This is a genomic window from Corynebacterium singulare, from assembly GCF_000833575.1.
Taxonomy (GTDB): Bacteria; Actinomycetota; Actinomycetes; order Mycobacteriales; family Mycobacteriaceae; genus Corynebacterium; species Corynebacterium singulare.
In genome coordinates this window covers 2,064,904-2,295,113 of the sequence record NZ_CP010827.1, presented here as the reverse complement: position 1 = coordinate 2,295,113, position 230,210 = coordinate 2,064,904, and the positions used below count along the sequence as shown (strand labels likewise).

Below are 230,210 nucleotides of genomic sequence, written 5' to 3'. Positions count from 1 at the left end.
GCTGACTCTGTTCTTCAAGGACACTGCCACCACGCGTGATATTAACCGCGCGCAGATTTATGCATGGCGCAACGGTATTAAGACCCTGTACTACATCCGCCTGCGTCAGATGGCGCTGGAAGGCACCGAGATCGAGGGTTGCGTATCCTGCATGCTCTAGGCCTCTTTCGCACGTGCCGCCGTGAGGATGGCACGTGCGATTTTTTCTGCCTCGACGGCGTCGCTGCGGTGGATAGCCTCCGCTAGATCCAAATGGAGGCGCGCTGTTCCGGCGGTGGGGTTGCGCTTGTGTGAACCAAAAACTGAGCGCCCGCGCACCATGGAGAGAAGGAATGGGCTCAGCGCTGCGAACATTTCGTTTCCTGAGGAGTGCAGAACCATGGTGTGAAAACGCAGGTCCGTGGCTAGTTGCTCACCCACGCGGCGCGCGGGTGTCTCCTCGAAAGAGTGAAGGCGCTGTGCCAACGACAGGATTTCCTCTTTATCTTCAGGGGATCCGTGCTGCGCTGCGAGTGCTGCGGCGGTGGGCTCGATAGCGAGGCGCAGCTCATTGAGGGAGTTGCGCTGTCCATCCCGTGATTTTTCCGAGTTCAATCGCCACGTGATGATGGAGGGATCGTACACGGCCCACTCGCTAATCGGCAGCACGGTAATACCCACGCGCCGTGAGGACGCAACCATGCCGAGTTGCTCGAGTGCGCGCATCGCTTCGCGGGCAACGGTGCGCGAAATGTCGAAACGCAGACAAATATCGTTGAGGGTGAACCGTTCGCCGGCAGGGAGGGTGCCGCTGACGATGTCTGACCCCATGGTGTCCAACACGGCGCTGAGTAGGGGAGTGTGCGACTCTTGTGTGGCTGTCACGATGTCGGAACCTTCCTGCGCGTGGGGAAAATGAACTCGAAACGTATAAAAAATCAGTATAAATTAACCGGCCTGACGTGCATGTTCCGTGGGGAGTTGCGACACTTACCGGAACGGTGGCCGAATGGGTACCATGGCCACAGAACACAGTAGAAGTAGAAAGACGAGGTAACGCGCGTGTCTCAAGAGTATGACGACTACATCGCCAGCCACGAGGCGCCGGTGAAGGCAGTTAACTGGAACACCGTCCCGGATGAGAAGGATTCCGAGGTGTGGGACCGCCTCACTGGTAATTTCTGGCTCCCCGAAAAGGTTCCGGTGTCTAACGATCTCCCCAGTTGGAAGACGCTGACGGAGAAGGAGCAGGAAACCACCATGCGTGTCTTTACCGGCCTGACACTCCTGGACACCATCCAGGGTACGGTGGGCGCGGTGTCGCTGCTTCCCGACGCCACCACGCCACACGAAGAGGCTGTCCTCACCAATATCGCCTTCATGGAGTCTGTGCACGCGAAGTCCTACTCCAACATCTTCATGACGTTGGCGTCCACCCCAATGATTAATGACGCCTTCCGTTGGTCCGAGGAAAACGAGAATCTTCAGCGCAAGGCCAAGATCGTCATGTCCTACTACCGCGGTGGCGATCCACTGAAGAAGAAGGTGGCTTCCACGCTGCTGGAGTCCTTCCTCTTCTACTCCGGCTTCTTCCTGCCGATGCACTTCTCCTCCCGCGCGAAGCTGACGAATACTGCGGACATCATCCGCCTCATCATTCGTGATGAGGCCGTGCATGGTTACTACATCGGCTACAAGTTCCAGCAAGGCTACAAGCAGCTGTCGGAGGAGCGCCAGGAGGAGATGAAGGGCTACGCCTTCGACCTGCTCTACGACCTCTACGAGAATGAGATCGACTACACCGAGGACCTCTACGACGAGCTGGGGTGGACCGAAGACGTGAAGCGCTTCCTGCGTTACAACGCCAACAAGGCACTCAACAACTTGGGCTTCGAGGGACTCTTCCCAGCGGATGAAACCCGCGTTTCCCCGGCCATCCTGTCTTCCCTGTCTCCGAACGCTGACGAGAATCACGACTTCTTCTCCGGTTCTGGTTCTTCCTATGTCATTGGTAAGGCCGAGGAGACCACTGATGAGGACTGGGACTTCTAGGTAACTCCAGTCGCTTCGGGAAGAAACGCCACTTCCGCAACAGGCTGGCATGACACGCACCTCCCGTCAGGATCATCCGAAAGGTTGATTCTTTCAGGGGGTGCGTTTTTCCCGTTTTAGTCAGCGCCTGCCCCCGGTGCTGTGTTCTGGATCACCGGCTGGCGAGGGGGTCGAGAGGGTGTCGGTGCAGGGGCTGCCCGCGTGCAGGCAGTTCGTGGAACTTTCCGGCTCCAAACGGGGTTAGCAAGCTTGGCAGAAGTTAGGGGAGCGCTGGAAATTTATCCGCGAGGTGCCCTAATATAAGGCGAGTAAACCTAGGTGTTTGATCACGTAGTGCGCAACGCGAGTCCTCGCGTGCGCACGTTCGCGATGAAGCACTTGTTCTTCAGGAGGATTTTATGACCGCTGTGGCGCCACGGCTCGACGATTACGTCGCGCCCACACGTCCAGAGCCGACTGGTAACGCAAAGACTGGTTCCAAGGCTTGGACGCTACTGACCACCACCGACCACAAGCAGCTGGGCATCATGTACATGATCATGGCCTTCAGCTTCTTCTTCCTCGGTGGCTTCATGGCACTGCTGCTCCGTGCTGAGCTCTTCACCCCGGGTCTGCAGCTTCTGTCCAACGAGCAGTTCAACCAGCTGTTCACCATGCACGGCACCGTGATGCTGCTGCTCTTCGCAACGCCAGTTGTGTGGGCTTTCGGTAACTACGTGCTGCCCCTGCAGATTGGCGCACCGGATGTGGCCTTCCCGCGACTGAACGCCTTCGGCTTCTGGATTACCCTGACCGGTGGTGTCGTCATGTTGCTCGGTTTCGTCACCCCGGGTGGCGCCGCTGACTTCGGCTGGACCATGTACATGCCGCTGGCTGACTCCGTTCACACCCCGGGCATCGGCGCTGACATGTGGATCGTCGGCGTTGGCGCTACCGGTGTCGGCACCATTGCTTCGGCTGTCAACATGATCACCACCGTGCTCACCCTTCGTGCACCGGGCATGACCATGTTCCGTCTGCCGGTCTTCACCTGGTGTGTCTTCACTGCATCCGTCATCGTGCTGATGATCTTCCCGCTGCTGACCGCAGCCGCCCTGGGTGTTCTGTATGACCGCAAGCTTGGCGGCCACATCTATGACTCCGCGAACGGCGGCGCTATCCTGTGGCAGCACCTGTTCTGGTTCTTCGGCCACCCGGAGGTCTACGTCCTCGCAATCCCGTTCTTCGGCGTTATTTCTGAGGTCATCCCGGTGTTCTCCCGTAAGCCGGTCTTCGGCTACATCGGCCTGGTCTTCGCCGTTCTGGCCATTGGTGCACTCTCCATGGCTGTGTGGGCTCACCACATGTTCGTGACCGGCGCCATCCTGCTGCCGTTCTTCTCCTTCATGACCTTCCTTATTGCGGTTCCGACGGGTGTGAAGTTCTTCAACTGGGTCGGCACCATGTGGAAGGGCCACATCACCTGGGATACCCCGATGATCTTCGCCATGGGCTTCCTGGCAACCTTCCTCTTCGGCGGTATGACCGGTGTCATGCTGGCCTCCCCGGCACTGGACTTCCACCTGGCTGAGTCCTACTTCCTCATTGCCCACTTCCACTACACCCTGTTCGGTACCGTGGTGTTCTCCGCCTTCGCTGGTCTGTACTTCTGGTTCCCGAAGATGACCGGCCGCATGCTGGATGAGCGCCTGGGCAAGATTCACTTCTGGCTGACATTCATCGGCTTCCACGGCACCTTCCTGATTCAGCACTGGGTGGGCAACATGGGTATGCCGCGCCGTTACGCCGACTACTTGGAGTCTGATGGCTTCACGGTCTTCAACCAGATTTCCACCATCTTCTCCTTCGTCCTGGGTGCTTCGGTTATCCCGCTCATCTGGAACGTGTTCAAGTCCTGGCGCTACGGTGAGATCGTCACCGTGGACGATCCGTGGGGCTACGGTAACTCCCTCGAGTGGGCTACCTCCTGCCCGCCGCCGCGCCACAACTTCGTCTCCCTGCCGCGCATCCGCTCCGAGCGTCCGGCCTTCGAGCTGCACTACCCGCACATGGTCAAGCGCATCCGCGAGGAAGCCCACTACGGCCACTAAACTAGCGGGCCTCCCGCGCCGCCCCGGTGCTCTCTGCACCTCGGTAGCGTAGAGAGAAACGCATACTCCTGAAAACGCCGCCTCCCCATCGTTGTGATGGGGAGGCGGCGTTTCTCGTTGAACTGCCTTCTGGCTACGAGCACGACGCATCATAGGTTATCGGTGGCCAACCTGAACGTGCGATAATGGGCAGCGTGGATAACCAGATTGATCACCCCAACCAGACAGCTTTCGCCGTCGTGACAACCTCCGGTCCCGACAAGCCCGGTGTGTCCGCGGCCTTCTTTCGAGTGCTGAGCTCGTACAACGTTGAGCTTGTCGACGTCGAACAGGCCATTTTCTCCGGCCGCATCTCCCTGTCCGCGTATATCCGAGTCGATAACGCACGAATCGAGGCAATGGAGAAGGGGCTGCGCAATACGCTGAGTATCTACGCACAGTCGCTGACCGTGGAGCTGCGCGCCGATGAAGTCACCTCCCGCCCGCGGTCCACTCACGTTGTTGTGGTACTGGGCCGACAGCTCAACGCCAGCCACATCTCCGCCATTGCGCAGGAGCTGGCTAACTTTAACGTCAACATCGATCGTATCCGCGGGCTGTCCACGTACCCTCTCAATGGGTTGGAGCTGTACATCACCATTGACGGTTCCTCGGATCCCGTTCGTGCGGTCCTTGCACGCTTGGCCACCGAGCAGGGCGTAGATATCGCGATCGAGCGCTCTGGTCTGCAACGCCGCTCCAAGCGCCTCATTTGCTTCGATTGCGACTCCACCTTGATCACGGGCGAGGTTATCGAGATGCTTGCCGCTCATGCGGGCAAGGAAGCTGAGGTCGCGGCCGTGACCGAGCGCGCGATGCGCGGCGAGTTGGACTTCGAGGAATCCCTCCGCGAACGAGTGGCTGCGCTGGCTGGGTTGCCGGAGTCGGTCATCGCGCAGACCGCGGCTGATATTGAGCTCACGCCAGGCGTGCGCACCACTATCCGCACCCTCAAGCGAATGGGCTACCGCGTTGCGGTGGTATCCGGTGGCTTTATCCAGGTTCTGGAGGATCTGGCGAAGGAACTCGAACTAGACTACCTGCGCGCTAACACTCTTGAAATTGAGGACGGCAAGCTCACTGGCCGCGTCATTGGTGACGTTGTTGACCGCAAGGCTAAGGAGAACTTTCTCCGCGAGTTCGCCGCCGATTCCGGCCTCAGCATGCGCCAGACGGTCGCGGTTGGCGATGGAGCTAATGACATCGACATGATTTCCGCCGCTGGTCTGGGCATTGCTTTTAACGCTAAGCCGGCGCTGCGGGAGGTCGCCGACGCCGCCGTCAACCACCCCTACATGGATGAGATCCTGCAGATTCTTGGTATCCCCATGGAGGAGGTTGTCGTTGACTAACCTTCGCGAGGCTCACCGCCGCCTTGTCGAGGCCTGTAGCGAGCGTAGCTGGCGCGATGATCCTGAGGACCCGGATAAGCCGGAGACCATTCAGGCGATGCAGATTGCGCTTCACCTGCCAAAGCAGGATCCGCCAAGCCGCACGGAGGTGCTGGAGGCGGCGGGAAGGGCCGTCGTCAAGCTCTGCCTTGATGAGCGCGCCGGCCAGGACGGTGCCTTCGCGGAGGCCCTGGGGCAGTGGTACGGGCACCGGATTCGCAAAGTCGCGCGCCGCGCTCGCAACAAGGCCTGGCGTGACGTGCAGACCCTGCCCGGTGTAACGGTGGATGACCGGGCGCGGGCCTTCGTCCCCTCGGCAGTGTCGGAGGTTGATCCGCTCGTGGCGAAGCTCCAGATTGGGCACACGGATCTGCCGATGGATGAACCAGGGCCCGCGCTTGCCGACGTCCCCCTTATCCTCATCGACGCCTCCCTCAAGATGAGTGCGGGCAAGGCCGCAGCCCAGGTTGGCCATGGATCGATGCTGCTGGCCGCGGCGATGAGCCTGGACGACGTCGAGCAGTGGGCTCAGCGCGATTTCCCTTTGTCCGTGCGTGAGGTGAGCTCGGAGGACTTTGCCGAAGCCTGTAGCCGCGAGGGTGCTGTTGTTGTGCGCGACGCCGGCTTTACCGAGGTTGCCCCAGATTCGGCCACGGTGTGTGCACTGCGCCAGCCTTAACTAGCGGGACTCGACAAGCCGCTTGAGCGCGCCCTGCACGATCTCCGGATCAGTGGTGCGCCACATCTGCGGCATAGAATCGCGCAGGTAGGAGCCGTAGCGTTTGGTTTCCAAGCGGTTGTCTAGAACTGCTACCACGCCGCGGTCATCAACTGAACGCAGCAGACGTCCCGCGCCCTGCGCCATGAGGAGGGCCGCATGCGTGGCGGAAACCTCCATGAACCCGTTGCGTCCGGCCGCCTTCGCCGCCTCGGTGCGAGCCTGCATGAGCGGATTGTCCGGGCGGGGGAAAGGGATGCGGTCAATGAGAACCAGGGAGCAGGAGGGGCCGGGCACGTCGACGCCCTGCCATAAACTTAACGTGCCGAAGAGACACGAGTTCTCGTTCTTCGTGAACTTGTCCACCAAGGCGCCGATGGAATCCTCGCCTTGAAGAAAGATGTCGAAGGGAATCCGCGGCTTGAGCGCCTCCGCCGCCTGCTGGGCAGCGCGGCGCGAGGAAAAGAGACCCAACGTGCGGCCGCCGGCAGCCATGATGAGCTCGCGGATCTCCTCGAGAGTTTCCGGGGATAGACCATCGCGGCCCGGCTGTGGCAGGTGGCTCGCGGTATAGAGGATGCCGCTGCGGGCGGGATTAAAGGGGTAGCCCACATCGAGGGAATCCCACGTTCCCTTCGGCAGCCCCCACTGCGCTGCCATGGCATCAAAGCGCCCGCCCAAAGCCAGGGTGGCTGAGGTTAGTACTACGGTCTGCTCGCCAAAGAGCTTCTCATGGAGCATGCCCGCGATGGACAGCGGAGCGACGGCGAGGGTATCGGTGAGCGTGCGCTCATCGCGCTCCAGCCACACCACGTCGGCGTGGGCAGCTGGGTCCCCGGTGGCGAAGACATCAAGTATGCGGGCAATGGCCTCGACGAGGGTGCTCAAGTGATTGGCTAGGTTTTGGCGCTCAGCAAACTTTTCCGGATCGGAGGTTTGCTCGCCTTCCGGGGTACGGGCAATAGTGTCGCGGCAGGAGGACAACGTGTCCGCCAAGGCCATGAGCTGCTGCTTGGCGTTCTCCGGAAGGTCTGTCCAGCGCCCAGGGAGGAATTCACCGAGCAGTTGGGTGAGCTCAGCGGCCTGTTCAGTGAGGCGCTGGTCCTTCCCATTGGCACCCAGCGATTTGGCGCGGGTAGCGGCCATCTTGAGCGCACGGCCTGTGATTTCTGCAGTGGAGACCGACGTGATGCGGCCATCGAGCTCATGCGCCTCGTCGATGATGACGACGTCATGCTCAGGCAGGATGTTCACGTCTGCGACGGCGTCGATAGCCAGAAGGGCGTGGTTGGTCACGACAACGTCGACATCGGCAGCCCGGCGCCGCGCCAGTTCCGCGAAGCAGTCTTCGCCGTGGGGGCAGCGCGTCGCGCCCAAGCACTCGGCGGAGGTCACTGAGACTTGGCGCCACGCCAAGTCCGGCACGCCCGGTTCGAGATCCTCGCGGTCACCAGTTTCGGTGTCTTCGGCCCACTCGTAGACGCGCTGGACGTGGCGGCCGAGGGCGGAGGGGGAGTCGGCGTCGAGCAAGGTGTCCTCACTCTCCAACTCGGAGGCGCGAGATACCTTGTTGAGGCAGACGTAGTTGGAGCGGCCCTTCATGATGGCGAAGGTAGGTTTCTTCGCCAGATGCGGTTCGAGGGCCTCGGCTAGGCGCGGAAGATCGCGTTCCACGAGCTGACGCTGCAGGGCCAGCGTTGCGGTGGAGACGATGACGGTGCTGCCGGTTTCCTGCGCATGGCGGAAGGCGGGAACCAGGTAAGCCAAGGACTTACCTGTACCGGTACCTGCCTGCACCGCGAGGTGGCGCTCCTTCTCCAACGCGGAGGCCACCGCAGTGGCCATACGCACTTGGCCCTCGCGGCGCGCACCACCTAGGGCGGCGACGGCGGCGTCGAGAAGTTCAACCGTTGCTGAGTGCTCGTCCATTTGCCCCAGTGTAGTGCTACTCGCACGCCATGCTGCGACGGCGGGTGCCTAGGAGTCGAACCCGATGAAGCGGGTGGGCACCGCCGGCTCGTCACGGGTCAACGCCAGGCCCTCCCACGGCAGAGTGGTGATGGCCTGAGCCAGGTACTCGCGGGATTCATGGAGGGTAGGCAGGCCTTCCACAATCTCGCCGTCGCGCATGAGAGGAACAGTCATCTCGCGGGTGCTCAGGGTGCCGGTGTCCGGATCCTGGGCGTCGAAAGGCAGCACGAGCTCCTCGACGGCCACGCCGGACGAGCGGTACGTGCGCAGCGCGCGCTTGGAACCACCGCGAGACTTTTTGGAGGAAGAACGCTTGGCCACCGGATGGCCATCGACCTCGACGACCTTGTAAACCATGCCTGCGGTTGGAGCGCCGGAACCAGTGACCACGGAGGTGCCCACGCCGTAGACATCGACCGGGTCGCCGCGGAGACCAGCGATGGCAAACTCATCGAGATCGGAGGAGACCACGATCTTGGTGTTGTGGTTTCCCAGGTCATCGAGCTGCGCGCGTACGCGACGGGTAACCGCAGCCAAGTCACCGGAGTCGATGCGGACACCGCCGAGTTCTGGGCCCGCAACCTTCACGGCGGTTTCCACCCCCTTGGTGATGTCATAGGTATCGACGAGCAGCGTGGTGTCCACACCGAGGGTCTCGATCTGGCCGCGGAAGGCAGCCTCTTCATTGGGGGTGCCATCCTCGTTGACGTGGGCCAGCGTCCAGGAGTGCGCAGCAGTACCCGATACTGGGATGTCATAGCGGTAGCCCGCCTCCAGGTTAGAGGTGGCCTCGAAGCCCGCCAGGTAGGCAGCGCGCGCGGCAGTCACTGCGGCATACTCGTGCGCGCGGCGCGAACCCATTTCAATGATCGGGCGGCCATCAGCCGCTACGACCATGCGAGATGCCGCGGAGGCCACTGCGGAATCAGAGTTCATGATGGAGAGGAGGACCGTCTCCAGGATGAGGCACTCACCGAAGGTACCGCGCACCGTCAACAGCGGGGAGTAAGGGAAATAGATTTCGCCTTCGCGATAACCATCAATCTGACCGGAGAAACGATAATTGGCCAGGTAGTCCTTGGTCTGCTCATCGAGGAAATCCATCTCTGCCAGCTGCTGGGCTGTGAAGCGGAAGTCTCGCACCGCGCGCAGCACGCGCTCGGTTCCAGCGACGACGCCATAGCGCCGCTCGTTGGGCAGGCGGCGAGCAAAGACCTCGCAGGCAACTGTGCGGTGTGCAGAGCCATCACGGAGCGCTGCCTGCAGCATGGTGAACTCGTATTTGTCGGTGAGGAGGGCCGTGGAACGGTCAGAAGGAGCGCTTCCGGTCTCCACAACGTGTTCTGAGGTATTAGTCACATCAAAGATGCTACTCAGTGTGCCGCGAAAATTCAGTAAAACTATTCTTCGAGCTGGATGACTACGTAGACTTCGCCGTCACTGTAGGCCACGCCGACGGCGGCGGTGCTCATGCGGCGATCCCGAAGCGCAGCAAGGTGGGAGGGGGACTGGCGGAAGGCCTCGACAAATTCATAACCGCTGGCCTGGTCGAGCGGAAGGTGGTGCTGCACCATCTGAACATTCTCATCCGCAGGTTTCTGGCTGTGTGTCACCGCGTTGCATTCGGCCTTTTCGCGAGCAGCGGTCTGGCGTTCGATCCACGGCAGCAGGGGCCCTTGATTGTCTTCCTTGCGCCACTCATTGAGGGCCTCGATGAGGTCAGTTTGAATATCCTGGAGCTGACGCTGCACGTAAACCTCGGGAAGTTCATAGTCGCACGCTGCTGGTGCCGGTTCGGGGGCCGGAGTGTCCTTCGAGCTGCCATCCTGTGAGGGACTAGTCAGGCTGATGATCGCGGTAACAAGGGTGCCACCGAAGACGACGGCAGTCAGGACACGCTTCAGGAGCAGCACGAGGTCATCTTTGGCCGGGCCGCGTCCGGCGAGGAGATCCGTCACGATGGTGGGGAGGAGAAAAGTGTTCATCGAAGTGCAGCCATCTGGAAGTGAAGTCACATATTGAGTCCCCGCTAGTATAGCGGCTCACAACGCCGGATTTTTTGGCTAGGGTGGAGGGCATGAATGCGCACCAAGAAACCTCCGCGGGCGTGGTCATGAGTTCGCCCATGGCCACCCCGGAACTGGATGAGGCTATTGAGGTCGACGTTGCCACGAGCGAAAACCTGCCGTGGATGTGCATCGTCTGGGATGATCCCGTCAACCTCATGAGCTACGTTTCCTATGTCTTTCAGACGGTCCTGGGCTATGACAAAAAGCGGGCTAACGAACTCATGATGCAGGTCCACACCGAAGGTAAAGCCGCCGTGTCTAGCGGTGAGCGCGATAAGGTTGAGGCCGATGTGAAGAAGCTCCAGGTCGCCGGCCTGTGGGCCACGATGCAGCAGGCGGGCTAAGGAGAAGAAACAGTATGCAGGCGTGGAAGAAGAAAAAGTCTCTCATGCGCGGTGCTAAGTTCACCGCTGTTTTCGAGCCAATGGAGCGCGAGGTCATTGGGGATCTCACCGCGACGGTCTCCGAAGCCATCATCGCCCGCGCCCAGTCCGCGCCGAAGGATGAATTGGCGGACCTTGTAGATATGCCCACCGGTCACACGGAGGCCCCGGAGGATCCTTCGCTGGCTCGCCTCTTCCCGGATTTCCAGAAGCCCGGCGATGAGGAATTCGATGGTGATAATTCCCTGCTGCGCTCGCTGCACGAGAATGATATTGCCCGCGCCAAGCTGGAAAACCTCCAAATCATCAACGAGGCGCTAGGCCCCACCGGTGGCGTGGAGGTCACCGTCAGTGAGGAGGAGGCCCACGCCTTCCTCGCCGGACTCAATGATTTGCGTCTTTTCGTTGCGGCGGGGGATCTTGATGACCATTCCCAGGGCGCAGACCGCGACACCCTCGTCGAGTGGCTGGCCTTCTGCCAGGACTCTTTGCTCAACGTCATTCTGGATTAAGCCCATGCGGAGTTTGCCCGAGATCGGATTTTCTGTCGGCCACGCCACGCGCGAGGATACTGGGGTTACCGTCATCTATTGTGGCGAGCACGGCGCAGTGGCCAGCGTTGACGTGCGCGGCGGCGGCCCCGGCACGCGCGAGACAGACTTGTTGGAGCCGCACAATACCGTCGAGCGTATCCACGCCCTAGTGTTGGCCGGCGGCTCGGCTTTTGGCTTGGCAGCCGCGGACGGAGTCATGCGCGAGCTTGCGGAGGCCGGGGTCGGTTTTCCCGTCTTTGGCGAGGACAAGCCGGGCCCACGCGTGCCTATCGTGCCCGGTGCGGTCATCTTCGATCTGTTGGCTGGCCCGCAGCGCCCTACCGCGGAGGATGGTGCAGCGGCCTTGCGCAGCGCATTGAGCGGTCATGATGCCTCTACAGGCAGCGTGGGTGCAGGAGTGGGGGCGTGCGCAGGCAAGGTGCGCGGGGGAGTGGGCATAGCGCTTATCGACGTCTCCCCCTACACCCTTGCCGCCGTCATCGTGGCCAACCCCGTGGGCAACGTCATCGATGGTGAGACCGGCCGTCTGTTCGGAGCTCCGGAGAAAACCCCCGTGGACGTGGAGCGCTTCGCCGCCGCACAGAGCCTGGCGGAGGCCCACCTCAACACGACCATCGGGGCTGTGCTCACAGATGCACCCATCACCAAGGCTCAGGCCAAGCGTTTAGCCTTGGCCGGCCACGATGGTATTGCGCGTGCGGTGCGCCCGGCGCACTCGCCACTGGATGGTGATGCGATCTTCGCGGCGTCGTCAAGCGCGGCGGGAACCGCCTCCGACGTAGACTCTGAGGTTCTCGCTACCTTGAGCGCCGCGGCGGCAGATGCTGTCGAGGCCGCAATCGTGGATGCCGTGGTGAGCGCCTCCCCGGGGCTGGGCTTAGAGGCGTACTCATCGCTGTTGGCTTGCTAAAGTTGAGGCATTATGACGAGCAATGGACCGTTCGGCCAGAAGAATTCCCATCAGACCAACCCCTTCCAACCCATCCCGGGAAGCCCCGGGGTGAGCCACCAGCGCACCGTGAATTCGGGTGATTCGAAGAATTACACGCGCACCGGGCGGCTCAAGACGGCCGCCACTCTGACCGTGGGGTTCCTAGTCGTTGAGTGGGTTATCCACATCATCAACTTCCTCGTTTTCCGCAACGGGCTGGGTCAATACGGTATTCACCCGCTGGACTTCAACGGCATTTGGGGAATCTTCACCGCACCGCTGTTGCACGCGAACTTTGAGCACCTCATTGGAAACTCCCTACCAGGTGCGGTGTTTTGCTTCCTGATCGGTCTGTCCGGCCGCAAGGCGTGGTGGGAGGTCACCATCATCGTCGTGCTCATTGCGGGCGTCGGCACGTGGCTTCTGGGCGGGCCGGGTACCTCCCACATTGGTGCCTCGGGCATGGTCTATGGCTGGTTGTCTTACCTCATCGTCCGCGGCATCTTTAACCGGTCGCTGACGCAATTCCTTGTCGGTCTTGGTTTGGGCTTTGCCTACTCCGGTCTCATTTGGGGTGTGCTGCCTATTTATGAGGGCGTGAGCTGGCAAGGACACCTCTTCGGTGCGATCGGTGGCATCGTGGCGGGCATGGTGATTACCTCCGATGACCCGATCAAGAAGGTTACGCCGACGCCTAGGGCAGGGATGCGCTAATGCCTGATGCATCGTCCCCCATCGGCATCTTCGATTCGGGGGTGGGCGGGTTGACCGTGGCGCGCACCATCATTGAGCAGCTGCCGGACGAGTCCATCATGTACATCGGTGATACCGCCCATGCGCCGTATGGCCCGCGGCCGATTGCCCAGGTCCGTGAGTTGTCCACGGCCATTGCGGATGAGCTTGTGGAGCGCGGCTGCAAAATGCTCGTCATTGCCTGCAACACCGCCACTGCCGCCTTTCTTCACGACGCCCGCGAGCGCTACAGCATCCCCGTCGTTGAGGTTATCCGCCCGGCCGTGCGCCGAGCCATCGCCACGACACGCAACGGCAAGATTGGTGTCATCGGTACTGAGGGCACCATCAACTCCGGTGCCTATCAGGACCTGTTCGCGGTCAACCCCCATGTTGAATCGTTTTCCGTGGCCTGCCCGGACTTCGTGAATTTTGTGGAGCGCGGTATTACGGCCGGCCGCCAAATTCTGGGGGTGGCGGAGGGCTACCTCGCGCCTTTGCAATCCGCGGGGGTGGACACGCTCGTGTTGGGCTGCACGCATTACCCGCTGCTCACCGGGGTTATCCAGCTGGCCATCGGTGACAACGTTACGCTCGTGTCCTCCGCGGAGGAGACAGCGAAGGATGTCATGCGCATTCTCACCACAACAGACATGCTGGCGCCTCAGGGGCATACACCGACGCGCAGCTTTGAATGCACCGGTGACCATGAGTCGTTCTCCCAGCTGGCTACCCGCTTCTTGGGACCCCAGATTTAGCGGGACTCAACAGGTACAATCGACGCAAATCCAGCAATCCGCTTTGTTTCGTGGGACTATTGAACGCATGAAGTTGACCATCCTAGGCTGTTCCGGCTCGGTGCCGACTATCGGTAACCCCGCCTCCGGCTACCTCGTGTCTTTCGACTCTGCCCCGTCCATCGTTATGGATCTGGGCCCTGGCACCCTTGCTCGCCTGCAGGAACATCAAGATCCGTGTGATGCTCACGTGGCGTTGACCCACCTGCATGCAGACCACTGCCTGGACTTCCCTTCGCTGATGGTGTGGCGCCGCTTCCATCCCACGGCGCCGGCAGCTTCTCGCAATTTCTGCCTCGGTCCGAAGCGTACGGAATCCCATTTGGGCCGGTTGTCCTCGGATGACCCCGAGGGCGTGGATGACATGAGTGATACCTTCGCGTTCAGTCCCTGGGTGGACCGCGAGCGCCAGCTTGTCGACGATGTCTTTATCACCCCGTTCCGCACCGTCCACCCGGTAGAGACGTACGCACTGCGCATGGAGCACGCGAAAAGTGGGGCCACCTTGTGTTACTCCGCGGACTCGGCCTATACGCCCGCGCTTGTCGATGCCTCCCGCGGCGCCGACATTTTCCTTTGTGAAGCCGCATGGGGCGAAACCTCGGAGGACAAAGCACCGGACATGCATATGTCCGGCGCCGAAGCCGGCCGTCTCGCCCGCGAGGCCGGAGTTAAGAAGCTCGTGCTCATTCACCTGCAGCCGTGGGGCGACGCCGCCGCTACCTATGCGGCCGCGGCCCGCGAGTTTGACGGTGAGATCGTCCTCGGTGCGTCCGGGATGGAGTTTGAGCTCTAAGGCCTGACGGTAGGGTAGGGGGCATGACTGATTTCACTCGTGCTGATGGTCGCGCGCTCGACCAACTCCGTAGCGTCCGCATTACCCGCAACTTCACCACCAACCCGGCTGGGTCGGTCCTCGTGGAGTTCGGCAACACCCGCGTCATGTGTACCGCCTCCGTCGAATTCGGAGTGCCCCGCTTCAAGAAGGATTCCGGCGAGGGATGGCTCACTGCCGAGTACTCCATGCTGCCGTCGTCCACGCATGAGCGCATGCCGCGTGAATCCATGAAGGGCAAGGTCAAGGGCCGTACCCACGAGATTTCTCGTCTGGTGGGGCGCTCCTTGCGTGCTGCCGTTGACCTGTCTGAGTTGGGCGAAAACACCATCCAGCTGGATTGCGACGTACTCCAGGCTGATGGCGGTACCCGCACCGCATCCATTACGGGCGCCTACGTGGCTTTGGCTGATGCGATTGCATACCTCAAAGAAGAGGGCGTTGTACCAGGCGAGCCCCTGCTTGACCCGATCGCGGCAGTCTCTGTGGGCATCATCGATGGGCACGTCTGCCTGGACTTGCCTTATGAGGAGGACTCCCGTGCCGAGGTGGATCTCAACGTGGTCATGCAGGAAGGCGGCGACTTCGTGGAAATCCAGGGCACCGGTGAGCACGGCCTCTTCGGCCGCCAAGAGCTCAACGACATGCTCGACGTAGCCCAGGCTGGCTGCGCGCAGCTGATTGAGGCCCAGAAGGCGGCCCTGGGATGGTAAAGCTTCTCGTTGCCTCCAATAACACCAAGAAGCTTAAAGAGCTGGAAAAGATTCTGGCAGAGGCGGGCATCGCGGGTATCGAGCTTCTTCCGCTGTCCGCGGTGGAGGCCTACCCGGAGCCCGTTGAGGATGGCCGTACTTTTGCCGACAACGCTCTGATCAAGGCTCGCGCCGGGGTGGAGCACACCGGCCTGGCTACGATTGCTGATGACTCCGGCCTCGCCGTCGAGGAACTCAACGGTATGCCGGGTGTTCTTTCGGCGCGCTGGTCTGGCGGCCACGGTGATGATGAGGCGAATAACCGCCTTTTGTTGGGGCAGATGGCCCACGTTCCGGCTGAGCGCCGCGCAGCAGCATTCGTCTCGGTGTGTGCACTTGTGACCCCAGACGGTCAGGAGCACGTGGTGGAAGGCCGCTGGCCTGGTTGCCTTCTCACTGCGCCGCAGGGCGAGAATGGCTTCGGCTACGACCCTCTCTTCCAGCCCGAAGGCGAGGAGCGCTCCGCAGCCGACATGTCCCCGGAAGAAAAGAACGCTGTGTCGCACCGCGGCCGTGCTTTGGCCCAGCTGCGCGAACCGCTCGCTGCTCTGGCTAGCCGGTCCTAGGCATTCGCCGAGCCACGGCAGCATCTGACCGGGGGAGTCGGGTTCCTTAGCCCAAGCAACAAGGCCTGTGTTGAAGTACATAGCTTCAGCGCAGGCCTTAACGTTGTGCGCCCGGTGAGACTTGAACTCACACGTCATAAGACACTAGAACCTAAATCTAGCGCGTCTGCCAATTCCGCCACGGGCGCAAACACAATTGCCACAGAGCACAGTGTGCTCGAAGCAACGCTGAATAGCATACAGGGCGGCAGGCCATCGACGGAAATCCACTTTTCAGATCGAGGTGGGTAGGCTGATACGCGTGAGCACCAACCAAGCCCCGCGAAAGAAGATGAAGGCCCGATGGTGGCATATCGTCCTCATCGTGTTTTTCGTCGTGCTCTTTTTGTTCCTCGCGTATTGGCAGTGGACGCGCTTTAAATCTGGATCGGGTACCTTCCAGAACCTAGGCTATGCCTTCCAGTGGCCGCTCTTTGCTGTGTTTGTGGTCTATGCCTATCGCACCGCGATGCGTTATGAGAACGAACGCATTGATGCGGAGAATGAGGCCCTCGAAATGGGGCAGGAGCCTGCCCAATATGAAGCCACGCCCAAGGACGCCGCGCAGGAACAGCAGGTGACTAAGATCGACGAGGATTTTCTGCCGCCCCGGCCGCAGGTGGACGTCGAGACTTTTAATGCCATGAATAAACAGCGCCGCCGTCGCGGCACCGAAGAGGAGAATCTATGAGCAACCCAGCGACCAATGCCGTGCATCCAGACCGCAAGGAGCGTATCCGCGGTCCGCTGAAGTTCTTTTCCATCGCCGCTACGATTACGGGTATTTTCCTGCTCATTCTCGTGGTGCGTATGATCTTGCAGTACGGCGTGGGCATGGAGATGCCATCCTGGGCCACTCTCATTGCCCAGGCTCACGGCGTCGCCTACATGGTCTACCTCGTGTCCATCCTCATTCTTGGACCGCGTGCACTGTGGCCGGTGGGCAAGCTCATCACTACTGCCCTGGCCGGCGTGGTGCCTTTCCTGTCCTTCTGGATGGAGCACAAGCGCCGCAGTGAAGTAACCGAGCAGTTCCAGCTCTAAGATCCATGACGAGCCGCAAACTCAGCACCATGCTCATTGCTATCGTGGTGCTTCTTTCTTTAGTCTGCGCTGGCTTGGGCGTTTATGCTGTTCGCCAGCCACATGACGTCTATACGGCCCCAGTAGAGTCCACCAACTCGCAGGTCGTTACGGCCGTGGAACGCCAGGAACAGGTTGTCTTGCTTAGCCTCGGAATCCAAGGTTTGGCGGAAAAGTCCTCCGCTGGGGAGGTCTTTGGTGTGCGAGTTCCATGGACTGACCGTACCCAATTTGTCCAGTACTCCTACAAAGCCAAGCTTGGCATCGAAGGCAAGGATGTCCGCGTCACCGAGACGAGCGAGCATGCTTATACCGTTGACATCCCTGAGTTCATTTTCATCGGTCACAGCGATGAAGAGTTCAAGACTGCGGTGGAGGACAATGGTGTGCTGAGCTGGACCACGCAGCCGCTGGATGCCGCGTCCACGGTGTCTGATGTGTTGAGCGCCGATAAGAAGCGCAAGGATATCAACGACAATCGGGAGCTACTCCAAGACCAGGCCCGAGCCTTCTACGAGGGCATTATCCGGGGCGTGGACCCAGAGGCCCACGTCACCATGACATTCAAATAGCCCCACGTCTCCCCGTGGAGTGACCTCCTCACCGTCGAATGACCCGCTTGTCGTCGAATGACCTGCTTGTCGTCGAATGACCTGCTTGTCGTCGAATGAACTATGTTCATTCGACCTCGGTGAACTTGCGGTCCCAGTAGGCGCGCACCGGGTTGGCGTCGGCAAGCAGGATGTCGAAGCGGTCATTGGCAATTTCGATGATTTCGCTCAGGACGACACGCTGCTCCAACTCATCAGAGTTGGCAAGGCGGCGTACACCTTCGTCGATGACTCGGTCTGCGGAATCGTTGGTGTCCAGGTAGGCAACGAAGGGCATGTCGAAGCGTTCGCGGTAGGCCTGGGAGACGTCGATAAGCTGCTGCGTCTGCACGTCATCGAGGTCATCAAGGGCTAGTGAGCCGCGGTCGGCGGAGATGGTTGCTGCGGTGTCGGCATCGGCCAAGAGCAGTTCATCCATTGCGGGGTAGTCGTGGATAAGGGTGCGGCGCTGCTCGCGCGACGCGGTGAGCACGGCGACCTGAATGGCTTCCCGCAACTGGCTGACATCGGCGAAGGGACGGGATTCCCACGCTGCTTCGAGCGGCCAGGTCTCATTGTTAAAGAGCGGGCGTAGCGCACCGACAAAGTCCTCGCGCTCCATCGCGTTGAGTTCCTTGAGTGAGACACCGGCGCCGTCGATGCGGCTGATGTCGTCACCAGACTGCGTGCCGATGTGGAAGAACAGTAGGTTGAGCAGAATGGCGGTGATTGCACCGATGGACATGCCGGAGGAGACGAAGATGCGCGCCCACTCCGGGAAGGCCTCAGCCACGTCGGGCTTAAAGGTGACGAGCATAGCCAGCCCCAGTGCAGTGGTGACGATGGCGGCGTTGCGTCCGTCAGCAATGTCTTCCTTCGCAATGGTCTGCAGGCCGGCCCACGCGACGTTGGCGAAGAGTGCCAGGGAAGCACCGCCTAGAACGGGGGAGGGGATAGCGGCGACGATGGCCGCAGCCTTGGGGAGCAGGCCCAGCACAATCATGAAGCCTGCGGCCGAGGCGGCAACCCAGCGTGACTTCACGCCGGTGAGGCGCACGAGGCCGACGTTTTGCGCGAAGCAGGTGTAGGGGAAGGAGTTCATCACACCGCCGAGGGTGGTGGAGAGGCCGTCGGCGCGAATCGCACGGACAACATCGTCACGTTTGATTCGCTTTTTCACAATCTCACCGGTGGCAAAAACATCACCGGTGGTCTCCACCATCGTGATGATCATGACGATGATGAGGGAAAGAATGGCAATGATGTCGAACTTCGGCATACCGAAGTAGAAGGGCGTGGTCACGCCGATGGCATCGGCCTCACGAACGCCGTCGAAGGACGTGTCACCCAACGCGAGGGCCACGCCGGTACCGATCACCAGCCCCAGCAGTACTGACAGCGTTCCCAGGAAGCCACGGAAGAAGCGTTGGACGATAATGATGATGGCGAGCGTGCCGAAGCCATACAGAAGATCGCGTGAGGCAGGAACCCCCTCGGCGTAATTGATGAAGTCATTGGCTGAGACCGCAAGCAGGGACGTACCCATCACGAGCAGCACGGTGCCGGTGACGATCGGCGGAAAGTATTTGAGGACGCGTCCGAAAACCGGTGCGGCGAGGAATGTGAAGATACCGGCGGCAATAATCGCGCCGTAAATGGTGGGCAGAGGCTGCTCACCCGCGCTCATGCCGATGGCGATGATGGGGCTCACCGCGGTGGTGGTCACGCCCTGGATGATGGGCAAGCGAACGCCAATGTGCTTGCCGACGCCCACCGCTTGGATCAACGTCGCCAGACCACAGGTCAACAGGTCCGCGTTGATGAGGTGAATGGTCGTCGCTTCATCCAGGCCGAGGGAGCCGGCGATGAGCAGCGGCACAATGACAGCGCCGGCGTAGAAGGCTAGGACGTGCTGGAGGCCGAGCGCGGCCAGCTTGGGAGCCGGTGGAACGGCATCCACGGGATGCACTGGAACAGTGGTTGGGCTGGCGGTGGCGGCGGTGTCGGACACGCTAGGGATCTCCTTGGGGGAGGGCGAGATGAAGATACTGCGCATAACAATAGAGCGCGGCACAGACACGCACCAAGATCGAGCCAGAAACGTGTGTTAAACGCCACGTCAGGGGGTGATTTACCCCCGGTGCAAATAGTACGGTCGTTTCTTTTGACAGCGATGACCAGTGGGGTGCTCGAAACGACAAGCGTTAGTGATCTGGAACATAAAAAGCGAGATATGAGCTATCCCGGCTTTGCCCCTACTATGGGCTACAGAGAGGGGTTCGGTGACGAACGTGTTGATCGATTTACCCGTGAGCTGGCGTCACCCGTAGCCCTTCTGCGACAGATTTCAACACGTCGTGTGAACTACGAAGGGAGTCATTATAGTGACCACCGCAACTGAGCAATCCGTGCAGTTTGAGGGTTGGAAGGGCTTTGAAGAAGGCCCGTGGACCGAGGGAATCGATGTCCGCGACTTCATCCAGCGCAACTACACCCCGTACGACGGAGATGCTTCCTTCCTCGCCGGTCCGACCGAGAAGACCAAGCGCGTCTGGGACCATCTGGAGGAAAATTACCTGTCCGTTGAGCGTCAGAAGCGCATCTTCGACGTGGACACCCATACCCCGACGGACATCGATGCCTTCCCAGCTGGCTACATCTGTGAGGATGACAACGTCATCGTCGGTCTGCAGACTGATAGCCCGCTCAAGCGCGCCATGATGCCGTACGGCGGCTGGCGCATGGTCAAGCAGGCCATTTTCGAGGCTGGCAAGGAAGTCGACCCGGATGTGGAGAAGATCTTCACCCGCTACCGCAAGACTCACAACGACGCCGTCTTCGATATTTACACCCCACGCATCCGCGCTGCTCGTTCCTCCCACATCATCACTGGTCTGCCGGATGCTTATGGCCGCGGCCGCATTATTGGTGACTACCGCCGTGTGGCCCTCTACGGTGTGGACTACCTCATCGCTGAGAAGGAAGCATCCAAGCATGCAGTGGGCGATGTTGGATTCTCCGAGCACTGGGCTCGCTACCGTGAGGAGCACTCCGAGCAGATCAAGGCCCTGAAGAAGCTCAAGAAGATGGCTGAGTCCTATGGCTTTGACATCTCCAAGCCGGCGAAGACCGCTCACGAGGCAGTGCAGTGGACCTACTTTGGCTACCTGGCTTCCATCAAGTCCCAGGACGGCGCCGCGATGTCCATCGGCCGCCTCTCCGCCTTCTTCGACGTTTACTTCGAGCGTGACCTTGCCGCTGGCATCATTACTGAGGAAGATGCCCAGGAGATCATCGACCAGCTGGTGCTCAAGCTGCGCATCGTGCGCTTCCTGCGTACCGAGGACTACGACCAGATCTTCTCCGGCGACCCATACTGGGCAACCTGGACCGATGCTGGCTTCGGCAGCGATGGCCGCCACATGGTCACCAAGACCTCCTTCCGTCTCCTGCAGACTTTGGTCAACCTTGGCCCGTCCCCGGAGCCGAACATCACCATCTTCTGGGATCCGCAGCTTCCGGAGGGCTACAAGGAATTCTGTGCCCACATTTCCATTGAGACCTCGTCCATCCAGTACGAGTCTGATAAGCAGATTCGTGAGCAGTGGGGCGACGACGCGGCGATTGCGTGCTGCGTGTCCCCGATGGCCGTCGGTAAGCAAATGCAGTTCTTCGGCGCTCGCGTGAACGCCGCCAAGGCCCTGCTCTACGCCATCAACGGTGGCCGCGATGAGGTCAGCGGCAAGCAGGTTGTAGATGGCTACGAGGCTATCCAGGGTGATGGCCCGCTCGACTTCGATGAGGTCTGGCAGAAGTACGAGGAGATGCTGGACTGGGTTGTCGGAACCTACGTCGAGGCCCTCAACATCATCCACTACTGCCACGACAAGTACGCCTACGAGGCTGTCGAGATGGCGCTGCACGATTCTGACATCGTGCGCTCCATGGGCTGCGGTATCGCCGGTCTGTCCATCGTGGCTGACTCCCTCTCCGCCATCAAGTACGCCAAGGTATACCCGGTCCGTGATGAGACCGGACTTATCGTGGACTACAAGACGGAAGGTGACTTCCCGTTCTACGGAAACGACGATGACCGCGCTGATGACATCGCCGCCACCATCGTCCACACGGTGATGGCAAAGATTAAGGCCATCCCGATGTACCGCAACGCCATCCCGACCCAGTCCGTGCTGACCATTACCTCCAACGTGGTCTACGGCAAGGCCACCGGTTCCTTCCCGTCTGGCCACCAGGCAGGTACTCCGTTCGCCCCGGGCGCAAACCCGGAGAACGGTGCAGACAACCACGGCATGGTTGCGTCCATGCTGTCCGTGGGCAAGCTGGACTACAAGGATGCGCTCGACGGCATCTCGCTGACGAACACCATCACCCCGTCCGGTCTGGGCCGCACGCCTGAGGAGCGCATCACCAACCTGGTGGGTGTCCTCGACGCCGGCTTCATCATGGATTCCAAGTAAACCTTTTTCACACCACTTCCCAAAGGAGAACACATCATGGCTACCCCAACTTTCGACGAGCGCCTCGCCACCATGAAGGCCAACCGCAGCGCCAACAACATGGACTCGGGCCTCTACCACGCCAACATCAACGTGCTGGACAAGTCCACCCTGGAGGACGCCGTTGAGCACCCGGAGAAGTACCCGAACCTCACCGTTCGCGTATCCGGCTACGCAGTCAACTTCGTCAAGCTGACTCGCGAGCAGCAGCTCGACGTCATCTCCCGTACCTTCCACCAGGGCTCCTAAATGGCAGATGGCATTACCGGCGTCGTCCACCTTTCCCCTGAAGAGGGAGACAAGGTGCGCGGCGCCGCCGCCGGTTTGGGCACAGATAATAACCTCGACGACATCACCCGCCCAGAGTTGATGCAGGCACGCCGCTCTGGCGACATCGCCCTCGTCCACTCCTGGGAGTTGGTGACCGCCGTTGACGGCCCTGGAACCCGCATGACCATGTTCATGTCGGGCTGCCCGCTGCGCTGCCAGTACTGCCACAACCCGGACACGATGGAGATGAAGGTCGGCACCCTGGAGCGCATCGACGATGTGGTGAAGCGCATTAAGCGTTATAAGCCTGTCTTCAATGCCTCCGGCGGCGGACTGACTTTGTCGGGTGGCGAGGCGCTGTTCCAAATCGCTTTCACCCGGCGCCTGCTCAAAGAGGTCCATGACGCCGGTATTCACACGACGATTGACACGTCGGGATACCTAGGCTCACGTGTGCGCGATGAGGACATGGACAACATCGATCTGGTGCTTTTGGATGTGAAGGCGGGTGACGAGGAGACCTATAAAGAGGTCACTCGCCGCGAGCTGCAGCCGACCATCGACTTCGGTGACCGCCTCAATGCCATTGGCAAGCCAGTGTGGATCCGTTTCGTGGTGGTGCCCGACTTGACTGATTCCCCGGAGAACGTGGCCAACGTGGTCAAGATTGTCTCCCGGTGGAAGAGCAACGTCGAGCGCGTCGAGGTCCTGCCTTTCCACAACATGGGCGCGGACAAGTGGCGCGAGCTGGGTTACCCATACACACTCGAGGACACCAAGCCGCCGAAACCGGAAGACGTCGAGAAGATCCGCGATGCATTCCGCGAGGAGGGTTTCGTGGTCTACTAGAAGCATGAAACGCTTCGGCCACACCATCAAGGAACACACCCTCATCGTCCCATGGGACTACACGGACCCCACTGCGGGTTCCTTCGAGCTCTATGCTCGCGAGATTGTCCCGCCGGGCGGTGAGCATTACCCGGCACTGCTCTATAACCAGGGAGGGCCGGGTTTCCCGTCTCCGCGGCCAACGGGTGCCACCGGGCTCATCGGGAAGGGCCTTGAGCGCTACCGCTGGATCCTCATGGACCAGCGCGGTACTGGACGCAGCCACCGGATTGATGAGTTGAGTCCTGCTGAGGACCGCACCGCCACACGCTTGGCCCAACTGCGCCAGGACAACATCGTGCGTGATGCTGAACGTCTCCGCGAGCACCTCGGGGAGGAGCGCTGGGATCTCTTCGGCCAGTCCTTCGGAGGCTTCATCATCACGGCCTATGCTTCGATGTTCCCGGAGTCTATCGGCCGGGCCTTCCTCACCGGTGGCCTTCCCACCCTCACCAAGGGCGCGGACGAGCTCTACCGCACGACGTTTTCTAAGCTCAAGGTGCGCCACGACCGTTTTACTGCGCAGTTCCCGTGGGCGCAGGAGCGCATCGAGGAGATCATCCATCACCTGGATAACTCCGAGGAGTTCTTGCCCACGGGCGAGCGTCTGTCCTCCCGCCGTTTCCGCACCATCGGCATTGAGCTGGGCCGTGGTGCCGGGTTCGATGCGCTGGGCTACCTGCTGGAGGATCCTTTCCGGACCGTGGGCGGGGAGAAGCGCCTGCGTTCGGACTTTCTTCTGGACGTGGGGCAGAGGGTGAGCTTCCAGGCCGGGCCGTTGTACGCGGCGATTCATGAGTCCATCTACGGCGGCGTCGGTGGCCAGTCCGTCACAGGGTGGGCGGCGCATCGCATGCGTGAGGAATTCCCCGAGTTCGCCGAGGACGGCACCTACCTCACCGGTGAGCATGTCTTTCCCTGGCAGTTCGATGAGGACCCAGCGCTGCGCCCATTCAAACAGGCGGCCGGGGAGCTCGCTGCCCACGAGTGGACGAGCCCACCGTATGACGCCGCTGTGCTTTCCGACGCCCCTCTCATCGCCGCTGCCGCCATCTACCTCGACGATATCTTCGTCCCCTTCGAGGATTCTCTCGCTACGGGTCACACTTTTCGTGACCTCCGCCCGATGGTGACCAACCGCTTCCAGCACAACGGAATCAGCGAAGATGGCGCGGGAATTCTCGGCGAGTTGTTTCGCTTGGCGGACGAGCGCTAGAGCATGCTCGGGGCGGAGCGTATTACTACTTGGCAACGATTCTTGGGGAGTGATCCGCATGGCCTCGTGGCGGGCATCACGCTGTGGCAAAATAGTTGCGGAAAGTGAAGTGATCCTAGAAAGGCTAGTTCATGGGACCTTTGATTGTCATTGGCGTGATCCTGTTGATCATCGCTGCCACCGTCTTTGACGGCTTTTTTATCGTTCGTACGAAGGAAGCCGCCATCATCGAGCGTATGGGTAAGTTTGTCAACGTTGCCCACGCTGGTCTGCACCTCAAAGTGCCGTATGTTGACCGCGTCCGCGCAAAGATCAGCCTGCAAATCCGCCAGCTTGACGTCATGGTGGAGACCAAGACGAAGGATAACGTCTTCGTCCAGATTCCGGTCGCCGTCCAATACGAGGTTGTTCAGGGCGCTGAACGCCAGGCCTTCTACACGTTGTCCAACCATGAACAGCAGATTGTGGCCTATGTCCAGGACAACGTCCGTTCCTCCGTTGCGAACATGAACCTGGATGACTCCTTCTCGTCCAAGGACACCATCGCGCGCAACGTGGCGATGTCCCTGCGGGATAACATGGCCGCCTACGGCTGGAACTTCGTCAATACCCTGGTCACCGATATCCGCCCGGATGCCCGCGTGCGCGAGTCCATGAACTCTATTAACGCCGCGCAACGTGAACGTGAGGCTGCCGTGGCTCAGGCGGAGGCTGAGAAGATCCGCGTAGTCAAGGAAGCCGAAGGTGCGGCCGAGGCCAAGAAGCTGCAGGGTCGCGGTGTGGCTGACCAACGTAAGGAGATCGTCGAGGGTATTGCTCAGCAGTATGAGCTGCTGCGTGCCGCTGGTGTCGAGGAGAACCCGGAGACACTCATGCTGGTCTCTCAGTACCTTGACGCCATGGTGGACGTGGCTGACCGCGCCCACACGAACGTGCTCTACATGCCGTCAAACCCTGCTGGTATGCAGGATCTCTTCAGCGGCATGCGCGATACGCTGTTGTCCACCAACGCCATTAACTCCGCCCCGAAGCCTACCGTTCCGGCGGGCGAGGCTAAGCACAGCCGTGAAGAAACCGCGGCAGCACGTCGTCGCCGCGAGGAGAAGGAGCGCCGTGAGCGCGATGAGCGCGCTAGCCGCGACGCCGAGATGATGGAGCAGGCCAAGCGTGCACAGCAGCAGGCTCAAGAGAAGGTAAGGGGCGCTCAGCAGGGCTTTGGCCAGTTGCCGGGCTTCCCGCCTCCGCCGCAGGGCACTGCGCAGCCGCAGAGCGCACGCGATTACTTTGATCAACTGCGCAACCAGCTCAACAAGGGCAACTAAGCCGCCTAGACACCACGAAGAGGGCCTTCCCAGGAATTGGGAAGGCCCTCTTCTTATGCCTTACATGACGCGTATTCAGCTGTTAGCTACTTGGTGTAGCCGATGTTTTCCACCTCGATGATGGCGAAGGAGTTCGCTCCAAAGTTGGCGATGTCCGGGTGGGTGGCCACCATGGCGGGGCCGTTGTAGATCGGAATGATGCCGTACTGGGCCAAAGCTTCCTTTTCCAGCTTGTTGGATTCCTTGATCTGCTCATCCGGGTCAGCAATCTGGGACAGCGCATCGATCTTCTTGTCCAATTCCGGGGTACCGGTACCGGAGCGGTTCAGCTGGGAGCCGGAGCGATAGACCTGGCCAAAGTAGGCCACACCGAAGGGGTCGCCCGAGGAGAAGCCCATGGGCAGGATGTCGAAGTCATACTTCGAGGTGATCTCGGAGAAGTCGGAGGACGGGCGCTCCTCTACCTTCAGGTCCACGCCGATATCCTTCATCATCTTCTGGGTAGCGGTAGCTATAGCCTTGGAGATGGAGGAGTCACCGATCAGGGTATAGCGCATGGACAGCTTCGTGCCGTCCTTCTCGCGGATGCCGTCGCTGCCTTCCTTCCAGCCTGCTTCATCGAGGAGGGACTTGGCCTTGTCGGCGTCGAACTTGATGACGGCTCCCACATTATCCTCGTAGCCCTTCTGGGTTTGGTACAGGTTGAAGGAACCGGGGAGGTCTTCGGTGTAGCCGTTGAGGCCGTTGAAACGGATACCGGACAACGTCGAGCGGTCGATACCGGACATGATGGCCTCGCGGACCTTGATATCAGAGAGGATCTCGTTCTTGGCATTGAGCGTGAAGAGAGACTTAGACGGCGCCATGGCCGTGCGGATCTCAATGTCTTGCATGTCCTTGACCGCAGCCAAGCGCTCCTTGTTGCCCACACCGGTAGCGTCGATCTCGCCGGCCTTGAACGCGTTAATGGAGGCCTGATCTTCCATCTGGCGGTAGGTCACCTTCTCCAGGAAAGGCTTGTCCCCCCACCACTTCTCGTTCGGGACGAAGGTCGCGGTACCGCTCTGGAAGTCCACATTGTCCACTTTGAAGGGTCCTGCACCCCACTCGGGGTGAACCTTGCCCAGGTAGGCTTCGTTGAACTTCTCCGTGGAATCCACCTGCGGTGGGAGCAGGATGTTGAAGAGGCCCTGCCACCAGGGGTAAGTCTGCTTGAAGGTGATGACGGCCTGCTTGTCGTTCTCGCCCGGCTCCACGGACTCGATGAGCTCGTAGCCATCGGTGGAGGAGACGTTAGCCTCCTTGTTCTCACCGTTGTTGAACTTCCAGGTGTTTTCGAAGGCCTTCCAGTCAATGGGGGTGCCGTCGTTGTACTGAGCCTTCTCGTGGATGGTGAAGGTGACGACGGTCTTACCGTCCTTCTCCTCGTCCTTAACATCCGTGATGTAGTCATTGTTGACGTGGAATTCACCCGCGCCGTCGAAGAGGCCGATCTGCGGGTTGTAGTACTTCCAGACGTCACTGGTGTAGCGGGTTCCGTCGGCCTGGAAGGGGTTTTGCTGCTGGGAGATCTCGTCGATAGCTAGGCGTAGCTCGCCGCCTTCTTTGAGCTCGGAGCGGTCCTTGGGGTTGTAGGAACCGTCCAGCTTGACGTCGAGCTTTTCGCCGGAGGCGGAGTTGCTGGAGTCCTTGGAGCTATCGGAGCCACCATCGGAGGCGCAGCCGGTGAGGATGAGGGCGGAGGCGGTGACCGCCGCGAGAGTTGCCTTGCGGAGCTTCATGTTCATATCAATGACCTTTCAAGAGGAAACATGGAGACGGGGAGTATTTAGTTGTAAGTCTTTAGGCCGAGGTTTCAGCGGGTTCGGCGGGTTGATAGATCTCGCGCACCCGGTCACGTTCCACGGCTGGGTCCGGCACCGGAATGGCCGAAAGCAGCGCGCGGGTGTAAGCGTGTTGCGGGTTATCGAAGACCTCATCGGTGGGGCCGTATTCCACGAAGTCGCCCTTGTACATCACCGCGACCTTGTCGGAGAGGTGGCGTACGACGGATAGGTCGTGGGCAACGAACACCAGGGAGATGCCCAGGCGGTTCTTCAGGTCATGCAGCAGGTTGATGATGCCGGCCTGAATGGACACATCGAGTGCGGAGACAGGTTCGTCGAGCACCACGATGGAGGGATTGGTGGCTAGGGCACGGGCAAGTCCGATGCGCTGGCGCTGGCCGCCGGAGAAGGCGCCGGGGAAACGGTCCACTTGGTGTGCTTCGAGGCCCACGAGTTGCATGAGCTCACCCACGCGCTGGCCGACGTCCCCCTCATAGCCCAGCGACTCCAGTGGCTCGGCGATGATCTCCCGGATGGTCATGCGAGGATTGAGCGAGCTCATCGGATCCTGGAACACGATCTGTATGTCTTTGCGCAGCTTGCGCCGTGCGGAGGAGCTTAGGCCCGACGTGTTGGTGCCGTTGACCACGATGGTGGAGCCCTCCGGTGGGTTGAGATCCATGATTTCCAGGAGGGTGGTGGTCTTGCCGGAGCCAGACTCGCCCACGATGGCGAAGCACTCGCCTTGGTGAACATCGAAGCTGACGTTCTTCACCGCATGGACGGTGCCCACGCGGCGTTTGAGGATGGCACCTTTGATGAGGGGGAAGTCCTTGACCAAGTTCTTCACCTCGAGGGTGATGGGGCGCTGGTCGTACGGAGTATCCCCCAATGCATCGGCGGAAATCTTCGGCAGCGGGTACATGCGCTCGCCGCCGATGGTGCCGCCTTCTATCTCGTCGGAACGAAGGCAGGCGGCGTGGTGGCCGGGGGCGTCGTCAAGCGCGCGCAGCTCGGGTTCCTGAGTGCGGCACTCTGGCTGGGCCACCGGGCAGCGGTCGGCGAAGGGGCACTCCGCAGCGACCTCGATAAGGCGCGGCGGGGTGCCGGCGATGGGCGTGAGCGGCTCATCGGTGGCCTTGTCCACGCGCGGGGTGGAGCCGAGAAGGCCTACGGTGTAGGGCATTTTGGGGCGGTTGAAAATGGTATCGACATCGCCCAGCTCCACCGGGCGGCCGGCGTACATGACGAGGACGTCGTCGGCAGTGCCGGCCACCACTCCCATGTCGTGGGTAATCATGATGACAGCAGCACCGGTTTCGCGCTGCGCCACCTTGAGTACCTCGAGGATCTGGGCCTGGATGGTGACGTCGAGGGCTGTGGTGGGCTCGTCGGCGATGATGACGCGCGGGTTGTTGGCCATGGCGATGGCGATGACCACGCGCTGGCGCATGCCGCCGGAGAATTCGTGTGGGAAGGACTTCACACGTTTTTCAGCCTCTGGGATGCCCACGAGCTTGAGCAAACGGATGGCTTCCTTTTCTGCCTCGCGCTTCGACACATCGCGGTGGGTTTGGATGGCCTCGATGAGCTGGTCGCCGATGGAGAACACCGGGGTGAGGGAAGACAGTGGGTCTTGGAAGATCATAGAGATGTCTTTGCCGCGGATTTGTGACATCTCCTTGTCCGACTTGCCGATGAGCTCGGTGCCTGCATAGACCACGGAGCCTTCCACCTTGGCGTAGCCCGGAAGCAGGCCCATGACGGCAAGGGAGGTGACGGACTTACCGGAGCCGGATTCACCCACGATGGCCAAGGTGCGTCCTGGCATGAGGTCGAAGTCGACGCCACGCACTGCGTGAACGGAGCCGGCTTCCGACGGGAAGGTGACGGAGAGGTTGCGGACGGACAGGACCGGTTCGGCGGCTGGGAAGGATTCGCCGCTGCTTCCGATCGGGACGGCGTTTGCGGTGTGTGACGGGGTCATGCTCGGCCTCCGGAGTTCGAGTTGGGGTCAATGGCATCGCGCAGACCGTCGGCGATGAACGCCATGGAGACGGTGAGCAGAGTGAGGATGCCGGCAGGGAAGTAGAAGAGCCAGGGCGAAGCCTCGACGGCATTGGCGCCACCGGCAAGGAGGGTGCCTAGGGAGACGTCGGGAAGCTTGACGCCCAAGCCCAGGAAGGACAGTGCGGTTTCTGACATGATGGTGGACACCACGCCCAAGGCTGCCTGGATGATGAGCAGCGAGCCGATGTTGGGCACGACGTGGCGGAAAATGGTGCGGAAGCGAGAAACGCCCATGTAATCCGCAGCACGCACATAATCGTTTTCGCGCACGCTGAGCGCCATGGCCCAGATAACACGCGCCGGGTACATCCAGCCGAAGACGATGAGGACGACAATGAGCAGCTTCCAGTCACCACCGGAGTCGGAGACAACCAAGGCGATCAACAGGAAGGTCGGGATGGCCAGCAAGAAGTGGATAACGGCCAAGATGACCTTTTCCACTGCGCCGCCATACATTGCCGCCGCTGCACCGATGAAGGCGGAGAGCAGGGTGGACACCAGCGACACAATGAGCGCGATGATCAGTGAGCGGCCAAGTCCGTGCACGGTCTGGGCAAACAGGTCATTTCCGGAGTCCGTGGTACCGAACCAGTGCTCGGAAGATGGACCTGTGGACAAATTGAAGAAGTCCGGATCGTCGAATGCCCAGGGCGTCAGGTAGCTGCCGAAGATTGACAGCAGGGCGAGCAGCACGAAGATAACGAGACCGACAGCTGCCGCCTTGTTGCGGAAAAAGCGGCGCGTGTACAGCGTGAGCTTTGAGGTTCCGCTGAAGTCTTTGCTGGTGTATTGCTTGCGCTGCGCATCGTCGACGTCGACGCCGGCACCAAGTGCCGATTGGGCGCTGGGTTCGGTGGACGGCGAATAGTCTGCGGTGGCGGCATGCGGACGCACGCCCAGGTTGTCCGCGGCGGTATCGATTGCCAAGTCGTTGCGGTGGTAACGCTGCGGTTGGCGCGCCTCGGAGCGCGGGGAGGTGGATTTCTTCTCTGGAGTCATTTAACTCACCCTTACTCGCGGGTCGAGGGCTACAACGACGAGGTCAGCCAGGATTGCGGAGAAGGCAATCATGACGGCGCCGAAAGCGGCGACGGCGGTGGTGCCGTTGACGTCATTGCGGTTGATGGTTTCGATGAAGTATTGGCCCATGCCCTTCCACGCGAAGATGGTTTCCGTCATGATGGCGCCGGTGAAGATACCGGGAACGGAGAAGGCCACGGAGGTTGCTACCGGGATGATGGAGGTGCGCAGGGCGTGTTTGCGAATAGCCTGGGAACGGGTAAGACCTTTGGCGCGGGCGGTGCGCACGTAGTCAGCATTCAAGTTATCCAAGAGCAGGGTGCGTTGCATCATGTGATAGCCGGCGTAGCTGATGATGATGAGTGAGATGGACGGCAGAATGAGGTGCTGCGCCATATCCAGCAGCCTGGGGAAGAAGCCTTCCACGCCCAAGCTCGATGCGCCGGTGACATACACAACGCGGTGACCGGTGACGCGGTTAATCCAGAGGCCTCCGGCGACGACCAGAATCGAGGCCACGACGACGTGGGTGTTCATCGTGATGATAGAGACACCCTGCCAGAAGCGGTCTGCTGCTTTGTACTGGCGGGAGGCGGTGTAAACGCCGAGACCGACTCCGATGATGACGGACAGAACCGTAGCGACAAGCAGAAGCTGGGCGGAGACCAGAGCGCGGTGGCCAATCTGCGCGCTGACCGGGTCACCAAGCGGAGATGTTCCCCAGTCCCAATGGAAGAGGATGCCGGAGAGCCAGCCCCACCAGCGTTCCAAAAGTGGGGTTTCGGGGTTAAGCCCGAGGGGAGTGAGGATGCGACTTATCTCTTCCTGGCCGAGCGGAGGGTTGCGGCCAATGTAGTTTGATCTGGGGTCGAGAAAGGTTGCGGCTAGGAGGTACGCGATGTTAGTCGCGAGGAAGATGACAACCAGCCAGCTGGCGGTCTTCTTGATGATGTACTTGAACATCACGGTTCCTTCGCAGGGAGTTGATTCGGCAAGCGTGTCTCAATGAGAGCAGTAGCGCACGCGCATTACTAATGTGACCTAGACCTCAGCCTAGGTGCTGTGTCACATATTAAAAGAAATGTGAGGCGTGGAAGAAATAACGATTAATTTTCTTTCATGAGGGGGTGACTGCCTAGCTCTGGACGCTGCATTTATTAGATATGGAAAGATCTATAGATGCTCGCGCGCGGAGGCTCGATTCACACGCCATGCACGTGGTTTGTGGGGCAACTGAGGGGGTTCTGTGTATGAGCTGTAGGTGAATAATATGCGGGGTGGGATGGGGGTAACCCCCTTTAGCAGGCAAGCAGCTGCCGGCGCAGCGCCTCCTGCTCGGCGTCGGTCACCCAGATGTCGTAGGCTGCCTTCACCTCAACGATGCGCTGCGCATACTGGCAGCGAAAAGCTTTGTTGGGTGGCAGCCACGTGGCGGCGTCACCGGCGCCTTTCTGCTGGTTGAGGGGGCCATCGACGGCAAGGAGGTTGCGGGGATCGTTGGCAAAGTTTCGGCGCTGCTCGGGTGACCATTGTTGGGCGCCTTTCTGCCAGGCGTCGGCAAGCGCGACAACGTGGTCAATCTGCACCGCACTCGACGTGTCAGCCCCGCGCTGGAAGTCGATGGTCTGGCCAGAGTAGGGATCCTGGAGGGTCCCCGATAACGCCACGCAGTCATGCGTGCCGTCCTTGATCACGAGGTTGTCCAAGTCGCGGCGCAGAATGTCATTGCGGGTATCGCAGCCATTGTGGCCAAACTCTACGGTGACATCATCGGACCAGGCCTGTCCGAATTCCTCGCGCTCATAACCGGTCATCGGCGCACGGCCCTTGACCTCGAGGGAGTCCAACGTGGCAAGCGCCGCAGCTACCTCAGCTGCGGCTTCCGTCTGCTCATCCTGTACGTTCGCGGACGCAGAGGGGCTCTCCTGAGCTGTGTTCGGGGCAGCGTCTGGCTGGGAGCTGGAGGTAGGAAACATGAGGCCAACAAGCACCAAGGCAGCAACGAGAACGTTGAGGAGAGCTGCGAGGATGAAAGGGGTGCGAGAGGCCATAACGCATCGATCGTAATGGGTAGAATCTGATGTCGGTATGAGTATCGACATGTTCTTTGATGAGTACCTCTCCGAGCGTGGTTTGTCCCGCTCGGCCGAGGTCGTTCCGGACCACGCCTGCCAGGTCTTTTGCGGCCTGCCTGAGCCCCAGACCCAGCCTTCCCTCGATGCGGCCGTGCAGCTCGTTGCGCGTGCCCTGGGGGAGTAGCGCCGGTGACCCATCCCATGAACACCGCACCCCTTGTCGCGTGTTTAGACGTGGAGCCTTGCGCGCTGTCCTTCTCCGGGCAGGGCTATGCGTGGCTGCCCACCCTCCGTGAGGCCCTAGCCACAGGTGTGCGGCCGCAGCTTGCCCGATACCTGGATGCGGCCGAGGAGCTTCTCGCCCCGCTTGTCGGCGCGCTCCTGCCTACCACCCCCCACGGTTTCTCGCCGCTGGAGTGGGCGGATGCCCAGCCTGCGTTCAGGCTATCCGCGCCAGCTGTGTCCACGCCGGGCATTGTGACGGCCCAGCTCTCGGTCCTCGAGTCCGTGCGCGCACAGGGGCTCAACACTGACGTCGCCGTGGCGAGCATCGGGCACTCCCAAGGCGTTGTGGCTGCCGCCGTCGCCGCTGGCCGGGTAAGCCCAGTTGAGGCCTTGGCCTTGGCCCGCCTCATTGGCGCTGCTATGACCAGGACTGCCCGAATCCACGGACTCGTCCGCACCGACCAGGGCTCACCCATGGTGGCGGTGTCGGGTGCCTCGGAGGAACAACTTCGGGCAGCCGGCGCCCACATCGGCCTTATCAACGGCCACGAGCGCTTCGTCATCGTGGGAACACCAGCCGAGCTTGCTCGCGTGCGCCGAACTATCGACGGCGAACATGTGAGTCTGACGGACCTGGACGTTGACGCCGCCTTCCATCATCCGGCGATGGGGGAGGCCGTGGAACAGGTGGAGCGCTGGGCAGCGCGCATCGGCCTCGAGTCTGAACTCGTGAGTGAGCTGGCCCGCGCGGTGCTCACGGACACCGTGGACTGGCCTGCCCGTGTCACTGAGGCTGTCGCCGCCGGCGCGTGCTGGATTCTGGAGATGGGTCCCGCTCGCGGCGTTGAGCCTTTAACACGAGGCATCGTCGCTGGCCGGGGAGTGGGCACGGTGGCCGCAGCTACCACAGAGGGGCAAGCGCAGCTGTTTGAGCCCGGCCACGCGCCCGCGCTGCCTGCCGCCTGGTCTGATTGTGCACCACGTCTGGTGGAAGGGCGCCTCACCACGCGCTTCACCGACGTGACGGGCTATTCCCCGGTCATGTTGCCCGGCATGACGCCCACCACTGTAGATCCGACCATCGTTGCCGCGGCCGCCAACGCAGGACACTGGGCAGAGCTCGCCGGCGGCGGCCAACACACCGATGAGATCCTGGCGCAGAACCTGGATAACCTCGCAGAGATGCTCGCGCCGGGCGTGAATGCACAGTTCAACGCCCTGTATCTGTCTGCTGCGCAGTGGCGCCGCCAGATTGAGGGGCAGCGTGCCATCCCCCGCGCCCGAGCCGCAGGTGCGCCGCTCAACGGCGTGGTCATTTCCGCTGGTATCCCGCCGCACGAGGAGGCCCTTGCGCTGGTAGAGCGCCTGCAAGCAGAAAACTTCCCGTGGATAGCCTTTAAACCTGGCACCGTCGAGCAGGTCAAGCAGGTGCTCGCGATTGCGCGCGAGGTGTCCACCACACTCATCCTTCAGCTCGAAGGCGGTAGCGCCGGCGGACACCACTCCACCGAGGAACTCGATGAGTTGCTTGTGGCCGCGTACGCCGACATTCGCCAGCAGCCTAACGTGCTGCTCGCCGTCGGCGGTGGCATCGGAACCCCGGCGCGCGGCGCGGAGTACCTCACCGGCGAGTGGTCACGGCGCTTTGGCCTGCCCGCAGCACCTGTTGATGCCATCATGGTTGGCACCGCCGCTATGGCCACCGCGGAGTCCACCGCGTCGGAGTCAGTCAAGCAGGCTCTCGCCGCCGCCACGGACAAGGACGTCACGTCCGGACGGTCAGATCTGGATGCGAGCATTCATGAGCTGGACAATTCCTTCGCCCGCGCGGGCAGGCTGCTCGATGAGGTCGCCGGCGACGAGGCGCACGTTGCTGCCCGTCGTGAGGAGATCATCGCTGCGCTGGCGGCGACGTGCAAACCCTACTTCGGCGACCTCGCCGCGATGTCGTACTCCCAGTGGCTGCACCGCTATGTGGAGCTGTCTTTCCTCGACGGGTGGGTCGACGAGTCATGGTTTAATCGCTTTAAGGACATGGTCGCGCGCAGCGAAGCTCGTCTGCACGAGGCCGATCACGGTGAGATAGAACTTCAGGTGAGCGTGGATCGTTCTCACCCCACAGACGCCATCGCTTCGCTCATAAAGCTCTACGGGGACGCCGCGCTTCATCCCACCGATGCCGCCTGGTTCATCACCCTGCTCGATGGTCCGGGGAAACCGCCGAGCTTTGTGCCGGTTATCGATTCCTCCGTGCGCCGCCGCTTCCGCCTCGACTCCTTGTGGCAGGCCCACGACGAGCACTATGACGCCGACCAGGTCTGCATCATCCCCGGCCCAGCCGCTGTTGCGGGTATTGAGCGCGCCAACGAGCCGGTGGTTGAGCTGTTGGCTCGCTTCGAGCAGGCCGCCGCAGACCGCCTTCCCCAGGAAGTACCGGACGCACGCGAGTCTGCACCGAGCGCTGAGACTCTCATCCGCCGCGCACCTACCCTGAACTGGGCTGGCCGCGAAAAAGTAAATCCGCTGCTCCTTGACCTACCCGGCGTGACTCTTCGCCCGAGCGGTGCAACTGTTCCCATCGGTGAGGGCTCTGCGGACTTCTGGTACACCGTGCCCGTGGGCGCTGGCTCGACGCAGGAGGGTGACGCTGTGCTGCGCGTGCGCATCATGGCACCGAGTATTCCGGGCGCCTCGCCTTCCGTGAGCACCGAGGATGCCGCTTCTGCTATGCGTGAGCTTGCCCGTGCAGCGGCCGGTGGCACACTGCCGGAAGTCAAGGACGGTCGTGCCTCGGTGGAGGCCCGCCTCGATGCAGCGGACATGGCTGACTACGTCTCCGTGACGAGCTCGGATAGTGCTGGTATGGCGGCCGCGGAGTCAGCCGCGCCAGACGTCCTCGTAGGAATGGCCTGGCCAGCGATCTTCGCTGTCATCGCGGATGCCCGCATCACTAACGATGCGAAGGCTGAGCCAGTAGTCGAGGGTCTGCTCAACCTGGTCCACCTCGAACACTCACTGATGCTTGGTAAGGATGCCACCGAGCGTCTTGCGGCCACGGCCGCACCGGGTTCCACGCCGCTGGAGGTGACCATCACCGCCGACCTGGTCGCGGTAAGTGATACGCCCTCGGGTCGAGTCATCGACGTTGCGGTGAGCGTGGGGGACATAGCAACGCTACGCGAGCGCTTCCTGATTGCTGGGCGCACTGGGACCGCGAGTATGGACGAGTTCCGTGATTCAGGCGCAGCGTCGGAAGGGATACGCGAAACCCCACGGTCCTTCCTTCACCAACGCACCGTGACCGCGCCGGAATCTCTGCGCCCCTTCGCCGCGGTGACGGGGGACCATAACCCTATTCACCTCTCCGCGAATGCCGCGGCGTTGGCAGGCCTGAAGGACGGCCCTATCGTGCACGGCATGTGGACCTCGGCCCTAGCTCAGGCGGCCGCGGCCTGTGATGGCACACAGGTCCTGGAGTGGTCTGCATCGATGCTGGCCCCAGTCCTGCCCGGCAGTGAGGTGGAGTTTGGGGTGGAACGGGTGGGCGTCGACAAGCGCGGCGATCACGGCGAAATCCGCGCTGTCACCGCAACGTGCAATGGTGTGGTGGTGCTCGAGGCCCGCGCCACAATGAGCACTCCGCGCACGTTTTATGCCTTCCCCGGCCAGGGCATCCAATCCCCGGGGATGGGCATGGCGGACTACGGACAGTCACTGGCTGCGCGCGCGGTGTGGGACCGTGCGGATGCGTACACGAGAGAACACCTTGGCTTTTCCATCCTGGCGATCGTGCGCATCAACCCGGACAACGTTGTGGTGGGTGGCACTACCTATCACCATCCGAATGGTGTGCTGTTCCTGACCCAGTTCACCCAGGTCGCCATGGCTACGTTGGGCTGCGCCCAGATCGCCGCCCTGAAGGAAGCAGGGGTCCTCGACACCACGGCATCCTTCGGCGGACATTCCGTGGGCGAGTACAACGCCCTGGCCGCGTATGCGGAGGTCCTCTCCCTTGAGGCGGTTCTGGAGATTGTCTATGTCCGTGGGCTGACCATGCACCGTTTCGTCGAACGCGATGCTGACGGCGAGTCCCGCTACGGCCTGGGAGCGCTCCGACCGCACAAGATGGGGATGCGTGCGGATGAGGTTGCGGACTACGTTGCCGAGACAAGCGAGGTCACCGGGGAGTTCCTCGAGGTGGTCAACTACAACGTCCAGGGGCGCCAGTACGCGATTGCGGGGACCATCGACGGCCTCGAGGCCATCGATGAGAATGCCGAGTACTGGGCTCCTGGCCAGCGCGCCTTCGTGCCCATTCCAGGCGTTGACGTGCCCTTCCATTCCTCCCTTTTGCGTGGTGGGGTAGAGGACTTCCGCTCGCATTTAGAGGAGCTCATTCCACGGGACATTGACCTCTCGGTGCTGGTGGGCCGTTACGTGCCGAACCTCGTGGCCAGGCCCTTTTCTCTGGATCGTGAGTTCGTAGAGGCCATAGCGGACGTGGTGGAATCTGAGCGGATCACGGCACTTGTTGAGGATTTCGCAAGGGCTGCAGCGAACCCGAAGGAGCTCGGGCGCACGCTCCTCATTGAGCTTCTGGCCTGGCAATTCGCCTCCCCAGTGCGGTGGATTGAAACCCAAGACCTTCTGCTTACCCCACGCGGTTCCATGACAGAAGCAGGCGTAGCGGGACTGGGCATCGAGCGTTTCATCGAGGTTGGCGTGGGTGCCGCACCGACCGTAGCTAACATGATGGGCCACACACTAGGCCTGTCTGACTACGCGGGCAGTGAGGTTGAGGTGCTCAACACTGAGCGCGACCACGCCCGCGTCTTCGCCGAGGACGCGCAGCCCGCGCCGGAGCGCACTGCTGAAGAAGCTGTGGAAGACCTCACGGAACACGTGGCAGACCCCACGCCGGAACCGGCGGTGGCCGCTGTCCCCGACGAGCCGCACACAGAGGTGCCAGACCGCGCGCTGAACCCGCAGGTTGCCGTGGAGATGCTCATCGCCCTGTGGACCAAGGTCCGTCCCGACCAGATGGAGGCTAGCGACACGATCGAGGCCCTCGTGGAGGGCGTGTCCTCCCGCCGCAACCAGCTGCTGCTGGACTTGGGCGTGGAATTCGGGATCGGCGCCATCGAGGGCGCGGCGGATAGACCACTGCGTGAGCTTGCGGAGACAGTGGCGCAGCGCGCGCCTCGCTATGACTCTTTTGGTCCCGTACTCGCCGCGCAGGTGGGGCAGGCGGTGCGCCGCCTGACGGGCCCGGCGGGGAAGAAGCCGGGGTACATCGCCGAGCGCGTTCACACCGAGTGGGGCCTAGGCCCTGGCTGGGCTGACCGCGTCGTAGCGGAGCTCGTGCTGGCCAGCCGCGAGGGTGCCTCCCTGCGTGGCGGGGACCTGGCCACCCTGCCGCGCGCGGAGGTGTCGACTGTGCGTGAGCTCGACGAGCTTATCGACGCCTCCCTGACCGCCGTCACCACCCGCGCCGGGGTGACAGTGACGAAGCGCGCGCGGGCCACCGCGGAAGCGAACGTGGACCCGGTGGCGCTGACGGAGTATGCGCAGCGGTTGGAAACCGCACTCGAGGATTCTGCGCGCTCGCTGCTCGACGCCCTGGGGTGTGGCGCTCGCGACGACGCGGCCGCGTCGATGAAGAATACGACGGACACCGACAACCGTGCCGGCCTTATCGAAGCGGAGCTGGGACCCGACTGGGAACAGCGCGTGGCCCCTGCCTTTGACGCTACGAAGGCAGTGCTTTTCGACGACTACTGGGCCTACGCCCGCGAAGACCTTGTCCAGGCTGCCGCAGCTGGAGTCGAGGAACCACGCCTCGATGTTCTCGGCGCCGGTGCGGAGGTCGAGCGTATGGCAGCTTATCTGGGCTATCGACGCCAGGCCGCGGACGCCGCGGTGCCAGGCGAGTTCCTGCTCCACTCCGGTCAGGTGGCTGTGGTGACGGGAGGTTCGCCGGGCTCGATTGGTGCGGAGATTATCTCCGAGCTCCTCGTCGAGGGCGCCACTGTCATTGCGACGACCTCGCAACTCACCCCGCAGCGCGTTGAATTCTTTAAAGACCTCTACCGCAAGCGTGGAGTCGGCACGGCCGTGCTGTGGGTGGTCCCAACCAACCTCAACTCTTTTGCAGATATCGATGCGTTTGTGGAGTGGATCGGTGCGGAGGAGACTGCCACGGTGAATGGCGAGACCGTGGTGCGCAAACCGGCCTTCATACCCGACCTACTCTTTCCCTTTGCGGCACCGCCCGTCAGCGGAACCGTGGCCGATGCGGGGCCGGCGGCTGAGGCCCAGATGCGCCTGCTGCTGTGGTCCGTGGAGCGGCTCATCGCGGGGCTGTCCGCGGTGGGCGCGGATACCCACCTGGGGCATCGCCTCCACGTGGTGCTGCCCGGCTCACCCAACCACGGGCGCTTCGGCGGCGACGGCGCGTATGGCGAGGCCAAGGCCGCTTTCCACGCCCTGGTCAACCGTTGGCATGCCGAGCAAGATTCATGGGGCGCTCGAACCTCGCTGGTCCACGCGCTCATCGGCTGGGTTCGCGGAACCGGGCTGATGGCGGGCAACGATTCTCTTGTGTCCCAGGTCGAGGCCCGCGGCGTGGCCACATTTTCCGCGAAGGAGATGGCCATCCGCCTTGTCGATGGCGCCGCCAACGAATCGGTGCTCATCGAGGCCGCCACTGCGCCACAAACCATGGACTTTAGTGGCGGACTGTTGGGTGCCGACCTTAATCTGGCCGAGGTGGCACGTGAGGCACACGGTGCCTCCACAGCCCCCGAGTCCGGGACCGAACTGCCCACACCACGCACCGTGACGGCTCTACCGCACGTGCTGAAGCCACTGGAATGGACCCACCCCGACTTCAGCGAGGTCACCCAATCCCTGGAAGACATGGTGGTCATTGTCGGCGCCGGCGAACTGGGGCCGCTGGGCTCATCGCGCACCCGCTATGAGGTCGAAGTCGGCGGTGAACTTAGCGCTGCCGGCGTGCTGGAGTTGGCGTGGACCTGTGGACTTGTGACGTGGGATGAAAAGACAGCGGCGTGGATCACGCCAGAGGGCGAGTCCATCGCGGAGGAAGAAGTTTATGAGCGCTTCCACGACGAGGTCCTCGCCGGCATCGGTGTGCGGCGCTTCCACGACAGTTTCGGACCTCACCTGCCCATGGTGGACAACCTCGCCCCAGAGCTGACCACCATTTACCTGGAGAAACCGCTGACCTTCACCGTTGAGGATGAAGCCACCGCACGCTCCTTCGTGGACAGCTGCGAGCGAGCCACGCTTCAGCGCGTGGAATCCACTCCGGGCGGTGAGACCGAATGGCAGGTCACCCGGCCAGCGGGCTCCGCCGTGCGCGTGCCACGCCGCGTGGCCATGACACGCGTAGTGGGTGGACAGATCCCGGAAGGATTCGACCCCGGGGTCTACGGCATCCCAGCCGACATGCTGGACAATCTCGACCGCCTTGCCGTGTGGAACCTCGTGTGCACGGTGGACGCCTTCCTCTCTGCAGGGTTTAGCCCAGCCGAGTTGCTGTCCCACGTTCACCCGGCGCGGGTGAGCTCCACACAGGGCACCGGCATGGCAGGGCAAGAGGCGTTGCGGTCGCTGTACGTCGATAAGCTCTTGGCCCACCCGCGGCAGAATGACATCCTTCAGGAGGCACTGCCCAACGTCATTGCCGCGCATGTCATGCAGTCGTACGTCGGTGGCTACGGCCAGATGGTCCACCCCGTCGCCGCCTGCGCCACGGCAGCGGTGTCGGTGGAAGAAGCCTGCGATAAGCTGCGCCTGCACAAGGCCGACTTCGTTGTCGCCGGTGGCATCGACGCGCTCTCGGTGGAGGGCATTACAGGTTTCGGCGACATGGCCGCCACCGCCGATAGCACGCACTTGGCCGCACAGGGCATTGAGAACCGTTACTTCTCCCGCCCGAATGACCGCCGCCGCGGCGGATTTGTTGAATCGGAGGGCGGCGGAACGCTGCTGCTCGCGCGTGGAACCCTCGCCGCGGACCTAGGCTTGCCGGTCCTCGGCGTGGTGGGCTTTGCCGAATCTTTTGCCGACGGTGCGCACAACTCCATTCCCGCGCCGGGCATCGGTGCGCTCTCGGCGGCGCGCGGCGCTTCCGAGTCCCGCCTCGCCCGTGGTCTCAAGGACCTGGGGGTGTCTCCGGATGACATCGCCGTGGTGTCCAAGCACGACACGTCCACGACAGCCAACGACCCTAACGAGTCCGACCTGCACGAACGAATCGCCTCTGCCCTCGGGCGCAGTGCAGGCAACCCGCTGTACGTGGTGTCCCAGAAGTCACTGACCGGCCACGCCAAAGGTGGGGCCGCGGCCTTCCAGATCGTGGGCCTGAGCCAGGTGCTGCGCCAGGGCATCATCCCGCCGAATCGCTCCCTGGATTGCGTTGATCCGCAACTGCGCCGCCACGAGCACCTCGTGTGGCTGCGCAGGCCACTGGATCTGCGGCGAACTCCGCCCAAGGCAGGGCTCGTGACCTCTTTGGGCTTCGGGCACGTCTCAGCACTCATCGCGCTCGTCCACCCGGAGGCCTTCGTGGCGGCAGTGGCCAGCGAGCGCGGCGACGATGCCGCACAAGCGTGGCATAAGGCCGCCGAGGCGCGTGAACGCGCCGGGCTGCGCCGCCTAGAGGAGGCCATGCGCGGCGGAGCAGCACTGTACGAGCGGCCGATCGAACGCAACCTCGGAGGCGGCGATGCCAACGCAGTAACAGAGCGAGAAGCCGCCGTACTACTCAGCGAGTCGGCGCGCCTGCGCAGCGGCATCCTAGAGCCGGACGCAGCACCACACGACACATCCGAGCGGGGGTAAAACACCGAAGAATAACCCCAGCTCGAACCCTCTGAAACGATAAAGAACCAGGTCAAGCGGGTTGAACCCAGAGTGTGTGCTGGGGCACCATGCAAGGGTGAAAATCAACACAAAGTTTGCACGTGGTGTCAGTGCGGTCGCCCTCGCCGCCACGATCGGGGGATGCTCCGCCACCGGAGGCGCGCCCCGCCCGAGCGAGGAGGGCGAGCTGGCCGGTGGTGTCGACACCGAGCGCCTCGTCGTCGCCATGATCTCCCATGGCGCGCCGGGCGATACCTACTGGGACCTCGTACGCAAGGGCGCGGAGGATGCCGCGCGCAAGGACAACATCGAACTGCGCTATTCCTCCGACCCGGAAGCCCCTAACCAGGCCAACCTGGTGCAATCCGCCATCGATTCCGGGGTGGACGGCATCGCCGTGACCATGCCGAACGCGGGCGCTATCGGCCCCGTGGCCAAGAAGGCTGCTGATGCCGGCATCCCCACCGTCGGCCTTAACGCCGGCATGGACGACTACGAGAAATACGGCATGAGCGCCTTCTTCGGCCAAGAAGAGAAGGTTGCAGGCACCAAGGCGGGCGAGCGCCTCAAGGCCGATGGCGCGAAGCATGCCCTCTGCGTTATCCACGAGCAGGGCAACTCGTCCCAGGAGGCGCGGTGCGCCGGCGTTAAGGAGGGCATGGACGGCGGCAAGGTGGAGATTCTCTACGTCAACGGCAAGGATCTCACCGCCGCGCAGTCCACCATCAACGCCAAGCTGGCACAGGATAGGTCCATCGACTGGGTGATGGCTCTGCAGGCCTCCGTGGCCATGCGTTCGACAGATGCCGTGGCCGAGGCAGGCTCTGACGCACAGGTCTCGACGTTCGACACCAACGCCGAGCTTGTCGACGCCATCGCCGACGGCACCGTCCAATGGGCCGTCGACCAGCAGCCCTATATGCAGGGCTACCTCGCCGTTGATGCGCTATGGCTGGCCCACCGTAACGGCTCCACACTAGGCGGCGGCCGCCCGGTGTACACCGGGCCGTCCTTCGTCGATTCCACCAATGTGGACATCATCTCTGAGTCGGCGAAGGAGGGCCTGCGATGAGTGGGGAGGCGTCGATAAGCACAGGCGATGCGCGCCTGACCCGCCGCAGCGCATTCTCGCGCCTGATTCGCCGTCCAGAGCTGGCGAGCCTACTGGGCGCGGTGCTCATCTTCGTCCTCTTCATGGTCGTTGCCCCCGCCTTCCGCTCGGTGGAGGCCTTCTCCACGGTGCTGTATGCCAGCTCCACGCTGGGCATCGTGGCACTGGCGGTGGGCCTGCTCATGATAGGCAACGAGTTCGACCTGTCCTCCGGCGTGGCCGTGACTTCGGCCGCACTCGTGGCCACGATGCTCAATTACAATTTCCACCTCAATTCCTGGGTGGGCGTGGGCCTCTCGCTGCTTACCGCGCTGACGATTGGCGCGCTCAACGGTGTGCTAGTTACCCGGACGAAGATTGATTCCTTCCTCATCACCTTGGCGGCCTTCCTCATGCTGCAGGGCCTCAACCTGGCCATCACAAAGCTGGTGACGGGGCAGGTGGCCACCCCTACCATCGCGGATATGGAGGGATTTCCTTCCGCACGCGTCGTCTTCGCTGGCACGATTCACCTGGGCTCGTTGAGTATTCGCGCCACCGTCATCTGGTGGTTAGTGTTTGTCACCATTGCTTCGTGGGTTCTGTACAAGACGCGCTGGGGCAACTGGATTTTCGCTGTTGGCGGCGATGACGAGGCCGCTCGCGCCGTCGGCGTGCCCGTGCGCCGCGTCAAGGTGGCGCTGTTCATGTTTGTCGGTTTTGCCGCCTGGTTCGTGGGCATGCACACCCTGTTTGCCTTCGACTCCATCCAAGCGGGCCAGGGTATCGGTAACGAGTTTCTCTACATCATCGCTGCAGTGATCGGCGGCTGCTCCATGACTGGTGGGCGCGGTACCGCGGTGGGCACGGCCATTGGCGCGCTCATTTTCGGCATGACCAACCAAGGCATCGTGTATGCGGGCTGGAACCCCGACTGGTTCAAGTTCTTCCTCGGTGCCATGCTGCTTTTCGCCGTGCTGACGAACACGTCGGTGGCCAACTTCACGAGGAAGCGATAAACCATGATTGAGCTCCACGATATTTCCCAAACCTTCGGCAACTTCCACGCCTTGCGGGATATCAACTTGGCCGTGAAGGAGGGGACTGTGACCTGCGTGCTGGGAGATAACGGTGCGGGAAAATCTACGCTCATCAAGATTCTGGCTGGCCTGACCCCACCGACCGGTGGCACCATCACCGTTGATGGCGATGAGGTGCGGTTTGCCAGCCCCCGCGATTCCCTCGACGCGGGCATCGCCACGGTGTACCAGGACCTGGCGCTCGTGCCGTCCTTGTCGGTGTGGCGCAACTTCTTCCTGGGGCAGGAGCTTACAGGCGCGTTGGGTCGTCTCCGCGAGTCGGAGATGAAGCGAATTACGCACGACCAGCTCTCAGATATGGGCATTGTGCTTGGCGACGTCGACGTGGAACTCTCCGCACTCTCCGGTGGCCAGCGCCAAGTTGTCGCCATCGCACGCGCGATCTACTTCGGCGCTCGTTACATCATCCTCGATGAGCCCACCGCCGCCCTCGGCGTGAAGCAATCCGGCATGGTGCTGCGCTTCATCGACGCCGCTCGCGAGCGCGGCATGGGCGTTGTGTTTATTACCCACAATCCGCAGCATGCTTACCTGGTGGGCGACCACTTCGTCGTACTCACGGTGGGAGAGATGTCCTTGAACGCGCCGAAAGAGGCGGTTAGCCTGCCGGAACTGACTCAGTGGATGGCCGGCGGCGATGAGCTTGAGGAGCTCAAGCAACAGTTGGCGCGCTAGGCTGTTCTGCATGAGCATGAGCGGAATGAGTGTGGGTACCGACCTCGTGCACATCCCGTCCTTTGCTGAGCAGCTTGCGCTGCCTGGTACGCGCTTTGCCCGGGTCTTTAGCGCTGCCGAGCTGCGCGGGGCGCAGACTCGAGGACTTGAGGGTGCTGCCCGCGCCCAGTACATGGCTGGGCGCTGGGCTGCTAAGGAGGCCTTCATCAAGGCGTGGTCGCAGGCGCTCTACGGGCGCCCGCCAGTCATGAATGAGGAGGCTGTTGTCTGGTCAGACATTGAGGTCCGCCCTGACGCGTGGGGTCGGGTGGCCCTCGAGCTGCGGGGGAGTATCGCTGCTGCGGCGCAGGAGTCCTTGGGGGATTACACCACAGCGCTGTCCATCAGCCATGACGGTGACTATGCCACCGCCACGGTTCTTCTTCTCACCGCGGGGTGTGGCTAGTCCAGCGCTTTGAGAACGCGGGCGACGTGGCCGGTGGCCTTGACGTTGTACATGGCCTGGGCGATGGTGCCATCCTCGTCCACGAGGAAGGTGGAGCGAATAACGCCTTGGACGACCTTGCCGTAGTTCTTCTTTTCACCGAACGCGCCATAAGCCGTCATGACCTCCTTTTCGGGGTCCGACAGCAGCGGGAAGTTTAGCTCGTGATCCTCACGGAACTTCGCCAAGGCCTCCGGCTTGTCGGGAGAAATGCCCACGACGGCGATGTCCATACCGTTGAGCTGCTCGAGGCTATCCCGGAAATCGCACGCTTCCTTGGTGCATCCAGGGGTGTTGGCGCGCGGGTAGAAGTAGACCACGACGCGTTTGCCTGCATAATCGCTCAGGCTCACGGTAGTGCCGGCATCATCGCTCAAGGAAAAGGCCGGGGCTTTATCTCCTACGTACAGTCGTTGTGCTTCAGTCATGGTCTCCACCATACCGTGCTCCACTGCGTGCTCTCCGGCACAGTTCTTGCGCCCTCACTGTGCGGGTAGACATGCGGCAGCGGTGAAGGTCAATGTAGAATATCGACGTTAGAACTTCAGCGGCCAGATTCTGGCCGCAACAGATCACACAATCACAGTCAAAATCTCAGGAGATTTACGTGGCACGCAACATTGATGATATCCAGCGCGACATCGAGCGCACCCGCCGTCAGCTGGCTAGCACTCTGGATGAGCTGGCTGACCGCAGCAAGCCGCAGAACTTTGTGGACGACGCCAAGGGTGCCGCCACTCAGAAGCTGCAGGACCGCAACGTGCAGATGGCGCTCGCCGGTGTCGGCGCTGCTGTCGTAGGTCTTATCGCTTTCTCCGTCTTCCGCTCCAAGCGTCGCAAGTCCGATATCAAGGAGCTGCAGCGCCTGCTGGCTGAGCGCCGCTAAGCACTCTCCCCATATTCGCTGCGCTGACTGCGCACGCATGAGAACCCTGCCCTGGACGTTGTCCAGGTCGGGGTTTTATTACGCTCCGCATAGCAGGGAAAAGTGTTGCCCACCCTATGTAGACTTTGGGTAGCCTAACCTGAATGTGTAGGATGAACTCGTCCTGATTGGAGTGCGCTCCCCGCGTGGGTACCGCACACGACGATGAAAGTACGAGGAACAACAGTGGTTCACAGCCCTACTCACCACCAAACGGCACGACCGCGTGTCGTAGGAACCTTTGCTCTAGTGGCGGCACTTGCCAGTACTGTGACAGGCTGCGCTGCCGGGACAACGGCCGAGGATGCCACCCAAGACGCATCTACTGATAGCACTGCAGCCGTGACTTTCACGGACCTAGCCGGCCGCCACGTGGAGCTGGACCATGAGCCAGAGCGTGTCATCCTCGGAGAGGGGCGCGGAGTGTTTGCCACCGGCGTCCTTAACGCTAAAGATCCGCTCGACAAAGTTGTAGCCATCGGCTCGGACCTCAAGCAGAACGTGCCCGATTACTACCGCGAGTTGGAAAAGGTCGTCCCCAAGGTCAACGAGCTGCCCGAAATTGGCGGCTTTACCAAGGGCGACGTCAGCGTAGAGGAGCTGATTAGCCTCGATCCAGACCTCATCGTGCTTTCCAAAGACCAGTATGAGGCTTCTCAGACCGCTGGGCTCACCGACAAGTTGGATCAAGCCGGACTCACCTACGCCGTCACTGATTTCCGTGCCAAGCCGCTGGAGAACACTGTCCCCACTATGGAAATCTTCGCTGATATTTTTGGCCACGAGGATCGTGCCGATGAATTCATCGCAGACTGGCAGAAGAACGTTGACCTGGTAAAAGAACGTGCAGCTAAGGCAAAAGACACGCCGTCTACCTTCGTGTGGCGAGCGGCGGGTGTGTCAGATTGCTGCGGCTCGTGGAATGACTCCAACATCTCCCAGCTGGTCAACGTCGCCGGTGGTGAGAATGTGGCTGACGGCCTCATCGACGGCGAATCCGGCGCCCTTACCCCTGAAAAGGTCATCGATGCTGATCCGGACATGATCATCGCTACCGGCGGCGACTGGTCCTCCAAGGTCGATAGCTCCAAGGGCCACACCGGCTTCGCGGCCGCGGGGTATGGCATCAGCTCAAAGGATGCCCACGATAGCGCCGCCACGCTTGCCGAAGTCCAGCCCGGCTTCCCCGACCTCACCGCCGTCAAGGAACACAACCTCCACGGCCTGTGGCACCAGTTCTACAACTCGCCCTTTAACTACCTGGCGCTGCTCCAGATAGCCGCGTGGCTCCACCCGGAGGACTACGCAGACATCGACGTCCAGAAAGAGTGGGCCGATGCCCAGGAGAAGTACTCGCCCGTCCCCGGCGACGGAACCTTCTTCAGCACCAACTAGTCATGAGTATTTCTACAACCACCGCACATCCGGTTCGCGCTGAGAGCACCACCGATCCCGTGGCCGCCGCCGCGGCCCTCGCCCGCGAGCACTCCCGCGTGACCCGCCGCCGCATCGCCATCGTCGCCGGCCTAGTCCTCGTGGCGCTCGCCGCCTTCGTTGTCAGTGTCATCGTCGGCGCCATCAACCTCACCCCGGGTGAGGTGCTGCGCGGCATGGTGGACCCAGGGGGCGTCGACAAGCAAACGCGTACCGTCCTGTGGAGCCTGCGCCTGCCCATGGCCGTCATGGCGCTGCTTATCGGTGCCAGCCTGTCGCTCGCCGGCGCGCAGATGCAGACCATCCTGGACAACCCCCTGGCAGAGCCCTTTACCCTCGGCATCTCCGCCGCCGCGGCCTTCGGCGGGGCCAGCGCCATCGTGCTGCGCTGGCAGCTCTTGGCCCAGCCGCAGTTCAACCTCGCCCTCATCGCGTGGCTGTCCGCTGCGGTGGCCACGGCCGTCATCGTCGTCGCCGCCGTTATCCGCGGTGCGAAGTCCGAAACGATGGTGCTGCTCGGCATCGGCCTCGTCTTCTTCTTCCAGGCCATGCTGGCGCTCATCCAGTACCGTTCCTCCAGCGAGGCGCTCCAGCAAATCGTCTTCTGGTCCATGGGCTCGCTCACCCGCGCCAGCTGGCAGGCCAACGCCGTGTTAGCGGGTGTGCTCGTGGTGGCGCTGCCCATCCTGGGCGCGCTGTCGTGGCGGCTGACGGCGCTGCGGCTTGGCGACGCCCGCGCCACCGCCCTCGGCATCAACACTTCCCGCCTGCGGGTCATCGTGCTCGTCGTAGTATCACTCGTCGCGGCCACCACCGTGGCCTTCGCCGGCATCATCGGTTTCATCGGCCTCGTTGGCCCGCACATCGCGCGCATGCTGGTGGGCGAGGATCAGCGCTACTTCGTGCCGGCCTCCATGGCTGCAGGCGCGGCGGTGATGTGCGCTGCCCACGCGCTCAGCCTCGTGATTAAGCCTGGGCTGGCCATCCCCATCGGCATCGTCACCTCGCTTCTGGGCGTGCCGTTCTTCATCGCCATCGTCATGACTCGCAGGAGGGCATTGTGGACGTAGAACTAACCATTTCTGATTTGTCAGCCGGGTACGGCTCGTGCATGGTGGTGGATAGATTGAGCCTGCCCACGCTGCGTGGCGGGCAGGTGGTGGGATTGCTGGGGCCGAATGCATCCGGCAAGACCACGACCATCACGACGCTTGCCGGGGTACACCGCGCACGAGGCGGCACGATAGATTTCCGTGTCGACGGCCAGACTCCGCGCGGACAGCGCCGCCGCCAGCTCATCGGCTATGTACCCCAGGACCTGCCGCACAGTGCGGCGTTGCGGGCGTTTGAAGCCGTACTTATTGCGGCCCGCCGGGAACTATGTGAGGACCCGGTCACCCGCACTGCCGAGGTACTGCACTCCCTGGGGCTCGATGCGATTGCGCAGCGCTACCTCAACGAGCTTTCTGGCGGCCAGCGCCAGCTAGTCGCTGTGGCACAGATGCTGGTGGGGCACCCGGGACTCATGCTTCTCGACGAACCCACGTCCGCCCTCGACCTCCACCGCCAACTCTTCGTCTTGGAACAGGTACGGAAAAAGACACAGGAGGAAGGCAGTGTGGCGCTGGTGGCGATTCACGACATCAACCTGGCAGCCCGGATGTGCGACCAGCTCGTCGTGATGAAGGACGGGCAGGTACATGCTCACGGTGCCCCAGCGGACGTGCTGAGCCGTGAGCTATTGCGCGAGGTGTATCGCGTGGAAGCTGACATCGTTGAACACCGCGGATATCCCGTGGTAGCGCTGGAGGCCGTTAGTTAGACTTAGGCGGCGTGAGTCGCAATTCGCCTGAGAACCTACTGTTGTATTTGGCTCCGGAGGACGAAGAATCTGTGCGGGCAGTCTTTTCTGTGCTAGCTGAGAGGGGATTTCCCCTCCAGCACCAGCGCCCGCACATCACGGTTACCTTCGCGCCCACGATGGACACGGCTGTGGTGGACCAAGCCCGCGACGTGTTGCCGCCGCTTGTTCCTGCAGTGTTTCGCCGCGTAGGGACCGTTGTTTTCGGCACCAAGAGTAAACAGACGGTGGCATGGATGCTGGAAACCACCGATGAACTGGAGGCCGCTGCCCGCCAGTTAAGTGCCGCAAACTCGGACGGACGAGGGGCTCGCTGGACGCCCCATCTGACGATGGGGCTACGCCTTCCACGCGTCATGGTGCCTGAATATGTGCGGGCTCTCGATGACATATCTGGGCCAGAGCACAAGGAGTTCCTCGCCACGACTGCCGCTTGGTGGCGGCCGAAGGTAGAGCAGCTCGAGGTGTTTTAACGATCGAGCGGGTGTTGGATGTGGGGTGGGGACGCGGAGCCAAACCCAAATACCACCGAAAGCACATCTAGAACACGATTCCCCAGAAACGAAAGAAGCCTCAAGACACCGAAAGGGAATCGACGTCTCGAGGCTCCTTATTTGTGCGCCATCAGGGACTTGAACCCCGAACCCACTGATTAAGAGTCAGTTGCTCTGCCAATTGAGCTAATGGCGCAGTCATTGTCATGGCGGGCTTCTGATTTCCTCAGCGCCTGCCGTGCAACGAGATGTAACTTTAACACCCTGTGTGGAAAAAGGTAAAATCGCCTGGTTGTTGCGCATTTCAAGAGTGTTGCTGCGTGCATCTTTTGTTCCGCTGTACCGCGGCCAATGACGGATGGATAACGAAACGGTTAAAGGCGGCGGGGTCAACTAGTTTGGAGTCGAGTGCGCGGACTAGTCTGAGGATGTTGTCTTAATAAACGTTGTATCTATCTAGGGGTTTGTGTGCGTTCTCTATTCCCTGCTGCACGTCCCGCAGTGTTTCTTTCTGGTCTTGCCCTGGCCGGGTCGGTGATGGCTGCGTGCACCATCGGAGAGCCTGAAGGTCACGATGAGGCAAAGAACCTCTCGGAGGAACAAGTGCAGGCGAGTGCGGAGGCTTCGGCGGCCGCGAAGGCGAAGGAGCTGAGGTTCTCCATCAAGGACGGGGCGGAGGACGTGGATCCTTCCGAACCGATTGAGGTGACATCCACCGCGGGGCTCTCAAAGGTCACCATGACCAACGAGGCCGGCAAGGTTGTCAAGGATGAGCTGTCCTCCGACGCTATGACGTGGAAGAACACAGAGGTGCTGGGGTACAACCACACCTACACCGTTAAGGCCACGGACAAAGACGGCAACAATAAGACCATCACGTTCACCACTCCGCAGGCAGCAGCCGTCTCTGAGGTGGCGATGACGCCCATCCCGGATTCTGTTGTGGGTGTGGGTCAGGTCATCGGCGTGCGTTTTGGTAACTACGTCACCGACCGGAAGGCGGCGGAAGACGCTATCACCGTCAAGACGGAACCCGCGGTGGAGGGTGCTTTCTACTGGGTGAATAACCAGGAGGTGCGGTGGCGTCCCGAGAAATACTGGGAGCCAGGGACGGCCGTGACTGTTGACGTCGACCTCTACGGCCGAAACCTCGGCGGCGGGGTCTATGGAGGCGAGGACGCCTCAACGAATTTCACCATTGGGGACCGCGTCATCACGCTGGTGGACAACAACTCCAAGATGATGTCGGTGTTTAAGAATGGAGAGGTTCTGCGGCGCATTCCGATTTCTATGGGTACGGACGGCCAATGGGATACGCCGAATGGTGTCTACGTCATTGGTGACGAGTATCCATCCTTGACTATGGATTCCACCACCTTTGGGCTGGCTCTCGATGCTGGTGGCTACAAGACGGACGTCCAGTGGGCGACTCAGATGTCCTATTCGGGCATCTACGTTCACGCGGCTCCCTGGGCGGTTGGTGCGATGGGAAGCTACAACCAGTCGCATGGTTGCATCAATGTGACGACTGCGGATGCAGAATGGTTCCAGAGCACGGTGAAGCGCGGTGACGTGGTCAGGGTGTCCAACACCGGCGGCGGCGTGTTGAGCCCGCTCGATGGACTGGGTGACTGGAACATGGACTGGGAGACATGGTCCGCGGGGAATGCTACTGCAAACCAGTAAGTAACCGAGAGGGGCGGGAACTACGAAGGGCGCCCACGACGCCGAGACACGGTCTTGTCAAAGGGAATCCAGAAGCGCAGGGCCGCGTCCGTGTTCTTGGAAATGCCAATGCGTGGACCACGTACCCATTCGGGTTCCGTGGTGCGTTCGGCCAAGTGCACTCGTGTGCCGTTGTCTTCCAAGCTGAACCCAAGGGCCTTGCCTAGGTTTCCTGGCCCGCGGGCGAGGTTGTGGAAGTCTGTGTTGCCTCGGCGCTCATGGGCCACATCCATTCCGTCAATAACTTCGCCGCTACGCAGCAGACATCCTTCGCCGCGGCCTTCGGGCGCGCAGACAATGTTGCCGTTGCGGTGAATCCCGTATGACATGTAGACGTAAAGGCGCCCCGGTGGCCCAAACATTGCGGCGTTGCGTGGGGTACGGCCGTTGAAAGTGTGTGAGGCCTCATCGTGGGATCCGAGGTAGGCTTCGACCTCGGTTATCCGAATGGAAACCCCGTTGTGGGTAAGTACCGCGCCCAGCAGTTGGGGAGCCACGACATCGGCGGAGGCGGTGAAATCAATCATTGCTGCAGTTTAACGGGCGGGATCGCCGACGTGCCCGCTGGCCGTGGTGTGGTTGGCGGGTTTCGGCGTAGGGTGCGTGTGTCTGCCTGCGGCGGGTTTAGCTTGCGCCTGGTGGTGGTTGTTCTGCTGCTTTTTCGGCGTTGAGTCTGGCTATGGCTTGTTGGTATTCGGGTGTGGCGGTGATCGGTAGTCCCCAGGGTGGGATGTAGCCGATGCCGGTGTTGAGTCTGAAGACGTAGCCACGGCCGGTGGGCCGCGATGGGTCATCATCGTTAATACCGTTGTGGTAGGCGCAGAGGAAGGTCAGATTCTTGATGTTGGTGTAGCCGCCGGCTTGCCAGGGGATGATGTGGTGAACCTGGCAGTAATCAGCGGGTTTGTTGCAGCCGGGCCTGGAGCAGGTTTGGGTTTCAGCTGCCAGGGTGAGGCGTTGTTTCCAGCTGGCACTGCGTTCTGCGCGGTAGGAGTTAATAGGCCCTTCCACGGGGTGGATGATGGTGGCATACCCGATGGAGGCGAATTTATAGGACAGGAATTCTGCCCCGGTCATGCGCGCACCGTTGGTGAGGTGGAGTTCGATTTCATCACCGTCGCCATTAATAATGCGATCGAATTCATCCAATGTCACTACGACTTGGGCATGCACGGCGGGTTTAGTGCCCACACCGCCGGTGACGATGACGGTACGTGCAGCCTCGAGGAGGTTGTGTTTGTTGACGGATTCGAGGGTGCCGCGGATATCAGCGATAACTTGTGCGTCATCGGTAATCGTCATGGAGTTGGGTCCGGTGGAGCGGTAGGTGAACCGGACTCCGGGTTTGGCTTCGCGTTTGTTGCGTAGTTCTTTGAGTCTTTTGACTGCTACTTCGCGGATCCGATGTGCTGGTGTGCCGGCGAGTTTAACACGGAGGTTCCAGGCATCGAGGTCTTTTTTGACTTTGGCGGTGTAGGACTCGATGAGTGTGAGGGTGGCTAGGCTGTGTTTCTGGGTTTGGGCTGCTGTGCGTGCTTTGCGTTGTTTGCCGGTGAAGCGGGTGGGGCCGAAGTAGGTGCGGTGCAGGTGGGCAAGCTCTGCGGCGTCAGACGCGTCGGCGCCGAGCGCGCGGAGTTCGTCGGGTGAGCTGGATGCATTCTCCACGAGCGCAATCCCCGAATTGCGGTAGTGGAAGTAGGTTTCTAATACCCCCATGACCCGGAAGCCTAAAACAGGTCTAACGAACCCGCAACCGGAACGGGAAACGCCGCGCGATGAGCACCGCGCGGCGTTAGAAAATTTGGGGTGGCTGACGGGGCTCGAACCCGCGACACCCAGGATCACAACCTGGTGCTCTACCAGCTGAACTACAGCCACCATCGTTGCCCGAAAGCAACGAGATACAGGTTAACTCACACCGCGGATTTTACAAAAACGCCTGGTAGTCTGCCGTAGTGGCGGTCTTGAGTTCCTCGGCTTCTTCGCTGGAGGGGCCTTCGTCGGTGCGGAAGACGCTACGGCGGTAAAAATCTAACTCGCGGATGGATTCAATGATGTCCTGCAGTGCGCGGTGCGCCATGCCCTTATCTGGCTGGTTGTAGTAAGCGCGTGGGTGCCAGCGACGTGCCAGCTCCTTGATCGTCGACACATCAATCATTCGGTAATGCAGCGCTTTATCCAGTCGCGGCATGTAGGCGCGGATGAAGGTGCGGTCGGTGGCGATGGAATTTCCGGCCAGGGGAGCGGGGTGGTTGGGGTCGCAGTGCTTCTCGACGAGCCCCAGCACCGCCTCCTCTGCTTCCTCAATAGTCACCGTGGACTCGCGGATTTCCTTGTCCAACCCGGAGTTGGCGTGCATCTCGGTGACGAAGTCATCCATCTGGCCAAGCTGTTCTTCGGTGGCGTGGACAACGAGATCGAGGCCTTCGTCCAGGATGGTGAGCTCGGCATCGGTGACGACGGCGGCGACCTCCACGATGACGTGACGCTCGGGATCCAAGCCCGTCATCTCCAGGTCTATCCAGACGAGGCGGTCGTTTTTAGCGGGGATTTCACTCATGATCCCCACCATAGTTTCTCTACTGATTCTGCTTCTTCTCACGGGGTATAGGGCAGATTCGGGGGTGGCTGAGGGGGTATGTGGGGCTGTAGCGTCAGAGTTTTACCGGACGAGTGCGGCACGTCACCTTAATCGATGTGAGCTGGTCTTTTGTTGCGTCTGGAGGGCTGCGGGCGGAGGGCTGCGTGAAGTTTTTCATGATTCTACTCACGAAAGGCTCAGGTCATGAGACATGATTAATTCAGCCCGAATAGTGACGGCACTCACATATACCGAAGGACGGTTTCCTCCGATGTCAGGCTTCCTCGACACACTCAACACAATAATTTGGTCGCCAGCGCTGGTTTTCCTGTGCCTAGGCGCAGGAATCTATTTCACCCTTGCCACCAAGTTCCTGCAGATTCGCTGCATCCCCGACATGATTAAGCAGCTGAAGGACGGTGAAAGCTCCGAGTCCGGCGTCTCCTCGTTCCAGTCGCTGATGATTTCGCTGGCCGGCCGAGTCGGTGTGGGTAACATTTCTGGTGTTGCTACCGCCATCGCATTCGGCGGCCCGGGCGCCGTGTTCTGGATGTGGGCTGTGGCACTGTTGGGTTCGGCGACGTCCTTCGTCGAATGTACGCTCGCCCAGGTTTACAAGGAAAAAGACCAGGACACCGGTGAGTACCGTGGTGGCCCGGCCTACTACATCGAGAAGGCTTATAAGCACACGAAGGCTGGTCCTTTCATGGTGGTTTACGGCATTGTCTTCGCCATCGCCATGATTCTGGCCACCAGTTACTTCCTACCTGGCATTCAGGCCAATGGTGTGGCTGCGGCTGTCGAAAACGCCTGGGGCATCAAAGTGGGTTGGTCCGCCATCGTCTTGGCCGGCGTTCTTGCCCTCATCATCATCGGTGGTGTGAAGCGTATTGCTAACTTCGCTTCCTTGGTCGTCCCGTTCATGGCGGGTGCCTACATCCTGTTCGCCATCATCATTCTTTTCGTGAACTTCAACCAGATCCCAGAGGTCTTCGGGATGATCTTCAAGTCTGCCTTCGGTGCGGAGCAGGCCTTCTCCGGCCTGCTGGGCTCCGCCATTATGTGGGGTGTTAAGCGCGGTATCTACTCCAACGAGGCAGGTCAGGGTACCGGCCCGCAGTCCGCGGCAGCCGCTGAGGTGTCCCACCCGGCGAAGCAGGGCTTTGTCCAGGCCTTCGCCGTCTACATCGACACCATCTTCGTGTGCTCGGCTACCGCGTTCATCATTATCTCCACGGACATGTACAAGGTCTTCGAGAACGAGTCCGAAGATGGTCCGACGCGCTACGCGGGTGCTATTCCGGATGACGTGGCTGTTGGCCCGGGCTATGTTCAGCACGGCCTCGACACGTTGCTCAACGGCTTCGGCCCAAGCTTCATTGCCATTGCTATCGCTTTCTTCGCCTTCACCACCGTGCTGGCGTACTACTACATGGCGGAGGTCAACCTGACCTACTTCAACCGTTGGATCAAGAACAAGACCGCTCGCCGTGCCTTGGTCTGGCTGCTGCGTGTACTGCTTGTTGTTTCCGTCGTCATCGGTGCGACCACCACCCCGGGTGCCGCCTGGGCGCTCGGTGACATTGGTGTGGGCGCGACCGCATGGCTCAACATCATCGCCATCCTCTTCCTCCAGGTCCCAGCGCTCAAGTGCCTCAAGGACTACACGGCTCAGAAGAAGGCTGGCACGGATCCGCAGTTTGACCCAGAGGCGCTCGGTATCAAGAATGCTGAGTTCTGGGTAGAGCGCAAGCTTGCCCGCGAGGAAGCCGCGCAGAAGGCCATCGCGCAGGATTCCCCGCTTCAGGGTCAGTAATTCCCGTCACAGGCGTAAGACGCCCGCTCTCACCCAGTGAGAGTGGGCGTTTAGGCCATCTTGGAATAGAAGCTGCCGATGAGGGGTGCGGCAATCGGGGTGGGCACAATGTTGCCCAGCGTGTTCATCGCCTTCGAGAGCGGGCCAGGAACCACCCGGCGCTGGTTTCGGGCCATCGCCTCCAGAGTTTCCTTAGAGCAGGACTCGTAGGTGGTCCACAGAAAGTCTGGTACGACTTTGTCAACGATGGACTGCTCTTCCTCCGGAATCACGGCGTCGCGCACCGGGCCAGGTGCAAGCAGCGTGCAACTTACGCCCGAGCCCTTGAGCTCATAGTGCAGAGCCTCGGTAAAAGCGTTAACGCCGGCCTTGGTGAAGACGTAGGTGGCGTTATTGGGGATCGAGACATTGCCCGCGGCGGAACCGACGTTGCAGATGGCGCCGCTGCGCCGCGGCAGCATCTGATCCAACGCGGCACGCGTCAGGCGATGGACAGCCTTCGCATTGAGATCGAACTGGCGCGTCTCATAGTCCCAGTCCTGGTCCATAAACTTGCCAAAGCTAGCAATGCCAGCGGAATTTACAATGATGGAGATCTCTTTGCTGTTCATGAATTCGATGACCCGGGAGACGTCGACAGTCGCGGAAAGATCCGCGGCGAGTGCGATGGCGTCGACGTCGTGGCGCGCACGCAACTCCGCAGCGAGAGACTCCAAGACTTCCTCACGGCGGGCGACGAGAATGACGTTGTACCCGCGCGCGGCCAGGTCCTTGGCCATCGCGGCACCGATGCCCTGGCTAGCGCCAGTCAGAAGCGCATAGGAGGTGCGGGTAGGGGCAGGCAATCCGGGGGAGTGAGCCATGGTGAAACGGCATCCTTTCTCTAAGGTCAAGGTTTCCACCCAGCGTAGAGGAAAAATCAGGGGTTTCCCCGATGCCGTTCTTATACTCGTTCAGCATAATGGAAAAGGAAAGGAGAACATCATGAACAACCAGCGCTTGACCCGTTCCACTACCGACTCGATGATCGGAGGCGTCTGCGGCGGCATCGCCGAAACCTACGACCTCGACCCGACCTTGGTTCGCATTGTCTTCGTAGCGGCCACCCTTCTCGGCTTTTCTGGTGTCCTGCTCTACCTGATTTTGTGGGTTGTCATTCCCGTGCAGTAATTACTGCAGCGGCCCCATCTCCATAAAGCTCTTCCACAGCCCCCATTCCTCTTGGAGGCGCGGAAGGGCGGAGGGTGGGGTAGCGGTGCCGTCGATAAGCGTGGCGTCCATCATGCGTACGCCGTTATCGAAGAAGAGTGCCGCATGCCCAGCCGCACCATAGCGCAGCAGCGGGACGAGGTTGAGACCATCGAAGGAAAGCGCGGCATTGGGGCGCACATCGAGCCCCGCAATGGCCGCCAACGTCGGTGCGAGGTCCAATGGAGAAACCAGCTCATGGCTCTCGCCGTCCTCAGCCACGCCTGGCCACAGCAGTGACATCGGGGCTGTGCCGTCCTCCCCGGGCTGCAATGAGCACACAGCCACGACTCCATGGAGCTGCTCGAGCGCGTCGGCTTCAGGTTGCTCGAGAAGCCTAAACACCCCCGTGTCACCCTCGACGTCCTGGCGAATCTCGTATTCTGCCTGCTCGAAAACGTCGGTGATGCGCGTTGTCGCACCGCGTTGCGGATACTGCCCGGTGAGCACTCCACGGCGTGACTGGGCATAGCTTTCCGACGGCGCCCAGGCATTCAAAAAGCGCCGTCCCCTCAGTGCAGAATCTGGGGCATGGTCAAAAGTAGCGAGGGTGATATCCATACCTTCAGCATATGCTTGCGTGTGCCCAAAACAGCCCAAAAGCCACTTTCCACCGCCCGCTAGAACGGTAAAAAGTGGCTCTGACCTGCGTGCCCCCAGCAGGACTCGAACCCGCGACACATGGGGTAGAAACCCACTGCTCTAATCCGCTGAGCTATGGAGGCCTACCGAAACATCATAGCTTAGCTATTCACTTGCTCGAAAAACTAGCTAGCCGGTGGCAGTCCGACGATAGCTCCATCGGTGGGAAGCTCGGCCGGGGAATGGCTGGCGGTGTCCAAGAGGATATCGATGAGTGTCTGTGCAGCCGGGGTTAGTGCGCGGTCCGCGCGGTAAATGAGCAGTGCCTCCATTGAGGGCAGAGGTTCCTCGATACGGTGAAAATGTACGCCCCGCTGGCCCAGCGCCTGGGCCGTGTGCGGCATCAGGCTGATGCCATAATCGCCCGCAACCAACGGAAGGCCAGTCTGCAGCGTGGAAATCTCCTGCACAATCGCCGGCTTGCAGTCCGGGGACGTAGCCCACAGCTGATCCAGCAGCTCCGGCAGCCCGCTGAGCTCCGGCCAGCGCGGCGGCAGCAACCATGTTTCGGTGGTCAGGGAGGACAAGCGGACGGGATCCGGAAGGTGGGACAAGCGCTGCGGAAGGGCGACGCGGAATTCCATATCTGCCGCGCGACTAATAGCAAGCTGGTCGCCATAGCGGTTCTGGAAGTGCTGCGGATTGGTGCTCGGGATGATGCCGATCTCCACGGAACCATCCAATACACGCTTGAGCGTGGCGGTTGGTTCTAAGTCACTTAAGGAAACGTTTACCTGCGGTGCGCGCTGGCGCATGCGGCGCAAAACAGTTGGCATAAACAGCCAGTTGAATTCAGGTGCCGAGCACAGAGTGACCGAGCCAGCGCTGCCAGCGGCGATTTCGGCTAAGCGGGTGGTAGCTGTGGCCAGCAACGAATCGATTGAGGTGGCGACCCCATAGAGAAATTCGCCAGCCTCTGTTGTCTTAACGCCGCCACGCCCCCGGGAAAGTAATTTGACGTTGAGATCCTCTTCAAGCTTGCGCACAGTCAGGCTTAGAGAGGGCTGTGTAAGCCGCAGTGTTTCCGCAGCCTGCGTGAACGAACCGTGGTCCACGATGGTGCGAAAATGGTGAAGCTGACGAGAGTCCATGAGTGCATCCTACCCTATTGCTGAATCTTTGCTGCCTTTTAGGTAAGAGAACATGTCTGGCGGTAGACTGCCGACTATGCACGAAGAGAAAGATAACTCCAGCTCACAGGCCTTGCAGAAGCCTGTTCAGGCGAGCTCTACAGTAGCCTCGCGAGCACGATCTTCCCGCCTTCTGCATCTTTCTTTTGTCGTTTTTGCGGGCCTTGTGGGGGGAATTATTTCCCTCTTCTTCCTTGCGGATTCGCTCGCGGCCCTCGGCATCCCTGACCCAGGACGCGTGACCACCTTTGGTTTGCCATTCTTCCGGGCCGCCGCATGGATGCTCATGGCGCTCTCGATTGGCTCCTTCATGGCCAGCGCCTTCTTCATCTATCCGGCCGTGCCGGACAACGATAACGAGCAGCTTCATAAGGCGGGGCTGAGCGTTGACGGTCATATCGCTGCCCGGACTGGCGCATGGGCGGCTGTCGGCACCGCGGTGGTCGCGCTGCTTGAGGTGCCCCTTGTCATGTCGGATTTAACCGGCACTCCCATCGCCAAGGTTCTCAATCCGGAGCTTATGGGGATGGCTGTGGGACAGATCGCGGCGTCGCAAGTCTGGCTCGTCACGGCCGCGCTGGCCGCTCTGGTGGCCATTGTGGGATTTGTTGCGCGCACGTGGGCTGGTCAGGTGGGGGCGTTCTTCCTCTCGGTGTTGCTGACTGTTCCGCTCGGCATGGAGGGCCACTCTGCGGCGGGCGGTGATCATGACTATGGAACGAACTCCCTGCTCATTCACCTTTTCTTCATCATGCTGTGGGTGGGTGGGCTCATGGGGCTCATCGCGCATGGCCGTCGCCTTGGCCCGAATATGGGCGTCGCCGTGCGCCGCTACTCCTCGGTGGCGCTCTTTTCTATCATCGCGCTTGCAGTCACGGGCGTGATCAATGCGCTCATTCGTGTTGAGTTCAGTGACCTTGTCACTACGCGCTACGGCTTGCTCGTGCTGAGCAAGGCTGTGCTTACGGTGGTGCTTGCTGCCGTCGGATTTGTTCACCGCCGGGTGACGATTCCGCAGCTTGAGAGCGCACCGCGCCTCTTTGTTCGGGTCTCCATCGTGGAGGTTTTCATCATGGCTGCCACCGTCGGCGTGGCTATTTCCATGGGGCGCACACCACCGCCGCCGCCGCGCGATCCGAATCTGAACTCCATGCAGATTCTGGTGGGCTACGAGCTTGTCGACGCCCCCACCGCCACCAACGTGTGGACCATGTTCCGCTTTGATCTCATGTTCGGCTCGCTCGGGCTCGTGCTGGCCGGCTTCTACCTGTATGCCCTGTGGCGCCTGAAGCGTCGTGGGTTGACGTGGCCCGGCGGTCGCACTGCCTGGTTCCTGCTGGGCTCGCTGGGCATGACGGTCATTATGAGTAACGGTATTGGCCTCTACATGCCGGCACTGTATTCCATGCACATGCTCGTGCACATGATTCTGTCCATGGCCATCCCCCTGTGCCTAGTGCTGGGCGCGCCGGTGACTTTGGTGATGGAGGCTTTTGAGCCAGGGGAGCCGGGTAAGCCCACGCTTCACGACGCCTCCGTGGCCCTCACCAAGTCCCGTACCCTACGTTTCCTCACGCACCCAGCGGTCAACGTTCTGCAGTTCCTCGCCTTCCTCTACATGCTTTACCTCTTCCCGAGCTTCTATGAACTTGCCATCTCAGAGCATGCCGGGCACGTCATCATGAACTGGGTTTTCTTGATTTCCGGTTACATCTATTACTGGGAGGTCATCGGGCCGGACCCGTTGCCGTGGCGCGCGCCCACGAAGGTGCGCTTGGGTATCCTCTTCTTCTCGATGCCGCTGCACCTTTTCGCTGGCGTCTACCTCATGCAGATGCAGTCCATTCTGGGGCTTGACTTCTACGAATCCCTCAACTTGCCGTGGAACCCGGACTTCATTAAGGATCAACGCACCGGCGGTGGTATTTCCTGGGGCTTTGGCCAGTTCCCGCTCGTCGTGGTGTTTGGCACGTTGTTTACTGAATGGTTGCGCGAGGACCGCGCCCAGGCCCGCCGCTATGACGCCAAGGCGGATGTTGACGGCGATGCCGACCTTGAGAGCTACAACGCCATGCTGAAGCAGATCAGCGAGGGCGATGATTCAGGTTTTCGTCCGCAGTAGATTCCGTACGAACGAGCGGGGGCCTGTGGATTTTCACCTGGGCAAACACCGGAGTTGTTGACTTATTCAACAAGTTATCCACAGGCGGACGGGCGGGGCATTGCGCGGCATGTGTGCGGTGGCAAAGATGCGAATCAAGGGAGGTGAAACGCCTCCTCGCACACAGAGTTACCACAGCATGTAAGGACACCCGCAATGTCGCAATATCCCATTTCTCTTACCGGACGCCTCACTAGTGATCCGCACCTGACCAAAATCAGCGAGACTATGTATAAGACTCGCTTCCGCATCGCCTCCTCCCGCAGCGTTCCGGAGGTTACCGATGAAGGCAAGACCATATGGCGCGAACTCGACCTCAACTTCATCGACGCCGAGGTCTGGGGCCAGTGCGCCATTAACGTCAAGAAATCTCTGCGAAGGGGCATGCCCATCTTTGTTATGGGGTCCATCGTCACAGACCAGTGGACTGACCAACATGGCGGGCGGCGCTCCAAAACCTACATTAAGGCTGCGCACGTTGGCCTTGACCTCAATCGCTACTTCGTCACCTCCGTGAAGGTTGGTACCGCATTCGGTGAGGATGGCGAAGAACAGCTGTGGCTGGGGGAGAACCCACCGGTGCCGGATGTGGATAACACGGCGTCGGAAAGCACTGCGGCATCAGAACAGCCCATGGAGCCCGCACCGGATGAGCCGATGCCCACCGCGCTGCAACCCGGTGAGGACTCACCACTCGACACGGCCGCTGACCGCCACCACGCGCTGAACACGGCCGAAGAGATTCCCGAGCCGGAGGAAGTCATGGCCTAAACAAGGGCGGAACACCGCCGTCGCCCATGTGATGTAGTCTTTGTACTGTTATTTACCAATCCTGACAGAAGCAAAGGGTGAAACATGGGCGAGTTCATCTACACGATGAAAAACGTGCGCAAGGCCATTGGTGACAAGGTCATTTTGGACAACGTCACCATGGCCTTCTACCCAGGAGCCAAGATTGGCGTCGTGGGCCCCAACGGTGCAGGTAAGTCCTCGATCCTGAAGATTATGGCCGGCCTCGATCAGCCCTCCAATGGTGAGGCTTTCATCGACCCGGGTAAGACCGTCGGCATCCTCCTTCAGGAGCCGCCGCTCAACGAGGAGAAGACGGTCCGTGAGAATGTCGAGGAAGGCCTCGGTGAGATCTTCGAGAAGAAGCAGCGCTTCGAGCAGATCGCGGAAGAAATGGCCACCAACTACTCCGATGAGCTCATGGAAGAGATGGGCAAGCTGCAGGAGGGGCTTGACCACGCCGACGCGTGGGAGGTTGACTCCAAGATTGAGCAGGCCATGGAGGCCCTACGCTGCCCGCCGTCTGATGACCCGGTGACCAATCTCTCCGGTGGTGAGCGCCGCCGCGTGGCGTTGGCGAAGCTGCTGCTGAGCGAGCCGGACCTGCTGCTTCTCGACGAGCCCACGAACCACCTCGACGCCGAGTCCGTCCAGTGGCTGGAGAAGCACCTCGAGTCCTACCCGGGTGCCGTCCTGGCCGTGACGCACGACCGCTACTTCCTCGACCACGTCGCGGGCTGGATCTGTGAGGTTGACCGCGGCAAGCTCTACCCGTACGAGGGCAACTACTCCACCTACCTCGAGAAGAAGGCAGAGCGCCTCGAGGTTGCTGGCGCCAAGGACAAGAAGTTGCAGAAGCGCCTGAAGGACGAACTCGCATGGGTTCGCTCCGGTGCGAAGGCCCGCCAGGCCAAGAACAAGGCTCGTCTCCAGCGCTACGAGGAAATGGCAGCTGAGGCCGAGCAGTACAAGAAGCTCGACTTTGAAGAAATCCAGATTCCGACCCCGCCGCGTCTGGGCAACAAGGTCGTTGAGGTCAAGGACCTGGTTAAGGGCTTTGACGGCCGCGTGCTTATCAAGGACCTCTCCTTCACCTTGCCGCGCAACGGCATCGTCGGCGTAATTGGCCCGAACGGTGTGGGTAAGTCCACCCTGTTCAAGACCATCGTCGGACTTGAGCAGCCGGATTCCGGCTCCGTCGACGTCGGTGAGACCGTCAAGCTCTCCTACGTGGACCAGGGCCGTGAAAACATTGATCCTGAGTCCACCGTGTGGGAGGTTGTCTCCGGCGGCTTGGACTACATCCACGTTGGCCAGAACGAGATGCCGTCCCGCGCCTACCTCTCCGCCTTCGGATTTAAGGGCCCAGACCAGCAGAAGCCATCCAAGGTGCTGTCCGGTGGTGAGCGCAACCGCCTGAACCTGGCGCTGACGCTGAAGGAGGGCGGCAACCTGATCCTCCTCGATGAGCCGACGAACGACCTTGACGTCGAAACCCTCGGCTCCCTGGAAAACGCCCTGGAGAAGTTCCCGGGCTGTGCGGTGGTCATTTCCCACGACCGCTGGTTCCTGGACCGCACCTGTACCCATATCCTGGCCTGGGAAGGCAACGTTGCCGAGGGCCAGTGGTTCTGGTTCGAGGGTAACTTCGGTGATTATGAGAAGAACAAGGTTGAACGCCTCGGTGAAGAGGCGGCCCGTCCGTCTCGCGTTACCCACCGCAAGCTAAGCCGCTAACTGCTCGAGGGGATGGTGTCATCCCCATTACCAACGCTGAGGTCAACCTCAGGAAGGATCCTGGAATGTCTGCTCAACATGTTGTGTCGGAGGAAACCACGGATAATGTCCACGCGCTCACCGTTGGTGTGCGCTGGTCAGATTTTGACATGTATGGCCACATGATGAACGCCAACTTCATTGAGCTGGCGCAGGAGGCGCGCTTGGCATTTGCCATGCACAACTTCTACTCGCGCGGCGTCAACATGGTGGCCTTCGTCCGCCACATCGAGGCCGACTATGTTCGCCCCCTCAAGTGGGATGGTCGCCACGGCACCGTGACCGTGGAGACCACCGTGGTGCGCCTCGGCAAAACATCCTTCACCACCCGCCAGAAGGTGAAGGACTCGCAGGGCGAGGTTGCCTGCGTCATTGACTGCGTACAGGTCACCATGGACCCGGAGACCCAGAAGCCGCGCGAGGTCACTGAGGAGGAGCGCGCCATTATCCTCGAGCACGCGCTCGTGGAACTCGACGAGAACGCCTAGGCCATGGACGGCGAAACGCTCGAACTGCGGGGCAGTGGGGTAGGGCTGCGGGCCCTCCTTGTCCGCGCGACGGGGCTTGATGCCTCAGCGTCGGTGCGTCTGCGTCAGCATGACAGTACCCATGTCGAGGTGTTTGTGACCACCCCGTTTGAGGTCGTGGCCTCCCGCCGCGTCGAAGGCGCGGTGGGCAGGGACGGTGCGGTGGTCTCAGCGCAGGTGCTTCTCGACGCCCTCCATACCGCCCCCGACCCCGAACTCACCGGTTCCCCCGTGGTGCTGAAGCTGGGACCTGCCCGCGACCCCTCATGGCCGGGCGCCCTGCCGCCGGCCGAGGGCTTTCGGGAAATCGACTCGCTGCCCGTCGGTGTCGTCCGCGAACTCGCGGACCAAGGACAGCAGCTGGCCCGGCAGTTCTCCGGCCCCATGGGTCCGCCAAGCAGCCTGCTGAACCAGACCGTCATCACGGTTGAGAGCACTCCGGGCGAGGAATCGGAGGTGGCTGCGCAGCAGGTAGAAATCCCCATGCGCATGATTTTCGCCTGCACCAATCTTGGGCTTATCCCTGGCTTCGCCGCTCCCATGGACGTGCCGCGCCACCTGCGCGTGGCCGGCAAGGGACGTTGGGTGCGCGTCGATGCGCCGTTCGGCAGCGTCTACCACTCGACGCGCTTGTCCTTGTTCTAGCGCTGTAGCGCTGCACCTGGAGCGTTACAGCAGCACCGCGCCCGCCAAGGCCGCGCCCACCGCGACGGTCCACGGCGGCGCCTTGAAAAACAATGCCGCCCCCGCGGCCACTGCAATAAGCCCGGAGGCCCAGCCGGTGACACCGTGGGTAATGATCGGATCCCACAGTGCAGCGACCAGCAGTCCAATGACGGCCGCGCTGATGGCGGCGAATGCCCCGCGTAGCCACTCCAGGTGGTTCCAGCGGGCCCACAAGTGCAGCGCCGCCAGCGTCAGCAAAGCTCCCGGCAGGAAGATCAGCACCGTGCCGAGGATCGCGCCGCCGAGACCGCCGTCGACCGCGCCGAGGTAGGAAGCGAAGGTGAACAGCGGGCCCGGCACACCCTGTGCCACTGAGTAGCCGGCCAAGAACTCCTGTTGGCTTAGCCACCCCGCGCCCACGAACTGATCCTCAAGAAGCGGCAACACCACGTGCCCGCCACCGAAGACTAATGCGCCGGATTGGTAGAAGGCGTTGGCGCGGGTAAGGAGGTAGGAATCGCTGACCTGTGCCGCCGCAGCCAATCCACCCAGGAGGAGGAAGAACGCCGCTAGGCAGCCCCACGCCAGGCCGGCTGGCACGCTGCGCAGGCCACTGTCAATATCGGGGGCAGTGGTGACCGCCAAGAACCGGCGCAGTACCGTTGCGCCAAGCACGCCGGCGACGGCCAGCACTGCGAGCTGCCAGGCCGATCCGGCCACGAGTAGCACCCCAGAACTGATGAGGGCGAGGGCCCAGGCGGTGGGCGTCGATAAGAGCTTCTTGGCCATCCCCACAATCGCATGCACCACCACGCCCGCCGCCGCGGCGAGCAGTCCATCGAGCCACCCCACACCGCTGCTCGGCACCACGATGAGGCCAAACAGCGTGAGGATGAGTGCCGACGGGAAGGTAAACAGGAACCAGGAATACGCCATGCCGGCCAGGCCCGCGCGGCCATAGCCCAGCGCCATACCCACCTTGGAACTTGCCGGGCCGGGCAGGAATTGAGACATCGCTACCAAGTCCGCGTAGGAGGAGTCACTCAGCCAACCCCGGCGGCTGACAAACTCCGTGCGGAAGTATCCTAGGTGAGCCGCAGGCCCCCCGAAAGCGGTCCATCCCAGCGGGAGAAAGGAACGGCGAACATCGCGCATAGTGCTCATTGGCAGCATCCTAACGCCTAATGGGGGAGGCCGCGACGTGAAAAATGAATCACGCCCTCACACCGTAGTGTTCTGCGTTACGCTGACGGTGGACCCATTAATTTTTTGTCTCCAAAGGAGTCTGCCTCATGCGTATTGCAGCACCTAAAGAAATCATGAACAACGAGAACCGCGTGGCTCTTACTCCCAGCGCTGTCCAGACGTTGGTGAAGGACGGCCATGAGGTCCTCGTGGAGACTGGTGCCGGCGTCGGCGCGTCCTTCCCGGATGAGCTCTACGAGGAGGCCGGCGCTACCATCGTGGCCACCGCTGAGGAGGCGTGGGCTGCGGACATGGTGGTCAAGGTTAAGGAGCCGCTCGAGCCTGAGTACGGCTTCTTGCGTGATGACCTCCTCCTTTTCACCTACCTGCACTTGGCTGCGGACCGCCCGCTGACGGAGGCCCTCATGAAGGCCGGCACCACCTCAGTGGCCTACGAGACCGTCACCGATGCCCGCGGCACCCTGCCGCTTCTGACCCCGATGTCCCAGGTGGCTGGCCGTCTGGCCGTGATTGAAGGTACCCACCACCTGCTGTCCACTCAGGGCGGCCGCGGTGTGCTGGCTCCCGGTGTGCCGGGCACCCAGCCGGCGCGCGTCGTGGTTATCGGTGGTGGCCAGGTCGGCGCGTCCGCTGTGGCCATGGCTCACGGCCTGCGCGCGGAGGTCACCGTGCTCGACCTCGACCCGCACGTGCTGCAGCGCTTCGATGACCAGTACCAGGGCACTGTGCGCACCATCGTCTCCGATCCGGCTGCGCTGGAGGCCGAGCTCCTTGAGGCCGACCTCGTTATCGGTGCTGTCCTCGTACCGGGTGCTGCGGCACCGAAGCTGGTGCGCGAGGATGTGGTCAAGCGCATGAAGAAGGGCGCCGTGCTTGTCGACGTTGCCATTGACCAAGGCGGCTGCTTCGAGAACTCCCACAAGACCTCACACGACGAGCCCACCTTTAAGGTCCACGACACCCTCTTCTACTGCGTGGCTAACATGCCGGGCGCGGTGGCCAACACCTCCACCCGTGCGCTGGGCTCGGCTACCTTGCCGTACATGCGCGCACTGGCAGCCGGCGGCTACGAGGGCGCTATTGAGCGCTTCCCGGGCTTGGCCAACGGCCTCATGACCCGCAACGGCGGACTGGTCCACCAGCCGGTCAAGGATGCCCTCGGCCTTTAAGGGGCGCGGTTGATGAGCATCGCCGCCACCCGCTCCATGTGATCCCAGATCATGGAGCGGTAGGCCGGCGGGATGGTCGCCTCATCAATCTGTGCCAGGGAATTTCCCATGAGCTCCAGCCAGCGATCATGGGCAGCCATGTCGATGGGGTAGGGCGCGTGGCGCATGCGCAGGCGCGGGTGCCCGCGGTTCTCAGAAAAGAGCTGCGGTCCGCCCCAGTACTGCACGAGGAACCACAGCAGCCGCTGCTCAGCACCTTCCCAATCCTGGTCGGGGTACATGGGGCCGATGACGTCATCAGTGCGCACTTGGGCGTAGAAGCCTCCGACAAGCTTCTCAAAGGTCTCCATCCCGCCGATGGCCTCGTACACACTGCTGGGTTGCATAGTTAATTGTCCTTTCGCGTCAGGCCGTGTCCTGAACCCGATTCTTCCATGTCGAAGATAGCCATCCCGCGCGGGTAGGGGGTAGCGATACCCTCAGCATGCATGGCGGTGAGGATTTTCGCCTGCATGGCACGCTGAACATCCCATTGCTTGCCAGGGAGAGTCTTGACGGATACACGGTAGGACATGTGGTCGACCTCAAGGCCCGACATGCCGTTGACGGTAGGCTCGGCCAGGATGTCAGGCTGGATGGTGGGGTCGTGGGAGGCGTCGGCAGCAGCGGCGTTGATGACGTTATACGCCTTGTCCGGATCGTTGCTGAGCGCCACCGGAACCTGGATGCGGGCGACTGAGTAACGGTCGGAGTGGTTGGCCACCTGCAGGATCTCACCGTTACGCACGTACCACAGGGCGCCGTCGATGTCGCGGACGGTGGTGATGCGCAGGGAGATGGATTCCACATCACCAAAAACGCCGTTGCCCAAGTCGATGGTGTCGCCGATGCCGTACTGGTCCTCCATGAGCATGAAGATGCCAGACAGGAAGTCCTTGACCAGAGCTTGGGCGCCAAAGCCGAGGGCCACACCGACAACACCGGCGGAGGCTACGAGTGGGGCGACGTTAACGCCGAGCTTGTCCAAGATGGCTAGCGCAGCCCAGACCCACACGAAGATGGACACGGCGGATCGGCCCACTCCTGACAGGGTTTGGATGCGGGACACGCGCCGAGCCTCGTTGGTGGCGGCTAGGGCCTTGTCGGTTTTCACCGGCTTGCGTTGTGACAGGGGCGAGCTCAGCTTTCCCTTCTTGATGCTGTTGTCCGCCAGTTTGGTGATGAGGCGGCGCAGTAGCCAGTTGCCAATGACGGCGACAAGGAGGATGAGCATTATGCCGATGGGCTTATCGACGAGCCAGGAGCGCATATCCTCGCTCTGCCACCATTGGGTGATGGTATCAACGGCTTCGCCGGACTTGTCGGTTGCGACTCCCACGGCCGCGCTAAGAGTAGTCACGATGTCCTTTCCTTCGTTCACGATTGATGTCTTCCGATACTAGAGAAGACGTGGGCGGCATTCATACGTGCTGAATATAAAAAGGCTGTTACTCTCGCAACTGAACAGCTTGGTCTAGACTGATGTGACATGACTGACAACCGCACTCTTGGCTTTTCTTCACGTTCCATCCATGCCGGTTACCAGCCGGATCCCCACATGGGATCCATCAACGTACCGATCTATGCCTCCACTACCTTCCAACAGGATGGTCTCGCGCAGCTGCGCGGCGGCTACGAGTATGGCCGCGTAGCCAACCCCACCGTGCACTCCCTGGAGAAGACCCTCGCGGCACTGGAGAACGCCGCCTATGCCCGCTGTTTTGCCACGGGCATGGCGGCGGTCGATACCCTCATTCGCATCATCGTGCGCCCGGGCGACCACGTGATTCTGGGCAATGATGCCTACGGTGGCATGTATCGCCTGCTTCACCATGATTACGGCGAGTGGGGCGTGGAGCTGTCCATCGTTAATACCGCGGACACCGCGGCTGTTGAGGCGGCGATTAAGGAGAACACGAAGCTTATTTGGCTCGAGACTCCGACCAATCCCGCAACCACGGTCACCGACATCGCCGAGGTGGCACGGGCGGTCAAAGCGCTGTCCGACGCCCACATCGTCGTCGACAACACCTTCGCCACGCCCTACCTGCAGAACCCGCTGGAGCTGGGAGCGGACCATGTGCTGCACTCCACCACGAAGTACCTAGGCGGCCACTCGGATGTCCTGGGCGGCGCGGTAGTAACCAACTCCGAAGAGATGGATGAGCGCCTGCTCTACTTCCAGGGCAATGTTGGCGCGGTGTCCTCGCCTTTCGACGCCTACCTTACCGCCCGCGGCATCAAGACCCTCGAAGTACGGATGGACCGCCACTGCGCCAACGCGCAGGCGGTGGCCGAGTTCCTAGACTCTCGCCCCGAGGTCAAGAAAGTCCTCTACCCGGGCCTACCCTCGCACCCGGGCCACGAACTGGCCAAGAAGCAGATGCGTGGCTCCGGCGGAATGATGTCCGTGCGCTTTCACAGTGAGGAGCATGCCCGCCAGGTGTGTCTCAACACCAAGCTCATCTCACTTGCCGAGTCCCTCGGCGGCGTAGAGTCCCTCATCGAGCACCCACAGAACATGACGCACATCTCCGCTGAGGGCTCCGAGCTGGTCCCGCCGGCAGACCTCGTGCGCATCTCGGTGGGAATCGAGTCCATCGATGACCTGCTCGCCGACCTCGAGCAGGCTCTCGACGCCCTAGCCTAAAACCCTCGCGGCGCTGGTGTCATAGCGCGGGCTAGAGGGTGGCAAGGAGGGAGCCGGCGGTGCGGTCGGTCTCCTGGAGCATGAGCGGGTCCGTGCCCGGCATGGGGGAGATGGTGGTATCCGGCCACTGCGCGTACGTGGGGATGCCGACGATGTGCAGGCGGGGATCCTCGGTGCCGTCGGGGTTGACCACGCGGCGGTTCCACGTCGTTTCCGGGGAGCCCGTGGCCTGGCCGTGGTCAACGAAGGCCCGCACGCGGCCGTTGAGGGAGACAGCCAGCGGATCGGCGGCGCGGCGGACGTCAGGGGAGTGCATCCAGGCGTCGATAAGCCAGGCCGAGGAGGCTTCTCCATGCTGCGTACGCAGCGTGAACTTCTCGCCCACCTCGAGCTGGGGGCGCTCGCCGAGGAAGGTGGCGAGGCCGGCGTCGACAAGCGCGAGCAGCTGGCGCGTGCGGAACAGCGGCGGGCCAGAGCCCACCATCTGGCCGAACGCCATGAACTCCTTGTACGTGCTTGTACGGGACTCCCACGTCATGCGGCCCTCTGAGCCAGCGATGGACGCGGGCTTGCGGGCGGCGGAAATAGCCCACAGCGCGGACTTGAGCGGAGAATCGGCAGCTGCAACGGCTTCGACGATATCGCGAGCCAGCCCCTCGGCGATGTATTCGGTGAGGTCACCGCCCTTAAAATCAGCGAGCGGGTGCGTCCAGTGCGCCAGATCCAGCGGCTGGGTGGAGGAACCCTCGAGCGCTGTTGTGAGCTGGTCCGCCATGCTGCGCAAGTCCGCGGCGTCGACGGTGGTGGCGTCGATAGTTGCGATGATGTCGGTGAGCGGGCGCTGTAGCGCCTCAGGATTGACGCGTGCCTGAGTCTCGTAGTACTCGGCGTAGGCATCGCGCAGGATGTGCGGCAGCAGCTGGGTGGAAAAGTCCACCCCATCCCCGACTTCCGTGACGGCTCGGCGGAAGCGCACCAGCGCCGCCTTCGGTGGCAACGCGTGGTACTCCGACTTCGGGATATACGGGTAGCCGCGGCCCGAGCTCACGATGAAGTGCGGCTCATCACCACTCGGCTCATAGCGCAGCCCAGAGCGCGTGGAGGGATCTTCCACAAATTCGCCGCCGCGGTCGATGGTGAGTAGTGCCATGACGTCGAAGAAGCCCATGCCCAGGCCGCGGACGAGGATCTTCTCGCCGGCCGGAATCTCATTGACCGGCTGCTCGACGGGATTATCCGGGCGCACCCAGTGCAGACCCGACTGTGCAGCGTCCGCTAGGACGCGCTCGGACTCGTTGAGTGCGGGAACCTGCCAACCGTAGGCGAGGACGGTGGCGTCGGAGGTGATGGTGGAGTCGTCGGAAAGCACAATGGTGTCCTGGTCCTCCCCAGAGTCGATGGACACCGCGCGGGCGCGGTGCTGGACTACCTCAACGCTGTCTGGGAGCTGTGCGAGCGCAACCTCATACACCCACTCCAGGTAGGCGCCGTACAGCGCACGCGAGGGGTTGGACTCCGGACGGGTCTGCTCGAGCTCCTCGGCAAAGGAAGTGGCCAGGTCCTCGCGGGGAGGGAAGGCATCATACAGCTTGAGCTTCGCCGGAGACAGGTCGGGGCGCTCGCCGCGCAGGAGCTGAATCCACTCGTAGAGAATGGGCCCCTCCAGCACCGGGGCAGTGGTGGTGGAGCCGGGCTCGGTAAAGAGGGTGACCGCGCCGGCAAGCGTGTTCATGCACAGCGTGCGGGTCTGCTCGGTATCCCAGATGCGGCCTGCGCCCAGCGGGGCGTCATCGATGATGTGCAGCGTCAGTCCTGACGCAAGGGGAGTGGCGCGCAGGTGTGCTGCCAGGCGCTCAACCAGCGAGATGCCGCGTGGGCCGGCACCGACGATGGCGATGGAGGGCATAATAATCAAACCTCAATTTTTAGACTGTGCTGTCTAGTGGAATAATACCGGTCGGTATGCGTTGTGTTAAATCCGAACGCACGTCAACGATCTATCTTGAAAGCTCTTACCGTGAAAACTCTACGCGCACTAGCCGCCACCGTGGCCGCAGGTTTAGCTGCTTCGCTCGGCGCCTGCTCAGCCACGGACCGGCCAGCGGGAGAGGAGAACATCCTCACCTATCTCGAGCCGCAATTTTTCCGAACGCTCTATCCGCCCGCGGCTGGCTTTTACCCCAACGGCGGCGTGGTCAACCAACTGACTGACCGCCTCCTTTACCAGGACCCGGAGACCCTGGAGCTCTCGCCGTGGATCGCCACGGACATGCCCAAGGTCAACGAAGATGCGACTGAGTACACTTTCGACATCCGCACGGACGTCACCTACTCGGACGGCTCTCCGCTCACCGCGGAGAACGTCGTGGCCAACTTCGACCTCTTCGGTCGCGGCGACAAGTCCCGCACGCTGACCAGCTCCGAGCAGATTGCTAACTATGACCGCGGCGAGGTCGTGGACGAGGACACCGTGAAGTTCTACTTCACCAAACCTTCCCCGGGCTTCCTCCAAGCTACGTCGGCCTATAACGCCGGCCTAGTGTCCGATTCAACACTCGAGCTCGACAACGAAGGCTTCGGCCCCGGCAATGCGGTCAACGTCATTGGTTCCGGGCCTTTCGTGGTGGAATCGGAGTCCATTGGCACCGACCTCATCCTGAAAGCCCGCGACGATTATGACTGGGCGCCGCCAGCAGTTGAGCACCAGGGCCGCGCGGCTATCGACGGCATCCACTACATCCTCGCCGCCGAAGAGTCCGTGCGCACCGGCGCAATTGTTTCCGGCCAGGCCGATATTGCCCGCCAGATTTCCGCCCCGCAGGAATCGCTGCTTGAAGAGCAGGGCATTAACATTGTTTCGCGCGGTACGAACTCGATGAACAACCAGTTCGCCTTCCGCTTCGACCACCCGCTGCTCAGAGATAAGCGCGTACGCGAGGCGATTATCCACGGTGTCGACCGCGAGGAAATCCTCCGCGTGCTCTTCTCCGATTCTTACCCGCTGGCCACCTCGACCGTGGCGCAGACCGGTCTGGCTTATAAGGATCAGTCCGCGGCTTACACCTTTGATCCGGAGGAATCGCGCAGGCTTCTCGACGAAGCCGGATGGGAGCCGGGCCCGGACGGCATCCGTGTCAAGGACGGTAAGCGCCTGAGCCTGCGCACCAACACAGCCTTGCCGCAGCCGCGTTCCAAGGAGGTCATGACCATGGTCCAGGATCAGCTGCGCGGTATTGGCATTGACATTCAGGTCAACGCCGGTGACCAGGCCACGCAGAACGCAGACTCCAAGGACATCACCAAGGTGCAGATGTACCACTCGATGGTCGGCCGCGCGGACTACGACGTCATCACCTCCTTCTATGGCATCAATAATCGCGATGCCTTCCTCAATCAGGATGACGAGGGCAACCCCATCGACGCCCACCTGCAGCAGCTTCTCGACGCCGTCCTCGACACCCCCGATACTCAAGGCCGAGTCAAGGCCACGGAGAAGGTTCAGGACTACATCACCGAGCAGGCCTACGCCCTGCCGCTTTTTGAGGAACCCGTGGTCTACGCCGTGCGCCCGGAGGTGTCGGGCTTTAGCCCGGAGTCGGTGGCGCGACCGTGGTTCTACGAGGTCAGCATCGACGCCGAGCCGCAGGGCGCGGCAAAGAATGAGGAGGAGGAATAAATGACTACTCGCCAGATTCTCAGCCGCATCGGGCAAGCGCTCATCGTGCTGCTTATTACCTACACTGTGGCCTTCTTCCTCCTTTCGGCGCTGCCGTCGGATGCAGTGCAGTCGCGCTTCGGCGATCCCGCCCTGGGGTTGTCCCAGGCGGAGATTGACGCTATCCGGGAGGAGATGGGCGTCGACAAGCCGCTCATGGTGCAGTACTTCACCGCCCTCGGTGGCTTCCTCACCGGTAATTTTGGTAACTCCACGCAGTCGGGTGCGCCGGTGGCTACGCTCATTGCCGACGCCCTCCCCCACACCCTCATCCTCGCCGCCTGCGCCATTGGCCTGGCCATCATCGTGGCCGTGCTCGTGGCCTTTCTGGCAACGCTTCCGGGCTTGGGAGGTATCGCGACCTTCTTCCGCGGCCTGCCCTCCCTCATGGTCTCGCTGCCGGGATTTTGGATCGGTATCCTGCTCATCCAGGTTTTTTCCTTCCAGCTCGGCTGGGTGCGCATCATTGAGCCTGGCAGCGTGGAGGGCCTCATCCTGCCCACGCTCACGCTGGCCGTGCCGATGACTGCTCCGCTCATCCAGGTGCTGATCCGCTCTATTGATGAGACGCAGTCGCGCCCCTTTGTCCAAGCGGTGCGGGCGCGTGGTGCCTCGGAGTCGTGGATCTTCTGGCGCACGATCCTGCGTAACTCGTTGCTGCCGACATTGACCATGGCGGGCCTGCTCTTCGGTGAGCTCGTCGGCGGGGCCGTGGTGACGGAGACCGTCTTTGGCCGCACCGGGTTGGGCTACATGACAGCTCAGGCCGTGGCTAACCGCGATACCCCGGTTCTTTTGGCCGTGGTACTTATTGCCGCGACCTCCTACATCATCATCAACCTCGTCGTGGACCTCCTCTACCCGGTGCTCGACCCGCGCCTGCGCCCCAGCTCCACCAATCGCCCGGCCGCCCGCGCCTTCCGTACGACCAGCACCGCAGACCCGACCGCCAGCTCTGAAGAAAGGACCGTGCGCTCATGACCCTGATGCACACCAAAGCCCGCCGTGCTCATCGCCGCGGCGCTACGAGCCACGGCAACCCCTGGCTCGCGCCGGGCTCGATTATTGCCATCATCATCCTCGCCGTGGCGTTTCTCGGCGCGCTCGTGCCGGGATTGTTTACCTCCGCCGACCCGTACGCCGGCACCGACGTCGCCCTGCTCGCGCCGGGCGAGAATGGCCATCTCATGGGCACCGACGCCGTGGGACGTGACCTCTATGCCCGCGTGGTCTACGGCGCCCGCCAGTCTCTGCTGGGCGCGCTCATTGCCGTGGCTGTGGGACTCGTCGTCGGTACCCTCATCGGCCTTTTGGCCGGCTCCCTGCGGGGAGTCGTCGACACCATCCTTATGCGCGTCGTCGACGTTCTGCTCTCCATCCCCGGCATTTTGCTCTCGCTGTCCATCATCATTGTGCTGGGCTTCGGATCGGTTCAAGCGGCGGTAGCCGTGGGTGCGACCTCCGTGGCCACCTTTGCTCGTCTGGCCCGCTCACAGGTCATCACCGTGGCCAACGCCGAGTACATCGAGGCCGCCTACGGCGCGGGTGCTACCCGCACCACGGTGCTGCTTCGCCATATCCTGCCCAACTCGCTGACCCCGGTCATCGCCCTAGCCACCCTGCAGTTCGGCACCGCCATCCTGCAACTGTCCATCCTGGGCTTCCTGGGCTACGGCGCTCCGCCGCCCACCCCAGAGTGGGGCCTCATCATTGCCGAGGGCCGCGACTTTATGGCCACCGCCTGGTGGCTCATCATCCTGCCCGGCATCGCACTGGTGGCCGTGGTGATGTCCGCCAACCGCTTGTCCCAAAACTTCCCTGTGGAGGCCTAGAATGTCTGATCCCAAGAACTCAGCACAGCCCCTGCTCACCGTGCAGGACCTCAACGTCTCCTACACCACCGCGAAGGGCGATGTTCCCGCCGTCCAGGGCGTCAACGTGGAGGTCCACCCGGGGCAAATGACCGCTATCGTTGGTGAGTCCGGCTCCGGCAAGACCACCTCCGCCATGGCCGCCATCGGCCTGCTCCCGTCGAACGCCACCATCGACGCGGGCACCATCACCTTCGACGGCCGCGACATCACCTCGCTGAGCCGCCGCGAGTGGCGGGAGCTGCGTGGTCGACGCATCGGGCTCATCCCGCAGGACCCGAACAACTCCCTCAACCCACTGAAGACCATCGGTGCCTCGGTGGAAGAGGGGCTCACCATCCACCACGTGGGCAGCGCCGCCGAGCGCAAGGCCCGCGCATTGGAGCTGCTTGAGCGCGTCGGCATCGACGACCCTGAACGCCGCTACCAGCAGTACCCGCATGAGCTCTCCGGCGGCATGAAGCAGCGCGTGCTCATCGCCGCTGCAGTGGCGTTGGAACCGGACCTCATCATCGCTGATGAACCGACCTCCGCCCTCGACGTCACCGTGCAGAAAATCATCCTCGACCTCCTCGATGACATGCGCGCCGAGCTCGGCATGGGCATCCTCTTCATCACCCACGACCTCGCGGTGGCCGGTGACCGCGCCGACCGCGTTGTCGTTATGGAGGCCGGTCAGCTGCGCGAAGAGGGTCTTGCCGCCACGGTGCTTACCAACCCACACCACGACTACACCAAGCGCCTGCTTGCCGACGCCCCCTCCCTCACCCTCGCAGACGTAGGCACGGTCAGCGCCCGCGCCGCCCTCGGCGACCGCGAGGCGCTCGTGCGCGTCGAAGGCCTCACCCAGCGTTTTGGTGATTTCACTGCCGTTGATGACATCTCCTTCACCGTTGCCAAGGGGTCGACCCACGCGCTGGTGGGCGAGTCCGGCTCCGGCAAGACCACGACCGGGCGCAGCATCGCCATGTTCAACACCCCGACCGAAGGGTCCATCACCGTCGGTGGCCGCGAGATCGTGGGCCTGCGTGGAAAACAGCTGCGCGCCGAGCGCAACAACATCCAACTCGTGTACCAGAACCCTTACGGTTCTTTGGACCCGAAGCAGTCGATTGGGCAGACGGTGGCGGAGCCTTTGCGGAACTTGAAGGGGGCGCGTGCAAGCGCAGCAAAGGCTAAGGCTCAGGAGTTCTTGGAACTCGTCGCGCTTAACCCTGACTTCTACGACCGCCGCCCGAGCGAGCTCTCCGGCGGCCAGCGCCAGCGCGTGGCTATTGCCCGCGCCATGATCGTGGAACCAGAACTGGTCATCCTCGACGAGGCTGTCTCCGCCCTCGACGTCACCGTGCAGGCACAGATCCTGCGCCTCCTCGGAAAGCTACAGGAAGAACTCGGCCTGACCTACATTTTCATCTCCCATGACCTGGCCGTGGTCAACCAGATTTCCGACACCGTCTCCGTTCTCTCCCACGGCAAGCAAGTCGAATCCGGGCCCACTGCGGAGGTCTTCAGCAACCCGCAGTCGCCCTTTACCCGCCAGCTCATCGAGGCTATCCCCGGCTCGCGCTACCGCGCCGGCGACCTCAACCTGGGCCTGTAGCCTGGGTGCAAAAAGAAAGGATTACTCATGGCAGACATCATTGACCTGTTGGCCGACGCCGGCGACGTGTCCCAACTGCGCGAGCGCCGCCCGGAAGCCAAAGACAACGCGCAGGCCTCCTTCGCCGCGCTCCTCGAACCAGCGGAGTCCGGCACCTTCAGCTACGCAGAGCGCTACGCCATCGCTACCTTCGTGGCAGGCGTTTACCAGGTACCGCGTGCACAGTCTTTCTACTCCGACTTGCTCGAGGAGGAATCCGAGGAGCTTGCCGCCGAGGTTGCCCGCGCGGTCGAGCGCGGTATCACCACTGGCCCGTACTCCGGTGGAGGCTTCACGCTTTTCAATGGCTCCCCGCGCCTAGCCGCCGCTCTCGACTTCGCCCACCTATTGTCCTTCCACCCCAAGGACGCCTCCCCAGCAGCGATCGGCCACCTGCAGGCGGCTGGCTGGTCCAATGATGACATTGTGACGCTGGGCCAGCTCGTGAGCTTTCTGTCCTTCCAGTTGCGCGTGGCCCACGGCCTGGCCGTTCTGGCCGGCACCGCGCAGCCCGCAGCCGTGACTGAGGCGCCGCGCCCCACCCAGACCCCAGAGTGGGAACCGGGGGAGGGGACGTTGGCGCCGGACGTCGTCAAGCCGCAGCGCTTCGTGGCCCACTCCCTGGGGTGGAAACCGTGGGTGCCACCGCAGCCGAAGGAGGAGTTCACGGACGCGCAGCGCGACGCCCTCATCAAGCCCGAGCGCATCGACATGGAGTACTTCCGCCTGCTGGCTCGCGACCCGGCTGCGCTCAAGGCGCGCACGAAGACTGACCTGGATATCTTCTACAACACCGACGGCGGCCTCGGCCGCGCTGAGCGCGAGCTTGCCGCCACCGTGGTCTCCCGCTTCAACGGCTGCGAGTACTGCGCCTCGGTGCACCAGCAGCGCTCTAAGGAGGAAGGCGGTGACGCTGCGGCGATCGACCGCCTGCTTGAGGAAGGCGTAGACGCTGACCTGGGCACGGAACAGTGGTCCGCCATCCGTGACGCCGCCCTGGCCCTGACTTCCTCGCCTTTCACTTTCGCTGCCTCCCACGTGGAAGGTCTCCGTGAGGCGGGTTTCGATACCCTGGCGATTATTGACGTCATCAACTCCTCCGCGTTTTTCAACTGGGCCAACCGCCTTATGCTGACGCTGGGCGAGCCCGATGTGCCGAAGCGTTTCCGTTAACTGAAGGAGAAAAATAATGTTGAAGACTGCTGTCGTCACCGGGGCTACCGGTGGCATGGGTGCGGAAATTATCAAGGACCTTGCGCGTGATCACCGCGTCTTTGCCTTGGGCCGTAGCGCTGCGGACCTGCCGGAGGCAGAGAACATCGTGCCGGTGAGCATCGATTTGCTGGCGCTTCTCGACGAGGCAGCGCTTCCCGGAGAGCTCGCCGACCTGGACCGCGTCGATGTGCTCGTTCACGCCGCCGCGCGGGCCGAGAAGCAGTCGGTGGAGAGCGCTCGCCCGGAGGATTGGCGCGGACAGATGGACCTCAACGTCCACGTTCCGGCGGAGCTGACCCGCCTGCTTCTGCCTGCACTGCGTGCAGCGGAAGGCCTTGCGGTGTTCATCAACTCCGGTGCCGGCATCCACTCTTATGGCGACAACGTCATCTATGCTGCGACGAAGCACGCTCTGTACGCACTTGCTGATGGTCTCCGTCTCGGCGAACTTGGTATCCGCGTGTCCACCGTCGCGCCGGGGCCGACGGATACCCCGATGTTGCAGGGCTTGCAGGATTACAACCCGGAGCATGTCATCGCCCCGGTGGAGGTGGCGAAGGCCATCCGTGCCACCGTCGATGCTGGCCCAACGACTCAGCTCACCGAGATTCGCGTGCGCCCGCGCATCGAGCTGAACCAGCGGAAGTAGCTTTCGCTCTCGAGATGCGAAAACTGCGGGGCGCTGTACAGTTGTGAGGCGTGTCAAACTCTCAACGCCGCCGCCCCGCCTATTTGGTGATCGCGGATTCGCTGCGGAGCAAGATTGAATCCGGTGAGCTGCAGCCCGGTGACCGTTTCCCCACGGAGAGGGAGCTGGTCCAAGAATATAAGGTTGCGCGCATGACCGTGCGCCACGCATTGGACATCGTGCAGATTGAAGGACTTATCGATCGCAAACGCGGGCGCGCTGGTGGCACGTTTGTGCGCGCCACTCCGCCGGCACTGAGCCTGACGAGCGGGCGCAGCGCCCTCGACCAATTGCGTGAGCATGGCCTCGATGTGGAAGTTCGGGTGCTGTCGCTGACGTTCATTGATGCGCCCGGACACCTTGCTTCCACCTTTGACATTGAGGAGGGTGATTCCGTGTGGGAGTGCCGCACGGTGCAGGTTTCGGCGGGCTCGCCCATCATGGCCTCCACGCTCCTTATCCCACAGGCCTTGGCACCGAGCCTCACGGAAGAGGACGTCCAGAAGCCGCTGACCGAGCTGTTAACAGACCTCGGTCTGGCACCAGTGTTTAAACGCGATTCCCTCGTGGCTGCCACCGCCCGCACGGAGGAGCAGAAAGCCCTGGCCGTTGGGCGCAACCAGCCGGTCTTGCGCATAACCCGAACCATCAAGGCAGAGGGTGGCGTCGTTGCCGCTCAGCTGGAAGAGACCCTGCGCCCTGATGCAGCCACGGTGGAGGTCGTTATTGGCGAGGATCCCACACCGACCCTCGATTAGACAGTATGAGTCTGCGCACCAGCATGGGCTGCCATACGATCATGCCCGCTGGCAATGTGGATGCGCACGATGGGCAACCCGCTAACCACTATCCGGTTGGCGGGTTTCGCTCTTTAAGAGCTTAGGAATCACGCTGTCGTTGCCTCTCGGCGGTAGCGATTGGAGCATGGTCGGGGATCACCAAGGTGTCCCGTCAACTTTGCTCTAGTTGGGGGTAAATTCTTTTAAGGATCGCCGATATTCCCGTCAACGCTGTGTGGTTGACGGGTTCTTCTATCGGGTGCGCCTTTGGTGCAGGCGATGGAAGCGATTTCTGCGCTTGCAGTGTGGTGGCTGGTCAGCTGCCGTCGGGAGGTGGTTGTTCTGGTGGCTGAGCTGGTGTCGTATCGCTTTGTCTGGATGGTGGGCCGGGGGCTTGTGTTGTGGCCGGTGTCTTTGCGGCAGCTTTTTCGGCGTTGAGTCTAGCTACTGCCTCTTGGTATTCCGGCATTGCGGTGATCGGTGCACCCCAGGGCGGGATGAAGGACACTCCGGTATTAAGCCGGTACATGTAGCCGCGCCCGGTAGGTCTTTGTGGGTCATCGTCGTTAATGCCGTTGTGGTAGGCGCACAGGAAGGTCAGATTCTTGATGTTGGTGTAGCCGCCGGCCTGCCAGGGGATGATGTGGTGAACCTGGCAGTAATCAGCGGGTTTGTTACAGCCGGGCCTGGAGCAGGTTTGGGTTTCAGCACAGAGGGTGAGGCGTTGTTTCCAGCTGGCACTGCGTTCGGTGCGGTAGGAGTTAATGGGTCCTTCCACGGGGTGGACGATGGTGGCATACCCGATGGAGGCGAATTTATAGGACAGGAATTCTGCCCCGGTCATGCGCGCACCATTCGTCAGCTGTAACTCAATCTCGTCACCGTCGCCGTTGATGATGCGATCGAATTCGTCCAATGTCACTACGACTTGGGCATGCACGGCGGGTTTAGTGCCCACACCGCCGGTGACGATGACGGTGCGTGCAGCGTCGAGGAGGTTGTGTTTGTTGACGGATTCGAGGGTGCCGCGGATATCGGCGATGACGGTGGCGTCATCGGTGATCGTCATGGAGTTCGGGCCGGTGGAGCGGTAGGTGAACCTGACACCGGGTTTGGGTGTGCGTTTGCGGCGCAGTTCTTTGAGGCGTGTGGTGGCTACTTCGCGGATTTTGTGTGCGGGTGTGCCGGCGAGTTTGATGCGGAGGTTCCAGGCGTCGAGGTCTTTTTTGACTTTGGCGGTGTAGGACTCAATCAGGGAGAGGGTGGCTAGGCTGTGTTTCTGGGTTTGGGCGGCGGTGCGGGCTTTGCGTTGTTTGCCGCTAAAGCGGGTGGGGCCGAAGTAGGTGCGGTGCAGGTGGGCTAGTTCTGCGGCGTCAGACGCGTCGGCGCCGAGCGCGCGGAGCTCGTCGGGTGAGCTGGATGCATTCTCCACGAGCGCAATCCCCGAATTGCGAAGGTGGATGTAGGTCTCAATATCCCCCATGGACACAGAGACTAAAACAGCACCCGCAACCCCGCAACCGGAGGAAGAAAGTTCCTGGTTGCGGGGTGAACATGCTTAGCCGCGGTCGACGGCGCGGTTGCGCAGGGCGCGGGCGGTGCGGTCGCGCTGCTCCATCACGGCGCGGCGCAGGCCGCCCGGTAGGTCGCGGGAGAGGAACTCATCGGCGCGGTCGAGGGTCTCCTGGCTGACATCCCAGCGCGGGAACAGCCCAGTCACCGTGGTCAGGGCAATCTCGTTGGACTGTGCGGACCAGATCTTCTCCGCTACATCGAAGAATTCCGCGCTCGGCAGGAGTTCGTCGGAGCCGACAAAGGTCAGGCCGGCTAGTTTCGATTCCAAGTCGCGGTTACCCAACTCACCAGCGACGATTTCGTCCCATACCGCGCGCTTGTTGTCCTCGGTGTTCACCGCAGCCAGCGCCTTGAGCGAAGCCTGGTAGCCCGTCGCGGTGTTATCGCGCTGAAGCTCCTCGGCTACAGCTGTCATGGCGGCGCCGGCGTGCTCGGGGCCGGTGACGTCGGCAAGCGAGCCATCGGCGATGAGCGCGGTGAGTGCCTTCCAGCGCAGGCCCGCATCCGAAGAGGTCTTAAGGAGCTCCTGGAAGAAGGCGCGGGAGGCGTCGTGAAGCTTAATGCCGGCGAGCGCCTGGGTGAAGACGATGGAACTCTCCGCATCGTCAGTGTGGGCGCCTGCCAGGAGAGCGCGAGCAAGCTGCGTGTCCTCCTTCGCCCACTCCGGATCGGCATAGGTGGACTGGGCGGTGGCGGCCTGGGAGAGGATGCGCTCCAGGACCGCGAGCTCAGTCTCAGCCTCCGCACCGCGGGCAACGAGCGCCACGAAGTCGCGGGCGCGCATGGATCCCGCACGGGTCATTTCCCATGCGGTGGACCAGCACAGGGTGCGGGCCATAGGATCTTCGAACTTCTCAACATTCTCCAGTAGGAACTGCAGGGAACCCGCATCCAGATCGATGAGGCAGTAGGTCAGGTCATCGTCGTTGGGAAAAACGAAGGGGACGTCGCAAAGCGCGCGGCCCACAAGCTCCGGAATCTCGGTGGCGGCGCCGTCGATATCCATCTCGATGCGGTCGGTACGCACCACCTTCTCACCCTGGAGGGCGTAGACGCCAATAGCGACGCGGTGTGTGCGCAGAGTATCGCCCGACTGGGTGAGGTGGGCTTGGGTGATGGCCCCGGACTCGTCCGTCTCCAACGCCACGCTGAGCGTGTTCACTCCCGTGGTCTTGAGCCACTGCTGCGCCCAGAAGGACAGATCGCGCCCAGAGGCCTCCTCCAGATGGCGTAGCAAATCCCCAAAGGTGGCATTCGACCACTGGTGCTCCTGGAAGTGGCGGCGAACCCCGGCGAAGAAGTTCTCGCGGCCCACATAGGCCTGCAGCTGCTTAAGTACCGACGCACCCTTGGCGTAAGTGATGCCGTCGAAGTTCTGCTCCACGGTCTCAATATCAGATGCATCCGTGGAAATCGGGTGCGTGGTGGGCAGCTGGTCCTGCTGGTAGGCCCGGGCCTTCTCGACGTTGGCGAAGGTTACCCACGCGGTATCGTACTGGGTCTCCTCCGCCTGGGAAATGGCGGCGGACCAGGTGGCGAAGGACTCGTTAAGCCACAGGTCATCCCACCACTGCATGGTCACCAGGTCACCGAACCACATGTGGGCCAGCTCGTGGAGGATGGTGTCCGCGCGGCGCTCGTACTTGTAGTGCGAAGCCTTGGACGTAAACACGTACTCATCGCGGATAGTCACGCAGCCGGCGTTTTCCATGGCGCCAGCGTTAAACTCCGGCACGAAAATTTGGTCATACTTGCCAAAGGGGTAGGCAAAGCCGAAATTGCGGTGGTAGAAATCAAAGCCCTGCTTGGTTTCTGTGAAGATGCGCTCGGCGTCGAGGGAGTCCAGCAGCGACGGGCGGCAGTAAATCCCCAGCGGTACTTCAACGGTTTGTGCGGGCGAGCCCTCCGGGTGCTCCGCTAGCGTGCCGGTCCACGTGTCCGTCACGCCGACGTAAGGGCCCGCGCACAGTGCAATCAGGTAGGTAGAAAGCGGGTAGTCCACCGTAGCGAACACGGTGTTGCCCTCACGCGTGATGGGGGAGTTGGTGATCACCGTCCAGTGCTCCGGGATGTCGAAGGACAATGAGTAGGTGGCCTTCAGATCCGGCTGGTCAAAGCAGGCAAAGACGCGCTTGGCATCGGCAGTTTCAAACTGGGTGTAAAGGTAAGTCTCACCGTCGACCGGGTCGACGAAGCGGTGCAGGCCCTCGCCGGTGCGGGAGTAGCGAATTTTCGCCACGACCTTGAGCTCATAGTCCGCGACCTGCAAGCCCGATAGCGGGACACCGTAGGTCGGGTCATAAGCGTTGGTGGGCAGGGGAGCACCGTTGAGGCGAACCTCGAGGAGCTCATCACCGCGCAGGTCAATAAACGTCGAGCCCGCCTTCGTAGCGCGGAACTTAACAACGGTGGTGGAGGTGAAAAACTCCTCTTCGGTGAGGTCGAGGGCAACGTCGTAGTGCTCTACCTCCAGCATGGCCGAGCGTTGCTGGGCTTCCTCGCGGGTGAGGTTGATCGAGGTCATAAAGGTTACTCCCGTTTGTCGATGGTTTAAGTCTCTGCACCAGCGTAGTCACGCGCCTAGAGTGGGGTGCCACAGACCGTACAAGCAAAGGAGATTTACTATGGCTCAATCCGTCACGTTCTGGTTCGACTGCTCCTGTCCCTTCGCGTGGCTGACCTCGCGTTGGATTAAGGAAGTGGAGAAGGTTCGCGATATTGAGGTGACCTTTGAGCCGATGTCCTTGTCTGTGCTCAACAAGGGCCGTGACCTCGATCCGGAGTACATGAAGATGATGGAGGCGAACTGGGGCCCGGCGCGCGTGGCGGCCAAGATTGCCGTGGAAGCCCCGGAGAAGCTTGACGCCTTCTACACCGCGATGGGCACCCGCATCCACACCGAAGGCCAGGGTGGCAAGAAGGGTTACGGCGCCTACGACGACATCATCAAGCAGGCGCTTGGCGACGCCTCCCTCCCCGCCGACTTCGCCTCCGTAGCCAACACCGAGGAGATGGATGAGAAGCTTAGCGAGTTCCACAACCGTGGCATCTCCGAGGTCGGCGATGAAGTGGGTACCCCAGTGGTGAAGTTCGGTGACACCGCTTTCTTCGGCCCAGTCATCACCCGTGTTCCCACCGGCGAGGAAGCCGGCGAGCTTTTCGACGCCTCCGTGCGCCTCGCCCAGTTCCCGTACTTCTTCGAGCTCAAGCGCTCCCGCACCGAAGCTCCTCAGGTTTAACGTGTGCGGTTGCGCATTGCCGCCGCGATGACGCAGCCGAGGACGATGGGGGTGAGCACGAAAGCAGGAAGTCCCGCGATGTTGATGATGGGCAGATAGCTCTGCGCCTGGTATTCCTCCCACTCGGCGGCTACCCACGTAGCCCATGAAGCGCCTGCGAGGAGTGCCAGCACACCAGCGGTGATCCCAGCCGCACGGTGTGGCTTCTGGGCTATCCACCAAGCGCCCACCCCGAGGTGAGCCACGGTCATCACGACCGCCATGACCAGGGCCCGGAGGAAGCCGCGTTCCGTGAAGAAACCTGCGGCGAACAAACCGGCGCCGACAAGGATTGCGCCGACGTAAAGGACACAAACACGAGTGTTCATGGACATAGTGGGGTCCTTCCTTGGGAGTAGACGTGCCCCACCATATCAATTTTGAGTTATTGCTAAAACGGGTCGGCGGGTGTGTTCGCCGACCGGTAGGATGTGGGCCATGCGCGTTTATTTAGGAGCAGACCACGCAGGGTTCGAGACGAAGAACGTCATTGCCGAACACCTGAAGAAGCAGGGCCACGACGTCATTGACTGCGGAGCCCACGAGTATGACGCCGAGGATGACTACCCGGCATTCTGCATCGAGGCCGCCCTGCGGACCGTCAACGATCCGGGATCTCTCGGCATCGTGCTCGGCGGCTCCGGAAACGGCGAGCAGATCGCCGCGAACAAGGTGAAGGGCGCGCGCTGTGCCCTGGCCTGGTCCCCCGAGACCGCCCGTCTAGCCCGCGAGCACAATAATGCTCAGCTCATCGGCATTGGTGGCCGCATGCACTCCGAGGAGGAGGCGCTGGCGATTGTGGATGCCTTCCTGGATCAGGAGTGGTCCCGCGCCGAGCGCCACCAGCGCCGCATCGACATTCTTGCCGAGTACGAGCGCACCAACATTCCGCCGGAGCTGCCGGAGGCTTAGTAGTTCATTTCCTTGGGGTGGCTGCCGCCGCGGCCCTCTTCCCCGAGGTCGAGATCGGTGATGGCAGCCATCTCGGATTCATCAAGCTCGAAGCCGAAAACGTCGAAGTTTTGCGCAATGCGATCCGGGTTTTCGGACTTCGGGAACACGATGACGTCATTTTGCAGGTGCCAGCGGATAATCACCTGAGCGGGGGAGACGCCGTACTTCTCGGCGGGATCGGTGATTTCCGGCAGCTCAAATAGGTCGGTCTTGCCCTGGCCCAGCGGGCCCCACGCCTCGATCTTCACCTTGTGAGCGCGGAAGGCGTCGAGCTCGCGCCAACGCTGCAGGTAGGGGTGCAGCTCCACCTGGTTAACCACGGGGGTTTCATCTGTTTGGGTTTCCAGCTTTTCTAGGTGCTCAAGTTCGAAGTTGGAAACACCAATGGACTTAGTCTTGCCAGCCTTCTTCAACTCGATGAGCTGCTTCCACGCCTCCACGTAGGTGTCATTTTCTGGGCACGGCCAGTGGATGAGGTAGAGATCCACGTAGTCGAGGCCGAGCTTCTCTAGAGATTCGTCGAGGGCTGCTGCCGCATCGGTCTGGCGGTCATTCCATAGCTTCGTGGTGATGAACAGCTCCTCGCGCGGGATGCCGGAGTTGGCAATCGCGCGGCCTACACCTTCCTCGTTGCCGTAGATGGCGGCGGTATCGATGTGCCGGTAGCCCACCTTCAGTGCCTCCGCAACCAGCTCTTCGGTCTTCTCGGGGTCAACCTTGAAGACACCGTAGCCGAGCTGGGGGATAGCGTTGCCGTCGTTGAGTTCGATATTGGGTACAGTCATGCGGCCCACTCTACGCAGGGCTTGGTCATCCGTGCAGAAGTAGAGAATCAGAGGTAATAGGCAAAAGTGTGTCTAATTCGCAGGACGGGACCCGATAGATACTGGAAGGGTGGTGGGCTTTGTGATGCGCACCACCTATATAGGGGTGCGCATCAATATTTTTTAATGTTTTGCAGTGAGAGCTAGATCGCCCGGCTACTATTGCAAATTAGTATCAAGTAAACGTTGCTTGATGCGTTCGACGATAAGGAGAGAACTATCTTGAGGTCTAAAGCGTTAACGGTCGCACTTTTGTCGGCGGTGACTTTTTCTGTAAGTGCTATCTGTGCTGCCGAATTTCCTGCCTTGGCGTCAGCGGGTGATGTAGCTTCCGTAACTCCCGAAAGCTATCGTTATGTCCCAAAGGGGGAGCAAAGCGGCACTGATGGACGGTATGCGGAAGTGCCTTCCGGTGACAGTTTTGGAAATTACAGCGCGTTAGGGGAGACGCCGGGCCCTGGGGGCATTGTGGGTTCCCGGGCATTTATCTACGTCAACGGAACCGGCTTACATGCAAATTACGCGCAGGTAGGGTGGCGTGGCTATTTTGATCCAAAATCTCCTTGGCCCCCGAACGTCTGCAATGGTTCTTTTGACATTCAGTGGACGGATGCGCAAGGGCATCACCAAGAACGTCATGGAAACTCGCCAAACTGCACCATTCCCCCACAGTTTAATATTCCGGGCCACTATATTTCGTTCGATTTGAACAATGACACCTTTAAGGCGAACACGGATGTTTGTGGTAGGTACACCATAAACGGGGAAACTTCTCCCTGGGCGTGTATTGAGATGAAACCATAGGAGGGAAAATGAGCTTCGGCATAATTGAGCTATTGCCACTAATTATTCTATTGGTAATAGTAGGAATCGTGTTCTTTTTCTTTCAACGCCGTAAAGGGGGCAAGAACTAGAAGCGTAGCTTCGGCTCCCTTTTTTGAGAAGCGTTGGGGAGTTTCTTCGTTTTAGCACCACCTCCATTGACACACCGGATGGAGTAAATTCACACCACGCGGTCATCCAGACGGGCGACCAGTCGCATGCGAATGAAATCGATTAAAGCCGCACCGGCTACCTAGACTAGGTGATCGGTGCGGCTTTTTCTTGGAGGGAATGACACTTGGAGGGAATGACGGGAATCGAACCCGCGTCTTCAGCTTGGAAGGCTGAGGTATTAGCCACTATACGACATTCCCACAACCCCGAAACCTCTGCGCGCTAGGCGCATGAATCGGCGTGCGGTCTACTTTAGCGCACACCCGCCAGTATGCGAAAACGGGAACTAGAGCTGGGGCTGAGACGTTAACGTGGGTGAGACTACAACTCTATTTTGTGATGGAAGTGATGCACACGTGAGCCCCTTGTTGCTCCTAATCATCGTCGCCGGTGGCGGTGCCTGGTTCCTGTCCTCGCGAAACGGAAAGAAACAGCAGGAGCTGCGAGAATCCCAGCGCTTTGAGGACGCCATAGCGGATGCGCGCCGCTGGACTGAGCGCCTCGGCGGCCAGGTGATGAACGTAAGCGGAACGGATACTGCCTCTCAGCAAGCTATGGCGGATGCATCGGAGCGCTTTACTGCCGCAAACTCCGCGATTTCTCAGGCCACTACCGCAAAACAGGCGCATCTGGCACGCGAATCCGCGCTGGAAGGCCTGTACTATGTGGCGGCCGCGCGCGAAATCATGGGCATGGATCCGGGCCCCGAGCTGCCACCGCTGGAAGGCCAGCGCCAGGCAGGCAAGGTGACGGAGACTCGGACGGTGGAGGCAAATGGGGAGACGCTGACGGCGTCGCCAAGCGCCTCGGCGCAGACTCCGAACTACTACCCAGGCGGTGTCGTTGCTGGACGCCCGGTTCCGGCCGGCTGGTACTCGCGCCCGTGGTGGGCTGACGCGCTGACCACCGGCGTGTGGATGGTGGGCTACTCCATGATGTTCAACGCCATGTTCGCCGGTATGGCAGGCGTGGGCTACTCCGCAGCGGCGGCCGAAAGTGGCGACTGGGGCGGCGTCGATGCCGGCGGCGCGGATGCCGGCGGAGACATGGCGGACGCTGGCAGCGACATGGGGGATGCCGGCGGCGACGACGGTGGTCTCTTTGATGGTCTCTTCGGTGGTGACGGCGGAGATGGTGGTATGTTTGACTTTGACTTCGATTTCTAGCTCAAGAAAACTAGCGCTGAACTGCTGGAACGAGGTTAAACCGGGGCCTATGTTGGGATAGGTTATTGCCTATCGGTACACTAGCCTCCAGTATGAAGCGCAGCTACGCGCGGCAGGGCCCTGCATCACAGGGCCGTGGCGAACGTAGAGGCCGACCATACGGGGCGTGGCGCAGCTTGGTAGCGCACCTGCTTTGGGAGCAGGGGGTCGCAGGTTCAAATCCTGTCGCCCCGACGTATGGGGGCCTGGACATACATCCAGGCCCCTTAACTACATTTTTAGACGATTCACAATCAGGAGAGTTTCTCGTGAAGACCACCGTAGACAAGCTGAGCGATACCCGCGTCAAGCTCACCGTCAACGTTCCGTTCGCTGAGCTGGACAAGGAAATTGCACAGGCCTACGCGGCGATCGCGCAGCAGGTTTCCATCCCTGGTTTCCGTAAGGGCAAGGCGCCGCGCCAGCTTATCGACGCCCGCTTCGGCCGCGGCCCCATCCTCGAGCAGGTTGTCAACGACATGCTGCCCTCCCGCTACGAGCAGGCCGTTGAGGAAAATGAACTCAAGGTTATCGGTCAGCCGGAAATTGACATCGCCAAGCTGGAGGACAACGACTTCGTCGAGTTCACCGCTGAGGTAGACGTTCGTCCGGAGTTTGAGGTTCCGGACTTCTCCAAGATTGCTGTAAAGGTTCCGGCCCTCGAGATCTCCGATGAGGACGTCGACAAGGCGCTCGAGGATCTTGCTGAGCGCTTCGGTGAGCTCAAGGACACCAAGCGCAAGATGAAGACCGGTGACTTCGCTGTCATCGACATCACCACCGAGGTTGACGGCACCAAGCTGGAGGAAGCATCCCACGAGGGCATGACCTACCGCATCGGTGATGACAACCTCATCAAGGGCCTCGACACCGCTCTGCGCGGCATGAAGACCGACGAGGACAACGAGTTCACCACCACCATCCAGTCCGGTGAGCACGAGGGCGACGAGGCCACCGTCAAGGTCCACGTCCAGCAGACCAAGGAGCGCAAGCTGCCGGAGCTCGATGACGAGTTTGCTCAGATGGCGTCCGAGTTCGACACCATGGACGAGCTGCGCGAGAACACCAAGACTCGCGTCGAGGAGACCAAGAAGTCCGAGCAGGCTGCCAACATTCGCGATGAGGTCCTGAAGGCCGCTCTCGATGAGGTGTCCTTCGAGCTGCCGACCTCCATCGTTGATGAGCAGGTCCACGCTCAGCTGCACCAGGTCATGGGCCAGATGGCTCACGACGAGAAGGCTCTGGCACAGCTGCTCGAGGCGCAGGGCACCACCCGTGAGGAGTTCGACGCTGAGGCCCGCAAGTCCGCTGAAGAGTCCGTGCGTACCCAGCTCTTCCTCGACTCCCTGGCTGAGGTTGAGGAGCCGGAGGTGTCCCAGCAGGAGCTGACCGACCACATCTTGTTCACCGCCCAGTCCTACGGCATGGATCCGAACCAGTTCATCCAGCAGCTGCAGTCCAGCAACCAGCTGGGCAACCTGTTCTCCGATGTTCGCCGCGGCAAGGCCCTGGCTATGGCTATCTGCCGCGCCGAGGTCACCGATGAAGAGGGCAACAAGGTTGACGTTGACCAGTACTTCGGTGAAATCGAAGAAGAGGACGCTGCAGAAGCTTCCGAGGAGAAGTAATCTCCCGCTTGTAACGCGCTGCTGCCACATGTGTGGTGGCGAGCGCGCATGAAACCCCGGATTCAGGTAACTCAAGGATGAGCCTGAATCCGGGGTTTGTGTCATTGTGAACGCCCTCTAGGAGTCTTTGAGTACTTCGTAGAGGGCGTGATGTGTGTTGGCTGGGGATACCGCTAGCCGTTCTTGGCTCTAAAGGCCTCGTCGGTCAACTGCAGGAAGCGCATAACGTAATCCTTGACAAAGTCTGCGGTACGTTGATTGAGATGTCCGGACTCTTCGAAAAGGGTGGGGGATTGGCCCAGAAATACTTCGGGCTGACCAGGGAGCGGCATATCGAAGTAGGACAGGGCGAGGCGAAGGTTCTTCTGTGAACTGTAGCCGCCCATGCGGCCTACAGAGTGGCTAATGATACCTGCGGGAAGGTTCTTCCACGCCACATCTGAGTTGGGCTTAGAGCCGATGTCCACTGCGTTTTTGAGACAGGCAGGGATAGTGCGGTTGTTCTCTGGCGTAATGAAGAGGATCCCGCTCGAGTTCTTGATGGTCTCGCGAAAGGTGGTGTACTCAGCCGGAGTGGGCTTGTCCGTGACGGCGGGGTCATCGTAGTCGAAGTCATAGAGCGGCAAGTCACGGATTTCCACGATGTTTGCCTCGTAGCCTTCAGGGATCATCGTGAGCACCTCGTGTGCAATCTTGCGTGCAAATGACTCTCGGCGCAGGCTGCCGACGATAACGCTGATACGTGGGGTGGTCATGGTAAACCTTCTTTCTTAGTTGGGTGTAGGGAGACGTGGTCAAGGGAGAAAAGGCTTGCAGCCAAAGGCCGGTGGTGGGCCGGCAGCGTGGGCGGCGGTGAGGAAGCCATCTACTTTGTCTCCTTCTTCATGGCGGAAGTACAGTTCGATGAGTCCTAGAAGCCCCCCGAGGACGGCCTCTCGTGCGGCGGATGTATTCAACAGCCGCATGGCTGCGGGTTGGTTTCCTTCGCGGATGGCTTCAAAAAGCGCGATGGTCTCAAGCCAGCTTCCTTGGTCTGGTCGCGGAAAAGGTTTAGAAATCCCAGTCATCATCACTCGTTTCTTCAGCAGTACCAATGACATAGGAGGAACCAGATCCGGAGAAGAAGTCATGGTTCTCATCTGCTCCGGGGGCTAGGGCCGCGAGGATTTCTGGGTTCACTTCCGTTTCTTCGGGCGGGAAATAATCCGGGTAGCCCAAATTCATGAGTGCCTTATTGGCGTTATAGCGAACGAACACGGCTACATCATCCATGAGTCCCAAAGGCTCATATAGCTCGCCGGAATAGTCCAGCTCTAGTGCATAAAGCTCTTCGAGCAAAGAAATGGTGAAATCATGCATCTCCTTCTGCCGTAGCGGGGTCGTGGATTCCAGACCGCGCTGATATTTGTAACCCGAGTAGTAGCCGTGCACTGCCTTGTCACGCAGAATGAGGCGAATCATGTCTGCCGTATTTGTCAGGGTGGCGTGGACAGAAAAGTGCAAGGGAAGATAGAAACCCGCGTAGAGAAGCAGCGAGGAAAGCAGCGTCGATGACACCTTGCGTTTGAGTGGATCCGGCCCAAAATAGTGCGCGAGCACTTTCTTGGCGCGTGCCTGGAGAAGGTCGTTATTCACCGCCCAGCGGTATGCTTCATCAATTTCCTTTGTACTGCTCAGGGTAGAAAACACTGAAGAGTATGAACGGGCATGGACTGACTGCATGAAGGCGATATTGGTATACACGGCCTCCTCGTGTTCGGTGCGGGCATCTTGAATCTGACAGATTTCACCCACGGTGGCCTGGACAGTATCCAGGGTGGTGAGTCCCGTGAACACCCGCATGGTGAGGTTGCGTTCCTCGGGTGTCATCTTCTGCCACGCCGGGAGATCATTAGAAAGCGGGACCTTCTCTGGCAACCAAAAGTTGGCGGTGAGACGGTTCCACACTTCAAGATCCTTGTCATCGCTCACGCGGTTCCAATTGATGGCGCGGATGCGGGCTGAAGGATCATGCCGGTAGCTCGGCGGAGTAACTGAAATGCTAGTTAGTTCAGCACTATTCGATGTTGAAGACATAGCTTCTTTCTTTCTGAGTGAATGGTTGTGGACAAGGGGGAGGACCGTGCTCCTACAAAGCACAGGAGACGCAGCCTTCGACCTCGGTTCCTTGGAGCGCGGATTGGCGTAAACGGATGTAGTAGAGGGTCTTGATTCCGGCTTTCCAGGCATAGATTTGTGCCTTGTTGATGTCCCGCGTGGTGGTATCAGCGGTAAAGAACAAGGTCAGGGAAAGCCCTTGGTCCACGTGTTGGGTGGCCATGGCGTAGGTGTCGATGATTTTTTCGTATCCCACGGCGTAGGAGTCATCGAAATACTCCAGGTTGTCGTTGGTCATTTCCGGCGCGGGGTAGTACACGCGCCCCAAGCGGCCCTCCTTGCGTATTTCAATTTTGGAGGCAATTGGGTGGATGGACGCGGTGGAGTCATTGATGTAGGAAATTGATCCAGTGGGTGGAACTGCCTGCAAGTAGGCGTTGTAGATGCCGTCGCGCATCACTTGATTCTTGAGCCGTAGCCAATCCTCGCGTTGAGGAATCTGCACGCCTGCTTCATGGAAGAGCTGTTTTACGTGTTCAGTGGCTGGCGCCCAGTCTTGGTCGATGTATTTGTCAAAGTAGGCGCCAGTGGCATAGGTGGATTCTTCAAAGCCTGTGAATCGTTGACCTTTTTCAACCGCGAGTGCATGGGATGCGCGGAGCGCATGGTAGGTCACCGTGAGGAAATAGATATTTGTAAAGTCCAGTGCCTCGGCGCAGCCATAAGGAATACGCTGTGAAGCAAGAAAGCCGTGGAGATTCATTTGGCCCAGACCAATGGCATGCATGGAAGCATTTCCGTGAGCGATGGAGGGAACAGCTTCGATATTCGTCAGGTCTGACACCTTCGTGAGGGCACGCACTGCGGTTTCGACGGTCTCCCCGAAGTCCGGCGATTCAAAAGCCTTCGCAATGTTAAGCGAACCTAGATTGCAGGAAATATCCTGGCCAACGGTGGTGTAGTCACCCGAAGCTCCGTAGGTCGATGGCGTGTTGACCTGGAGGATTTCGCTACACAGGTTGGACATATTGATATGTCCTTTGAGGGGATTAGCGCGGTTGACCGTATCTTCAAAGAGGATGTAGGGGTATCCGGATTCAAACTGAAGCTCAGCCAGCGTGGTGAAAAACTCGCGGGCCTTAATGGTCGTGTGAGAGATTCGCGGATTGGCAACCAGCTCGTCGTAGTACTCGGTGATGGACATGTCAGACATGGCTACGCCGTACTCGCGAGCGATGTCATACGGGCTAAAAAGATGCATATCCTTGTTCTCTTTGGCCAGCCGGAAGGTTATATCTGGAATAACAACCCCCAGCGAAAGAGTCTTGATGCGGACTTTCTCATCGGCATTTTCCCGCTTGGTATCCAGGAAGCGAAGAATATCTGGATGGTGCGCATGCAGGTAGACGGCTCCAGCGCCCTGCCGGGCGCCCAATTGGTTGGCATAGCTGAAGCTATCTTCGAGAATCTTCATGACTGGGACTACGCCGGAAGCCTGGTTCTCAATCTTTTTGATCGGGGCTCCGGATTCGCGCAGATTGCTCAGCAACAGGGCCACTCCACCACCGCGCTTTGATAGTTGCAGTGCAGAGTTCACGCAGCGGCCAATGCTCTCCAAATTGTCTTCGATTCGCAGGAGGAAGCAGGAGACCATTTCGCCGCGCTGGGCTTTGCCTGCGTTGAGAAAAGTAGGGGTGGCGGGCTGGAAGCGTCCGGTCATGATGTCATCCACCAGCTTTTCTGCGAGCTCTTCGTCGCCCTGCGCAAGGTATAAAGCTGTGGTGGCGACGCGTTCTTCGTAGCCTTCTAGGAATCGGGAGCCATCAAAGGTTTTCAGTGCATATGAAGTGAAGAACTTAAATGCGCCGAGGAAGGTGCGGAACTGGTGCTTAGCTCGATGAGCTCTGTCATACATGGCGCACAGAAAGGCGTCATCATAAAGCTCAAGGAAATCCCGCTCGTAGTACTCATTATCAACCAACCATTCCAAGCGTTGCTTGGTGGAATCGAACTGATGCATGCGGGGAGCGACATGGTGCGTGACATAGTCTTGTGCTGCCTGAATGTCCTTGTCAAACTGGATTTTTCCAGAAGCGTCGAACAAGTTCAGCTGCGCGTTGAGTGCGTGGTAGCTCTTGCGCTTGCCGACACCGCCGGCATTGTCTGCTGAAGCGGTGCGGGGCGTAGCGCCATTAGTCTGTGTGGGGGTGGCATCGAGAGGCCACATTGTGTTTTCCAATCTGTGTGATGCGGATGTGTTCTTCATCTTGTGGGGGATTAATGGGGTGTCATCGTTAGCTGCTTTTGCTGCTCCCAAAACTTTTGAAGGCCCTGCTTTACGGCGGCAATGTCTCTCTGGGTGCCGAGAAGCTCGAAGTGATACAGCTCCGGTACGTGGCACTTGGCGGAAATGATGCGTCCGGCGACGCAGTAAGCACTTCCGAAGTTGGTATTCCCTGAGGTAATAACGCCCCGGATAAAGGAGCGGTTGATTGGGTCATTGAGGAAGTCGATGACCTGTTTGGGGACTGCGCGTTTGAGCGAGCCGCCGCCGTAGGTGGGAACGATGAGTACGTACGGGTGTGATACCTGGATCATCCCGGTTTTCTTGGGGCGCAGTGGAATGCGCACCGCGGGTCTATCTAAGCGTTCGACGAATCTTTTCGTGTTTTCTGAAACGCTGGAAAAGTACACCAAATCTGGTGAGTCTGACATGGCAATCCTGCTCATCCTGGCCTTAGCCATAAGTGGGATAGGTGATATTCGAAAAGACTAACTACGCAATGCCGTAGTTGCAACTACGGTCTAACGTAGTTTTGAAAAGGGCAGGTGAGAGCAGGATTAATGCAAAGGGGAAGGTCTAAAGGTTGTGGTGTGCTACAAACACTGCGTCGGTAGCTGGGCGTCCAAGTACTACCCACTGAGTGCTGCCGGCCACCTGTATTTCGAGAGAATCTGAAAAGGGCGCTCCCTCGCGCGTGCTAAGAACAGCCCCAGTGACAATGCCGCGCTCTTCAAGGAACTTCAGCAGTTGTGGGTCGGAATCAGAAATGCGTTCCACGGTCACCTGCGATTGTGCACCGCTGTCGGTGAGGCGATGCGCACTGGGGATTGTGATCTGTCCGTCAACCGTAGGGATAGGATCGCCGTGCGGATCCCTAGTGGGGTAATCAAGGAACTTATCCACACGTTCTATGAGCATGTCAGACACCGCGTGTTCGAGATTTTCGGCTTCATCATGGACTTCGTCCCAGGTGTAGCCCAATGCTTGAACCAAAAAAGACTCAAGCAATCGGTGACGGCGCACCATGACCAATGCGTACTGCCTGCCAAGTTCGGTTAACTCCACAGAGCCATAGGGCGTGTGTGACACGAGCCCTTGCTTCGCCATTTTGCGCACTGCATCGGAAACCGAGGAGAGCTTGAGTCCCAGCTGTTTCGCTATAAGTGTGGCGGTAACGGGCTCGGATGACCATTCCTTTAGCCCCCAGATAGCTTTCAAATAGTTCTGGGTACTGGTGGACAGCTCAGAAACAGACATGAGTAAATGTTAACCCAGCTTCCGTATGTGCCTTTGGCGCTGTGCCCCAACGCTCATAGCGAACAGAGGCCATGTTTGAGAGGAATGCCGGTAAGGTGGGGCCAGTTAAAGCATTCTTCACTTGAAGGAGAACCACTAATGTCTGAGAAGATTTCAATGAACTCGTCGTCTACGGGTATGAATCTGAGCGATAGCGTGTACGAGCGGCTGTTGCGCGAGCGCATTATCTTCCTGGGAACCCAGGTCGATGATGAGATTGCGAACAAGCTTTGCGCCCAGATCCTCCTGCTGTCTGCCGAGGACCCCACTCGCGACATTTCGCTTTATATCAATTCGCCGGGTGGCTCTGTCACTGCGGGCATGGCCATCTACGACACGATGAAGTACTCGCCGTGCGATGTGGCTACGTATGGCATGGGCCTGGCTGCCTCCATGGGTCAGTTCCTTCTCTCCGGCGGCACCAAGGGCAAGCGCTACGCTCTGCCGCACGCGCGCATCATGATGCACCAGCCTTCCGCTGGTGTCGGTGGTACCGCAGCTGACATCGCCATCCAGGCTGAGCAGTTCGCGCAGACCAAGCGTGAGATGGCTGAGCTCATCGCTGAGCACACCGGCCAGACCTTCGAGCAGATCACCAAGGACTCTGACCGTGACCGCTGGTTCACCGCCCAGCAGGCCAAGGAGTATGGAATCGTCGACCACGTCATCGAGTCCGTCAACGGTCCTATCAGCAACTAGGGAACAAGGAGCCTTATTACAATGTCTAACCTTCAGATGCCTTCTTCCCGCTACGTTCTGCCGGAGTTTATTGAGCAGAACGCGCAGGGATCCAAGACCACCAACCCGTACTCCAAGTTGTTTGAGGAGCGCATCATCTTCCTGGGCACCCAGGTTGATGACACCTCCGCCAACGACATCATGGCGCAGCTGCTGGTTCTGGAGTCTCAGGACCCGGACCGCGACATCACGATGTACATCAATTCCCCGGGTGGTTCTTTCACCGCCCTCATGGCCATCTATGACACCATGCGCTACGTTCGCCCGGACGTGCAGACCGTGTGCCTGGGCCAGGCGGCCTCGGCTGCGGCAGTGTTGCTGGCCGCTGGTGCTCCGGGCAAGCGTGCTGCCCTTCCGAACTCTCGCGTGCTGATTCACCAGCCGCGCACGCAGGGCACCCAAGGCCAGGTCTCGGACCTTGAGATCGAGGCTAACGAGATCGAGCGTATGCGCCGTCTTATGGAGCAGACCTTGGCTGAGCACACCGGTAAGACCGCAGAGCAGGTCCGCCTCGATACCGACCGTGACAAGATCCTCACCGCCCAGGAGGCAGTGGAGTACGGTCTTATCGACACCGTCTTTGATTACCGCAAGCTCAACGCCTAATCCCCAGCGCTAAGCCCCGCCTTCCGGAGGATTCCGGGGGCGGGGCTTCGTCGTGCAGGGAGGCTTAGTCCTCGTAGGGCGGCAGGATAGCCTCGGGAGATTCGGGGAGGATTTGGCCGCCGTCGATGATGAGCGTTTGACCAGTGATGTAGCCGGCCTCGCGGGAGGCGAGGAAGGCCGCGGCGTTACCGATGTCGCGCGGGGAGCCCAGACGGTGCATGGGGACCGAGCGCGACATCTGGTCGAGGTAGTCCTGGCCTTGGTCCTCAAGGCCTTCGGTGAGGATATTGCCGGGTAGCACGCCGTTGATGGTGATGCCATCGCGGGCCACCTCGAGGGCGGCCGAGCGCATAAAGCCTTGCTGCGCGGCCTTTGAGGCGCCGTAGTGAGCCCAGCCAGGGTAGCCGGTGTGGGAGCCGGTAATGGAGGTCGTGATGACGATGCGCCCGTATCCGGCCTTCTTCATGTACGGCAGCGCCTCCTGTACCACGGTGAAGGTGCCGTGCGTGTTGATGGCGAACATGGCATCCCACTGTTCATCCGTCATATCCTCGAGCGGGCAGTTGGGGAAGACACCGGCGTTAGAACAGACGATGTCGATGCGGCCATAGCGCTTGACGACGTCCCGGTAGAGGGCGCGGATGGAGTCGCGCGAGGTGACGTCGGCAAGCAGGGCGTCCGCACCCAAGTCCTCAGCAGTTTTCTGTGCGGCCTCGAGGTTGAGGTCCGCGATGACAACGGTGGCGCCCGCCTCACGCAGCGCGCTGACAATCCCCCGGCCAATGCCGGCCGCGCCGCCGGTGACGATGGCTACCTGATCCTGAAGGTCAAACATGGTGCTGCTCCTATGAGGTGGGTACGGAATCTACCTCCCAGTCTAGGCAGCGACAGGCTGGGGTGCAGTTGCTGTAGCGGAGCCCGTGTAGGCGCGCACGCCGATGAGCGAGACTGCCGCGAGGAGCGCTGTGACGCCGGCCAAGGTGTACAGCCCGGTTGGGGTCCAGCCGCTTTCGAGCAGGTAGCCGGCCAGGATGGGTGCGAGGGTAGCGCCCACACGGGCGATGCCGATGGCAGCACCGGTTCCAGTGGTGCGCAGCGCCGAAGGATAAGCCTCCGGGGCGACAGTGTAGAGGCCGGAAATGCAGGCATTGAGGGTCAGGCCTACGCCCACGCCGAGGGCAAACATGAGGGAAGGAGCGGAGGAGGAATAAATGAATCCCACGAGGACGCCGGAGGAGACGACACAGAAGGCGATGAGGAGGGGACGGGCGTCGATGCGCGTGGTGAACAGACCATAGACAACTGCGCCGATAGCACCGCCGAAGGAGAGCATGATGCCGCCCAAGATGCCCTGCTGTGCGGTGAGCCCCTCAGCCGTGAGCAGCTTCGGAGTCCATTGCGAGGTGAAGTTGAACGCAAACATGATAAGGCTAAACGCCAACCACAGCTTGATGGACGTGCGCAGGAACTGCGGCGACACCAGCTCCTTGTAGGAAGTTGTGTGCTCAGTGCGTGGGCGCACGCTGACGTCGCCCCGAAGACCGAGGGCAGCGGCGATGCTACGCACCTTGTCCATGCGGCCGCGAGCGGCGAGGAAATCCGCGGATTCCGGAACCGCAGCGATGGTGAGAACCAGCGCAAGGACAGTGAGCGCTGCACCGACCCAGAAGATGGGCTGCCAGGTATCGAAGGAGGAAGCGATAACACCGCAGAAGGAAGCACCCAGTCCATAGCCGGAGGCATAAATAGCCACGGCGAGGCCGCGGAATCGAGTGTTGGAGTATTCGCTCACCAACACGGTGACGCAGACGAGTACGCCGCCGACGCCAATACCGGTGATGAGGCGGAAAAGGATGAGCAGGCCAAAGGTAGGCGCGAGGGCGGTGAGGACGAGACCTGCGAGATCAATGATGAGGGAGACGGTGATGAGCTTGGTGCGGCCAAGGCGGTCAGCAAGCGGAGCGAGAAACAGGGAGCCCAGGCCGATGCCGATGAGTGCGGAGGAGAGAAGCCAGCCCAGCGCGGAATCAGACAGCGCAAAGTCTTGCGCGACAGACCCTGCGCCGAAGGCCATCGCCACCATGTCGTAGCCGTCGAGGGCATTGAGGTAGAGCGCGATGGCAATGATGAACCATTGGCGTGCGCTCATGGGGGAGTGGTCGATAAGTTCGCGGATGTCCATGTACAACTTTCTGGTGTTGGGGAGTCCCGAAGTAAGTTAATGAACCGCTCTGTCTATGTCTATTAACTGGTGCTTTAAATTCAATGGCGCGCCGTCTCGCTAGGAATGACGCCGGGGTCCGAGTGGTTTACTAGAGTGGAACAAAGGCTGCGGGGAGGATGGAGTAGAATCGCCACCCGCACACACCCCAGAGAAAAAGAGTTGAAAGGCCTTCATGGCACGTATGCAAGAAAGCGCTGACCTGCTCAAGTGTTCCTTCTGCGGAAAGAGCCAGAAGCAAGTGAAGAAGCTTATCGCCGGCGGCGGCGTCTACATTTGTGACGAATGCATCGAGCTCTGTAACGAGATTATTGAGGAAGAGCTCGGTGCAGCTCAGGCCGAGGCAGATAGTGAGAAGGAGATGCGCCTGCCGCGTCCCTCAGAAATTTCTGCCTTCTTGGACAAGTACGTCATTGGTCAGGATCAGGCCAAGCGAGTGCTGTCCGTGGCGGTGTACAACCACTACAAGCGCATCAAGGCGGAGGAAGCTGCGGGCTTGGACAGTCGCCGTAAGAAGGCGCAGGATGAAGACGTCGAGATTGCCAAGTCCAACATCCTCATGCTGGGCCCGACTGGCTCCGGTAAGACCTACCTGGCGCAGACCCTGGCACGGCTTCTCGACGTCCCCTTCGCCATCGCCGATGCCACGAGCCTGACCGAGGCTGGCTATGTCGGCGAGGATGTTGAGAACATCCTCCTCAAGCTGCTCCAAGCAGCAGACTTCGACGTGGAGCGCGCCCAGCACGGCATCATTTACGTCGATGAGGTGGACAAGATTTCCCGCAAGTCGGAGAATCCATCCATCACACGCGACGTATCCGGTGAGGGCGTGCAGCAGGCTCTTCTGAAGATCCTGGAGGGCACCGTAGCGGCCATCCCGCCGCAGGGCGGCCGCAAGCACCCGAACCAGGAGTTCATCCAGCTGGATACCTCCAATATCCTGTTCATCGTTGCCGGCGCTTTTGCAGGGCTGGACAAGGTGATTTCTGAACGCGTGGGTAAGAAGGGCGTGGGCTTTGGGGCCAAGCTGGAAACCAAGGATGAGAAGGAGTCCGTGGACTTCTTCTCCCAGGTGCGCCCGGAAGATTTGGTCAAGTTTGGTCTCATCCCGGAGTTCATCGGCCGCCTTCCCGTGGTGGCCACGGTGGATAACCTGGACCGCGAGTCCCTAGTCAAGGTACTCGTGGAGCCCAAGAACTCCCTGGTCAAGCAGTACCAGCGCCTGTTCAGCATGGATGGCGCGGACCTGCACTTCGAGGACGAGGCGTTGGAGGCCATCGCTGAGCTTGCGCTGGAGCGCAAGACCGGTGCGCGTGGCCTGCGCGCCATCATGGAGGAGCTGCTAGTTCCGGTCATGTATGACTTGCCTGACCGCGAGGACATCTCCAGCGTTCACATCACCGAGGCTTGTGTGAAGGGCGAGGGAGAGCCGGAGTTCGTCTACTCGGATGAGGCGAAAGAATCCGCTTAGGCGCTCATCTGCCACAGGGCATCTTATACAAGGCATCTTCAGCCGTGAAGATGCCTTTTATCCTCTCTAGAGGGCGTTTTCACGCCTGAAAGTGCCCTTTGGCGGATGCCATCTAAGCGATGCCGACTCCCTTTGCGTAAAGAGACCAGAGTAGTAGGGCTCTATGTGCGCAAGGTTGGGTGGCTGCCTGGTGTTTTAGGACAAGCTGAGCGCAGAGGATCTCTTTACTGTGGTCCTGATGGGGTGCTAGTCCTCATAAAGCCCAGCGGAGACGTTGAGGTTATCGTCCGCCTCGGTTGAGTAGATGTCCTGCGGGGTGGCCTCGGTTCCGACTTCGGCCTCGCTTTGGGTGAGGTAGGACTGGTGGCCCGAGTCGGGGATGTTGGCGGTGAGAAAGGCCAAGACAGCGTCGACCGCCATGCGGTGCATGCCCTCGGTGTTGGTGGGGCTTTGCATGTCGATGTCCAGTAGGTTGTTCATCATCGAGTGATTGGTCACACGATACATCGTCAACGCGGCGATCAAAGTGAAGATGTCATTGGCGGTAATCCCCGGGCGGAAGGCGCCTGAATCTTGGCCCAAGAGGAGGAGTTTGTCCAGGTGGAGGGAAATCTCGGAGACATCAATAACCGCCTGCGAGGAGTCCAGCACACTATGTGAGGACTCCATGGTCATCATTTTGATGGCTTCGGGGTTCGCTACGTGTTGGGTAAACATCCACTCCACGAGCGTGCGCACGCCTTCCACGGGGACTGCAGAGTCAACGGCGAGGCTGCCCTCCGGCGGGTTGAGGCGCTTGGCGGCGGCGGCGAGGGCCTGCTGGTAGAGGCCCTTCTTGTCGCCGAAGTGGTAGTGGATCATGCGCTTGGACATGCCAGACAGCTTCGATACGGACTCTAGCTTGGTCTCGGCAAAGCCGTGCTCCGAAAACTCCGCGATCGCAACATCGATAACGCGCTCGACAGAGCCGGAGTTGACCGATGAGGTTTCAGTGGTCATGAAAGTCCCGTCCTTGTGCGCATAGGAAATGGTGGCTGGTTTTGCCAGCTCCTTACCACTATGCCGAAAAACTATGTAGGCGGAGTTCAAGTACAGCGATCTTGGGTATTTCGGGGGTGAAATCACACCCCATGGCGGAGGCAAACGGGACTAGGGTGGGAAGGTGAGTACCCCGTCGAAAGGATGTCACACATGACTGCATTGCAACCCGTGAAGATCACCGTGACCGGCGCCGCCGGCAACATTGCTTACTCCCTCCTGTGGCGTATCGCCGCTGGTGATGTCTACGGCAAGGACACCCCGGTGGAGCTGGCCCTGCTGGAGATCCCGCAGGCCATCGGAGCGGCTGAGGGCGTGGCTATGGAGCTCAATGACTCCGCCTTCCCGCTGCTGCGCGGCATCACCGTCACCGATGATCCGAACGTGGCCTTCAAGGACACTAAGGCCGCCTTCCTCGTCGGCTCCCGCCCGCGCAGCAAGGGCATGGAGCGTGCTGACCTGCTGGAGGCCAACGGCGCTATCTTTACGGTGCAGGGCAAAGCACTGAATGACGTTGCCGCGCGCGATGTCCGCGTCCTCGTTGTAGGCAACCCGGCCAACACCAACGCCTACATCGCTGCCCAAAGCGCTCCGGACCTGGACCCGAGCCAGTTCACCGCCCTGATGCGTTTGGACCACAATCGTACCCAGAGCCAGGTTTCCCTCAAGACCGGCACGCCCACCGCGGATCTGACCAAGGTTGCCGTGTGGGGCAACCACTCCGCCTCCCAGTTCCCGGATCTGACCTTCTCCAACGCTGAGGTGGATGAGGACTGGTACAAGGAAGAGATGATTCCGAAGGTGGCCAAGCGCGGCGCCGAGATCATCGCAGTGCGCGGCAAGTCTTCGGCAGCTTCCGCCGCGTCTGCTGCGGTGGACCACATGCACGACTGGATCCACGGCACTGAAGATTGGCGTACGGCGGCCGTCGTCTCCGATGGCTCCTATGGCGTGGACGAGGGCCTCGTCGCCGGATTCCCCACGGTGGCTCGTGATGGCAAGTGGGAAATCGTTCAGGGCCTCGAGCTCAACGATTTCCAGAAGGAACGCATTGAGGCCTCCGTGCAGGAGCTGCGTGAGGAGCGCGAAGCTGTCGCGCACCTGCTCAAGGACTAAGCGTCTAGCACGAGATTATCGATGAGCCGCACCGGCCCCACCTGCGCTGCCACCAGCGCCAGGGCGGGCCGGTGTTGTGCATCAACCGGCTCCAGGGTGGCGGGGTCCACCACGGTGAGGTAGTCCACGGTGACGCCGGGGGAGGAGGCGAGCTGGGCGCGCGCAGCCTCCAGCGAGGTGCCATCTCGCAGCGCGAAGAGTGACTGTGACAATGCGACGGCTTGTTCGCGCTCAGTAGAGCTCAGGCGGGCATTGCGGCTGGACTCGGCCACGCCGTCTGCTGCACGGACGATCGGGGCACTGACGATGTCCACCGGAAGATCGAGATCGGAGACCACGCGGCGCAGGATCGCCACCTGCTGGGCATCCTTCTGGCCAAAGTAAGCGTGGTCAGGACGCACCAGGCTCAAGAGCTTGGTAACGACTGTTGCCACGCCGTCGAAGTGCCCTGGGCGCGACGCACCTTCCAGAACCGAGCCCATCTCACCCGTGCGCACCCATACACGCGGAGTTCCGCCGGGATACATCTCCTCCACGCTGGGAGCAAAAACGGCATCGGCACCTAGGGAGTCAAGGAACGCGGCATCGGCGTCAAAGTCACGCGGATAGGCGTGGTAGTCCTCGCAGTCACCAAGGTCAGTGAACTGAAGGGGGTTGACAAAGACCGAGCACACAACGTGGTCATTGTCCTCTCGGGCGCGACGTACCAGGGAGCCGTGGCCCTCGTGGAGGGCGCCCATCGTCGGCACGAAGCCTACCGAGCCCGACAAGGAAGAACGGAAGGCGCGGAGTTCGGCTTTTGTACGAAGAATCTTCATGAAGATAAAGCCTAGTCCTCGAAGGATTCCTCGGAGTTAGGGAAGGAGCGGGCGCTGACATCGTCTACATACTCCTTCGCGCCGGACAGTAGCGCACCACGCAGATCTGCGTAGCGGCGCACAAAGCGCGGAGCCTTGGAACCACCTAGGCCGAAGGCGTCGGTCCACACGAGAATTTGGCCGTCGGTTTGCGCCCCGGCACCAATGCCGATGGTGGGGATGGGAAGTTCCCGAGTGACCTCCTCCGCGAGGGCGGCGGGGACCATCTCGAGAACGATGGCGAAGGCGCCGGCATCGGCAAGCGCGCGGGCATCAGCTGAAAGCTTCTCCGCGCCCGCGCCGCGGCCTTGGACCACGAAGCCGCCCAGTGCGTGGACCTGCTGGGGCGTGAAGCCGATGTGGGCGCAGACAGGAATGCCGGCGTCGACAAGCGCGGCGACAATCGGGGCACGCTCCGCACCGCCCTCCAACTTCACTGCCTGCGTGCCCGTCTCCTTCATGATGCGCACCGCGGACTCTAAGGCTTGGGAAGGGCCGGCCTCGTAGGAGCCGAAGGGCAGGTCCACCACAACGAAAGCGCGGGACGTGGCCGTGACCACCGCGCGGGCCAGCGGAATGATCTCATCGAGGGTCAATGACAGCGTGGTCTCCCGGCCCAGCACCACGTTGGCCAGGGAATCGCCCACGAGCAGGAGATCTATGCCGGCTTCATCAAAAATCCCGGCGGTCATGCAGTCATAACTAGTCATGCAAGCAAAGGCCTGGGACTCTTCCTTGGCGCGGGCAAAATGGCGGGTTCGAAGACGTGAAATGTGCGACATGTCTTTACTCTAGCCAGGGGTCGGGTGCCAGTTGACGCACAGGGTAGAGTTGGCCAGGTGACTGATCAGAATAAAGAGCAACTCGTTGGCACCAACCGCGCGGACCAGCTTCCCAAGTCCTGGGAGCCGCAGGCAGTAGAGAAGGACCTCTACGAAGGCTGGGTAAGCGCTGGTTATTTCACCCCGGACGCGTCCTCGGAGGCGGAGCCGTATTCCATCGTGCTGCCGCCGCCGAACGTCACCGGCCAGCTGCACATGGGCCACGCCCTGGACCACACTCTGATCGACTCCATCATCCGTCGCAAGCGCATGCAGGGCTACGCCACCCTGTGGCTGCCGGGTGCTGACCACGCCGGCATTGCTACCCAGACCAAGGTTGAGTCCCGCCTGCGCGAGCAGGAAGGTAAGAAGCGCTGGGATTATGAGCGTGAGGAATTCATCCAGAAGGTCTGGGAATGGAAGGAAGAGTTCGGCGGAACTATCCAGAACCAGATGCGCGCCATCGGTGACTCCGTGGACTGGTCCCGCGAGCGATTCACGCTGGATGATGGCCTCTCCCGCGCCGTCCAGACCATCTTCAAGACTCTCTATGACGAAGGCATGATTTATCAGGCTAACCGCCTGGTGAACTGGTCCCCGGTGCTGGAGACCGCTGTGTCCGATATTGAGGTGGTGTACAAGGACGTCGAGGGCGAGCTCGTGTCCATTCGCTATGGCTCGCTTGACGACGCCGAACCGCACCTCATCGTGGCGACCACCCGTGTGGAGACCATGTTGGGTGACGTGGCCATCGCCGTTCACCCGGACGACGAACGCTACGCCCACCTCGTTGGCACCGAGCTACCGCACCCCTTCCGCGATGACCTGAGCCTGAAGATCATTGCCGATGATTACGTGGACATGGAATTCGGTACCGGTGCGGTGAAGATCACCCCGGCGCACGACCCGAATGACTACGCCATGGGTCAGCGCCACAACCTGGACATGCCCACCATCATGGACACCACCGGCCACATCGCCAACACCGGCACGCAGTTCGATGGCCTGACGCGCGAGGAAGCTCGCGTTGAAATCCGCGAGGCGCTGCGCGAGCAGGGCCGCATTGTCAAGGAAATTCGCCCCTACGTTCACTCCGTGGGCCACTCGGAGCGCTCCGGCGAGCCGATTGAGCCGCGCTTGAGCCTGCAGTGGTTCGTGGACGTCAAGAAGATGGCGACGATGTCCGGCGATGCCGTCCGCGAGGGCGATACCACCATCCACCCGAAGGCACTGGAGCCGCGCTACTTCGAGTGGGTCGATGACATGCACGATTGGTGCATCTCCCGCCAGCTGTGGTGGGGCCACCGCATCCCGATCTGGTACGGGCCGGAGGGCGAGGACGGCCAGCGAGATATCGTCTGCCTCGGCCCCGACGAGGAGGCCCCGGAGGGCTACGAGCAGGACCCGGACGTGCTGGACACGTGGTTCTCCTCTGCACTGTGGCCTTTCTCCACCATGGGCTGGCCGGAGAAGACCGCCGACCTGGAGAAGTTCTTCCCCACGAACGTGCTGGTCACCGCCTATGACATCCTGTTCTTCTGGGTGGCGCGCATGATGATGTTCGGTACCTTCGCCGGTGCTCACACCCCGGAGCTGCTGGGTGAAGGCAAGGACGGCCGCCCACAGGTTCCGTTTAAGGACATCTACCTCCACGGCTTGGTCCGCGATGAGCAGGGCCGCAAGATGTCGAAGTCCCTGGGCAACGGCATTGACCCGATGGATTGGGTGCGCGATTATGGCGCGGACGCCCTGCGCTTTACCCTGGCCCGCGGCGCTAACCCGGGCGTGGACCTGCCGCTGGCCGTGGATGCTGCTGCCGCCGGCCGTAATTTCGCCACCAAGCTCTTCAACGCCACCAAGTTCGCGCTCATGAACGGCGCGGGCGTGGCAGAGCTTCCGGCACGCGAGGAGCTTTCCGACGCCGACCGCTGGATCCTCGACCGCGCCGAAGAAGTCCGCGCCAAGGTGGACGCCTACCTCGATGATTACCAGTTTGCCAAGGCCAACGAGCTGCTCTACCACTACGTGTGGGATGAGCTGTGTGACTGGTACCTGGAGATTGCTAAGACCCAGATCCCGCGTGACTTCGACGCGGCTACCGCGGAGGAGCAGGCCACCGGCCGAACCACCCAGATTGTCCTGGGCCGCGTGCTCGACCTAGTTCTGCGCTTGCTGCACCCGACCATGCCGTTTGTCACCGAGGTTCTGTGGAAGGCGCTCACCGGTGGGGAGACCATCGTCACCGCCCAGTGGCCGACGCAGGAGCACACCAACGGTGGCGCGGAGAAGGATGAGGTGGCCGCGCGCCGCATCGAGGATGCCGATAAGCTCATCACCGAGCTGCGCCGCTTCCGCTCCGACCAGGGCGTGAAGCCTTCCCAGAAGGTCCCGGGCCGCCTCGACTTCGCAGCGGCTGACTTGCAGAACCAGGAGGAACTCATCCGCAACCTGGCCAACACCACCGAGCCGGGCGAGGACTTCACCGCCTCTGCCTCCATCGAGGTACGCCTGTCCCAGGCCACCGTCGAGGTCACCCTGGATACGTCCGGTGCCGTGGACGTGGAAGCCGAGCGCAAGCGCTTGGAGAAGGACTTGGCCAAGGCTCAGAAGGAGCTGGATCAGACCGGCAAGAAGCTGGGCAACGAGGCCTTCCTGTCCAAGGCCCCGGAGGCCGTGGTGGAGAAGATCCGCACCCGCCAGCAGGTGGCCCAGGAAGAAGTTGAGCGCATCACCGCACGTCTGGAGGGACTCAAGTAGTGGCGGAGGAGCAAGACCGCGAGGAGTTTGAGATCGTCGATGCCCTCGCGGAGGGCACCGATGGCGGGCCGGTCGAAATCACCGACTCCGGCCTGACCCTCAACCTCGGTGGCGAGGAGGACTACGAGGAGGCCGCCCCGGAGCAGGCCTCCCCGGAAGAACTCGCCGAGCTGGCCCAGGTCGCCGCGGAGCTCAACGCGCGTGCACCGGAGACCATCATTGCGCCGAGCCTTGAGCGCATCGAGATGCTCATGGACCTCCTGGGTCACCCAGAGCGCTCTTTCCACGTCATCCAGGTCGCCGGCACCAACGGCAAGTCCTCGACGGCGCGCATGATTGATTCGCTGCTGCGTGCCTTCCATCGCCGCGTGGGCCTGGTCACCAGCCCACACCTACAGCTGGTGACCGAGCGCATCGGCATTGATGGCCACCCCATTCACCCGCGCGATTTCGTGCGCATCTGGCGCGAAATCAAGCCTTATGTGGAGATGGTGGATTCCCGCTCGGACATTCCCATGTCCACCTTCGAGGTGCTCGTGGGCATTTCCTACGCCGCGTTCGCTGATGCGCCTATCGACGTCGCCGTGGTCGAGGTCGGCCTCGGCGGCACGTGGGATGCCACGAACGTGGTCAACGCCGAAGTTGCCGTAGTCATGCCAGTGGGCTTGGACCACACTGACTACCTGGGCGACACCATCACGGAGATTGCCGGTGAGAAGGCCGGCATCATCAAGGCCCGTGAGCACGATGCGGACGACGTCCTCACGCCGGGGGAGAACATCGCCATCATCGCCGAACAAGAACCCGAGGCTATGCGTGTGCTGTTGCAGCGCACCGTCGACGTTGGCGCGGGCGTGGCCCGCGCGGGCTCCGAGTTCGCCGCGCTGGAATCCCGCATCGCCGTGGGCGGCCAGCAGCTCACCATCCAGGGATTGGGTGGCCTCTATGAGGACATTTTCCTGCCCCTACACGGCGAGCACCAGGCCAAGAACGCGGCCGTGGCACTGGCGGCGGTGGAGGCGTTCTTCGGGGCGTCATCAGGCAACCCCATCGACATCGCGTCCGTGCGCACCGGCTTTGCCAAGGCCATGTCGCCTGGCCGCCTGGAGCGTGTGCGCACGAGCCCGACGACCTTCCTCGATGCCTGCCACAACCCGCATGGAGCCAAGGCTCTGGCCGCGGCACTCGACCGCGACTTCGACTTTGCCCGCCTCATTGGCGTGGTGTCCATCTTCACGGACAAGGATGCTGCCGGCATTCTCACCGCCCTAGAATCCGTGCTCACGGAGGTCGTCATCACACAGAATGCCTCGCCGCGCGCCCGCGATGCCTATGAGCTAGCGGAGCTCGCTCGCGATATCTTTGGCGAGGAACGCGTCTTCGTTGATCCCGATCTGCCCGGTGCCTATGCCCAGGCTGTGGAATTGGCCGAGGATGCTGAGGTCCAGTCTGGATCCGGCATCATCATCACCGGCTCCGTCGTTACCGCCGGCGATGCCCGCGCACTCTTTGGAAAGGAGCCCGCATGAGCCCCCGCAAACCCGTCCCCGAGAATGAGATCGGCCCACTCGGCCTTGGCCAAGCCCCCACGAAGGACCCGCTCAAGCAATTCGGCGGCATGGTCGTAGCCAGCTCCCTCACGTTGGAGCTGCTCACACTCGTCCTCGCTCTGCCCATGCTGTACAAGCTTTATGATGGCACCCTGTGGACCCCGTTCAACTACGGCGTGGTCATCGGATTCATGGTGCTTCTGCTGGCGTCCTTCCCGTTCATGAACAAGCCGTGGATTGTCGGCGCTCAGATTGTCCTCCACATCATCGGCATCGTGCTGGGCTTTATGATCCACTGGTCGCTGGCGACCATCTTCATCATCTTTGCCCTTCTCTGGGCGCTGGCGGCCTATATGCGCTCCGTTATTGTGGCGCGCATGGAGCGCGGTTACCTCACCACGCAGCACCTCAACGAGAAGTAGGGGACTAAGCGGTGTATATCCGGCCGGAGCTGCGCGCGGGTGCGGCAGTTATGTCATTGTTCGATCCGACGAATCCGCTCATCCGCCGCGCTGGCCGCGTCGTTCCGGCGCTGTGGCCTGCGCCGTACATCTACGGTGTGCGGACTCGCCGTGTGAAGAATCATGACATCCACGCCACCATCTACGAGCCGGATAATCCCCGCGCCGTGGTGCTGTGGATTCATGGCGGCGGCTTACTCATGGGCCATCCCCGCCAGGATGTTAAGCACCTCAAGGACACCGCCGCGCAGCTGGGAGTGACGGTGGTCGCGCCGCATTATCGCTTCGCCCCGGAACATCCGTACCCCGCCGCGCTTGACGACGTCCACTCGGCCCACCGCTGGCTCCTCACCCATGCCGACGAGCTTGGGGTGCGCCCCGACCGCATCGTCATTGGCGGTCAAAGTGCTGGCGGTGGTCTCGCTGCTGCCCTGTGCCAGCGGCTGTATGACGAGGGCGGGATCCAGCCAGTGGGGCAGTGGCTTTTCTGCCCGATGCTCGATGACCGCGCCGCGTCCGATGAGCGAAACGTCATCTGGGATGCGGATTCCAATGCGCAGGCCTGGCGCTATTACGTCCAGGATGACCCGAACGCGCCCTATGCTGTGCCCGGCCGCCGTGCAGACCTTACTGGATTGCCGCCTGCCTGGCTCTACGCCGGGCACAGCGAGCTCTTTTATGGCGAGATCCTGGACTATGCTGAGCGCCTCGAGGCAGCTGGCGTGCCCACGCAGTGCGAGGTCGTCGAAGGTGGCGTTCACGCTTTTGAACTCTGGGCCCCGCATACAGCCGCAGCAAAGCGCCTGCTCATGAGCTCGCGTATGTGGCTAGACTCCACACTGAACGCGCTAGACTAGCGGGCATGCGCTACCTTCTCTACGGTCTCTCTGCACTTCTTTGTCTCGCCGCTGTCGTGGCCAAGATTGTCAATGGCGGCTATGCACTTCCGCTCGCCTTGCTCGTTCCCGCCTTCATTTTCCTAGTCGTGGGAATGCTGAAACACCAGAGTGAGCAGCGCCCAGTCCAGTTTGAGGACCTTGAGGGCTGGCACCGCGAGGAGCTCCAGGGCTTGCTCGATAACGGCCAGTTCGGTACCGCCGTGCGCCAGGTTCAGATGTGGTTTCGCGGCACCAGCCATGAGCGCGCCGAAGAAATCGTGCGACGCCTCACTTAATAGCCCTCTGCGCGGACGCGAGCACGGCTTACCTGTACTATGTGCCGTATGACTGAACGTACACTCATTCTCATCAAGCCGGACGGCGTGAAGAACGGCCACGTGGGCGAGATCATCTCCCGCATTGAGCGCAAGGGCCTGAAGCTCGTCGCCATGGATCTGCGCGTCGCCGACGAGGAGACCGCCAAGAAGCACTACGCCGAGCACGAGGACAAGCCGTTCTTCGGCGAGCTCGTTGACTTCATCACCTCCGCACCGCTGGTTGCTGGCATCGTCGAGGGCGAGTCCGCTATCGCCGCATGGCGCCAGCTCGCCGGTGGCACCCACCCAGTTGAGAAGGCCACCCCGGGCACCATCCGCGGTGACTTCGCCCTGACCGTCGGCGAGAACGTCGTCCACGGTTCCGACTCCCCGGAGTCTGCTGAGCGCGAGATCTCCATCTGGTTCCCGAACCTCTAAAGAAGTTTACCGCGCCTAGCGCGCACCAAAGCCCGAGCATTTGAACTGCTCGGGCTTTTGTCATTTCTGCTACTGAACCCCGACCTGCGTGCTCGAGCGCAGATCCGATCGGGTACCGGTTAGTCGAACGACAGCAGAGTGCGCAAGGCCGCAAAAGCGTCTTTGTGCACCTGGTGGGTGACGGTACGGCCGCATTGCTGCTTGGATAGCAGGCCGGCCTCCCGCAGACGTGCTAAGTGGTGGGAGACCGTGGGCTGGCTCAGCGCAGTGAGCTCGGTGAGCTCCGTGACACTCATTGGACCACAGCCTTCCTCGCACAGAATAGACAGCAGACGAAGGCGGGCTGGGTCTGCGAGGACTTTGAATTGCTGCGAAAAATGCATCGCCTCGGCGTCGCTAAGCGGGCCCATGCTTAAGGAGCAGCACTCAGTGCCGGGGACACTGGTCTCGGGCGTGGAAGAGGAAGCCATGTGATCAGTATAGGAGCTATCTTCACCCCCAGCGTCGTATTGACGACTATCAATACGTTCTGTACATTGAATGTTCGTATCACGTTCTATTCAAGTTAGAAGGAGGGAAGGCATGGCCGCTCCGCAGCGCCCGAAGTTGTCTTTTCTTGACCGATTTTTACCCGTGTGGATTATTCTGGCGATGGCCGCCGGACTGCTCATTGGCCACTTCATTCCCGGAATTGGCCAAGCCCTAGGGGCCGTTGAAGTGGACGGGATTTCCATCCCGATCGCCATTGGCCTCCTCGTCATGATGTATCCGCCCTTGGCCAAGGTCCGCTACGAGAAGACCAAGGAAATTGCCACGGATGGCCGCCTCATGGCGGTATCGCTTGTCCTCAACTGGCTGGTGGGGCCGGCGTTAATGTTTACCCTGGCGTGGCTGTTCTTGGCAGACCAGCCGGAGCTGCGTACCGGCCTCATCATTGTGGGCCTTGCGCGCTGTATTGCCATGGTGCTTGTGTGGTCGGACCTCTCGTGCGCTGACCGCGAAGCAACGGCTGTGCTTGTCGCCCTCAACTCCATCTTCCAGGTCGCCATGTTCGGTGTTCTGGGCTGGTTCTACCTTCGCGTCCTCCCCGGCTGGTTGGGACTGGATGTTACAAGTGTTGACTTTTCCTTCTGGGCCATTGTTAAGTCCGTGCTCGTCTTCTTGGGCATCCCGCTCCTGTTGGGTGTGCTGTCTCGCGTATGGGGCGAAAAGGTAAAAGGACGGGAATGGTTTGAGAACCGCTTCCTCCCGGCCGTATCACCACTGGCCATGATTGGTCTGCTGTACACAATTGTGTTGCTATTTTCCCTGCAGGGCGAGCACATTGTGGAGCAGCCAGTAGCGGTAGTACGCGTGGCCGTGCCGCTGGTTATCTACTTCGTGGGCATGTTTGTATTGTCGCTGGGCGTGGCCAAGGCCGTTGGTATGAACTATGCGCAGTCTGCCAGCGTGGCGTTTACTGCAGCAGGAAATAACTTTGAACTTGCCATTGCAGTATCCATCGGCACCTTTGGTGCGATGTCTGCTCAAGCCCTTGCGGGAACGATTGGCCCTCTCGTTGAGATCCCAGTCCTCGTTGGTCTGGTCTATTTCATGCTGTGGATTGGTCCGAAACTCTTCCCGGGAGATGACACTCTTCCGCGCTAGCGCGTGCGTGCGGCGTCGATGCTGCGCACGCCAGCTTCGGTCAGAGTGATGTTAAAGGTCCGCTCACCACTCCACTGGATGAGACCAGGCAGCTTCACCACGCCGGCCTTCTCGAGCTCGCGCAGCTCCTCTTCGAGCCCCTCCTCGTAGCCGAGCAGCCGCCCCAGCTCAGAGATGGAGGTCGTATTGCCAGTGACCGCGCCGGCGGCTACGAGTCCGCTCAGCACCTCTGGGTGGGCCTGAACTGCTGCGACGCTCTCTTGAGTGACGCCCTCGAGGCTTTCTTGTTCGGTGATGGCCTTGATGCGGCGCCTGCCCACTCGGTAGGAGGTGGTACCGAAAGCGCGGCCGCCGATGATGAACGCGGGGATGGAGAGGGCAGTAAGCCCGGCGGCGCTCAGGATGGGGTTGAGCGAGATATCGCCGACAATCCCGGTGGACCTAATTCCCTCAACGATGAGAGGGGAGAAGAGAGCAAGGACGGGCAGAAAGTAGGCGAGAACGGGGTAATCGCCCGCCCGGTACTCTTCTTGCGCAGCTTGGACGAACTTCGGCTTGCTGCGAATGATGCGGATGGCGCCGTAGGCCATGGCGATCCACAGCACCGCATAGACCGGCACCGCGTAGGGGTAGGGGAAGTCAACAGCGCGAAGACCGGACGCGATGCCCGCCGGTACGGCAACGGTGATGATATCCCGCATCGCAATCTCGTTGCGGGCACGGGCCTGAGCCACCGTGCGCGGCGCTGACTCACGCCGTACTGGGGTAGCGGGTGCGTTCCTATGTTCCAGCTCGGACATAGCGGCGATACTAACATGTGGCTTACACTGAAACCTGTGCCAGAATGGAAGGCACAGATACTCATATAACTGAATACGGAAGCAAAGAGTTTTATAAAGTCTCACCACCGTGTGGCGGCAACCTGCGCCCGGGGTGAGCAGACGTCGGGAGATTAGCCGTTCATGGCATCCAAGAAAAAAGAAGAAGTACGCAGTGAATCGACTCTGGCAGCAGCGGTAGCGGGGATTGACCGTGACGCACTTGCGCCCAAAACCCGCCTGTACGCCTTAGCTAAGCAACTGGGCGTGGCCTCCAAGGAGTTGGTGGCGCAGTTTGCGGATATGGGTATGAAGAAGTCGGCGCAGTCCTCGGCAACGCCAGAGGAGATTGGGCAACTTATAGACGCTCTCGCCCCCACCACCCACTCCGAGGCTCAGGCCGCTGACGAGAAGATCGAGGACAAGGCCAACGAAGAGGCCGCAGCCGCAGAGGCCTCAGCCGAGGCATCGGCTGAGGAAAAGTCGACTAAGACTGCCCCGAAGAAGCGGGCCAAGCGCGCGGCGAAGCGCGTTGCCAAGGCCGACAAGACGGAGAATGCAGCGAAAGAAGCTGAGACCGCAAAGCCCCAGAAGGATAAGCCTCAAAAGGATAAGCCGCAGAAGCAGGAGCCCGCGAAGGAGGAGTTGTTCAGCCAGCCGGAGGACTCCGCGGATAACGTTGCGGAACAGCCACAGCAGCCCGAGCAGCCCGAGCAGCTGAGCGAGGACGAGGAAAAGCTGCGCGAACGCGTGCGCAAGAACGTTGACAATGAAATCTCCCAGATCGTGGACAAGGTTGACGCTGAGATGCTGCACGAGGCACTCGCCGAATCCGGCGATGATTTCGACGAGGATGACCTCACTCCGCTGATTACGCCGATGCCGGAGGAGGAACCGGAGGTCTACGAGTACGCACCAGTCTTCATGGCGCCGAAGGCCGCCCCGACGCCGAAGCGTCAGAAGCCAGAGGTACTGGATAGCGCCGATGGTTCTGACGAAGACGCAGCATCGTCGCCGCAGCAGCGCGGTCGCCGTCGCGGCAGCCGCGGCACCTCACGTGGGCGCGGTGCTGAGGGCCGTGGGGCCGAGATTATCGACGAACCCAAGGCCATCAAGGGCTCGACCCGCATCGAAGCGCAGCGTCGCCGCCGCGCAGAGCTGCGCGAGAAGGGTCGCGAGCGCCAGCACATCGTGTCCCAGGCGGAGTTTTTGGCTCGCCGGGAGTCGGTGGAGCGCACGATGGTGGTGCGCGATAAGCAGCGCACCGACGGTGCCGGAATTATTACTCAGGTCGGTGTGCTCGAGGATGACCTCCTTGTCGAGCACTTCGTCACGACCGAGTCGCACCCATCCCAGATTGGCAACATCTACCTGGGCCGCGTTCAGAACGTCTTGCCCTCGATGGAGGCTGCCTTTGTTGATATCGGACAGGGGCGAAATGGCGTGCTGTATGCGGGGGACGTCGACTGGCGCGCGCTCGGCATTGGTGGGCGCGGGCGCAAGATTGAGAACGCCCTGAAGTCGGGGGATCAGATTCTGGTCCAGGTGGCTAAGGATCCGATCGGCCACAAAGGTGCGCGCCTGACAACCCAGATTTCCCTGGCCGGCCGCTTCCTGGTCTATGTCCCGGGTGGGCGCAGCGCGGGTATTTCCCGTAAGCTTCCGGCACCGGAGCGCAAGCGCCTCAAGGGCATTCTGGAGCGCGTCATTCCGGGCGATGGCGGCGCCATTATCCGCACCGCCGCGGAAAACGTCCCGGAAGAGGACATTGCTACCGACGTCAACCGCCTGCACTCCCTGTGGGAGGACATTAGTGCTCGCGCCGCTCACGAAAAGGCCACCAAGGGTGCTAAGCCGGTGACGATGTATGAGGAGCCGGATCTGCTCATCAAAGTTGTGCGAGACCTTTTCAATGAGGACTTCAGCACGCTCGTTGTTGATGGCAAGCGCTCCTACAACACAGTGCGCGCCTACGTCGATTCCATGGCGCATGACCTGGCGGATCGCGTGGTGCGCTACGACTCCCGCGAGCACGATGGAGAGGATGCCTTCAGCACGTACCGTATCGACGAGCAGCTGCACAAGGCTCTCAGCCGCAAGGTGTGGCTGCCGTCTGGCGGCACGCTCATCATCGAGCGCACTGAGGCCATGACCGTCATCGACGTCAACACTGGTAAGTTCACCGGATCCGGCGGCAACCTTGAGGAGACCGTTACCCGCAACAACCTCGAAGCAGCCGAAGAGATCGTGCGCCAGATGCGCCTGCGCGATATGGGCGGCATGATCGTTGTGGACTTCATCGATATGGTCTTGCCGGAAAACCAGGACCTCGTCCTGCGCCGCCTCAAGGAAGCCCTGGGACGCGACCGCACCCGCCACCAGGTCTCCGAGGTGACCTCGCTAGGCCTAGTGCAGATGACCCGCAAGCGCGTGGGCACCGGCCTCATCGAAACTTTCTCAACTGAGTGTGAGGCCTGCAACGGTCGCGGAATCATCATCCATGAGTACCCAGTGGATGAGGAACCGGAGGAGGAGAACTCCAAGCCGCAGCGCCGCGGCCGCAAGGAGCGCCGTGCACCGCACCGCGATCCGAAGCAGCACCCGGCCGCCGTGCGGATGCATCGACATGATGATGACGAGGTAGAAAACACTGCCGTTCGCGGCACAGACGACATCGAATCATTCGAGGATGCGCGTGGCAGCAAGGACTCGGCACTCGAGGAGCTTGTGGCCAACGTGGTCGTCGTCGACTCAGACGACGACGCTGTCGACCACGTCGGCGGCGACGAGGTCGAAGCCGGCACACCGGACAGCGCGTCCATTGGCTATGCCGTGGCGGAGAGCATGGCGCCGAAGAAGTCGAAGCGATCCCGCAAGCCGCGCCGGGCAACGCGCACGTCGCGTAAGTCCGAGGAGAAGTCCGAGGCGCAAAGCTCTCAGAACTCTGAGGGCTCTCAGCGCGTGGACGAGCAGAAGGCTGATCACTCCGCGTCCACACAGGACACGTCGCACGAAGAGCAGCCACAGCAGCGCTCGCGCAAGACCTACGAGGAAGCCGTCGAGGAATTCGAAAAGTCGCCACGTCGCAAGCGCCGCACGCGTGGTAACTCGCGCTCGGACGTGCGCCCGAAGCGCGAGGACTTCGAGCAGGAGCCAGAGGCAACGACGAAGTCGGAGGCGCAGGCAAACAACACTGCCGCGGTCAAGGAATCTGAAAAGACTGACAGTGCATCCGCGCGTAACACCCGCGGTCGCGGTCGTCGCCGCGCGGTGCGCCGCACGATGAGCGCCCAGCAGCCGACTATCGTGGCGGAGACTCCACAGTCCTCGACGACCCAGAAGCGGGAGGAGACCCCCGCACGGAAGAAGGAGGCTGGGGCCAAGGGGGCGTCGGCAAGCCGCAGGGGTGGGCGTGGTAGGCGCCGTGTCACCCGCCGCAGCTCGCGCTAGAAAAGGCGTTTTGCCTTTTCGCCCCCTCACGGGGTAGTCTTTGACAGTCGCTGTTTAGACCACGAATGCGCTGGACGGGACGAACGCGGTTCACGCGCGTCTCTCGCGGCTTCTGGTCTGAACGCAAATGTCCAATGTCCATTCGTCAGGGGCGTCACCCAGCCGCTGGCGAGCCGAGTTTAGATAAGGGGTAGCCCTCTATGTACGCGATCGTCAAGACCGGCGGCAAGCAGTACAAGGTTGCTGAAGGTGACCTCGTCAAGGTCGAGAAGATCGAGGGTGAGCCGGGTTCCTCCGTTGCTCTCACCCCGGTTCTGCTCGTCGATGGCGCAACCGTCAAGTCGAAGGCAGCTGACCTGGAGAAGGTCTCTGTCTCCGCTGAAATTGTCGAGCAGGGCAAGGGCCCGAAGATCGACATCCTCAAGTACAAGAACAAGACTGGTTACAAGAAGCGTCAGGGCCACCGTCAGCCGGTGACCACGCTGAAGATTACCGGTATCAAGTAAGCCTTAACCGGGCTGTAATTCATCCCTGAAGGAGGGGAAACCACATGGCACACAAGAAGGGTGCTTCCAGCTCCAGCAACGGTCGCGATTCCGAGTCCAAGCGCCTCGGCGTCAAGCGCTTCGGTGGTCAGCAGGTTAAGGCCGGCGAGATCATCGTGCGTCAGCGCGGCACCAAGTTCCACCCGGGTGAGAACGTTGGTCGCGGCGGCGACGATACCCTGTTCGCCCTCGCTGCCGGCTCCGTCGAGTTCGGCACCAAGCGCGGCCGCCGCATGGTCAACATCGTGCCGGCCGAAGAGGTAGCCGCAGAGGCCACCGCTTAAGAGCTTGTAGTCTTAGGTCCCGAGCATCCCGATATGTGGAGCTCGGGATTTTGGCGTTTTCTGTCGCTCGACGGAGGAGGCTGACTAGGTTGGCATGGTTGGAACCATTACACTAGCGGGCATGGCACGATTCATTGACCGAGTGGTATTGCACCTGCAGGCAGGCGACGGCGGCCACGGCTGCGCGTCCGTCCACCGCGAGAAGTTCAAGCCGCTCGGAGGCCCCGATGGCGGCAACGGCGGTCATGGCGGAGACATTCTCCTCGAGGTCTCTCCCCAGATCCACACCCTCATGGATTTTCACTACCGCCCGCACATCAAGTCGGAGCGCGGCGGCAACGGCGCCGGTGACATGCGCAACGGTGCGCGTGGCGAGGATCTGATCCTCGAGGTGCCAGCTGGCACCGTCGTCTACACCGAAGACGGCGAGATGCTCGCGGACCTCACTGTTCCCGGTACCCGATTTGTTGCAGCCGAGGGCGGCTATGGCGGTCTGGGCAACGCGGCGCTGGCATCGGCGGCGCGCAAGGCCCCGGGGTTTGCGCTGCAGGGCGAGCCCGGTGAGGCACGTGAGCTGGTTCTGGAGTTGAAGTCCATGGCGGACGTTGGCCTGGTGGGCTTCCCGTCGGCGGGTAAATCCTCGCTGATTTCGGTGCTCTCGGCCGCGAAGCCGAAGATTGGTGATTATCCCTTCACCACCCTCCAACCCAACCTGGGCGTTGTGGACATGGGCAATGAGTCCTTCACCATGGCCGATGTTCCGGGGCTTATCCCGGGGGCGGCCGAAGGTAAGGGCCTGGGCCTCGACTTCCTACGCCACATCGAGCGCACCGCGGTGCTGGCACACGTGGTGGACACCGCGTCGATTGAGCCCGGCCGCGACCCAGTCTCCGATATTGAGGCCCTCGAGAACGAGCTGGCCAAGTACCAGGAGCTGCTGGAGCAAGACACCGGCCTCGGTGACCTGCGCGAGCGCCCCCGCGTCATCATCCTCAATAAGGCCGATGTGCCGGAGGCAGAGGAGCTCGCTGAATTTGTCAAGGACGACCTTGAGGAAAAGTTCGGCTGGCCGGTCTTCATCATCTCCGCGGTGGCGCGCAAGGGACTCGACCCACTGAAGTACAAGCTCATGGAGATGGTCAACGAGCACCGCAAGTCCCAGCCCAAGGTTAAGGCGGATAAGAACCACACCATCATCCAGCCGAAGTCCGTGGGCAAGAAGAAGGGACGCTTCGCTGACTTCACCATCACCAAGGACCCGGAGGTGGAGGGCGGCTTCATCGTCGAGGGTGAGAAGATCGACCGCTGGATCCGCCAGACGGACTTCGAGAATGACGAGGCCGTGGGTTACCTCGCCGACCGCTTGGCCAAGGCCGGCGTGGAGGCCGAGCTGCACAAGATGGGCGCGAAGGAAGGCTGCCCGGTGACCATCGGGGATATCACCTTCGAGTACGAGCCTATGGCGGGCGGCCGCGCCACGGATGCCGGCCGCGGCCAGGACGCTCGCCTGATGAGCACCGAGCGCGTCTCCGCCGCGGAGCGCAAGCGCGCTTCCCAGGCGCGCCGAGGTTTGGTGGATGAGTTCGATTACGGCACGGATGAGGAGATCACGCGCGAGTCCGCGAACCGCGATCGCTGGCAGGGATAGGTCGGTATACTGAGCTTTTATGTCAACTGAACAGGACAACCAGCTCGACTATCCTCTCCCTCTCGAACCTTTCGAGGGGCCAACCCCGGACATGGACTATCCGGAGACTCCCACGCTCTCGGATAAATCCAGTGGCTTCTCCTCTCCGCTGCGTGAACAGATTTCGAAAGCCAAGCGCATCGTCATCAAGATCGGTTCCTCCTCGCTCACGCGCGATGACTTCGTCACCTCCACGGAGAAAATCGACAAGATCGTGGATGCTGTGTGTGCCCGCATGAATGTCTCCGACATCATCATTGTCTCCTCCGGTGCTGTGGCCGCCGGCATGGGCCCCTTGGGCCTGACACAGCGCCCAACTGACCTCGCCACCAAGCAGGCAGCGGCGGCAGTCGGCCAGGTCCACCTCGCGTACGAGTGGGGCGTGTCCTTTGCACGCTACAACCGCACCATTGGACAGGTGCTGTTGACGGCGTCGGACGTCGGCAAGCGCGAACGTGCCCGCAACGCCCAGCGCACGATTGATCGTTTGCGCCAGATGCGCACCGTGCCCATCGTTAACGAAAATGACACCGTGGCAACCTCCGAGATGCACTTTGGTGATAATGACCGCCTGTCCGCGCTCGTGGCCAATCTCGTGAGCGCCGATGCGCTTTTCTTGTTCTCCGACGTCGACGGCCTGTATGACAAGAACCCGGCCGAGCCCGATGCGAAATTCGTTGAGGAGGTGCGCACCGGTAAGGATCTGAAGGAGGTCGTGGCTGGTGACGGCGGCAAGGTCGGCACCGGCGGCATGGCCACTAAGGTCTCCGCTGCTCGCCTGGCCACCCGTGGCGGCATCCCGGTGCTGCTGACGTCGACGGACAACATCGGCCAGGCGCTTGACGACGCCTCCGTGGGCACCGTCTTCCACACTCGTGAGGAACGCCGCCTGTCCGCCTGGAAGTTCTGGGCGCTCTACTGTGCCGATGCTGGCGGATCCCTGCGTCTCGATGAAGGCGCGATGGAGGCCGTGGTGCGCGGCGGCAATTCCCTCTTGGCTGTGGGCCTGACCGACATCAAGGGCGAGTTTAACGCGGGCGAGATCGTTGACATCATGGGCCCGAAGGGCCAGGTCATTGGCCGCGGCGAGGTGGGCTATGACTCGACGACGCTGCGCGGACTCATGGGCAAGCACACGGATGAACTTCCCGAGGAACTGCGCCGCCCCGTGGTGCACGCAGATTACCTGTCCAACTTCGCCTCCCGAATCTGATGCGTTATTACATGGGGCCGGACGTGTGGGAGTCCACAGTTCGGGACATTGACGCTGCCGGACATGAGCGTGTGGAGAGCCTTGCTGAGGCCGAGGTCTTCATCAACACCTCGTCCTCGCCGGAGGATGTGCCTGAGCTTCCCAGCTCCATTCAGTGGGTGCAGTATTGCTTCACGGGGGTTAACCACCTCATCGATGCCGGCATCATCCGGGACGGTGGAGTGCCGTGGTGCAACTCGGCAGGGGCCTTTGCCAAGCCGGTGGCGGAGTCCGCGTTAGGACTTCTGCTCTCCCAAGCACATCACCACAAAGCCTTCGCGCTGGCGAAATCGTGGTCGGTGTCGAAAGAGCTTGATGAGTCCCAGGCCTGGCTTTATGACCAGCAGGGGCCGAAACATGTGCTGATTGTGGGAGCGGGAGGCATCGGGAAGCAGCTCATTGCGTACTTGAAGCCTTTCGGTGTGCGTATTACCGCGGTTAACCGTTCGGGGCGCGTGGTTGACGGCGCTGATGCCACCATCCCCATCGAGCGCGTCGATGAGGTGTGGAGCGAGGCTGACTTCGTAATCAACATCCTGCCCACCACGACGGCGACGGAGCACTTCTTTGATGCTGCAGTTTTTCGTGCCATGAAGGACTCGGCGCTGTTTATCAACGTCGGCCGCGGCAGCACGGTGGTCACCGATGACCTTGTGAATGCGCTGCGTGAAGGTCACATTGCCGGCGCGGGATTAGAAGTCGTTGACCCGGAGCCGCTGCCGGATGGCCACCCGCTCTACGATCTACCTAATGCCACGATGACGCCACATATGGGTGCATCCTTTCAGGTGGCCGAGCACCACATGGGTGCTATTTTCAACGCCAACGCCGCTGCGTGGGAGCGCGGCGACCCCATGCCCACGCGCGTCGACCCGCGCGCCGGATATTAGAGGAGGACCTTTCATGAAATATGCCATTGAGCCCAAGCCCTGGGAGGAGACCATCGCGGTGCTCGACGCCGCAGGGTTTGAGCGCGCCGCGCTTGCCGACGCCTCCTTCCTCATTTACACCGGTGACGGCACCGACTTCCCTGACCCCCTCCCGGAGAACATCGGCTTTGTCCAAATCCCTTCGGCAGGTGTGGACCACGTCCTCGATGCCATGAAAGGCAGCAGTGTGCCGTGGTCGAACGCGGCCGGCGTCTACGACAACACGGTGGCCGAATCCACCATCGCGTTGTTGCTTGCGCAGCTGCATGCGCACCGCCGTGTTAACGGCACGTTTGATTCCTATGCCGAGATGGAGGCCCACACCTCTTACCTTTATGACGACAAGACGGTGGCCATTATCGGTGCCGGTGGGATTGGCAAGCGGCTCATCACCATGCTGTCTGGTTTTGGCCCGCGTATCATCGCGGTCAATCGCTCCGGCAACCCGGTCGAGGGAGCAGATGAAACATATCCCATCGCCGAGGTGGACAAGGTCTGGCCGAATGCGGACTACTTCGTCCTCATTGCGCCGCTGACCCCGGAAACCCGCCACATGGTGGATAGGGAAGCCTTCAAGCAGATGCCAGCACATGCCGTGGTGGTCAACGTCGGCCGTGGCCCGCTCATCAATACCGAGGACCTCGTTGCTGCTTTGGACTCCGGGGAGATTGCTGGTGCTGCGCTCGACGTCACCGACCCTGAGCCGCTCCCGGAGGATCACCCGCTGTGGCAGGACAAGCGCGTGGTCATCACCCCGCACATTGCTAATACGCAGCGATCAGTGCGCGAAAAGATCGGAGCGCACACTATTAAGGTGGCTACGGCTTTTGCGGCGGGGAAGCAGCTGCCCACCCTCGTGGATCCGCACGCCGGATATTAGATATTCGTTCCGGACCGAGGAATCGGTCACGTGTTCTAATCTTCTCCAAGCTGGCGCCGAGCACCGCCGCGACCATGGGGTCTAAACCCCTCGTGCGCTGCGCATAGTAATAAATCGTTGTATATTCCATTTTATGAATAAAAGAAACGGTAATATCTTCGTCATCGTCGGCATCCTTGCGGTCCTTGCATTCCTCCTGCTCGACTCTCTTGTGCATTGGTCGCAGGCGTGGCTCGTCTTCCCTGTCTTCGCGCTGGTAGGATCCTTGGTCTATTTCACAAGAAAACCCTGACGGGCTCGCGCTTCTTCCGTACGCTGGTATGGCATGAGCACTACCGAACGTGAAGAAGTTTTGTCCCAAGCCCGCGCCGCCAAGGCGGTAGCACCCCAGTTCGCGCAGCTGCCTACCCCGCGCAAGAATGAGATCCTCAACCGTGCGGCGGAGAATCTCATCGCGCACACTGAGGACATCCTCGCCGCCAACCAGCGCGATATTGAGGCCGGCCGTGCTAACGGCATGTCTGAGTCCCTCATCGATCGCCTTTCGCTTGACGCCGCCCGCATCGAGGGCATTGCCGGGGGCCTACGCCAGGTAGCCTCCCTGCAGGACCCGGTAGGGGAGATCCTGCAGGGCCGCACCATGGATAACGGCATCCAGATGAAGCAGGTGCGCGTGCCGCTCGGTGTCATGGGCATGGTCTACGAGGCCCGCCCGAACGTCACCGTCGATGCTTTCGGCCTAGCGCTGAAGTCTGGCAATGTGCCGCTGCTGCGCGGCTCGAAGTCCGCGAAGAATTCCAACGCCAAGCTCGTGGAGCTGCTCCAGGACACCTTGATGGAGTTTGATTTGCCGCGCGAAGGCGTGCAGCTGCTGCCGTGCGAGACCCATGATTCCGTTCAGGACCTCATCACCGCCCGTGGGCTTGTGGACTTGGTCATCCCGCGTGGCGGCGCCCGTCTCATCAACGCGGTGGTGGAAAACGCCACCGTTCCTGCTATCGAGACCGGAACCGGTAACTGCCACTTCTACGTCGATGCTTCCGCGGACCTGGACAAAGCGATCGACATGGTCATCAACGGCAAGACCCGGCGTACCTCCGTGTGCAATGCTACGGAGGGCGTGCTGATCGACGCCGCGCTGGGCGACGCCTCCAAGCTCCGCATCATCACCTCCCTCCAGGAGGCCGGCGTCACCATTCACGGTGATGTGCAGGAACTCGAGGGCTTCGGTGTCAAGGACGCCGTGGAGGCTACTGATGACGAGTGGCGCGAGGAATTCCTTTCCATGGACATCTGCGCCAAGGTTGTTGAGGGCGTTGATGGGGCTATTGCACACATCGCCGAGTACACCACCGGCCACACCGAGGCCATTGCCGCCCAGGACGCCGATGTACTCATGACCTTTGCCAACGAGGTCGACGCTGCTGCTGTCATGCTCAACGCTTCCACCGCTTTTACTGATGGTGAGGTCTACGGCATGGGCGCCGAAATCGGCATCTCCACCCAGAAGCTACATGCGCGCGGCCCGATGGCGTTGCCGGAGCTGACTTCCACCAAGTGGATCCTTCAGGGCACCGGCCAGACCCGCCCCTAAGGACAGCTAGAAAAGCTACTCGAAAGCTACTCGAAAGGAATTTTTCGAGTCTGACCTGCGCAAAACATCCTACTCGAAAACTTTTCGAGTAGGATGTTGCTCTGTGAGCGTACAGCGAAACTTTCACGAAGAGCCGCAGCTGCTCTTGAGCGTGCCCGAAGATCAGTGGTTCGATCGTAAATCGTTCCGAATCAAACCCAAGGATTTGGCTAAGACAATCGTCGGAATGGCAAATGCCGAGGGGGGTGTTGTTGCCGTGGGGATTACGGATCGTGGGTTTGATGGCCGTCCCACAGCAGGGCAGGGCAACGATCTGCGGCAGACCGCGTTGGATCACACGGATCCGACCGTTAGAGTTCGCATCGAAACGCTTGACATTGACGGGGATATCGAGGTGTACCTCTTTCATGTCCTACCCAGCGAGCGGGTCCACTATTTAAAGTCAGGGGAGTGTTACCTGCGGGTCGGTGACGAGTCTAGGCATCTCAAGGCCGATGACATCCTTGAGCTTCGCTATACCAAGGGCGAGCAGCAGTACGACGCTACTGTGCTGGCGCAGGCTCGTCCGGAGGACCTCGATATGTCCTTAGTCGAAGAATATGCTGACACTATTGGTTCGGCCTCCGGTGTGGATTCACTCCGAGCGCGAAATCTGATTGACCGTCAGGGGAGGCCGCGGGCCGCTGCGCTCTTGCTGTTTGGAAAGAATCCGCAGGAGTTTTTCCCGAATGCTCACATCCGGGTACTTCGCTTCGCGGAGAACGAGCGCCTGCCAGGCCGGCAACAACAGTTGATGGAAGATTGTCGCTTTGATGGTCCTGTGCCGGAGCAGATTCGTGCAGCACAAGAGGTAATCGGCAGGATGCTACCGACAGTTCGTAGACTGTCTGGGGCGGGGTTATTTGAGGAGGAAAACCTCATTCCACATGATGTGTGGTTAGAAGGACTAGTTAACGCAGTTGTGCACCGTTCATACAGCATGTCTGGTGACCATATTCGATTCGAGGTGTACCCCAATCGGATTGAGATTTCTAGCCCCGGACGGTTTCCAGGTCTTGTTGATCCTGCTAAGCCTGAATCGATAGCACGTTTCGCGCGCAATCCCCTCATTGCACGCGTTACTGCTGAGCTTCGCATCGGCCAAGAACTGGGAGAGGGGATCCGCCGCATGTTCGCTGGTATGCGTCGTGTCGGATTTGCCGATCCCTCTTATGTGCAGACGAGCGGCAGCGTTGTTCTGACATTGAAGGCAATTCAACGATTGAACGAGCACGTTCTGAAGGACTTGCCCCGACATGCCGAAGGAGCGTTGGCGGCGTTGGAAACGAGCGCACGTCCAATGTCCACGGGGGAAGTGGCGGAAGCTCTTGGTGTGTCAATTCCGTCAGTGCGTCGTGCATTGCAAGTCATGCGTGACAAGGGGTTTGTGAAATGGAGGGGTAATGGCCCGCGTGATCCACGAGCAGTGTGGTTTGTTGAGGGGCCTTTTGGATGAGCTGAGTAGAGCTAGAAAAGCTACTCGAAAGCTACTCGAAAGGAATTTTTCGAGTCTGACCTGCGCAAAACATCCTACTCGAAAACTTTTCGAGTAGGATTCCCTCCTTACTCCGGGTCATGCTGCGCGCTGGGGCAGGACTAGGTAATCTGAAGCGCGATAATAAATCCAACCTGATAGGTGTCTAGTGTTGTCCCGCTTTGCTTCCGCTATGGCCGCCGCCGTCATGGCCGTGTCCGCCCTCATCGTCCCTCAGACCGTATCCGCGCCCGCTGCCCGCGCCGATGAGCACTGCCCCGCAGTGGTCTTCGTGGCCGCTCGTGGCTCCGGGCAAAACGGCCAGATCTACCCGACGCAGTATTCCAACCAGGGAGGCCGTGCCTCCAATGGGTGGGAAGGTGAATCCATGCGCGCCATGTTGCGCAACGCCGAATCGCACTACCAGGCCACGCACGGTGGTAACTCGATGATGAAGGACGTCTACGTCCTAGGCTTGGAGCCCAAGTACTACCCGGCGACGTACCCGGAGTACACCGTGCCGAACGTGGGGCTGCCCACCACTGCGGCGCAGGCGCTAGGCGTGGTCCTGCAGTACGCTAAGCCGGTCGTGAACACTGCTGTCTCGGCCCTGGATCAGTTCTCGCACTCCGTGCAGACTGGCAAGCGCGGCGTCATGAGCGCCATCAACGACTACGAAGGTGCTACTGGCTGCCACCCGCAGTACATCTTGTCCGGCTACTCCCAGGGTGCGATGGTCATCGCTAGCCATGAGAAGGAACTGGCTAACCGCGGCCAACTCGCTGGTGTGGTTACCTTTGGTAACCCGCTGACCCGCAAGAACGATCCCTCTGTGGTGGGCAATACCCAGGGTGCTGGCGGCCCGATGGGCTTCATGCCCTACCCGCGCGCTACCGGCAACCGTGTTGATTACTGCCTGCCGCTCGATGCCGTATGCGACCTTTCCGTAGGCACCCTGTACGCCGCAGAGCCCACTGGTGGCTCTCACGGCCAGTACTTCTTCGCCCCCCACCAGTGGGATAATCAGGTCTACGATTCTATCGGCCGCATGGTGGATGGGGTTCGTTTCCGCTAAACAAGAAAGAGTGAAGCCTTTTCTCTCGCTCCTTGCGCTGTTCAGCGCAGCACTGGCCGTGACGGCGAACCCACCTGCTGCAGCAGGTGGTATCGACACCTGCCCAGGCACCGTGGTGCTTGTCGCGCGCGGATCGGACCAGAACGAGGCCCACGGCGAACACGTTGGTCCGCAGCGCTACGCCGAGCATGCACCGGCGTCCACCGGCTTCGAGGGGCGAAATTTCGCAGCACTCTTCCACCACGTGGAGCGCCGACATCCCGGCACAATGGATGATGTCTTTGTGCTCGCGCTTGATGATGTCTCCTATCCCGCCACCATGAACCTCCCACCCCTCGCGCGCGAGGGGGAGGAACTCAGCCCGCGCCACATGCTGCTGCGCGTGCGTGAAATAGTGCAGGAGCGCCCAGTCGGGGAACTAGTCCGCTCAGTCACGTGGGGCGCCATCCAGAGCGTGCGTACGGGCATCACCAACGCCCCGATGGTGGTGGCAGACTATGAGGACTCCACCGGCTGCCACCCGCGCTGGGTGGTGGCCGGTTACTCGCAGGGAGCTGTGGTGACCACGAGTGTGGAGGCCCACCTGGCCAAGAGCGGGCGCCTCCACGGAGTCATCACAATGGGCAGCCCGCTGCACCAGCTGCCGTGGGTGCGCAACCGCGCTGGACTTCCCGCAGACCGGTACGTGGATTACTGCCTCCCCGATGATTTTGCCTGCGATTTCTCCCTCAGTGCCGCCGGCGATGCCTTGGCCACCAAGGCGCAGCGTCACGCGTCCTATTTCTTAGGGGAACTCTCCGGGCAGGACGTGCAGGTCATCGACGCCGTGGCCGGTATACTCACCACCCATGACTAGTCCGCAACGCATCGGCATCATGGGTGGCACCTTCGATCCCATCCACAACGGTCACCTTGTGGCTGCCAGCGAGGTAGCCCACCGCTTCCGCCTCGATACAGTGGTCTTCGTGCCCACCGGCCAGCCCTGGCACAAGGCCGGCAAACAGGTCACCGCCGCAGAACACCGCTATCTCATGACGATGGTGGCCACAGCGTCGAACCCGCGCTTCACCGTCTCCCGCGTGGACATTGACCGCGAGGGACCTACCTACACCATCGACACGTTGCGGGATCTGCGCGCCGTCTTCCTCGACGCGGAGCTCTACTTCATCACCGGCGCAGACTCGCTCGCCTCCATCATGAGCTGGCGCGACTGGGAAGAAATGCTGGAGATGGCGCACTTCGTTGGCGTAACCCGTCCCGGCTACGAGCTCAGCAAGGACATGCTGCCGCAGGAATCTCAAGACGCCATCGAGCTCATCGAGATCCCCGCCATGGCTATTTCCTCTACTGACTGTCGCGCCCGCGCCGAACAAGGCCAGCCGGTGTGGTACCTGGTGCCGGATGGGGTCGTGCAGTACATCGCCAAGAATCACCTGTATGGCCCGCGTCCGGAAAAGCCGCTGTAGGATTCTTGCGCTGGGATGACTCACGCGCAGCTTCTGACTAGGAAATCACGCCCCCGACGTGTAAGACTAGAGGTCTTAGTACTGTACGCGTTGTGTAGGGATAGTCATGTCGATTACTGATGAAGCACGCCTCATGGCGGAAACCGCGGCCTTGGCCGCGGATGAAAAGCTGGCCACCAACATCGCCGCCATTGACGTCTCCGACGTGCTCGCCATCACTGAGGTCTTCGTCTTGGCCTCCGCCGATACCGAGCGCCAGGTGGCGTCCATCGTTGAAGAGGTGGAGGATGAGCTGACCAAGAAGGGCTTTGAGCCCAAGCGTCGTGAGGGCAACCGCGAAAACCGCTGGGTGTTGCTCGATTATGGCCCCATCGTCGTCCACGTTCAGCGCAATGATCAGCGCGAATTCTACGGACTCGACCGCCTCTACCACGACTGCCCGCTCATCGAGATCCCGGGCATTGAGGCCCCGGAGCGCCCCGGCGAGTGGGCCACCGAGGTCAACCCCCGCGAGGTCGAGTCCATTGATGAGATTCCGCTGGCCCAGCCGGAGCCGGAAGACGACGAATTATGACCCGCCGCCTCCTCCTCATCCGCCACGGTCAAACCACCTACAACGCCACCGGCCGGATGCAGGGGCACCTCGACACCGAGCTGTCTGAAGTTGGCTATGCCCAAGCCCGGGCCGCCGCCGAGCTGCTCGAGGACAAAGAGATTACGGCCATCGTGGCCTCCGACCTCATCCGCGCCCGCGATACCGCGGACGTAATCGGGCGGCAGTTGGGGATTGAGGTGGACGTCGACAAGCGCCTGCGTGAGACCCACCTCGGTGACTGGCAGGGCATGACCTCCGCCGAAGTCGATGAACAGTACCCCGGTGCGCGCGCTCTGTGGCGCCACGATCCCACGTGGGCCCCGCCGCAGGGCGAAAGCCGCGTTGACGTGGCCCGCCGTGCCCGCCCAGTCATTGATGAGCTCATGCGCGAGCTGCCTGACTGGGATGAAGGCGCGGTGCTCGTCGTTGCGCACGGCGGCGCTATTTCCGCGCTGACCTGCCACCTGTTGGGCCTGGAGCACCACCAATACGGCATCCTCTCCGGGCTGAAGAACACGCATTGGTCGCAGCTGACCGCCCGCCCCGAATTCGATGCCTCCCAGCCGCTGTCCCCGCTGGAATTCACACCGGACAACGTAGAACGCGCGCAGTGGTACTTCGACGGCTGGAACATGGGCGGTGCCGTCATTGGCGGCGCGGGAGCAGACGTCTAGTGATCCGCGTCGTCACCGACTCCGCCGCGGGGCTTCCCGCGGACATCGTGGAGGAGCTGGGCATCAGCGTGGTGGATCTCCACGTTATGGAAAGCCACGGCAAGGACGGTGCAGAAACGTCCACGTCGGGGCTCACGGCGCTGGAACTCGCGGCGCTGTATGGCCGCGAAATGGAGCGCTCCGGCGATGACGGCGTGCTGGCCATCCACCTGTCGAAGGAGCTGTCCTCGACGTGGTCGGCGGCCGTGACGGCCTCGGGTGTCTTCCCCGACACCGTCCGCGTCATCGACTCCGGTACTGCCGGCATGGCCATGGGCGCGGCCGCAATGACCGCCGCGAAGCTGGCCCAAGAAGGCGCGTCGCTGAAGGAATGCTATGACGGCGCCATCGACACTCTAGAGCGCAGCCACACATGGGTCTATCTCAACTCTACGGAGGATCTTCGCCGCTCCGGGCGCATGTCCGCGGCGACGGCGATGTTATCCACAGCCCTCCTGGCCACCAAGCCCATCATGGCGGTGCAGGCCGGAAAATTGGAGATGGTGGGCAAAACCCGCACGCAGACTAAGGCTTTTACCAAGCTCGTGGACCTTGTGGCCTCCCGCGCGGAGGGCAAGCCGGCCTTCGTTGCGGTGCAGTATAACGAGGATGAGGCCGCCGCGCGCCGCCTGGAGGATCTGCTGCGTATGGCGTTGCCGGAGTCGTCCTTTATGCGCGTTGCGCTTACCGACGTCCTCTCGGTCCACGTCGGCCCCGGAGCCATCGGCGTCTCCGTCGTGTTCAGTTAGCTGTTGACGCCTTCAACAAGTTATCCACAGGTTGCGGCGCAAGCTCTCGACGGGTGGGGAGGGGCTGCGTAGCGTCGCGGGCATGACTGCGATTGCTGACCGTCTTCGTGACCTCACCCGGCCGACCGGGGAAGAAGAGCTGCTCAACGTTGACTACCCGCGCCCACGGCTGCGCGTGCCCCCGCGACTGGCGCTCGTGGCGGCGGGGCTGGCTGCGGTGGGTCTGCTCGCGTGGCTGGGCACCTCCCGCGAGTCCACTAATCCTTATGAGGTGCCCGCGCTCAGCAGCGAGGTGCCGGCGGACATCGTGGTGTCGGTGGTCGGGGAGGTGGATTCGCCCGGCCTGGTCACCCTGGCTCCGGGCGCGCGCGTCAACGATGCGCTGGCGGTCGCGGGGCCGAAGGTGCCCACGGATAACCTCAACTTGGCGCAGAAGCTTAACGACGGCGAGCAGATCACCGTCGGCGCCCCACCCGCCGCCCCTGGGGAAGACGGAGGCGCGGCCGGAACTGGTGATGGGACGGTGTCGCTCAATTCCGCGACCGCGGAGGAGCTCACGACCTTGCCGGGCGTGGGCCCGGCGACGGCCGCGGCCATCATCGCGCACCGCGAGGAAGCGGGACACTTTTCCTCGGTGGACCAACTCATGGACGTCTCCGGTATCGGTCCGGCAAAGTTCGCGCAGCTTAAAGACAAGGTGCGTCCGTGAGGGAGTTGCGGCTCGTGCCCGCGGCGGCGGTGGCGTGGTTGGCCACTCTTGCGGTGCTCTTCGGCCAGCCGTGGTTGTTGGTGGGGCTTGTCGCCTTTGTCCTTGTGCGCCAGCGCGCGCCTGGGCAGGCCATCCTCTGCACCGCCAGCGGTGCCCTCTTCGCCACGGTGGCCGCTGTACGCATGCACCGCGCCGGGCAGTTCCGCTTCGGCGCCGAGGTTACCGGCCGCCTCACTGCGGATCCCATCCAGACCGCCTCGGGGTGGATGGTGCGCCTGTCCGTTCCCGGATACCCGGCGCAGCTTCCGGTTTTCCTTAGCGAGCAGCCTGAGGCCTGGTCCGGCTCGCTCGTCACGATTCACGGCCAGCCCGGCCCATCCAACCGCGTCGGGGTAGGTCAGACCGTCTTCAGCGGCGATCTCACCGCCCACGCGCACAGCTGGACCGCCACCGTCGCCGCGAACTTTCGCGACATCTGCGATAACGGCCTCATCCCCGGAATGGTGCTGGGAGACACCAGCCTGCAAAGCCCTGAAGACAAGCAGCTCTACATCGACACCGGCCTCTCACACCTCAGCGCGGTCTCCGGGTCGAACGTCGCCATCGTGTGTGCCGCGGCAGCGTTGCTGGTGAAGGGGCAGAGGGTGAGGGTGGGGGCGTCGGCAAGCGCGTTGGCGTTGTTTGTGGCGCTGGTGGGATGGGAGCCCTCCGTCCAGCGCGCCACCGTCGCCGGCGTGGCTGGGCTGCTCGCCGTGCTCAATTCCTCCAAGATGGAACCGCTCCACGCGCTCTCCCTCGGCGTGCTGTTCCTGCTGGCCTGCGATAGCGACCTCGCAGTCAGCTACGGCTTCGCCTTGTCCGTCGCCGCCACCGCGGGCATTGTGGCGCTGACCCCGCTGCTGCTGCGCGTGTTGGGAACCGGCATCATTGCGCGTGCGGTTGCGGTGGCCATCGCCGCGGATATCGTCACCATGCCACTCATTGCGCTCATGACCGGGCGCGTCTCGGTGGTCTCCGTCATCGCTAACGTGCTGGCAGCACCCGTGGTGCCCATCATCACCGTTGTGGGGCTCATCGCCGCCGCACTCGCCCAAATAGGCCTCGGCCGCCCGCTTGTCATCCTCATCGAACCCCTCGCAGACTGGATCCACGCCGTCGCCGCTGCCATGCCTCTGACCACGGTGGAAGCTGGGCCCATTGCCGTGCTGCTCCTCGGCGGGTGGCTCATCGCCGCGTTGCTAAGATGACAGGCATGTCCGTGCACCTCATCCTCGGCGATGACGAGTTCCTTGCCGAGCGCGCCCGCCTCTCCGTCCAACAGGGCGATGTCACCAAACTCAAGGCCTCCGAGGTCAGCGAAGGCGAAATCCTCGAGGCCACCAGCCCCTCCCTGTTCGGTGATGAGCGCTGCATCGTCATCAGTGATGTCGAGAAGGCCGGCAAAGAGGTCACGCGCATTCTTCTCGACGCCGCCGCCAACCCCATGCCCGGCATCACCCTGGTGCTCATCTACTCCATCACGGCCAAAACACTGAAGAAAAAGAAGAAGCCGCCGGAAATCGTCGCCGCCCTGCGCAAGACCGGCGAGGTACACGAGGTCTTTTCCCTGTACCCGAACGAGCTGGGTCCGTGGGCCACGCGTGAGTTCGCCTCCCACGGCGTGCGCCCGACCCCCGATGTGGTGCAGGCGCTTCTCGACGGCGTCGGCTCCGACCTCCGCGAACTCGCCTCTGCCATCTCCCAGCTTGTCTTCGATACCGGCGGCAAGGTTACCCGCGAGGCGGTCCACGAGTACTACGTCGGCGTGGCTGAGGTGGCCAACTGGGATATCGCGGACGCCGCCGTGGCTGGGCGCGTGGAGGCGGCGGTTTCGACGTGCCGCCGCGCCCTACAACTCGGCGCGAGCCCCGTGGCGATTGCCGCGGCCTTGGCCAACAAAGTGGGCAACATCGCACGCCTGTACTCCGCACGCGGTGACCAGTATTCGCTGGCCTCCCAAGCCGGCATGGCACCGTATGCGGTCAAGCTCACCCAGCCGGTGGCGCGCCGCTGGTCGGGGGAGAATATCACCAAGGCCGTCATTCTCATGGCGGAGCTCGACGGCGCAGTCAAAGGCCAGGGCGGCGAAGAGGAGTTTGCCATTGAGGCCGCCGTGCGCCGGGTGGCGGAGTTGGCGCGCTAAACTATCCCACCATGGATGAGATCCAGGACTTTGCAACCAAGCTTTTTGACTTCGCCCGCGACGGCGACGCCACCCTCCTTGAGTACATCTCCCAGGGCGTCAACGTGGACATGGTGAACCAGGACGGCCAGTCCTTCATCATGCTTGCCGCCTACCACGGGCATGCCGAGCTGGTGCGCCTACTGGCCGCCGCCGGCGCCGACGTCAACCTCCTCAACGACCGCGGCCAGTCTCCGCTGGCCGGGGCCATCTTCAAAAAGGAGGACGCGGTTATTGACGCCCTCCTCGACGCCGGCGCCGACCCAACCGCGGGCCACCCCAACGCCGTTGACTCGGCCCGCATGTTCGGCCGTGAGGATCTGCTCGAGCGACTGTCATGAGCTGGTCCGCGTTTGCGGCCATTATTCTCATGAACCTCGTGGGGGCGTCCGCGCCCGGCCCCGACATCGTGCTGATTACGCGTTATGCCACGCGCTCGCGCCGCCATGCCATCGCTGCAGCCACCGGGATTCAGGTGGGCGTGCTCTTCTGGTGCTCGCTCACCGTCTTTGGCGCGGCCGCTCTGCTCACGGCTTTTCCGGGGATCATGTCCCTGATTCAGGTCGTCGGCGGTTGCTTCTTGGTCTTCATGGGCGTGCTCTCCGTTCGGTCCGGCCTGGAATTGCGCACGCAGCCGCCGCAGGATGAGGACGACGCAGCGGCCCGACTGGGGTCGGTGCGCAAAGTCTTTCGCACCGGACTGGCCACCAACCTGTCCAACCCGAAGATCGTGCTCTTCCTCGCGGCCATGGTTGCCCCGCTGCTGCCGCCGCACCCGCCGCTGTGGCTGTCGTTGGCGCTGGTGCTGAGCCTGTCACTGTCGAGCTACGTGCTCTTTGTGGTGCTCTCAACGGTGATTTCTACCCGACCGATTCGCCGCCGCCTCCTGGCCGCGGGACCGTGGATCGACATCGGTTCCGGTGTCTTCTTTGTCGTGGCCGGCTGTGCCTTGGCGTGGGCCGGCATCCAGGCTGCTTAGCCTGCGCTGTGCGCGATATGCTCCGCGACCCACTGCGACCATGCCACGACGGTCCCGGCTCGGCGTCGCAGGGTGCTATCGCCCAGCCCTAGCTCGGCCGCGCGCATGAGCGCCATCGCCTCATCCACCGTCAGCGCGCGCTCCGACTGCGCCACGCTCTCCAGCATCTCCCGGAACACTGGCCGGGCGGCCAGCGCCTCCACGAGCGTGAGGTTGCGCTCATCGCGGTTGCCGCGCAGCTTCTCCAGTCCCAGATACCGGGCGGCGTTGGTGTAATAATCCGCCTGCCGCGGGCTAAAACCAAAGGTTTCCGGCATGTCTGCCTTCGCCACGGGGTTCTCCAGCAAGCTGATGACGCGCGCAAAAGAATCCGCCTGGGGGAAGGGAATCTCTGGACGCTCCACGCGGGTGCGTGCGAGGACACCCGCTACCAAGGCCGGGGTGAGGGTGGAGGGGCCGAGGGTGTAGCGGTGGGCGTCGATAAGCTCAATGCTCCGAAAGTCCGCCGGGTCCTTAAACGCGTAGCGATAGAAGTGGTACACGCCGTTGGAATACACCAGATACACCGGCACCACCTCCTTCTTAAGCGCCAGCGAAAAACGGCGGAAAGGAAAGTAGAGCTGGCGGATGTTGAAGTCGGGGGAGAGGTGGTTCTTCGCCTCAACGAGCACTAGGTGCTCCGCAGATTCGAAGCCCGCATCAATTTCCATCTGCGCGCGATCCACCACGATGTCCTGGCCGCCCACCTTCATAGGCAGGCGCTGCGTGGACATCCGCCCGCTCACCGTCGGCACGAGCTCGCCGCCGAGAAAATCACGGAGCATGCCACTCAAATGCGCCGTCGTGAGCGCCGCGCTTTCCGAGGTCACATTCGCAAAATCGATCGACTCAATATCCTCCGGCACTGGCACCGACGTCAGTGGGCCTGCGTCGTCCGGGAAAGGCTGATACAGGTCGAAGTGGCCGATGAAGTACGCGTCGCGGCGAATGGGTAGCATCGACAAACCATGCTTGCGAAAGACCGCCGGGCGAGCGGCCGAGAAATCGTGCTTAGCCATGAGCCGCGGCTCGCGCCCAGACAGCGCTTTGAGCCGTGAGGCCTCGAGGATGGCGTAGCCAAACGTGGCCAGTTCGGTCTCGAGATGGGGGAAGATGCGGTCCCAGGCGGCGTCGTTAAGCATAATTGCGCACGAGCACCTCATCGACCTTGCCGCGCTTCGACGCCACGGAATTCACCGCGCGTGTAGCCCCCACAATCTCGATGCGATAATCCGCGTAGAGCTCCTTGATGAAATCCGTCGCAGAATTCGAGAGCAGGAACTTCACCCCGCGTGCATCCAGCGCATCGCAGGTTTCCTTGAGGCGTATTTGGTCCGCGCGGCCGAACCCGCCGGACTGGTAGCCGGTGAAATTGCTCGTCGGATTCACGGGGTCATAGGGCGGGTCAAAGTAGACGACATCCCCCTCGTTCGCCTCCAACGAGGCATAGTCCCCGTTGGAAAAGACCACGTCATTCTCGGCCAGATACGCCGAAACCGCCCGCAGATTGGGCTCATCACAAATCGTGGGGTTGGCGTAGCGGCCAAACGGGGCGTTGAACTGACCCGAATTGTTCACGCGATAAAGACCGTTGTAGCAGGTCTTGTTGAGATAAATCGTGCGCGCGGCACGCTCAACGGCGCTTAAGTGCGCGAACTCCGGTGATCGGTCGCGGGCGCGCATCTCATAAAAGAAGTCCGATTCATTCGGATACTCCTTGAGCAGCGCGATGAGCTCGTCCACATTATCGCGGACCACCTCGTAGACGGTGATGAGCTCGGTATTAAGGTCATTGACCCGGGCGCGCTCGGGCGCCAAGGAAAAAAGAACCGCTCCGCCGCCCAAGAAAGGCTCGACGTAGGTGTCGAAGCTCTCGGGCAGCATGGAGTGGATGGCGGGAAGTAACTGACGTTTTCCTCCCACCCACTTCAGGAGCGGTTTCATTTAGGCCATCTTGTTGAAGGCGGTAGCCATGCCGGACTTCTTGTTAGCCGCATTGTTGCGGTGGAAGACGCCCTTGGACACGGACTTGTCCAGTGCGCGGGATGCAACGCGCAGCTGCTTCTCAGCGGCAGCCTTGTCGCCAGCCTCGACGGCAGCGCGGAACTTGCGGATCTCGGTGCGTACGGCGGAACGCACGGCCTTGTTGCGCTGACGGGACTTCTCGTTGGTGAGAATGCGCTTCTGCTTGGACTTGATGTTTGCCATTGTTATACCTCTTACAGTCGTAGAAAATGTTTACCGAGGAAGGCGGACCCAAGGTCCTGACCGCCACACATGCCTCGGCATCCCAGACAATCTAGCAGGCCACGCCGCGAATCCCCAAATCACGCCCAGTGGTAGCGCGAGCGCAAACGGTTAGCAATGCGCTCGAAGCGTCGTTCTGGGAAGAGCGTGCCTTGGCGGCGGCATTGTTCTTCAGAAATTTCCAGCACGCGGTCCATGCGCACCCAGCATTGGCGGCCGGACTCATCCCATTCGCCGGTGCCGATATCGAGCCACTCCTCTTTATTCGCATGCCCCGGGTTAGCGGAGATGAGCAGGCCCAGCACGGTGGTGCGGGTGCGGGAGACGATGAGGATGGCGCGCTCGCGCGGTGGGGACTGTTTGCCGTCGGAAGGCGCCCAAACCCACACGACCTCACCGGAGTCGGCCTGCCCATCCATGTCGGGGGTGAAGAAGACGCTGCGGGGATGGTCGGTGGCAGCCTCGATGCGGATATCGGCTGCTTTGCGCGGTTCTGTGACGGAATCGGTCTGGTTCATTCCGAGGCGTTCGGTGATGCGCTGGAGGCCGTCATCGACCGGCTCGGGACGTCCGAAACCTAAAATGCGGGCCAACCTAGTCATGTCGTCTATTCTAAACCCATGTCTAGAAACTTTGCGGCCACTACGTTTACGGATCCGTCCAAGATTCGAAACTTTTGCATTATCGCCCACATCGACCACGGCAAGTCGACGCTGGCTGATCGCATCCTGCAGTTGTCGCAGGTGGTGGAGGAGCGCGACATGCGCGACCAATACCTCGACAACATGGATATCGAGCGCGAGCGCGGCATCACCATTAAGGCGCAGAACGTGCGCCTGCCCTGGATTCCGCAGTCTGGCGAGTTCGAGGGTCAAGAGATTGTCATGCAGATGATTGATACCCCCGGCCACGTCGACTTCACCTATGAGGTCTCGCGTGCGCTGGAGGCGTGTGAGGGAGCCATCTTGCTTGTCGACGCCGCCCAGGGCATCGAAGCCCAAACCCTGGCCAACCTCTACCTGGCTATGGAAAATGACCTGGAGATCATCCCGGTCCTCAACAAGATTGATCTGCCTGCTGCGGATCCGGAGAAGTACTCCCTGGAGATCGCCAACATCATCGGCTGCGAGCCGGAGGAGGTGCTGCGCGTGTCCGGCAAGACCGGTGAGGGCGTGCCGGCGTTGCTCGACAAGGTGGCTGAGCTCGTCCCAGCCCCGACGTCCGAGTTTGGTGAGGATGCCCCGGCCCGCGCCATGGTCTTCGACTCGGTCTATGACACCTACCGTGGCGTGGTGACCTACATCCGCATGATGGATGGCAAACTCACCCCGCGCCAGAAGGTCACCATGATGGCCACGGGCACCAACCACGAGCTGCTGGAGGTGGGCATTGTCAGCCCCACGATGCAGAAGTGTGAAGGTCTAGGCCCGGGCGAGGTGGGTTACCTCATCACGGGCGTGAAGAACGTGCGTGAGACCAAGGTGGGTGACACGATTACGTGGGCGTCGAATGGCGCGAGCGAGCCGCTCAAGGGTTATGCCGACCCCAACCCCATGGTCTACTCCGGCTTGTTCCCCATCTCCCAGGCCGACTTCCCGGATCTGCGTGATGCGCTGGAGAAGCTGCAGCTTAACGACGCCTCCCTCACCTTCGAGCCCGAAACCTCCGTCGCCCTGGGCTTCGGTTTCCGTTGCGGCTTCCTAGGCCTGCTGCACATGGAGATTACCCGTGACCGCTTGGAGCGCGAGTTTGGCTTGGACCTGATTTCCACTGCTCCCTCGGTGACCTACCGCGTGGTGGCGGAAGACGGTGAGGAGTCCATCGTGCACAACCCGTCCGACTGGCCGAGCGGCAAGCTGAACGAGGTGTATGAGCCGATTGTGAAGATGACCATCATCGTGCCCGAGGAGTTCGTGGGCCCCACGATGGAGCTGTGCCAGGCTAAGCGTGGCCAGATGGGTGGCATGGATTACCTGTCTGAGGACCGCGTGGAGCTGCGCTACACCATGCCGTTGGGTGAAATCATCTTCGACTTCTTCGACATGCTCAAGTCCCGTACCAAGGGCTACGCTTCCCTCAACTACGAGGAGGCCGGTGAGCAGCTGGCGGACCTGGTTAAGGTGGATATCCTCCTCAACGGCGACCCGGTCGATGCCTTCTCCGCCATCGTGCACCGCGAGTCCGCGCAGTGGTACGGCAACAAGATGACGAAGAAGCTCAAGGAGCTCATCCCACGCCAGCAGTTCGAGGTACCCATCCAGGCGGCCATTGGCTCGAAGATCATCGCGCGTGAGAACATTCGCGCGATGCGCAAGGACGTGCTGGCCAAGTGTTACGGCGGCGATATTTCGCGTAAGCGCAAGCTGCTGGAGAAGCAGAAGGCCGGTAAGAAGCGCATGAAGTCCTTGGGCTCCGTCTCGGTGCCGCAGGAAGCCTTCGTCGCGGCGCTGTCCACGGATAGCGATTAAGAGAAACTAAGCTTCACTGGGAGGCTCTTTTGGCTTTGATGAAGGTGCTTCATTGGCATCGGTTAATTGAAGCACCGTATCGTCGTGACGAATAGGTGCTGAGGCATCGTGCGTTGAAACAATGACCGTTTTTTCTCGTGCAAGGTCCTCAATAATGCCCCACACCAACGCCCGTAAGTTCTTGTCTAAGCTACTGGTTGGCTCATCGAGGACCACAATTGACCCGGGCTTAGCGATCAATGCTCGTGCCAAGGCGATTCTCTGTTTTTCCCCACCGGATGCCCCACCGTCTTCACCCGCTACATCGGAGTTCTTCTTGCAGCCCGTTGAAGAAAACTCATGTAGTCCTACTGCTGTGAGTAACTCGTCAGCTTTGCACACGGCTATTGATCTGCCAAAAACAACGTTGTCTATGGCGTTGGCATTTAACAGGCTTGCGCTTTGAGGCGCATACGTTGAATTTTCCCTTATCTCACGAGATTCTTGTTGCAAGGATAACGCATATTCATTTAGATTTAGGAACCCTTCCAAAACCGTTGTTTTCCCTGAGCCGCTTGGGCCAAGAACCCAGATTGGTCTTTGTTCATGTCGCTGGTGTGCCGAAGCTGCCATGTCAGACAGACGCAGTATCTGTTCTTTCCACAAATCCACGTTTTGGCTTGTTGCGGAGACAATTCCCGTTGGGCGAATCTTGTCGCTTGCTTCACTCGCATGGGAAACTGAAACAGCGAGTGCGGACACTCCAAACCCGACGGATTGTAGAGGCGTAATGGCTGCAATGGCGATTCCTGTAGACGAAATAATTGATCCGATTGCCTGCGCATCTCCATTATTTTTTCGAAGGATAATGGCTATAATGAGAACGCAAATCGTTATTGCTAAAACGATTCCTTGGGCAACATACAGCCGCCGCGTCATGGTGTAGGAATAGACTCCGGCGCGTTCTACAGTGCTTCGATCCTTTCTATAGCGAGATTCCAAAAATGCTTGGGTAGAAAACACTGTCGCTTCTTTCCAGAGGGACAAAGAATTCCCTAGGACGCCGAAACTGCGCATGCTCTCTTTGAAAAACTTTGTCTGGGCGTTCTGGTGGCTTTGAATTAGCCGGTAGCTGACCACACAATAGGTCACAATGGCTGCTGTGAGGATTATTCCTTCTAACCAAGTGCTGGCAATAACGACTAGGAAAATGCCGGAGGCTAAAGAAATGGTTGCCGGCAATATAGACAGGTAGATGCTGGATAATGTGTCACGATATGCGGAGGCCTCGCTATCAATGGCAAATGAGATCTCTCCATTATCAGTATGTGATCGTGCGCCAGGGCTGGCATCGATGCTGTCGGTGAGGGAACTAGCCATTCGATCTGACTGCAGCTTTTGCTCAATTGTTCCATAGATTGGAAATAATATGTATCTGGAGGATGTTCCTAAAAACCAAATCAGAGAATAGAGTATGGAAAGCTTTAGGCCAATTGTAATGAAGTCCTCTCTGTTTGAACTATTAAGGAGAAAGTTGACTCCACTACCGAGAATATATGGAGCAATTACTGTACAAATTGACGAGATGACAATGGAGACCAGTACTAAGAAGTTTCCCCAAGGCGATAGTTTCCAAGATTGAGTAATGGCTTGTCGTACAAATTGCATTTAAAATCCATTCCTAAAAGACCTGCGTTTATCGTGATTCCAGATGTATCTATCCGAAGGGGACGGGTCCGGCTCTGAATTCTTTTCCGAAGTAGGTGCTTAGAGTTTTTAATGCATCAGGTCTATCGTCCTGCAGTCCCGAGGGCCAATCGTTACTAAGAAGCCGGGCTATATACCAAGGCGAACCGTCATAGGAAAGACTATATACTAGCATTAGTGTGTTATGTCCATGAGGTTTTTGGACTTGGAGTCCAGCTACTTTTTGGTCTCGGAGTCTAGGGACTTTGTGGACGCGGAGTCTCCCCGCTTTTTGGACGGGGAGTCCACGGAGTTTTTGTACTTGTGCTAGCTTGGCTTCTTCCGGCGGCTTGGCCGTGGCCCAGAGAGCTTGGGTTTTAGCTCTGGGGGTTGTCGGTGCCACATGCCGACAACGTGGTTTATGTTGATTTGACCGCCGGGTGGACGCTGATTCAGTTGGAGGCACGCGGTGAAATCCCTTCAATGCCCATCATGCGCATCCGTTTAGCCACAGTCTTGCGATTCAAGGTGATCTGGTAGCGCTCGGCGAGCTCTGCGGTGATCCGCGGAGCACCATAAACCTCATCGGAGTTTTTCCAAATCTGGTGAATCTTACGGTCAACATCATCGTAAAATGCAACACGATCATCTTCGCCGGATAGCCGTTTCTGCTGCACATGGGACCATTTGTAGTATCCAGATCGAGACACTTTTAATAGCCGTGCCATGCGCTTGATGCTGTAGTTCGCCTTCTCCTGCTGCATCAATTCGAACTTTTCTGCTCGCGTTGCTTCGCGGCGAAGAAGGCTGTTGCTTTTGACAAAAACTCGTTATCCATCTTGGCTTCAGCCAGCTCCCGACGCAGACGAGCATTCTCAGCACGAAGATCAGCCTCGCTCATCCCGTCTGATGCTCCTCGGCGCTCACGCTCTAGTTTGACCCACCGGCCTAAAAGCCCGGCGGAGACACCGATTTCCTTAGCCACATGAGCGATCGGACGCTCTGACTCGATTACCAGGTTCGCGGCTTCACGCCGGTACTCCGGCGTGTACTTCTTGCGCTGTTGACTCACAATGAACATCCTCTCCTACGGACACAAGATCCGTACAAATAGGGTGTCCACTAAACGAGGGTAACCTCAGAAACTGGATGATACCTCAGTGGGATTGGCTGGCCGTGACGCCCTTCTAGGCCGCCATGTCGTATAGGCCAGCGAGGACCGCCAAATTAGCGAGGTCTACCGACGCAATGAGGATGGCGTGAGCCGGCGCAGCGGTTAGACATCATTTTTGCTTTGGACGAGTTTCCAGGATTCTCTGTTTGTAATAATCGCGATCCGCCTCTTGCATGCGAGAAAATTCCATGAGCACGCCCGGCCAAGTGGGAAATGAATCTACCAGATTCTCCGACATGTTCGACAACGGCGAAAAAGCGATCTCGCCCCATCTGACTCCTATGCCTACTCTTTCAGAGTAATCCGTGCTGTTTAGAGGACCAACACACCACTGGCTCCCTGATGCGGCATTCATCCATATCCCCGTTACGGCTATGATTCGGGAGACTGTGTCTTCATAGCTGTGTTTAGAATTGAGGATTTCGAGAAGGGGTTCGAAGGGAAACTCTTGTGCGCCATTGGTAACTTGCTTCTTCTGGGAAGATGTTAGCTCTGTGAGCACTCTGGGGACTGTTTCTGTGAGGAAGTCCTCTAGCCGGTTTCCGAATTGCTGTTGATATCCGTCAAGCCACATGGGGTCTCCTAGGTCAAATGGTATGTGACTAGTGACACATGCAAGTGTATCGCGCATTACACTTGGGCGCCAGTGTGTATTTTTTCAGTTGAAAATAGATATAGCTTCTTTATGTTGTGGGTGGGTGTGGAATTCTTTTTCTTTGTTGATCGTGCACGATAAACCTTGACACGCTCACACACACACACTTTTCTGCCACTGCTTCATTTCGTGCAGCTGCTTGACCGCTACGGCAAATACCTATAAACCTAACCCCACGCAGACAACTTGACACGCTCGTGTGATCACCGAATTGCGGTAGTGGAAGTAGGTTTCTAATACCCCCATGACCCGGAAGCCTAAAACAGGTCCAGCCACCCCGCAACCGGAACGCTGTATTACTCGGCGTTAAAAGAATAGCTCCAGGTCAGCTCGTTGTGGATGATGACGCTATAGTCTTGGCCGTTGGGATTGGCGCCGTCGATAAGCGCCTGCAGCTCCTGCTCGTTGTAATGGCGGCTTAAGCCTACGTAGAGCACTGCGAGGATGACAAGCCCTGCCACGAGGATGGCGGCAGGTACGAAAGCGCTGCGGAATTGGGACATGTAGTCGACACTAGTAGAGAGCCGGTTTAATGGCATCCCACGCCAGCAGTTCGAGGTACCCATCCAGGCGGCCATTGGGTCGAAGATCATCGCGCGTGAGAACATCCGCGCGATGCGCAAGGACGTGCTGGCCAAGTGTTACGGCGGCGATATTTCGCGTAAGCGCAAGCTGCTGGAGAAGCAGAAGGCCGGTAAGAAGCGCATGAAGTCCTTGGGCTCCGTCTCGGTGCCGCAGGAGGCCTTCGTGGCAGCGCTGTCCACGGATAGCGATTAGGAAAATTTACTATGAATTGTACATGAACTGCTGTCATGTCCGCTGAACGGTAAATTGGTGGTCTAGACAGCGCTTTCAGGGCATTATCTTTCCGGGGAATGCCCTTTTTCTTTTGTTGCGGCAACGCCACAGTAGGCGTTAAATCCGCTGTGAAAGCGACCAATGACTCGTCTGGCGAGCCACAGCCACTTTCAACCTCATTGTTCCTAAGAGTCTCATCTAAGGTTGGAATCTTCCATGAAACTTCGCTCTCGTGCTGTGGCCCTGTGCGCCGCAGTTGCTGCAACCACGTCCGCCGTCCCGGCCCTAGCTGCCCCTGCGACCCCCATCGAGCACGTCGTGGTCATTTACTCGGAGAATATTTCCTTCGATCACTACTTCGCAACGTACCCGAATGCCCTCAATAAAGACGGCGAGAAGCTGCAGGGCAGTGAAAAGGATGCCCCGAAATTTAAGGCCAAGGAAGGCACCCCGAAGGTCAACAACTTGGAGAACAATGACCTGCTCGGAGATAAGAACCCGAACTCTACTAAGCCTTTCCGTCTCACCCCGGAGCAGGCTGTGACTGCGGACCAGAACCACCACTACGCCGATGAGCAGAAGGCCTACAACGGCGGAAAGATGGACAAGTTCCCTGAGACTGTGTCTGTAGACAATGACAAGTATGACCCGCAGTCCTACGGCACCACCGGCCTGACCATGGGCTACTACGATGGCAACACCGTTACCGGCATGTGGAACTATGCGCAGAACTTCGCCATGAACGATAATTCGTTCTCCACTATTTTCGGTCCATCTACGCCGGGCGCGCTGAACCTTATTGCAGGAACCGTTGCTGGTGCCACGATGCATGACCCCGCCACGGGTGAGCAGCAGACCATCAAAGATGGCGAGAACCACGCTTTGGCCGGTGTTTCGGAAGACGGAAAGACCGCCACCGTGGTGGGAGACCCGGATCCGCTGTACGACGATTGCTCCAACAGTTCCTCCGCTGGCACCAACCAAGTCACCGCGATGCACTCCAAGAACATCGGCGACCAGCTCAACGAAAAGGACGTCACGTGGGGCTGGTTCCAGGGTGGTTTCCGTCCTACTGAAGAGGCCACCGATACCTCCCGTGCTCGCTGCGGCTCGTCTCACACTACGCTGACCGGTAATCCTCAGACGGACTACAACCCGCACCACCAGCCGTTCCAGTACTATGCATCGACGGCGAATCCCCACCACCTCGCGCCGTCGAGCGATGACATGATCGGCAAGACGGACCGGGCTAACCACCAGTACGATCTAAAGGATTTCGACACCGCCCTCAAGCAGGGCAACCTGCCGGCTGTGTCCTTCCTTAAGGCGTCGAACTTCCAGGATGGTCACGCAAGCTACTCCAACCCGCTCGATGAACAGGCTTTTATTACCCACTACATCAACGAGCTGCAGAACTCCCCGGAGTGGGACTCCACCGCCGTGATTATTGCCTACGATGATTCCGATGGTTGGTACGACCACCAGGCACCGGAGATCCTCAACGGCTCCAATGACCCACACCAAGACTCCGAGATTTGCACTGCGGCTGCTGCTAAGGTCGGCGTTGCCGGTGACGAGCATGGTCAGTGCGGTCCGGGTACCCGCCAGCCGCTTATCGTGGTTTCCCCGTATGCCAAGACCAACTTCGTTGATTCGACCTACACCGAGCAGACCTCCGTCACCAAGTTCATCCAGGACAACTTCGGACTGGGCCGCTTGGGTGGCATCGCCTTCGATGAACGCGCCGGCGAGCTGAACAACATGTTTGACTTCAACGGTGAGAAAGCTCCAAAGCTTTTCCTCAACGAGACCGACGGCACGGTGGCAAAGGACTATGCCTCGATCGAACACGTCGATGTCACCCCTCGCGCTGGCACCAACCTCAAGCCGGTCGTCGAGGGCATGAATGATCCGAAGGTGACCGAAAACGGCGTTCCGGAAATCACCAAGCTGCAGTCTGAGACCAAGCCTTCTGAGACCAAGCCTTCCGATGACAAGAAGGACGAAGATAAGAAGGACAAGTCTTCCGAGTCTTCCAAGGGTGGCGTCTTCGCCATCCTCGCCGTGCTTGCCGCTGCTGCCGCCGGTGTCGTTGGTTGGTTCATGAACGGTCACCCCGGCCTGGACCTAGACAAGCTCGGTATCAAGCTGCCGTTCTAATCTGACAAACCCATGAAGACCTTCCATATCACCACTGCGGCGCTTGCCGTCATGCTCATCGCCACCCCCACCGCCGATGCTCAAAGCTCCTTCGGGCTCAGCTCTTCGCGTTCCGATGCGCCCCCTAAGGTGTCTGCTGAGAAATCGGAGCCGCAGCTCAATGTGCGCGACGTGTACCACTGTCCGACTCCGGACGACGTTCAGGGACAGGCGGAGTGGAAGGTCTTCAACACTACCGGCCTTGCCCTCACCGTCTACGTTGCAGATGATGCGGGTAACGCCTACCAGGTCCTCGAGCGCGTTGGCAGCCCTGCTCAGCGCGCCTGGACCCCCAAGCTTCAGAACGGTACGTACCACCTGACGTGCGTGTTCCATAACGACTCCGCCATTAAGTCGAATAACTTCACAGTGTCTGGCTCCACCTTTACGAACGCTCCGAAGATGGTGCCTATTACGGACCGCGAGATTTCCGCGGTCGCCATTGAACAGGCAACGCAACAAAAGAAGCGCCTTCCCGAACTTGCTAGCAAAGCTGATGCCTTGGGTAAGGCTGTTCATTCCGGTAATCGTGCCGATGCACAGGCCGCCTATCTCGAGTTCTACGAGTTCTTTCGCACCTTTGACAACTATTCGGGTCTGTGGCCGGGAGAGGATGTTGAGTATGGGGGCGTCGAAAAGCAGCTCTTCTCCGACGCCGACCTCACGCCTACGCTTGCCGACGCCCTTGTGGCCGCCGTTCACGCCAAAGTTGAGACCCTTGAAAAGACGCATTTTACAGTGCCAGCTCCCGATTATGGCCTGCGCACCCACGAGGTGATGGAAGAATTTGAGCGATTCGATATGCGCGGCGAGCGTGATTACGGCGCCCATGCGCTACCAGTGGCATTGCGCGCCAATGTCCTCTCCACTCGTTTCATGCTCGACCCAGTACGTGAGCTGGTGGAAGGCCGCGGTCTAGATACGGCGCCGATTTACGCCCAGCTTGAAGAACTTGATGCTTTGGCCGCTGAATTCGATGCGAAGTATGACGTTGCCTTTGCTGAATGGTCCCAGAAGGATCGTTTGCGCCTGCAAGCTGCGGTTGCGAGCGCCAACGAGTTGCTCGCTCCGGTAGCTACCGTGACTGTTGTCCGAAGGATGGATTAATGACCTGCCCGTTTCACTTCTCTCGTCGCTCTTTTCTTTCGGGACTCGCCGCGAGTACCGCGGCGGTCGCCGTACCAACGGCGAATGCGCAATCGAGCTTCTTCGGTTCTTCCAAGCCGATGACGAATCCGGACAATGGCAGGAGTAAGGACCTTGAGGAAGTTGCCGCCTTTCACGGCGAGCACCAAGAGGGCATTGTGACGGCGCCACAGAAGTTTTGTGAGGTTATTGCTCTTGATATCCAATTCGCAGATGTGTCGCGTTTGGAGACCCTTCTGCGCAACATAACGGATCGCGCTCGCTTCCTTACTACTGGCGGCCAGACCCCGCCCGATGGTATTGCTTACCCGGCGAATGATTCCGGTGAGCTGGGAACTGACCTGCCTACGGACAACCTGTCCATTACCGTGGCGGTGGGCGAGTCTCTTTTTGATGACCGTTTCGGCCTCAGCTCGCACAAACCTGCGCACCTATCCACGATGGAAGCTTTTGCCGACGACTCGCTTCAAGAAAATCTCTGTCATGGTGACCTCGCCATCCAGATTTGCGCCGACCAGCACGACACCGTTCTGCACGCGCTGCGCGATATCTTGCGCCACACACGCGGCGACGTCGCGGTGCGCTGGCGCCAGTCTGGATACATGAACGAGCCCCGCCCGTCCGGCACGCAACGTAACCATTTGGGGTTCAAGGACGGAATAGTGAACCCGAAAGAAGAGGAGAACGACACCCTAGTGTGGGCTGGTACCGATGAGCCCGCGTGGGCCGCGGGAGGAAGCTACATGGTGGTGCGCCTTATTGCGATGTACACCGAGTTCTGGGATCGTATTTCCATTGCGGAACAGGAGCAGATTTTCGGGCGTGACCGTGCCACTGGCGGGCCGCTCTCGGGCGGCGATGAATGGGCGGAACCAAGCTACCTGGACGATCACGGAGACGTCATTCCTACCGATGCCCATATCCGTTTGGCTAACCCGCGCACTCCGGAGACCGCGGATCAGCTTATGCTGCGCCGCGCGTATAACTACGACAACGGCGTGCGCGATAATGGCACCCTCGATGTAGGTTTGGTGTTTATCTGCTTCCAACAGGATCTGGAGCGCCAGTTCATCACCGTGCAAAAGCGCCTTGAGGGCGAGCCGCTCGCGGACTACATCCGTCCTTATGGCGGTGGCTATTTCTATGCGTTGCCAGGTGTGCGCGATGAGTCGGATTTCTTCGGACGCGCACTTCTCACCGCCTAACCTAGTCCGTGCGTTGTGTGCCATTGGGGCTTGAATTCTTGGGGTCCGAAACCGGGACTTCCGGAGCATGATTCACACATAGCCCTGTACCGAGAACACCCATTCCATTAGCGGACCCCCATTTCATTAGCACTGTGCGCTTCACACTGCGCAAGCCAGATTGGCGCGGGCGTGCGCGACAAGGTGGTTTTCTTCGCTCGCTGCTCGGCACTTATCCCACGCGCGCCGAATTTCCCGTCAACCTCCTTCTGGTTGGCGGGTTTCGCTCTTTAAGGTCCCTTAACCCCGGTGGGCAGCGCGTGAATCGTTGTGTGGGATCACCGATATGCCCGCGCACTTGGCTTTGGTTGGCGGGTTTCGGCGTGTACTGGTCGTTGGTGGTGTCCTTTCTGTTTGGTGGCTGGGGTGTTAGCTGCTGTCGGGTGGTGGCTGTTCTGGTGGTGCGGCTGGGGTTTGTGCTGGTGGTTGTCCTGCTGCTTTTTCGGCGTTGAGTCTGGCAACGGCTTGTTGATATTCGGGTGTGGCGGTGATCGGCAGTCCCCAGGGTGGGATGTAGCCGATGCCGGTGTTGAGTCTGAAGACGTAGCCTCGCCCGGTGGGCCGCGATGGGTCATCATCGTTAATACCGTTGTGGTAGGCGCACAGGAAGGTCAGGTTGTTGATGTTGGTGTATCCGCCGGCTTGCCAGGGGATGATGTGGTGGACGTGGCAGTAGTCGGCTGGTTTGTTGCAGCCGGGTCTGGAGCAGGTTTGGGTTTCAGCTGCTAGGGTGAGGCGTTGTTTCCAGCTGGCACTGCGTTCTGCGCGGTAGGAGTTAATGGGTCCTTCCACGGGGTGGATGATGGTGGCATACCCGATGGAGGCGAATTTATAGGACAGGAATTCTGCCCCGGTCATGCGCCCACCGTTGGTTAGCTGTAACTCAATTTCGTCGCCGTCGCCGTTGATGATGCGATCGAATTCGTCCAATGTCACTACGACTTGGGCGTGGATGGCGGGTTTAGTGCCGACACTGCCGGTGACGATGACGGTGCGTGCTGCTTCAAGGAGGTTGTGTTTGTTGACGGATTCGAGGGTGCCGCGGATATCAGCGATGACGGAGGCGTCATCGGTGATCGTCATGGAGTTCGGGCCTTTAGCCCGGTAGGTAAACCGCACCCCGGGTTTGGGTGTGCGTTTGGCTCTTAGTTCTTTGAGTCTTTTTACTGCGATGTCGCGGATTTTGTGTGCGGGTGTGCCGGCGAGTTTGATGCGGAGGTTCCAGGCGTCGAGGTCTTTTTTGACTTTGGCGGTGTAGGACTCAATCAGGGAGAGGGTGGCTAGGCTGTGTTTCTGGGTTTGGGCGGCGGTGCGGGCTTTGCGTTGTTTGCCGCTAAAGCGGGTGGGGCCGAAGTAGGTGCGGTGCAGGTGGGCTAGTTCTGCGGCGTCAGACGCGTCGGCGCCGAGCGCGCGGAGCTCATCGGGTGAGCTGGATGCATTCTCCACGAGCGCAATCCCCGAATTGCGGTAGTGGAAGTAGGTTTCTAATACCCCCATGACCCGGAAGCCTAAAACAGGTCTAACGACCCCGCAACCGGAACGCTGTATTACTTGGCGTTAAACGAATAGCTCCAGGTCAGCTCGTTGTGGATGATGACGTTATAGTCCTGGCCGTTGGCATTGGCGCCGTCGATAAGCGCGTGAAGCTCCTGCGTGTTGTAATGGCGGCTTAAGCCGACGTAGAACACTGCGAGGAGGACAAGCCCCGCCACAAGGATGGCGGCAGGTACGAAAGCGCTGCGGAATCGGGACATGTAGTCGACACTAGTAGAGCGCCGGTTTAATCGCATTCCATGCCGGCTGCAATTGCTTGCCAAACATAACCCAGTCGTGGGTGCCCTCGGTGAGGTAGTTGGTGGTGTGGGGGATTGAGGCGTCGGAAAGCGCGGCGGAGAATTCCTCAGTACAGCGGCGTGAGCCGGCTTCCAAAAGGGTGCCGCCGATGCGGTCGTTGACGGATTTCCCGGGATAGGCCGCCAGTTCCTCGTCCGTCCACGCGCCCGACGCAGCAGAAAGATAGAGCGCCGTGCCGCGCAGGCCCTCCGGATGGGACATGACGTCGTTGCGTAGCCAATCCTTCGAACCGCGCGGGCCCCACATGTTCGTTGGGTCGCCGCCCTTGGTGCGCACCGTCAAATCCACCGTTCCCTGACCCACCTGGCTGGTGGTGGAATAGCAGCCAGAAATACCGGCTACGCCATCAAAGAAGCCCGGGTTGTTGTTCGCCATCATCACCGCGCCCGATGCTCCCATGGACAACCCAATGAGCCCGCGCTTGCCGTTGTGGTTCAGCTCCGCCTCCACTAGCGGAGCGAGTTCGGTGATGAGGAACGTTTCCCACTTGTGGCGCCCCAACTTCGGGTCATCCTCGTTCCAATCCGTCCACATGGATCCGGCTCCCTGCGAGGGGATGACGATGCTGGCGTCGGATTCGCCGAAGACGCGCTTCACATGCCCCTTGGTGATCCAGTTCGAGGTCTTCGGGGAATCTACGCCCTCGAGAAAGTACACCACGGGCCCACCATTGCCCACGACGACGTCGACAGGAATGTCGCGACCCATCGACGGCGAGGAGACGATCCACTTCTCACGACCAGGTTCGTCGGTGGCACGCCGCTCCAGCAAGGAGACCTCGTTGATTTCTTTAATTGGGTACGGGTACTCCTCCTGCTCCGTGGACCATGTGTCGGTGAGCAGGTGAGAGGAGGTCCCCATTGCGTCGATGGCGTTGAACATGGTGTCGACGGCCCACTGCGAGGAAGCCTCGTCACGGCTTGATAATTGGTAGGAGGAGCCGGGCGTGAACATCAGGGAGCTGGCCACCAGCGCGGAAAGGACCTTCATGGCCTAGTACATTAATACAGCCGCCGGTAAGCTCGGGGAAACCACTCTGCGAAAGGATGACACCATGAAGATGGCACCGCGCCACCGCCAGCAACTTCCCCCGCTTCCCATGGTTTCGGCCAAGTTGGGAGACCGGCTTGCCAGCGAGGTGTTCCTGGAGGAAGGCCGGGAACTGCTCCCGCAGCTGCAAGAGTTCCGGCGCGATATGCACCAGAACCCCGAAATTGGCTTGCACTTGCCGCGCACGCAGAAGCAGGTGCTTAAAGCCCTCGAAGGCCTGCCGTTGGAGATTCACCGCGGCCATGATTTGAGTTCCGTCGTGGCGGTTCTGCGCGGCGGCAAGCGCGGCGAGCGCCCGGTGTCGGTGCTGCTGCGCGCGGACATGGACGCCCTGCCGCTGCGCGAGCAGACGGGTAGCCCGTTCGCCTCCACGAACAACAACATGCACGCCTGTGGCCACGACCTGCACACGGCGGGACTTATTGGCGCGGCGAAGATGCTGTGCCGCCACCGCGAAGAGCTGATGGGTGATGTCACCTTTATGTTCCAGCCGGGTGAGGAGGGCCCGGGTGGTGCGCAGCCAATGATTGAGGAAGGCGTGCTTGATGCCGCAGGCCGCCGCCCCATCGCCGCCTACGGCCTGCACGTCGGGCCGCAGGATAGGGGCACGTTCCACCACATCCCGGGCCCGATGATGGCGTCGTCGTCCAACCTGTGGATCACGGTCTACGGCAAAGGCGGACACGGCTCGCGCCCGCACGACGCGGTGGACCCAGTCGCCGCGCTGGCGGAAATCCAGATGGCGCTGCAGGTGGCTTTGACGCGCCGCTTCGACGCCAACGAACCCATCGTCATCACCGTGACGAACCTGCGTGCGGGCGACGGCGCGGTCAATATCATCCCCGACAAGGCCGAGCTGGGGGCGACGGTACGCGTGCTTCGCGACGAACACATCGAAGCCGTCCGCCAGATGATCATCGAAGTGTCGAGCTCCGTGGCGGCCTCGCACCGTTGCACAGCCAAGGTGGATTTCGAGGTTCTGTATTCCGCCACGAAGACGTCACCGCGCGAGGACCAGTTCGCAGCATCGCTGTGGTCGGGCATGTTTGGCGCCGAAAACGTGGTGCCGATGCAGACGCCGATGATGGCCTCGGAAGATTTCGGCGCAGTGCTCGCCCAGGTGCCGGGCACGTTCATGTGGTTGGGTACAGCCAACCCTGAAACCCCGGAGCACATGCGCGAGTGGAACCACTCGCCGCTGGCGCGATTCGATGACTCCGTTCTGGGGGACCAGGCGGCGGCTCTGGCGGCGGTGGCCTTCGAGCGCCTCGCCGCAGAGGACGCGCATCCCTCGCCGGCGACGAAGGCTATGCGCGCGCCGGTGCAGGGGACAGGGTCGGATTCGCAGCCGCCTTCTTCCGCAGCGCAATAATGCCCCAGATGGTGGCTACCCACAGGGCTACGACGACGAGAAGGCCGGCGAGGAGGGGCCAGATGGCGTCGTCGAATGTGGAGCTTAGCGATGGGAACAGGTTCTTCGTGGTGTGCACCGCGATGGCGATAATAAGCCAGCGCACCGGCTGTTTCTGGGACAGACCGTAAGCGCTAAGACCGGTGAACAGCGCGTGGGAGAGCGGGTTGGACATCAGGCGGATGGCCACCGCCGAGATCGCGCCGGCGGTATCCGAATCGAGGTTATCCACCGTCATGCGCGCGAAGGCGGTAGCATTTTCGCCCGCAGCGAAGCCGATACCCACGGCCACGCCCACGAACACGTAGTCGCGCCAACTGCGTGGCCGGATGACGCAGGTGCAGATGAGCACCACGCCGAGGAACTTCAGCACTTCTTCGTTGAGCGGCGCATACCCGGCAGCACCCAGCCACTTTAGGCCCGCGCGGGCAAGGAGGTGGGTCATGTTCGTATTGATCTCCACCGCCAGCCCGGAGACCGCGAAGCCCCACACCACGCCGTGCACAATCCCCGGGCGGCGGCGCAGAAGGAACAACGTGAGCGAGACGACGACGGCGCCGAAGATCACAGCAGTCAGCACACTCGCCGGTAGGAAGGGCTCCCGCGCGTAGTGGAGGATGGTCGTGCCCAGCGCGCCAAGCGTTAGCAGGTAATACAAGTACCTCATGCGTCCTCCTGTACCCGGTCGGCGAAGTCACGTTCCTTCGGTCCGTAGATGTGGAGGAAGGAAATGGTGTTGTCCTCGGGGTGTGCCAGCGTGATTCCATCCTCGTCGGATACACGGTAGAGATCCGGTGCTTGGGTGGTGATGGGGGCGTCGGTTAGCGCGCTGTTCCCGTTGAAGGAGCGGTGCTGGCGCGGTAGGTACGTGTCTACCTCCTGGGAGGAGCTGCCTTCTTCGGCAATGATGGTCGCGCCCTCGCAGTGCCACGTCTGCGAGGAGGAGTACGGGTCCTCCGGGCATTCAAGCCCTGGGATACCGCGCACGGCTGTGGTGTCGGGAGTGGGGTCGGGGAGGAGGGCGTCGGCAAGCGGTACTGCGGCGAGGACGCCGAGGCAGGAGTAAATCAGTGTGTTTTTCATGCTTGTGACCCTACGAGCTGTGGTTTCGTGGTGGTATCCTCCGCAGGGAGGATTTTCCGGAGCTTGACAATGCTGACAATCGTGGCGCCCCACAGAGAAATGAGAATGATGAGGGCGGCAAAGACGGGCCAGATGGCTTCCTCCAACGCGATAGTCACAGACGGGCCAAAGTTGGCAGCGAAGTGCACCGCCATGGCGATAAGCAACCACCGCACCGGTTGTTTGCGGGAAAGTCCATAAGCTGCGATTCCGGTGAAGAAAGAATGCATGAGAGGGTTCGCGACGAAGCGGGCAAGGAGCGCCATCAAGGTGCCCTTAATGTCGGAATCCAGGTTCTCCAGCGTCATGTTGGCGTAGTAGACGGCATTCTCGCTCACACTAAAGCCCATGCCTACCGCCACCCCGACGAAGACGTAGTCTGCCCAGTGACGGGGCCGGATGACGCAGGTGCAAATGAAGATGACGCCGAGGAATTTGAGGACCTCCTCGGGGAGTGGGGCGATTCCAGCGCCGACCAGCCAGTCTGGGACCACGCGGATGAGGAGGTGATTCATGCTCTCGTTGAGCTGAGCCGCGACTCCCGTGACCGCGATGCCCCACACCACACCGTGTGCAATGCCTGGGTGCTTGCGCAGAATCAGCAGCGTGAGACCAATTGCCACGGCCGCGTACAACACTGCGGCGAGCGCACTTGTAGTGACGAAAGCACCTTGGGAGAAATGATAAACGGCGAACACCAGCCCAGCGGCGGTGAGCAGATAGTACAAGAGTCGTGTTCTTCTCATGAGGCTTAGGTTATGAACCGCGCCCGGGGTGCCGGTATCCTCCGCAGGGAGGATTTCCATACCCTGGGGGAGAGCTATCGTGTCAACCATGACGAGAAAGACGAGACCACTGTGGATCACAGTGCTGCTCATTCTGCTCTGCGTGGTGGCGGATGGGGCCGCGTGGATCCCCGAACTCGAAAGCTATGATGGCTCGGATCAGAAAGCCTACGTTCTGAGCTTCATGGTTCTATTTACCCTTGTCACGTGGATTCTGCTGCCCCTCGCCCTGCACCACTCGCGGCGGGAGCGCAACATCCACGAGGAGTACCCCGGCCACCCAGTGGCGCTGATTGCGGCTCTGCTCGTCTTAGCGCTAGGCGGGTTTCGCCCACTGTCGCTGTCAGTGCTGGTGGTCTTGATATCGCTGATCTCGCGCGGCCGACTGCGATGGTCCCTGGCGGGAACGCTGGTGTTGATGGTCTCGTATGTGATCGTCATAGCGGTGCCTTACCTGAACGTGAGCTACCTGTCGGCGTTCGGTTACGGGTTCTTCGGAATCATCTTTCTTATCGTTGCCTGGATTACGGGCTCGGTGCGCGCGCAGCGCCGCCAGCGCGAGGTCACGTTGGTGAGCTTGGCGGAGCTCAATGAGGACCAGTTGCGCTCCCGCGAGGAGCGGGCGCGGCTGGAGGAACGCAATCGCATTGCCCGCGATATCCACGATTCCCTCTCGCACCGGCTCAGCCTTATTTCCGTGTACGCGGGTGGCTTGAGCTACCGCAAGGACGCCGATCCAGAACGCATCAAGGAGGCGTCAGACACCATCCAGTCGGAGGCCAAGGCCGCCGTGGAAGACCTGCGTGGGGTTATCAAGGCCCTCCGTGTGGACGACCGCGTGGATCCGCGTGCCACCATTGAAGAACACATCGAGCGCGCTCGCGCGGCGGGAACCAAGGTGCGATATGAGAAGGGGGACGTCGATAAGCTAAGCACGATGGCGGCTCACACTTTGGGCCGCGCCGTGCAGGAGGGGCTGACCAACGCGCGCAAGTATGCGCCGGGGAAGAAGGTGACGCTCAGCGTGGACAACGAGGAGGGTAAGGTGCAGGTGACGATGCAGAACAAGAAGGAGGCGCACCAGCCTGAGTCCGGCGGCGGCAACGGGCTGCTGGGGCTGGAGGAGCGCGCCCGGCTGGCGGGAGGCACCTTCACAGTGCTTGACGACGCCTCCACGTTCACCTGGGTCCTCGAGCTACCGGAGGAGGCACACGCGTAATGATTTCGGTGGTATTGGTCGATGATGAGCAGGCTCTGCGCCGCGGTATCCGTTTCATCCTGGAAGGTGCTTCGGACATCGAGGTGGTGGCCGAGGCCAGCAACGGACGCGATGGCGTGGCACGCGTGACGGATCTGCGGCCGGACGTCGTTCTCATGGATATCCGCATGCCCGTCATGGACGGCATCGAAGCGGCCGGGCAGCTGCGCGCAAGTGCTCCGGATATCCCGGTGGTCATGCTGACCGCTTTTGATACGGATGAGTTCATCGTGGATGCGCTGCATGCCGGCGCTATGGGTTTCTTGCTCAAGACCATTGAGCCGGAGGGGCTGGTCTCCGCAGTGCGGGCTGCGGCCACGGGGCAGCAGCTGCTGAGCCCGCAGGCGCTGAAAAACCTTCTGGCGCTCAAGCGCCCCGAGCCGGAGCCGGCAGAGGTGCTTGAGCCCCGCCCGCTGAAAGGCCTAAGTCAGCGCGAGAACGAGGTGGCGCAGCTGGTGGCCCAAGGGTTGGATAACCAGGAGATCGCGGATCAGCTCTACGTCTCCGTGACCACGGTGAAGACCCACATCAAGCACATCCTGGACAAGCTCGGCGGTACCAACCGCGTGCACATTGCGATTGCGGTGCTGGAATCGCGCTAGCGTCGGCGGAGGAAGGCGGAAATGATGCCGATGATAGCGATGACCACCACGATTATGGAGGCCGCCGGCCAGTACTGGGGGTAGTACTTCAGCGTGTAGCCAAAGACCTGGCTGTCGTTGAACTGTTGGGCCAGTACGATGGGCATCCACCACAGCTTGGTCAGCGTCAGGATCGCGCCCAGGAGCCCGGCGATGATGCGGACCGGCCTGCGCAGGAAGAAGCTGGCTGCCACGAGGAGAACACCAACAATCGTGAGTGCGAAAAGTAGAGGCGTATCCACGGCGAGCGGCGAGCCGTTGATGAGGAACTCGTGGTCCACTTCGTGCTGTTCGATAAGCGTGTAGCCGTCGAGGACGACATCGTCAGGGATGCCCACCTACTTCTCCTTCTGCTCAGAGTTCGGGTCGTAGCCATCGGACCAGGTATCGGTCTCGAAGTTGTAGTCTACATTCTCGCCTTCTTCGTCCGTGCGTTGGTACCAGTCGGTGTAACGGTGCGCGGAGGAATCGAAATCAGATCCGGCGCCGCGGCCGTCGTCGGCGCGCTCGATGGATAGCTCGAAAACTCGATGGTTTTCATCGCCCCAGGCGGTGGCTTTCTAAGAGTTCACGGCCACCATTGTCTCAGATAAGCGAAATGACAGCGCTGTGAGTTAGGATAGGGGCACTTATTTCTGCGTCGATTGGAATGCCATGCCGCTGCCTAATTTTGATGAGAATGTCCGCGAGCTAGAGGAGGCCTTTGCCGTCTTTGAGCGCGTGGAAGAGCACGTGTTGGATCCAAAACTCCTGTTGACGGTGAGATGATCCGCCTTTTCAGCGCCTTTTTCCCCTCGGAGGAAGCGCGGGAGCATCTGGTGCGGGCGGTACGCCCTCTGAAGGATAATGGGCTGCGGTGGGTCGATCCAGATAATTGGCACATCACGCTGGATTTCTTCGGGGATCAGCCCAATGATGCCGCCGAGGTCCGCGAGATGCTCCGCGGAATTGAAGGAGCGCCCGTGACACTGAGTCTGAGCGGGGCGGGGTCCTTTGACAAAAACGTGCTGTGGGCTGGAGTGCACGGCCACATCACGCACCTCATGCTGGAACCATCCCGTCCGCATCTCACGCTGGCCCGCGCGGGGCGTCGTACGCGCGACCCCTGGCTTATTCCGGATGCTGTCCACGCGCTGAGTGTCTACCGCGGACCGGAATTCGAGGTCAGCACCATCAGCTTGGTGCAGTCCTTTCTTGGGGAAGGACGCGGGGGCGGGCCGCGTTACGAGGTCATCGACGAGTTTCCGCTTCGGTGATGTGCTCAATGAGTGTGTCTAGCTCCGCGCGGCTGGGTTGTGAGAGCGGGTTGACGACGCAGAAATCCAACAGATAATAGCCAGCTGCTTGTAGAGCCGTGTGGCGCTTCCAGAAATGTTCGATGTCAGAGCGGTTGGTGGCCAGGGACTGCATACTGCGGCGCTCCGAGAGCAGCTCGTAGTGCAGGTCACGGCGCTGCGCCAAGGCTTCCTCCGGAGTCTTGATAAGCAGCGCGCCGAGCAGGGCCGCCATGGCCTCGAAGCAGCGCGTTTGCAAGCGGTGGTGGTTGAGCATCTGCGCGTTGGGCTTCCACAGCCACAGCACCAGCATGGCTACCACCACGGATAGCCCGATTTCCGCCATGCGCTGACCAATCGTCTGAGCCAGATGGCCCGAGGAATTGCCCATGAGCAGCGCCAGTGGGGTGGAGAACACCACGCACAGCGCATAGTTTTTCACCACGAGAATCTCCGCGCAGAACTGGCAGAATGCCAGCGCCAGCAACAGTCCCCAGCCGTGCGGGCTGAAGGAAGCGATGAGTGCGAAGACGCACACGCCCAACACGGAGCCGAGCATGCGCTGCAGGCCGCGAATCGTACCCGGAACGCGGTCTGGGCCCCACTGTAAGAGCAGCAGCACCGATACCGCGCCCCAGTCCGGGCGGTGAAGCCCCAGCGCCAAACCCAGAAACGCGGTCACCAGACCACCCAGCGCAATCTTTTCCGCAGTAACCACCGCATGCGAGTTGCCCACGGCCGCGCGGTACATGCGGTAGCGCATCGTGGGCTTGGTATGCGGAATCGTGGTGCGGTCGGGGTCGACATAGGTAGGCGCATCCGACAGGTCGTCTGAGTTGCCGCCCACCTGCTGGTGGTGGGCCACGATGCGTTGCTGCGCGGCGAGGGCGCGATGCACCAGCGAGGCCTGGGCAGGGCGGCGAATGCGGCCACCGCGGATGACGCCGGCGTCGGCAAGCGCTTGCCACGCCGTAGACAGTGCGGACTGCGCCTGGTGGTGTTTGGCCAGGAAATCCGAGGAGGAGTCCACAAAGGCCGCGGCAGCTTTCTCCAGTGCGGCGACCGCCCGCGTCTCCGGGCCGTGCGGATCCCAGAAGCGCGGCAACATGCCCAGCACGTAGCCGGCAGCCACGCCCGCCAGGCTCCACCCGGCGACCTCCCATGGCGAAATCCCGCGCAGCATGGTGGAACCGCCCGCCACCATCACCATGAAGAACGTGCCGGGCGGCGGCAGGCGCAGTGCGTTCTGCACGAACGCGCCCACCGTCGCCAGCGTTACCGTGAATACCGCCGTTAAGACCAAGCCATCGATGAGGGAGCCAACCGTCGCCGCGAGAGTGAGCAGCGCGCCGGCAGTGAGGATGATGCGGCGCCGCGTGCGGTAGGGGTGCCCCTCACCGTAGATGACGGAGAACGCTCCGGCGGAGACCAAGAGCACGGCGTCGGGGTGTCCGATGAGGATGGCCACCAAGCCAGGAATGATGATCGCTAGCGCCGCGCGCAGGGCGCCGGGCCAGCGGCGCGCGGAGGTGTTGAAGGCGGTGAAGAGCTGGAGAGCGCTAGGGCGTTGCGGCAGAGGGTGTTCCATAACGGGACAACACCTTACTCGTTTCGCCAGAATCCACGAGCTTGCCGTCCTGCAGCACGGCCACGGTGGGACACAAGTGCTTGACGACGTCCATATCGTGCGACACAAACACCAACGTCATGTCCCGAGTCACCCGCTGGATCAGCTCGAGGACCTGCGCGCGGGAGGTGGCGTCGAGGGCGGAGACGGCTTCATCGGCCAGCAGGATCTCGGGCTTGCCCACCACCGCGCGGGCGAGTGAGATGCGCTGGCGTTGACCACCGGAGAAATCACGGGGATAGCGCTCGACGCCGTCGATGCCGACCTCGCGGAGCACGCGCTCGGCCTCCTCGCGGGTGCCGCCGCCTTCGGCCACGATTTTCCATACGGGCATGCGCGGGTTGAGTGAGCTCTTGGGGTCTTGGAAGACCATGTGGAAGCGGCGCGAGACGGTGACGGTGCCGGACGTGGGCTTTATCAAGCCGGTGAGCAGCTTGAGAAGTGTGGATTTGCCGGAGCCGGAGCCGCCGATGATGCCCAGGCGTTCGCCCTCGCGGACGGTCAGGGAGACATCATCCAGCGCGGTGACCCCGCGGTAGGTCTTAGTGACGTGGTCAAGGGTAATGACGGGCTCGCCCAGGGTAGGGGTGGGTGGCAAGCTGAGATCCGGAGTGGTCATCTCACCGATGTGGACGACGCGGTCGCAGAGGCGCTCGACCACCTTCTGATCATGGCTGATGAACAGCAGCGCGGTGTCCTGGTTGTCGGTGACGGAGGCGATGTCGGAGAGGATCTCCTCCTGGGTGCGCGGATCGAGGGCCGTGGTGGGCTCATCGCAGATAAGCAGCTTGGGCTTGCGCGCCATGGCCATCTCAATGAGGGCGCGCTGGCGTTGCCCACCAGAGAGCTGGTGCGGGAAGCGGTTGAAGCCCGGAACCTTCTGGAGGGGATCGAGCGCAGTCATGGGTTCCTGGAAGACCATAGCTAGGGGAAGCTGGCGCAGGTCGCGGTCGCGCATACCGAGCAACTCCTGGCCCTCGAAGCAGATGGAGCCGGTGGCCTCGAGATGGTCAGGCAGCAGGCCCATGATGGCGAGCGCGGTGAGGGACTTGCCGCTGCCGGAATCGCCGACGAGCCCGACGCGCTCGCCCGGGGCAATCTCGAAGGTGAAGGGGCCGACGGAGCCCACGCGCAGATCAGTGACGGTCAGCATGGCTTCCTAGAAGGTTGAATCCGAGGACGGTGCCGGCGATGGCCAGCCCGGGCCACAGAGCTTGGAGGGGGTGGGTGGCCAGGAGGGGTTGGGCGTCGTGAAGCATGCGGCCCCACGAGGCCGTTGGAGGGGCGGTGCCCAGGCCCAGGTAGGACAGGCCGGCCTCCGCGAGAACGGCCAGCGCAAAGTACACCGAAGCCTGGATGGCGATGATGCCGCCGAGGTTGGGCAGCACGTGGCGCCACGCGATGAGTGCCGGAGGCACCTTCGAGATGCGCGCCGCGGCGATGTAATCCTGCGTCATGATTTGCAGAGTGCCGGAGCGCGTGACGCGGATGAAGGAGGGAATGCCCGCAATACCAATGGCGATGGTGGCCGTGAGCGTGGACGAGCCCCACACCGCGCCGGCGACGATGGCCAGCAGCAACGCCGGGAAAGCTAGGAGGAGATCGGCCGCGGCCATGATGACCCCGCCGCCGCGCATCCCCGCGATGATGCCCAACGGCACACCGATGAGAGCGGCGATAGCCACCGCTACGACACCCACGAGCAGTGTGACCTGCGCGCCCGTGAGGATGCGGGAGAAGGTATCGCGGCCAAAGCGGTCGGTACCCATGAGGTGCTCGAGGCTGGGGCCGGCCAGGCGGTCGGGGGAGATGAGGTTCGGGTCATAGGGCGTCCACACCAGCGAGACGAGAGCCAGCAGGACGGTAAGACCCACGAGAAGATAACCGGGTTTCATCGGGCCTCCTTGAGGCGCGGATCGATGACGCGGTAGGCCAGGTCCGTGAGCAAGTTGACGGTGAGGGTGAAGGTGACAAAGACCATGATGAGCGTTTGGATTGTGGTGAGGTCGCGGGTGGAGACGGCGTCGAGAAGCATGGAGCCCAAACCTGGGATGACGAAAACATTCTCGATGACCACCGCGCCCACCACGAGCGTGCTCAGCTGCACGCCCGTCACGGTGAGGACGGGCAGCGCCGCGTTGCGCAGGCCGTGGCGGATGAGCGCCCCAGTGCGGGACTCACCCAGCGAGCGCGCGGTGCGGATATAGTCCTTGTCCATCTCCTCCGTGAGGGTGACGCGGACGTAGCGGGTGAGCATCGCGCCCTGCACCAACGCCAGGGAAATCACCGGTAGAACGAGATGGCTCAATCCCTCACGCGGCAGCTGCCAGCCATTGGCCGGCAGCCAGCCCAGATGTACGGAAAAGACCGCGACGAGGAGGATGCCGACTAAGAAACTCGGCACCGCGATGCCCAGCTGCGTCGCCGCGTTGAGCACCGGGAGGCGGAATCGCGCGAGGAGGATGCCCATGGGGATGGCGCCTACAAGAGCGAGGGCGATGGCCAGACCGATGAGCAGCAGGGTTACCTGTGCGCGGTCGAGGACAAGCGGGGTGATGTCCTGCTGGGAGGACAGAGAAATGCCAAAGTTTCCCGTGAAAAGGCCCTTCATCCACTCCAGGTACTGCACGAGGAGGGGGCGGTCGAGCCCCATGGACTGCGTCAGCTTCTCGACGGCCTCGTCGGTGGCGTTGACGCCCAAGGCTACGCGCGCCGGGTTGCCGGGTACAGCGCGCATGAGCAGGAAGATGATGATCGAGGCAGCGAACAACGTGCCGATAAAACGCAGAACTCTCATCGCACACCTCGCAATTCGATGGCGTCGGTGATCTGGTTGGGCTGAAGGCCGGTAAGACCATCGCGGTAGAGCACAATGTTGGGCATATTCATCAACGTTAGGGCCGGCATATCGGCCATGATCTGGTCGACGGCTCCGCTCATATCGTCCTGCTGGAGCAAGGTGCGGGCCTGCGCGGAGTCATAGCCAATGTAATAGTCCGGGTTGCCGAAGATGGTGGGGATATCGCGCGGCTCAACGTGCGCCACGAGAGACATCTGGTACTCCTTCGCGCCCATGACCTGGCTCAGCCATACCGCAGGGAATTCGGCGGTTTCCAGCGTGACATCGAAACCGATTTCGGTGAGCTGGGAGTAGAGGAACTCCGAGAGGGTTTGGGTATAAGGCAGACTCGGGACGGTCAGCGTCAAGGGGGTGCCCACGGCCCCGGCGTCCTCCATGAGCGTGTGGGCACGGGCGGGGTCGAAGGGGTAGTAATCCTGGCCGCTAAACCACGGGTCGCTCGGTGGTACGGGCGCCCCACCGGTGTCGCGGGCGCGGCCCTGCCACAAGATGTCATTGGCTGCCTGACGGTCAATGCCATAAGCCACAGCGCGGCGCACGCGGGGGTCATCGAAGGGCGCTGCCTGGTTGTTCATAGAGAGCAGCACCTCACCGTTGGTGGTCCCGATGGCGGTGTGGATGGAGTCCTCGAGGGTGTCGAGCAACTCGGGGTTTTGTACGCCCCACACCGCGTCGACCCCTCCGGAGCGCAGTGCGTTGACCGCGGTGAGGGAATCGGGGAAGTAACGGATGGTGATGTCCTCGGCGGCTGGCGTTCCCCAGTAGTCGCTGCGGGCCTCGAGAGCGATGTATTCACCGGGGGAGAACCCCGCCACGGCGAAGGGGCCAGTGCCCACGGCTTCGGTAGGGGTGCGCATGGCACCAATGGCGGTGCCCATCGACCATAGCCAGCCGGCCGATGGCCGGGAGAGCTCGACGATGAGCGTGTGATCGTCGACAGCCGTGGCCTGCTTGACGACGTCCATCTGCGCACTAATGCCGTTGGTCCACTCCGTCTTCACCGCGTTGATGGACCAAGCGGCGGTGTTCGCAGTAAAGGCCTCGCCATTGGAAAAGGAGGCCTCGCGCAAGTGGAAGGTGTAGCGCGTAGGTTCGGCCTCCCAGGATGTGGCTAGGCCCGGAACGATGTCACCCTCCGGAGAGATACGCACGAGGGTTTCGTAGACGTTGCTCATGAGTGCAGCAGGGATGGCTGCACCACCTACGGTGGTGAAGTCCAGGGACGTTGCGGGCGTGGTGGTAGCTAAGGTGAGCGCGGTGGAATCAGCATCCACAATCGCGGTGGAGCCTGCAGAGCATGCGCTTAGCGACGCCGCCCCCAGCAGCCCCAACAGAGTCAGTCGGGTTCTCATCCTTCCGAGAGCTTGACTTCAAGCGGGGAGGTAGTGCCACGCACGCTGGTCATGCCGAGCGTGAGGCGGTCACTGAGGTAAAGGATTTCGGTGCACTCGACGGGGTGGCCAGAGTGATCGGAGATGTCGAGGTGCAGGCGCCACAGCGGGGTGCCCGTGTCGATGTTGAGGGAACGCGCATCCTCCTCCGTGGCTCGCGCCATGGAGAGCTCGCGGTTGACATTGTCGAACTCGACGCCTTTGGCGCTGAGGTGATCGTGAATGGAGCCGTTGTCCGCATCAAAGTTGAGGATGTGGCTGCCCACCTCCAGCGGGAAATACATGCGCTCGATGGAAATGGGAAAGTCGTTGGCGCTGCGCACGCGGTGCACGAAGACGACCGGGGCACCTTCGTCCACCTGCAGGAAGTTGGCCACCTTCTTCGGGGCGGGGCAGCGAGCGAGCCACAGGGTCTTCGCGCCGGGCTCGAAGCCGCGCTCGCGGAGCCAGTGCGTCACGGAGAAAATCGAGTCGAAAGACTCGGAGGTGAATCGGCCCAATACGACGGAACGCCGGCCGCGGCCGGAGGAAATGAGGCCCTCCGAGCGCAGGGCGGCAACGGCTTGGCGGACAGGCCCACGGGAGGAGGAGAATTGCTCGCAGAGCTCGGCTTCACTGGGCAGGAAGTCACCTGGGGCGAGTTGCTTGCTGCGAATGAGTCCGCGCAGATAGTCAGCAATCTTGCTGTGCTGCTGGGTACCGCGAAGTGACACGGCCATTCTCCTCAATGTTGATACTGTTAAAACAGGTCTAATATTAATTCACGCGCATGCAAAAAAGTCTTGCACGTTGGGGAAACATTACAACTCCCACGCGTGCGCCAGTGTTTCCATGTTACCCAAGACCTTCTCGTGATTGGTCGACTGCAGTGAAATCATGAGCTCGTCCGCCTGTGCTAGCTCTTGGAACTCTGCAAGGTACTCGCGGACGTGCTCGCCGTTGCCCACGGCGGAGTACTTGAGCATGTCGAGGATCTGCTGGCCCTGGGCGGTGGAGATGATCTGCTCCACGTGGGCGTCAGAAAGCTGCTTGCCCCTGCCCACAAAGGCCTTGACGCGGCGGAAGCACACGCGCTCGAACTCCTCCTCGGCGTTCTCACCTGCGGTGACGTTGACGCCGGCGATGACATAGGGTTCGGGGAAGGACTCGGAAGGCTGGTAGTTCTCGCGGTAGTAGGCGGTGGCGGACTCGAGGTGCTGCGGGGCGAAGTGGGAGGCAAAGGCGTAGGGCAGACCGTACTTGGCTGCCAGTGAGGCGCCGAACATGGAAGAGCCCAAGATATAGATGGGCACATTGGTGCCAGCGCCCGGGATGGCTTGAACGCCCGGAATGATGGATGCGCCGGCGAGGTAGCCCTGCAACTCCCTGATGTCCTCCGGGAAGCGCTCCGCGGCGTGGCCATCGCGACGCAGCGCGCGGCCCAAGGTCTGCATATCGGTACCAGGGGCGCGGCCCAGGCCCAGGTCGATGCGATCGGGGTAGAGCTCGGCCAAGGTGCCGAACTGTTCGGCGATGACATAGGGAGCGTGGTTGGGCAGCATCACGCCGCCTGAGCCGAGGCGGATGCGCTCGGTCTTGGCGCCAATGTGGGCGATGAGAACGGCCGGGGATGAGGAGGTGATGGAGGGCATGTTGTGGTGCTCGGTGTACCACATACGCTTAAACCCCAAGGCTTCCGCGCGCTGTGCCAGCTCGACCGACCTGGCCATTGACTGGGCGGGGGACTCTCCCTCGTAGATGGTGCAGAAATCGAGGATGGACAAGGCGGCGCGCTGCGTCATGAGTTACTCACTTCTTTCTTCAGAGCCTGTAGATACAACATCGATGATAACGCCGATGATGAACGCAAGGAGGGTGGGAACAACCCAGCCCAAGCCCACGTCCTGACCAGGGGAGAAGTCTAGCGGTGCGCCAAAGGAGGTAGCCGCAGACCACAGCACGGATACCCACAGTGCAAGTCGGAATGCCCTGTGGAAGGTCACCCAGCGCTTGACCACTGGCTGCAGCAAGGTGAGAGCGATGAGCGAGATGGCCGGCGGGTACAGGAAGATGATGAAGGGCACGGCAATCGACAGCACGGTCTCCAGGCCTTGGAAAGCAAAAGCGATGGACAGCGCTGTAAAGAGGCAGGCCCAGAAGTGGTAGGAGGTCTTCGGAACCAGCATGGCGAAGAACTCTGACGTGGCGGAGATGAGTCCCACCGCGGTGGTCATGCAGGCCAAGATGACGATGGCGGAGAAAACGGCCTGGCCGGTGGTGCCGAGGGTGAGGTTGGAGGCGTCGGCAAGCAAGGCGGCGCCTGAGTCGTAGGAGGAGCCGTTCGGCATGGTCTGGCCAATCCACGCCAAGCCCAAGTAGATCGTGGCGAGCAGAATTCCGGCAATGACCGCGGAGACCACCGTGCCGCGCAGCAACTCAGTGTTCTTGGAAAAACCTTTGGAGCGAAGGGAGTTCACAATGACGATGGAGAAGGCTAAGCCGGCGATGGCGTCCATGGTGTTATAGCCCTCAAACAGGCCGGTGACGAACGGCGAGGTCGCGTACTCCTCCGTTGGTGTGCCCGGGACGCGTGGGTTGCTCACGGTTGCCACAGTGATCAATACGACGAGCAGGGCGACGAGCGCTGGGGTGAGGAATTTTCCCAAGGTGTCGATGATGTTGTTCGGGCGCCACGCGAGCACCAGAGCGATAAGGAAGAAGACCACGTTGAAGGCACCGTTGGCGGCAGTACCTTCCCAGCCCAGCAGTGGGGTAATGGCGGTTTCCATCGACACCGCCCCCGTGCGCGGCAAGGCGTAGAAAGCGCCGATGGCGAGGTAGGCAATGACGGAGAAGGCAACGCCGAAAACTTTGCCGCCGTGATTGCCAATATCGCGCACAGACTGCCCGGAGATGGCCACGGCGATGATCGCGAGCACTGGCAACGCCACGCCGGCGGCGAGGAAGCCCAAGGTGGCGGGCCAGAAGTTGGTGCCGGAGGAGACACCGACCTCCGGCGGGAAGATGAGGTTGCCCGCTCCAAAGAACATGGAGAAGAGCATGAGGGAAGCCACGACGATGGTCTTCACGGGAGAACCAGTCGAGGCTGTATGCGGGGAGGCCTGAGCGTCGTTTATGGACATTTTTCCAAGGATAATGCCCATGACGTGAGATGTAAATTCTAGTGGAAGGCCTTCTCCAAGCGGACGAGAGCTTCTTCCAGCAGCTCACGGGAGGTCGCAAAATTGAGACGCGCGTGGTGCTCGCCGCCCGTACCGAAGGTCACACCCTCATTGAGGGCTACCTTGGCGTGCTCGCGGACCCACGCGGCCGGTTTCGGATTATCCCCGATGGCCGTCTCTGAGAAGTCGAGCCACAAGAGGTACGTGGCCTCCGGGCGGGACGTCTTGAGCCCCGGTACGCGCTTGGGTAGCTCATCCACCAGCCAATCGCGGGTGTCCTTGAGGTACTCCACTTCCTCATCGAGGAAGTCCACGCCCTTGCGGTAGGCGGCCTCCGCCGCCAGCACACCGAGCGTGCCTGTGCCGTCCTTGGCTACTCCGGTGAGGCCATTCCAGCGCGCCACATCGGCGGAGTTGGACAGGATGACCTGCGCGCACTTGAGACCCGCGGTATTCCACGCCTTGGACGTGGCGGTGACGGTGATGACGCGATCCGACAGGGAGGCCAGCGGGATGTGGCGGCCCTTGTAGACCAGTGGCGCGTGGATTTCATCGGAAAGAATGCGTGCATCATACTTATCCGCCAGCGCCACCAGCCCACGCAGCCACTCCTCATCAAAGACAATGCCGAGGGGGTTGTACGGGTGGGAGAGCAGGATGGAGCCGGCGCCGGCCTGGAAAGCACGCTCAATGTCCGCAAGCTCCAGGGAGGTCTCGATCTTCTCGCGACCTGCCGTTTCTGGAAGCTCCAAGAGGGGTGGGTAGGAGGGAACTGGGACCGCAACCGGGCCCTCGGTGAAGTACTGCACGCCGAGCAACAGGCCGCGGACAACGTCCCCGATCCAGAACACGTGCTTCGGGCGCCAGCCATAGCGTGTTTCGTAGAAATCGGCGACGGCCGCGTTGAGCTCCGAGGCCTTGGGGGCCGGGGTATAGCCGAAGGACTCGGCGTCAACGGCCTCCTGGATGGCCTCCTTCACCGCGGGTGCGGTGAGAAAATCGGACTCGGCGATCCAGAGAGGGATGACATCCTCGTCGTACACGGTCCACTTGCGCGTCCCGCGGGCGGAGAGTTCTTTCAGACTAGGAAAATGCATGGGCCCCACCCTACTCGGAGGGAGTCTGCACGAATCCGTATTTTTTCAGTCGCTTGCGGTCTGCGGCGGAGGCGGATTGGGTCAGGCGGAGCAACTCGGCATAGATGCCGTCGCTCTGTGCGAGCTCGGCTGGCGAACCGATCTCTGAGATGACACCGCGGTCGAGCGTGACGATGGTGTCCACATCCGCAATGGTGGACAGGCGGTGCGCGATGATGAGCGTGGTGCGATCCTTCATGAGCTCATCCAGGCCTGCTTGCACGGCGCGCTCGGCCTTGGTGTCGAGCGCGGAGGTGGCCTCATCGAGGACCAGGATCGGTGCGTCCTTGAGCATGGCGCGTGCCACGGCCACGCGCTGCTTCTGCCCACCGGAGAGCTTCAGTCCGCGCTCGCCGATGACGGTGTCGTAGCCATCTGGGAATTCCTCGATAAAACCGTGGGCGTTGGCCCGCTTGGCCACGGCGATGATCTCCTCCATCGATGCCCCTGGCTTACCGTAGGCGATGTTCTCCTTGATGGTTCCGGAGAACAAATAGGACTCCTGAAAGACCACGCCCACCGAGGCACGCAGGCGTTCCGCCGTGAGCGTGGCCACGTCCTGCCCAAGCACCGACAGCGTGCCTTCCGTGGGCTGGTACAGGCCCAGCAACAGATTGACCAACGTGGACTTACCACCACCGGACTCGCCCACGAGCGCCACCTTGTGCCCTTCCTCGGCGCTAAAAGTGATGCCGTTCACCACCGGCTTGTCCGCCTCATAGGCAAAGGACACATCGTCGAAAGCAAAGACGGGACCCTCAGCTGGGGCCAACGGTTCGACAGGGGAGAGGTCGAGCTCCGGGACGTCGGACGCCGCAGCGGCAGAAACCAGCTGCGGGTTGACCGTGGGCTCCGGGGTTTCCTCCATGACCTTGAAGTAATCCTTGGAGCCGGCAATAGCGCGCTGGCTGATATCCACGATCCAGCTCATCATGAACACTGGCTGCTTGGCCATGTTCACCAGCTGAAGGAGCATGACCATGTCACCGATGGAGAAATGGCCTTCCAGTGTGCGCCAGAAAATGAGTCCGTAGATACCGAAGAAGATGAGCGCCATGGCTACTCCACGCGCGGTGTCCATGGAATGCCACCACCGTGACTGTGGCTTCGTTGTATCCACCACGGTGCGGTAGCGTCCACCGAACGAGGCCAGCTCACGGGCTTCGGCCACGAAGGACTTGGTCACCTTCACTTGGCCAATAACTTCCGCGAAACGGCCATTGGCCAGGTCAATGTTCTCATTCTTGATGGCCTCAAACCTCTGCCAGCGCGATGAGGTCTTTGCCGTGAGCCACATATAGATAGGAAAGAGCGCAGCCAAGAGAATCGCCAGCGGCCAGTAATACACCGCAGTGATGACGAGGACCGCCGCGGCCTGGATGAGCATGACGAAGAAATTATTGGAGAAGGACTGTAGGAACTGCGTTATATTGGCAATCGAGCGATCCAAGCGCGCGATGATGGTGCCCGTGACCTGGTTGTCGTAGTAGCCCTGCGGCACGGACAGCAGCTTGGCAAAGTAGCGCGTCGAGAGAATCTGGCGCAGGCGGGAGACCATCACGTCGCCGATATAGCCCCCGATATTCTTCACTACGTTGCCCAGCGCATCCGCCACGAAAAGGGCGAAAACCCACCACACGATGGTGCGCAAAGCTCCGCCGGCCACGACGGTGTCCGTGGCCTCGCGGAGGATAAATGGGGTCAGCAGCGACAGAATAGCGGTCACTGATGCGGTGATAAGGACGCCGAGATAGAACGGCCACAGAGCGGAGGCACTGCGGACGATGCGGAGAATAGAGTTCATCGCCGGCTGATGATACGCCCTTAATAGGAATATCCAACCCGTGGACTAAGGTAGGGGAGAAACCGTAGTCGTGATGGAAAAGGATTCGCGGTGAAGAACTACCTCCCCCTAGCGTGCGTCCCGCTGTGTTTGGTGGCCTTGTCGGGCTGCAGCATCCTCCAACCGCCGGACGCGGGCCCGCAGGATAACATCGTGGTCTCCAGCTCGGAGCCGCCAACGTTTGAGGCTAAAGACGTCGATGTCCGCGAGGTGACCGACAACCTGGCAGAGCCCGCCAAGGACGAGGGCCTCAACGTGGAATATGAGCTGCAGGGACTGTACGCCGGCGGGGGCGGCACCGTGCTGACCGTGAAGATTCACAACCTGGGGGAGCTGCCGCTGCCTGCCGACGCCCTCGCGGAACCCACCCTGGAGCGTGCCGATGGCAACGGCGGGTGGGCCGCGGTTGATCCGGTTCCTTATGACCCTGAGGTCAATGTGTCGCTGCCCGCGCCGGGATTGGACCACCCGCTGGGCGCAGGGGCTTCGACCAACCTTCAGTATGTCTATAACGTTGCCGCCGGCAACCTGTGGAATGCGCGCTTTACCATTGGCAATGTGCGCTTTGTAGGAGACCTTAACCTATGACGGAACTCGTCGTTCTGGCCTCACCTGAAGGAGAAGCTATCGGCACGGCGGACAAGGCCGCTGTGCACACCGCGGATACCCCGCTTCATTTTGCGTTCTCCGCGTGGGTCGTGCGCGAGGGTACGATTTTGCTCACCCGCCGCGCCTTGTCCAAGCTGACGTGGCCCGGCGTGTGGACCAACTCCTTTTGCGGGCACCCAGGTCCCGGCGAGGCAACTGGTGACGCCGTCGTGCGCCGTGCCCACTTCGAACTCGGCCTCACCGGCACCCCAGAGCTGGTGTTGCCGGACTTTTCCTACCGTGCAGAGGATTCCTCTGGGGTGGTGGAACATGAGTTTTGCCCGGTCTACCTCTTTGAGACCACCGACGAACCGACGCTAAATCCGGATGAGGTCGATTCCTACGCGTGGGCTCCTGCTGGCGATGTCCTCGCCGCCGCACAGGCTACGCCTTTCGCGTTTAGCCCGTGGATGATCGAGGAGCTTGCTCACGTGCCCCTGCGCGAGGCGCTCCTGCGCTAAAGCAGAGCGCCGTCCTTGGCGAACGCCGCGGAAATGTAATCCAAGCTGGAGTGCGCCACGCGGTGTTCTCCATTGTCCAGGTTGTACTCCCACACGGCATGCTCGGGGCGGTAGGACTCGAAACCAGGATCGCCAGTGCGCACGTACTCCTGCAGCCACGCGGCCAGCTCGGTTCGGCCGAAGAGCGGGCGCAGCTCCTCGCAATGCAGCGCCGGGCCGGAGGAGCGCGTGAATTCCACCATCCACGTCTCACCCGGCGCCTTTTCTGCCACCTCCGCCGTCCACCGGCGGATGATGGCATCACCCACCATGCGGCCAGACGGTCGATCCTTATCCAGGAACCGTGCCACCTGATACCACGGCTTGAAGCCATTGCGCGGGAAACCCAAACGCGGTGCCAAGTACCGCAAAGCAATCCCGCGGAAGGGAGAGCGGTCAATTTTCTGGGTGGCGGGGATGTTATAGAACTCGTCGCGGGTGCTTCCGAGGATGAGGGGGACCTGGGCAAGCTGCGAGCACACCATGGGCGTCGGGCCGAGCGCCATGTCCAAGTTGTACTTCCTGCGGAACTTTTTATAACCGGCGTCGAGCTCCTCCTGGCTCATCGCAGCCAGGGAGGAGCGCGTAATGGGCTTCTTCATTACCTGACGCAGCGTGGCCTTGCGCTCCTCAAAGCTCTCGCGCGGGAAACCGGGGGACAGCGCAACACCACGGCGGAAGGCGCCACGGTAGTGATCGCGCCGGGTCAGCCACAGCACGGCATTGGCTCCGGCGGACTGGCCCAGAAGGGTGACGTTGGTGGGGTCACCGCCAAAGGATTCAATATTGCGCTGGATCCATTCCAGGCCCAGCTGCAGGTCCTCAATGGCGCGGTAGCGGTTGGGTTCATCATCGCGGAAACGTGCCAGGCCCGGCAGTCCCACGCGGTAGCCCAGCTGCACGTGCACAATGCCCGCCTGCGCGGTCGGCGTGCCTTCTGCGCGGCGGTCCTCGTGGGAGCCGTGCTCGTAGCGCCCGCCGTGGACATAGACCAGCACCGGTGCCAGCGAAGATGCATGGCGTTCGCCAGTGATGAGCGGCTCGGATGGCGCGGTGATGGTGAGCGCAATCTTTTCCGGATGCGGTGTGCGCGCATCCTGATCGCGGCGGGCAGCGGGCTCAGGATCCGCGAAATCTCCTGGGATGTGGGAGTACTCAATGGAATGGAAGTGGGCAACATCGTCCGTGAGGTATCCGGTGATGGTGCCTGCGGGGCAGGTGATGTCGAGAGGTGCGCTGCTCATGTCCAACAGGCTACCCTGAGGGCATGGAATGGCTTGTGCAAGCGCCAGTGTGGGCGCAAATGGCGGTGCTTGCCGTCACCGCCGTGCCGGCCGCGACGATTATGGGGTGGCTTCTCATGTGGGTTATTGACCGCGTGTACTCGCGCGTGGAGGCCGTGACTAGGATGGGTGAGCATGACTCCCGATGATCACCGTGAAGGGCTCTGGGACCCCGAGCGCCCAGAGCAGCCCCAGCGTAAGCGGGCCCTCCCCAAATCCCGAGTGAGCGTGACCCTGTGGTTGATGATCGCGCTCATCGTTGTTGTGGCAGTAGCGGGTCTGCTGGTCTAGTCGGCCCGCCCTCAGCCGCGTCTTAGCTCGACCGCGTTGACACTTGGGCTAGGCGCTGGAAAAGCTCCTGCTTCGGCAGATCCTCCAGCAGCACCGGCTCGCCGGCGGTGTTGCAGAGCGGGATACACCAGTTGGGGTACTGATCCTTCGTCGTGCCCGGCAGGTTCTGTGCGCGCACGTCACCGACCATGTCCACGACATTAGTGATAGTCAGCGCGGACGGAGTGCCAGCAACGTACTCGTGGAGCGCCACGAGGACGTCTTCTGCGTTCTCACGATTATCCAGCATGCCGTAGGCCTGCAGGTTGTCTTTGACCTCGCTTTGCCACTCGCGGTCTTGCTCCATTTCATCCGCGACTGCGGTGGTCAACAGACCCAAGCGTGCGCGCAAGGCGATGTGGTCGCCACGCAAGTAGGCCAAAGTCGGCGGCAGATCGTGCGTACCCACGGAGGACATCGCCATCTGGCGGTACCGATCCTGAGGGCGCGGAGTGGGGCCATCATCGGCATGTTCAAACCAGATGATGGTGGTGCCTAGCACGCCCATGTCCTGCAGAGCAGTCTGAACCCAGGGCTCGAGGGTGCCCAGGTCCTCGCCCACGAGGACCGCACCAGCGCGCTCGGCCTCGAGCGCCAAGATCCCCAGCATGGCTTCCCAGTCATAGTTCACGTACGTGCCGTTGAGCGGGCTGGAGTGGCGCGGAATCCAGTACAGGCGGAACAGACCGAGAACGTGGTCCACGCGCAGACCACCCGCGTTGCCCAGCATGGTGCGCAGCAGGTTCCGCCACGGGAGGTAGCCGGACTCTGCCAAACGCACCGGGTGCCACGGCGGCTGTGACCAATCCTGGCCCTGCTGGTTGTAATCATCCGGCGGTGCACCTACCGAGCACTGCGGCGCAAGGTATTCCGAGAGGTTGACCGCATCGGCGCCGCTGGGGTGGATGCCCACAGCCATGTCCGTGATAAGGCCAATGGACATCCCGGCATTAAGCGCGCGGCGCTGAGCGGCGTCCAGCTGCTCATCGCAGAGGAATTGCAACCACGAGTAGAACTCCGCCAAATCGGAGACATCGAGGTCAAGTGCGTGGCGGCGGCCGCTGTGGCGCTCCAACTCGGTCTCAGCGCACCACAGGGCAAAGTTGCGCAGGCCGCGGCCCTCGCGGCGCTGGTATTCACCAAAGGCCGCACGGCGCTCCGGCGTCATCTCTTGGTTGAAGAGCTCTTGCAGTACCTGCAGCTTGGCCTCAAAGATGGAGTCGCGGTCAATTTCCTCGGCGGAGTGGTTGCGCTCGCGGAACTCGGAAGCCAGCTCGGCCACATCATCCTGCAGCTCTGGGCTCAGGAGCTTCAGCTCCGGAACATCCTCGACGCGGATGTAAATGGGGTTGATGAAACGGCGGGTGGTGGGCAGGTACGGCGAATCCTCCACTGGCGGGAGCGGTTCACCTGCATGCAACGGGTTAATAAGGAGGAAGTCATAGTGCGGAGCGAGAATCTCTGCAAGCTCGGCCAGGTCGCCGAAATCACCCATACCCCAGGACTTGTCGGAGCGCACTGAGTACAGCTGCGCCATCGCACCCGCTGCGGGCTGCTCGAGGAAGCGATCCGCTGTGCTCAGGTGGTTCGGCACGACGATGAGCGGGCATTCATACTCGCCAATGCCCGGAGAGGATAGCTTCAGGGTGTGGAAGCCCAACGGCAAGTCTCCAGGAACGTGGAAGGAGGCCTCGCCCCAGATGATCCCGGAGACGTCGGCAGGCGGGGCGTCGTTGTGGTCCTGGTATGTCGGACGCGTCTCGCCATTCTCTAACTCAATGGTGACGGTGACGGGATCACCATCGTGGACGTGGACAGTGAAGGATTTTTCTGCGCCTTCGCGCGCCACGACGCACGGTGGCAATGGGCGGGAAGCGCGATCCAGGTAGTCCTCAAAGAGGGCCTGTGTTAATTCTTCATCGTCAGGTCGGTCAGAGATAGAGACGCCAAGTGCGCGCAGCGTATAGGTAATAGTTTCCTCGCTGACGTACACAGGCTGTCCGTTCTGGGCGGTGTACTCGCAGGCCACTCCGTGGCGCTGGGCGAGCTCTTGAAGCAGATCACGGGTAGTCACATCGCCCAATTGTGCCACGCCCTCCGCACGCACGTGATAAATCCGGTTGGTAGAGTGGGCTGGAATTTAGTTTTTGTGGGAAAGGACACAACTGTGACTTTAAATGAGGCACATACCAAAGCTCAGTTCCAGATTGATGAAGGGGAGACCTGCCTGACGGCCATGATGGCCACGGCAAAGGCCCGCCCACATGGCGTAATGTTTACCCGTCCGGCGAACTACGAGTGGGTCAACGTTACCGCAAAGGAATTCGTCGAGGAGGTCTACGCAGTGGCGAAAGGCCTCATTGCCCTCGGCGTGGAGCAGGGCGACCGCGTTGCTTTGATCTCGACGACGCGTTATGAGTGGTCCCTGCTGGATTACGCTATCTGGGCTGCCGGCGCGATTTCTGTTCCGGTCTACCCATCCTCCTCGCTCTCCCAGGTTCAGTGGATTGTGGAAGATTCCGGCGCTGTCCTGGCGATTACGGAGACTCGCGAGCACTCTGAGCTGGTCAAGCACCTCAAGCTGCGTGAGGACGGTACCCCGCAGCTGCACGGTTCACCTTCCCAGCTGCGCCGCATCTTGGAGATTAACTCTTCTGCCATTGACACCCTGAAGTTTGAGGGCCGCGAGCTTGATGACGCCGCAGTGAACGAACGCATTGAGGCCACCGCTACCGATGACGTGGCCTCGCTGGTTTACACCTCCGGCACCACCGGCCGACCGAAGGGCTGTATGCTTACCCACCGCAACTGGCTGGCGGAGGCCCGTGGCCTGCTCACCAACCCGATCGGCGCCATCGCCGTACCGGGTTCCCACGTGCTGACATTCTTGCCGCTGGCGCACGTCTTTAGCCGCGCGGTGTCCCTTGCGGTCACCATTGGTGGTGCATCCCAGAACCACTGGGCAGACTTCGGCACCATCACCATTGAGTTCGCGCGCTCTCGTCCGAATCTGATTCTGGGCGTGCCGCGCGTGTTTGAAAAGGTGCGCAACGGCGCTTCCGCCAAGGCGCATGGCTCCTCCGCGTTCAAGGGCGCCATCTTCGATCGCGCGGAAAAGGTAGCCATCGAGTACTCCAAGGCGCTCGACACTCCGGAGGGTCCTGACCGCTTCCTCAAGGCCAAGCACAAGGCTTTTGACAAGCTTGTCTACGGAGCAATCCGTGAGGCCATGGGCGGCGAGGTGAAGTACTGCATTTCCGGCGGTTCGGCCATTTCCCAGGAACTTCTGCATTGGTACCGTGGTATCGGCGTGACCATCTATGAGGGCTATGGACTCACTGAGACCGCCGCGGCTGCCGCCGTGGACTTTGTGGATCAGTCCATCGGTACCGTCGGTCCGCCGCTGGGTGGTACAACGCTGCGCATCAACGATGACGGTGAGATCATGATTAAGGGTGGCGTCGTCTTCAAGGGCTACTGGCAGAACCCGGAGGCCACCGAGGAAGCCCTGAGTGATGGCTGGTACAACACCGGTGACCTTGGTGAGATCGATGAGGATGGCAAGCTCGTCATCACCGGACGCAAGAAGGACCTCATCGTGACCGCGGGTGGCAAGAATGTCTCGCCCGGTCCAATGGAGGATATCCTGCGTTCCCACCCGCTGATTTCCCAGGCCATGGTGGTCGGTGACGGTAAGCCCTTCGTCGGCGTGCTGCTGACTCTCGACGAGGACGCGCTCAAGCGCTGGAAGGCCGAGCACAACATCTCTGCGGCCAAGGGCATCCGTGAGGTCTCCGCCGATCCGGGCCTACGCGCGGACATCCAGGACGCCATCAACCAGGTTAACGCCACGGTGTCCCACGCGGAAGGTATCAAGAAGTTCGTCATTCTGGACCAGGACCTCACCGAGGAAAGCAATGAGCTCACCCCGACCATGAAGGTCAAGCGTTACGTCGTGGCGCAGCGCTATGCGGCCGACATCGAGCGCCTCTACGCCGGCAAGAAATAATCTCCAGATCGCGAGCCCACTGACGCGGGCCCAGTGACTCAGACTCCGCCCGATGGCAAGTGCCGCTGGGCGGAGTCTGTGAATTTCTTCGGAGTGTCGCGCGGTTCGACGCGGGGATCTCTAATAGAGTCAGCGGGGTCAGAAAAACTCTAAACCTCAACTAGAGGTTCTCGCGGAAAGGGCAGCCTATGCACAAAATCGCAGCCGAGCTGCGCCACCGTGAGCTGACCCAAGAAATCTATAACATCGGCGATGAAGTCGTTGATTACATTGAGCACCTCATCGAGGCTATCGAGGACTGGGACGAAGAACTCGCCCTCGATTGCTTGGCTGAACTGGGGGACATCGTCGAGGATGCCCGCGTTGATTCCGGACGCTGCGTCGGCGAGCTCATCGGCCTGCGCCACGCGCTCGTGTCGGGACTAAAATCCGGCACTATATCGGCGGCATCCTCCGGCGATAATGACGTCGAGGAGCCCGCGCAGCTCACCGCCCGCGCGCTCGCTGAAGGCCTGCCCATCTCCGGCCCACCCGTCGTGGTGTCGGAGCTTGCCGAAACCCTGCGCGGTCGCACCGCGGCTGTAGCAGCCTACCTGCGCGAGCTGGTCGAGTACGTGCTGGCGCAAACCGACGCCGTGGCCCGCAACCTCGATGTTATCTCCCTGCCGAACCTGTACAAGCGCGCGGGTGAATCCTCCCTCATCGCAATGCAGGCGTGGCGCCACACCGTGGTCGAGGCGCACCCCGCTTTCGTGCGCACTATGCGCGGCCACAACCCGCCACCCTTCCTGGAGGAGCGTGCGCGTATCGACGCCGTGGTCGCCCGCGTCCGCGCCAAGCGCCAGAAGAAGGCTGCCACGACCGCGTAGCAGCCGCACCACAGACTTCCTTGTTGCCAACACACAAGGACAAAGGAAAGCGCCACCGAGATTCCCTCTCTCGGTGGCGCTCTTCTTTATTGCCGGCGGCTTTAGACCCCTGGATTCTTCGCGGCCGGGGCGGCTTGATCCAGCTGCTCCGTAATCTGCGGCCACAGCTGGCCCATAATGTCGTCCCAGGTCAGAATCCACACCGTCTTGTCCTTGGTGGGCTTGCCCACCATAACGAGCTGTTCATTGCGTGCACGCATCTGATCCAGAGTCTTCTGCACGGTGGAGGAGGAGCTGACCGCCAGTGCGGGGCGGGAAAAGTCCAGCACCGGGGTCTCCGGATCCGCGAGCAGGGTGTCACGCACGTGCACGATGCGCGGGATGCGTGAGGCGCGTGGATAGACCAGCACGCGCATGATGGACTTGCGCACCACCAGGTCATGTAGCTCGGCCACGGTGGAATCGGAGGACAGCGGCAGAATCTCAGAGCCGTGCTCGCGGGCGAGCTGAGCCGCGGTGGAGGCCTCCAGCTCGATGACGCCGGTGATTTGGTTCGCGGAGTCATCATCAAGCGTGCCCGTCAGGCGCGAGTGCTCCACTAAGTGGCGCAGGGTTTCCGCGTCATAGCCGGCGGCACCGGCGCGGTCCACGGGCTCCTCACCGGTCATGCGAACCAGCTTGTTCGCCATGGAGTTGATCCAGATGAGCAACGGGCGGAAGAGCCAGATGAAACCGCGGGCGGGCACAGCGATGAGCTGCAGGGCCGTCTCCGGGTGGGCAATGGCCCAGGACTTCGGCGCCATCTCACCGATGACCAAGTGCAGGAAGGTCACGATGAAAAGGGCGAGGAGGAAGGAGATGACATCAGCAATGCCCAGCGGCAGGCCGAGTGCCTCCAACGGGGCCATAAGCAGGTGATGGACCCACGGCTTGGTCACCGCACCGAGGACGAATGTGGCTGCGGTGATGCCCAGCTGGGCGCCGGCGAGCATGATGGTCAGCTCGTTGAGGGAGCGCAGGCCCGCGCGCGAGGCGGAAGAAGATTCCGCGGTCTCCTCCAAGCGGTTGCGGCGAGCGCCCATGAGGGAGAACTCGACGATCACGAAGAACCCGGAGGCCGCGATGATGAGCAGGGTAATGATGAGGTTGAACCACCACGTGTCAGTCATTAGTTATCCTCCTCTTCCGGGAATTCCTCGACGAGTTCCAGAGCCAGAACGGAGGGCACATGGCGGTCGACTTCCTCAACACGCACGTTGAGCGTACGCGTGGGCGCCTCATCACCATCGACCCAATCGTCCGGTTCGGCCTCGAGCTCAATGGAATGCAGCTCGCCTTCCTCTGGCAGCGCGCCGGAGTGCGCGATGAGCAGGCCGGCGACGGTCTCGAAATCGCCCTCCGGCAAATCGTGGCCGATGGCGCGCTCGATTTCGTCGATGGGTGTGTCACCGTCGACGATCCAGTGCGTCTCGTCCTGCTCGGTGATTTCCTCGGTCTCTTCGAGGTCGTGCTCGTCGGTGACATCGCCGAGGATCTCCTCGGCCAAGTCTTCCATGGTCACGATGCCGACGAAGCCGCCGTACTCGTCGATGACGCAGGCGAGTTTCTCGTCAGCGTCGCGAAGCTCTGTGACGACGTCGGGAAGCGGCATGAGCTCCGGCACCACCACGGGTTCCTTCATGATTTCGCGGGCCGGCGTCGCCGGAGGAAGCTCGGTGCCGAGCACATCATAGAGGTGGACTACACCGATGGGATTGTGCTCATCATCGATGATGGGGTAGCGCGTGTGATTCTCCGACATCATCTCCCGAACCTCACCCAACGTGGTTTCCGGCTCGATGACATCCACGCGCGAACGCGGAATCATGGCGTGTTCCACATCGTGCTCGGGGAAGTGCAGCAGACGATCGAGCACGAGGTACGTGTCCTCGTCCAGGTCACCGGCTTCGTGGGAGGCATCCACGATGGACTCCAGGTCATCGGTGGTGGCGGATGAATCGACATCCTCTACCGGCTCGATGCCGAACACCTTGAGAATGGCGTTGGAAGAATACTCAAAGAAGTGAATGAGCCAGCCGAAGATGCGCAGGTACCACATCGTCGACGCGGAGAGCCACAGCGCGGACTTCATGGGGGCCGCGATGGTGTAGTTCTTGGGGAAGAGCTCAGCAAAGAGCATGGTGAGCACCGTCGATACGGCCAGCGCCGTCACGGTACCTACCGCGACGGACACGCCCACCGGTACGCCAACATCACCGAGGAGCTTGCCCAAGCCCTGGCCCACAAGGGGCTCGGCCACATAACCAATGAGCAGGCCCGTAATCGTGATTCCCAGCTGCGCGCCGGAGAGCATAAAAGATGTCTTCTGCGTGATGCCGAGGGCACGCTCCGCAGGTTTGTCACCCTCGGCCGCGCGCTGACGCAGCTGGGTGCGGTCGACCGACATGAAGGCGAATTCCTGCGCCACAAAATAGGCGTTGGCCACAATAATCAGGCCAATGACGACGAAACCCGCCAGAATCATCAGGATTGCAGATAACACGGCTTACCCCACCGCCTTAGGTAGGCGGCGGGGACATCGACTCGGAGGTTCCACGTACAGGGGGCCTTTCTTTAAGAATCGGGGTGGCAAATCTGCACTATAGACTACCGCTTCAACGGGCGAGTCGGTTATTTTGTTCCCCATGGATCCCTTTGGTCTTTACATTCACGTCCCCTTCTGCGCCTCACGCTGCGGCTACTGCGACTTCAACACGTACACCCCCGGTGAGCTCGGAGGGGACCTGACCAGCGATTATCTCGACGCGTTGGAGAGGGAGCTTGAGATGGCCGCCGCTCAGGTTGGCCGCGAAGCCGAAACCGTTTTTATCGGTGGTGGCACCCCGAGCCTGCTTGGCGCGGATGGCCTTGGCCGCGTGTTGTCGAAGGTCCGCACCACCTTCGGCCTTGCCCCGGGCGCGGAGGTCACCACGGAGTCCAATCCGGAATCGACCTCGCCGGAGTATTTCGCAGGGCTTCTCGACGCCGGATTTACCCGCCTCTCCCTGGGCATGCAGTCCGCATCAGCAGGCGTGCTTGCCGTTTTGGAACGCGCGCACACCCCGGGGCGAGCTTTCGATGCCGCGCGCGAGGCTCTTGCTGCGGGCTTCGAGCATGTCAACCTGGACATGATTTATGGCACGCCGACCGAACAGGACTCCGACGTGGCCCTCACCCTCGAGCGCGCTTTGGACACCGGCGTGGACCACATCAGCGCCTACTCGCTCATCGTGGAGGATGGCACCCGCATGGCACGCAAGGTATCGAAGGGTTTGTTGCCAGCCCCAGATGAGGACGTGCTGGCCAGGCGTTATGAGATGATTTCTTCCACCCTCGAAGCGGAAGGTTTCAAGTGGTACGAGGTCTCCAACTGGGCCAAGCCCGGCGGCGAGTGTGAGCACAACCGTATCTACTGGGTTGACGGCAACTGGTGGGGTGCTGGCCCGGGTGCACATTCGCACCTGGGCAACGAGCGCTTCTTCAACGTCAAGAACCCGCGAACCTACATCAGGGCTGTGGGGGAGGGCCAGCTCCCGATTAAGGAGCGCGAGCAGCTCAGCGAGGCGGACCGCGACACCGAGCGCATCATGCTGGGCTTGCGGCTGCGCGAAGGTATCCCCGCTTCTTGGCTCGCCTCGGCTGCCGAGCCCGTAGCCGCGCGGTTCATTGAGCGCGGCCTGCTCGAGCGCGCCGGTGACCGCCTGCGCGTGACCAAGGCCGGTCGCCTGCTGGCGGATGGCATCATCACCGACTTCCTCGTCGCTGAGGACCGCGCTCGCTAGCTTGTGCTGTCATGAGTAGGTGCCTCAGACCTGCTCGGCAGCTTTCTTACAGTGCCTCGTTGTAAAAGGTCCCTCTAGTCTGGTCCTTTTATTTTGGTCCCTGTGCAGCGAAAAGAGACCATATAGACCGGGAAATGGGCCCCGAAATGGTCCCTTTACGCCGATAAGGAACCAGACTAAGGGGACCACAGTAGAGAGACCATCTGGCATCGCTGGCGGCCTGCCTGAACACCGCGGCGGATTGGCACTGCTTCCACCACCATTCCGCCAGAACGGATAACCTTAAAGTCATGTCCAGCTCCACCGATGCCCGCCGCCAAGAAGTCCTGCGCGCCATCGTCGCGGATTACATCGCCTCCCAGTCGCCCGTGGGATCGAAGGCTCTGCTCGAGCGCTACCAGCTCGGCGTGTCCTCGGCGACGATCCGCAATGATATGGCCGTGCTCGAAGCCGAGGGCCTCATTGCCCAGGAACATGCCAGCTCCGGGCGTGTGCCCACGCAGAAGGGCTACCGCCAGTTTGTCGATACGCTCCATGATGTCAAGCCTCTGTCCGCGCCCGAGCGACGCGCTATGCTCACCTTCCTCGAAGGAGGGGTGGACTTAGAAGATGTGCTGCGCCGTTCCGTGCAGCTGCTCGCCCAGGTGACCAAGCAGGCGGCAGTCGTGCAGATGCCAAACCTCAAGGTCTCTCGCGTCAAACACTGCGAGGTCGTGGCGCTGTCCCCGGTCCGCTTACTGCTTGTGCTCATTACGGATAATGGGCGCGTCGATCAGCGCAATGTGGAGCTCGAGGATGTCATTGACCCGGACCAGACCCACCGCCTGCGCGATATCCTCAACACCGCCCTAGAAGGCAAGACGCTCACGGATGCTTCGGTGGAGCTCGCCGCGCTTGTCGACGATTCCCCGGCCGACATCCGCCCCCACCTCCTCAAAGCCGCCACCACCCTTATCGAGACCCTGGTGGAGCAGCCCTCCGATCGCTTGATCATGGCCGGCACCTCCAACCTCACCCGCGTGGCGCTGCCGGAAGGCCTGCCCTCCATCATCGAGGCCCTTGAGGAGCAGGTCGTCGTGCTCAAGCTGCTCGCCCGCGTGCCCGACTTGGGCAATGTATCGGTCTCCATCGGCGACGAGAACGAAGCCGATGAGCTGCGCCAAACCTCTGTCGTGGCAACACGCTATGGCTTCGGCACAGGGGCCCAGGCAGCAGCGCTCGGTGGGCTCGGCGTGGTGGGGCCGACTTATATGGACTATTCGGGAACAATCGCCAAGGTGTCTGCCGTTGCACGTTATGTGAGTGAAATCCTCGCGGGCGAGTAAGCTTGCCTGCCGGACTGAATTACTGAGATAGCAACGAGAAATAGAAAAGGATGACAGTACGTGGCTCGTGACTACTACGGCATTCTTGGTGTAGATAAGTCGGCTTCTGACGCCGAGATTAAGAAGGCCTACCGCAAGCTGGCCCGCAAGTACCATCCGGATGTGAACCCGGGCGATGAGGAGGCCGCGGAGAAGTTCCGCGAGGCCTCCGTGGCCCAGGAGGTTCTCCTCGATCCGCAGAAGCGCCAGATTGTTGACATGGGCGGTGACCCCATGGAGGACCGTGCTGCCCAAGGCGGCGGTGGCTTTGGCGGCTTCGGCGGTGGCGGTCTGGGTGACCTCTTTGCCGAGTTCTTCGGCGGCGGCGGTGCCTCCCGCGGCCCACGTTCCCGCGTGCAGCCGGGCGATGACGCCCTCCTGCGCACCACGATCACGCTGGAAGAGGCCTACAGCGGCGTCAAGCAGCAGGTCAAGGTAGATACCGCCGTGCTGTGTGACCGCTGCGAAGGCACCGGCTCGGAATCCAAGGCCAAGCCGGTTACCTGTGATCACTGCGGCGGCATGGGCCAGGTTCAGGAAGTCCAGCGCAGCATGCTGGGCAACATGATGACCACCCGCGATTGCCCGAAGTGCTACGGCTACGGTGAGGTTGTCACCGATCCGTGCGGCCACTGTGGCGGCGATGGCCGCGTGCGTAAGCGCCGCGATATTACGGTCACCATTCCGGCCGGCATCGGTGATGGCATGCGCATCCGAATGGCTTCCCAGGGCGAGGTCGGCCACGGCGGCGGCCCCGCGGGTGACCTCTACGTGGAGGTGCACACCGAGCCGCATCCGGTCTTCGAGCGTAATGCCGATGACCTGCACTTAACCGTCCGTGTGCCCATGGTGGATGCCGCTTTGGGTTCCTCGTGCACCGTCGAGCAGCTCGACGGCGAAGAGCTCACCCTCGATATCAAGCCGGGCACCCAGCCGGGCGAGTCCATCACCCTTCAGGGCAAGGGTATGCCGCGCCTGCGCACCGATGGTTTTGGCAACCTGCATGCCCACGTGGATGTCGTTATCCCGACCGACCTGGACAAGAAGACCCGCGAGGCCCTCGAGAAGGTCCGCAACGCAGGCCACAGCGGCACTGAGGTGCACCGCGCGGGCGACAACCAGGGTGAGTCCCTCTTCACCCGCCTTCGAGGCAAGTTCCGCCGCTAATGTCTCTGCCCGTCTTCCTGCATCCGGATCTCTCCCTCGCCGAGCCCGGCCAGCCCGTGGGCCTCGACGGCGCGGAGGGCCGCCACGCGGTCACCGTCAAGCGCATGGGACCAGGGGAACACCTGGTCCTGATCGATGGCTCCGGGCTCCGCATCACCGCCACCATCACCGACGTGCAGGGCAAGGACACGCTCGCCGCGCTTGTCGACGACATCGCAACCACCCCTGAGCCGTCCCCACGCGTCGTCGTGGTCCAGGCCATCCCGAAATCCGAGCGCGCCGAGCTCGCAGTCGATCTGGCTACCCAGGCCGGCGCGGATGAAATCATCGCGTGGCAGGCGGATCGCTGCGTGTCCAAGTGGGACGCTAAAAAGGCTCCGAAAGCGCTGGGCAAATGGGAATCCGCGGCGCTGGCGGCGGCGAAGCAGTCTCGCCGCACGCGCATCCCGGCCGTGCGTGGACCCATGACGACGCGCCAGCTCTGCGAAGAGATTGCGGGCACGCGCGCACTGGTGCTCCACGAGGACGCCTCCGTGCGGCTTAAAGACCTCGATGACCTCGACGCCACCGAGACCATCTACCTGCTCGTGGGACCTGAGGGCGGCATCGGCGAGGAGGAACTCGCCCAGCTCACCGCGGCTGGTGCCACGGCGATTAAGTTGGGGCCGGAGGTGCTGAGGACGGCGTCGGCAAGCATGGTGGCGTTGGCCAGCATCGGCACCCTGACCTCCCGCTGGTAGCCTTTTGGGCGTGCCTATTATCACCACCAAGTTTGATCTCGACTCCGCCTACCTGGCCACCGTGCTGGGCCCGGCGGACGATAATCTGCGCGTGCTGGGAGACCTCGTCGGCGTGGATCTTTTTGCCCGCGGCACGACCGTGACCGCAGCTGGGCCCGACTATGAGGTTGCCCGCGCCCGCAAGGTCCTGGAAGAGCTTGAGGCGATTGCCCGCCGCGGACATCCGGTCAGCACGGATACGGTCAAGCACACGCTCGACCTCGTGGCCGTCGATGCCCCCGAGTCCGTCTCCCGGGCGCTCGCGGCCGATATCGTTTCGCGCCGCGGCAAATCCGTGCGCCCGAAGACGCTGGGCCAGTCGCGCTACGTGCAGGCCATCGATGAGAACACCATCGTTTTCGGCATCGGCCCGGCCGGTACCGGCAAGACCTACCTCGCCGTGGCCAAGGCCGTGCAGGCACTGCGCGCCAAGCAGGTCAGCCGCATCATCCTCACCCGCCCCGCGGTGGAGGCAGGGGAGAAGCTGGGCTTTTTGCCCGGCACCCTCAATGACAAGATTGACCCCTACCTGCGCCCGCTGTACGACGCCCTGCGGGACATGATTGACCCCGAGATGATTCCGAAGCTCATGGAGGCCGGCATCATCGAGGTTGCGCCGCTGGCGTACATGCGTGGCCGCACGCTGAATGACGCCTTCGTCATCCTCGACGAGGCCCAAAACACCACCCCAGCGCAGATGAAGATGTTCTTGACCCGTCTTGGCTTTGGCTCCACCATCGTGGTCACCGGTGATATCTCCCAGGTGGACCTGCCCGGCGGACAGGTCTCCGGTCTGCGCCTGGTGCGTCGCATCTTGAAGGGCGTGCCGGATATTCACTTTGCGGAGCTGGGCTCTGCCGACGTGGTGCGCCACCAGCTGGTGGGCCGTATCGTGGATGCCTACGACACCTTTGCTGAGCAGGAGGAAAAGAAATGAGCATCGAATTTATCAACGAGTCCGGCTTTGAGGGCGTGAACGAGGAAATGCTCATCGATGTCTGCTCTTATGCCTTGGGCCGCCTCGACGTTAACCCCGATGCCGAGTGCACGCTGACTGCCGTGGACCTGCAGACCATCGCAGACCTGCACGTGCGCTGGATGGATCTGGAAGGCCCTACCGACGTCATGAGCTTCCCCATGGATGAGCTCACCCCCGGTGCCACCGGTGGGCGCCCCGATTCCCCCGATGCCGGCCCGGCCATGCTCGGTGACATTGTGCTCTGCCCCGAGTTCGCCCAGCGCCAGGCCAACGCCGCCGGCCACTCCTTGGGCCACGAGCTGGCCTTGCTCACCGTCCACGGCTGTTTGCACCTGTTGGGCTATGACCACACCACAGCCGCGGAGGAAAAGGAGATGTTCGGCCTGCAGAACGAGCTGCTTGCGGACTGGTACGAGGACCTCGACTCCCGCGGCGTGAGCTACCAGCCCAAGCCCTCTGGCCCGAAGGCCTTCCCGGATGCGGCCGAGCGCGCCAAACTCGACGAGGAAGTCCCCGGCGGCGGCATCTAAACCCCTCCCGACGTTGAGGTGTTCCGCGGGGCGTAGCACAATGGAGGGTTATGAACATCCTCTCAATCCAGTCCCATGTTGCGTACGGTCACGTTGGTAACTCCGCTGCCGTCTTCCCCCTCCAGCGCGCAGGCCACGAGGTGTGGCCCATTCACACGGTGAATTTTTCCAACCACACCGGCTACGGCGACTGGGGCGGGCCGATGATTCCTGCCGAAGACGTCACGGCGATTGTGGACGGCATCGAGAAGCGCGGCGCTTTCCCGCGTATCGATGCCATCCTCTCCGGCTACCAGGGCGGTCCGGATATCGCCGGTGCCATCGTGGATGCCGTTAACCGCATCAAGGCCGTTAACCCCAAGGCCCTCTACGCCTGCGACCCGGTCATGGGTAACGCTAAGTCCGGCTGCTTTGTCTCCGACGACATCCCGCCGCTGCTGCGCGATAAGGTCGTGCCGGTGGCGGACATCATCACCCCGAACCAGTTCGAGCTGGGCTACCTCACCGACTCGTCGGTGACCACCCTTGAGGAAACCCTCGCGGCGGTGAAGAAGGCCCAGGACATCGGCCCGAAGACCGTCCTGGTCACTTCCGTTCAGCGCCCGGACACCAAGGAAGACGAGATCGAGATGCTCGCCGTTGATGGCGAGCGCGCCTACCTCGTTGCCACCCCGAAGCTGCCCGTCAAGCGCAACGGCTCCGGTGACGTCACCGCGGCTCTCTTCACCGGCCACTACACCGAGACCAGCGACGCCAAAGAAGCCCTCAAGCGCACTGCCTCCTCGGTGTACGACCTGCTCCACACCACCTACGAGGCCGACGCCCAGGAGCTCCAGCTCATCGAGGCCCAAGACGTTTTTGCCAACCCGCGCCTGCAGTTCCACGTCGAAGAGCTTTAGCTTCCTGGTCTCTACCTGCGGCCGAACGACCCGCCACCTGCGGCCGACTAAAAGGTCCCTTTAGTCTGGTCCCTGTTCGCTGAAAAGGGACCATGTAAAGAGCGAAAACTGGCTCCAGAAGGTCTCTTTGCCCTGAAAAGGGACCAGAGTAAAGGGACCAAACTGAAAGCACCAAACTAGAGGGACCTTCTGCCTGCATGCAGCGGGGAGCGGGAATGTAGAAATCGTGAGCTATGATGAAAAGCAATATGAGCACCGATTTTGACGCCGCTTTCGCGGACCTGCCTGAAGATGGCGAAGCCAACGCCGCAGACTATTCGCAGTACACCGACACGCCCGAGGGCTTCCGCTCCGGCTTCGTGTCCTTCGTGGGCCGCCCGAATACCGGTAAGTCCACGCTCACGAACGCGCTGGTAGGCCAGAAGATCGCCATCACCGCGGACCAGCCGGAAACCACCCGCCACCCCATTCGCGGACTCGTGCACCGCGAGGACGCGCAGATAGTTGTTGTTGACACGCCCGGCCTGCACCGCCCGCGCACCCTGCTGGGCGAGCGTCTCAACGAGGTTGTCAAAGACACCTACGCAGACGTTGACGTCATCGGCCTGACCATTCCCGCGGACGAGAAGATTGGCCCCGGTGACCGTTGGATTTTGGAGAACGTGCGCAAGGTCGCGCCGAAGACCCCCATCATCGGCATCGTGACCAAGCTGGATAAGGCTTCCAAGGACCAGGTTGGTGCGCAGCTGCTGGCCTTGCACGAGCTGTTGAGCCAGGACAACCCGGACGCCGTGGTCATCCCGGTGTCCGCCATCGAGCAAGTGCAGCTTGATGAGCTGACCCAAGTCATCGTCGATCATCTGCCCGAAGGCCCGAAGTTTTACCCGGATGGCCACGTCACCGATGAGGCTCAGGCGGAGCGCATCGCTGAGCTGATCCGCGAGGCCGCCCTGGCAGGCCTCAAGAACGAGCTCCCGCACTCCGTGGCCGTCGAGGTTGATGAGATGTTGCCCAGCGAGGAACGCCCCGGCGTCCTCAACGTCCATGCCGTGCTCTACCTCGAGCGCCCGGGCCAGAAACGCATCATTGAGGGCAAGGATGGCCGCCGTTTCCGCCGCATTGTGGGTACTGCCCGCAAGGAAATCATCCAGCTGCTTGGTCAAAACGTCTATCTTGACCTGCGTATTAAGGTGCTGAAGAACTGGCAGTCGGACCCGAAGGCGCTGGGCCGCCTGGGCTTCTAAATGCGGGAAAATTTCCGCGACCGCGCCCTTGTCATCCGCACGTATGATTTCGGGGAAGCGGACCGCATCATCGTGCTCCTCACCCGCAATCATGGGCTCGTGCGGGGCGTCGCCAAGGGCGTGCGCCGAGCCAAGTCGCGTTTTGGCTCGCGCTTGCAGCTCTTTGTCAACCTCGATGTGCAGCTCTATCCCGGCCGCAACCTGTACACCATCTCCCAGGCGGATACCGTGGATTATTTCGGCGCGCGCATCATCGAGGACTATGACCGCTACACCGCGGCCTGCGCGGCCCTCGAATCAGCCGAGCGCCTCGCCGCCGCAGATGCCCCCGGGGACCCCTATCTCTACGACGCGTGCGTGAAGGTCCTTGACCAACTCCAGCACGGCGATCCGCTTGTGCTTCTCGATTCCTTCCTCCTCCAAGCCATGTCCCACGCCGGCTGGGCGCCCAGCCTCTTCGACTGCGCGCAATGCCAGCGCCCCGGCCCTCACCACGCCTTTCATCCGGCCGTCGGCGGGGCCGCCTGCCATCAATGTCGCCCGCCCGGGGCAGCCGAGGTGGACCCGGAAACCCTGCACCACATGTGGCTCATCGCCCACGGTCACCCGAGCCAGCCCACGCACGCCCAAGCCCAGGAAGCCCACCGCCTGACCCGGGCTCACCTGCAGTGGCACCTTGAGCGTTCCGTTGGCGCGCTGGGGATCATGGAACAGTAGACTGTAGGGCGTGATTACGCCTGACCCGAACCGAGTCCTCCATCCGCCCGCTATCCCGCAGGAGTTCCTGCCGCGCCACATCGCGCTGGTCATGGACGGCAATGGCCGCTGGGCGGAGGAGCGCGGCATGAAGCGCACCGAGGGCCACCGAAGGGGAGAAGCAGTGCTTCTCGACGTTGTCGATGCCTGCCTCGCCCTCGGCGTTGATTACCTCTCCGCCTATGCCTTCTCCACGGAGAACTGGCGCCGGAGTGCCGAGGAGGTGCGCTTCCTCATGGGCTTTAACCGCGATGTGCTGCGCCGCCAGCGCCATTGGCTCAATGAAAAGGGAGTGCGCGTGGTGTGGGCCGGCCGTCGCCCGCGCCTGTGGCGCTCGGTCATCAAGGAGCTCGAGGCCGCTGAGGAGCTCACCAAGGACAACACCAAGATGACCCTGGTGATGTGCGTGAATTACGGTGGGCGAGCTGAGCTTGTCGACGGCATCCGCGTCCTCGCCGAGCAGGTCTCCCGCGGCGAGCTTGATCCGCGCAGCATCACCGAGAAGACGGTGAGCTCAGTGATGTATGACCCCGACATGCCGGACGTAGATTTGTTCCTGCGCCCCTCCGGCGAGAAGCGCACCTCCAACTTCCTGCTCTGGCAGTCGGCTTACGCAGAGATGATTTATCAGGACAAGCTCTTCCCGGACTTCACTCCGGAGGATCTGTTTGCGGCGGTGGAAGAGTACGCGCGGCGTGACCGCCGCTTTGGAGGAGTGAAGTAGCGCGGCGTGACGGCTGCTTCGGCGGCGTCAAGTAGCGCGGCGTGATCGCCGCTTTGGCGGCGTCACGTAGCGCGCGATTGTAGGTGGCGTGCCCGTGGTCACGCCCGGCAGCGTTAGTTTTAGGCGCGGCAGTCGGCGCAGATGCCGAAGATTTCGGCATCGTGCCCGGTGAGCTCGAAGCCATGCTCCTTGGCTACCGAGGAGGCCCACTCCTCGATCGGGCCGCCGTCGATTTCCTCGGTACGGCCACACTTGGTGCACACCAGGTGGTGGTGATGAGCATCGGTATCGCAGTGGCGATAGAGAGTTTCGCCGGATGGCATGTGGAGTGCGTCGACTGCATCGATCTCAGACAGAGATTGCAAGGTGCGGTAGACCGTGGTGAGGCCGACCTTTTGGTCGCCTTCAATGAGTGCCTGGTGAATGTCCTTAGCGGATGCGAACTTGTCGAGCTTCCGGAGGACTTCGACCACGGCGGTGCGCTGACGAGTGTTACGCGCACCGAGCTTGGGGATGCTGTCGTGGATGGCCATGGTATTCAGCTTATCAATACACTTTCACTAAGGGGGCTTAGGTGGTGGCCTGGGCGGCGTCGGCAAGCAGCGGCAGCACCTTCGGGGCCGCCAACGTGTAGCGCACCTCGCGGCCGGAACGCTCGCTGTCTACGATGTTCGCGCGCTTGAGAACGCGCAGGTGCTGGCTAATGAGAGGCTGGGACTTGCCCGTAGCGGAGACGAGTTCGTGGACGTAGTGATCACGCTCAGCGAGACGCTGAATGATATCGATGCGCAGTGGTGAATCTAAAGCGCTGATTACCGTTGCGGCGGCGGTGATATCAAAGGAGAGAGGGGCCAATTGGGTGGTGCTCACGCGGTTCACCTTCAGTCGTATCTATAGAGGTAGAGATAATTAGAGATATAGATACTATAGCCTAGAAATACGCCGATGTGTATAAAATGCACCACACTTTCGGGGTGACGGCGCGTTGTGGGAAGGCGCGCGCTAGACTTGTCCGCATTGCAAAAGACTGTCCCCTACCAGAGGAGTCACATTTACCATGGCATCCGTCATTGATACCGTCGTCAGCCTGTGCAAGCGCCGCGGCTTGGTCTACCAGGCAGGTGAAATTTATGGCGGTTCCCGCTCTGCGTGGGACTACGGCCCGCTTGGCGTTGAACTGAAGGAAAACATCAAGCGCCAGTGGTGGCGCCACATGGTGCAGTCGCGCGACGACGTCGTGGGTGTTGACACCTCCGTGATTCAGCCCCGTCAGGTGTGGGTGTCCTCCGGCCACGTCGAGGTCTTTACCGATCCGCTCGTTGAATCCCGCCACACTGGTAAGCGCTACCGCGCTGATCACCTCATTGAGGCCTACGAGGAGAAGCACGGTCACGAGCCGGAGAACGGCCTGGCGGACATTAATGACCCGGAGACCGGCCAGCCCGGTGACTGGACCGAGCCGAAAGCCTTCTCCGGACTGCTCAAGACCTTCCTCGGCCCGGTTGATGACGAGCAGGGCCTGCACTACCTGCGCCCGGAGACCGCCCAGGGCATCTTCGTCAACTTCAAGAATGTCATGACATCTGCCCGCGTGAAGCCGCCGTTCGGCATCGCGAACATCGGTAAGTCCTTCCGCAACGAGATCACCCCCGGTAACTTCATCTTCCGTACGCGTGAGTTCGAGCAGATGGAGATGGAGTTCTTCGTCAAGCCGGGCGAGGACGAAGAGTGGCACCAGTACTGGATTGATGACCGCTACAACTGGTACATCGACCTCGGTATCAAGGAAGAGAACCTGCGCCTCTACGAGCACCCGCAGGAGAAGCTCTCTCACTACTCCAAGCGCACCGTGGACGTGGAGTACGCCTACAACTTCAAGGGCTCTAAGTGGGGCGAGCTGGAAGGCGTGGCCAACCGAACCGACTATGACCTGTCTGTGCATGCGAAGGGCTCCGGCGAGGACCTGTCTTACTTTGACCAGGAGTCCGGCGAGCGCTGGACCCCGTACGTCATCGAGCCGGCCGCTGGCCTTGGTCGTGCCATGATGGCCTTCCTCATCGATGCCTATGACGAGGAAGAAGCCCCGAACGCCAAGGGCGGTACCGATAAGCGCGTGGTCCTGCGCCTTGACCGCCGCCTCGCCCCGGTCAAGGTGGCTGTGCTGCCGCTGTCCAAGAAGGAAGAGCTGTCCACCCCGGCCCGTGAACTCGCCAACAAGCTGCGCGCGAACTGGAATGTCGAGTTTGACACCTCCGGTGCCATCGGCCGCCGCTACCGACGTCAGGACGAGATCGGTACTCCGTTCTGCGTGACCTATGACTTCGACACCCTCGAGGACAACGCGGTCACCGTCCGTGAGCGTGACTCCATGGAGCAGGAGCGCGTCAAGCTTGATGAGCTTGAGGCATACCTGGCCACCCGCCTGATCGGCTGCTAATGCACTACACCAGCTGGGATCGCAGCGACAGCAAGAACTCGGTCCTCCTCGTGGAGGAGGGACCGGGGTCGCTGGGTATGTTCCAGGAGCGCTCGGCCGACGTGGAAGGTGATCACTGGCGTCTCGACGTCACTGATTTGGGCGCTTCCATCACGCTGACTGACGACCGCGTCTACCGCCTCGCCGGCAACCCCAAACGCGATAAGCGCTTGGAGGCCTCGCTGGATGGTCGCACTTTCGCCTTCATCAACGAGGCTGGCGGTGACTGGATCGTGGAGGACAGCTCGGGCGTCAAGGTTGCCCAGTTCTCCTCCAAGAACTCGGGAGTGCGCAAGGCCATCCTCGAGTTCGAAGGAGAGCACAGTGATGACTCCGGTGACCTCGATGATTGGGAAATCGCTGGTCTGAGCTGGTTCACGCGGGTCATCCTTGAGGCGCGCACGCAGCGCACCGCCATCCCGATCATCGTGACGTTGCTGCTGCTGTCCCTCGTCGCCGTCGTCACGGTGTTGATGTAAATGCAGCGTTGTATGTGGCGCGATGGCGTGCTGGTCAACGCCGCGGACGAGGTCATCGCCCGCGTGAATCCGACGGGCCTGCTGCTGCCCGGATCGGGCACCACGATCGCATTCGAGCATGTCCCAGGAGCCCGCCGTTTTAGCGTGCGTGGCCCTGCCTTTTCGGCTGAGCAGGCCAGCTTCACGGTGAATAACCTGCGCGCGGTCTGTCAGGACCGCGAGTACCTGCTCGAGCGCACGAACCCTTTCCGGCGCGAGCGTCGCATCATCGACGCGTCCGGCACGGAAGTCGCCCGCACCGCTCCGCGCGGCCGCGACCTTGAGGTCGCCGTGGGCGAGCTGCCCCTGCCGGACGCCGTCTTCACCAGCTACTGTTGCATGCTTATCGACGGCCCCACCCGCCCCCTGCGCACCTAGCTCACCTCCGCTATCGAACGGACCTGGTCGTTTGGTCCCTCTACCCTGGTCCCTTATTAGTGCACAGGGACCATGTGTTGGCTGATTTCGCGCGATAAGTGGTCCCTTTACGGTGCCAAGGGACCAAACTACAGGGACCAAACTGAAGGGACCTTCCGCAGTCCACCGTCCTATCGGTAGGGGGTGCCACCTGGCATCGGTAAGGGGTTTACCACCCCGCATCGGTAGGGGGTGCGGATTTCCTGTGCGGTTGTCGTACACGGGGGGTCGAGTCAGAAGGCATTAGTCATAAGGTTTCTTTGCCCCCAAACAAACCATCTACAGGCCTCCATTTGGTTCGTTTGACCCCAAGTAAACCTTCTGAGCTAAACCATGTGAGTAGAGCCGTATGACTCGAACCATGTGCATGAAGGAAAGGCTCAGCCGACCGTTGAGGCGGCATAAGGCGTTTTCAGCTGTGAAAACGCCGCCGAGCAGATGCCTTGCGTGAGACGCCAGCGAAGGCCGGGGGCGGCTAGAAGGAGCCGCCGCGGAAGCCACCGCCACCGCCGCCGCTGAATCCTCCGCCTCCGAAGCCTCCGCCGCCGAAGCCGCCACCGAAGCCCCCGCCGAAACCACCGCCGTGGCCGCGGGAGCCGCCGCCGAGGACTTGGCCCAAGACCATGCCGGTGAGGACGTTGCTCGCAACGTCATTGGCTTGGCGGCGCTGCTGCTGGCGGCGGTAAGCATCCAGATCGCTCTTGGCTCGGTTAAGGGAGGTCTGCGCGGCAGCGGCAGCATCGCGGGAGAATGTGAGGGCCGCGCACAGGTCCGTGGAGGCGGCGCTCTGGGCTTGGGCGTGGAGGCGGGTGGCATCAGCCAGAGCCACGCGCGCTTCAGAACCGATGACGCGCCCGCGGGAGGAGAGCAGGTCCTCAGCTGCCTGGATGGAGGATTCCGCGGAAGCCATCTGCTGGCGGTAAAGGGAGAGCTGGCGCTCACGAGTGGAATTGGTCTCGCGGACGGTGTCGAGTTGCTCGTCGAGTTTGGTATCGATTGCCGTCAGGGCGGTGTACTGGCCCAGCGGGTCAGCCTGACCGTTGCTGCGAGCCTGGTCAACAGCAGTTCGAGCCAGCGAAAGTAACTCTTCCAAGGCGGACCAATCAGCCGGGGAGCCTTGAGCCTTGCCGCGCTGCTCGAGTTCACGGGCTTCGGTGATTTCGTCCTCGATTTCCTCAATGAGCGCCTGCAGGTTTGCCTTGGCTGAGGCGATGGAGGTCTCGGCGTTCTCTACGCCGGTGAGGAGCCGGTCGGAGATCTCGAGGGCGTGTTCACAATCGCGAATAATACCGACCAACGGTCCTTGCTGGCCGGCCGGCTTGGACTGAAGCTCGCGGCCGCGGTCGAGGAGTTTTTCGGCCTCGGTGAGGGAGACTTCCGCCATCTCTGGGTTATCCGCGATGGAGGAGAGCGCCTCTTCCGAATAGGACCCGCGAAGGGACGACAACGTGGCACTAGCCTGCGGCAGGCGGCCTCGCAGATCCACCGTGCGGCGCGTGAGCTCATCGAGCTTGGATCCGGCATTAATGAGCAGGTCACGCATCTGGGCGAAGTCCGCTGCCTGCGCGTCGAGGGCATCGTCAGCCTGGCCACAAGAGGAAATAATCTCCACCAGCATCTGCCGGCGCTCGCCCTGGGAGGTGGGCAGGTTGTCATCGAGTTGCTGCTGCAGCTGGAAGGCTTTCTGCAGGGTCAGCATGGAGTGGCTCATGGCGCGGCTAAACGGGCGGGTGCGCTCCGGGCCGAACTCGGCGACTGCGATATCGAGCTCTTCCTTGCCGCGGCGAATGGACTCGTCAGTGGAGACCAGCTCTTCCTGCGCCAGCTGGGAGAGCGTCGCCATATCCAGCCGGTCCAGCTGTGAGGTATTACCCGGCTCAATCTGGCGAGCGGACTCCAGAGAGGCCGCGGAGTCCTTCTTGGTCTTGCGCCGGCTTGCCGCCGCGATGCCGCCACCGGCCAGCACCAGGGCACCTGCGCCGCCAGCCAACCAGAGGCCGCCGGAGCCATCCGAGGAACCCGCGGAATCAGCAGACCCCGAAGAGCCGGAGCCGGAGGAGCCGGAGGAACCTGCGGAACCGGTTGCGGCAGCGTCGACAAGCGCGAGGGCAGAGGGGCCGTACTGGTGACCGTCGACAAGCTTCGCGTATGCCGCGTCATACATGACATCGAGGCGCCCGCGGGGCCAGTCATTACCGGTCTGCACGCCGACGGTGGAATCATCCACACCCACCACATAGGCCGCGGAGTTCGGGCCCTTGGCCTTCACAATGCCGTTGGCGTAGCTCTCCGCGCCCTCCGGCAGGGAGGAGGCAAAGACCACGAAAATCACCACGTGGTGCTCCTGTTGCAGAGCCACAATCTTGTCCTCCAACTCGGACTTCTCCGAGCTGGAGAGCACCCCGGCCTCATCCGTCACTTTGTCCTTGAGGGCGGACGCCTCGGGGGCGGCGACAATTAATTCCGCGGCCACAGCAGGGCCGGCAGTGGCGCAACCCAGCACGAGGGCGGCGAGGGCGGCGCGGCCGATACGAGCAGCAATAGTCATGCGCACCACGATACCTTCCCGACGCTAAGCTAGTAAGGCAGTGAAGTACGTCATTGTTTTAGGAGCCGCGCAATACGACGGCCGCCCCTCCCGCATCCTCGCCGGCCGCGTGCGCTACGCCGCCGAGCACGCCGCCGCACACAACCTGCCCATCGTCACCGTTGGTGGGAACTTACCTGGCGATAGGTTCACCGAGGCCGGCGTGGCCAAGCGCCTGCTGGAGAACACCACCCTTGACGTCACCGCTCTCGAGGAGGGGCTTGATACCCGCAGCTCACTCGCGGCCGCGCGCGACAAGCTCGGCGTCACCGAAGCTGTCATCGTCACCGATCCACTCCACCGCCTGCGCACCTTCCTCATCGCCCGCCAAGAGGGGATACGCGCCACGGTTCTGGGAACGCCCTACTATCCGTCCCCGCGGTTCTCCATTCCGTGGTGGCGCTACCTCGCGCACGAGACCGGTGGGCTGATCTACCTCGGACTTCGCACCGCAGTAGGGGAGAAGCGTTCCGCCGGACTCCGCACGGCCTTCTACCGCATCGAGCGCATCATCCGCCCCAACCAGGCACTGCGCCACAGCGTCATTGGCGCGAGGCAGCCCCAGCAGGGCGACGACACCGCCTAAACTAAACCTCTGTGAGCTACAACTATTCCGCCGATGACGTCGCCCGCCTCGCCGCCGAGACCCCAAAAGGCTCGGCCTACCGCGAGACCGAAGAGCATCGCGGAGCTTTCTCCCGGGATCGCGCCCGCGTCCTGCACTCCGCGGCCCTGCGCCGCTTGGCGGATAAGACACAGGTCGTCGGCCCCCGCGATGGCGATACGCCGCGTACCCGCCTGACCCACTCTTTGGAGGTCAGCCAAATCGCGCGCAGCATCGGCGCCGGCCTCGGCCTCGATCCTGACCTGTGTGACATGGCTGGGCTTACCCATGACATCGGCCACCCGCCCTACGGTCACAACGGCGAAAACGCCCTCAATGAGGTCGCCCTCGGCGGCTTCGAAGGCAATGCCCAGACTCTGCGCATCCTCACCAAATTGGAACCCAAGGTAGTACTCGATACCCCGGCGGGCCCGCACAGCTATGGCCTCAACCTCACCCGCGCCGCGCTCGACGCCGCCTGCAAGTATCCCTGGACCAAGACCAACCCGGATGGCACCACCAACCGCAAATATGGCGCCTATGACGAGGACGTCGACGTGCTCGAGTGGCTCCGGCAGGGCCATAGCGATCAGCGCAAGTCCATGGAAGCCCAAGTTATGGACTGGTCCGATGACATCGCATACTCGGTCCATGACGTGGAAGACGGCATCATTTCGCGCCGCATTTCGCTCAGCGTTCTCTGGGACCTGGTCGAGCTTGCGCACCTTGCGGACAAGGGCGCAAAGGCTTTCGGCGGCACCGCCGACGAGCTACTGGAAGCCGCGGACCGGCTTCGCCAGCTGGATGTCATCAACGCAATCGGCAATTTCGGCTACACGCTTACCGACTACGCAAAACTGAAAAAGATGACCTCGGAACTGGTTGGCCGCTACGTCGGCGCCACCGTGTCCGCCACGCAGGAAGCCAATAATGGCCCGCTCGGACGCATGAACGGTGTTCTCCAGGTCCCGCCAGGTGCCGTGGCAGAGGTGACCCTGCTCAAGACCATTGCCGTTCTCTACGTCATGGATGAGCCCGCCCACGTGGCCCGGCAAGACCGCCAGCGCGAGCGCATCTTCCGCGTCTATGACTACCTCGTGGCAGGAGCCCCCGGTTCCCTCGATGCCACCTTCGCCCTGTGGTGGCGCCAGGCAGAAACCGATCTCGAGCGTGATCGCGCCGTCATTGACCAGATTGCCTCCATGACGGAATCCCGCCTGGAGCGCCTTGCCCAGCGCAGTGCCGAGCTGTTCGGTTTTCTGAGCTAAAAGCCCCTAGCGCACCAGCGCCACGCCCTGGTCCTCCAGCACCAGAGAAATCCGCGACAACTCCTCCTGCTCCAGCTCCATGTCCGCGGCGATGATCGCCTGGATGCGCTGCTCGCGCAGGAAATCCGCCAAGTCATCGAGGTTGCGCGGCGCTCCGGCTGCGTTGTCGCGCAGACGGCCAAGCGCCCCAAAGAAGTCCTCGCGGGTGCGGATGGTTTCGGTGATGAGAATGCGGTCCATGCTCGAAAAAATCCTTTAACTCTTCAGGCCTACTCAGCGTCCGGAATCGTGCAGAAGCTCTCATAGTGGTCATCGGTGTAGTACCACACATCCGGGTCGGTTTCGCTGCCGCCACCAGTCACGATGCGCTTGGCGCCGCGGTGGTTAAGACCCGGGGTGTCCACGGTGTACTCGCGGTAATAGTTGCGGTCTTGCTGCGGCAGCACGCCCTCGTAATTGCCAAAACGCGCATTGTCATTGTCCGGATAGTCATAAGGTCCGCCGGCCAGGATGTCCTGCGCTGTGTCCTTGGCCTGCTCGGGCAGGGTGTCCATGGCGCAGGTGGGCAGGTCACCATCGTCGGAGCTGTGCTTGTCGACGTCCCCCCGATCCCCCGACCGCGATTCTCCCGAGGCCTCAGCAGCCTCAGAAGCCGGGCCGGATTGTGCACCGCCGTCGTGTTCTCCGCCGCCAAGATCGATGCCAAAGTAGCCCGCAACGAGTACAAGCAGCGCACCGCCGATGAGAGCCGGAAGCGATTTTCTGGAGGGGGAGGACTGGGACATGGCCACCATCATTGCAGGTATAGGCCCAAAAAAGAAATCCCGTCCGCGCGTACTGTGTGCCACATGTGGCCGGTCCTTCAGCTCTGTGGCTCCGTGTCCCGCGCGCGGGGTAGTCTGTACGCATGGCACGAGGCAGAATTCCGGACAGCGACATTCAAGCTATCCGTGAACGCGCGCCTATTGAGGAAATCGTGGGTGAATACGTCCAGCTCAAACCCGCCGGCTATGACTCACTCAAGGGCTTGAGCCCCTTCAAGGATGAAAAGACCCCGTCCTTCCACGTGCGTCCACAGCGCGGGTACTATCACTGCTTCTCCACCGGTAAGGGCGGGGATGTCTACAGCTTTCTCATGGAAATGGAGCAGGTCTCCTTCCCTGAGGCCGTGGAGGCGGTAGCCCAGAAGATTGGCTACCACATCAATTACCAAGGTGGCTCCACCGGAGCGCGCGATGAAAAGCCCGGCACGCGCCAGCGCCTCATCGCCGCCAACAAGGCCGCCCACGAGTTTTACCGTCAGCAGCTAGAGACTCCGCAGGCAGCGCCTGGGCGTGAGTTCCTCCTTGACCGTGGCTTCTCCAAGGAGATCATTTATGACTTTGAGTGCGGCTATGCGCCCGAGGGCTGGGACACCGCCACCAAGCATCTGCTGCGCATGGGCTTTTCCTTTGAGGAGCTGGAAGCTGCCGGCATTTCGACGATGGGCAAGCGCGGTCCCATCGACCGTTTCCACCGGCGCCTGCTGTGGCCCATCAAGGACCTGTCCGGCAACGTGATTGGTTTCGGTGCGCGCAAGCTTTTCGACGATGACAAGCTGGGCAAGTACATGAACACCCCCGAAACCATGCTCTACCGCAAGTCCAAGGTGCTCTTCGGCCTCGACCTGGCCAAGCGCAGCATTGCGGAGCAGCACCAGGCCGTGGTGGTGGAGGGCTACACGGACGTCATGGCCATGTATGCCGCGGGTGTGAAGACGGCCGTGGCCTCGTGTGGCACCGCCTTCGGCGGTGACCACCTCCAGGTTCTGCGCCGCCTCATGCTCGATGATTCCTACTTCCACGGCGAGCTCATCTACACCTTCGACGGTGACGAGGCGGGCCAAAAGGCCGCCATGCGCGCCTTCGAGGGCGAGCAGAAGTTCACCGGCCAGTCCTTCGTCTCCGTGGCCCCGGACGGCATGGACCCGTGCGATCTGCGCCTCGAGCGAGGCGATGCCGCCGTGCGCGATCTCGTGGCCGACCGCATCCCCATGTTCGAGTTCGTCATCCGCTCCGTCATTGACGAGTTCCGGATCGACACCGCTGAGGGCCGCCTCCAAGCCCTGCGCCGTGCGGTGCCCGTCGTGGCACAGATCCGTGATGCCCCCTTGCAGCGCGAGTATGCCCGCCGCCTTGCTGGCTGGGTAGGCTGGCCGGACCCGGAGGAAGTCCTCCACCAGGTCCGCCAGGAGGCTCGCAAGCCCAAGAAACAGGAGCGCCCGCGCTTCGCCAGCCTGGAGGAAACGTCTTCAGCGCCCGCGCAGGCGAATGCCCCGGTGATGCATATCCCCGGCCCCCGCGAGCCGCACCTGTGGCCCCAACGCGAGGCCCTCAAGCTGGCCCTGCAATACCCGCAGATTGCCGGCAGCTACTTCGATGGCATTACGGAGGACGCCTACTCCAACGAGGCCTATCGCACCGTACGCCAAGCCATTTCCACCTTGGGCGGCGTGACCGCCGGCGCGGGTATGCCCGGCGTGGAATGGCTGGCTGCCGTGGCGGGGGAGATGCTGGACCTTACCGCCCGCAACTTCGTTTCTGAGCTCGCTGTTGAGCCCATCAAGCTAGGGGAGACCGGCAACTCCGACACCGACCTTGAGGCCTATGCCGATTCGGTCCTCTCCCGCCTCCAGGAGGCCCGCGTGGGCGACCAAGTAGCCCAGCTCAAGGCCCAGCTGGGCCGCATGCGCCCCTCCGATGACGAAGAGGCCTATAACTCGCTCTTCGCGGACCTCGTTGCCTTAGAACAAGCCCGCCGCGAGCTCAACGACCGCGCCTTCCGCGGCGTGCGCTAGTCAGCGCTTTAATCCTCGTCCGGCTCGTAAATCCGGTCTGCCTTCATTCCATCCGTGGCACCTGTGGTGCCACGCTTGCCGCGCTTACCTTTGTTGTAATCCTTGAGCTCGCGCATGCGTGGATCCGGGTCCAAACGGTTGGCCACCGCCTTGCGGGCCGAGTTGACCGCGGACTTGGTCACGGGGGAGTTCATTGCTTTCTCGTAGGCGCCCTTAATTTGGTGATAGCGCTTGCGCCCTGCCTTGGTTCCAAAGACGTACCCAGCGGCGGCGCCTACAACAAATTGAATCATTGGAAACTAGTCATCCCCTTCTTCGGCCGGCACTGTTGCCGGCGATGGCGTTCACAAGCGTTCACAGTACGCGCGCAGGTGTTTCCGCTCGCACGTACACTTCTGGCAGACAGCCTACCTGCCCGACGGCACAAGGGTAAGGGCCCGTGGGGAGCCGGGAATAGATTTCTACCCAGGACTTCCCATGCGGCCTGCGTCACGTTAGGTTAAAAGTGTGGAGATTTCGACGAGAACGTATGCGGCGTCGGCAGCCGTGGCCATGGCAGCCTTACTTACCGCCAGCCTGAGCCCTGCCGAGACCCGCGCGGCCACCCCTGAGGAGACCAGGGAAGTTAGCGCCGCCGAGGATTAAACCGAGCATTAGCCAACCATTAACCTTCTGCCGTTCACCTACGCGACACGCCGTGGTCATCTGCATGGTGTAAGACCGTTCCCATGTCTAGATCCCCTCACGCCTTGGCGGTTCCCCTCGCCGCCCTGCTGGTGGCAGTTCCGGTCCAACCTACAGCCCAGGCAGCCGACCTTCCTTTCACCGTCCCCGCGCTGACGGACCCCGTAACGGGCTCGAGCACCGGTGAAGCTCCTGCGCTTCATTCTGGCGCCCCCACTCCGCGTCCCTTTACCCCGGATTACCTCGTGGGCTTTCCCTCGGACGTGTCCTCGTATCAGTACGGCGTGTACTGGGAGGTGGTGCGGCTTTACAGCGACGTGAGGAAGAACCCCACCCTCATGTCTGCGGATCTGGATAAGGCCGTGGCCATCAACAATGCTGCGGCCCACGACGCGACCCTCATCGCCCGTGCGCAACGTGACGCCGCCGCTGACACCGACGGTGTCATGTCTGCCGTGTCTGAGGCCATGGGGCCGGTACTGGGCCAAGCCTTCCGCGATGCCCTGGCTGAACATCGCCTGCCCAAGACTGAGTACCTCTTGGGCAACGGCTACCTAGCGCGCGCTGGTGGGTTGGCCAGCTCTACCTTTGCGGAGAAGTACTATTTCAAGGCACCGCGCCCCTTTCAGCAGGCTCCGGACCGCATCATTCGCTACAACGACGGCGTGAAAAACTACTACCTGGATTCCCCAGCTTTCCCTTCCGGCCACACCAACCAAGCGGTATGGGTTAGCACGCTGTTGGCCACGATGCTCCCTGAAGTAGGCCCGCAGCTGGCCCTGCGCGGCGCTGAGGCCGGCAATCACCGTGTGGTTCTGGGCGTACACTCGCCCCTCGACGTCATCGGTGGCCGCATGACCGGCCTCGCCGCTGCCGCGGACCGCCTCAACGATCCCCGCATGCGCGATGCCCTCCGCCAAGCCGAGGCGGAAATCCGCGCTGAGATCCAGTGGCGCACCGGCAAGGACATCGCCACCCTTGTGGCGGAGCAGGACGCCGCTGGCACCAGCTACGCCACGACTCAGCAGGCCGCCGAGCGCTACGCCGCGTTCGCCGATTACGGCCTGCCCACCGTCTACCACCCGGATGCCCCCATGATCGTGCCGAAGGCCGCCCCCGTCCTCCTTGAGGCAGCCCACCCCAACCTCACCTACGCGCAGCGCGCCGAGCTCCTCCGCCAAACCGCCACCAAGCCCGGCACCCCACTCGACTGGCAGGGCAGCACCGGCTCCTGGCAGCGCATTAACCTGGTGAGGGCTTTGGGTGCGCAGGTGAGTGTAGACGCAGATGGCTCACTAAGCGTAGTCTCGCCATAGCTGTGCTTTGCCGCGCATGTCGCTTTTCCCTCATTCCCTAGAGAAGAATTCAGGCAGCTTACCCTGTGTGGAAGAATTGACGTGTCTCCATTTTTCTCACATCAAGGAGAACGATGTCTCGTCCTAAGATTATGACCATCTACGGCACTCGCCCCGAGGCGATCAAGGTTGCCCCCATCATCACCGCCTTGGACACAGACGAGCGTTTCGAATCTATCGCTGTCTCCACCGGTCAACACCGTGAGATGCTCGAGCAGGTCAACACCATGTTCGGCATTGAACCAAAACTAGATCTCCATCTGATGGTTCCCGGTCAGGGCCTGAACCAAATCGTTTCCCGCGCCCTCGTGGGTTTGGATGGCATCATCGATGCCGAAAAACCAGATGTGATCATTGCCCAAGGCGATACCTCGACGGCGATGGCTGCGGCTCTTGCAGGTTTCCACCGTGGAGTGAAAATCGTGCACCTCGAAGCAGGCCTGCGTACTGGCGATATTGATTCACCATTCCCCGAAGAGGCGAACCGCAAGATCATCAGTCAGGTAGCGAAACTTCATCTCGCGCCCACGGAAGGGTCGATGGAGAATCTGCGCCGCGAAAACGTTCGCTCCAAGGACATTGCGGTCACGGGCAACACTGTCATCGATGCGCTTCTGGAAGCCGCCAGCTGGAACACCGAGTTTGAAGACTCAGCACTCCAGGAAGCCGCAGCATCCGACAAGCGCCTCGTCGTCGTCACCACCCACCGCCGTGAGAACCTTGAAGCCATGAAGGAAATCGGCGGCGCTGTCAAGGATTTGGCTGAAGCCTACCCAGACATTAACTTTGCGCTCCCGCTGCACCTCAACCCGAAGGTGCGCGAGGCTGTGCTTCCGGAGGTCGAATCCCTGCCCAATGTCATCATCACGGATCCGCTGCCGTATGACCAGTTCACTAAGCTGCAAGACCGTGCCACCATCATCCTCACGGACTCGGGCGGAGTTCAGGAAGAAGCCCCAGCGTTGGGCAAGCCGGTTCTGGTCATGCGTCAGAATACCGAGCGCCCCGAAGCCGTAGTGGCCGGCACCGTGAAGCTGGTGGGTACCAACCGTAGCCTCATCGTTGCGGAGGCGAAGCTGCTTCTCGACGACGCCGCGGCCTACGACGCCATGGCCAATGCCGTCAACCCCTACGGTGACGGCAAGGGTGCTGCGCGTGCTGTGGCAGCCATTGCTGAGCTTCTCGGAGTAGGCGAGCGCCTCCCTGATTTTGCGCCTGATATCGAGTCCTAACCGCCGCCTGTGCGGGGAAGACCACCGTTATTTTCCGCACAGTCATGCGTGACGCCACGTAACATGAAGGTATGGAATCACGCGACATTAAGTGCACAAACTCTCAGCGCATCACCGCTTCTCAAGTCTTGGCCGATGCTATGTCGATGGGCCAGCTCAGCGTCACCGAGTTCGAGGAACGCTCTGATTCCTGTGCAGAAGCAACAACTCGTGGCGAGTTGCTTGACCTTGTGTCAGACCTCCTCGACGATCCGGAAAAAGTACTTTTTGGTAGCCATGAGGTCGCACAGCGGAGCCCTCATGAGGTCAACATTGCTGGCGTCAACAGTGAGAAAGAACCAGTAGTACGCCGTGCCTTGGCTCAAGTTGAACCTGCCGTTCATGGCGCGAAGAGCCTCTCCCTCGGTATCTTTGGCGGCACCACCGTACGTAGCACGCCCATCGCTTCTCATCACACCACCATGGGCATTTTCGGCGGCACGGACGTGGACCTTCGCGGCGCCTCCCTCAAAGAACACGTCACGACGATTCAAGCGGTCGGGGTCTTCGGCGGTGTCGATGTCTGGATCCCGGAAGGGTTCCGTGTCCGCGTCAGCGGCATTGGTCTTTTTGGCGGCCGCGACATCACGATTGAGGACGGCGCCATCGACCCCGCTGACCTACCCGCCAGCGCCCCAGAAGTCGTGGTGAGCTGCTTCAGCCTCTTCGGCGGGGTGGACGTTCACGTGGTCAAGCGGTAGATAGAACGAAAGAACCGGCCCCACAGATAAAGAGGCCGGCTTTCCTAGGGAGCCAAGTACGCGGTTTTAGCGGATTAGAAAGGCACGTGGATTCCAAACTTGTTGAGGATGTCCTTTATCTGCTGAGCATTGGCGGTTGCGGCGCCGACAGCGATTGCTAAGGCGCCGAGGACCGCAGCGACGATACCCCACACCTTGGCTTTGGAAGACACGGCATCCGACGGTGACGGCTGCGCAGTTTCGTGCGTCTTGTCTTCTTGAAGACGAGCCTTGGAGTGATCCGACGTCGCGCCAAGCGGCAGACAGTCAGAAAGCTCGTCGATAGTGTAGAACGTTGAGCCAGTCTCGATCGGCTCACAACCGTCGTGAAAGGCGATTTCCTTCTCGTTATACAACATGCGAACGAGAGTTTCTCCGCGCTCGTTCTGGAAAGCGTCCCATTGGATGTTGGCGCCCATTGGAGCTACCTTATCGCCCCGCCATTCGGAATTTTCCCAGGTGTAGAGCTCATCAGCAGGAGTGCCTTTCTCGGATCCAGGAAGCTTGAGAAGGGCTGCCAGTGGGATGATGGTTTCTGCGTGTCCAAATCGGTACTCGGCTGCGACATCGCCTCCCTCGGCGCGATCCTTGACGCCTTGGATCATCTCCTCGAGCAACGGCTCATAGTTGTCGTAGGCCACCGTCTGGCCCTCGATTGCGGGTCCCTTCTGATAGTAGTCTTCGACATCCAACAAATAAGCAAAGGTCGGGCTACTGGCGTTGTCCATGTACTGGTCAAAAATCCAGCCCTCAGAAGGGGTCTGTTCTTCGTGGGCGAGAGCAGGGGCGATTATGTACAGGTTGTAAAACTGGAGGGCAGCTTCGACGATACCCTCTACCGACTTGCCTTTATTGTCACGGCCGACGAAGGTTATAGTGCCGTCTTCCAGGCCCGCGATGAAGTCTTCGGTGAAAATCTTATTTAGCAGGCTGCGTGCAGCAGTCTGTGATGCTGGCTTGGCATAAGCCTCCTGAACCTTGCTGTCGAGTGTCTCGGAGTCCTTCCACTTGGAATACCTCTCGTAGGAAGGAGACTTCTTGTCCTTATGCGCGTGCAAAAGGTCGGTACGCGTCTCGATGGCCACGTGACCGTCCTCCATACCATCGACGAGGTTGTCGGACAGTTTAGAGTTGTGCGAAAGCCATGCTTCGCCGAAGCTCCAGCCAGAGTCATTGGCGCGGTCTGCACCGGAGGACATGTACTTGACCTTGAGGTTGTCTTCTTCAATGCTCTCCATCAGCGCAGCGTTTCGTTGCGCATTGCGCTGACCGATGCCCTGTAGTTCCTCACGGCCCACGACAGTGAGGTTGCCATAGCCGGCTTCCTGTCCGGGACCTCCCGCGAGTTCCTTGTTCACGGTGATCATGGCTTCAACCTGTGGGATGAGTTTTTCGCCCAATTCGGTCAGTTGGTCATGTTCTTTGGCGTACTCGAGCATCTGCTGGGCCAAGTCGTCGTATTTGAAGCCGGAAAGACCGCGTGAGCCATGACGATTGACTGTGGATGTGTAGATCTGGTGAAAGCCAGTGGGGGCCGTCGAGTAGTTAGAACCTTGTGGTTCGTAGTGTTGCTTAGTGGAGTAGTACGTGGTGTCATCTGCAGCCAAAGCTTGCACTGGGGTAAGAGTGCAAGCGATAGCAGTAGCGAGCGCGAGAGTACGAATTCGCATGAGAGCCCCTTCGATGTGGATACGGAGATTGAACGCCACTCACTGTAAACCGGCAATCTTTCAGGGAGGTTGCGAAAAGATAAACTACGCAAGCATTGCGGGTTAAGGGTTCAAAGTGTCCGCATCCCCGGGGGAAGGGTGGAAAACGGGAATAAACCGCCTATTTCTAGGCGGTTTCTTGCTCCTCCAACTGGGCTCGAACCAGTGACCCTTCGATTAACAGTCGAATGCTCTGCCAACTGAGCTATGGAGGAATATGTGTGGGTTGCTTGACCAAGAAGCCTTGCTCGCTGCAACGAGAAGTAACTATATTAGCTATATCCCTATCTTTACAAATCGCCTGTTCATGGGGCTTTTTATGCAAACTTGGTACGGCGTCTTCATGCCTGGTGCCCCGCATCGCTAGACTGGCCGGCAGATAGCATCCGTCGCGGAGAGAAAAGGATTCTTCATGTTCGTTGGGCACACTCGCTTTAGTCTCTTCGTCCCAGATTCCGCATCGTGGCGTGCCAGCAATGAACAGAGTGGTTTTTCAGAAGACGAATACCGTGATTACCTTTACACAGATGCGCGCTTATCGCTACGCGCTGACATCTTTTTGAATCACACGGTGCCCACGCTGGCGCAGGCCGCTGCAGGATTCGACGTGAAGCACATCGTGTCCTTTTCCGAGTCCTTGCCGCAGAAATTCAAGGCTCAATTGCATGAGGCGGCTCAGAAATACGACGTTCTTCACCTTGATGAACTTCCCGATGGTGACAGCGGTTGGACGGCGGTACGCCGCTATATCCAAACCACTGATTTTAGGGGCACATTCGGTCGCTATCGGCTTGATGATGACGACGTTTTGTCCGCTCACTATTTTCAAACCACCGAGCAGTACATTAAGCCGGAGTTTGAAGGAATGCTGGTGAGCTTGCCCCTTGGTGTGGAAGCAGTATATGAGGGCGAACAATTCTTCCACCTGCGTGAGGCACATACTCCGATGAACTCGATGGGTCTACTGTCGGTCTGCTCAGTCAAAGATGATGGAACAGTCGTGGAGCCGCAAAGCGGGCCGCATGACAAATCTGATCGGTTCGCGCCCGTGATTCTGGATGCCTCCTGTATTGGATACCTGCGCGCCATCCACGCAGGGCAGGATAACGCCATGCGACATGAAAAAGGGGTGGTCATGGCTCGGCTCATGGAGAACATGGCTTCTTTCCCGCCATTCACGGATGTAGAGGCCCTCGAAGCGGCGTTTCCTACAGTGGCTGAGCAAATGCAGAAACAAAACTCCTTGCTGACCATCAACGAGGCCGTGGGGCAAGGCCAGCACTACTTTCTTGAACCCGCTAGCAGCAATGTCGGTTTGATCGTCGAAGGTGAATCAGACGGTGAGTTCTCTAACGAGCTTTTGGTGAGCTTGTGGATTGAGGATTCTCGTGGACGACGCGTTCCCTCCTACAAAACGGTTCAGGGATTCGCGGCTTCCAATAATCCGAGCATCGGTCATTTCGCGTACGTGCCCACGGCGCAAGGGAAATTCCGAACCTTGGTGAGCCTTCATCTTGAGAAAGGACACCGTCTCCGAGGCTTCCGTATCCTGGCGCAAACTGCTAGGGCTGAGCAAGTAAAGATTTCGCAGTTAGCCGTACAACAAAGAGGCGGAAAAGCCCGTCATGTCAGTCCTGAACACTGGGACTCCGTGCGAAGCCAAGGGGTCCGTGGTCTAGTCGACCAAACTATTGATAGTGTCTATCAAAATCGGACTAGTGTCGTGTCCACCGTTCGCAGCATCCTAGGCGAGGAGACCGCCAACAAAGTAGTAGCGCGCCTTGACCAATTGAATAAGAGATTGCGCACATAGGGCAGATTACTAGTCAGGGCTAGTGAACATTTCGTCGCGGAAGAGCTGCTCCCAATCCCCGTTTAGCGATGCCGCGTAGCCGAGTATGCCCATAAGTAGCGGCTGTGGTGCAGGGGCATGGCCCTCGCCCCAATCCCCGAGGAGAAGCCTCCACTGCTGCGAACGCTCAGCCACTGCCTGGGACCACGGCAGATAATGCTGGGTGTAGTGCAGCTCGTCATCCTTGTTCTGAAGGTAAGCCACGAAGTTCTCGAAACCTTTGCCATATTCAGTAACCAGGTCGAAGGTCATGGTGGTTTCAGAAAGCTTCCGGCTGCTCCAGCACTTCTTGCGGAATGCCTTTACCTGTGGCTCAAGGTAACGCCCGATATGGGTTTGGGGGTTTGAGACCACAGCCAGTGATCTGGGAAAGCGGCGCGAAAAATACAGCGCGGCAAAGCCACCGGCTGATGCGCCAAAGAAGATAGCCTTCTTCCCTAAGTCCTCGATAGGCACATCGGGGTGAAAGCTAGTGAAAATATGAGTCAGGCATGAAGTAAGGTCGTCTTGAAAAGGCCGGGACTCATCACCGGCAAACCAACCGATACTTGCCCCATGGTCGAGGGACGGATCGGATACGTACACTACGTTGGCTTCGATACCCTCAACCATGTGTCGCCCTACGAAGACGGGGAGGGTGGTTTTCTGCGGGTCGATGGCAGCGTGGAACAAGATAATCGTGGTGTCGGCGCCGCGATTCTCCACGAGTAGATCCAAGAAGGCGGCGCCGTAACGAATAGAGACTGCCGCAGCTTCGTTGGAACCGCTGTTAGGGACGGGGGATGCGAGAAAATCCTCGACAGAATCGAAGAACGTTGTTGTGGCGCCGTAGCGTGCGTAGTTTCTCTGCAAGGCCATAGCTGTTTACTCTAGTCACGCCTACGCTAGTGCCAAAGAGCAAGAACCCGTGGTTATCGCTGCAAACATGTGAGTTGGGTTAAAATATCGTGCTCGTCCCGTCTCTCCACAAGGCAGGAATAGACACCGTGCTACCGTTATTGGAAGTTAATTGATAGAAAGGCGGATATGATTCCGAATTCTACAAATCTCCGCGCTTTCGACAAGGTCAGCGTCGTTGGCTTGGGGTACATTGGCCTTCCCACTGCCGCTTTCATAGCTTCCAAGGGAATTCCGGTGGTTGGCATCGATGTAAATCAGGATGCCGTGGACAGCATTAATGCCGGGAAGGTGCCTTTCTTTGAGCCCGGATTTGGGGAGTTGCTTGCTCGGGTTGTCAAGGAAGGAACGCTATCCGCACAGACCGAGCAAATTGAAGCGAACGCTTACATCGTCTGCGTTCCCACTCCCTTCCGTGAGGACCACAGTGTCGACACAAAATACATTCGCGCCGCAGCGCAAGCGCTCGCTCCTCACCTGAAACCAGGCGCACTTGTTGTACTGGAGTCCACCTCTCCTCCTGGAACTACCGAAGACATGGCTAAGCACCTCATCGAGCTGCGTCCAGACTTGTCTCTCAACGACGAGGACGATAACGCGATCTTTATCGCGCACTGCCCTGAACGCGTTTTGCCGGGCAAGATTATGGAAGAGATGGAGAACAATGACCGTGTCATTGGCGGATTGACTCCACAGGGCGCGGAGTTAGCTCGCAAACTTTATGCCACCTTCTGTACCGCAGATTTGCTTGTTACGAACGCCACGACAGCTGAGATGGCGAAGCTCACAGAAAACTCTTTCCGCGACGTCAACATTGCTTTCGCTAACGAGCTATCCCTTATCTGTGATCGTCTTGATATTGACGTGTGGGAGCTCATCGAACTTGCTAACCACCATCCACGAGTGAATATTCTCCAGCCAGGACCGGGGGTAGGCGGCCACTGCATCGCGGTGGATCCGTGGTTCATCGTTTCTGCTGCACCCGAAGAAGCCAAACTCATCAAGACGGCGCGCACTGTCAATGACGGAAAGCCAGATTGGGTTATGGACCAAGTCCTTAAAGCGGTTTCCGGTAAGAAAAACTCAGTAGTTGCTGCGCTCGGCATCGCCTTTAAGAATGACATTGATGATTTGCGTGAGTCGCCGTCGCTAGAAATCGTCAAACGCCTCGCAGTCGATAACCCACAGCTAGACATACGTGTGGTGGAGCCGAATGTCGAGGAACTACCCCTGGTCCTAAAGAACTTCTCCAACCTCACGAAGCAAGGTGTTGAGGACGCGATTGCTGCCGCCGACGTTGTTCTTCTTCTGGTCAACCACAAGGAGTTCGTGGCTCTCGATCAGACTGTGCTTCAAGGCAAGACGGTCATCGATACAAAAGGTATTTGGCGCTAGATTTAAATACTGGTGTCCCGTAACCCCTAGACGCAGGAGGCAGCACACAGCGTGAGAATTCTCGTTCTCTCTCAATATTGGGCTCCCGAGAATGGAGTACCTCAGCGTCGCTGGTCGTGGTTGTCTAAAATTCTGGTCCAGGCCGGCCACGAAGTTCTCGTCATTGCACCACCGCCTCATTATCAGCGCCGCCTTGGCATTAAACAGTGGTTCTCACGGAAAAACGTCTTCGGCGCTAGTGACCTTGAAACGGGTGACTCTGGGGAGAAGATTCTGCGCTCGGGTTTCTTTCCCGCGGGCCCTTCGCTCACTCACCGCATCCTCAACCAGGCCTCTGTTGCTGCATCAATGCTATTGATGCAGGTAACCAAACGCGGGCACTTACAGGAATTCAATCCGGATCTCGTCATTGGTACAGTCCCAGCGCTTCCTACTGCCACGGTCACCCACATTGTTGCCGCTACGCTTCGAGCACCCTACATCATTGATTTGCGCGATGCCTGGCCGGAATTGCTGAAAGAAAAAGGTGATTGGAATTCCGGTACAGGCAAGCGCTCTGTGCGGGAGATCGTTTTCACTAAAGGTCCTTTTCAGTTGCTGACAGCGTTGACTGAAAGCGCTATGAACCATGCGCTGCACTCCGCAAACGGCATCATAACGACGTCGCAGGACCTTACTGAGCACATGGAGAAAGACGATGCGGAAAGGGGAGCGAGAGGCACGCGTCACATCCGGACGGTGCGTAATGTATTTCCCCCCAAGACCGAATTCATCGCTAGCGATAAGTCGCAACGCCCCTCGTCAGAGCTTAATGTCCTGTACGCAGGCACGGTGGGGCGTGCCCAGAAAATCGATAACGCCGTCCATGCAGTAAAGATTGCTCAAAACCGTGGTTACGACATCAATCTTCGGATTGTCGGAGACGGCGCAACCTGGCACACTACCAAGGCAACGATGGAGTCCCTTGGTATTAACGCGACCATTGAGCATCGAGTGCCTGCTGATGAGCTGCAGAGCATCTACGATTGGGCGGATACCGCGCTTGTTCACCTGACTGACTGGGAGCCGCTTAAGCGAACGGTGCCGTCAAAAACCTATGAGTTGATGTCTTTAGGTGTCCACACCACTGCGGTGGTGCAAGGCGAAGCAGCCCGTCTCGTGGAAGAACTTGATGCTGGGGTAGTGGTGCCGCCGGAGAACCCCGAGGCGCTTGCGGCTGCATGGACAGGGCTAATCGATGATCGCTCGAAGCTCAGCGTCTCACCTTCCGGCCGCGAATGGGTCGCCACCCAGCGTGATGAGGTTGTACCCGAAGTCTTTGTGGAAATCGTCAATACCGTGACGAGACAACAGGCCAAGGCATAGCGCGGAAAGAAGGAACACCGATGCGTCTTTCCTCTCTTGAGAGCTTTCATCCTGTGGACTCTGACTACGCCGTGCTGCTGGAATCCTCTGAAATTCCCCACGCTTTGCCTCCGTCTGCAGGGTCAGTGACTTTCTGTTTCACCCGAGAACAACTCTTCAACGTAGATGGCCTCCCAATCGTGCTACTAGACATTCAGTCACATGAGGCTATGGAAATCCTTCAGAGTTGTGCGGATAAGGGACGGCACGTCGAGTATTGGTCTCCAAGGTCAGATACTTCGAATCTTCGCCAGCTCGTCGCAGATTCCACTGGCGAGCAACTCGCTGTCGCTGGAGTCAATCTCACTGATGGATGGGTGCAATTGCGTATTGAGCAGGCTGGGAGTGGGGATCGCTCTAGCGGGGATTGGCTGGAAGGACTTGCTGTCGCTGCGACGACGTCTACGCCCTCCGCGGAGCAGGCCATTACTGCCGCAACCGCGGTGACGTTGCGAAGCCTACTTATTTCCCGAGTCACTCCATTGGCTAAGCCGTTCAAAAAATACCTGCCGAGCTCCGTGGTGATTCTGCTGTATAAGGTTCTGGAGAGAATTCGATGAGCTTTTACGTTCCTGGTATTTCAGTTGTAATCCCGTCCTTCGTTTCTGGTGCCATGGACACAGACGGAACGAAGACTGCAGACATGAAGCTCTATTCTGCTCTTTCTTCACTTGCGGAACAGAGCATCAGGAAAGATCTCGTCGAAGTTCTTGTCGTGCTCAACGGCGACGGAGTTTCTTCAACACAAGCAGGTGCTTCTCGTGAATTTGAAGAGGGACTCGCTTGCCAGTTTCCCGAGTTGAACATTCGAATCCTGCGCAGCCTTACCCCTGGCGCCGGACGCGCTCGCAACCTTGGCATAGCATCTGCGCAACGCCGCTTCATCACCTTTCTCGATGACGATGACGCTCTTCAGCCACGCTACCTCGAAGCGGGCCTTGAGCAGGTTGACCACGGGCTGGTGACGCTTCTGCCCATCGTTGATACCGTCGACGGGCAATCTTTTCAGGACAATTCGCTCAACGCCCGAATCACAACTTTGCGCGGTACCACCGTTCCGATTGCTTCCGCACCGTGGGTTATGGGCTTCAACGCATGCAAAATCATTCCTACGGAGTTAGCTCAGAAATACCGATACGACGAGTCGCTTCGTTCAGGTGAGGACGTGGCGTATTTTGCGCATTTTCTTGAGCTCCCCGGACTGCTTTTGCGGACACCGAAGGCAGGAGAGAACTCGGCTTATGTGCGCACACTTAGCCAAGATTCGGTGTCGCGCCAGCGCGAAAGCTTTGACTTTAACGTCACCCAGCGTCTTGACTGCATTGCACAGCTCCGCACAATCGATGAGGCTGACCCGAAACTCCGCGCTCTCCATAAACTCGAAGAAGCTCAGTTCGGCTTCGTAGAGAGCTACCTTGAAACACATCCAGGCGATGTACAGCGTGCTATCGATACCGCAGTTGCTGCTGGCGTTCCCGGTTTGAATTGGGCAGGTTTACGGAAGGAGAAAGCGAAGCGGTTAGTTTTCTCCTATTGTTTCCCGCCGTATGCCGATACATCGGCCAATGTCACAGCGAAAGTCATCAGAAGCGATGCGGAGTTGGTGGATGTCTACTACGCCGATATGGAGCGGGTTCGGGGACGTGACGAGTCGACGCGGCTCATTGTTGATCCGTTTCTCGTCCATGCCGAAGAAATCGATGTCGTGCCGTCCTTCGCAGACTGGGGAGCAATCTGCTCCTACGCCCGTCAAGCAGCACGTAAAGCTGCTAAACGGGCAAAGAGTCAAGACGGGTATAAGTCGATATACTCGCGAGCCCTATGGTCAGGATCCCACGTTGCTGCCGCCCTTTTCAAAGACAAACACCCTGGTACGCGGTGGGAGGCGGAATTTTCGGATCCCTTGAGCGTCGGTGTCGACGGTACACCGCGCTCAGGCGCATTGACGAGGGGAGTGACCACCTACAGGCTGAAGAGGATGGTCGAGCGTTCCGAGTGGGGCGAAATCTCGTATTCGACTCACTTTGAGCTCACTGAGCTCGTCACACTGCTGTATGCCGATGAGATCATCTTCACCAACGCTAATCAGCAGCAGGTGATGCTAGAGCGCTATCCAGAAACCCTGCAAGACTTTGTCCGCTCTAAATCGACAATTCGCCATCATGCTGTACCCACCGAAGAGATGTATCACCTCGTGGATGCAGACTATGAGCTTGACTCGAAGTGCATCAATATAGGCTACTTCGGGAACTTCTACGCCAACCGGGGCATCGGTGATGTCCTTAACGCACTAGAACATCATCCCCATGCCGATGAGTTTCTTCTTCACATCTTTACCTCGAAGCCTGAGCAACTTACCCGCGAACTATGGATCCATCCAGCCTATGGCCGGTTGCGAATTAACGGATACATGCCATATCTCACGTTTCTCAACGTAGCCACGCGGTTCGACGCTTTGGTAGTCAACGACACTGACACGACTGGCTCGAACTTCACTGTGAATCCCTTTTTGCCCTCTAAGTACGCGGACTACGCCGGTAGCGGTGCAGCGGTATGGGGAATCACCGTGGACAAGTCGCCACTTTCGACGCTTCCACTTACATTCTCTTCGGCGGCAGGTGACATAGAACAAGCTCGCAGTGTTCTCGACGAACTTCTCAGGCAGGCTAGGTACAATGCCCGTTAGCAATTCTCGGCCTACTCATTGCAGACCGCGAGTACTTACGCTCATTCTTCAACAACTTATCTGGAAGGGCTGATGCATTTGGCACGGCATACATGGCGAGGCTCGAAGACTTCGCAGAGGGGAGTCGAAGAGCTGAACGCTCAAGTTGCGAAACACCAAGGCCGAGTGCAGATTGTCAATCCGGAAGGTTTGCATCCACTTGCTACTCGTCCCTCGTTGCGTGAGTACATCTCCCAGCTGTGGGAACGACGTTTCTTCATCGCTGCGGATGCGAGGGCCAAAGCACTCCGCACGACGCGTGACTACCGCCTGTGGCAATTGTGGCTTGTCCTGAATCCGCTGTTCGATGTCGCACTGTACGGATTCCTTTTTGGCATGCTTATGAAAACGTCCCGCGGTATTGAGAACTTCATTGGCTTTCTGTTCATCGGCATTATCTTTATGTCGATGATGACGGGGTTAATGAATTCCGGTATCAGTCTCATGCAGTCTTCCCGATCGATGATCCGGGCATTTCAATTTCCTAGGGCCTCGATTCCGTTCTCGACCACACTGCGGTCGATGATCGATAACGTTTTGCCCGCCATTGTGGCACTGATGGCGGCTTTTCTTTTTCAGTGGGGAACGGGCCCCTCGTGGACTCTGATCTTTGTTGTTCCGTTGTTTTTGTTAATTCACGTTTTTGGGTGTGGATTGATGATGATCACCGCGCGACTTACCGCCCAGGTCCCCGAGGCTAAGACTATTTTGGGACTTGTTTCACGCGGATTGTTCTTCCTATCCGGAGTGATGTTTTCTATTGATAGATTTGCCGGGCATTCGGTGGTTCACCAAATAATGACTGCCAACCCCTGCTATATCTTCCTTACCGCAGTCCGCGACTCCTCGATTTATCGCACCGCTCCGAGCCTTGTGACATGGGGAGAGCTACTGGCATGGAGTTTAGGCATTTTTTCGCTTGGCTTCATTTTCTTCTGGAGAGCGGAGGATAAGTATGTTCGACTCGTCTAAGCTGCCTCCCGCACCAGGCGAATACCTTGAGTCCAAGAAGGACCTTGAGGAACTGTCAGCTGACCAAGAAGTTCATGGAACTGCTGAAACATCAAGCGAGGCATCTGAAGAATCTGGTGAGATGCAATCCAATCCTGACATCACTTATGTGGAGCGAGCCAACGTTGTCGTAGACAATGTGTCTAAACGGTATGTAATTAGTCAAGGGCGCTCCTCAGACGCCAGCATGACTCGCGTCAGCCGTGGGAAAACAGTGGTCGATGCCATTGTCAATGCTTCACTCATTGCCTTGCCCGGCGAATCGATTGGCATCATCGGACTCAATGGCTCGGGAAAATCGACTCTTCTCAGCATGATTGCCGGTGGTCTAGCGCCGACCTCGGGTCGAATTCTAACTCGCTCCCAACCGACGCTCATGGGTGTGTCACCTGCACTGCAGCCCGATCTTTCCGGTGAACACAACATCTACTTGGGTTGTTTGGCGCTGGGGATGAGTCCCTCGGGAGCTAAAGCGCAAATCGGGGAGATCGCAGAGTGGACAGAACTCGGAGATGCCATTAAGCGCCCAATGAAAACTTACTCATCCGGTATGTCCGCGCGGTTGTCCTTCGCAATTTCGACAGCAGTGAAGCCAGATATTCTCATGATCGATGAGGCACTTTCAACCGGTGACGCGGCATTTGGAGCCAAAGCTAGCGCGCGCATGCACGAGCTCTTAGAGCGTGCCGGCAACCTGTTCTTGGTTTCACACGCCATCAAGGAAATCGAGAACAACTGCAACCGAACGATCTGGATCTCAAAGGGACAAATCATTGCTGATGGCCCGACTGATGTTGTCGCACCTCAGTACCATGAATGGGCTAAGTTCATGGGCAGGGAAGACAAGCAACCAGCTCACGACTATCTCGAGGAAGTCACAGCTGCCTACCAACCCCCCATGGTCCTTCTGGAACAACCTATCCAGGAATAAGCCATTGGTTATGTTGCGGATCGTCTAGATCCGTCTACACCTTAAGTAAGAAATCGTTTGAAGGAATGATTTTCATGAGCCTTGACTATTTTCGCCGCGGACGGGGACTGATTGTCCTTGCAGGATTGTCTGCTGCACTGCTTATCGGTGCGATTGTGGTGACTAACAGCGCTATCGGCAGGGTGCTTCTGGCTTGTGCAGTCATGGTCGGTTTAGTGTTCGCCGTGATGTCGATATCTGCGCGTAAGAAGTCGGAAGGGCTCACGAAAGAAGTTTTACGTCGCAATGTGCGCTTAGAAAAACAGCTCCAGGAAATTTCAACGGCTACCCAAGAACAGAATCGGCGTGCTGCGCGGGAACCCATGTCATTGCTGACAGGGAACCTGCCAGAGAAACCTAGTGAAAAGAGGAGCGCTGAACAAAGTGTATTTGCGCCATCAACTATTCCGGCTTCTCACATAATCGGACGCCCTGACGCGCATACTGCTGGACGCGTGGCAGCTGAGCAGACCATGGATAGTGACAGCTCCGAAGTTCTGCACGCACTGATGAATGCGAATTCTATGATGTGGACCCGACGCATCGAGCTCATTGGTTCACTGAGGCGGGCAGCGTCCTTGAGGGATGTGGCGAAGGTTGAGCAGATTTCCGCGCCCCACCTTTTAGGACAACCTTCCAGAGATGCTAGTTACCTCATTATTGAAGAAAGCCAGTTTGACAGAGGACTATGGGCCGGTCTGTTGTCTACGCAGAAGACGAGTAGTTTCTTCCGTCTGCTAGACCACATGACCAAAGCAAAGCAAAACGGAACTGTCGTTGTCGTCTGCCCCAGCGGAACTTCCAATCATTTCAGTGAAGAGCTTCGTCAACGTGCGACAGTTGTGTTGTCGAATAACTCCACTACGTGGTGCTGGGACGATGATATCTATTCACCGGTCATCACAGCGTTGCTCCACGGTGATACAAAACTCCGCGGTACGGAAGAAAGGGAGAGCTAAATGAGCTCTATTGTCGTCTACGGTGATGTAAGTCCGAACGTTATCGATGGCTCTTCCATCTGGCTGATGTCGGTTTCTGAAGTGCTTTCCGGCGTTTTCGATGAAGTTCACATTCAGCTGAAAAACCATGTGCAGAACCGAACGTTGCTAAGCGCAATTGATGGGATTGAAAACATTCGCATTCATGCTCCCGTGGGTATTGCAGAAGACGCGGCACTTGATACAAAGGCTGCGGCTGCGTTGGTGGAGAAGCTCGTTGATGACACCCAAGCTTCCGCCGTCGTTGTGAGGGGGTTTAAGGCAGTTTATGACTTCAGCTTGAACGAAAAAATATCGCGGATTCTGTGGTCCTATGTCACAGACCTTCCTTTTCCTCCGAATAAGTTGTCCGATACAAATGTGCAGCGGCTGAAACACATTGCTGAGTCTTCTCGCCGGATTTTTGCTCAAACCGAAGCAGCCCGCTCGTATTGGGAGGCCTTGGTCCCGCAGTCGTCCGGAAAAGTTCTCCTTCTACCACCAATGATTCCGGACTACGCGTTCAATACCGCGAGAAAATCACAGAGCGCCGAGCATCAGAAACTCAAAATCGTGTATGCAGGAAAGCTCGCTCGTGAGTGGAGAACCCTTGAAATGCTGGAGCTTCCGCAAAAACTAAAGGGACTCGGTGTTGATGCCCAGCTAGATGTGGTTGGTGCGAAGTTCAATAGGGCCAAGGATGATCCTCTGTGGGTCGGTAGGATGCGGGATGGGCTGGAAAAAGCACATGCTGATCCTGACAGCGGGGTGACGTGGCTGGGCGCGCTTCCCCGAACAGAGTCCATTGAGCAGATCATGAAGGCCGACCTCGGCTTTGGATGGCGAACGGCGGAATTAGACTCGAGTCTGGAGGTCTCAACCAAGGCTCTAGAGTATGGTGCGGCCGGCGCAGCACCAATCATCAATGAAACCGAGGACCACCGACTGCTCTGGGGTGAGGACTACCCCTTCTTTGTTCGTGCCGATGACACGGTTGAGGAAGTTGCGAGCAAAGTCGCAGCAGGCCTGCCTAGGATGGCCGAAGCACGCCGAAAGGCAGCACATGCTAGTGAGTATTATTCGATGAACAAGGCCCGCGAAAGGTTTAGGTCTTACTTTGAACGCGCGGGAGCCCTGTCAACGCCGCTAGAGACTAACGGAATTCGGCAGCAACGGGTAGTTGTAGCGTCCCATGACCTCAAATTCATGGGTGAGCTGATGGATTTCCTCACTCGAAATCCAAGATTCGACGTGAGACAAGACAGGTGGACTACGCTACACACGCATGATGAGAATACTAGTCGGCAACTCGCAGAATGGGCCGACATGGTCTTTTGTGAATGGGCAGGGCCCTCGCTGGCTTGGTATTCGAATACCCTGCCCGATGCGACGAGACTAGTCTCGAGGCTGCATCGATTTGAGCTTAACGGCCCATGGATGGAGAGCGTCAGCTGGGATAAGGTTGACACGCTGGTGTTTGTCTCAGATTGGGTCCGAACACAGGCGGTTGAACGGTTCGGACTGGCCGAAGACAAGACGATGGTTTTACCCAATACCGTGGATCTTCTTGATTTTGATCGCCCAAAAACCAACAACGCACAATTCACACTGGGACTAGTTGGTATGGTTCCGTTCCTCAAGCGCCCAGATCGTGCACTCGACTTGATTGAAGAACTAGCGAAGATTGACGAGCGCTATACCTTGCGCATCAAGGGACGAATGCCGTGGGAGTACCCACATGTATGGAGCGACCCCGTACAAAAGCAACTTTACCTTGACTTTTTTGAGCGTATTGCACGAAGTGAGTTGCTTACTGAGCATGTTGCGTTCGATTCCTTTAGTGCCGATATCGCCTCTTGGCACCGTGGCATAGGATATATTCTGTCTCCGAGCGAGCTGGAAAGCTTCCACCTTGCTCCGGCAGAAGGAATGGCCGCTCGGACAATACCAGTCTTCTGGAAGCGCGAAGGCGTGAAGGAAGTATTCGGTGACTATTCCAGAGATTGCAGCCCTGAGGAACGAATTAGGGTTGTTCTGGAAGGTCAAGATAAGGAATCCTTTGCAGAAATGGGCGCAGCAGCGAGGGAGTATTCCCGGAGATGGGATGTGACTGCAGTAATGCCGCAGTGGGAGCAATTACTCACGATGTGATCGTGGATGCAGCGACGAGCATCAATGTTATTATCACACCTATGCATTGTCTCGTGACCGGCGGCGCCGGGTTTATTGGTTCCCATCTTGTTGATCTCCTTGTTGAGAAAGGCCATACGGTCACAGTTTTGGATAATTTCTCAACTGGCCGGATGGTAAACCTAGAATCTGCGTGCAAGAGCGGCGATGTCAGCATAGTTGAAGGCGACATTCGTACAGTCGACTACGATGAGCTGTTTTCTCGGCGTCCTACCGAGGTCGTCTTTCACCTTGCAGCGCAGATTGACGTTCGCAAGTCAGTTGAGGATCCTGTAAGCGATTGCGAGACGAACGTGCTGGCGACGGTGAAGCTTGCGGACGCGGCTCGGCGCCACAGTGTCCGCAAGATTGTTCATACTTCCTCCGGCGGTTCCATTTACGGGCAGCCTGAATCCTTCCCTGTTGGGGAGGAGACACCCGTGGCTCCGGAATCACCGTACGCTGCTGGCAAGGCAGCGGGTGAGCTTTATTTGGAAATGTTTAGCCGACTCTACGGCATCGGCTGTAGCTTCGTGGCCCCGGCGAATGTGTACGGGCCGCGTCAGAACCCCCACGGTGAAGCGGGCGTCGTGGCGATTTTTAGCCAACGTCTTCTCAACGGTGAACCGACTAAAGTGTTTGGTACAGGTTCGAACACACGCGATTATGTGTTCGTCAAGGACGTCGCCCGAGCCTTCTATCTCGCCTCGAAGGATGAAGCAGACGGCGAGCGCTTTAACATCGGTACCGGAATCGAAACCAGCGACCGCGAGCTCCACACACTGGTTGCGAAGGCTGCGGGGGCACCGGATGCGCCTATATTTGCTCCCGCGAGGTTAGGCGATGTCCCACGTTCAGCGCTAGATTCCTCCAAAGCTAGGAAACTAATTGGTTGGGAGCCATCTCTGCCACTGGAAGCCGGAATCAAAGAAACGGTTACCTTTTTCAAGGGGCAGGTGAAATAGCTGTCAGCAGCCACGGCCGTGTGCGGTAAGTTCTGGCGCGTAAAAGATGCCCTGCAATATCGTTGCTATTGCACTACACTTGCCCTATGCCAGAAAACTCTCATAGAGCGGTCTTTCCATTTGAGGTAAGTAGTATTTCCCTTTTCTTACCCGGAGAGGCATCCGTACCTTTCCAATTTCGTGACTTTCTTGTCAGTTTTCGCTTCTTTGACGCTCACGGCGTTGAACTTCCGCCGACCGTATGTAGCGCGCCTGTGACCGAGGCGTTCAATGAACCTTTTGTGTATCTAAAGGAATCGGGTGTTGAAGGGGTATTTTTGGAAACAAACATGACTAGGTTTAATCCATACATTAAAGCCGTCGATCTCACGGTGCACCCCTGGAAGAGCAAGAACCTTAGCGTTCTCGAATTAATCACAGATTCAATATATGCTCACGCGGTTACGGCAGAAAGCAAGGAAAGCCTAGTTTGGAAGGTGGCGCAGTAATGCCGGTTTCGGTAGTTCTCCAGTTGATACCAGAGGATGTAGAAGAGGCTCGCGCCTATATAGAAAGCTTCAAGGAGATTAAGGGCGTGAATGAGTGCATTCTCAGTTTACCTAATTTCCTTAACGGGCCAGCATTGTCCGGTCTCTTTGAAACTGCGAATGCTCTAGCCGACTCGTTCTTTAAGTTTGAGGTCTGCCCATCTGATTTCTCGAGTTCTGCGTGCATGAATAATTCCGCGGTGAAATCGCGGGGCGATGTTCTGTTATTCGTGGAAAGGGGGTTTGCGGTTGTCCAAGACAGCGAAGCCATGCTCAACTTGGACGAGCTACAGCGCGGAGTGGTTGCTGAGATCAGTAGTTTTAGGAGTCTCGATAGTCAGGTAAATGAAGTACTACGTCAGCCCGAGTATCTAACCCCCCTGCCCGTCGCCTCGCTTGGCCGAGTTTTTGCTATTGACCGAGCTCATTTCTTGGCAGTTCGTGGTTTTGACGAAAACGCCTCGTTTTGTGAAGCGCTTGGCTATGATTTTATCCTCCGACAGCGGCGTCGCGGCGGAAAAGTCGTGAGTGTTCGGGGCGCGAAGGCCGTGGCAGGAAATCAGTCAATATCAGTCCCTACTGACGAGGAAATTCGTCTTATGGAGCGCGTGGATAACAGGCAAAATCTGTATCCAAACTTGGTCGAATGGTCTGTTTCACAAGATGAACGTCTACCTCTGGTTTCCGTAGCGATTGCAACCAAAGACCGTTACGAAATGCTGGTTGAGAGTATCAATTCTGTGCTCTACCAGACATTCCAAGAGTTCGAAATCGTTGTAGTCGACGATGGTTCGGAAGACCCTCTTCGAGTGGAACAGGTAATCGCCAGCATCGATGATCCGAGAATAAAGCTGATTCATCACGAGAAGTCGCGAGGAGTGGCTGCCGCGCGGAATACTGCTGCAACTCATTCAAATTGTTTACTGACCGCTGTTCATGATGATGACGACATCATGCTTCCTAACCGCCTCGAAATTGGAATTGATGGATTGTCTCAAACTGTCGACGCTACCTATGGTGGCTGGATTAATTTCCAAGACGACACAGGTGAGTTGCGGGGTTTCTTGACTTTGAAGGGATTCGGCGCAGCCATGGTGGCTTTCAACGGGGCGGGGCCCGGTCACAGCACTTGGACTTTGCCAACTCAACTGATAAGGGACTTTTCTTACGATGAGCGGCTAACGTCTTCAGTCGATCATGAACTAGCTACCCGTCTGATGAATGCTGGAGTGAATTGGGGCCACGTCGAAAGGTTCATGTACTTACGCCGTGTGCATGATCTGCAGATCACCGCGCAAGATTCCGATAACCAAAAGGCGGGGCATACGCTTTCTCGACTCGCGAATAGATTTTTGACCTCCGGACCGAGCCAAGCTTCTCTGAAAAAGAAAGGCGAGGAACTAAAGTACCCAAATGTTCCGGGAAGAACGGATCCTTTTAATACTTTCGGTGCATATCTTCCGGACAAACTGGTGTCCCGTGACATCATCTTGCAAGGGAACACAGTAAATCTCGCTATCGATGCCGATATGCCGGACAAATTGACGACTATTGTCACAGAGCGTGACATTTTACGTGATCGTGCCGTCTTTGAAAATGCCGTGATCGAAGACGTGAGCCAAGATGATATCGTCAATCTTCGTCGGATTGGCTTCAACTCCTTTAAGCTTCGCGTCCGTGATCGAAATGGATTGTACGGCGTTTCGAGTATCGAACCAGCTCAAGAAGCCCCAGTACCGCCGCAAACAAGGGTTGACGAAACATTGCAGCAGCGTTTACTGGAGAGCAGCAAGACACTCCGTAAACACGACGGTGCAGTACAGCTTAGCGTTCTGTACTTCCCAGAAAGCGTGGAAGCGGTCTCTATAGAGGGTTTTGAAAGTTTACTTCAAGAGGCTAGGAGGATCGTGAGCGTCGGCGAGTTTGGTTACAAGAGCTCTGCTTATATTTTCGTCACCAAAGATCACTACACAGCACAAGAGCTGGAGGCCTACTTACGTGCGGCTTATCCTCGGAATTCGACCTACCGAATGGGAGTTTCAAGCGCAATATTCGCAAAGGAGTTCTTGAATGCAAATGAACAAGAAATAAGCGTAGAATTGAACGATTCCGGTATTGATAGGGGGCTCCAATGAGATTCGGTTGGGAGAATTCGTTAACAGGTAAATTTGCTATTCGGGAGCGAACAGAATTCCCGAGCGAGTCGGTTTCATTCCCGCGAGAGCTAAAATTGGATCTCGTGCTGACAGGCATGAATAAATCAATAGCCCTCTTAGCGGGACTGCTTATTTTCAATGAGAACATAGCTCGACAGCGACTAAGCTGGCCAAAGGCCTCCCTTGAACTTGACGATAGTGTCAGAAGGGTCTGGGGAGAATTGGCTCCTCGCTTTGAAATTGACCAGAATCCCGACTGGACTCCTGACAATCACACTGTCTTGATCCTTTGTGATGACCGCCCATACGCCGTCCCGATTCAATCAATCGAAAAGCCCCGTCAGGTGTTACTTCAGGTACGCGATAGCGCGCACTGGACTGGTAAAATGTTTTCGATCGACCGTGTAGAATTTGCAGCCAACATTTCCGCTTTCGGGCGACGATTCGCGGAAGACTTAAGTTTTCGTGTCGCCATCGCACTTTTGCTGTGCGGTGACTGGCGTTCTTCAGAACTTGTTGTCGAGCGTCCAAAAGGTAGTAACACAGTTTTCGACGAAAATGACCTCATTGATCTCTGTGCGTCGATTGGGATAAAGCTTCGCGTACTTGATGCAGCGCAGTTGGAGGAGATGCTTGTTTATGCCAAGTAAAAAGATCCTAATGCCTGTTCGAACTGTCGCTGAATGGGGAGGTGTTCATGAGTGGACTGTCGACGCCGCTTCTTCACTGGTAGCTCGCGGTAACGACGTCACTTTTGTTGGGCAAGGTGACACCTTTAGAGAAAGAGCGCAGGCGGTTGGTGCCTCGTTCGTTGAAATTGACTGGAGTGAGTGGAGCCATGACATTGAGAGAATCGCGCGTGATGTCGAATTCGATTTAATATTTTCTCATGCCCCAGGTGGACGACAAATCGGCCTCGCCGTAAATGAAATTGCGAAAAAAGAACATGTGGTAATGGTCCACGGTGCCTACCATGACTACATGTACGAATGGTCCGATCAGGTTGACGCTTTTGTTGCCGCAAGTCCATCACTCGTACACTTTGTGCAGCGCTTCGGGCGAGTGGCGCCGTGGAAGGTGACCAATCTTCCGAATGCGGCTCCCTCCGAAATTTTTAACCTTCCGCTAGTTTCGCATGATGAGAAACTCAGTGGCGGAGTCGGGAGAATCCTGACGGCCTCGCGACTTTCGCCGGATAAGGTGCCTCAGATCGCTGCTGTTGAGGAAGCTGCGGAAAGTCTCAGTCATTTGTATCCCGACATCGAATGGGTCATTGATATTTACGGTGACGGCCCGCTGAAGGCGATGTACGAGCAACGCTATGCCGCGCTTTCACAGCGTTTAGCAAACGTGAATTATGAGTTTCACGGATGGGTAGCGCCTCACGAAGTACCGATTCTGATGAATAAAGCTTTCTTGACTGTTACTGCAGGAATGGCCGGAATGCGTGCACTTGCCGCGGGATCGCTATGTCTTGGGGCAGGCGCTAGAGATACCGTTGGCATTCAAGTGGGTAGTAACCTACGAGCTGGTTTGTGGTCGAATTTTGGTGACCATGGAGTCCAACGATTTGGAAAAACTGATGTGAAATTTGATCTCAATTTTCTGTCAGATCCAGATCGATACGACGAAGCCGTCAGAGTTGCTCGTGACAAGGTGCTGACGGGCAACAACCAAGATTTGGTGAATAATTTGATGTTCAGTGCCCTAAATCTCTAAAGGCTGGGGTGTATACGGGGAATCCCCTGCCTGACGATTTGTTCGGCAGGGGATCAAGGGGTGTTAATCAATATGGGGGAGCCCTTGGCTGTTAATTACTGGGGCAATTTTGGGTAACAGTTCCCTCCATGCTGCGTCAAGCTTGTCGAACTTTTCGTTAAATGCTCGGGATAGTTCTGTAGGCTCGACGATATCTTCTACCTTGTTGAAATTCGGTATTTGAGTCTTTTCTTCAAAGCGCCAACGGATACGAATGGCATCAAAATGCCCTGCAAAAACTTGGTCAGAGGGAGCGGGCGTGGTGTCTTCACCTCTAATCACATGAGCCATTAGCTGGTCGTCATTATTGATTAACTGCGGACTATAGATATATTTCGGGGCTAGCCACGCACCCCGCTCCTCTCCCAGTGAGTAGTCGGCATGGACTCGAACGCCTTCCAGTTTTTTAGACCTATTTGGGAACTGGCGAATCGGTTGGCGACTGAAATGCAGAACGGGTTGATTTGATTCTTCAAGAGCCTCCGGAAGTGACTTTCCGGCTACGTGAATTGGCAGCTCGTCTATGTCGATCATGAGTACAGATTTGGCGTTCGGGGCGAAAAACCTGCGAGAGTGCTCCCATGCTACGTGCTGACTATAGTCTGAATCCCAAACATTATTGGGACCCCCAGTTGGGCCGTATGGCATACCCCATTTGACTACAACGTGGTGTTTAATGCCGGGGATGAGTGAAAGCACCTGGTCGACGCGTTCGGCTGAGTAGAGCGAACTGTTGTTGTCGTAAACGATAATGGTGTCAGTGTTGTTTACTAAGGAATTGTAAAACGCCCAATAAGCAATCCACTCGAGCCGGTTGTCTTGTTGCTGGGTAACGAGAAGGTGCCCTTCGGGTCGAGGGTGTTCCGAGATACAGGGAACTTCCACCTCCCAATACCCAAGAGGGCCATCGATGATAAGAATTCCCGGCGTATCCGATACTGGTGCTGTAGCACGGGACATTCGATTGAGTGACTCAAACGTAATGTTCTGAGTGATGTCATTCCAGTTCCACTCGAATCGGGTTGCTCTTAGCTCTCTTTCGAGATTCTCCCAGCGAGGGCCGATGAACCAAAGTTTCCCATTGTTGACAAATATATCGGAAAAGACTGTGTGGTAATCAAATTTTTTTAGGTAGTTGGGCTGGCGATCCTCAGGGTTGCGAGGGGGTACCCTCTTTATCGGCGCGTCTACTGGCAGTTCGACCGTGGCAGGTGTGTAAATCATGCGTGGACTCCTATTGCGTGTATTTTGCTGGAACGTCGATTATGACGCGAGCCGAGTAGTTGCGTCATCCCAAGCCTTACCAAGCTTAGAATCGAATTCATCAGTTAGCCACATTATCTTTTTGTAGTAGAGAGGGCCGGGTGCAGGGGTGAGCTCTCCTAAAACAGTTCCCCGCGTTCCGTGGAACATGTCAACCCTCATGAACGGCGTGTTCAAAGCTTGTGTAATTCTGATGGCGGAGTCGAGCAACTGCTTTGGGTCCCGGGGGACGACAGGGTCTCCTTGCTTAATGTGCTTCCAGTTACTCTCGACAAAACCATTCCGTGGTAGCGGGTTAAACTCGCCGTCGAAAAACGCGTGCGCGTCTTGTGAACCATTTCGATCTACCTGTTGGATGAGCATAGGAGTGTCATAGAAACAATAGACTTTGTAGTCGAAGGGAATTGGTTTCTGTGGATCTGGGCTCTCGATTAGCTCCTCAGCCATAAGCTTATATTGACCTTTGTAATTACATTTTTCGTAAGCGGAATTTTGTACTTCCTTAATTCCTTCAAACGTGTACTCGGTTCCGTTCAGTGAATCGTAGTACTTGCCATTTTCGGTTTTTTCGAGGAGTTGAACCCCCCAGTTCGAGTGCATTACTGTGGGTTTGAGTACAAACTTTTGGGGCAGATTGTCGAGACTTGTCAAGTCGCCAGGAGTTTCCCAATAGCCGTAGACTTTTGGCATAGGTATGTCATTTGAATCAGCAAAGCTATGGAGTTTGGCTTTGTCGTTAACCCACCATGGAATGTTCTCCTCATTGTTGCTCAATCGGTTCTTTATATGTTCTACCCAAGTTGTCATTGTGTTCCTCTTCGGTATGGACTGGCGTATTCTTCAATCATGGGAAGATTGAGGGGATTGAAGATGTTTCGAACCTTTCTCAGACTACCACGCGTGTTTTGTGAAGAGTCTCCTCTTTTAGAATTGCTATGAAGACTGAATTAATGCTGTTGGTCGCTGGGGAGCCTCGGTAGAATCTGGTTGGTGGATACTTCGCGTGACGCCTTTACAGGTTTGGCCGCGATAGGCCCCACTGGTATTTGATCTGTGGGTTGTTCCCAAAAGTTGGTGCCCACGCAGTAGCGTTTTGACTCACTGATTTCGTTTGTGCCGGTCCGAACATGGGGGTTAATGGTTGCTAGAGTCGCTGGAGCTGACTGTATAAAAGATTCACGCGTGATGTTTTGAAAAGGAAAAACAATTGACTCTCTATTCTACTCCTGACCGTGGTCGTCATATCTTGATTTCCGGTGGACTGGGGCGAGTCAATTCTATTTCGCGAGTGTTAGGAGGCACTCTCGTCGTTCATTCGTACGATCCTGTTCTATTTGACATCAATGAACCGTTTTGGCCGCAGATCGAATCGATGAAGCTTCACCCAACGGTGCGCTTTTATCTGCACTCTCTTAATTGGATCGACTTCATTGTAGATCGTGCTGCCGAGCGCTCCGAGACGCCGTGGACTGAGGAAGTAGCAGCAGGTGCCGAGTTTGTCTGGGCGGTGGCGTGGAATTGGTGGGAGATGGACCGCGTAACCCCTGAGTGGAAAAATGACGAACACGTGTGGGGAGGACACGCGGTAGCGATTCGGGCGGCATCACTCAGTGCGCTTAGTGAAATCTTTCCAGACGACGAATGGCTGCGCGAAGCTATCGAGTATCACGGGAAGTGGCTCATGGAGCACTTTGACGGCTACTGGAACCATGGGCTTTCCCAAGCACTGGCGTTGATGGTGGTGGGGGATAGGCTGAGTGATGAGTCAATGCTCAATATCGGTGCTGATCGTGCCAAAGCTTGTCTCGAGGTCATGATCGATGAGGAGGGGGCCATCAATGAGCAGGCACCTGAGTACGCGAATTATATAGAAAGGCTGCGCCAGACCGCTGTTGAGGCACTTGAGTTGTTTGGGGCACCGGGTGCGGATGCGCTGCGCGCAAAGCAGGAGTCGCTCGAAGAGTTCATTGCGCATTCACTTACCCCAGGCGGCACATTCGTCGAAATCGGTGACTCAATGCCACGCCGTCCAGAGTATGTTCGTGGAGGGGCGTTGGAATTCGTGCTATCGAATGGTGCTACTGAGGCTGAGATACCGCGAGTCAAGGTATACGAGGCGGGCTACATTTTCGGACGTTCCGGGTTTGGTCAGCGCAGGCCTAAGGATTTGGAGAGCTACTACACCTTACGCTTTGGGCCGCCGCGTCAGATTCATGGGCATTTTGATCACTTGTCACTGACTTACTGGGACCGTGGGAGGAACATCATTGTAGATGCGGGTCACCCAGGTTATGTGAGGGGCCCCTTGCGTTCCTATGCCCAGAGCCGCCTGGCTCATAATGTGCTTACTGTTCGTGGAAAGGAGCACGACGCTGGGGCAGTCTCACGACTGGTGGATTATCAGATCGAGGAATCGTGGTCGGCGTTCGATCTTGCGGACACCGCTTGGGAAGGCCTTCGCTGGAATCGCAGTGCGTGCTTTGTCGACTGCGGCCCCTTTGTGGTCTCAGACAGCCTTGAACCGACGCGCACTGTGGAGTACGCGGAGCAACGTTGGAATGTGGCCCCAGAGTTCGAGTACGTGGGCTCGCAGTACGAGACAGTTCGATTCCGGTCAGTCGTCGATGGAACCCAGTTGGTGTTCATCCGCTACGGTATCGACGGCTCGCGCTACTTCGACCCTACAGATACGAACCTCGCCCGGGGGGACCGTGAGGGCCGGCGTGGAGTTGTCTTCCGTAATGAGAAACCCACCGATACGTGGACACTAGGTTTTGGGCGCGCCAGCCGGGACTTTGGTGTTCTCACCGCAGTGGTTGTTGCCAAGCCGGAAGACAAAGTGGAGTACACCTTCAAGGAGAAAGGTCCCAGCAAACGCGTACTGCGCATCGTTCGTGGAAGCCAGAACTTCCTTTTTGATTACGACGTCAAGTCGCAACGAGTGCGTGCATTGTCCGCGCCCGTCGAACGGGGGTACGCGGACGGTGGACTCACTCCGCGCTGACGCGCTCCGCTAAGGTTCGGTTGATACGCCAGTCAGCGCGACCCTCGCTGAAGCCGGAGTAGTACAGCTCGAAGGTTAGGCTTTCGCCACTGCCATGGGGAACTAGCGTGGACTTGTACAGGTTGTGGTACCCGGATTCTTTGTGGGAGATGATCGGTGTGTCTGAGCGCTTCCAGTTAATGCCGTCCTTCGAACGCATAAGGTACAGGTTGCCATTCTGTACGGTGTCGCTCGGAACGATATGTACGATTCCTAGATACTCGCCGTTGTGGCGTTGAACATCGATGTGCCACCAGCGCTCGTTTGACTGAAGATAAGGATCAACCGAGGGGTACCTAGGCGCGGACCACGTCTTGAGATCAACGCTTTCATAGAAGATGATTCGGTTGGGAACACCGGGGTGGTTGGCGATGCCGTAGAGACGCCAATTTTCACCAGTCCAGATGAGGGCTTGAGACATGAACTGCGGCTCTCCGGTCCAGATTTCCTCTTTCTCAGACCAGTTCACTCCATCAGTGGATTTCACTAGGTAGATACGGTTGGTCTTCCCGTTGGGACGATCCACCGTGCGCCAGGTGAGGTACATCTCACCGCTCGGGGCCATGACGAGCTGGGTGTCAGAGTTGTGAGGGTTGGGCTTGCCCAGCTGGTCGTCGATGGGGTTAGTGAGTCCGTCTGGAACCTGCCAGTTCCAGCCGTCGTTGGAGACAACTACGTTGGGATCTTCAGCACCTTCGTCGCTGGCCGGGTATGGGGTCATCGCCATCCAGTACTTCCAACCGTTCCAGCCATTTTCAAAGAAGAGGACTGAAGGATGAGTGGCTTGGCCGCTGCCTTCGTGGGTGGGCAGGGTCAGCTGCGGGCCGCGGGGAGCGGTCCACGCCCACAATGGATTTTTCTCTTCACTGGTGGCGAGCCGGTCTTTGATGCCGGCTACGTGCTGAGCAAAACCAAGGGAGGGCTCCACGGAAGTAACTGGGGCGGGAGCTGTGCTTGTGGTCGGTTCCGGCGAGGAGCTGGGTTCCTCCGTAGGCGCCGGAGAGGTTGAAGGTTGAGTGGACTCAGGCATGGAAGTGGGAGTGCCTGGAGTTGTTGCAGGGGTGGTGCTCGGTGCTGGGGCCGATGAGGAACCGTTGGAAGAACCGACTCCGGGTAGTATGCCGGCAATAAGTGCCAAACCACCAACGCTTGCTGCAAGAGCCACGAGTGCAGCAACGGCCTGCTGG

Annotated in this window: 211 protein-coding genes, 7 tRNA genes and 2 pseudogenes (2 of these 220 only partly in view); 135 read left to right on the top strand and 85 right to left on the bottom strand. The window is 60.4% G+C overall.

All coding sequences use genetic code 11. The features are described from left to right. On the top strand, positions 1–160 hold the 3' end of the coding sequence (nrdE, locus tag CSING_RS10620) for a class 1b ribonucleoside-diphosphate reductase subunit alpha (protein WP_042533426.1). The gene continues 2,003 nt to the left of window position 1, outside the view; only the last 160 of its 2,163 coding nucleotides appear in the window; its start codon lies off the left edge, out of view; its stop codon occupies positions 158–160. Here the strand turns inward: nrdE (CSING_RS10620) and CSING_RS10615 are convergent. Next, the gene (locus tag CSING_RS10615; protein ID WP_084226240.1) at positions 157–810 is read right to left on the bottom strand and encodes a FadR/GntR family transcriptional regulator; all 654 of its coding nucleotides are present in this window, start codon (positions 808–810) and stop codon (positions 157–159) included. The two genes, nrdE (CSING_RS10620) and CSING_RS10615, sit on opposite strands and share 4 nt — an antisense overlap. A gap of 231 nt (positions 811–1,041) precedes the next feature. On the opposite strand from CSING_RS10615, the gene nrdF (CSING_RS10610) reads away from it, so the two are divergent. The 4 genes from nrdF (CSING_RS10610) to CSING_RS10595 all read left to right on the top strand — a co-directional run bounded on the left by nrdF (CSING_RS10610) (position 1,042) and on the right by CSING_RS10595 (position 6,230). After that, positions 1,042–2,031, top strand: a complete 990-nt coding sequence (gene nrdF, locus CSING_RS10610) for a class 1b ribonucleoside-diphosphate reductase subunit beta (RefSeq protein ID WP_042532130.1) — start codon at positions 1,042–1,044, stop codon at positions 2,029–2,031. A 398-nt stretch (positions 2,032–2,429) separates the two neighbouring features. Continuing rightward, positions 2,430–4,121, top strand: coding sequence for an aa3-type cytochrome oxidase subunit I (gene ctaD / locus CSING_RS10605; RefSeq protein ID WP_042532128.1), 1,692 nt, complete (start codon positions 2,430–2,432; stop codon positions 4,119–4,121). Positions 4,122–4,306: 185 nt separating this feature from the next. Continuing rightward, positions 4,307–5,512: a phosphoserine phosphatase SerB gene (gene serB / locus CSING_RS10600; protein WP_042532126.1), complete on the top strand. Its 1,206-nt coding sequence runs from the start codon at positions 4,307–4,309 to the stop codon at positions 5,510–5,512. After that, positions 5,505–6,230, top strand: a complete 726-nt coding sequence (locus CSING_RS10595) for an aminoacyl-tRNA hydrolase (protein ID WP_042532124.1) — start codon at positions 5,505–5,507, stop codon at positions 6,228–6,230. Before serB ends, CSING_RS10595 begins: the two co-directional genes overlap by 8 nt. Here CSING_RS10595 and CSING_RS10590 read toward each other — a convergent pair whose 3' ends face one another. From CSING_RS10590 to CSING_RS10580, 3 genes are all read right to left on the bottom strand, one after another. Beyond that, positions 6,231–8,198, bottom strand: coding sequence for an ATP-dependent DNA helicase (locus CSING_RS10590; protein ID WP_042532122.1), 1,968 nt, complete (start codon positions 8,196–8,198; stop codon positions 6,231–6,233). 48 nt (positions 8,199–8,246) lie between these two features. Continuing rightward, positions 8,247–9,509 (bottom strand): nicotinate phosphoribosyltransferase, encoded by a 1,263-nt coding sequence (locus CSING_RS10585; RefSeq protein ID WP_236684073.1) that lies wholly within the window; start codon positions 9,507–9,509, stop codon positions 8,247–8,249. Positions 9,510–9,640: 131 nt separating this feature from the next. Then, positions 9,641–10,225, bottom strand: coding sequence for a spore germination YkwD domain-containing protein (locus CSING_RS10580; protein WP_052471419.1), 585 nt, complete (start codon positions 10,223–10,225; stop codon positions 9,641–9,643). A 92-nt stretch (positions 10,226–10,317) separates the two neighbouring features. Between CSING_RS10580 and clpS the strand changes: the two genes are divergently transcribed. From clpS to rdgB, 8 genes are all read left to right on the top strand, one after another. Then, positions 10,318–10,653: an ATP-dependent Clp protease adapter ClpS gene (clpS, locus tag CSING_RS10575; RefSeq protein ID WP_070537723.1), complete on the top strand. Its 336-nt coding sequence runs from the start codon at positions 10,318–10,320 to the stop codon at positions 10,651–10,653. Positions 10,654–10,667: 14 nt separating this feature from the next. After that, the gene (locus CSING_RS10570) at positions 10,668–11,204 is read left to right on the top strand and encodes a DUF2017 domain-containing protein (protein WP_042532118.1); all 537 of its coding nucleotides are present in this window, start codon (positions 10,668–10,670) and stop codon (positions 11,202–11,204) included. 4 nt (positions 11,205–11,208) lie between these two features. Next, the gene (locus CSING_RS10565) at positions 11,209–12,156 is read left to right on the top strand and encodes a P1 family peptidase (protein WP_042532116.1); all 948 of its coding nucleotides are present in this window, start codon (positions 11,209–11,211) and stop codon (positions 12,154–12,156) included. Positions 12,157–12,168: 12 nt separating this feature from the next. After that, positions 12,169–12,891, top strand: coding sequence for a rhomboid family intramembrane serine protease (locus CSING_RS10560; RefSeq protein ID WP_042532114.1), 723 nt, complete (start codon positions 12,169–12,171; stop codon positions 12,889–12,891). After that, a complete protein-coding gene (gene murI, locus CSING_RS10555; protein WP_042532112.1) occupies positions 12,891–13,667 on the top strand; it encodes a glutamate racemase in 777 nt (258 codons plus the stop codon). Before CSING_RS10560 ends, murI begins: the two co-directional genes overlap by 1 nt. Before the next feature lie 67 nt (positions 13,668–13,734). Then, the gene (locus CSING_RS10550; RefSeq protein ID WP_042532110.1) at positions 13,735–14,502 is read left to right on the top strand and encodes an MBL fold metallo-hydrolase; all 768 of its coding nucleotides are present in this window, start codon (positions 13,735–13,737) and stop codon (positions 14,500–14,502) included. Positions 14,503–14,525: 23 nt separating this feature from the next. Then, positions 14,526–15,254 carry a ribonuclease PH gene (gene rph, locus CSING_RS10545; protein ID WP_042532108.1) on the top strand — a complete coding sequence of 243 codons (729 nt, stop codon included), beginning with the start codon at positions 14,526–14,528 and terminating at the stop codon, positions 15,252–15,254. Next, positions 15,248–15,859 carry an RdgB/HAM1 family non-canonical purine NTP pyrophosphatase gene (rdgB, locus tag CSING_RS10540; RefSeq protein WP_042532106.1) on the top strand — a complete coding sequence of 204 codons (612 nt, stop codon included), beginning with the start codon at positions 15,248–15,250 and terminating at the stop codon, positions 15,857–15,859. Before rph ends, rdgB begins: the two co-directional genes overlap by 7 nt. Before the next feature lie 106 nt (positions 15,860–15,965). Here the strand turns inward: rdgB and CSING_RS10535 are convergent. After that, positions 15,966–16,047 (bottom strand) — tRNA-Leu (locus tag CSING_RS10535). Between the two features lie 143 nt (positions 16,048–16,190). On the opposite strand from CSING_RS10535, the gene CSING_RS10530 reads away from it, so the two are divergent. Genes CSING_RS10530 through CSING_RS10520 form a run of 3 tightly spaced genes read left to right on the top strand, consistent with a single transcriptional unit; the run spans position 16,191 to position 17,553 of the window. After that, entirely contained in the window at positions 16,191–16,589 is a 399-nt protein-coding gene (locus tag CSING_RS10530; RefSeq protein WP_042532104.1) for a hypothetical protein, read from the top strand. Beyond that, the gene (locus tag CSING_RS10525) at positions 16,586–16,942 is read left to right on the top strand and encodes a DUF3817 domain-containing protein (RefSeq protein ID WP_042532102.1); all 357 of its coding nucleotides are present in this window, start codon (positions 16,586–16,588) and stop codon (positions 16,940–16,942) included. The genes CSING_RS10530 and CSING_RS10525 overlap by 4 nt, the downstream gene beginning before the upstream one ends. Positions 16,943–16,947: 5 nt before the next feature. Continuing rightward, positions 16,948–17,553, top strand: a complete 606-nt coding sequence (locus CSING_RS10520; RefSeq protein ID WP_042532100.1) for a hypothetical protein — start codon at positions 16,948–16,950, stop codon at positions 17,551–17,553. 106 nt (positions 17,554–17,659) lie between these two features. Here the strand turns inward: CSING_RS10520 and CSING_RS10515 are convergent, their stop codons facing one another. Continuing rightward, positions 17,660–19,627: a solute carrier family 23 protein gene (locus CSING_RS10515; protein ID WP_407637954.1), complete on the bottom strand. Its 1,968-nt coding sequence runs from the start codon at positions 19,625–19,627 to the stop codon at positions 17,660–17,662. Between the two features lie 328 nt (positions 19,628–19,955). Here CSING_RS10515 and pflB point away from each other — a divergent pair. From pflB to CSING_RS10490, 4 genes and pseudogenes are all read left to right on the top strand, one after another. Further along, positions 19,956–22,337, top strand: a pseudogene (pflB, locus tag CSING_RS10510) (formate C-acetyltransferase). Further along, the gene (pflA, locus tag CSING_RS10500) at positions 22,338–23,207 is read left to right on the top strand and encodes a pyruvate formate-lyase-activating protein (protein ID WP_042532092.1); all 870 of its coding nucleotides are present in this window, start codon (positions 22,338–22,340) and stop codon (positions 23,205–23,207) included. Positions 23,208–23,211: 4 nt separating this feature from the next. Next, positions 23,212–24,462: an alpha/beta fold hydrolase gene (locus CSING_RS10495; protein ID WP_042532090.1), complete on the top strand. Its 1,251-nt coding sequence runs from the start codon at positions 23,212–23,214 to the stop codon at positions 24,460–24,462. A 131-nt stretch (positions 24,463–24,593) separates the two neighbouring features. Next, positions 24,594–25,784, top strand: a complete 1,191-nt coding sequence (locus CSING_RS10490) for an SPFH domain-containing protein (protein WP_042532088.1) — start codon at positions 24,594–24,596, stop codon at positions 25,782–25,784. A gap of 86 nt (positions 25,785–25,870) precedes the next feature. Here the strand turns inward: CSING_RS10490 and CSING_RS10485 are convergent, their stop codons facing one another. The 5 genes from CSING_RS10485 to CSING_RS10465 form a co-directional block, all read right to left on the bottom strand. Further along, positions 25,871–27,571: an ABC transporter family substrate-binding protein gene (locus CSING_RS10485; protein ID WP_042532086.1), complete on the bottom strand. Its 1,701-nt coding sequence runs from the start codon at positions 27,569–27,571 to the stop codon at positions 25,871–25,873. A gap of 55 nt (positions 27,572–27,626) precedes the next feature. Then, positions 27,627–29,597 (bottom strand): ABC transporter ATP-binding protein, encoded by a 1,971-nt coding sequence (locus CSING_RS10480; protein WP_042532084.1) that lies wholly within the window; start codon positions 29,595–29,597, stop codon positions 27,627–27,629. Next, on the bottom strand, positions 29,594–30,679 hold the full coding sequence (locus CSING_RS10475; protein ID WP_042532082.1) for an ABC transporter permease: 1,086 nt from the start codon (positions 30,677–30,679) through the stop codon (positions 29,594–29,596). The genes CSING_RS10480 and CSING_RS10475 overlap by 4 nt, the downstream gene beginning before the upstream one ends. Continuing rightward, the gene (locus CSING_RS10470; protein ID WP_042532080.1) at positions 30,680–31,663 is read right to left on the bottom strand and encodes an ABC transporter permease; all 984 of its coding nucleotides are present in this window, start codon (positions 31,661–31,663) and stop codon (positions 30,680–30,682) included. Between the two features lie 335 nt (positions 31,664–31,998). Continuing rightward, positions 31,999–32,751, bottom strand: a complete 753-nt coding sequence (locus CSING_RS10465; protein WP_042532077.1) for an HNH endonuclease family protein — start codon at positions 32,749–32,751, stop codon at positions 31,999–32,001. A gap of 37 nt (positions 32,752–32,788) precedes the next feature. On the opposite strand from CSING_RS10465, the gene CSING_RS13750 reads away from it, so the two are divergent. The 6 genes from CSING_RS13750 to acpS all read left to right on the top strand — a co-directional run bounded on the left by CSING_RS13750 (position 32,789) and on the right by acpS (position 45,199). Next, a complete protein-coding gene (locus CSING_RS13750) occupies positions 32,789–32,959 on the top strand; it encodes a hypothetical protein (protein WP_158407810.1) in 171 nt (56 codons plus the stop codon). 17 nt (positions 32,960–32,976) lie between these two features. Continuing rightward, the gene (locus CSING_RS10460) at positions 32,977–41,868 is read left to right on the top strand and encodes a type I polyketide synthase (RefSeq protein ID WP_042532075.1); all 8,892 of its coding nucleotides are present in this window, start codon (positions 32,977–32,979) and stop codon (positions 41,866–41,868) included. A gap of 103 nt (positions 41,869–41,971) precedes the next feature. Then, entirely contained in the window at positions 41,972–42,961 is a 990-nt protein-coding gene (locus CSING_RS10455; RefSeq protein ID WP_042533420.1) for a substrate-binding domain-containing protein, read from the top strand. Then, complete coding sequence (locus CSING_RS10450) at positions 42,958–43,998, top strand: ABC transporter permease (RefSeq protein WP_042532073.1); 1,041 nt, start codon at positions 42,958–42,960, stop codon at positions 43,996–43,998. The genes CSING_RS10455 and CSING_RS10450 overlap by 4 nt, the downstream gene beginning before the upstream one ends. 3 nt (positions 43,999–44,001) lie before the next feature. Continuing rightward, on the top strand, positions 44,002–44,754 hold the full coding sequence (locus CSING_RS10445; RefSeq protein WP_042532070.1) for an ATP-binding cassette domain-containing protein: 753 nt from the start codon (positions 44,002–44,004) through the stop codon (positions 44,752–44,754). A gap of 10 nt (positions 44,755–44,764) precedes the next feature. Further along, positions 44,765–45,199, top strand: coding sequence for a holo-ACP synthase AcpS (acpS, locus tag CSING_RS10440; RefSeq protein WP_144403137.1), 435 nt, complete (start codon positions 44,765–44,767; stop codon positions 45,197–45,199). Here acpS and bcp read toward each other — a convergent pair. Then, a complete protein-coding gene (bcp, locus tag CSING_RS10435) occupies positions 45,196–45,666 on the bottom strand; it encodes a thioredoxin-dependent thiol peroxidase (RefSeq protein ID WP_042533416.1) in 471 nt (156 codons plus the stop codon). The two genes, acpS and bcp, sit on opposite strands and share 4 nt — an antisense overlap. A gap of 179 nt (positions 45,667–45,845) precedes the next feature. Here bcp and CSING_RS10430 point away from each other — a divergent pair, with 179 nt between their 5' ends. From CSING_RS10430 to CSING_RS10410, 5 genes are all read left to right on the top strand, one after another. Next, complete coding sequence (locus CSING_RS10430) at positions 45,846–46,124, top strand: DUF3618 domain-containing protein (protein WP_042532068.1); 279 nt, start codon at positions 45,846–45,848, stop codon at positions 46,122–46,124. 288 nt (positions 46,125–46,412) lie between these two features. Further along, positions 46,413–47,558 carry an ABC transporter substrate-binding protein gene (locus tag CSING_RS10425; protein ID WP_321969365.1) on the top strand — a complete coding sequence of 382 codons (1,146 nt, stop codon included), beginning with the start codon at positions 46,413–46,415 and terminating at the stop codon, positions 47,556–47,558. A gap of 2 nt (positions 47,559–47,560) precedes the next feature. After that, the gene (locus CSING_RS10420) at positions 47,561–48,667 is read left to right on the top strand and encodes a FecCD family ABC transporter permease (RefSeq protein WP_236683972.1); all 1,107 of its coding nucleotides are present in this window, start codon (positions 47,561–47,563) and stop codon (positions 48,665–48,667) included. Further along, positions 48,658–49,419 (top strand): ABC transporter ATP-binding protein, encoded by a 762-nt coding sequence (locus CSING_RS10415; RefSeq protein ID WP_042532063.1) that lies wholly within the window; start codon positions 48,658–48,660, stop codon positions 49,417–49,419. Before CSING_RS10420 ends, CSING_RS10415 begins: the two co-directional genes overlap by 10 nt. Positions 49,420–49,430: 11 nt before the next feature. Next, positions 49,431–49,931, top strand: coding sequence for a hypothetical protein (locus CSING_RS10410; protein ID WP_042532061.1), 501 nt, complete (start codon positions 49,431–49,433; stop codon positions 49,929–49,931). A 144-nt stretch (positions 49,932–50,075) separates the two neighbouring features. Here the strand turns inward: CSING_RS10410 and CSING_RS10405 are convergent. After that, positions 50,076–50,148: transfer RNA gene (locus tag CSING_RS10405), tRNA-Lys, on the bottom strand. A 272-nt stretch (positions 50,149–50,420) separates the two neighbouring features. Here CSING_RS10405 and CSING_RS10400 point away from each other — a divergent pair. After that, complete coding sequence (locus tag CSING_RS10400; RefSeq protein ID WP_042532059.1) at positions 50,421–51,638, top strand: L,D-transpeptidase; 1,218 nt, start codon at positions 50,421–50,423, stop codon at positions 51,636–51,638. Between the two features lie 20 nt (positions 51,639–51,658). Here the strand turns inward: CSING_RS10400 and CSING_RS10395 are convergent, their stop codons facing one another. The 4 genes from CSING_RS10395 to orn all read right to left on the bottom strand — a co-directional run bounded on the left by CSING_RS10395 (position 51,659) and on the right by orn (position 54,237). Beyond that, positions 51,659–52,204, bottom strand: coding sequence for a DNA-3-methyladenine glycosylase (locus CSING_RS10395; protein ID WP_042532057.1), 546 nt, complete (start codon positions 52,202–52,204; stop codon positions 51,659–51,661). A 97-nt stretch (positions 52,205–52,301) separates the two neighbouring features. Next, positions 52,302–53,393 (bottom strand): HNH endonuclease signature motif containing protein, encoded by a 1,092-nt coding sequence (locus tag CSING_RS10390; RefSeq protein WP_042532055.1) that lies wholly within the window; start codon positions 53,391–53,393, stop codon positions 52,302–52,304. An 86-nt stretch (positions 53,394–53,479) separates the two neighbouring features. Further along, positions 53,480–53,555 (bottom strand) — tRNA-His (locus CSING_RS10385). Between the two features lie 49 nt (positions 53,556–53,604). Further along, entirely contained in the window at positions 53,605–54,237 is a 633-nt protein-coding gene (gene orn / locus CSING_RS10380; RefSeq protein WP_201773951.1) for an oligoribonuclease, read from the bottom strand. A 292-nt stretch (positions 54,238–54,529) separates the two neighbouring features. Between orn and CSING_RS10375 the strand changes: the two genes are divergently transcribed. Beyond that, positions 54,530–56,074, top strand: a complete 1,545-nt coding sequence (locus tag CSING_RS10375; protein ID WP_042532051.1) for an alanine/glycine:cation symporter family protein — start codon at positions 54,530–54,532, stop codon at positions 56,072–56,074. A 50-nt stretch (positions 56,075–56,124) separates the two neighbouring features. On the opposite strand, the gene cmrA is transcribed toward CSING_RS10375, so the two are convergent. Continuing rightward, positions 56,125–56,937: a mycolate reductase gene (cmrA, locus tag CSING_RS10370; RefSeq protein ID WP_042532049.1), complete on the bottom strand. Its 813-nt coding sequence runs from the start codon at positions 56,935–56,937 to the stop codon at positions 56,125–56,127. A gap of 121 nt (positions 56,938–57,058) precedes the next feature. Between cmrA and CSING_RS10365 the strand changes: the two genes are divergently transcribed. Then, complete coding sequence (locus CSING_RS10365) at positions 57,059–57,244, top strand: PspC domain-containing protein (protein WP_042532048.1); 186 nt, start codon at positions 57,059–57,061, stop codon at positions 57,242–57,244. On the opposite strand, the gene CSING_RS10360 is transcribed toward CSING_RS10365, so the two are convergent. The 3 genes from CSING_RS10360 to CSING_RS13360 form a co-directional block, all read right to left on the bottom strand. Beyond that, positions 57,245–57,883, bottom strand: a complete 639-nt coding sequence (locus CSING_RS10360; protein ID WP_042532046.1) for a hypothetical protein — start codon at positions 57,881–57,883, stop codon at positions 57,245–57,247. Positions 57,884–57,973: 90 nt separating this feature from the next. Further along, positions 57,974–58,047 (bottom strand) — tRNA-Arg (locus tag CSING_RS10355). Between the two features lie 42 nt (positions 58,048–58,089). Then, positions 58,090–59,055, bottom strand: a complete 966-nt coding sequence (locus CSING_RS13360; protein WP_083280878.1) for a LysR family transcriptional regulator — start codon at positions 59,053–59,055, stop codon at positions 58,090–58,092. A gap of 76 nt (positions 59,056–59,131) precedes the next feature. Between CSING_RS13360 and CSING_RS10345 the strand changes: the two genes are divergently transcribed. The 5 genes from CSING_RS10345 to CSING_RS10325 all read left to right on the top strand — a co-directional run bounded on the left by CSING_RS10345 (position 59,132) and on the right by CSING_RS10325 (position 64,992). Then, complete coding sequence (locus tag CSING_RS10345) at positions 59,132–61,216, top strand: cytochrome c oxidase assembly protein (protein WP_042532044.1); 2,085 nt, start codon at positions 59,132–59,134, stop codon at positions 61,214–61,216. Between the two features lie 195 nt (positions 61,217–61,411). Then, positions 61,412–62,026: a single-stranded DNA-binding protein gene (locus CSING_RS10340; protein WP_042532042.1), complete on the top strand. Its 615-nt coding sequence runs from the start codon at positions 61,412–61,414 to the stop codon at positions 62,024–62,026. An 84-nt stretch (positions 62,027–62,110) separates the two neighbouring features. Beyond that, the gene (ettA, locus tag CSING_RS10335; RefSeq protein WP_042532040.1) at positions 62,111–63,781 is read left to right on the top strand and encodes an energy-dependent translational throttle protein EttA; all 1,671 of its coding nucleotides are present in this window, start codon (positions 62,111–62,113) and stop codon (positions 63,779–63,781) included. 65 nt (positions 63,782–63,846) lie between these two features. Beyond that, positions 63,847–64,308: an acyl-CoA thioesterase gene (locus CSING_RS10330; protein ID WP_042532038.1), complete on the top strand. Its 462-nt coding sequence runs from the start codon at positions 63,847–63,849 to the stop codon at positions 64,306–64,308. A gap of 3 nt (positions 64,309–64,311) precedes the next feature. Beyond that, positions 64,312–64,992 carry a hypothetical protein gene (locus tag CSING_RS10325; protein WP_042532036.1) on the top strand — a complete coding sequence of 227 codons (681 nt, stop codon included), beginning with the start codon at positions 64,312–64,314 and terminating at the stop codon, positions 64,990–64,992. Between the two features lie 24 nt (positions 64,993–65,016). On the opposite strand, the gene chrA is transcribed toward CSING_RS10325, so the two are convergent. Next, a complete protein-coding gene (gene chrA, locus CSING_RS10320) occupies positions 65,017–66,177 on the bottom strand; it encodes a chromate efflux transporter (protein ID WP_042532035.1) in 1,161 nt (386 codons plus the stop codon). Between the two features lie 128 nt (positions 66,178–66,305). Between chrA and ald the strand changes: the two genes are divergently transcribed. Next, positions 66,306–67,388, top strand: coding sequence for an alanine dehydrogenase (gene ald, locus CSING_RS10315; RefSeq protein WP_042532034.1), 1,083 nt, complete (start codon positions 66,306–66,308; stop codon positions 67,386–67,388). Here the strand turns inward: ald and CSING_RS10310 are convergent. Together CSING_RS10310 and CSING_RS10305 are read right to left on the bottom strand one after the other, a co-directional pair. Then, the gene (locus tag CSING_RS10310) at positions 67,385–67,774 is read right to left on the bottom strand and encodes a globin (RefSeq protein ID WP_042532032.1); all 390 of its coding nucleotides are present in this window, start codon (positions 67,772–67,774) and stop codon (positions 67,385–67,387) included. The two genes, ald and CSING_RS10310, sit on opposite strands and share 4 nt — an antisense overlap. Positions 67,775–67,776: 2 nt before the next feature. Then, positions 67,777–68,790, bottom strand: coding sequence for a mechanosensitive ion channel family protein (locus tag CSING_RS10305; RefSeq protein WP_407637953.1), 1,014 nt, complete (start codon positions 68,788–68,790; stop codon positions 67,777–67,779). Between the two features lie 126 nt (positions 68,791–68,916). Between CSING_RS10305 and CSING_RS10300 the strand changes: the two genes are divergently transcribed. Continuing rightward, positions 68,917–70,077, top strand: a complete 1,161-nt coding sequence (locus tag CSING_RS10300) for a cystathionine gamma-synthase (RefSeq protein WP_042532026.1) — start codon at positions 68,917–68,919, stop codon at positions 70,075–70,077. Positions 70,078–70,108: 31 nt separating this feature from the next. Here the strand turns inward: CSING_RS10300 and CSING_RS10295 are convergent, their stop codons facing one another. Beyond that, a complete protein-coding gene (locus tag CSING_RS10295) occupies positions 70,109–71,983 on the bottom strand; it encodes an FAD/NAD(P)-binding protein (RefSeq protein WP_042532025.1) in 1,875 nt (624 codons plus the stop codon). A gap of 111 nt (positions 71,984–72,094) precedes the next feature. Here CSING_RS10295 and CSING_RS10290 point away from each other — a divergent pair, with 111 nt between their 5' ends. Genes CSING_RS10290 through CSING_RS10260 form a run of 7 tightly spaced genes read left to right on the top strand, consistent with a single transcriptional unit; the run spans position 72,095 to position 79,963 of the window. Beyond that, on the top strand, positions 72,095–73,753 hold the full coding sequence (locus CSING_RS10290) for a TIGR04028 family ABC transporter substrate-binding protein (protein ID WP_052471418.1): 1,659 nt from the start codon (positions 72,095–72,097) through the stop codon (positions 73,751–73,753). Continuing rightward, complete coding sequence (locus tag CSING_RS10285) at positions 73,754–74,773, top strand: ABC transporter permease (RefSeq protein WP_042532023.1); 1,020 nt, start codon at positions 73,754–73,756, stop codon at positions 74,771–74,773. After that, positions 74,770–75,624, top strand: coding sequence for an ABC transporter permease (locus CSING_RS10280; RefSeq protein ID WP_042532022.1), 855 nt, complete (start codon positions 74,770–74,772; stop codon positions 75,622–75,624). Before CSING_RS10285 ends, CSING_RS10280 begins: the two co-directional genes overlap by 4 nt. 1 nt (position 75,625) lies before the next feature. Then, on the top strand, positions 75,626–77,263 hold the full coding sequence (locus tag CSING_RS10275; protein ID WP_042532018.1) for a dipeptide ABC transporter ATP-binding protein: 1,638 nt from the start codon (positions 75,626–75,628) through the stop codon (positions 77,261–77,263). Positions 77,264–77,290: 27 nt separating this feature from the next. Beyond that, positions 77,291–78,475 (top strand): alkylhydroperoxidase domain protein, encoded by a 1,185-nt coding sequence (locus CSING_RS10270; protein WP_042532016.1) that lies wholly within the window; start codon positions 77,291–77,293, stop codon positions 78,473–78,475. Between the two features lie 16 nt (positions 78,476–78,491). Continuing rightward, positions 78,492–79,166, top strand: coding sequence for an SDR family oxidoreductase (locus CSING_RS10265; protein ID WP_042532013.1), 675 nt, complete (start codon positions 78,492–78,494; stop codon positions 79,164–79,166). A 50-nt stretch (positions 79,167–79,216) separates the two neighbouring features. After that, positions 79,217–79,963: a GntR family transcriptional regulator gene (locus tag CSING_RS10260; RefSeq protein ID WP_042532012.1), complete on the top strand. Its 747-nt coding sequence runs from the start codon at positions 79,217–79,219 to the stop codon at positions 79,961–79,963. Positions 79,964–80,300: 337 nt separating this feature from the next. Here CSING_RS10260 and CSING_RS10255 read toward each other — a convergent pair whose 3' ends face one another. Next, entirely contained in the window at positions 80,301–81,467 is a 1,167-nt protein-coding gene (locus tag CSING_RS10255; RefSeq protein ID WP_042532011.1) for an HNH endonuclease signature motif containing protein, read from the bottom strand. Positions 81,468–81,542: 75 nt separating this feature from the next. Beyond that, positions 81,543–84,083 carry an aminopeptidase N gene (pepN, locus tag CSING_RS10250; protein ID WP_042532010.1) on the bottom strand — a complete coding sequence of 847 codons (2,541 nt, stop codon included), beginning with the start codon at positions 84,081–84,083 and terminating at the stop codon, positions 81,543–81,545. A 100-nt stretch (positions 84,084–84,183) separates the two neighbouring features. Here pepN and CSING_RS10245 point away from each other — a divergent pair, with 100 nt between their 5' ends. Further along, entirely contained in the window at positions 84,184–84,798 is a 615-nt protein-coding gene (locus CSING_RS10245; RefSeq protein WP_042532006.1) for a mycothiol-dependent nitroreductase Rv2466c family protein, read from the top strand. Here the strand turns inward: CSING_RS10245 and CSING_RS10240 are convergent. Next, positions 84,795–85,166 carry a hypothetical protein gene (locus CSING_RS10240; protein ID WP_042533408.1) on the bottom strand — a complete coding sequence of 124 codons (372 nt, stop codon included), beginning with the start codon at positions 85,164–85,166 and terminating at the stop codon, positions 84,795–84,797. The two genes, CSING_RS10245 and CSING_RS10240, sit on opposite strands and share 4 nt — an antisense overlap. Positions 85,167–85,275: 109 nt before the next feature. Here CSING_RS10240 and CSING_RS10235 point away from each other — a divergent pair, with 109 nt between their 5' ends. Further along, positions 85,276–85,749: a ribose-5-phosphate isomerase gene (locus CSING_RS10235; RefSeq protein ID WP_010191143.1), complete on the top strand. Its 474-nt coding sequence runs from the start codon at positions 85,276–85,278 to the stop codon at positions 85,747–85,749. Here CSING_RS10235 and CSING_RS10230 read toward each other — a convergent pair. Then, positions 85,746–86,576: an aldo/keto reductase gene (locus CSING_RS10230; RefSeq protein WP_042532004.1), complete on the bottom strand. Its 831-nt coding sequence runs from the start codon at positions 86,574–86,576 to the stop codon at positions 85,746–85,748. The two genes, CSING_RS10235 and CSING_RS10230, sit on opposite strands and share 4 nt — an antisense overlap. Before the next feature lie 300 nt (positions 86,577–86,876). Here CSING_RS10230 and CSING_RS13640 point away from each other — a divergent pair, with 300 nt between their 5' ends. Then, positions 86,877–87,419, top strand: coding sequence for a hypothetical protein (locus CSING_RS13640; protein WP_236683971.1), 543 nt, complete (start codon positions 86,877–86,879; stop codon positions 87,417–87,419). 317 nt (positions 87,420–87,736) lie between these two features. Here the strand turns inward: CSING_RS13640 and CSING_RS10225 are convergent. Continuing rightward, positions 87,737–87,811 (bottom strand) — tRNA-Gly (locus CSING_RS10225). A gap of 156 nt (positions 87,812–87,967) precedes the next feature. On the opposite strand from CSING_RS10225, the gene CSING_RS10220 reads away from it, so the two are divergent. The 3 genes from CSING_RS10220 (at position 87,968) to tig (ending at position 90,444) form a co-directional block, all read left to right on the top strand. Next, a complete protein-coding gene (locus CSING_RS10220; RefSeq protein ID WP_042532003.1) occupies positions 87,968–88,777 on the top strand; it encodes a hypothetical protein in 810 nt (269 codons plus the stop codon). Between the two features lie 160 nt (positions 88,778–88,937). After that, positions 88,938–89,011 (top strand) — tRNA-Pro (locus CSING_RS10215). A gap of 74 nt (positions 89,012–89,085) precedes the next feature. Further along, positions 89,086–90,444: a trigger factor gene (gene tig / locus CSING_RS10210; protein ID WP_042532001.1), complete on the top strand. Its 1,359-nt coding sequence runs from the start codon at positions 89,086–89,088 to the stop codon at positions 90,442–90,444. A gap of 173 nt (positions 90,445–90,617) precedes the next feature. Here tig and CSING_RS10205 read toward each other — a convergent pair whose 3' ends face one another. The 6 genes from CSING_RS10205 to CSING_RS10185 form a co-directional block, all read right to left on the bottom strand. Then, positions 90,618–91,199, bottom strand: a complete 582-nt coding sequence (locus CSING_RS10205; protein WP_005324045.1) for an NADPH-dependent FMN reductase — start codon at positions 91,197–91,199, stop codon at positions 90,618–90,620. 39 nt (positions 91,200–91,238) lie between these two features. Next, positions 91,239–91,409: a hypothetical protein gene (locus CSING_RS13860; RefSeq protein WP_005329175.1), complete on the bottom strand. Its 171-nt coding sequence runs from the start codon at positions 91,407–91,409 to the stop codon at positions 91,239–91,241. 85 nt (positions 91,410–91,494) lie between these two features. Then, positions 91,495–92,520 carry a class 1b ribonucleoside-diphosphate reductase subunit beta gene (gene nrdF, locus CSING_RS10200; protein ID WP_023020918.1) on the bottom strand — a complete coding sequence of 342 codons (1,026 nt, stop codon included), beginning with the start codon at positions 92,518–92,520 and terminating at the stop codon, positions 91,495–91,497. 52 nt (positions 92,521–92,572) lie between these two features. Beyond that, the gene (nrdE, locus tag CSING_RS10195; protein ID WP_042531998.1) at positions 92,573–94,768 is read right to left on the bottom strand and encodes a class 1b ribonucleoside-diphosphate reductase subunit alpha; all 2,196 of its coding nucleotides are present in this window, start codon (positions 94,766–94,768) and stop codon (positions 92,573–92,575) included. Positions 94,769–94,818: 50 nt separating this feature from the next. Next, entirely contained in the window at positions 94,819–95,286 is a 468-nt protein-coding gene (gene nrdI, locus CSING_RS10190; RefSeq protein WP_039676421.1) for a class Ib ribonucleoside-diphosphate reductase assembly flavoprotein NrdI, read from the bottom strand. Between the two features lie 115 nt (positions 95,287–95,401). Continuing rightward, a complete protein-coding gene (locus CSING_RS10185; protein WP_042531996.1) occupies positions 95,402–96,082 on the bottom strand; it encodes a metal-dependent transcriptional regulator in 681 nt (226 codons plus the stop codon). A 138-nt stretch (positions 96,083–96,220) separates the two neighbouring features. Here CSING_RS10185 and CSING_RS10180 point away from each other — a divergent pair, with 138 nt between their 5' ends. Both CSING_RS10180 and CSING_RS10175 read left to right on the top strand, forming a co-directional pair. Beyond that, entirely contained in the window at positions 96,221–96,820 is a 600-nt protein-coding gene (locus tag CSING_RS10180; RefSeq protein ID WP_042531994.1) for an ATP-dependent Clp protease proteolytic subunit, read from the top strand. A gap of 21 nt (positions 96,821–96,841) precedes the next feature. Beyond that, the gene (locus CSING_RS10175) at positions 96,842–97,465 is read left to right on the top strand and encodes an ATP-dependent Clp protease proteolytic subunit (RefSeq protein WP_042531993.1); all 624 of its coding nucleotides are present in this window, start codon (positions 96,842–96,844) and stop codon (positions 97,463–97,465) included. Between the two features lie 64 nt (positions 97,466–97,529). Here CSING_RS10175 and fabG read toward each other — a convergent pair whose 3' ends face one another. Together fabG and CSING_RS10165 are read right to left on the bottom strand one after the other, a co-directional pair. Beyond that, complete coding sequence (fabG, locus tag CSING_RS10170; protein WP_042531991.1) at positions 97,530–98,300, bottom strand: 3-oxoacyl-ACP reductase FabG; 771 nt, start codon at positions 98,298–98,300, stop codon at positions 97,530–97,532. Positions 98,301–98,342: 42 nt separating this feature from the next. Then, positions 98,343–99,647 (bottom strand): MFS transporter, encoded by a 1,305-nt coding sequence (locus CSING_RS10165; RefSeq protein WP_042531989.1) that lies wholly within the window; start codon positions 99,645–99,647, stop codon positions 98,343–98,345. A gap of 214 nt (positions 99,648–99,861) precedes the next feature. Between CSING_RS10165 and clpX the strand changes: the two genes are divergently transcribed. Beyond that, on the top strand, positions 99,862–101,157 hold the full coding sequence (gene clpX / locus CSING_RS10160; protein WP_042531987.1) for an ATP-dependent Clp protease ATP-binding subunit ClpX: 1,296 nt from the start codon (positions 99,862–99,864) through the stop codon (positions 101,155–101,157). 246 nt (positions 101,158–101,403) lie between these two features. Here the strand turns inward: clpX and CSING_RS10155 are convergent, their stop codons facing one another. After that, on the bottom strand, positions 101,404–102,156 hold the full coding sequence (locus CSING_RS10155; RefSeq protein WP_042531985.1) for a TetR/AcrR family transcriptional regulator: 753 nt from the start codon (positions 102,154–102,156) through the stop codon (positions 101,404–101,406). 192 nt (positions 102,157–102,348) lie between these two features. Between CSING_RS10155 and CSING_RS10150 the strand changes: the two genes are divergently transcribed. After that, positions 102,349–103,311 (top strand): malate dehydrogenase, encoded by a 963-nt coding sequence (locus CSING_RS10150; protein ID WP_042531983.1) that lies wholly within the window; start codon positions 102,349–102,351, stop codon positions 103,309–103,311. Here CSING_RS10150 and panC read toward each other — a convergent pair. Further along, positions 103,308–104,129, bottom strand: a complete 822-nt coding sequence (gene panC, locus CSING_RS10145) for a pantoate--beta-alanine ligase (protein WP_042531981.1) — start codon at positions 104,127–104,129, stop codon at positions 103,308–103,310. The genes CSING_RS10150 and panC overlap by 4 nt on opposite strands. Positions 104,130–104,140: 11 nt before the next feature. Next, a complete protein-coding gene (gene panB, locus CSING_RS10140; protein ID WP_042531979.1) occupies positions 104,141–104,950 on the bottom strand; it encodes a 3-methyl-2-oxobutanoate hydroxymethyltransferase in 810 nt (269 codons plus the stop codon). 57 nt (positions 104,951–105,007) lie between these two features. Here panB and CSING_RS10135 point away from each other — a divergent pair, with 57 nt between their 5' ends. Genes CSING_RS10135 through ndk form a run of 6 tightly spaced genes read left to right on the top strand, consistent with a single transcriptional unit; the run spans position 105,008 to position 111,390 of the window. Further along, complete coding sequence (locus tag CSING_RS10135; RefSeq protein WP_042531977.1) at positions 105,008–107,746, top strand: valine--tRNA ligase; 2,739 nt, start codon at positions 105,008–105,010, stop codon at positions 107,744–107,746. After that, complete coding sequence (gene folC / locus CSING_RS10130) at positions 107,746–109,275, top strand: bifunctional tetrahydrofolate synthase/dihydrofolate synthase (protein ID WP_042531975.1); 1,530 nt, start codon at positions 107,746–107,748, stop codon at positions 109,273–109,275. The genes CSING_RS10135 and folC overlap by 1 nt, the downstream gene beginning before the upstream one ends. Beyond that, a complete protein-coding gene (locus tag CSING_RS10125; RefSeq protein ID WP_042531973.1) occupies positions 109,272–109,718 on the top strand; it encodes a DUF4233 domain-containing protein in 447 nt (148 codons plus the stop codon). Before folC ends, CSING_RS10125 begins: the two co-directional genes overlap by 4 nt. A gap of 50 nt (positions 109,719–109,768) precedes the next feature. Next, positions 109,769–110,614, top strand: a complete 846-nt coding sequence (locus CSING_RS10120; protein ID WP_042533404.1) for an alpha/beta hydrolase — start codon at positions 109,769–109,771, stop codon at positions 110,612–110,614. 5 nt (positions 110,615–110,619) lie between these two features. Further along, positions 110,620–110,931, top strand: coding sequence for a hypothetical protein (locus tag CSING_RS10115; protein WP_042531971.1), 312 nt, complete (start codon positions 110,620–110,622; stop codon positions 110,929–110,931). A gap of 48 nt (positions 110,932–110,979) precedes the next feature. Then, the gene (gene ndk, locus CSING_RS10110; protein ID WP_039676402.1) at positions 110,980–111,390 is read left to right on the top strand and encodes a nucleoside-diphosphate kinase; all 411 of its coding nucleotides are present in this window, start codon (positions 110,980–110,982) and stop codon (positions 111,388–111,390) included. A gap of 119 nt (positions 111,391–111,509) precedes the next feature. On the opposite strand, the gene CSING_RS10105 is transcribed toward ndk, so the two are convergent. Next, positions 111,510–111,860: an ArsR/SmtB family transcription factor gene (locus CSING_RS10105; protein WP_042531968.1), complete on the bottom strand. Its 351-nt coding sequence runs from the start codon at positions 111,858–111,860 to the stop codon at positions 111,510–111,512. Between the two features lie 112 nt (positions 111,861–111,972). Here CSING_RS10105 and arsB point away from each other — a divergent pair, with 112 nt between their 5' ends. Beyond that, the gene (gene arsB / locus CSING_RS10100) at positions 111,973–113,037 is read left to right on the top strand and encodes an ACR3 family arsenite efflux transporter (protein WP_042531966.1); all 1,065 of its coding nucleotides are present in this window, start codon (positions 111,973–111,975) and stop codon (positions 113,035–113,037) included. On the opposite strand, the gene CSING_RS10095 is transcribed toward arsB, so the two are convergent. Continuing rightward, entirely contained in the window at positions 113,034–113,837 is an 804-nt protein-coding gene (locus CSING_RS10095) for a hypothetical protein (protein WP_236683969.1), read from the bottom strand. The genes arsB and CSING_RS10095 overlap by 4 nt on opposite strands. Positions 113,838–113,999: 162 nt before the next feature. On the opposite strand from CSING_RS10095, the gene CSING_RS10090 reads away from it, so the two are divergent. From CSING_RS10090 to CSING_RS09995, 21 genes are all read left to right on the top strand, one after another. Next, positions 114,000–117,305, top strand: a complete 3,306-nt coding sequence (locus tag CSING_RS10090) for a translation initiation factor IF-2 N-terminal domain-containing protein (protein WP_042531964.1) — start codon at positions 114,000–114,002, stop codon at positions 117,303–117,305. A gap of 200 nt (positions 117,306–117,505) precedes the next feature. Then, a complete protein-coding gene (rplU, locus tag CSING_RS10085; RefSeq protein WP_042531962.1) occupies positions 117,506–117,811 on the top strand; it encodes a 50S ribosomal protein L21 in 306 nt (101 codons plus the stop codon). A gap of 44 nt (positions 117,812–117,855) precedes the next feature. Beyond that, the gene (gene rpmA / locus CSING_RS10080; RefSeq protein WP_042531960.1) at positions 117,856–118,134 is read left to right on the top strand and encodes a 50S ribosomal protein L27; all 279 of its coding nucleotides are present in this window, start codon (positions 117,856–117,858) and stop codon (positions 118,132–118,134) included. Between the two features lie 121 nt (positions 118,135–118,255). Further along, entirely contained in the window at positions 118,256–119,782 is a 1,527-nt protein-coding gene (obgE, locus tag CSING_RS10075; RefSeq protein WP_042533400.1) for a GTPase ObgE, read from the top strand. Between the two features lie 19 nt (positions 119,783–119,801). After that, positions 119,802–121,034 carry a glutamate 5-kinase gene (proB, locus tag CSING_RS10070; protein WP_042531958.1) on the top strand — a complete coding sequence of 411 codons (1,233 nt, stop codon included), beginning with the start codon at positions 119,802–119,804 and terminating at the stop codon, positions 121,032–121,034. Next, entirely contained in the window at positions 121,034–121,963 is a 930-nt protein-coding gene (locus CSING_RS10065; RefSeq protein ID WP_042531957.1) for a D-isomer specific 2-hydroxyacid dehydrogenase family protein, read from the top strand. The genes proB and CSING_RS10065 overlap by 1 nt, the downstream gene beginning before the upstream one ends. 13 nt (positions 121,964–121,976) lie before the next feature. Continuing rightward, positions 121,977–122,882, top strand: a complete 906-nt coding sequence (locus tag CSING_RS10060; RefSeq protein ID WP_042531956.1) for a D-isomer specific 2-hydroxyacid dehydrogenase family protein — start codon at positions 121,977–121,979, stop codon at positions 122,880–122,882. Between the two features lie 133 nt (positions 122,883–123,015). Next, positions 123,016–123,174 (top strand): hypothetical protein, encoded by a 159-nt coding sequence (locus CSING_RS13745; protein ID WP_158407809.1) that lies wholly within the window; start codon positions 123,016–123,018, stop codon positions 123,172–123,174. Between the two features lie 33 nt (positions 123,175–123,207). Further along, positions 123,208–124,476: a glutamate-5-semialdehyde dehydrogenase gene (locus CSING_RS10055; protein WP_042531955.1), complete on the top strand. Its 1,269-nt coding sequence runs from the start codon at positions 123,208–123,210 to the stop codon at positions 124,474–124,476. 103 nt (positions 124,477–124,579) lie between these two features. Then, complete coding sequence (locus tag CSING_RS10050) at positions 124,580–125,971, top strand: ATP-binding protein (RefSeq protein ID WP_042531954.1); 1,392 nt, start codon at positions 124,580–124,582, stop codon at positions 125,969–125,971. Between the two features lie 187 nt (positions 125,972–126,158). Then, a complete protein-coding gene (locus CSING_RS10045; protein ID WP_236683967.1) occupies positions 126,159–127,064 on the top strand; it encodes a cutinase family protein in 906 nt (301 codons plus the stop codon). A gap of 10 nt (positions 127,065–127,074) precedes the next feature. Beyond that, positions 127,075–127,920 (top strand): cutinase family protein, encoded by an 846-nt coding sequence (locus tag CSING_RS10040; protein ID WP_236683966.1) that lies wholly within the window; start codon positions 127,075–127,077, stop codon positions 127,918–127,920. Then, the gene (nadD, locus tag CSING_RS10035) at positions 127,913–128,530 is read left to right on the top strand and encodes a nicotinate-nucleotide adenylyltransferase (RefSeq protein ID WP_042531950.1); all 618 of its coding nucleotides are present in this window, start codon (positions 127,913–127,915) and stop codon (positions 128,528–128,530) included. The genes CSING_RS10040 and nadD overlap by 8 nt, the downstream gene beginning before the upstream one ends. Before the next feature lie 106 nt (positions 128,531–128,636). Next, the gene (rsfS, locus tag CSING_RS10030; RefSeq protein ID WP_042531948.1) at positions 128,637–129,104 is read left to right on the top strand and encodes a ribosome silencing factor; all 468 of its coding nucleotides are present in this window, start codon (positions 128,637–128,639) and stop codon (positions 129,102–129,104) included. Further along, on the top strand, positions 129,101–129,799 hold the full coding sequence (locus CSING_RS10025; RefSeq protein ID WP_042531946.1) for a histidine phosphatase family protein: 699 nt from the start codon (positions 129,101–129,103) through the stop codon (positions 129,797–129,799). Before rsfS ends, CSING_RS10025 begins: the two co-directional genes overlap by 4 nt. Further along, positions 129,799–130,587 (top strand): DegV family protein, encoded by a 789-nt coding sequence (locus tag CSING_RS10020; protein ID WP_042531944.1) that lies wholly within the window; start codon positions 129,799–129,801, stop codon positions 130,585–130,587. Before CSING_RS10025 ends, CSING_RS10020 begins: the two co-directional genes overlap by 1 nt. Before the next feature lie 82 nt (positions 130,588–130,669). Next, positions 130,670–131,296: a ComEA family DNA-binding protein gene (locus tag CSING_RS10015; RefSeq protein ID WP_042531943.1), complete on the top strand. Its 627-nt coding sequence runs from the start codon at positions 130,670–130,672 to the stop codon at positions 131,294–131,296. Continuing rightward, entirely contained in the window at positions 131,293–132,543 is a 1,251-nt protein-coding gene (locus CSING_RS10010; protein WP_042531941.1) for a ComEC/Rec2 family competence protein, read from the top strand. Before CSING_RS10015 ends, CSING_RS10010 begins: the two co-directional genes overlap by 4 nt. After that, entirely contained in the window at positions 132,540–133,478 is a 939-nt protein-coding gene (holA, locus tag CSING_RS10005; protein ID WP_042531938.1) for a DNA polymerase III subunit delta, read from the top strand. The genes CSING_RS10010 and holA overlap by 4 nt, the downstream gene beginning before the upstream one ends. Positions 133,479–133,489: 11 nt before the next feature. Further along, a complete protein-coding gene (locus CSING_RS10000; RefSeq protein ID WP_042531936.1) occupies positions 133,490–133,858 on the top strand; it encodes an ankyrin repeat domain-containing protein in 369 nt (122 codons plus the stop codon). Next, positions 133,855–134,496 (top strand): LysE family translocator, encoded by a 642-nt coding sequence (locus tag CSING_RS09995; protein WP_042531934.1) that lies wholly within the window; start codon positions 133,855–133,857, stop codon positions 134,494–134,496. Before CSING_RS10000 ends, CSING_RS09995 begins: the two co-directional genes overlap by 4 nt. On the opposite strand, the gene CSING_RS09990 is transcribed toward CSING_RS09995, so the two are convergent. The 4 genes from CSING_RS09990 to CSING_RS09975 all read right to left on the bottom strand — a co-directional run bounded on the left by CSING_RS09990 (position 134,493) and on the right by CSING_RS09975 (position 137,384). Next, positions 134,493–135,677, bottom strand: a complete 1,185-nt coding sequence (locus CSING_RS09990) for a type II restriction enzyme (protein ID WP_236683965.1) — start codon at positions 135,675–135,677, stop codon at positions 134,493–134,495. The two genes, CSING_RS09995 and CSING_RS09990, sit on opposite strands and share 4 nt — an antisense overlap. Continuing rightward, entirely contained in the window at positions 135,670–136,479 is an 810-nt protein-coding gene (locus CSING_RS09985) for a DNA adenine methylase (protein ID WP_042531930.1), read from the bottom strand. The genes CSING_RS09990 and CSING_RS09985 overlap by 8 nt, the downstream gene beginning before the upstream one ends. Next, positions 136,480–136,743, bottom strand: coding sequence for a 30S ribosomal protein S20 (rpsT, locus tag CSING_RS09980; protein ID WP_042531928.1), 264 nt, complete (start codon positions 136,741–136,743; stop codon positions 136,480–136,482). A gap of 119 nt (positions 136,744–136,862) precedes the next feature. Further along, positions 136,863–137,384: a type II toxin-antitoxin system PemK/MazF family toxin gene (locus CSING_RS09975; RefSeq protein WP_042531927.1), complete on the bottom strand. Its 522-nt coding sequence runs from the start codon at positions 137,382–137,384 to the stop codon at positions 136,863–136,865. An 18-nt stretch (positions 137,385–137,402) separates the two neighbouring features. On the opposite strand from CSING_RS09975, the gene lepA reads away from it, so the two are divergent. Beyond that, entirely contained in the window at positions 137,403–139,250 is a 1,848-nt protein-coding gene (gene lepA / locus CSING_RS09970) for a translation elongation factor 4 (RefSeq protein ID WP_042531925.1), read from the top strand. Positions 139,251–139,256: 6 nt separating this feature from the next. On the opposite strand, the gene CSING_RS09965 is transcribed toward lepA, so the two are convergent. The 5 genes from CSING_RS09965 to CSING_RS09945 all read right to left on the bottom strand — a co-directional run bounded on the left by CSING_RS09965 (position 139,257) and on the right by CSING_RS09945 (position 143,247). Further along, positions 139,257–140,897 carry an ATP-binding cassette domain-containing protein gene (locus CSING_RS09965; protein ID WP_084226203.1) on the bottom strand — a complete coding sequence of 547 codons (1,641 nt, stop codon included), beginning with the start codon at positions 140,895–140,897 and terminating at the stop codon, positions 139,257–139,259. 470 nt (positions 140,898–141,367) lie between these two features. Continuing rightward, entirely contained in the window at positions 141,368–141,643 is a 276-nt protein-coding gene (locus CSING_RS09960) for an IS3 family transposase (protein ID WP_456062135.1), read from the bottom strand. A gap of 35 nt (positions 141,644–141,678) precedes the next feature. Then, the gene (locus tag CSING_RS09955) at positions 141,679–141,987 is read right to left on the bottom strand and encodes an IS3 family transposase (protein ID WP_010188437.1); all 309 of its coding nucleotides are present in this window, start codon (positions 141,985–141,987) and stop codon (positions 141,679–141,681) included. A 211-nt stretch (positions 141,988–142,198) separates the two neighbouring features. Next, positions 142,199–142,663 carry a hypothetical protein gene (locus CSING_RS09950; RefSeq protein WP_042531919.1) on the bottom strand — a complete coding sequence of 155 codons (465 nt, stop codon included), beginning with the start codon at positions 142,661–142,663 and terminating at the stop codon, positions 142,199–142,201. A 377-nt stretch (positions 142,664–143,040) separates the two neighbouring features. After that, positions 143,041–143,247 carry a hypothetical protein gene (locus tag CSING_RS09945; protein WP_042533394.1) on the bottom strand — a complete coding sequence of 69 codons (207 nt, stop codon included), beginning with the start codon at positions 143,245–143,247 and terminating at the stop codon, positions 143,041–143,043. Positions 143,248–143,281: 34 nt separating this feature from the next. Here CSING_RS09945 and CSING_RS13355 point away from each other — a divergent pair. The 4 genes and pseudogenes from CSING_RS13355 to efeB form a co-directional block, all read left to right on the top strand. Beyond that, positions 143,282–143,521 (top strand): annotated as a pseudogene (locus CSING_RS13355) (elongation factor 4); the annotation flags it as partial. Between the two features lie 237 nt (positions 143,522–143,758). Then, positions 143,759–145,702, top strand: a complete 1,944-nt coding sequence (locus CSING_RS09940; RefSeq protein WP_042531917.1) for an alkaline phosphatase family protein — start codon at positions 143,759–143,761, stop codon at positions 145,700–145,702. 12 nt (positions 145,703–145,714) lie between these two features. Beyond that, complete coding sequence (locus tag CSING_RS09935) at positions 145,715–146,848, top strand: EfeM/EfeO family lipoprotein (RefSeq protein WP_042531915.1); 1,134 nt, start codon at positions 145,715–145,717, stop codon at positions 146,846–146,848. Beyond that, positions 146,848–148,092: an iron uptake transporter deferrochelatase/peroxidase subunit gene (gene efeB / locus CSING_RS09930; RefSeq protein WP_042531913.1), complete on the top strand. Its 1,245-nt coding sequence runs from the start codon at positions 146,848–146,850 to the stop codon at positions 148,090–148,092. Before CSING_RS09935 ends, efeB begins: the two co-directional genes overlap by 1 nt. A gap of 408 nt (positions 148,093–148,500) precedes the next feature. Here the strand turns inward: efeB and CSING_RS09925 are convergent, their stop codons facing one another. From CSING_RS09925 to CSING_RS09915, 3 genes are read right to left on the bottom strand one after another with little or no spacing between them, the layout of a single operon-like run. Beyond that, a complete protein-coding gene (locus CSING_RS09925; RefSeq protein ID WP_042531911.1) occupies positions 148,501–149,628 on the bottom strand; it encodes an HNH endonuclease signature motif containing protein in 1,128 nt (375 codons plus the stop codon). A 50-nt stretch (positions 149,629–149,678) separates the two neighbouring features. Next, a complete protein-coding gene (locus CSING_RS09920) occupies positions 149,679–149,885 on the bottom strand; it encodes a hypothetical protein (RefSeq protein ID WP_042531909.1) in 207 nt (68 codons plus the stop codon). Between the two features lie 10 nt (positions 149,886–149,895). After that, positions 149,896–150,975, bottom strand: coding sequence for an alpha/beta hydrolase (locus tag CSING_RS09915; RefSeq protein ID WP_042531907.1), 1,080 nt, complete (start codon positions 150,973–150,975; stop codon positions 149,896–149,898). Positions 150,976–151,039: 64 nt separating this feature from the next. On the opposite strand from CSING_RS09915, the gene CSING_RS09910 reads away from it, so the two are divergent. Beyond that, positions 151,040–152,407, top strand: coding sequence for a M20 metallopeptidase family protein (locus CSING_RS09910; RefSeq protein WP_042531905.1), 1,368 nt, complete (start codon positions 151,040–151,042; stop codon positions 152,405–152,407). Here the strand turns inward: CSING_RS09910 and CSING_RS09905 are convergent. Genes CSING_RS09905 through CSING_RS09895 form a run of 3 tightly spaced genes read right to left on the bottom strand, consistent with a single transcriptional unit; the run spans position 152,343 to position 154,404 of the window. Then, positions 152,343–153,113, bottom strand: coding sequence for a PrsW family glutamic-type intramembrane protease (locus CSING_RS09905; protein WP_042531903.1), 771 nt, complete (start codon positions 153,111–153,113; stop codon positions 152,343–152,345). The two genes, CSING_RS09910 and CSING_RS09905, sit on opposite strands and share 65 nt — an antisense overlap. Beyond that, positions 153,110–153,529: a hypothetical protein gene (locus CSING_RS09900; protein WP_042531901.1), complete on the bottom strand. Its 420-nt coding sequence runs from the start codon at positions 153,527–153,529 to the stop codon at positions 153,110–153,112. The genes CSING_RS09905 and CSING_RS09900 overlap by 4 nt, the downstream gene beginning before the upstream one ends. After that, positions 153,526–154,404, bottom strand: coding sequence for a PrsW family glutamic-type intramembrane protease (locus tag CSING_RS09895; protein ID WP_236683964.1), 879 nt, complete (start codon positions 154,402–154,404; stop codon positions 153,526–153,528). The genes CSING_RS09900 and CSING_RS09895 overlap by 4 nt, the downstream gene beginning before the upstream one ends. On the opposite strand from CSING_RS09895, the gene CSING_RS09890 reads away from it, so the two are divergent. Together CSING_RS09890 and CSING_RS09885 are read left to right on the top strand one after the other, a co-directional pair. Continuing rightward, complete coding sequence (locus tag CSING_RS09890) at positions 154,403–155,572, top strand: sensor histidine kinase (protein WP_236683962.1); 1,170 nt, start codon at positions 154,403–154,405, stop codon at positions 155,570–155,572. The genes CSING_RS09895 and CSING_RS09890 overlap by 2 nt on opposite strands. Next, the gene (locus CSING_RS09885; protein ID WP_042531899.1) at positions 155,572–156,213 is read left to right on the top strand and encodes a response regulator; all 642 of its coding nucleotides are present in this window, start codon (positions 155,572–155,574) and stop codon (positions 156,211–156,213) included. Before CSING_RS09890 ends, CSING_RS09885 begins: the two co-directional genes overlap by 1 nt. Here the strand turns inward: CSING_RS09885 and CSING_RS09880 are convergent. After that, positions 156,210–156,590, bottom strand: a complete 381-nt coding sequence (locus tag CSING_RS09880) for a hypothetical protein (RefSeq protein ID WP_042531897.1) — start codon at positions 156,588–156,590, stop codon at positions 156,210–156,212. The genes CSING_RS09885 and CSING_RS09880 overlap by 4 nt on opposite strands. Before the next feature lie 426 nt (positions 156,591–157,016). Here CSING_RS09880 and thpR point away from each other — a divergent pair, with 426 nt between their 5' ends. Then, complete coding sequence (gene thpR / locus CSING_RS09875) at positions 157,017–157,508, top strand: RNA 2',3'-cyclic phosphodiesterase (protein ID WP_052471417.1); 492 nt, start codon at positions 157,017–157,019, stop codon at positions 157,506–157,508. On the opposite strand, the gene CSING_RS09870 is transcribed toward thpR, so the two are convergent. From CSING_RS09870 to CSING_RS09825, 10 genes are all read right to left on the bottom strand, one after another. Continuing rightward, positions 157,483–159,114 (bottom strand): FUSC family protein, encoded by a 1,632-nt coding sequence (locus CSING_RS09870; RefSeq protein WP_042531895.1) that lies wholly within the window; start codon positions 159,112–159,114, stop codon positions 157,483–157,485. The two genes, thpR and CSING_RS09870, sit on opposite strands and share 26 nt — an antisense overlap. After that, the gene (locus CSING_RS09865; RefSeq protein ID WP_042531892.1) at positions 159,086–160,306 is read right to left on the bottom strand and encodes an ABC transporter ATP-binding protein; all 1,221 of its coding nucleotides are present in this window, start codon (positions 160,304–160,306) and stop codon (positions 159,086–159,088) included. Before CSING_RS09865 ends, CSING_RS09870 begins: the two co-directional genes overlap by 29 nt. Beyond that, on the bottom strand, positions 160,290–161,048 hold the full coding sequence (locus tag CSING_RS09860) for an ABC transporter permease (RefSeq protein WP_042533386.1): 759 nt from the start codon (positions 161,046–161,048) through the stop codon (positions 160,290–160,292). The genes CSING_RS09865 and CSING_RS09860 overlap by 17 nt, the downstream gene beginning before the upstream one ends. Continuing rightward, positions 161,045–161,950 (bottom strand): ABC transporter permease, encoded by a 906-nt coding sequence (locus CSING_RS09855; protein ID WP_042531890.1) that lies wholly within the window; start codon positions 161,948–161,950, stop codon positions 161,045–161,047. Before CSING_RS09855 ends, CSING_RS09860 begins: the two co-directional genes overlap by 4 nt. Beyond that, positions 161,947–163,365, bottom strand: coding sequence for an ABC transporter substrate-binding protein (locus CSING_RS09850; protein ID WP_042531889.1), 1,419 nt, complete (start codon positions 163,363–163,365; stop codon positions 161,947–161,949). The genes CSING_RS09855 and CSING_RS09850 overlap by 4 nt, the downstream gene beginning before the upstream one ends. Then, complete coding sequence (locus CSING_RS09845) at positions 163,362–164,123, bottom strand: GntR family transcriptional regulator (RefSeq protein ID WP_321969364.1); 762 nt, start codon at positions 164,121–164,123, stop codon at positions 163,362–163,364. The genes CSING_RS09850 and CSING_RS09845 overlap by 4 nt, the downstream gene beginning before the upstream one ends. Before the next feature lie 81 nt (positions 164,124–164,204). Beyond that, positions 164,205–165,185, bottom strand: a complete 981-nt coding sequence (locus tag CSING_RS09840; protein ID WP_042531886.1) for an LLM class flavin-dependent oxidoreductase — start codon at positions 165,183–165,185, stop codon at positions 164,205–164,207. A gap of 3 nt (positions 165,186–165,188) precedes the next feature. Then, positions 165,189–166,526 (bottom strand): branched-chain amino acid transport system II carrier protein, encoded by a 1,338-nt coding sequence (gene brnQ, locus CSING_RS09835; RefSeq protein WP_042533382.1) that lies wholly within the window; start codon positions 166,524–166,526, stop codon positions 165,189–165,191. A gap of 38 nt (positions 166,527–166,564) precedes the next feature. Beyond that, the gene (locus CSING_RS09830; protein ID WP_042531884.1) at positions 166,565–167,662 is read right to left on the bottom strand and encodes a MalY/PatB family protein; all 1,098 of its coding nucleotides are present in this window, start codon (positions 167,660–167,662) and stop codon (positions 166,565–166,567) included. A 10-nt stretch (positions 167,663–167,672) separates the two neighbouring features. Continuing rightward, a complete protein-coding gene (locus CSING_RS09825; protein WP_042531882.1) occupies positions 167,673–169,505 on the bottom strand; it encodes an ABC transporter ATP-binding protein in 1,833 nt (610 codons plus the stop codon). Between the two features lie 90 nt (positions 169,506–169,595). Between CSING_RS09825 and CSING_RS09820 the strand changes: the two genes are divergently transcribed. Both CSING_RS09820 and idi read left to right on the top strand, forming a co-directional pair. Continuing rightward, positions 169,596–170,132, top strand: coding sequence for a polysaccharide biosynthesis/export family protein (locus CSING_RS09820; RefSeq protein ID WP_042531880.1), 537 nt, complete (start codon positions 169,596–169,598; stop codon positions 170,130–170,132). Next, positions 170,129–170,653, top strand: coding sequence for an isopentenyl-diphosphate Delta-isomerase (gene idi, locus CSING_RS09815; protein ID WP_042531878.1), 525 nt, complete (start codon positions 170,129–170,131; stop codon positions 170,651–170,653). Before CSING_RS09820 ends, idi begins: the two co-directional genes overlap by 4 nt. On the opposite strand, the gene CSING_RS09810 is transcribed toward idi, so the two are convergent. Beyond that, entirely contained in the window at positions 170,650–171,936 is a 1,287-nt protein-coding gene (locus CSING_RS09810) for a carboxylesterase family protein (protein ID WP_042531876.1), read from the bottom strand. The two genes, idi and CSING_RS09810, sit on opposite strands and share 4 nt — an antisense overlap. 23 nt (positions 171,937–171,959) lie before the next feature. Here CSING_RS09810 and CSING_RS13855 point away from each other — a divergent pair, with 23 nt between their 5' ends. Both CSING_RS13855 and CSING_RS13850 read left to right on the top strand, forming a co-directional pair. Further along, complete coding sequence (locus CSING_RS13855; protein ID WP_168162221.1) at positions 171,960–172,124, top strand: hypothetical protein; 165 nt, start codon at positions 171,960–171,962, stop codon at positions 172,122–172,124. Continuing rightward, complete coding sequence (locus CSING_RS13850) at positions 172,111–172,266, top strand: hypothetical protein (protein WP_168162220.1); 156 nt, start codon at positions 172,111–172,113, stop codon at positions 172,264–172,266. The genes CSING_RS13855 and CSING_RS13850 overlap by 14 nt, the downstream gene beginning before the upstream one ends. 22 nt (positions 172,267–172,288) lie before the next feature. Here CSING_RS13850 and malQ read toward each other — a convergent pair whose 3' ends face one another. Next, positions 172,289–174,379 carry a 4-alpha-glucanotransferase gene (gene malQ, locus CSING_RS09805; protein ID WP_236683961.1) on the bottom strand — a complete coding sequence of 697 codons (2,091 nt, stop codon included), beginning with the start codon at positions 174,377–174,379 and terminating at the stop codon, positions 172,289–172,291. Positions 174,380–174,472: 93 nt separating this feature from the next. Here malQ and CSING_RS09800 point away from each other — a divergent pair, with 93 nt between their 5' ends. Together CSING_RS09800 and CSING_RS09795 are read left to right on the top strand one after the other, a co-directional pair. Further along, the gene (locus CSING_RS09800; RefSeq protein WP_042531874.1) at positions 174,473–176,314 is read left to right on the top strand and encodes an AMP-dependent synthetase/ligase; all 1,842 of its coding nucleotides are present in this window, start codon (positions 174,473–174,475) and stop codon (positions 176,312–176,314) included. 188 nt (positions 176,315–176,502) lie between these two features. Then, positions 176,503–177,183, top strand: a complete 681-nt coding sequence (locus CSING_RS09795; protein WP_042531872.1) for a hypothetical protein — start codon at positions 176,503–176,505, stop codon at positions 177,181–177,183. A 101-nt stretch (positions 177,184–177,284) separates the two neighbouring features. Here the strand turns inward: CSING_RS09795 and CSING_RS09790 are convergent, their stop codons facing one another. After that, complete coding sequence (locus tag CSING_RS09790) at positions 177,285–178,352, bottom strand: CNNM domain-containing protein (protein ID WP_042531869.1); 1,068 nt, start codon at positions 178,350–178,352, stop codon at positions 177,285–177,287. Next, positions 178,352–179,725: a hemolysin family protein gene (locus CSING_RS09785; RefSeq protein WP_042531867.1), complete on the bottom strand. Its 1,374-nt coding sequence runs from the start codon at positions 179,723–179,725 to the stop codon at positions 178,352–178,354. The genes CSING_RS09790 and CSING_RS09785 overlap by 1 nt, the downstream gene beginning before the upstream one ends. 142 nt (positions 179,726–179,867) lie before the next feature. On the opposite strand from CSING_RS09785, the gene hemW reads away from it, so the two are divergent. The 10 genes from hemW (at position 179,868) to CSING_RS09735 (ending at position 189,446) form a co-directional block, all read left to right on the top strand. Then, the gene (gene hemW / locus CSING_RS09780; RefSeq protein ID WP_042531865.1) at positions 179,868–181,004 is read left to right on the top strand and encodes a radical SAM family heme chaperone HemW; all 1,137 of its coding nucleotides are present in this window, start codon (positions 179,868–179,870) and stop codon (positions 181,002–181,004) included. Positions 181,005–181,294: 290 nt separating this feature from the next. Next, entirely contained in the window at positions 181,295–182,329 is a 1,035-nt protein-coding gene (hrcA, locus tag CSING_RS09775; RefSeq protein WP_042531863.1) for a heat-inducible transcriptional repressor HrcA, read from the top strand. 60 nt (positions 182,330–182,389) lie between these two features. After that, the gene (gene dnaJ / locus CSING_RS09770) at positions 182,390–183,535 is read left to right on the top strand and encodes a molecular chaperone DnaJ (protein ID WP_042531861.1); all 1,146 of its coding nucleotides are present in this window, start codon (positions 182,390–182,392) and stop codon (positions 183,533–183,535) included. Continuing rightward, on the top strand, positions 183,535–184,275 hold the full coding sequence (locus CSING_RS09765; protein WP_042531859.1) for a 16S rRNA (uracil(1498)-N(3))-methyltransferase: 741 nt from the start codon (positions 183,535–183,537) through the stop codon (positions 184,273–184,275). The genes dnaJ and CSING_RS09765 overlap by 1 nt, the downstream gene beginning before the upstream one ends. A 10-nt stretch (positions 184,276–184,285) precedes the next feature. Beyond that, the gene (locus tag CSING_RS09760) at positions 184,286–185,251 is read left to right on the top strand and encodes a PhoH family protein (RefSeq protein ID WP_042531857.1); all 966 of its coding nucleotides are present in this window, start codon (positions 184,286–184,288) and stop codon (positions 185,249–185,251) included. Continuing rightward, a complete protein-coding gene (ybeY, locus tag CSING_RS09755) occupies positions 185,248–185,823 on the top strand; it encodes an rRNA maturation RNase YbeY (protein WP_042531855.1) in 576 nt (191 codons plus the stop codon). Before CSING_RS09760 ends, ybeY begins: the two co-directional genes overlap by 4 nt. A 50-nt stretch (positions 185,824–185,873) precedes the next feature. Further along, positions 185,874–186,722, top strand: coding sequence for a pyridoxal kinase PdxY (gene pdxY / locus CSING_RS09750; RefSeq protein WP_042531853.1), 849 nt, complete (start codon positions 185,874–185,876; stop codon positions 186,720–186,722). A 248-nt stretch (positions 186,723–186,970) separates the two neighbouring features. Beyond that, the gene (era, locus tag CSING_RS09745) at positions 186,971–187,966 is read left to right on the top strand and encodes a GTPase Era (protein ID WP_407637925.1); all 996 of its coding nucleotides are present in this window, start codon (positions 186,971–186,973) and stop codon (positions 187,964–187,966) included. After that, the gene (gene recO, locus CSING_RS09740) at positions 187,967–188,683 is read left to right on the top strand and encodes a DNA repair protein RecO (RefSeq protein WP_042531851.1); all 717 of its coding nucleotides are present in this window, start codon (positions 187,967–187,969) and stop codon (positions 188,681–188,683) included. It abuts the gene before it with no gap. A gap of 10 nt (positions 188,684–188,693) precedes the next feature. Continuing rightward, a complete protein-coding gene (locus tag CSING_RS09735; protein ID WP_042531849.1) occupies positions 188,694–189,446 on the top strand; it encodes an isoprenyl transferase in 753 nt (250 codons plus the stop codon). 119 nt (positions 189,447–189,565) lie between these two features. Here the strand turns inward: CSING_RS09735 and CSING_RS09730 are convergent, their stop codons facing one another. Next, complete coding sequence (locus CSING_RS09730; protein ID WP_042531846.1) at positions 189,566–189,979, bottom strand: Fur family transcriptional regulator; 414 nt, start codon at positions 189,977–189,979, stop codon at positions 189,566–189,568. 37 nt (positions 189,980–190,016) lie between these two features. Further along, entirely contained in the window at positions 190,017–190,316 is a 300-nt protein-coding gene (locus CSING_RS09725; protein WP_042531844.1) for an ArsR/SmtB family transcription factor, read from the bottom strand. A gap of 187 nt (positions 190,317–190,503) precedes the next feature. Between CSING_RS09725 and CSING_RS09720 the strand changes: the two genes are divergently transcribed. From CSING_RS09720 to CSING_RS09710, 3 genes are read left to right on the top strand one after another with little or no spacing between them, the layout of a single operon-like run. Next, complete coding sequence (locus CSING_RS09720) at positions 190,504–191,883, top strand: glycine--tRNA ligase (RefSeq protein ID WP_042531842.1); 1,380 nt, start codon at positions 190,504–190,506, stop codon at positions 191,881–191,883. Then, positions 191,883–192,401, top strand: a complete 519-nt coding sequence (locus CSING_RS09715; protein ID WP_042531840.1) for a hypothetical protein — start codon at positions 191,883–191,885, stop codon at positions 192,399–192,401. Before CSING_RS09720 ends, CSING_RS09715 begins: the two co-directional genes overlap by 1 nt. Further along, a complete protein-coding gene (locus CSING_RS09710; protein ID WP_042531838.1) occupies positions 192,402–192,818 on the top strand; it encodes a hypothetical protein in 417 nt (138 codons plus the stop codon). Between the two features lie 514 nt (positions 192,819–193,332). Here CSING_RS09710 and CSING_RS09705 read toward each other — a convergent pair. Continuing rightward, positions 193,333–195,405, bottom strand: coding sequence for a TPM domain-containing protein (locus CSING_RS09705; RefSeq protein WP_042531837.1), 2,073 nt, complete (start codon positions 195,403–195,405; stop codon positions 193,333–193,335). Between the two features lie 40 nt (positions 195,406–195,445). On the opposite strand from CSING_RS09705, the gene CSING_RS09700 reads away from it, so the two are divergent. Both CSING_RS09700 and CSING_RS09695 read left to right on the top strand, forming a co-directional pair. After that, entirely contained in the window at positions 195,446–196,030 is a 585-nt protein-coding gene (locus CSING_RS09700) for a YdcF family protein (RefSeq protein WP_042531835.1), read from the top strand. Positions 196,031–196,041: 11 nt separating this feature from the next. Continuing rightward, a complete protein-coding gene (locus CSING_RS09695; RefSeq protein ID WP_042531833.1) occupies positions 196,042–197,316 on the top strand; it encodes a deoxyguanosinetriphosphate triphosphohydrolase in 1,275 nt (424 codons plus the stop codon). Positions 197,317–197,322: 6 nt separating this feature from the next. Here CSING_RS09695 and CSING_RS09690 read toward each other — a convergent pair whose 3' ends face one another. Further along, positions 197,323–197,556: a hypothetical protein gene (locus tag CSING_RS09690; protein ID WP_042531831.1), complete on the bottom strand. Its 234-nt coding sequence runs from the start codon at positions 197,554–197,556 to the stop codon at positions 197,323–197,325. Positions 197,557–197,585: 29 nt separating this feature from the next. After that, entirely contained in the window at positions 197,586–198,101 is a 516-nt protein-coding gene (locus CSING_RS09685) for a ribonuclease domain-containing protein (RefSeq protein ID WP_042531829.1), read from the bottom strand. 122 nt (positions 198,102–198,223) lie between these two features. Between CSING_RS09685 and dnaG the strand changes: the two genes are divergently transcribed. Then, positions 198,224–200,152, top strand: a complete 1,929-nt coding sequence (gene dnaG / locus CSING_RS09680) for a DNA primase (RefSeq protein ID WP_042531827.1) — start codon at positions 198,224–198,226, stop codon at positions 200,150–200,152. Positions 200,153–200,160: 8 nt separating this feature from the next. Here dnaG and CSING_RS09675 read toward each other — a convergent pair whose 3' ends face one another. Then, on the bottom strand, positions 200,161–200,445 hold the full coding sequence (locus tag CSING_RS09675) for a hypothetical protein (RefSeq protein WP_042531825.1): 285 nt from the start codon (positions 200,443–200,445) through the stop codon (positions 200,161–200,163). Positions 200,446–200,659: 214 nt separating this feature from the next. Here CSING_RS09675 and CSING_RS13740 point away from each other — a divergent pair, with 214 nt between their 5' ends. From CSING_RS13740 to CSING_RS09660, 4 genes are all read left to right on the top strand, one after another. After that, on the top strand, positions 200,660–200,797 hold the full coding sequence (locus tag CSING_RS13740) for a hypothetical protein (protein ID WP_158407808.1): 138 nt from the start codon (positions 200,660–200,662) through the stop codon (positions 200,795–200,797). An 83-nt stretch (positions 200,798–200,880) separates the two neighbouring features. Continuing rightward, entirely contained in the window at positions 200,881–202,152 is a 1,272-nt protein-coding gene (locus tag CSING_RS09670) for a phosphatase PAP2 family protein (RefSeq protein ID WP_042531823.1), read from the top strand. 113 nt (positions 202,153–202,265) lie between these two features. Continuing rightward, entirely contained in the window at positions 202,266–203,423 is a 1,158-nt protein-coding gene (gene wecB, locus CSING_RS09665; protein WP_042531820.1) for a non-hydrolyzing UDP-N-acetylglucosamine 2-epimerase, read from the top strand. Positions 203,424–203,494: 71 nt separating this feature from the next. Further along, positions 203,495–204,163 (top strand): DUF1707 SHOCT-like domain-containing protein, encoded by a 669-nt coding sequence (locus CSING_RS09660; protein ID WP_042531818.1) that lies wholly within the window; start codon positions 203,495–203,497, stop codon positions 204,161–204,163. A gap of 74 nt (positions 204,164–204,237) precedes the next feature. On the opposite strand, the gene CSING_RS09655 is transcribed toward CSING_RS09660, so the two are convergent. Both CSING_RS09655 and CSING_RS09650 read right to left on the bottom strand, forming a co-directional pair. Then, positions 204,238–205,872, bottom strand: a complete 1,635-nt coding sequence (locus CSING_RS09655; protein ID WP_144403135.1) for a histidine phosphatase family protein — start codon at positions 205,870–205,872, stop codon at positions 204,238–204,240. 181 nt (positions 205,873–206,053) lie between these two features. Then, a tRNA-Asn gene (locus CSING_RS09650) sits at positions 206,054–206,126 on the bottom strand. 197 nt (positions 206,127–206,323) lie between these two features. Here CSING_RS09650 and CSING_RS09645 point away from each other — a divergent pair. Beyond that, positions 206,324–207,724: a glycosyltransferase gene (locus CSING_RS09645; protein WP_042531816.1), complete on the top strand. Its 1,401-nt coding sequence runs from the start codon at positions 206,324–206,326 to the stop codon at positions 207,722–207,724. Between the two features lie 9 nt (positions 207,725–207,733). On the opposite strand, the gene CSING_RS09640 is transcribed toward CSING_RS09645, so the two are convergent. Beyond that, the gene (locus CSING_RS09640) at positions 207,734–208,621 is read right to left on the bottom strand and encodes a hypothetical protein (protein ID WP_042531814.1); all 888 of its coding nucleotides are present in this window, start codon (positions 208,619–208,621) and stop codon (positions 207,734–207,736) included. 168 nt (positions 208,622–208,789) lie between these two features. Here CSING_RS09640 and wecC point away from each other — a divergent pair, with 168 nt between their 5' ends. The 12 genes from wecC (at position 208,790) to CSING_RS09580 (ending at position 224,678) form a co-directional block, all read left to right on the top strand. Then, complete coding sequence (gene wecC / locus CSING_RS09635) at positions 208,790–210,055, top strand: UDP-N-acetyl-D-mannosamine dehydrogenase (protein WP_042531812.1); 1,266 nt, start codon at positions 208,790–208,792, stop codon at positions 210,053–210,055. A gap of 51 nt (positions 210,056–210,106) precedes the next feature. Beyond that, complete coding sequence (locus CSING_RS09630; protein WP_042531810.1) at positions 210,107–211,420, top strand: glycosyltransferase family 4 protein; 1,314 nt, start codon at positions 210,107–210,109, stop codon at positions 211,418–211,420. A gap of 682 nt (positions 211,421–212,102) precedes the next feature. Continuing rightward, on the top strand, positions 212,103–214,145 hold the full coding sequence (locus CSING_RS09620) for a glycosyltransferase family A protein (RefSeq protein WP_158407807.1): 2,043 nt from the start codon (positions 212,103–212,105) through the stop codon (positions 214,143–214,145). Between the two features lie 165 nt (positions 214,146–214,310). Beyond that, positions 214,311–215,156, top strand: a complete 846-nt coding sequence (locus CSING_RS09615) for an ABC transporter permease (protein WP_158407806.1) — start codon at positions 214,311–214,313, stop codon at positions 215,154–215,156. Then, complete coding sequence (locus CSING_RS09610) at positions 215,140–216,126, top strand: ABC transporter ATP-binding protein (RefSeq protein WP_144403134.1); 987 nt, start codon at positions 215,140–215,142, stop codon at positions 216,124–216,126. Before CSING_RS09615 ends, CSING_RS09610 begins: the two co-directional genes overlap by 17 nt. A 74-nt stretch (positions 216,127–216,200) precedes the next feature. After that, positions 216,201–217,124: a hypothetical protein gene (locus CSING_RS09605; RefSeq protein ID WP_042531805.1), complete on the top strand. Its 924-nt coding sequence runs from the start codon at positions 216,201–216,203 to the stop codon at positions 217,122–217,124. After that, positions 217,125–219,293 (top strand): glycosyltransferase, encoded by a 2,169-nt coding sequence (locus CSING_RS09600; protein WP_052471414.1) that lies wholly within the window; start codon positions 217,125–217,127, stop codon positions 219,291–219,293. A gap of 41 nt (positions 219,294–219,334) precedes the next feature. Next, positions 219,335–220,276 carry an NAD-dependent epimerase/dehydratase family protein gene (locus CSING_RS09595; RefSeq protein WP_042533368.1) on the top strand — a complete coding sequence of 314 codons (942 nt, stop codon included), beginning with the start codon at positions 219,335–219,337 and terminating at the stop codon, positions 220,274–220,276. Positions 220,277–220,362: 86 nt separating this feature from the next. After that, entirely contained in the window at positions 220,363–220,764 is a 402-nt protein-coding gene (locus tag CSING_RS13635) for a hypothetical protein (protein ID WP_144403133.1), read from the top strand. Then, positions 220,764–222,938 carry a glycosyltransferase family 2 protein gene (locus CSING_RS13020; RefSeq protein ID WP_052471413.1) on the top strand — a complete coding sequence of 725 codons (2,175 nt, stop codon included), beginning with the start codon at positions 220,764–220,766 and terminating at the stop codon, positions 222,936–222,938. The genes CSING_RS13635 and CSING_RS13020 overlap by 1 nt, the downstream gene beginning before the upstream one ends. Beyond that, a complete protein-coding gene (locus CSING_RS09585) occupies positions 222,935–223,609 on the top strand; it encodes a hypothetical protein (RefSeq protein ID WP_042531803.1) in 675 nt (224 codons plus the stop codon). The genes CSING_RS13020 and CSING_RS09585 overlap by 4 nt, the downstream gene beginning before the upstream one ends. Positions 223,610–223,619: 10 nt before the next feature. Beyond that, a complete protein-coding gene (locus CSING_RS09580; protein ID WP_236683960.1) occupies positions 223,620–224,678 on the top strand; it encodes a glycosyltransferase family 4 protein in 1,059 nt (352 codons plus the stop codon). Between the two features lie 63 nt (positions 224,679–224,741). Here the strand turns inward: CSING_RS09580 and CSING_RS09575 are convergent, their stop codons facing one another. Together CSING_RS09575 and CSING_RS09570 are read right to left on the bottom strand one after the other, a co-directional pair. Continuing rightward, on the bottom strand, positions 224,742–225,941 hold the full coding sequence (locus CSING_RS09575) for a hypothetical protein (RefSeq protein ID WP_042531799.1): 1,200 nt from the start codon (positions 225,939–225,941) through the stop codon (positions 224,742–224,744). Between the two features lie 39 nt (positions 225,942–225,980). Then, positions 225,981–226,754: an ATP-grasp fold amidoligase family protein gene (locus tag CSING_RS09570; protein WP_158407805.1), complete on the bottom strand. Its 774-nt coding sequence runs from the start codon at positions 226,752–226,754 to the stop codon at positions 225,981–225,983. A 598-nt stretch (positions 226,755–227,352) separates the two neighbouring features. Here CSING_RS09570 and CSING_RS09565 point away from each other — a divergent pair. Continuing rightward, positions 227,353–228,984, top strand: a complete 1,632-nt coding sequence (locus CSING_RS09565; protein WP_042531795.1) for a heparinase II/III domain-containing protein — start codon at positions 227,353–227,355, stop codon at positions 228,982–228,984. On the opposite strand, the gene CSING_RS09560 is transcribed toward CSING_RS09565, so the two are convergent. Continuing rightward, on the bottom strand, positions 228,971–230,210 hold the 3' portion of the coding sequence (locus CSING_RS09560; protein ID WP_042531793.1) for a hypothetical protein. 155 nt of this gene lie beyond the right edge of the window; 1,240 of the gene's 1,395 nt are visible here — the last part of the coding sequence; its start codon lies beyond the right edge, outside the window; the stop codon is at positions 228,971–228,973. The two genes, CSING_RS09565 and CSING_RS09560, sit on opposite strands and share 14 nt — an antisense overlap.

Excerpts from the sequence above, each read along its gene's own strand:
- rpsT (WP_042531928.1), bottom strand. The coding sequence starts at position 136,743 with ATGGCAAACATCAAGTCCAAGCAGAAGCGCATTCTCACCAACGAGAAG.
- CSING_RS10450 (WP_042532073.1), top strand. The coding sequence starts at position 42,958 with ATGAGTGGGGAGGCGTCGATAAGCACAGGCGATGCGCGCCTGACCCGC.
- CSING_RS09910 (WP_042531905.1), top strand. The coding sequence starts at position 151,040 with ATGAAGATGGCACCGCGCCACCGCCAGCAACTTCCCCCGCTTCCCATG.
- CSING_RS10390 (WP_042532055.1), bottom strand. The coding sequence starts at position 53,393 with ATGGGGGTATTAGAAACCTACTTCCACTACCGCAATTCGGGGATTGCG.
- CSING_RS10240 (WP_042533408.1), bottom strand. The coding sequence starts at position 85,166 with ATGAACACTCGTGTTTGTGTCCTTTACGTCGGCGCAATCCTTGTCGGC.
- CSING_RS10580 (WP_052471419.1), bottom strand. The coding sequence starts at position 10,225 with ATGAACACTTTTCTCCTCCCCACCATCGTGACGGATCTCCTCGCCGGA.
- nrdF (WP_023020918.1), bottom strand. The coding sequence starts at position 92,520 with ATGTCTTCAACATCGAATAGTGCTGAACTAACTAGCATTTCAGTTACT.
- CSING_RS10475 (WP_042532082.1), bottom strand. The coding sequence starts at position 30,679 with ATGACTCCAGAGAAGAAATCCACCTCCCCGCGCTCCGAGGCGCGCCAA.
- CSING_RS10345 (WP_042532044.1), top strand. The coding sequence starts at position 59,132 with ATGCACGAAGAGAAAGATAACTCCAGCTCACAGGCCTTGCAGAAGCCT.
- CSING_RS09935 (WP_042531915.1), top strand. The coding sequence starts at position 145,715 with ATGAAGACCTTCCATATCACCACTGCGGCGCTTGCCGTCATGCTCATC.
- CSING_RS10565 (WP_042532116.1), top strand. The coding sequence starts at position 11,209 with ATGCGGAGTTTGCCCGAGATCGGATTTTCTGTCGGCCACGCCACGCGC.
- hrcA (WP_042531863.1), top strand. The coding sequence starts at position 181,295 with ATGTCCAGCTCCACCGATGCCCGCCGCCAAGAAGTCCTGCGCGCCATC.
- CSING_RS09810 (WP_042531876.1), bottom strand. The coding sequence starts at position 171,936 with ATGAGCAGCGCACCTCTCGACATCACCTGCCCCGCAGGCACCATCACC.
- CSING_RS10120 (WP_042533404.1), top strand. The coding sequence starts at position 109,769 with ATGTCATTGTTCGATCCGACGAATCCGCTCATCCGCCGCGCTGGCCGC.
- nrdE (WP_042531998.1), bottom strand. The coding sequence starts at position 94,768 with ATGTGGCCTCTCGATGCCACCCCCACACAGACTAATGGCGCTACGCCC.
- CSING_RS10165 (WP_042531989.1), bottom strand. The coding sequence starts at position 99,647 with ATGGACATCCGCGAACTTATCGACCACTCCCCCATGAGCGCACGCCAA.
- CSING_RS09830 (WP_042531884.1), bottom strand. The coding sequence starts at position 167,662 with ATGCATTTTCCTAGTCTGAAAGAACTCTCCGCCCGCGGGACGCGCAAG.
- CSING_RS13360 (WP_083280878.1), bottom strand. The coding sequence starts at position 59,055 with ATGGACTCTCGTCAGCTTCACCATTTTCGCACCATCGTGGACCACGGT.
- CSING_RS09565 (WP_042531795.1), top strand. The coding sequence starts at position 227,353 with ATGAAGCTTCACCCAACGGTGCGCTTTTATCTGCACTCTCTTAATTGG.
- CSING_RS09585 (WP_042531803.1), top strand. The coding sequence starts at position 222,935 with ATGAGATTCGGTTGGGAGAATTCGTTAACAGGTAAATTTGCTATTCGG.
- CSING_RS09575 (WP_042531799.1), bottom strand. The coding sequence starts at position 225,941 with ATGATTTACACACCTGCCACGGTCGAACTGCCAGTAGACGCGCCGATA.
- CSING_RS10025 (WP_042531946.1), top strand. The coding sequence starts at position 129,101 with ATGACCCGCCGCCTCCTCCTCATCCGCCACGGTCAAACCACCTACAAC.
- pepN (WP_042532010.1), bottom strand. The coding sequence starts at position 84,083 with ATGACCTCGATCAACCTCACCCGCGAGGAAGCCCAGCAACGCTCGGCC.
- pflA (WP_042532092.1), top strand. The coding sequence starts at position 22,338 with ATGGCAGATGGCATTACCGGCGTCGTCCACCTTTCCCCTGAAGAGGGA.
- holA (WP_042531938.1), top strand. The coding sequence starts at position 132,540 with ATGACAGGCATGTCCGTGCACCTCATCCTCGGCGATGACGAGTTCCTT.
- CSING_RS09950 (WP_042531919.1), bottom strand. The coding sequence starts at position 142,663 with ATGTGGCTTGACGGATATCAACAGCAATTCGGAAACCGGCTAGAGGAC.
- CSING_RS10395 (WP_042532057.1), bottom strand. The coding sequence starts at position 52,204 with ATGATTGATTTCACCGCCTCCGCCGATGTCGTGGCTCCCCAACTGCTG.
- CSING_RS10480 (WP_042532084.1), bottom strand. The coding sequence starts at position 29,597 with ATGACCCCGTCACACACCGCAAACGCCGTCCCGATCGGAAGCAGCGGC.
- cmrA (WP_042532049.1), bottom strand. The coding sequence starts at position 56,937 with ATGGCTCACTCCCCCGGATTGCCTGCCCCTACCCGCACCTCCTATGCG.
- CSING_RS10230 (WP_042532004.1), bottom strand. The coding sequence starts at position 86,576 with ATGACTGTACCCAATATCGAACTCAACGACGGCAACGCTATCCCCCAG.
- era (WP_407637925.1), top strand. The coding sequence starts at position 186,971 with ATGAGCACCGATTTTGACGCCGCTTTCGCGGACCTGCCTGAAGATGGC.
- CSING_RS10325 (WP_042532036.1), top strand. The coding sequence starts at position 64,312 with ATGGACGGCGAAACGCTCGAACTGCGGGGCAGTGGGGTAGGGCTGCGG.
- CSING_RS09840 (WP_042531886.1), bottom strand. The coding sequence starts at position 165,185 with ATGACGCAGCGCGCCGCCTTGTCCATCCTCGATTTCTGCACCATCTAC.
- CSING_RS09715 (WP_042531840.1), top strand. The coding sequence starts at position 191,883 with ATGCACTACACCAGCTGGGATCGCAGCGACAGCAAGAACTCGGTCCTC.
- CSING_RS10590 (WP_042532122.1), bottom strand. The coding sequence starts at position 8,198 with ATGGACGAGCACTCAGCAACGGTTGAACTTCTCGACGCCGCCGTCGCC.
- CSING_RS10015 (WP_042531943.1), top strand. The coding sequence starts at position 130,670 with ATGACTGCGATTGCTGACCGTCTTCGTGACCTCACCCGGCCGACCGGG.
- CSING_RS09915 (WP_042531907.1), bottom strand. The coding sequence starts at position 150,975 with ATGAAGGTCCTTTCCGCGCTGGTGGCCAGCTCCCTGATGTTCACGCCC.
- rph (WP_042532108.1), top strand. The coding sequence starts at position 14,526 with ATGACTGATTTCACTCGTGCTGATGGTCGCGCGCTCGACCAACTCCGT.
- CSING_RS09600 (WP_052471414.1), top strand. The coding sequence starts at position 217,125 with ATGAGCTCTATTGTCGTCTACGGTGATGTAAGTCCGAACGTTATCGAT.
- wecC (WP_042531812.1), top strand. The coding sequence starts at position 208,790 with ATGATTCCGAATTCTACAAATCTCCGCGCTTTCGACAAGGTCAGCGTC.
- CSING_RS09825 (WP_042531882.1), bottom strand. The coding sequence starts at position 169,505 with ATGAACTCTATTCTCCGCATCGTCCGCAGTGCCTCCGCTCTGTGGCCG.
- CSING_RS09995 (WP_042531934.1), top strand. The coding sequence starts at position 133,855 with ATGAGCTGGTCCGCGTTTGCGGCCATTATTCTCATGAACCTCGTGGGG.
- CSING_RS10520 (WP_042532100.1), top strand. The coding sequence starts at position 16,948 with ATGACGAGCCGCAAACTCAGCACCATGCTCATTGCTATCGTGGTGCTT.
- CSING_RS10465 (WP_042532077.1), bottom strand. The coding sequence starts at position 32,751 with ATGGCCTCTCGCACCCCTTTCATCCTCGCAGCTCTCCTCAACGTTCTC.
- clpS (WP_070537723.1), top strand. The coding sequence starts at position 10,318 with ATGAATGCGCACCAAGAAACCTCCGCGGGCGTGGTCATGAGTTCGCCC.
- CSING_RS10585 (WP_236684073.1), bottom strand. The coding sequence starts at position 9,509 with ATGCTGCAGGCAGCGCTCCGTGATGGCTCTGCACACCGCACAGTTGCC.
- CSING_RS09595 (WP_042533368.1), top strand. The coding sequence starts at position 219,335 with ATGCATTGTCTCGTGACCGGCGGCGCCGGGTTTATTGGTTCCCATCTT.
- CSING_RS10360 (WP_042532046.1), bottom strand. The coding sequence starts at position 57,883 with ATGGATATCACCCTCGCTACTTTTGACCATGCCCCAGATTCTGCACTG.
- CSING_RS10420 (WP_236683972.1), top strand. The coding sequence starts at position 47,561 with ATGAGTATTTCTACAACCACCGCACATCCGGTTCGCGCTGAGAGCACC.
- rpmA (WP_042531960.1), top strand. The coding sequence starts at position 117,856 with ATGGCACACAAGAAGGGTGCTTCCAGCTCCAGCAACGGTCGCGATTCC.
- CSING_RS09920 (WP_042531909.1), bottom strand. The coding sequence starts at position 149,885 with ATGTCCCGATTCCGCAGCGCTTTCGTACCTGCCGCCATCCTTGTGGCG.
- CSING_RS09925 (WP_042531911.1), bottom strand. The coding sequence starts at position 149,628 with ATGGGGGTATTAGAAACCTACTTCCACTACCGCAATTCGGGGATTGCG.
- fabG (WP_042531991.1), bottom strand. The coding sequence starts at position 98,300 with ATGTTTGACCTTCAGGATCAGGTAGCCATCGTCACCGGCGGCGCGGCC.
- clpX (WP_042531987.1), top strand. The coding sequence starts at position 99,862 with ATGGCACGTATGCAAGAAAGCGCTGACCTGCTCAAGTGTTCCTTCTGC.
- CSING_RS10615 (WP_084226240.1), bottom strand. The coding sequence starts at position 810 with ATGGGGTCAGACATCGTCAGCGGCACCCTCCCTGCCGGCGAACGGTTC.
- CSING_RS09605 (WP_042531805.1), top strand. The coding sequence starts at position 216,201 with ATGAGCCTTGACTATTTTCGCCGCGGACGGGGACTGATTGTCCTTGCA.
- CSING_RS09580 (WP_236683960.1), top strand. The coding sequence starts at position 223,620 with ATGCCTGTTCGAACTGTCGCTGAATGGGGAGGTGTTCATGAGTGGACT.
- CSING_RS09965 (WP_084226203.1), bottom strand. The coding sequence starts at position 140,897 with ATGCAATTTGTACGACAAGCCATTACTCAATCTTGGAAACTATCGCCT.
- efeB (WP_042531913.1), top strand. The coding sequence starts at position 146,848 with ATGACCTGCCCGTTTCACTTCTCTCGTCGCTCTTTTCTTTCGGGACTC.
- CSING_RS09990 (WP_236683965.1), bottom strand. The coding sequence starts at position 135,677 with ATGCTTAACGACGCCGCCTGGGACCGCATCTTCCCCCATCTCGAGACC.
- CSING_RS10105 (WP_042531968.1), bottom strand. The coding sequence starts at position 111,860 with ATGGCTTCCTCTTCCACGCCCGAGACCAGTGTCCCCGGCACTGAGTGC.
- CSING_RS09710 (WP_042531838.1), top strand. The coding sequence starts at position 192,402 with ATGCAGCGTTGTATGTGGCGCGATGGCGTGCTGGTCAACGCCGCGGAC.
- orn (WP_201773951.1), bottom strand. The coding sequence starts at position 54,237 with ATGAGTGAAATCCCCGCTAAAAACGACCGCCTCGTCTGGATAGACCTG.
- CSING_RS10095 (WP_236683969.1), bottom strand. The coding sequence starts at position 113,837 with ATGTCCGAGCTGGAACATAGGAACGCACCCGCTACCCCAGTACGGCGT.
- CSING_RS10550 (WP_042532110.1), top strand. The coding sequence starts at position 13,735 with ATGAAGTTGACCATCCTAGGCTGTTCCGGCTCGGTGCCGACTATCGGT.
- dnaG (WP_042531827.1), top strand. The coding sequence starts at position 198,224 with ATGGCACGAGGCAGAATTCCGGACAGCGACATTCAAGCTATCCGTGAA.
- CSING_RS09655 (WP_144403135.1), bottom strand. The coding sequence starts at position 205,872 with ATGCGAATTCGTACTCTCGCGCTCGCTACTGCTATCGCTTGCACTCTT.
- CSING_RS10115 (WP_042531971.1), top strand. The coding sequence starts at position 110,620 with ATGCGCTACCTTCTCTACGGTCTCTCTGCACTTCTTTGTCTCGCCGCT.
- CSING_RS10285 (WP_042532023.1), top strand. The coding sequence starts at position 73,754 with ATGACTACTCGCCAGATTCTCAGCCGCATCGGGCAAGCGCTCATCGTG.
- CSING_RS09975 (WP_042531927.1), bottom strand. The coding sequence starts at position 137,384 with ATGACTAGGTTGGCCCGCATTTTAGGTTTCGGACGTCCCGAGCCGGTC.
- thpR (WP_052471417.1), top strand. The coding sequence starts at position 157,017 with ATGATCCGCCTTTTCAGCGCCTTTTTCCCCTCGGAGGAAGCGCGGGAG.
- CSING_RS10300 (WP_042532026.1), top strand. The coding sequence starts at position 68,917 with ATGACTGACAACCGCACTCTTGGCTTTTCTTCACGTTCCATCCATGCC.
- ald (WP_042532034.1), top strand. The coding sequence starts at position 66,306 with ATGCGTATTGCAGCACCTAAAGAAATCATGAACAACGAGAACCGCGTG.
- CSING_RS10185 (WP_042531996.1), bottom strand. The coding sequence starts at position 96,082 with ATGTCTGTTTCTGAGCTGTCCACCAGTACCCAGAACTATTTGAAAGCT.
- CSING_RS09670 (WP_042531823.1), top strand. The coding sequence starts at position 200,881 with ATGTCTAGATCCCCTCACGCCTTGGCGGTTCCCCTCGCCGCCCTGCTG.
- CSING_RS10570 (WP_042532118.1), top strand. The coding sequence starts at position 10,668 with ATGCAGGCGTGGAAGAAGAAAAAGTCTCTCATGCGCGGTGCTAAGTTC.
- CSING_RS10460 (WP_042532075.1), top strand. The coding sequence starts at position 32,977 with ATGAACACCGCACCCCTTGTCGCGTGTTTAGACGTGGAGCCTTGCGCG.
- CSING_RS10235 (WP_010191143.1), top strand. The coding sequence starts at position 85,276 with ATGCGCGTTTATTTAGGAGCAGACCACGCAGGGTTCGAGACGAAGAAC.
- CSING_RS09960 (WP_456062135.1), bottom strand. The coding sequence starts at position 141,643 with ATGGCACGGCTATTAAAAGTGTCTCGATCTGGATACTACAAATGGTCC.
- CSING_RS10000 (WP_042531936.1), top strand. The coding sequence starts at position 133,490 with ATGGATGAGATCCAGGACTTTGCAACCAAGCTTTTTGACTTCGCCCGC.
- CSING_RS10155 (WP_042531985.1), bottom strand. The coding sequence starts at position 102,156 with ATGACCACTGAAACCTCATCGGTCAACTCCGGCTCTGTCGAGCGCGTT.
- bcp (WP_042533416.1), bottom strand. The coding sequence starts at position 45,666 with ATGACTGAAGCACAACGACTGTACGTAGGAGATAAAGCCCCGGCCTTT.
- CSING_RS09660 (WP_042531818.1), top strand. The coding sequence starts at position 203,495 with ATGGAATCACGCGACATTAAGTGCACAAACTCTCAGCGCATCACCGCT.
- CSING_RS10275 (WP_042532018.1), top strand. The coding sequence starts at position 75,626 with ATGTCTGATCCCAAGAACTCAGCACAGCCCCTGCTCACCGTGCAGGAC.
- CSING_RS13745 (WP_158407809.1), top strand. The coding sequence starts at position 123,016 with ATGAATAAAAGAAACGGTAATATCTTCGTCATCGTCGGCATCCTTGCG.
- CSING_RS10125 (WP_042531973.1), top strand. The coding sequence starts at position 109,272 with ATGAGCCCCCGCAAACCCGTCCCCGAGAATGAGATCGGCCCACTCGGC.
- CSING_RS09640 (WP_042531814.1), bottom strand. The coding sequence starts at position 208,621 with ATGGCCTTGCAGAGAAACTACGCACGCTACGGCGCCACAACAACGTTC.
- CSING_RS10310 (WP_042532032.1), bottom strand. The coding sequence starts at position 67,774 with ATGCAACCCAGCAGTGTGTACGAGGCCATCGGCGGGATGGAGACCTTT.
- idi (WP_042531878.1), top strand. The coding sequence starts at position 170,129 with ATGACGGAACTCGTCGTTCTGGCCTCACCTGAAGGAGAAGCTATCGGC.
- CSING_RS09900 (WP_042531901.1), bottom strand. The coding sequence starts at position 153,529 with ATGAAAAACACACTGATTTACTCCTGCCTCGGCGTCCTCGCCGCAGTA.
- CSING_RS10485 (WP_042532086.1), bottom strand. The coding sequence starts at position 27,571 with ATGAACATGAAGCTCCGCAAGGCAACTCTCGCGGCGGTCACCGCCTCC.
- CSING_RS10175 (WP_042531993.1), top strand. The coding sequence starts at position 96,842 with ATGTCTAACCTTCAGATGCCTTCTTCCCGCTACGTTCTGCCGGAGTTT.
- obgE (WP_042533400.1), top strand. The coding sequence starts at position 118,256 with ATGGCACGATTCATTGACCGAGTGGTATTGCACCTGCAGGCAGGCGAC.
- murI (WP_042532112.1), top strand. The coding sequence starts at position 12,891 with ATGCCTGATGCATCGTCCCCCATCGGCATCTTCGATTCGGGGGTGGGC.
- CSING_RS09885 (WP_042531899.1), top strand. The coding sequence starts at position 155,572 with ATGATTTCGGTGGTATTGGTCGATGATGAGCAGGCTCTGCGCCGCGGT.
- CSING_RS10150 (WP_042531983.1), top strand. The coding sequence starts at position 102,349 with ATGACTGCATTGCAACCCGTGAAGATCACCGTGACCGGCGCCGCCGGC.
- CSING_RS09985 (WP_042531930.1), bottom strand. The coding sequence starts at position 136,479 with ATGAAACCGCTCCTGAAGTGGGTGGGAGGAAAACGTCAGTTACTTCCC.
- CSING_RS09945 (WP_042533394.1), bottom strand. The coding sequence starts at position 143,247 with ATGTCCCAATTCCGCAGCGCTTTCGTACCTGCCGCCATCCTCGTGGCA.
- ettA (WP_042532040.1), top strand. The coding sequence starts at position 62,111 with ATGGGCGAGTTCATCTACACGATGAAAAACGTGCGCAAGGCCATTGGT.
- CSING_RS10060 (WP_042531956.1), top strand. The coding sequence starts at position 121,977 with ATGAAATATGCCATTGAGCCCAAGCCCTGGGAGGAGACCATCGCGGTG.
- CSING_RS10525 (WP_042532102.1), top strand. The coding sequence starts at position 16,586 with ATGAGCAACCCAGCGACCAATGCCGTGCATCCAGACCGCAAGGAGCGT.
- brnQ (WP_042533382.1), bottom strand. The coding sequence starts at position 166,526 with ATGTCCATAAACGACGCTCAGGCCTCCCCGCATACAGCCTCGACTGGT.
- CSING_RS10180 (WP_042531994.1), top strand. The coding sequence starts at position 96,221 with ATGTCTGAGAAGATTTCAATGAACTCGTCGTCTACGGGTATGAATCTG.
- CSING_RS09795 (WP_042531872.1), top strand. The coding sequence starts at position 176,503 with ATGCACAAAATCGCAGCCGAGCTGCGCCACCGTGAGCTGACCCAAGAA.
- wecB (WP_042531820.1), top strand. The coding sequence starts at position 202,266 with ATGTCTCGTCCTAAGATTATGACCATCTACGGCACTCGCCCCGAGGCG.
- CSING_RS10490 (WP_042532088.1), top strand. The coding sequence starts at position 24,594 with ATGGGACCTTTGATTGTCATTGGCGTGATCCTGTTGATCATCGCTGCC.
- CSING_RS10255 (WP_042532011.1), bottom strand. The coding sequence starts at position 81,467 with ATGGGGGATATTGAGACCTACATCCACCTTCGCAATTCGGGGATTGCG.
- CSING_RS13850 (WP_168162220.1), top strand. The coding sequence starts at position 172,111 with ATGACTCCCGATGATCACCGTGAAGGGCTCTGGGACCCCGAGCGCCCA.
- CSING_RS10055 (WP_042531955.1), top strand. The coding sequence starts at position 123,208 with ATGAGCACTACCGAACGTGAAGAAGTTTTGTCCCAAGCCCGCGCCGCC.
- CSING_RS09705 (WP_042531837.1), bottom strand. The coding sequence starts at position 195,405 with ATGACTATTGCTGCTCGTATCGGCCGCGCCGCCCTCGCCGCCCTCGTG.
- CSING_RS09895 (WP_236683964.1), bottom strand. The coding sequence starts at position 154,404 with ATGGTTGACACGATAGCTCTCCCCCAGGGTATGGAAATCCTCCCTGCG.
- recO (WP_042531851.1), top strand. The coding sequence starts at position 187,967 with ATGCGGGAAAATTTCCGCGACCGCGCCCTTGTCATCCGCACGTATGAT.
- CSING_RS09940 (WP_042531917.1), top strand. The coding sequence starts at position 143,759 with ATGAAACTTCGCTCTCGTGCTGTGGCCCTGTGCGCCGCAGTTGCTGCA.
- nrdI (WP_039676421.1), bottom strand. The coding sequence starts at position 95,286 with ATGGCTAAGGCCAGGATGAGCAGGATTGCCATGTCAGACTCACCAGAT.
- serB (WP_042532126.1), top strand. The coding sequence starts at position 4,307 with ATGGGCAGCGTGGATAACCAGATTGATCACCCCAACCAGACAGCTTTC.
- rdgB (WP_042532106.1), top strand. The coding sequence starts at position 15,248 with ATGGTAAAGCTTCTCGTTGCCTCCAATAACACCAAGAAGCTTAAAGAG.
- CSING_RS09845 (WP_321969364.1), bottom strand. The coding sequence starts at position 164,123 with ATGGCCGTGTCACTTCGCGGTACCCAGCAGCACAGCAAGATTGCTGAC.
- CSING_RS10280 (WP_042532022.1), top strand. The coding sequence starts at position 74,770 with ATGACCCTGATGCACACCAAAGCCCGCCGTGCTCATCGCCGCGGCGCT.
- CSING_RS09860 (WP_042533386.1), bottom strand. The coding sequence starts at position 161,048 with ATGAAACCCGGTTATCTTCTCGTGGGTCTTACCGTCCTGCTGGCTCTC.
- CSING_RS09870 (WP_042531895.1), bottom strand. The coding sequence starts at position 159,114 with ATGGAACACCCTCTGCCGCAACGCCCTAGCGCTCTCCAGCTCTTCACC.
- CSING_RS09645 (WP_042531816.1), top strand. The coding sequence starts at position 206,324 with ATGTTCGTTGGGCACACTCGCTTTAGTCTCTTCGTCCCAGATTCCGCA.
- CSING_RS10270 (WP_042532016.1), top strand. The coding sequence starts at position 77,291 with ATGGCAGACATCATTGACCTGTTGGCCGACGCCGGCGACGTGTCCCAA.
- chrA (WP_042532035.1), bottom strand. The coding sequence starts at position 66,177 with ATGAGCACTATGCGCGATGTTCGCCGTTCCTTTCTCCCGCTGGGATGG.
- CSING_RS10245 (WP_042532006.1), top strand. The coding sequence starts at position 84,184 with ATGGCTCAATCCGTCACGTTCTGGTTCGACTGCTCCTGTCCCTTCGCG.
- CSING_RS10340 (WP_042532042.1), top strand. The coding sequence starts at position 61,412 with ATGTCGCAATATCCCATTTCTCTTACCGGACGCCTCACTAGTGATCCG.
- CSING_RS13750 (WP_158407810.1), top strand. The coding sequence starts at position 32,789 with ATGAGTATCGACATGTTCTTTGATGAGTACCTCTCCGAGCGTGGTTTG.
- panB (WP_042531979.1), bottom strand. The coding sequence starts at position 104,950 with ATGTCGCACATTTCACGTCTTCGAACCCGCCATTTTGCCCGCGCCAAG.
- lepA (WP_042531925.1), top strand. The coding sequence starts at position 137,403 with ATGTCTAGAAACTTTGCGGCCACTACGTTTACGGATCCGTCCAAGATT.
- CSING_RS10265 (WP_042532013.1), top strand. The coding sequence starts at position 78,492 with ATGTTGAAGACTGCTGTCGTCACCGGGGCTACCGGTGGCATGGGTGCG.
- CSING_RS09620 (WP_158407807.1), top strand. The coding sequence starts at position 212,103 with ATGAAGCTCTATTCTGCTCTTTCTTCACTTGCGGAACAGAGCATCAGG.
- arsB (WP_042531966.1), top strand. The coding sequence starts at position 111,973 with ATGGCCGCTCCGCAGCGCCCGAAGTTGTCTTTTCTTGACCGATTTTTA.
- rplU (WP_042531962.1), top strand. The coding sequence starts at position 117,506 with ATGTACGCGATCGTCAAGACCGGCGGCAAGCAGTACAAGGTTGCTGAA.
- CSING_RS09850 (WP_042531889.1), bottom strand. The coding sequence starts at position 163,365 with ATGAGAACCCGACTGACTCTGTTGGGGCTGCTGGGGGCGGCGTCGCTA.
- proB (WP_042531958.1), top strand. The coding sequence starts at position 119,802 with ATGTCAACTGAACAGGACAACCAGCTCGACTATCCTCTCCCTCTCGAA.
- CSING_RS10515 (WP_407637954.1), bottom strand. The coding sequence starts at position 19,627 with ATGCGCAGTATCTTCATCTCGCCCTCCCCCAAGGAGATCCCTAGCGTG.
- CSING_RS09855 (WP_042531890.1), bottom strand. The coding sequence starts at position 161,950 with ATGAGAGTTCTGCGTTTTATCGGCACGTTGTTCGCTGCCTCGATCATC.
- CSING_RS13855 (WP_168162221.1), top strand. The coding sequence starts at position 171,960 with ATGGAATGGCTTGTGCAAGCGCCAGTGTGGGCGCAAATGGCGGTGCTT.
- CSING_RS13020 (WP_052471413.1), top strand. The coding sequence starts at position 220,764 with ATGCCGGTTTCGGTAGTTCTCCAGTTGATACCAGAGGATGTAGAAGAG.
- CSING_RS09905 (WP_042531903.1), bottom strand. The coding sequence starts at position 153,113 with ATGAGGTACTTGTATTACCTGCTAACGCTTGGCGCGCTGGGCACGACC.
- CSING_RS10560 (WP_042532114.1), top strand. The coding sequence starts at position 12,169 with ATGACGAGCAATGGACCGTTCGGCCAGAAGAATTCCCATCAGACCAAC.
- CSING_RS10330 (WP_042532038.1), top strand. The coding sequence starts at position 63,847 with ATGTCTGCTCAACATGTTGTGTCGGAGGAAACCACGGATAATGTCCAC.
- CSING_RS10375 (WP_042532051.1), top strand. The coding sequence starts at position 54,530 with ATGTCAGGCTTCCTCGACACACTCAACACAATAATTTGGTCGCCAGCG.
- CSING_RS10295 (WP_042532025.1), bottom strand. The coding sequence starts at position 71,983 with ATGCCCTCCATCGCCATCGTCGGTGCCGGCCCACGCGGCATCTCGCTG.
- acpS (WP_144403137.1), top strand. The coding sequence starts at position 44,765 with ATGAGCATGAGCGGAATGAGTGTGGGTACCGACCTCGTGCACATCCCG.
- rsfS (WP_042531948.1), top strand. The coding sequence starts at position 128,637 with ATGTCGATTACTGATGAAGCACGCCTCATGGCGGAAACCGCGGCCTTG.
- CSING_RS09720 (WP_042531842.1), top strand. The coding sequence starts at position 190,504 with ATGGCATCCGTCATTGATACCGTCGTCAGCCTGTGCAAGCGCCGCGGC.
- CSING_RS09865 (WP_042531892.1), bottom strand. The coding sequence starts at position 160,306 with ATGCTGACCGTCACTGATCTGCGCGTGGGCTCCGTCGGCCCCTTCACC.
- CSING_RS09790 (WP_042531869.1), bottom strand. The coding sequence starts at position 178,352 with ATGACTGACACGTGGTGGTTCAACCTCATCATTACCCTGCTCATCATC.
- CSING_RS09890 (WP_236683962.1), top strand. The coding sequence starts at position 154,403 with ATGACGAGAAAGACGAGACCACTGTGGATCACAGTGCTGCTCATTCTG.
- ybeY (WP_042531855.1), top strand. The coding sequence starts at position 185,248 with ATGAGCATCGAATTTATCAACGAGTCCGGCTTTGAGGGCGTGAACGAG.
- ndk (WP_039676402.1), top strand. The coding sequence starts at position 110,980 with ATGACTGAACGTACACTCATTCTCATCAAGCCGGACGGCGTGAAGAAC.
- panC (WP_042531981.1), bottom strand. The coding sequence starts at position 104,129 with ATGAAGATTCTTCGTACAAAAGCCGAACTCCGCGCCTTCCGTTCTTCC.
- CSING_RS13635 (WP_144403133.1), top strand. The coding sequence starts at position 220,363 with ATGCCAGAAAACTCTCATAGAGCGGTCTTTCCATTTGAGGTAAGTAGT.
- CSING_RS09690 (WP_042531831.1), bottom strand. The coding sequence starts at position 197,556 with ATGGACCGCATTCTCATCACCGAAACCATCCGCACCCGCGAGGACTTC.
- ctaD (WP_042532128.1), top strand. The coding sequence starts at position 2,430 with ATGACCGCTGTGGCGCCACGGCTCGACGATTACGTCGCGCCCACACGT.
- hemW (WP_042531865.1), top strand. The coding sequence starts at position 179,868 with ATGGATCCCTTTGGTCTTTACATTCACGTCCCCTTCTGCGCCTCACGC.
- CSING_RS09765 (WP_042531859.1), top strand. The coding sequence starts at position 183,535 with ATGTCTCTGCCCGTCTTCCTGCATCCGGATCTCTCCCTCGCCGAGCCC.
- CSING_RS10365 (WP_042532048.1), top strand. The coding sequence starts at position 57,059 with ATGAACAACCAGCGCTTGACCCGTTCCACTACCGACTCGATGATCGGA.
- nadD (WP_042531950.1), top strand. The coding sequence starts at position 127,913 with ATGACTAGTCCGCAACGCATCGGCATCATGGGTGGCACCTTCGATCCC.
- CSING_RS10065 (WP_042531957.1), top strand. The coding sequence starts at position 121,034 with ATGCGTTATTACATGGGGCCGGACGTGTGGGAGTCCACAGTTCGGGAC.
- pdxY (WP_042531853.1), top strand. The coding sequence starts at position 185,874 with ATGAACATCCTCTCAATCCAGTCCCATGTTGCGTACGGTCACGTTGGT.
- CSING_RS13860 (WP_005329175.1), bottom strand. The coding sequence starts at position 91,409 with ATGCGGCTGTTGAATACATCCGCCGCACGAGAGGCCGTCCTCGGGGGG.
- CSING_RS10530 (WP_042532104.1), top strand. The coding sequence starts at position 16,191 with ATGAAGGCCCGATGGTGGCATATCGTCCTCATCGTGTTTTTCGTCGTG.
- CSING_RS10495 (WP_042532090.1), top strand. The coding sequence starts at position 23,212 with ATGAAACGCTTCGGCCACACCATCAAGGAACACACCCTCATCGTCCCA.
- CSING_RS09730 (WP_042531846.1), bottom strand. The coding sequence starts at position 189,979 with ATGGCCATCCACGACAGCATCCCCAAGCTCGGTGCGCGTAACACTCGT.
- CSING_RS10445 (WP_042532070.1), top strand. The coding sequence starts at position 44,002 with ATGATTGAGCTCCACGATATTTCCCAAACCTTCGGCAACTTCCACGCC.
- CSING_RS09675 (WP_042531825.1), bottom strand. The coding sequence starts at position 200,445 with ATGATTCAATTTGTTGTAGGCGCCGCCGCTGGGTACGTCTTTGGAACC.
- CSING_RS10470 (WP_042532080.1), bottom strand. The coding sequence starts at position 31,663 with ATGTTCAAGTACATCATCAAGAAGACCGCCAGCTGGCTGGTTGTCATC.
- CSING_RS10090 (WP_042531964.1), top strand. The coding sequence starts at position 114,000 with ATGGCATCCAAGAAAAAAGAAGAAGTACGCAGTGAATCGACTCTGGCA.
- CSING_RS10205 (WP_005324045.1), bottom strand. The coding sequence starts at position 91,199 with ATGACCACCCCACGTATCAGCGTTATCGTCGGCAGCCTGCGCCGAGAG.
- CSING_RS09685 (WP_042531829.1), bottom strand. The coding sequence starts at position 198,101 with ATGTCCCAGTCCTCCCCCTCCAGAAAATCGCTTCCGGCTCTCATCGGC.
- CSING_RS09610 (WP_144403134.1), top strand. The coding sequence starts at position 215,140 with ATGTTCGACTCGTCTAAGCTGCCTCCCGCACCAGGCGAATACCTTGAG.